This is a genomic window from Microbacterium enclense, from assembly GCA_038182865.1.
Taxonomy (GTDB): domain Bacteria; phylum Actinomycetota; class Actinomycetes; order Actinomycetales; family Microbacteriaceae; genus Microbacterium; species Microbacterium enclense_B.
Genome location: CP116226.1, coordinates 2,058,462 through 2,285,648, shown reverse-complemented (window position 1 = coordinate 2,285,648; position 227,187 = coordinate 2,058,462). Strand labels below are relative to the sequence as shown.

The 227,187-nt window shown below is 69.9% G+C and carries 226 protein-coding genes, 4 tRNA genes and 2 pseudogenes (2 of these 232 running past the window's edge); 107 read left to right on the top strand and 125 right to left on the bottom strand.

Features of this window, described 5'->3' with window-relative positions; genetic code table 11:
* The 3 genes from aceA to PIR02_10685 all read left to right on the top strand — a co-directional run.
* Positions 1–137, top strand: the 3' end of a protein-coding gene (gene aceA / locus PIR02_10695; protein ID WZH35247.1) for an isocitrate lyase. The gene continues 1,180 nt to the left of window position 1, outside the view; the window shows 137 of its 1,317 coding nt (coding positions 1,181–1,317); its start codon lies beyond the left edge, outside the window; its stop codon occupies positions 135–137.
* A gap of 198 nt (positions 138–335) precedes the next feature.
* Entirely contained in the window at positions 336–2,009 is a 1,674-nt protein-coding gene (gene aceB / locus PIR02_10690) for a malate synthase A (protein ID WZH35246.1), read from the top strand.
* A gap of 59 nt (positions 2,010–2,068) precedes the next feature.
* Positions 2,069–2,392: a hypothetical protein gene (locus PIR02_10685; protein WZH35245.1), complete on the top strand. Its 324-nt coding sequence runs from the start codon at positions 2,069–2,071 to the stop codon at positions 2,390–2,392.
* A 15-nt stretch (positions 2,393–2,407) separates the two neighbouring features.
* Here the strand turns inward: PIR02_10685 and PIR02_10680 are convergent, their stop codons facing one another.
* Positions 2,408–3,211, bottom strand: coding sequence for a DeoR/GlpR family DNA-binding transcription regulator (locus PIR02_10680; GenBank protein WZH35244.1), 804 nt, complete (start codon positions 3,209–3,211; stop codon positions 2,408–2,410).
* 79 nt (positions 3,212–3,290) lie between these two features.
* Between PIR02_10680 and PIR02_10675 the strand changes: the two genes are divergently transcribed.
* The 3 genes from PIR02_10675 to PIR02_10665 are packed head-to-tail and all read left to right on the top strand — an operon-like array spanning position 3,291 to position 5,920.
* Complete coding sequence (locus PIR02_10675; GenBank protein WZH35243.1) at positions 3,291–3,944, top strand: hypothetical protein; 654 nt, start codon at positions 3,291–3,293, stop codon at positions 3,942–3,944.
* A 55-nt stretch (positions 3,945–3,999) separates the two neighbouring features.
* Complete coding sequence (locus PIR02_10670; GenBank protein WZH35242.1) at positions 4,000–5,292, top strand: MFS transporter; 1,293 nt, start codon at positions 4,000–4,002, stop codon at positions 5,290–5,292.
* A gap of 49 nt (positions 5,293–5,341) precedes the next feature.
* Positions 5,342–5,920, top strand: coding sequence for an AAA family ATPase (locus tag PIR02_10665; protein WZH35241.1), 579 nt, complete (start codon positions 5,342–5,344; stop codon positions 5,918–5,920).
* A gap of 116 nt (positions 5,921–6,036) precedes the next feature.
* On the opposite strand, the gene PIR02_10660 is transcribed toward PIR02_10665, so the two are convergent.
* Complete coding sequence (locus PIR02_10660) at positions 6,037–7,332, bottom strand: chloride channel protein (GenBank protein WZH35240.1); 1,296 nt, start codon at positions 7,330–7,332, stop codon at positions 6,037–6,039.
* A 56-nt stretch (positions 7,333–7,388) separates the two neighbouring features.
* On the opposite strand from PIR02_10660, the gene PIR02_10655 reads away from it, so the two are divergent.
* Together PIR02_10655 and PIR02_10650 are read left to right on the top strand one after the other, a co-directional pair.
* Positions 7,389–7,712, top strand: coding sequence for a hypothetical protein (locus PIR02_10655; protein ID WZH35239.1), 324 nt, complete (start codon positions 7,389–7,391; stop codon positions 7,710–7,712).
* Between the two features lie 38 nt (positions 7,713–7,750).
* On the top strand, positions 7,751–8,950 hold the full coding sequence (locus tag PIR02_10650) for a pyridoxal phosphate-dependent aminotransferase (protein WZH35238.1): 1,200 nt from the start codon (positions 7,751–7,753) through the stop codon (positions 8,948–8,950).
* A 186-nt stretch (positions 8,951–9,136) separates the two neighbouring features.
* Here PIR02_10650 and PIR02_10645 read toward each other — a convergent pair whose 3' ends face one another.
* The 4 genes from PIR02_10645 to PIR02_10630 form a co-directional block, all read right to left on the bottom strand.
* The gene (locus PIR02_10645; protein ID WZH35237.1) at positions 9,137–10,273 is read right to left on the bottom strand and encodes a UDP-N-acetylmuramate dehydrogenase; all 1,137 of its coding nucleotides are present in this window, start codon (positions 10,271–10,273) and stop codon (positions 9,137–9,139) included.
* Complete coding sequence (locus tag PIR02_10640; GenBank protein WZH35236.1) at positions 10,273–10,677, bottom strand: MaoC/PaaZ C-terminal domain-containing protein; 405 nt, start codon at positions 10,675–10,677, stop codon at positions 10,273–10,275. The genes PIR02_10645 and PIR02_10640 overlap by 1 nt, the downstream gene beginning before the upstream one ends.
* A complete protein-coding gene (locus PIR02_10635; GenBank protein WZH35235.1) occupies positions 10,674–11,123 on the bottom strand; it encodes a MaoC family dehydratase N-terminal domain-containing protein in 450 nt (149 codons plus the stop codon). The genes PIR02_10640 and PIR02_10635 overlap by 4 nt, the downstream gene beginning before the upstream one ends.
* 85 nt (positions 11,124–11,208) lie before the next feature.
* Entirely contained in the window at positions 11,209–12,006 is a 798-nt protein-coding gene (locus PIR02_10630; GenBank protein ID WZH35234.1) for a sulfite exporter TauE/SafE family protein, read from the bottom strand.
* Positions 12,007–12,310: 304 nt separating this feature from the next.
* Between PIR02_10630 and PIR02_10625 the strand changes: the two genes are divergently transcribed.
* Positions 12,311–12,946 carry an NAD(P)-binding domain-containing protein gene (locus PIR02_10625; GenBank protein WZH35233.1) on the top strand — a complete coding sequence of 212 codons (636 nt, stop codon included), beginning with the start codon at positions 12,311–12,313 and terminating at the stop codon, positions 12,944–12,946.
* Between the two features lie 163 nt (positions 12,947–13,109).
* On the opposite strand, the gene PIR02_10620 is transcribed toward PIR02_10625, so the two are convergent.
* The 6 genes from PIR02_10620 to PIR02_10595 form a co-directional block, all read right to left on the bottom strand.
* Positions 13,110–14,270: a cystathionine gamma-synthase gene (locus PIR02_10620; GenBank protein WZH35232.1), complete on the bottom strand. Its 1,161-nt coding sequence runs from the start codon at positions 14,268–14,270 to the stop codon at positions 13,110–13,112.
* Positions 14,267–15,271 carry a pyridoxal-phosphate dependent enzyme gene (locus tag PIR02_10615; GenBank protein WZH35231.1) on the bottom strand — a complete coding sequence of 335 codons (1,005 nt, stop codon included), beginning with the start codon at positions 15,269–15,271 and terminating at the stop codon, positions 14,267–14,269. The genes PIR02_10620 and PIR02_10615 overlap by 4 nt, the downstream gene beginning before the upstream one ends.
* 131 nt (positions 15,272–15,402) lie before the next feature.
* Positions 15,403–16,251: an SDR family oxidoreductase gene (locus PIR02_10610; protein ID WZH35230.1), complete on the bottom strand. Its 849-nt coding sequence runs from the start codon at positions 16,249–16,251 to the stop codon at positions 15,403–15,405.
* A 71-nt stretch (positions 16,252–16,322) separates the two neighbouring features.
* Entirely contained in the window at positions 16,323–16,643 is a 321-nt protein-coding gene (locus tag PIR02_10605) for a hypothetical protein (protein WZH35229.1), read from the bottom strand.
* Positions 16,640–17,203 carry an Asp23/Gls24 family envelope stress response protein gene (locus PIR02_10600; GenBank protein WZH35228.1) on the bottom strand — a complete coding sequence of 188 codons (564 nt, stop codon included), beginning with the start codon at positions 17,201–17,203 and terminating at the stop codon, positions 16,640–16,642. Before PIR02_10600 ends, PIR02_10605 begins: the two co-directional genes overlap by 4 nt.
* 4 nt (positions 17,204–17,207) lie before the next feature.
* Complete coding sequence (locus tag PIR02_10595; protein ID WZH35227.1) at positions 17,208–17,750, bottom strand: sigma-70 family RNA polymerase sigma factor; 543 nt, start codon at positions 17,748–17,750, stop codon at positions 17,208–17,210.
* A gap of 212 nt (positions 17,751–17,962) precedes the next feature.
* On the opposite strand from PIR02_10595, the gene PIR02_10590 reads away from it, so the two are divergent.
* The 4 genes from PIR02_10590 (at position 17,963) to PIR02_10575 (ending at position 21,219) form a co-directional block, all read left to right on the top strand.
* Entirely contained in the window at positions 17,963–18,805 is an 843-nt protein-coding gene (locus PIR02_10590) for an NAD(P)-dependent oxidoreductase (GenBank protein ID WZH35226.1), read from the top strand.
* A gap of 40 nt (positions 18,806–18,845) precedes the next feature.
* Positions 18,846–19,100: a hypothetical protein gene (locus PIR02_10585; protein WZH35225.1), complete on the top strand. Its 255-nt coding sequence runs from the start codon at positions 18,846–18,848 to the stop codon at positions 19,098–19,100.
* 73 nt (positions 19,101–19,173) lie between these two features.
* On the top strand, positions 19,174–20,583 hold the full coding sequence (locus tag PIR02_10580; GenBank protein ID WZH35224.1) for an NAD(P)/FAD-dependent oxidoreductase: 1,410 nt from the start codon (positions 19,174–19,176) through the stop codon (positions 20,581–20,583).
* Positions 20,584–20,595: 12 nt separating this feature from the next.
* Positions 20,596–21,219 carry a TetR/AcrR family transcriptional regulator gene (locus tag PIR02_10575; protein WZH35223.1) on the top strand — a complete coding sequence of 208 codons (624 nt, stop codon included), beginning with the start codon at positions 20,596–20,598 and terminating at the stop codon, positions 21,217–21,219.
* A gap of 240 nt (positions 21,220–21,459) precedes the next feature.
* On the opposite strand, the gene PIR02_10570 is transcribed toward PIR02_10575, so the two are convergent.
* Positions 21,460–22,779: an MFS transporter gene (locus PIR02_10570; GenBank protein ID WZH35222.1), complete on the bottom strand. Its 1,320-nt coding sequence runs from the start codon at positions 22,777–22,779 to the stop codon at positions 21,460–21,462.
* Positions 22,780–22,903: 124 nt separating this feature from the next.
* Here PIR02_10570 and PIR02_10565 point away from each other — a divergent pair.
* A pseudogene (locus PIR02_10565) lies at positions 22,904–23,285 on the top strand (PaaI family thioesterase).
* A 27-nt stretch (positions 23,286–23,312) separates the two neighbouring features.
* Here the strand turns inward: PIR02_10565 and PIR02_10560 are convergent.
* A complete protein-coding gene (locus PIR02_10560) occupies positions 23,313–24,683 on the bottom strand; it encodes an NtaA/DmoA family FMN-dependent monooxygenase (GenBank protein WZH35221.1) in 1,371 nt (456 codons plus the stop codon).
* A 95-nt stretch (positions 24,684–24,778) separates the two neighbouring features.
* Between PIR02_10560 and PIR02_10555 the strand changes: the two genes are divergently transcribed.
* From PIR02_10555 to PIR02_10510, 10 genes are all read left to right on the top strand, one after another.
* Entirely contained in the window at positions 24,779–25,339 is a 561-nt protein-coding gene (locus PIR02_10555; protein WZH35220.1) for an XRE family transcriptional regulator, read from the top strand.
* Positions 25,336–25,872 carry an XRE family transcriptional regulator gene (locus PIR02_10550; GenBank protein ID WZH35219.1) on the top strand — a complete coding sequence of 179 codons (537 nt, stop codon included), beginning with the start codon at positions 25,336–25,338 and terminating at the stop codon, positions 25,870–25,872. The genes PIR02_10555 and PIR02_10550 overlap by 4 nt, the downstream gene beginning before the upstream one ends.
* A gap of 169 nt (positions 25,873–26,041) precedes the next feature.
* Positions 26,042–27,355, top strand: coding sequence for an extracellular solute-binding protein (locus PIR02_10545; protein WZH35218.1), 1,314 nt, complete (start codon positions 26,042–26,044; stop codon positions 27,353–27,355).
* 1 nt (position 27,356) lies between these two features.
* The gene (locus tag PIR02_10540; GenBank protein ID WZH35217.1) at positions 27,357–28,283 is read left to right on the top strand and encodes a sugar ABC transporter permease; all 927 of its coding nucleotides are present in this window, start codon (positions 27,357–27,359) and stop codon (positions 28,281–28,283) included.
* Positions 28,280–29,131 carry a carbohydrate ABC transporter permease gene (locus tag PIR02_10535; GenBank protein WZH35216.1) on the top strand — a complete coding sequence of 284 codons (852 nt, stop codon included), beginning with the start codon at positions 28,280–28,282 and terminating at the stop codon, positions 29,129–29,131. Before PIR02_10540 ends, PIR02_10535 begins: the two co-directional genes overlap by 4 nt.
* Positions 29,128–30,312 carry an ROK family protein gene (locus PIR02_10530; GenBank protein WZH35215.1) on the top strand — a complete coding sequence of 395 codons (1,185 nt, stop codon included), beginning with the start codon at positions 29,128–29,130 and terminating at the stop codon, positions 30,310–30,312. Before PIR02_10535 ends, PIR02_10530 begins: the two co-directional genes overlap by 4 nt.
* 29 nt (positions 30,313–30,341) lie before the next feature.
* Entirely contained in the window at positions 30,342–31,880 is a 1,539-nt protein-coding gene (locus PIR02_10525) for a GMC oxidoreductase (GenBank protein WZH35214.1), read from the top strand.
* A gap of 40 nt (positions 31,881–31,920) precedes the next feature.
* The gene (locus tag PIR02_10520) at positions 31,921–32,526 is read left to right on the top strand and encodes a nucleoside deaminase (protein WZH35213.1); all 606 of its coding nucleotides are present in this window, start codon (positions 31,921–31,923) and stop codon (positions 32,524–32,526) included.
* Positions 32,523–33,476, top strand: a complete 954-nt coding sequence (locus PIR02_10515; protein WZH35212.1) for a sugar phosphate isomerase/epimerase — start codon at positions 32,523–32,525, stop codon at positions 33,474–33,476. Before PIR02_10520 ends, PIR02_10515 begins: the two co-directional genes overlap by 4 nt.
* On the top strand, positions 33,449–34,018 hold the full coding sequence (locus tag PIR02_10510) for a flavin reductase family protein (GenBank protein WZH35211.1): 570 nt from the start codon (positions 33,449–33,451) through the stop codon (positions 34,016–34,018). The genes PIR02_10515 and PIR02_10510 overlap by 28 nt, the downstream gene beginning before the upstream one ends.
* A 39-nt stretch (positions 34,019–34,057) precedes the next feature.
* Here PIR02_10510 and PIR02_10505 read toward each other — a convergent pair whose 3' ends face one another.
* On the bottom strand, positions 34,058–34,816 hold the full coding sequence (locus PIR02_10505) for an SDR family oxidoreductase (GenBank protein ID WZH35210.1): 759 nt from the start codon (positions 34,814–34,816) through the stop codon (positions 34,058–34,060).
* Positions 34,817–34,952: 136 nt separating this feature from the next.
* Here PIR02_10505 and PIR02_10500 point away from each other — a divergent pair, with 136 nt between their 5' ends.
* Positions 34,953–36,212 carry an MFS transporter gene (locus PIR02_10500; protein WZH35209.1) on the top strand — a complete coding sequence of 420 codons (1,260 nt, stop codon included), beginning with the start codon at positions 34,953–34,955 and terminating at the stop codon, positions 36,210–36,212.
* Between the two features lie 4 nt (positions 36,213–36,216).
* Here PIR02_10500 and PIR02_10495 read toward each other — a convergent pair whose 3' ends face one another.
* Complete coding sequence (locus tag PIR02_10495) at positions 36,217–38,748, bottom strand: LuxR C-terminal-related transcriptional regulator (protein WZH35208.1); 2,532 nt, start codon at positions 38,746–38,748, stop codon at positions 36,217–36,219.
* A 202-nt stretch (positions 38,749–38,950) separates the two neighbouring features.
* Here PIR02_10495 and PIR02_10490 point away from each other — a divergent pair, with 202 nt between their 5' ends.
* Positions 38,951–39,151: a hypothetical protein gene (locus PIR02_10490; protein ID WZH35207.1), complete on the top strand. Its 201-nt coding sequence runs from the start codon at positions 38,951–38,953 to the stop codon at positions 39,149–39,151.
* Between the two features lie 28 nt (positions 39,152–39,179).
* Here PIR02_10490 and PIR02_10485 read toward each other — a convergent pair whose 3' ends face one another.
* The 6 genes from PIR02_10485 to PIR02_10460 are packed head-to-tail and all read right to left on the bottom strand — an operon-like array spanning position 39,180 to position 43,966.
* Positions 39,180–39,407, bottom strand: coding sequence for a hypothetical protein (locus PIR02_10485; protein WZH35206.1), 228 nt, complete (start codon positions 39,405–39,407; stop codon positions 39,180–39,182).
* 22 nt (positions 39,408–39,429) lie between these two features.
* Positions 39,430–40,278 (bottom strand): undecaprenyl-diphosphate phosphatase, encoded by an 849-nt coding sequence (locus PIR02_10480; GenBank protein ID WZH35205.1) that lies wholly within the window; start codon positions 40,276–40,278, stop codon positions 39,430–39,432.
* Positions 40,279–40,324: 46 nt separating this feature from the next.
* Complete coding sequence (locus tag PIR02_10475; GenBank protein WZH35204.1) at positions 40,325–41,002, bottom strand: DedA family protein; 678 nt, start codon at positions 41,000–41,002, stop codon at positions 40,325–40,327.
* Positions 40,999–42,246, bottom strand: coding sequence for a hypothetical protein (locus PIR02_10470; protein ID WZH35203.1), 1,248 nt, complete (start codon positions 42,244–42,246; stop codon positions 40,999–41,001). Before PIR02_10470 ends, PIR02_10475 begins: the two co-directional genes overlap by 4 nt.
* Positions 42,247–42,293: 47 nt before the next feature.
* Positions 42,294–43,295, bottom strand: a complete 1,002-nt coding sequence (locus PIR02_10465; GenBank protein WZH35202.1) for a HAMP domain-containing sensor histidine kinase — start codon at positions 43,293–43,295, stop codon at positions 42,294–42,296.
* A complete protein-coding gene (locus PIR02_10460; GenBank protein ID WZH35201.1) occupies positions 43,292–43,966 on the bottom strand; it encodes a response regulator transcription factor in 675 nt (224 codons plus the stop codon). Before PIR02_10460 ends, PIR02_10465 begins: the two co-directional genes overlap by 4 nt.
* 211 nt (positions 43,967–44,177) lie before the next feature.
* Between PIR02_10460 and PIR02_10455 the strand changes: the two genes are divergently transcribed.
* Positions 44,178–44,438, top strand: coding sequence for a hypothetical protein (locus PIR02_10455; GenBank protein ID WZH35200.1), 261 nt, complete (start codon positions 44,178–44,180; stop codon positions 44,436–44,438).
* Between the two features lie 24 nt (positions 44,439–44,462).
* Here the strand turns inward: PIR02_10455 and PIR02_10450 are convergent, their stop codons facing one another.
* The 5 genes from PIR02_10450 to PIR02_10430 form a co-directional block, all read right to left on the bottom strand.
* Positions 44,463–45,194, bottom strand: coding sequence for a hypothetical protein (locus tag PIR02_10450; protein ID WZH35199.1), 732 nt, complete (start codon positions 45,192–45,194; stop codon positions 44,463–44,465).
* Positions 45,195–45,392: 198 nt separating this feature from the next.
* A tRNA-Met gene (locus PIR02_10445) sits at positions 45,393–45,466 on the bottom strand.
* 33 nt (positions 45,467–45,499) lie between these two features.
* Positions 45,500–45,571: transfer RNA gene (locus PIR02_10440), tRNA-Thr, on the bottom strand.
* Between the two features lie 64 nt (positions 45,572–45,635).
* Positions 45,636–47,129 (bottom strand): peptidoglycan DD-metalloendopeptidase family protein, encoded by a 1,494-nt coding sequence (locus PIR02_10435; protein ID WZH35198.1) that lies wholly within the window; start codon positions 47,127–47,129, stop codon positions 45,636–45,638.
* Positions 47,130–47,341: 212 nt separating this feature from the next.
* Complete coding sequence (locus tag PIR02_10430; GenBank protein ID WZH35197.1) at positions 47,342–48,142, bottom strand: inositol monophosphatase family protein; 801 nt, start codon at positions 48,140–48,142, stop codon at positions 47,342–47,344.
* Positions 48,143–48,203: 61 nt separating this feature from the next.
* Between PIR02_10430 and PIR02_10425 the strand changes: the two genes are divergently transcribed.
* Both PIR02_10425 and PIR02_10420 read left to right on the top strand, forming a co-directional pair.
* The gene (locus tag PIR02_10425) at positions 48,204–49,790 is read left to right on the top strand and encodes an NAD(P)/FAD-dependent oxidoreductase (protein WZH35196.1); all 1,587 of its coding nucleotides are present in this window, start codon (positions 48,204–48,206) and stop codon (positions 49,788–49,790) included.
* 380 nt (positions 49,791–50,170) lie between these two features.
* The gene (locus PIR02_10420; protein WZH38991.1) at positions 50,171–51,523 is read left to right on the top strand and encodes a DUF222 domain-containing protein; all 1,353 of its coding nucleotides are present in this window, start codon (positions 50,171–50,173) and stop codon (positions 51,521–51,523) included.
* Between the two features lie 239 nt (positions 51,524–51,762).
* On the opposite strand, the gene PIR02_10415 is transcribed toward PIR02_10420, so the two are convergent.
* Positions 51,763–53,250 (bottom strand): PLP-dependent aminotransferase family protein, encoded by a 1,488-nt coding sequence (locus PIR02_10415; GenBank protein ID WZH35195.1) that lies wholly within the window; start codon positions 53,248–53,250, stop codon positions 51,763–51,765.
* 81 nt (positions 53,251–53,331) lie between these two features.
* Between PIR02_10415 and PIR02_10410 the strand changes: the two genes are divergently transcribed.
* Positions 53,332–54,012: a pyridoxamine 5'-phosphate oxidase family protein gene (locus tag PIR02_10410; protein ID WZH35194.1), complete on the top strand. Its 681-nt coding sequence runs from the start codon at positions 53,332–53,334 to the stop codon at positions 54,010–54,012.
* A 194-nt stretch (positions 54,013–54,206) separates the two neighbouring features.
* On the opposite strand, the gene PIR02_10405 is transcribed toward PIR02_10410, so the two are convergent.
* Positions 54,207–57,752 carry a bifunctional proline dehydrogenase/L-glutamate gamma-semialdehyde dehydrogenase gene (locus tag PIR02_10405; protein ID WZH35193.1) on the bottom strand — a complete coding sequence of 1,182 codons (3,546 nt, stop codon included), beginning with the start codon at positions 57,750–57,752 and terminating at the stop codon, positions 54,207–54,209.
* A 102-nt stretch (positions 57,753–57,854) separates the two neighbouring features.
* Here PIR02_10405 and PIR02_10400 point away from each other — a divergent pair, with 102 nt between their 5' ends.
* Positions 57,855–58,745: a LysR family transcriptional regulator gene (locus tag PIR02_10400; protein WZH35192.1), complete on the top strand. Its 891-nt coding sequence runs from the start codon at positions 57,855–57,857 to the stop codon at positions 58,743–58,745.
* On the opposite strand, the gene aztD is transcribed toward PIR02_10400, so the two are convergent.
* From aztD to aztB, 4 genes are read right to left on the bottom strand one after another with little or no spacing between them, the layout of a single operon-like run.
* The gene (gene aztD, locus PIR02_10395) at positions 58,746–59,966 is read right to left on the bottom strand and encodes a zinc metallochaperone AztD (GenBank protein WZH35191.1); all 1,221 of its coding nucleotides are present in this window, start codon (positions 59,964–59,966) and stop codon (positions 58,746–58,748) included. It abuts the gene before it with no gap.
* A 33-nt stretch (positions 59,967–59,999) separates the two neighbouring features.
* Entirely contained in the window at positions 60,000–60,899 is a 900-nt protein-coding gene (gene aztC / locus PIR02_10390) for a zinc ABC transporter substrate-binding protein AztC (protein WZH35190.1), read from the bottom strand.
* 1 nt (position 60,900) lies between these two features.
* The gene (locus tag PIR02_10385) at positions 60,901–62,127 is read right to left on the bottom strand and encodes an ABC transporter (protein WZH35189.1); all 1,227 of its coding nucleotides are present in this window, start codon (positions 62,125–62,127) and stop codon (positions 60,901–60,903) included.
* Between the two features lie 14 nt (positions 62,128–62,141).
* Positions 62,142–62,996, bottom strand: a complete 855-nt coding sequence (aztB, locus tag PIR02_10380) for a zinc ABC transporter permease AztB (GenBank protein WZH35188.1) — start codon at positions 62,994–62,996, stop codon at positions 62,142–62,144.
* A gap of 55 nt (positions 62,997–63,051) precedes the next feature.
* Between aztB and aztA the strand changes: the two genes are divergently transcribed.
* A complete protein-coding gene (gene aztA, locus PIR02_10375) occupies positions 63,052–63,726 on the top strand; it encodes a zinc ABC transporter ATP-binding protein AztA (protein WZH35187.1) in 675 nt (224 codons plus the stop codon).
* Here aztA and PIR02_10370 read toward each other — a convergent pair.
* Entirely contained in the window at positions 63,698–64,129 is a 432-nt protein-coding gene (locus tag PIR02_10370; protein ID WZH35186.1) for a helix-turn-helix domain-containing protein, read from the bottom strand. The two genes, aztA and PIR02_10370, sit on opposite strands and share 29 nt — an antisense overlap.
* Positions 64,130–64,276: 147 nt before the next feature.
* Between PIR02_10370 and PIR02_10365 the strand changes: the two genes are divergently transcribed.
* Complete coding sequence (locus PIR02_10365) at positions 64,277–64,660, top strand: hypothetical protein (protein ID WZH35185.1); 384 nt, start codon at positions 64,277–64,279, stop codon at positions 64,658–64,660.
* An 87-nt stretch (positions 64,661–64,747) separates the two neighbouring features.
* A complete protein-coding gene (locus PIR02_10360) occupies positions 64,748–65,098 on the top strand; it encodes a hypothetical protein (GenBank protein WZH35184.1) in 351 nt (116 codons plus the stop codon).
* On the opposite strand, the gene PIR02_10355 is transcribed toward PIR02_10360, so the two are convergent.
* The 5 genes from PIR02_10355 to PIR02_10335 form a co-directional block, all read right to left on the bottom strand.
* Positions 65,010–65,933: an aldolase/citrate lyase family protein gene (locus PIR02_10355; GenBank protein ID WZH35183.1), complete on the bottom strand. Its 924-nt coding sequence runs from the start codon at positions 65,931–65,933 to the stop codon at positions 65,010–65,012. The genes PIR02_10360 and PIR02_10355 overlap by 89 nt on opposite strands.
* Positions 65,917–66,726, bottom strand: a complete 810-nt coding sequence (locus PIR02_10350) for a hypothetical protein (GenBank protein ID WZH35182.1) — start codon at positions 66,724–66,726, stop codon at positions 65,917–65,919. The genes PIR02_10355 and PIR02_10350 overlap by 17 nt, the downstream gene beginning before the upstream one ends.
* Positions 66,723–68,006 (bottom strand): GntR family transcriptional regulator, encoded by a 1,284-nt coding sequence (locus PIR02_10345; GenBank protein ID WZH35181.1) that lies wholly within the window; start codon positions 68,004–68,006, stop codon positions 66,723–66,725. The genes PIR02_10350 and PIR02_10345 overlap by 4 nt, the downstream gene beginning before the upstream one ends.
* 65 nt (positions 68,007–68,071) lie before the next feature.
* A complete protein-coding gene (locus PIR02_10340) occupies positions 68,072–68,902 on the bottom strand; it encodes a carbon-nitrogen hydrolase family protein (protein WZH35180.1) in 831 nt (276 codons plus the stop codon).
* A complete protein-coding gene (locus PIR02_10335) occupies positions 68,899–69,570 on the bottom strand; it encodes an RraA family protein (protein WZH35179.1) in 672 nt (223 codons plus the stop codon). Before PIR02_10335 ends, PIR02_10340 begins: the two co-directional genes overlap by 4 nt.
* Positions 69,571–69,937: 367 nt before the next feature.
* Here PIR02_10335 and PIR02_10330 point away from each other — a divergent pair, with 367 nt between their 5' ends.
* The 5 genes from PIR02_10330 (at position 69,938) to PIR02_10310 (ending at position 75,343) form a co-directional block, all read left to right on the top strand.
* Entirely contained in the window at positions 69,938–71,560 is a 1,623-nt protein-coding gene (locus PIR02_10330) for an ABC transporter ATP-binding protein (protein ID WZH35178.1), read from the top strand.
* Between the two features lie 88 nt (positions 71,561–71,648).
* Complete coding sequence (locus PIR02_10325) at positions 71,649–73,262, top strand: ABC transporter substrate-binding protein (protein ID WZH35177.1); 1,614 nt, start codon at positions 71,649–71,651, stop codon at positions 73,260–73,262.
* A 59-nt stretch (positions 73,263–73,321) separates the two neighbouring features.
* Positions 73,322–74,257: an ABC transporter permease gene (locus PIR02_10320; protein WZH35176.1), complete on the top strand. Its 936-nt coding sequence runs from the start codon at positions 73,322–73,324 to the stop codon at positions 74,255–74,257.
* Entirely contained in the window at positions 74,250–75,158 is a 909-nt protein-coding gene (locus PIR02_10315; protein ID WZH35175.1) for an ABC transporter permease, read from the top strand. Before PIR02_10320 ends, PIR02_10315 begins: the two co-directional genes overlap by 8 nt.
* Positions 75,155–75,343 (top strand): hypothetical protein, encoded by a 189-nt coding sequence (locus PIR02_10310; protein WZH35174.1) that lies wholly within the window; start codon positions 75,155–75,157, stop codon positions 75,341–75,343. The genes PIR02_10315 and PIR02_10310 overlap by 4 nt, the downstream gene beginning before the upstream one ends.
* Positions 75,344–75,379: 36 nt before the next feature.
* Here PIR02_10310 and PIR02_10305 read toward each other — a convergent pair whose 3' ends face one another.
* The 8 genes from PIR02_10305 to PIR02_10270 form a co-directional block, all read right to left on the bottom strand.
* Positions 75,380–75,667 carry a hypothetical protein gene (locus PIR02_10305; GenBank protein WZH35173.1) on the bottom strand — a complete coding sequence of 96 codons (288 nt, stop codon included), beginning with the start codon at positions 75,665–75,667 and terminating at the stop codon, positions 75,380–75,382.
* Between the two features lie 16 nt (positions 75,668–75,683).
* Positions 75,684–76,355, bottom strand: a complete 672-nt coding sequence (locus PIR02_10300; GenBank protein ID WZH35172.1) for a hypothetical protein — start codon at positions 76,353–76,355, stop codon at positions 75,684–75,686.
* Positions 76,356–76,368: 13 nt separating this feature from the next.
* Positions 76,369–76,998 (bottom strand): hypothetical protein, encoded by a 630-nt coding sequence (locus PIR02_10295; protein WZH38990.1) that lies wholly within the window; start codon positions 76,996–76,998, stop codon positions 76,369–76,371.
* Positions 76,999–77,411: 413 nt separating this feature from the next.
* The gene (gene lanKC / locus PIR02_10290; protein WZH35171.1) at positions 77,412–79,967 is read right to left on the bottom strand and encodes a class III lanthionine synthetase LanKC; all 2,556 of its coding nucleotides are present in this window, start codon (positions 79,965–79,967) and stop codon (positions 77,412–77,414) included.
* 277 nt (positions 79,968–80,244) lie between these two features.
* Entirely contained in the window at positions 80,245–80,934 is a 690-nt protein-coding gene (locus tag PIR02_10285) for a response regulator transcription factor (protein WZH35170.1), read from the bottom strand.
* Between the two features lie 13 nt (positions 80,935–80,947).
* Positions 80,948–82,174, bottom strand: a complete 1,227-nt coding sequence (locus tag PIR02_10280; GenBank protein WZH35169.1) for a histidine kinase — start codon at positions 82,172–82,174, stop codon at positions 80,948–80,950.
* Positions 82,175–82,576: 402 nt separating this feature from the next.
* Positions 82,577–82,661: transfer RNA gene (locus PIR02_10275), tRNA-Tyr, on the bottom strand.
* Positions 82,662–82,786: 125 nt separating this feature from the next.
* A complete protein-coding gene (locus tag PIR02_10270) occupies positions 82,787–83,287 on the bottom strand; it encodes an FBP domain-containing protein (protein WZH35168.1) in 501 nt (166 codons plus the stop codon).
* A 38-nt stretch (positions 83,288–83,325) separates the two neighbouring features.
* Here PIR02_10270 and PIR02_10265 point away from each other — a divergent pair, with 38 nt between their 5' ends.
* On the top strand, positions 83,326–84,222 hold the full coding sequence (locus PIR02_10265; GenBank protein WZH35167.1) for a GNAT family N-acetyltransferase: 897 nt from the start codon (positions 83,326–83,328) through the stop codon (positions 84,220–84,222).
* On the opposite strand, the gene PIR02_10260 is transcribed toward PIR02_10265, so the two are convergent.
* Both PIR02_10260 and PIR02_10255 read right to left on the bottom strand, forming a co-directional pair.
* Positions 84,216–85,640, bottom strand: coding sequence for a hypothetical protein (locus PIR02_10260; GenBank protein WZH35166.1), 1,425 nt, complete (start codon positions 85,638–85,640; stop codon positions 84,216–84,218). The two genes, PIR02_10265 and PIR02_10260, sit on opposite strands and share 7 nt — an antisense overlap.
* Positions 85,640–86,815 carry a DUF2510 domain-containing protein gene (locus PIR02_10255; GenBank protein ID WZH35165.1) on the bottom strand — a complete coding sequence of 392 codons (1,176 nt, stop codon included), beginning with the start codon at positions 86,813–86,815 and terminating at the stop codon, positions 85,640–85,642. Before PIR02_10255 ends, PIR02_10260 begins: the two co-directional genes overlap by 1 nt.
* A 176-nt stretch (positions 86,816–86,991) precedes the next feature.
* On the opposite strand from PIR02_10255, the gene PIR02_10250 reads away from it, so the two are divergent.
* From PIR02_10250 to PIR02_10240, 3 genes are all read left to right on the top strand, one after another.
* Positions 86,992–87,483: a YajQ family cyclic di-GMP-binding protein gene (locus PIR02_10250; protein ID WZH35164.1), complete on the top strand. Its 492-nt coding sequence runs from the start codon at positions 86,992–86,994 to the stop codon at positions 87,481–87,483.
* Between the two features lie 319 nt (positions 87,484–87,802).
* Entirely contained in the window at positions 87,803–88,111 is a 309-nt protein-coding gene (locus tag PIR02_10245) for a hypothetical protein (GenBank protein ID WZH35163.1), read from the top strand.
* Between the two features lie 86 nt (positions 88,112–88,197).
* Complete coding sequence (locus tag PIR02_10240) at positions 88,198–88,782, top strand: hypothetical protein (GenBank protein ID WZH35162.1); 585 nt, start codon at positions 88,198–88,200, stop codon at positions 88,780–88,782.
* Between the two features lie 47 nt (positions 88,783–88,829).
* Here PIR02_10240 and PIR02_10235 read toward each other — a convergent pair whose 3' ends face one another.
* Positions 88,830–89,045 (bottom strand): alternative tryptophan synthase beta-subunit, encoded by a 216-nt coding sequence (locus tag PIR02_10235; GenBank protein WZH35161.1) that lies wholly within the window; start codon positions 89,043–89,045, stop codon positions 88,830–88,832.
* 189 nt (positions 89,046–89,234) lie between these two features.
* On the opposite strand from PIR02_10235, the gene PIR02_10230 reads away from it, so the two are divergent.
* On the top strand, positions 89,235–89,876 hold the full coding sequence (locus PIR02_10230) for a dihydrofolate reductase family protein (GenBank protein WZH35160.1): 642 nt from the start codon (positions 89,235–89,237) through the stop codon (positions 89,874–89,876).
* A 1-nt stretch (position 89,877) separates the two neighbouring features.
* Here the strand turns inward: PIR02_10230 and PIR02_10225 are convergent, their stop codons facing one another.
* Positions 89,878–90,162 carry a hypothetical protein gene (locus PIR02_10225; protein WZH35159.1) on the bottom strand — a complete coding sequence of 95 codons (285 nt, stop codon included), beginning with the start codon at positions 90,160–90,162 and terminating at the stop codon, positions 89,878–89,880.
* Positions 90,163–90,211: 49 nt separating this feature from the next.
* On the opposite strand from PIR02_10225, the gene PIR02_10220 reads away from it, so the two are divergent.
* Positions 90,212–90,352 (top strand): hypothetical protein, encoded by a 141-nt coding sequence (locus tag PIR02_10220; protein ID WZH35158.1) that lies wholly within the window; start codon positions 90,212–90,214, stop codon positions 90,350–90,352.
* Positions 90,353–90,360: 8 nt separating this feature from the next.
* Here PIR02_10220 and arr read toward each other — a convergent pair whose 3' ends face one another.
* From arr to PIR02_10200, 4 genes are all read right to left on the bottom strand, one after another.
* Positions 90,361–90,768 carry an NAD(+)--rifampin ADP-ribosyltransferase gene (gene arr / locus PIR02_10215; GenBank protein WZH35157.1) on the bottom strand — a complete coding sequence of 136 codons (408 nt, stop codon included), beginning with the start codon at positions 90,766–90,768 and terminating at the stop codon, positions 90,361–90,363.
* A gap of 38 nt (positions 90,769–90,806) precedes the next feature.
* Positions 90,807–91,601 carry an SGNH/GDSL hydrolase family protein gene (locus PIR02_10210; protein ID WZH35156.1) on the bottom strand — a complete coding sequence of 265 codons (795 nt, stop codon included), beginning with the start codon at positions 91,599–91,601 and terminating at the stop codon, positions 90,807–90,809.
* The gene (locus tag PIR02_10205; GenBank protein ID WZH35155.1) at positions 91,598–93,295 is read right to left on the bottom strand and encodes an AMP-binding protein; all 1,698 of its coding nucleotides are present in this window, start codon (positions 93,293–93,295) and stop codon (positions 91,598–91,600) included. The genes PIR02_10210 and PIR02_10205 overlap by 4 nt, the downstream gene beginning before the upstream one ends.
* A gap of 65 nt (positions 93,296–93,360) precedes the next feature.
* Entirely contained in the window at positions 93,361–94,065 is a 705-nt protein-coding gene (locus PIR02_10200; protein WZH35154.1) for a FadR/GntR family transcriptional regulator, read from the bottom strand.
* A gap of 153 nt (positions 94,066–94,218) precedes the next feature.
* Between PIR02_10200 and PIR02_10195 the strand changes: the two genes are divergently transcribed.
* Together PIR02_10195 and PIR02_10190 are read left to right on the top strand one after the other, a co-directional pair.
* Positions 94,219–95,562, top strand: coding sequence for a dicarboxylate/amino acid:cation symporter (locus tag PIR02_10195; GenBank protein WZH35153.1), 1,344 nt, complete (start codon positions 94,219–94,221; stop codon positions 95,560–95,562).
* A gap of 176 nt (positions 95,563–95,738) precedes the next feature.
* Positions 95,739–97,193: a protein adenylyltransferase SelO family protein gene (locus PIR02_10190; protein WZH35152.1), complete on the top strand. Its 1,455-nt coding sequence runs from the start codon at positions 95,739–95,741 to the stop codon at positions 97,191–97,193.
* A 5-nt stretch (positions 97,194–97,198) separates the two neighbouring features.
* Here PIR02_10190 and PIR02_10185 read toward each other — a convergent pair whose 3' ends face one another.
* Positions 97,199–98,158 carry an alpha/beta hydrolase gene (locus tag PIR02_10185; protein ID WZH35151.1) on the bottom strand — a complete coding sequence of 320 codons (960 nt, stop codon included), beginning with the start codon at positions 98,156–98,158 and terminating at the stop codon, positions 97,199–97,201.
* A 95-nt stretch (positions 98,159–98,253) separates the two neighbouring features.
* Here PIR02_10185 and PIR02_10180 point away from each other — a divergent pair, with 95 nt between their 5' ends.
* Positions 98,254–98,877, top strand: a complete 624-nt coding sequence (locus PIR02_10180) for a DUF6518 family protein (GenBank protein ID WZH35150.1) — start codon at positions 98,254–98,256, stop codon at positions 98,875–98,877.
* Between the two features lie 92 nt (positions 98,878–98,969).
* Here PIR02_10180 and PIR02_10175 read toward each other — a convergent pair whose 3' ends face one another.
* From PIR02_10175 to PIR02_10160, 4 genes are all read right to left on the bottom strand, one after another.
* On the bottom strand, positions 98,970–100,343 hold the full coding sequence (locus PIR02_10175; protein WZH35149.1) for an FAD-dependent oxidoreductase: 1,374 nt from the start codon (positions 100,341–100,343) through the stop codon (positions 98,970–98,972).
* A 39-nt stretch (positions 100,344–100,382) separates the two neighbouring features.
* The gene (locus PIR02_10170) at positions 100,383–101,444 is read right to left on the bottom strand and encodes a polyprenyl synthetase family protein (protein WZH35148.1); all 1,062 of its coding nucleotides are present in this window, start codon (positions 101,442–101,444) and stop codon (positions 100,383–100,385) included.
* Positions 101,445–101,534: 90 nt separating this feature from the next.
* Positions 101,535–102,254 (bottom strand): demethylmenaquinone methyltransferase, encoded by a 720-nt coding sequence (locus PIR02_10165; protein WZH35147.1) that lies wholly within the window; start codon positions 102,252–102,254, stop codon positions 101,535–101,537.
* 9 nt (positions 102,255–102,263) lie between these two features.
* Positions 102,264–102,827 carry a DUF402 domain-containing protein gene (locus PIR02_10160; GenBank protein ID WZH35146.1) on the bottom strand — a complete coding sequence of 188 codons (564 nt, stop codon included), beginning with the start codon at positions 102,825–102,827 and terminating at the stop codon, positions 102,264–102,266.
* A 194-nt stretch (positions 102,828–103,021) separates the two neighbouring features.
* On the opposite strand from PIR02_10160, the gene PIR02_10155 reads away from it, so the two are divergent.
* Entirely contained in the window at positions 103,022–104,299 is a 1,278-nt protein-coding gene (locus PIR02_10155; protein ID WZH35145.1) for a chorismate-binding protein, read from the top strand.
* Positions 104,300–104,314: 15 nt separating this feature from the next.
* Here the strand turns inward: PIR02_10155 and PIR02_10150 are convergent, their stop codons facing one another.
* The 3 genes from PIR02_10150 to PIR02_10140 form a co-directional block, all read right to left on the bottom strand.
* Positions 104,315–105,172 carry a polyphosphate kinase 2 family protein gene (locus tag PIR02_10150; protein WZH35144.1) on the bottom strand — a complete coding sequence of 286 codons (858 nt, stop codon included), beginning with the start codon at positions 105,170–105,172 and terminating at the stop codon, positions 104,315–104,317.
* Between the two features lie 72 nt (positions 105,173–105,244).
* Positions 105,245–107,038, bottom strand: coding sequence for a 2-succinyl-5-enolpyruvyl-6-hydroxy-3-cyclohexene-1-carboxylic-acid synthase (menD, locus tag PIR02_10145; GenBank protein WZH35143.1), 1,794 nt, complete (start codon positions 107,036–107,038; stop codon positions 105,245–105,247).
* Positions 107,039–107,040: 2 nt separating this feature from the next.
* Positions 107,041–107,451 carry a PLD nuclease N-terminal domain-containing protein gene (locus tag PIR02_10140; GenBank protein WZH35142.1) on the bottom strand — a complete coding sequence of 137 codons (411 nt, stop codon included), beginning with the start codon at positions 107,449–107,451 and terminating at the stop codon, positions 107,041–107,043.
* A gap of 74 nt (positions 107,452–107,525) precedes the next feature.
* Between PIR02_10140 and PIR02_10135 the strand changes: the two genes are divergently transcribed.
* Positions 107,526–107,891 carry a DUF4229 domain-containing protein gene (locus tag PIR02_10135; GenBank protein WZH35141.1) on the top strand — a complete coding sequence of 122 codons (366 nt, stop codon included), beginning with the start codon at positions 107,526–107,528 and terminating at the stop codon, positions 107,889–107,891.
* A 3-nt stretch (positions 107,892–107,894) separates the two neighbouring features.
* Here the strand turns inward: PIR02_10135 and PIR02_10130 are convergent, their stop codons facing one another.
* From PIR02_10130 to PIR02_10115, 4 genes are all read right to left on the bottom strand, one after another.
* Positions 107,895–108,866, bottom strand: a complete 972-nt coding sequence (locus tag PIR02_10130; GenBank protein ID WZH35140.1) for a 1,4-dihydroxy-2-naphthoate polyprenyltransferase — start codon at positions 108,864–108,866, stop codon at positions 107,895–107,897.
* 6 nt (positions 108,867–108,872) lie between these two features.
* Positions 108,873–110,027 carry an AMP-binding protein gene (locus PIR02_10125; GenBank protein WZH35139.1) on the bottom strand — a complete coding sequence of 385 codons (1,155 nt, stop codon included), beginning with the start codon at positions 110,025–110,027 and terminating at the stop codon, positions 108,873–108,875.
* Positions 110,028–110,043: 16 nt separating this feature from the next.
* On the bottom strand, positions 110,044–110,946 hold the full coding sequence (locus PIR02_10120; protein ID WZH35138.1) for a 1,4-dihydroxy-2-naphthoyl-CoA synthase: 903 nt from the start codon (positions 110,944–110,946) through the stop codon (positions 110,044–110,046).
* A 148-nt stretch (positions 110,947–111,094) separates the two neighbouring features.
* The gene (locus tag PIR02_10115) at positions 111,095–111,892 is read right to left on the bottom strand and encodes an LLM class F420-dependent oxidoreductase (protein ID WZH35137.1); all 798 of its coding nucleotides are present in this window, start codon (positions 111,890–111,892) and stop codon (positions 111,095–111,097) included.
* 47 nt (positions 111,893–111,939) lie between these two features.
* On the opposite strand from PIR02_10115, the gene PIR02_10110 reads away from it, so the two are divergent.
* Positions 111,940–112,941 carry an o-succinylbenzoate synthase gene (locus PIR02_10110; protein WZH35136.1) on the top strand — a complete coding sequence of 334 codons (1,002 nt, stop codon included), beginning with the start codon at positions 111,940–111,942 and terminating at the stop codon, positions 112,939–112,941.
* On the opposite strand, the gene PIR02_10105 is transcribed toward PIR02_10110, so the two are convergent.
* Positions 112,928–113,554: a helix-turn-helix domain containing protein gene (locus tag PIR02_10105; GenBank protein WZH35135.1), complete on the bottom strand. Its 627-nt coding sequence runs from the start codon at positions 113,552–113,554 to the stop codon at positions 112,928–112,930. The genes PIR02_10110 and PIR02_10105 overlap by 14 nt on opposite strands.
* Before the next feature lie 118 nt (positions 113,555–113,672).
* Between PIR02_10105 and PIR02_10100 the strand changes: the two genes are divergently transcribed.
* The 3 genes from PIR02_10100 (at position 113,673) to PIR02_10090 (ending at position 120,361) form a co-directional block, all read left to right on the top strand.
* The gene (locus PIR02_10100; protein WZH35134.1) at positions 113,673–116,561 is read left to right on the top strand and encodes an MMPL family transporter; all 2,889 of its coding nucleotides are present in this window, start codon (positions 113,673–113,675) and stop codon (positions 116,559–116,561) included.
* Positions 116,558–118,987 (top strand): YhgE/Pip domain-containing protein, encoded by a 2,430-nt coding sequence (locus tag PIR02_10095; protein WZH35133.1) that lies wholly within the window; start codon positions 116,558–116,560, stop codon positions 118,985–118,987. Before PIR02_10100 ends, PIR02_10095 begins: the two co-directional genes overlap by 4 nt.
* A gap of 483 nt (positions 118,988–119,470) precedes the next feature.
* Positions 119,471–120,361 carry a DUF559 domain-containing protein gene (locus PIR02_10090; GenBank protein ID WZH35132.1) on the top strand — a complete coding sequence of 297 codons (891 nt, stop codon included), beginning with the start codon at positions 119,471–119,473 and terminating at the stop codon, positions 120,359–120,361.
* Positions 120,362–120,562: 201 nt separating this feature from the next.
* Here PIR02_10090 and ccsB read toward each other — a convergent pair whose 3' ends face one another.
* The 7 genes from ccsB to PIR02_10055 form a co-directional block, all read right to left on the bottom strand.
* Positions 120,563–121,576: a c-type cytochrome biogenesis protein CcsB gene (gene ccsB, locus PIR02_10085; protein ID WZH35131.1), complete on the bottom strand. Its 1,014-nt coding sequence runs from the start codon at positions 121,574–121,576 to the stop codon at positions 120,563–120,565.
* A gap of 4 nt (positions 121,577–121,580) precedes the next feature.
* On the bottom strand, positions 121,581–123,410 hold the full coding sequence (locus PIR02_10080) for a cytochrome c biogenesis protein ResB (protein ID WZH35130.1): 1,830 nt from the start codon (positions 123,408–123,410) through the stop codon (positions 121,581–121,583).
* Positions 123,391–124,140, bottom strand: coding sequence for a cytochrome c biogenesis protein CcdA (locus PIR02_10075; protein ID WZH35129.1), 750 nt, complete (start codon positions 124,138–124,140; stop codon positions 123,391–123,393). Before PIR02_10075 ends, PIR02_10080 begins: the two co-directional genes overlap by 20 nt.
* Complete coding sequence (locus tag PIR02_10070; protein WZH35128.1) at positions 124,137–124,730, bottom strand: TlpA disulfide reductase family protein; 594 nt, start codon at positions 124,728–124,730, stop codon at positions 124,137–124,139. The genes PIR02_10075 and PIR02_10070 overlap by 4 nt, the downstream gene beginning before the upstream one ends.
* The gene (locus PIR02_10065; GenBank protein WZH35127.1) at positions 124,730–125,374 is read right to left on the bottom strand and encodes a histidine phosphatase family protein; all 645 of its coding nucleotides are present in this window, start codon (positions 125,372–125,374) and stop codon (positions 124,730–124,732) included. Before PIR02_10065 ends, PIR02_10070 begins: the two co-directional genes overlap by 1 nt.
* 89 nt (positions 125,375–125,463) lie before the next feature.
* Positions 125,464–126,174 carry a DedA family protein gene (locus tag PIR02_10060; protein ID WZH35126.1) on the bottom strand — a complete coding sequence of 237 codons (711 nt, stop codon included), beginning with the start codon at positions 126,172–126,174 and terminating at the stop codon, positions 125,464–125,466.
* Positions 126,175–126,272: 98 nt separating this feature from the next.
* A complete protein-coding gene (locus PIR02_10055) occupies positions 126,273–126,662 on the bottom strand; it encodes a DUF6264 family protein (GenBank protein ID WZH35125.1) in 390 nt (129 codons plus the stop codon).
* Positions 126,663–126,740: 78 nt separating this feature from the next.
* Between PIR02_10055 and PIR02_10050 the strand changes: the two genes are divergently transcribed.
* The 4 genes from PIR02_10050 to PIR02_10035 are packed head-to-tail and all read left to right on the top strand — an operon-like array spanning position 126,741 to position 131,419.
* Positions 126,741–127,508: a hypothetical protein gene (locus tag PIR02_10050; GenBank protein WZH35124.1), complete on the top strand. Its 768-nt coding sequence runs from the start codon at positions 126,741–126,743 to the stop codon at positions 127,506–127,508.
* Positions 127,505–128,764 (top strand): adenosylhomocysteinase, encoded by a 1,260-nt coding sequence (locus PIR02_10045; GenBank protein WZH35123.1) that lies wholly within the window; start codon positions 127,505–127,507, stop codon positions 128,762–128,764. The genes PIR02_10050 and PIR02_10045 overlap by 4 nt, the downstream gene beginning before the upstream one ends.
* The gene (locus tag PIR02_10040) at positions 128,761–130,059 is read left to right on the top strand and encodes an amidohydrolase family protein (GenBank protein WZH35122.1); all 1,299 of its coding nucleotides are present in this window, start codon (positions 128,761–128,763) and stop codon (positions 130,057–130,059) included. The genes PIR02_10045 and PIR02_10040 overlap by 4 nt, the downstream gene beginning before the upstream one ends.
* Positions 130,052–131,419, top strand: coding sequence for an NtaA/DmoA family FMN-dependent monooxygenase (locus PIR02_10035; GenBank protein WZH35121.1), 1,368 nt, complete (start codon positions 130,052–130,054; stop codon positions 131,417–131,419). Before PIR02_10040 ends, PIR02_10035 begins: the two co-directional genes overlap by 8 nt.
* Before the next feature lie 30 nt (positions 131,420–131,449).
* On the opposite strand, the gene PIR02_10030 is transcribed toward PIR02_10035, so the two are convergent.
* Positions 131,450–132,457: a nucleoside hydrolase gene (locus tag PIR02_10030; GenBank protein WZH35120.1), complete on the bottom strand. Its 1,008-nt coding sequence runs from the start codon at positions 132,455–132,457 to the stop codon at positions 131,450–131,452.
* A 206-nt stretch (positions 132,458–132,663) separates the two neighbouring features.
* Here PIR02_10030 and PIR02_10025 point away from each other — a divergent pair, with 206 nt between their 5' ends.
* The 5 genes from PIR02_10025 to PIR02_10005 all read left to right on the top strand — a co-directional run bounded on the left by PIR02_10025 (position 132,664) and on the right by PIR02_10005 (position 138,274).
* Positions 132,664–133,902, top strand: a complete 1,239-nt coding sequence (locus tag PIR02_10025) for an extracellular solute-binding protein (GenBank protein WZH35119.1) — start codon at positions 132,664–132,666, stop codon at positions 133,900–133,902.
* 11 nt (positions 133,903–133,913) lie between these two features.
* Positions 133,914–134,849 (top strand): sugar ABC transporter permease, encoded by a 936-nt coding sequence (locus tag PIR02_10020; protein ID WZH35118.1) that lies wholly within the window; start codon positions 133,914–133,916, stop codon positions 134,847–134,849.
* On the top strand, positions 134,846–135,730 hold the full coding sequence (locus PIR02_10015; GenBank protein WZH35117.1) for a carbohydrate ABC transporter permease: 885 nt from the start codon (positions 134,846–134,848) through the stop codon (positions 135,728–135,730). Before PIR02_10020 ends, PIR02_10015 begins: the two co-directional genes overlap by 4 nt.
* A gap of 39 nt (positions 135,731–135,769) precedes the next feature.
* Positions 135,770–137,107 carry an aspartate--tRNA(Asn) ligase gene (gene aspS / locus PIR02_10010; protein ID WZH35116.1) on the top strand — a complete coding sequence of 446 codons (1,338 nt, stop codon included), beginning with the start codon at positions 135,770–135,772 and terminating at the stop codon, positions 137,105–137,107.
* A gap of 99 nt (positions 137,108–137,206) precedes the next feature.
* Entirely contained in the window at positions 137,207–138,274 is a 1,068-nt protein-coding gene (locus PIR02_10005) for an ABC transporter ATP-binding protein (protein WZH35115.1), read from the top strand.
* A gap of 50 nt (positions 138,275–138,324) precedes the next feature.
* Here the strand turns inward: PIR02_10005 and PIR02_10000 are convergent, their stop codons facing one another.
* The 6 genes from PIR02_10000 to PIR02_09975 all read right to left on the bottom strand — a co-directional run bounded on the left by PIR02_10000 (position 138,325) and on the right by PIR02_09975 (position 140,190).
* Complete coding sequence (locus PIR02_10000; protein ID WZH35114.1) at positions 138,325–138,627, bottom strand: Dabb family protein; 303 nt, start codon at positions 138,625–138,627, stop codon at positions 138,325–138,327.
* Positions 138,624–138,902 carry a glutaredoxin family protein gene (locus PIR02_09995; GenBank protein ID WZH35113.1) on the bottom strand — a complete coding sequence of 93 codons (279 nt, stop codon included), beginning with the start codon at positions 138,900–138,902 and terminating at the stop codon, positions 138,624–138,626. The genes PIR02_10000 and PIR02_09995 overlap by 4 nt, the downstream gene beginning before the upstream one ends.
* Positions 138,903–138,945: 43 nt before the next feature.
* On the bottom strand, positions 138,946–139,239 hold the full coding sequence (locus PIR02_09990) for a rhodanese-like domain-containing protein (protein WZH35112.1): 294 nt from the start codon (positions 139,237–139,239) through the stop codon (positions 138,946–138,948).
* 67 nt (positions 139,240–139,306) lie between these two features.
* A complete protein-coding gene (locus PIR02_09985; GenBank protein WZH35111.1) occupies positions 139,307–139,405 on the bottom strand; it encodes an AURKAIP1/COX24 domain-containing protein in 99 nt (32 codons plus the stop codon).
* Between the two features lie 82 nt (positions 139,406–139,487).
* Positions 139,488–139,679: a helix-turn-helix domain-containing protein gene (locus tag PIR02_09980; protein WZH35110.1), complete on the bottom strand. Its 192-nt coding sequence runs from the start codon at positions 139,677–139,679 to the stop codon at positions 139,488–139,490.
* 115 nt (positions 139,680–139,794) lie between these two features.
* Positions 139,795–140,190: a metalloregulator ArsR/SmtB family transcription factor gene (locus tag PIR02_09975; GenBank protein ID WZH35109.1), complete on the bottom strand. Its 396-nt coding sequence runs from the start codon at positions 140,188–140,190 to the stop codon at positions 139,795–139,797.
* 116 nt (positions 140,191–140,306) lie between these two features.
* Between PIR02_09975 and PIR02_09970 the strand changes: the two genes are divergently transcribed.
* Positions 140,307–141,701, top strand: a complete 1,395-nt coding sequence (locus PIR02_09970; protein WZH38989.1) for a potassium transporter TrkG — start codon at positions 140,307–140,309, stop codon at positions 141,699–141,701.
* Complete coding sequence (locus tag PIR02_09965; protein ID WZH38988.1) at positions 141,694–142,365, top strand: TrkA family potassium uptake protein; 672 nt, start codon at positions 141,694–141,696, stop codon at positions 142,363–142,365. Before PIR02_09970 ends, PIR02_09965 begins: the two co-directional genes overlap by 8 nt.
* 3 nt (positions 142,366–142,368) lie before the next feature.
* Here the strand turns inward: PIR02_09965 and proC are convergent, their stop codons facing one another.
* Positions 142,369–143,214, bottom strand: a complete 846-nt coding sequence (proC, locus tag PIR02_09960; protein WZH35108.1) for a pyrroline-5-carboxylate reductase — start codon at positions 143,212–143,214, stop codon at positions 142,369–142,371.
* 124 nt (positions 143,215–143,338) lie between these two features.
* Here proC and PIR02_09955 point away from each other — a divergent pair, with 124 nt between their 5' ends.
* Positions 143,339–144,451, top strand: a complete 1,113-nt coding sequence (locus PIR02_09955; GenBank protein ID WZH35107.1) for an alpha/beta hydrolase — start codon at positions 143,339–143,341, stop codon at positions 144,449–144,451.
* A gap of 35 nt (positions 144,452–144,486) precedes the next feature.
* Positions 144,487–145,416, top strand: coding sequence for an LLM class F420-dependent oxidoreductase (locus PIR02_09950; protein WZH35106.1), 930 nt, complete (start codon positions 144,487–144,489; stop codon positions 145,414–145,416).
* A 13-nt stretch (positions 145,417–145,429) separates the two neighbouring features.
* On the opposite strand, the gene tadA is transcribed toward PIR02_09950, so the two are convergent.
* Positions 145,430–145,870, bottom strand: a complete 441-nt coding sequence (tadA, locus tag PIR02_09945) for a tRNA adenosine(34) deaminase TadA (GenBank protein WZH38987.1) — start codon at positions 145,868–145,870, stop codon at positions 145,430–145,432.
* An 87-nt stretch (positions 145,871–145,957) separates the two neighbouring features.
* On the opposite strand from tadA, the gene upp reads away from it, so the two are divergent.
* Positions 145,958–146,590, top strand: a complete 633-nt coding sequence (upp, locus tag PIR02_09940) for a uracil phosphoribosyltransferase (protein WZH35105.1) — start codon at positions 145,958–145,960, stop codon at positions 146,588–146,590.
* 73 nt (positions 146,591–146,663) lie between these two features.
* Here the strand turns inward: upp and PIR02_09935 are convergent, their stop codons facing one another.
* A complete protein-coding gene (locus tag PIR02_09935; GenBank protein ID WZH35104.1) occupies positions 146,664–150,206 on the bottom strand; it encodes a TM0106 family RecB-like putative nuclease in 3,543 nt (1,180 codons plus the stop codon).
* Between the two features lie 108 nt (positions 150,207–150,314).
* On the opposite strand from PIR02_09935, the gene PIR02_09930 reads away from it, so the two are divergent.
* Positions 150,315–152,372 (top strand): NAD(+) synthase, encoded by a 2,058-nt coding sequence (locus tag PIR02_09930; protein ID WZH38969.1) that lies wholly within the window; start codon positions 150,315–150,317, stop codon positions 152,370–152,372.
* Positions 152,373–152,432: 60 nt separating this feature from the next.
* Here PIR02_09930 and PIR02_09925 read toward each other — a convergent pair whose 3' ends face one another.
* A complete protein-coding gene (locus tag PIR02_09925; GenBank protein WZH38968.1) occupies positions 152,433–152,930 on the bottom strand; it encodes a DUF427 domain-containing protein in 498 nt (165 codons plus the stop codon).
* 108 nt (positions 152,931–153,038) lie between these two features.
* Here PIR02_09925 and PIR02_09920 point away from each other — a divergent pair, with 108 nt between their 5' ends.
* The 4 genes from PIR02_09920 to PIR02_09905 all read left to right on the top strand — a co-directional run bounded on the left by PIR02_09920 (position 153,039) and on the right by PIR02_09905 (position 155,197).
* On the top strand, positions 153,039–153,236 hold the full coding sequence (locus tag PIR02_09920; GenBank protein WZH38967.1) for a hypothetical protein: 198 nt from the start codon (positions 153,039–153,041) through the stop codon (positions 153,234–153,236).
* Complete coding sequence (locus tag PIR02_09915; protein WZH38966.1) at positions 153,233–153,382, top strand: hypothetical protein; 150 nt, start codon at positions 153,233–153,235, stop codon at positions 153,380–153,382. Before PIR02_09920 ends, PIR02_09915 begins: the two co-directional genes overlap by 4 nt.
* A gap of 148 nt (positions 153,383–153,530) precedes the next feature.
* The gene (locus tag PIR02_09910) at positions 153,531–154,475 is read left to right on the top strand and encodes an aldo/keto reductase (GenBank protein ID WZH38965.1); all 945 of its coding nucleotides are present in this window, start codon (positions 153,531–153,533) and stop codon (positions 154,473–154,475) included.
* Positions 154,476–154,639: 164 nt separating this feature from the next.
* Positions 154,640–155,197, top strand: coding sequence for a nucleoside phosphorylase (locus tag PIR02_09905; GenBank protein WZH38964.1), 558 nt, complete (start codon positions 154,640–154,642; stop codon positions 155,195–155,197).
* Positions 155,198–155,267: 70 nt separating this feature from the next.
* Here PIR02_09905 and PIR02_09900 read toward each other — a convergent pair whose 3' ends face one another.
* The 7 genes from PIR02_09900 to PIR02_09870 form a co-directional block, all read right to left on the bottom strand.
* A complete protein-coding gene (locus PIR02_09900; protein ID WZH38963.1) occupies positions 155,268–156,770 on the bottom strand; it encodes an MFS transporter in 1,503 nt (500 codons plus the stop codon).
* 60 nt (positions 156,771–156,830) lie between these two features.
* Positions 156,831–157,013 (bottom strand): hypothetical protein, encoded by a 183-nt coding sequence (locus PIR02_09895; protein WZH38962.1) that lies wholly within the window; start codon positions 157,011–157,013, stop codon positions 156,831–156,833.
* Between the two features lie 56 nt (positions 157,014–157,069).
* Entirely contained in the window at positions 157,070–160,291 is a 3,222-nt protein-coding gene (locus PIR02_09890; GenBank protein ID WZH38961.1) for an SMC family ATPase, read from the bottom strand.
* The gene (locus PIR02_09885; GenBank protein WZH38960.1) at positions 160,288–161,442 is read right to left on the bottom strand and encodes an exonuclease SbcCD subunit D; all 1,155 of its coding nucleotides are present in this window, start codon (positions 161,440–161,442) and stop codon (positions 160,288–160,290) included. Before PIR02_09885 ends, PIR02_09890 begins: the two co-directional genes overlap by 4 nt.
* Before the next feature lie 136 nt (positions 161,443–161,578).
* Positions 161,579–161,899 carry a hypothetical protein gene (locus PIR02_09880; protein ID WZH38959.1) on the bottom strand — a complete coding sequence of 107 codons (321 nt, stop codon included), beginning with the start codon at positions 161,897–161,899 and terminating at the stop codon, positions 161,579–161,581.
* 1 nt (position 161,900) lies between these two features.
* A complete protein-coding gene (locus PIR02_09875; GenBank protein ID WZH38958.1) occupies positions 161,901–162,110 on the bottom strand; it encodes a hypothetical protein in 210 nt (69 codons plus the stop codon).
* Between the two features lie 88 nt (positions 162,111–162,198).
* Positions 162,199–162,492, bottom strand: coding sequence for a GNAT family N-acetyltransferase (locus PIR02_09870; GenBank protein WZH38957.1), 294 nt, complete (start codon positions 162,490–162,492; stop codon positions 162,199–162,201).
* A 436-nt stretch (positions 162,493–162,928) separates the two neighbouring features.
* On the opposite strand from PIR02_09870, the gene PIR02_09865 reads away from it, so the two are divergent.
* Both PIR02_09865 and PIR02_09860 read left to right on the top strand, forming a co-directional pair.
* Positions 162,929–163,672 (top strand): winged helix-turn-helix domain-containing protein, encoded by a 744-nt coding sequence (locus PIR02_09865; GenBank protein WZH38956.1) that lies wholly within the window; start codon positions 162,929–162,931, stop codon positions 163,670–163,672.
* 75 nt (positions 163,673–163,747) lie between these two features.
* Positions 163,748–164,737, top strand: a complete 990-nt coding sequence (locus PIR02_09860; protein WZH38955.1) for a DNA-3-methyladenine glycosylase 2 family protein — start codon at positions 163,748–163,750, stop codon at positions 164,735–164,737.
* A gap of 16 nt (positions 164,738–164,753) precedes the next feature.
* Here the strand turns inward: PIR02_09860 and PIR02_09855 are convergent, their stop codons facing one another.
* The gene (locus PIR02_09855) at positions 164,754–165,593 is read right to left on the bottom strand and encodes a siderophore-interacting protein (GenBank protein WZH38954.1); all 840 of its coding nucleotides are present in this window, start codon (positions 165,591–165,593) and stop codon (positions 164,754–164,756) included.
* A 73-nt stretch (positions 165,594–165,666) separates the two neighbouring features.
* Here PIR02_09855 and PIR02_09850 point away from each other — a divergent pair, with 73 nt between their 5' ends.
* Entirely contained in the window at positions 165,667–165,888 is a 222-nt protein-coding gene (locus PIR02_09850; protein ID WZH38953.1) for a hypothetical protein, read from the top strand.
* A gap of 93 nt (positions 165,889–165,981) precedes the next feature.
* Entirely contained in the window at positions 165,982–166,764 is a 783-nt protein-coding gene (locus tag PIR02_09845; protein WZH38986.1) for a siderophore-interacting protein, read from the top strand.
* 69 nt (positions 166,765–166,833) lie between these two features.
* Here the strand turns inward: PIR02_09845 and PIR02_09840 are convergent, their stop codons facing one another.
* The 3 genes and pseudogenes from PIR02_09840 to PIR02_09830 all read right to left on the bottom strand — a co-directional run bounded on the left by PIR02_09840 (position 166,834) and on the right by PIR02_09830 (position 169,556).
* Positions 166,834–168,591, bottom strand: coding sequence for a hypothetical protein (locus tag PIR02_09840; protein WZH38952.1), 1,758 nt, complete (start codon positions 168,589–168,591; stop codon positions 166,834–166,836).
* Positions 168,588–169,127 (bottom strand): GNAT family N-acetyltransferase, encoded by a 540-nt coding sequence (locus tag PIR02_09835; protein WZH38985.1) that lies wholly within the window; start codon positions 169,125–169,127, stop codon positions 168,588–168,590. The genes PIR02_09840 and PIR02_09835 overlap by 4 nt, the downstream gene beginning before the upstream one ends.
* A pseudogene (locus tag PIR02_09830) lies at positions 169,119–169,556 on the bottom strand (GNAT family N-acetyltransferase). The gene PIR02_09835 and the pseudogene PIR02_09830 overlap by 9 nt, the downstream one beginning before the upstream one ends.
* A gap of 102 nt (positions 169,557–169,658) precedes the next feature.
* Between PIR02_09830 and PIR02_09825 the strand changes: the two are divergent.
* Complete coding sequence (locus PIR02_09825; GenBank protein WZH38951.1) at positions 169,659–169,949, top strand: DUF4287 domain-containing protein; 291 nt, start codon at positions 169,659–169,661, stop codon at positions 169,947–169,949.
* Between the two features lie 45 nt (positions 169,950–169,994).
* Here the strand turns inward: PIR02_09825 and PIR02_09820 are convergent, their stop codons facing one another.
* Positions 169,995–170,603, bottom strand: coding sequence for a MerR family transcriptional regulator (locus PIR02_09820; protein ID WZH38950.1), 609 nt, complete (start codon positions 170,601–170,603; stop codon positions 169,995–169,997).
* A gap of 69 nt (positions 170,604–170,672) precedes the next feature.
* Here PIR02_09820 and PIR02_09815 point away from each other — a divergent pair, with 69 nt between their 5' ends.
* Complete coding sequence (locus PIR02_09815) at positions 170,673–171,197, top strand: DUF4188 domain-containing protein (GenBank protein WZH38949.1); 525 nt, start codon at positions 170,673–170,675, stop codon at positions 171,195–171,197.
* A gap of 41 nt (positions 171,198–171,238) precedes the next feature.
* Positions 171,239–172,099 carry a sulfurtransferase gene (locus PIR02_09810; protein ID WZH38948.1) on the top strand — a complete coding sequence of 287 codons (861 nt, stop codon included), beginning with the start codon at positions 171,239–171,241 and terminating at the stop codon, positions 172,097–172,099.
* Here the strand turns inward: PIR02_09810 and PIR02_09805 are convergent, their stop codons facing one another.
* The 3 genes from PIR02_09805 to PIR02_09795 all read right to left on the bottom strand — a co-directional run bounded on the left by PIR02_09805 (position 172,100) and on the right by PIR02_09795 (position 175,859).
* Entirely contained in the window at positions 172,100–173,422 is a 1,323-nt protein-coding gene (locus PIR02_09805; protein ID WZH38947.1) for an NAD(P)/FAD-dependent oxidoreductase, read from the bottom strand.
* A 141-nt stretch (positions 173,423–173,563) separates the two neighbouring features.
* The gene (locus PIR02_09800; GenBank protein WZH38946.1) at positions 173,564–174,205 is read right to left on the bottom strand and encodes an excalibur calcium-binding domain-containing protein; all 642 of its coding nucleotides are present in this window, start codon (positions 174,203–174,205) and stop codon (positions 173,564–173,566) included.
* Between the two features lie 199 nt (positions 174,206–174,404).
* The gene (locus PIR02_09795) at positions 174,405–175,859 is read right to left on the bottom strand and encodes an amino acid permease (protein ID WZH38945.1); all 1,455 of its coding nucleotides are present in this window, start codon (positions 175,857–175,859) and stop codon (positions 174,405–174,407) included.
* An 88-nt stretch (positions 175,860–175,947) separates the two neighbouring features.
* Here PIR02_09795 and PIR02_09790 point away from each other — a divergent pair, with 88 nt between their 5' ends.
* The 4 genes from PIR02_09790 to PIR02_09775 all read left to right on the top strand — a co-directional run bounded on the left by PIR02_09790 (position 175,948) and on the right by PIR02_09775 (position 178,902).
* Positions 175,948–176,562 carry a VanZ family protein gene (locus PIR02_09790; GenBank protein ID WZH38944.1) on the top strand — a complete coding sequence of 205 codons (615 nt, stop codon included), beginning with the start codon at positions 175,948–175,950 and terminating at the stop codon, positions 176,560–176,562.
* A 234-nt stretch (positions 176,563–176,796) separates the two neighbouring features.
* Positions 176,797–177,360, top strand: a complete 564-nt coding sequence (locus PIR02_09785) for a hypothetical protein (protein ID WZH38943.1) — start codon at positions 176,797–176,799, stop codon at positions 177,358–177,360.
* 236 nt (positions 177,361–177,596) lie between these two features.
* Positions 177,597–178,217, top strand: coding sequence for a histidine phosphatase family protein (locus PIR02_09780; protein WZH38942.1), 621 nt, complete (start codon positions 177,597–177,599; stop codon positions 178,215–178,217).
* A 253-nt stretch (positions 178,218–178,470) separates the two neighbouring features.
* Positions 178,471–178,902, top strand: coding sequence for a MarR family transcriptional regulator (locus tag PIR02_09775; protein WZH38941.1), 432 nt, complete (start codon positions 178,471–178,473; stop codon positions 178,900–178,902).
* 32 nt (positions 178,903–178,934) lie between these two features.
* Here PIR02_09775 and PIR02_09770 read toward each other — a convergent pair whose 3' ends face one another.
* The gene (locus PIR02_09770) at positions 178,935–180,431 is read right to left on the bottom strand and encodes an L-serine ammonia-lyase, iron-sulfur-dependent, subunit alpha (GenBank protein ID WZH38940.1); all 1,497 of its coding nucleotides are present in this window, start codon (positions 180,429–180,431) and stop codon (positions 178,935–178,937) included.
* Positions 180,432–180,588: 157 nt separating this feature from the next.
* On the opposite strand from PIR02_09770, the gene PIR02_09765 reads away from it, so the two are divergent.
* Positions 180,589–180,661: transfer RNA gene (locus PIR02_09765), tRNA-Arg, on the top strand.
* Positions 180,662–180,878: 217 nt separating this feature from the next.
* Here PIR02_09765 and PIR02_09760 read toward each other — a convergent pair.
* From PIR02_09760 to PIR02_09750, 3 genes are all read right to left on the bottom strand, one after another.
* On the bottom strand, positions 180,879–181,178 hold the full coding sequence (locus PIR02_09760; GenBank protein WZH38939.1) for a Dabb family protein: 300 nt from the start codon (positions 181,176–181,178) through the stop codon (positions 180,879–180,881).
* A complete protein-coding gene (locus tag PIR02_09755; protein WZH38984.1) occupies positions 181,179–182,156 on the bottom strand; it encodes a GDP-L-fucose synthase in 978 nt (325 codons plus the stop codon).
* 99 nt (positions 182,157–182,255) lie between these two features.
* Positions 182,256–183,509, bottom strand: coding sequence for a glycosyltransferase (locus tag PIR02_09750; protein WZH38938.1), 1,254 nt, complete (start codon positions 183,507–183,509; stop codon positions 182,256–182,258).
* A 53-nt stretch (positions 183,510–183,562) separates the two neighbouring features.
* Here PIR02_09750 and PIR02_09745 point away from each other — a divergent pair, with 53 nt between their 5' ends.
* The 4 genes from PIR02_09745 to PIR02_09730 are packed head-to-tail and all read left to right on the top strand — an operon-like array spanning position 183,563 to position 187,174.
* On the top strand, positions 183,563–184,132 hold the full coding sequence (locus PIR02_09745) for an acetyltransferase (protein WZH38937.1): 570 nt from the start codon (positions 183,563–183,565) through the stop codon (positions 184,130–184,132).
* Positions 184,129–184,971 (top strand): glycosyltransferase family 2 protein, encoded by an 843-nt coding sequence (locus tag PIR02_09740; GenBank protein WZH38936.1) that lies wholly within the window; start codon positions 184,129–184,131, stop codon positions 184,969–184,971. The genes PIR02_09745 and PIR02_09740 overlap by 4 nt, the downstream gene beginning before the upstream one ends.
* Entirely contained in the window at positions 184,968–186,086 is a 1,119-nt protein-coding gene (locus tag PIR02_09735) for a glycosyltransferase (GenBank protein WZH38935.1), read from the top strand. The genes PIR02_09740 and PIR02_09735 overlap by 4 nt, the downstream gene beginning before the upstream one ends.
* 14 nt (positions 186,087–186,100) lie before the next feature.
* Positions 186,101–187,174 carry a glycosyltransferase gene (locus PIR02_09730; GenBank protein ID WZH38934.1) on the top strand — a complete coding sequence of 358 codons (1,074 nt, stop codon included), beginning with the start codon at positions 186,101–186,103 and terminating at the stop codon, positions 187,172–187,174.
* Positions 187,175–187,229: 55 nt separating this feature from the next.
* On the opposite strand, the gene PIR02_09725 is transcribed toward PIR02_09730, so the two are convergent.
* From PIR02_09725 to PIR02_09700, 6 genes are all read right to left on the bottom strand, one after another.
* Complete coding sequence (locus PIR02_09725; protein ID WZH38933.1) at positions 187,230–188,450, bottom strand: hypothetical protein; 1,221 nt, start codon at positions 188,448–188,450, stop codon at positions 187,230–187,232.
* Between the two features lie 77 nt (positions 188,451–188,527).
* Positions 188,528–189,388, bottom strand: a complete 861-nt coding sequence (locus PIR02_09720) for a hypothetical protein (GenBank protein ID WZH38932.1) — start codon at positions 189,386–189,388, stop codon at positions 188,528–188,530.
* Entirely contained in the window at positions 189,385–189,744 is a 360-nt protein-coding gene (locus tag PIR02_09715) for an acyltransferase (protein ID WZH38931.1), read from the bottom strand. The genes PIR02_09720 and PIR02_09715 overlap by 4 nt, the downstream gene beginning before the upstream one ends.
* A 152-nt stretch (positions 189,745–189,896) precedes the next feature.
* Positions 189,897–191,147 (bottom strand): hypothetical protein, encoded by a 1,251-nt coding sequence (locus PIR02_09710; GenBank protein ID WZH38930.1) that lies wholly within the window; start codon positions 191,145–191,147, stop codon positions 189,897–189,899.
* Positions 191,144–192,046: a beta-1,6-N-acetylglucosaminyltransferase gene (locus PIR02_09705; GenBank protein WZH38929.1), complete on the bottom strand. Its 903-nt coding sequence runs from the start codon at positions 192,044–192,046 to the stop codon at positions 191,144–191,146. Before PIR02_09705 ends, PIR02_09710 begins: the two co-directional genes overlap by 4 nt.
* 267 nt (positions 192,047–192,313) lie before the next feature.
* Positions 192,314–192,964, bottom strand: coding sequence for a CPBP family intramembrane metalloprotease (locus PIR02_09700; protein WZH38928.1), 651 nt, complete (start codon positions 192,962–192,964; stop codon positions 192,314–192,316).
* 388 nt (positions 192,965–193,352) lie between these two features.
* Here PIR02_09700 and PIR02_09695 point away from each other — a divergent pair, with 388 nt between their 5' ends.
* The 3 genes from PIR02_09695 to PIR02_09685 all read left to right on the top strand — a co-directional run bounded on the left by PIR02_09695 (position 193,353) and on the right by PIR02_09685 (position 197,596).
* A complete protein-coding gene (locus PIR02_09695) occupies positions 193,353–194,876 on the top strand; it encodes a polysaccharide biosynthesis tyrosine autokinase (protein ID WZH38927.1) in 1,524 nt (507 codons plus the stop codon).
* 153 nt (positions 194,877–195,029) lie between these two features.
* Positions 195,030–196,820 (top strand): DUF4012 domain-containing protein, encoded by a 1,791-nt coding sequence (locus tag PIR02_09690; protein ID WZH38926.1) that lies wholly within the window; start codon positions 195,030–195,032, stop codon positions 196,818–196,820.
* A 242-nt stretch (positions 196,821–197,062) separates the two neighbouring features.
* Positions 197,063–197,596, top strand: a complete 534-nt coding sequence (locus tag PIR02_09685) for a hypothetical protein (GenBank protein ID WZH38925.1) — start codon at positions 197,063–197,065, stop codon at positions 197,594–197,596.
* 62 nt (positions 197,597–197,658) lie between these two features.
* On the opposite strand, the gene PIR02_09680 is transcribed toward PIR02_09685, so the two are convergent.
* Genes PIR02_09680 through PIR02_09665 form a run of 4 tightly spaced genes read right to left on the bottom strand, consistent with a single transcriptional unit; the run spans position 197,659 to position 200,133 of the window.
* Positions 197,659–198,411: a hypothetical protein gene (locus PIR02_09680; GenBank protein WZH38924.1), complete on the bottom strand. Its 753-nt coding sequence runs from the start codon at positions 198,409–198,411 to the stop codon at positions 197,659–197,661.
* Positions 198,408–198,956, bottom strand: a complete 549-nt coding sequence (locus tag PIR02_09675) for a sigma-70 family RNA polymerase sigma factor (protein WZH38923.1) — start codon at positions 198,954–198,956, stop codon at positions 198,408–198,410. The genes PIR02_09680 and PIR02_09675 overlap by 4 nt, the downstream gene beginning before the upstream one ends.
* 58 nt (positions 198,957–199,014) lie before the next feature.
* Positions 199,015–199,650: an asparagine synthase gene (locus PIR02_09670; protein ID WZH38922.1), complete on the bottom strand. Its 636-nt coding sequence runs from the start codon at positions 199,648–199,650 to the stop codon at positions 199,015–199,017.
* Between the two features lie 54 nt (positions 199,651–199,704).
* A complete protein-coding gene (locus tag PIR02_09665) occupies positions 199,705–200,133 on the bottom strand; it encodes a YdeI/OmpD-associated family protein (GenBank protein WZH38921.1) in 429 nt (142 codons plus the stop codon).
* Positions 200,134–200,405: 272 nt separating this feature from the next.
* Here PIR02_09665 and PIR02_09660 point away from each other — a divergent pair, with 272 nt between their 5' ends.
* The 4 genes from PIR02_09660 (at position 200,406) to PIR02_09645 (ending at position 203,185) form a co-directional block, all read left to right on the top strand.
* Positions 200,406–200,813 (top strand): DUF4383 domain-containing protein, encoded by a 408-nt coding sequence (locus tag PIR02_09660; protein ID WZH38920.1) that lies wholly within the window; start codon positions 200,406–200,408, stop codon positions 200,811–200,813.
* Positions 200,814–200,815: 2 nt separating this feature from the next.
* Positions 200,816–201,346 carry a hypothetical protein gene (locus PIR02_09655; GenBank protein WZH38919.1) on the top strand — a complete coding sequence of 177 codons (531 nt, stop codon included), beginning with the start codon at positions 200,816–200,818 and terminating at the stop codon, positions 201,344–201,346.
* 59 nt (positions 201,347–201,405) lie between these two features.
* Positions 201,406–202,320 (top strand): oxygenase MpaB family protein, encoded by a 915-nt coding sequence (locus PIR02_09650; GenBank protein WZH38918.1) that lies wholly within the window; start codon positions 201,406–201,408, stop codon positions 202,318–202,320.
* A 307-nt stretch (positions 202,321–202,627) separates the two neighbouring features.
* Positions 202,628–203,185, top strand: a complete 558-nt coding sequence (locus PIR02_09645) for a DUF1992 domain-containing protein (GenBank protein WZH38917.1) — start codon at positions 202,628–202,630, stop codon at positions 203,183–203,185.
* 319 nt (positions 203,186–203,504) lie between these two features.
* Here PIR02_09645 and PIR02_09640 read toward each other — a convergent pair whose 3' ends face one another.
* Together PIR02_09640 and PIR02_09635 are read right to left on the bottom strand one after the other, a co-directional pair.
* On the bottom strand, positions 203,505–204,338 hold the full coding sequence (locus PIR02_09640) for an aldolase/citrate lyase family protein (GenBank protein ID WZH38916.1): 834 nt from the start codon (positions 204,336–204,338) through the stop codon (positions 203,505–203,507).
* Positions 204,335–205,786, bottom strand: a complete 1,452-nt coding sequence (locus PIR02_09635) for a cation:dicarboxylase symporter family transporter (protein WZH38915.1) — start codon at positions 205,784–205,786, stop codon at positions 204,335–204,337. Before PIR02_09635 ends, PIR02_09640 begins: the two co-directional genes overlap by 4 nt.
* A gap of 135 nt (positions 205,787–205,921) precedes the next feature.
* On the opposite strand from PIR02_09635, the gene PIR02_09630 reads away from it, so the two are divergent.
* Both PIR02_09630 and PIR02_09625 read left to right on the top strand, forming a co-directional pair.
* On the top strand, positions 205,922–207,520 hold the full coding sequence (locus PIR02_09630; GenBank protein WZH38914.1) for an ATP-binding protein: 1,599 nt from the start codon (positions 205,922–205,924) through the stop codon (positions 207,518–207,520).
* Positions 207,517–208,200: a response regulator gene (locus tag PIR02_09625; protein ID WZH38913.1), complete on the top strand. Its 684-nt coding sequence runs from the start codon at positions 207,517–207,519 to the stop codon at positions 208,198–208,200. Before PIR02_09630 ends, PIR02_09625 begins: the two co-directional genes overlap by 4 nt.
* 228 nt (positions 208,201–208,428) lie before the next feature.
* On the opposite strand, the gene ald is transcribed toward PIR02_09625, so the two are convergent.
* Positions 208,429–209,514, bottom strand: coding sequence for an alanine dehydrogenase (gene ald, locus PIR02_09620; GenBank protein ID WZH38912.1), 1,086 nt, complete (start codon positions 209,512–209,514; stop codon positions 208,429–208,431).
* A gap of 155 nt (positions 209,515–209,669) precedes the next feature.
* On the opposite strand from ald, the gene PIR02_09615 reads away from it, so the two are divergent.
* Together PIR02_09615 and PIR02_09610 are read left to right on the top strand one after the other, a co-directional pair.
* Positions 209,670–210,143 (top strand): Lrp/AsnC family transcriptional regulator, encoded by a 474-nt coding sequence (locus PIR02_09615; protein ID WZH38911.1) that lies wholly within the window; start codon positions 209,670–209,672, stop codon positions 210,141–210,143.
* 118 nt (positions 210,144–210,261) lie between these two features.
* On the top strand, positions 210,262–211,194 hold the full coding sequence (locus PIR02_09610) for a hypothetical protein (GenBank protein ID WZH38910.1): 933 nt from the start codon (positions 210,262–210,264) through the stop codon (positions 211,192–211,194).
* A 26-nt stretch (positions 211,195–211,220) separates the two neighbouring features.
* Here PIR02_09610 and mmuM read toward each other — a convergent pair whose 3' ends face one another.
* The 6 genes from mmuM to PIR02_09580 all read right to left on the bottom strand — a co-directional run bounded on the left by mmuM (position 211,221) and on the right by PIR02_09580 (position 217,408).
* The gene (gene mmuM / locus PIR02_09605) at positions 211,221–212,075 is read right to left on the bottom strand and encodes a homocysteine S-methyltransferase (GenBank protein ID WZH38909.1); all 855 of its coding nucleotides are present in this window, start codon (positions 212,073–212,075) and stop codon (positions 211,221–211,223) included.
* Positions 212,072–212,578, bottom strand: a complete 507-nt coding sequence (locus PIR02_09600; GenBank protein ID WZH38908.1) for a MarR family transcriptional regulator — start codon at positions 212,576–212,578, stop codon at positions 212,072–212,074. Before PIR02_09600 ends, mmuM begins: the two co-directional genes overlap by 4 nt.
* 248 nt (positions 212,579–212,826) lie before the next feature.
* On the bottom strand, positions 212,827–213,960 hold the full coding sequence (locus PIR02_09595; GenBank protein WZH38907.1) for a glycerate kinase: 1,134 nt from the start codon (positions 213,958–213,960) through the stop codon (positions 212,827–212,829).
* Between the two features lie 237 nt (positions 213,961–214,197).
* Positions 214,198–215,754 carry a tripartite tricarboxylate transporter permease gene (locus PIR02_09590; GenBank protein ID WZH38906.1) on the bottom strand — a complete coding sequence of 519 codons (1,557 nt, stop codon included), beginning with the start codon at positions 215,752–215,754 and terminating at the stop codon, positions 214,198–214,200.
* Positions 215,742–216,383, bottom strand: coding sequence for a tripartite tricarboxylate transporter TctB family protein (locus PIR02_09585; GenBank protein ID WZH38905.1), 642 nt, complete (start codon positions 216,381–216,383; stop codon positions 215,742–215,744). Before PIR02_09585 ends, PIR02_09590 begins: the two co-directional genes overlap by 13 nt.
* Complete coding sequence (locus PIR02_09580; protein ID WZH38904.1) at positions 216,380–217,408, bottom strand: tripartite tricarboxylate transporter substrate-binding protein; 1,029 nt, start codon at positions 217,406–217,408, stop codon at positions 216,380–216,382. The genes PIR02_09585 and PIR02_09580 overlap by 4 nt, the downstream gene beginning before the upstream one ends.
* A 142-nt stretch (positions 217,409–217,550) precedes the next feature.
* Between PIR02_09580 and PIR02_09575 the strand changes: the two genes are divergently transcribed.
* Positions 217,551–218,792: an ATP-binding protein gene (locus PIR02_09575; GenBank protein ID WZH38903.1), complete on the top strand. Its 1,242-nt coding sequence runs from the start codon at positions 217,551–217,553 to the stop codon at positions 218,790–218,792.
* 205 nt (positions 218,793–218,997) lie between these two features.
* A complete protein-coding gene (locus tag PIR02_09570) occupies positions 218,998–219,711 on the top strand; it encodes a response regulator (protein ID WZH38902.1) in 714 nt (237 codons plus the stop codon).
* 182 nt (positions 219,712–219,893) lie between these two features.
* Here PIR02_09570 and PIR02_09565 read toward each other — a convergent pair whose 3' ends face one another.
* Positions 219,894–220,895: a LacI family DNA-binding transcriptional regulator gene (locus PIR02_09565; protein WZH38901.1), complete on the bottom strand. Its 1,002-nt coding sequence runs from the start codon at positions 220,893–220,895 to the stop codon at positions 219,894–219,896.
* Positions 220,896–221,066: 171 nt separating this feature from the next.
* On the opposite strand from PIR02_09565, the gene PIR02_09560 reads away from it, so the two are divergent.
* The 5 genes from PIR02_09560 to PIR02_09540 form a co-directional block, all read left to right on the top strand.
* Positions 221,067–222,350, top strand: a complete 1,284-nt coding sequence (locus PIR02_09560; GenBank protein WZH38900.1) for an extracellular solute-binding protein — start codon at positions 221,067–221,069, stop codon at positions 222,348–222,350.
* An 11-nt stretch (positions 222,351–222,361) separates the two neighbouring features.
* A complete protein-coding gene (locus PIR02_09555) occupies positions 222,362–223,375 on the top strand; it encodes a sugar ABC transporter permease (GenBank protein ID WZH38899.1) in 1,014 nt (337 codons plus the stop codon).
* Positions 223,372–224,235, top strand: a complete 864-nt coding sequence (locus PIR02_09550) for a carbohydrate ABC transporter permease (GenBank protein WZH38898.1) — start codon at positions 223,372–223,374, stop codon at positions 224,233–224,235. Before PIR02_09555 ends, PIR02_09550 begins: the two co-directional genes overlap by 4 nt.
* A 6-nt stretch (positions 224,236–224,241) precedes the next feature.
* Positions 224,242–226,608, top strand: a complete 2,367-nt coding sequence (locus PIR02_09545; GenBank protein WZH38897.1) for a glycoside hydrolase family 3 N-terminal domain-containing protein — start codon at positions 224,242–224,244, stop codon at positions 226,606–226,608.
* 421 nt (positions 226,609–227,029) lie between these two features.
* Positions 227,030–227,187: the 5' portion of a hypothetical protein gene (locus tag PIR02_09540; GenBank protein ID WZH38896.1), read on the top strand. Its footprint extends 112 nt past the window's final position; 158 of the gene's 270 nt are visible here — the first part of the coding sequence; its start codon is at positions 227,030–227,032; its stop codon lies beyond the right edge, outside the window.

Here is a 227,187-nt window from a genome sequence, read left to right as displayed (position 1 = left end):
AAGCCGTCGGCTACACCGCCACGCGCCACCAGCGCGAAGCGGGCACCGGCTACTTCGACGTCGTCTCCACCGCGCTCAACCCCGACAGCGCCACGCTCGCCCTGGCCGGCTCCACCGAGACGGCCCAGTTCCACTGACCCTCTTCGCCCCGCTCTCCCTCTTCGCCCCCGCCCGGCCCCGGCCCCGCTTGAGTGTCCAAGACACCCGGACCCTTCGGAAATCCGTCCGGGTGTCTTGGACACTCAGCAGGGAACACACGGCCCGCACCCCGCACCGCGCACCGCGGGTCGGGCGGCGGCGGCGGGAGGGAGCGCCACGCACAGAAAGCCACGACCATGACCCTCATCACCTCTCCCCCGCCCACCACGACGCACACGAGCACCGAAGGATGCCGGATGCCGAGCGCCCCGGCATCCGTCCCGCACCTGCGTCTCGAACGCCCCCTCGAAGGACGGGATGCCGAGATCCTCACGCCCGCGGCCCTCGCCTTCCTCACCGAGCTGCACGACCGCTTCGCCCGGCGCCGGCACGACCGACTGGCCGCGCGCGAGCGCCGGCGCTTCGAGATCGGCACGGGCGACGACCCGCACTTCCGCGCCGACACCGCGCACATCCGCGACGACCCGTCGTGGCGCGTGGCGGGCGCGGGTCCCGGGCTGGAGGACCGCCGCGTCGAGATCACGGGCCCCACCGACCCCAAGATGACGATCAACGCGCTGAACTCCGGCGCGCGGGTCTGGCTCGCCGACCAGGAGGATGCCACGAGCCCCACCTGGCGCAACGTCATCGGCGGGCAGCTCTCGCTGTTCGACGCGATCCGCGGGCAGCTGTCGTTCACGAGCCCCGAGGGCAAGCGCTACGAAGTCACCGCCGAGCGCACCCCGACGATCGTGATGCGCCCGCGCGGCTGGCACCTGCCCGAGAAGCACGTGACGTTCATCGACCGCTCCGGCCGCGAGCTGCCGGCATCCGGATCCCTCGTCGATTACGGGCTCTACGCGTTCCACAACGCTCACGCGCTGATCGCCAGCGGCCGGGGGCCGTACTTCTATCTGCCGAAGATCGAGTCGGCCGAGGAAGCCCGCCTGTGGGACGACGTGTTCTCGTTCACCGAGGAACGGCTCGGCCTCGCGCACGGCACGATCCGCGCGACAGTGCTCATCGAGACGCTGCCCGCGGCATTCGAGATGGAGGAGATCCTCTTCGCCCTGCGCGACCACTGCGCGGGACTGAACGCCGGACGCTGGGACTACATCTTCTCGATCATCAAGACCTACCGGGGGCGCGGGGCGCGCTTCGTGCTGCCGGACCGGAGCGAGGTCACGATGACGGTGCCGTTCATGCGGGCGTACACCGAGCTGCTCGTGCAGACCTGCCACAAGCGGGGTGCCTACGCCATCGGCGGTATGAGCGCGTTCATCCCCAACCGGCGTCGTCCCGAGGTGACCGAGGCGGCGTTCGAGAAGGTCGCCGCCGACAAGCGCCGAGAGGCCGGCGACGGCTTCGACGGCACGTGGGTGGCGCACCCCGACCTCATCCCGGTGGCGCGCGCCGAGTTCGACGCCGTGCTCGGCGATCGCGAGAACCAGCTCGAGCGGACGCGCGACGACGTCTCCGTGGAGCCGCGCCAGCTGCTCGACCTGCGCATCGGACTGCCCGTGACCACGGCGGGCGTGCGCGGCAACGTGTCGGTCGCGATCCGCTACATCGAGGCGTGGCTGCGGGGCCTCGGTGCCGTGGCGATCGACGACCTCATGGAGGATGCCGCCACGGCAGAGATCTCCCGCTCGCAGATCTGGCAGTGGATCCACCAGGACCGCGAGACGGCCGAGGGCGACACGATCACCCGCTCGTTCGTCGAGGGGCTGCTCGACGAGGTGCTGGGCGAGGTGCCGCGCTCCGATGGCGACCGCTTCGACGACGCCGCCGAGGTGTTCCGCGAGGTGGCCCTGCGGCCGGAGTTCCCGGCGTTCCTGACGTTGCCGGCGTACGCGAAGTACCTCGACTGACGGTCCCCGGCGCGAGCCCCCTCCCCGTCTCGGGAGGGGGCTCGCGCTACGGTGAGCGCATGACCACGGTCGCTGCCCCCGTCCGCCCGCGCGCCGACGTGCTCGGCATCGTCGCCGTCGTCGTCGCGAGCCTCGCGTTCCTGCCGTTCCCCGTCCTTCTCGCGGCCGGTTTCGTCCCAGCGCTGGACGGGGTCGGGTGGTACGGACTCCTCCTCTTTCCAGCCGCCGCTCTCGTCGCGGCCGTCGCGCTCCTCCTCTCGATCATCGGCATCGTCGTCGGATCTCGGCGCGGGTCGCCCATCGTCGCCTCGGTCGTCGCCGTCGTCATCGCGCTGTTCGCTCTCGCGCCCGGCGTGCTCGTGATCGCCCTGTGGTGGCGCTGACGCCGACCGACGCGCCTAGGGCGAGGACGGCAGGTCCGCCGTCCACAGTTCGACGCCCATGTCCGCGATCGCCGCGGCGGCGCTCTCGGGCAGCTCGGCATCGCTGACGATGACGTCGAGCGCGTCGAGGGGCACGACGCGGAAGCGCTCGGCGGTGCCGTACTTCGTGCTGTCGGCGACCAGGGCGCCGGAGGTCGCGGCATCCAGGACCGCCCTCTTCAGCACGACCTTGTCGAGCTCGGGACTCGTCAGGCCGTGGGAGGTGTCCCACGTGCCGGTGCTGAGGATCGCCAGGTCGAGCGTCATCGCCGACACGGTCGCGGCTGCGAGGGCGCCGCTGGACGAGCCGCTCGCGGCGTCGACGACGCCGCCCGTGTGGATGACCTCGATCGTGGGGTGCGCGTAGAGGGCGGAGACGGTGAAGAAGTCGTTCGTGACGATGGTCAGTCCGCGCCGCGCCGTCAGGTGCGGAACGAGCGCCTGGCACGTGGTCCCCGCGTCGATGAAGACCGTCATCCCGTCGACGACGAGATCGGCGGCGCGCTGGGCGACCGCCTGCTTGCGCGGCAGCTCGAGGACGGCTCGGGATCCGCGCTCGCGGGGCGGCTCCACGCCGGCGCGTTCTCGAAGGCGCACACCGCCCTGTACGGCGTCGACGAGTCCGTCCTCCTCGAGCGCGGCGATGTCGCGGCGGACGGTCATGTGCGACACCCCGAGCGACGAGGCGAGGTGGCGGATGCTGAGCGCGCCCGCGCCCCGCAGGAGGCGCATCAGTTCGCGCTGACGCTGTTCGGGGATGAGAGGGGGCGACGGAGACATCGCTCCGAGCCTAGGCCTCCAGATCGGGCGTGAAACACGATGTTCTTGTGTGTGAAGTTACGTGATACCGTGTGCAACGATGTTAAAGAAGCACGAAGTCCTCTCCGCCGTCGTCGAGACCGGCGTGGTCCTGATCGTCCGCCTCGACTCCGCCGACGAGGCGCTCGCCGTCTCGCGTGCCGCCGTCGCGGGCGGCATCCGCGCCCTCGAGATCACCCTGTCGGTGCCCCGCGCGCTCGAGGTCGTCCGCACCCTCTCCGACGAGTACGCCGACAGCGGCGTGGTCGTCGGAGTCGGGACGGTGCTCGACGCCGAGATGGCCGTCGCCTCGGTGCAGGCCGGCGCGCGCATGCTGGTCAGCCCCAACCTCAACCCCGACATGATCCGCGCCGCGAACCGCTACCAGGCGCTGACGATCAGCGGGGCGTTCACGCCGTCCGAGATCGTGGCGACCATGGAGGCCGGCGCCGACATCGTGAAGCTCTTCCCCACCGAGATCGCCGGTCCCGACTACCTGCGCACGGTGATGGCGCCCCTCGCGCACGCGCCCATCCTGCCGGCCGGCGGAGCCACCGCCGAGAACGTCGGCGAGTGGTTCGGCGCCGGTGCGCTCGCCGTGGGCGTCGGCAGTGCCATCACCAAGGCCGCCCGCGCCAGCGGCGACCTCGACGACGTCACGCGTGCCGCGTCGACCTTCCTGGCCGCGGTCGAGAACGCCCGCACGCCCCACTGACCCCCTCGCGGCGGACCGTGACGTCCGCCGTCCCCTGAACACGAAGGAGTGGACCATGAGCGAGACGACGGCCGACGCGCCGCAGCTCACGCGCGCCGAGAAGAAGACGATCCGGATCCGATGGTTCCTCGTCGGATTCCTGATCCTGGGCGGGGTGGTGAACTACCTCGATCGCTCGACGCTCAGTGTGGCGAACACCACCATCGCCGGCGAGTTCGGACTCGACCCGTTCGCGATGGGTCTGCTCCTGTCGGCGTTCTCCTGGCCGTACGCGATCGCGAACCTCCCCGCCGGCTACCTCGTCGACAAGTTCGGCCCGAAGAAGATGTTCGCCTTCGCCGCCGGGGCGTGGTCGCTCGTGTCGATCGTCACCGCCGCCGCGAACTCCTTCGGCGTCCTCTACGCCTGCCGTGTCGCCCTCGGCATCACTGAATCGCCTTTCTTCACCTCGGCGTTGAAGGTCAACGAGCGCTGGTTCAACAAGTCCGAGCGCGCTCTCCCCGTCTCGCTCGTGAACACCGGTTCGCAGATCGCCAACGCGATCGCCCCGCCCCTGCTGACGTTCCTGCTGCTGACGATGAGCTGGCGCGGCATGTTCATCATCGTCGGTGCGTTCGGCATCGTGGTCGCCCTCGTCTGGCTGCGCATCTATCGCGACCCGACGCTGAAGGAGCAGGCGCTCATCAAGGGTGCCGAGGCCGAGGCGCGTGTCGCCGCGTCGGTCGAGAAGGTCGGCTGGGGCCGTCTCCTGGTGCAGTCCAACACCTGGTTCATGGTGCTCGGCGCGTTCGGCATCTTCTACACCGTCTGGGTCTACCTCACGTGGCTGCCCAGCTACCTGCAGACGGCCCGCGGCTTCAGCCTGGCCGAGAGCGGCTGGCTCGCCTCCCTGCCGTTCCTCTGCGGCATCGTCGGCGTGATCTTCGGCGGCTGGCTGTCGAACCGTCTCGTACGCCGGGGCGTCAACACCGTGCGAGCCCGCAAGATCCCCATCGTCGGTGGCGCGATCCTGGCCGCCGCCGCCGTGCTCCCGGTGGCGTACGTCGACAGCACCCCGCTCGCCGTCATCCTGCTGTCGGTCGGGTACTTCGCCTCGCAGGTGCCGATCGGATGCCTCTGGACCCTCGCATCCGACATCGCCCCCTCGAACCAGGTGGCCTCGCTCGGCGCCATCCAGAACTTCGGCGGGTTCATCGGGGCGGCCGTGGCCCCGGTCGTCACCGGAGCGATCCTCGCCTCGACCGGCGGCAACTACACGCTCGTATTCCTCATCGGCGGCGTGCTGCTGCTGGTCGGCGCCCTGTCGTACGGCCTGTTCGTCAAGGACCGCTCGATCGCGGCATCCTGATCATCGAGGGGAGGGCGCCGCGCGCACCCTCCCCTCCCCGGGAGGACTCATGACCGCACGACTCTTCTTCGTGATCGGACCGGCCGGCAGCGGCAAGTCGACGGTGAGCACGATGATCGCGCGCCGTATCGGCGCGGCCTACCTCGACAAGGACTCCGTCGCGACCGCCTTCACCGAGGCGCTGCTCGAGGCCGCGGGCAGCGACAAGAACGAGCGCGACAACAATCCCTACTACCAGAGCGTGGTGATGGGCCTCGAGTACGCGACGCTTCTGCGCCTCGCGGGCGACAACCTGCGCCTGGGCACGGACGTCGTGCTCGACGCACCGTTCGTCCGCTACTTCCCCGAGGCCGACTACCTCGAGCGCGCGGCCGCAGCGCACGGCTGGCCCGACGACATGACCATCGTCGTGGTCCACGTCACCGTCGACGGCAGCCTCGTGCGCGATCGCGTCGACTCCCGCGGGTACGGCCGCGACGCGTGGAAGCTGGCGCACTGGGACGAGTTCTGGGCCACGGCCCAGGCGGCGGACTGCCGGTGGCGTGGGGCGCACCACGTGCTGTTCGACAACAGCGCCGCGGGGACGGATCCGGCTGCCCTCGAGGCGGCCCTGGCCGCCTTCGTCTGAGCCCCGCCGGGCCCGTCCGCTCCCGCCCCGTCGCGTGGCGTACCGCCACCGCCCGACGCGCGACACCCGGACTCACCGGCACGCCGGCGCCGCCCGAAGATCGACCCGGTCCGCCCTCAGGGGCGCGCCGGGTCGATCGGCGTGAAGCGCCGCAGGCTCGCCCGCGACGACAGCCGCGACGCGGCGAGCGACCCCGCCACGGCGAGGAAGATCGGCAGCAGCAGGGTGAACCCGGTGTCGGTGAACTCGATGATCAGCGCGATCGCCGTGAAGGGCGCCCGCATGTTGGATGCCAAGAACGCCGCCGCCGCGACGATCGCGAGCGCCGTGCCGTCGGCGCCCGGCCAGACGAGAGCCCACCCGGCGGCGGCTGCGGCACCGAGCGCCGCGCCGATTGCGACCGAGGGCTGGAGGGTGCCGCCGATGGCCCCCGAACCGAGGGAGATCGTCGTCGCGACGTACTTCAGCAGCGCGAGCAGCAGCAGGAGCAGGGCCGGCTGCGAGAGGTCGAACCCGGCGGTGGCGAGGGCCCGCCCGTTGCCGAGGACGAGGGGGAAGAACGCCCCCAGCGCACCGACCGCCGTGAAGGTCACCGGCAGGACGACCAGCAGCTTCCACCCGGTCGGTCGGAAGCGTCCGAGCGCCTTGGTCACGGTCGCGAAGCTCGTCGCACCCCACCCCATGAGCGGTCCGATGAGGATCGCCGCGACGACGAGCGACGCGTTCACCTCGAGAGCGGGCACCTGGTACAGCGATTGCTCGCCGACGAGCGGACGCGCGACGAACGTGGCGATGGCGCTGATCGACAACGCCACGACCGCGCCGCCGACGCTGAACTGGGCGAGCAGGATCTCGACCGCGAAGAGGGCACCCGCGAGCGGGACGTTGTAGACGGCCGCGAGACCCGCGCCGGCCGCCGACGCGATGAGGATACGCCGCCACCGCGCGTCGAGACCGAACCAGCGCACGATCTTCGAGCCCGCCATCGCCGACAGTTCGCGGGGGGCGACCTCCTTGCCGATCGAGGCGCCGAGGGCCACCGAGCCGACCTGGATGACCGTGTCGGCGAGCGTCTCCCACCACGGCATCCGTGCCCCGTCGACGCCCTGCTCGACCGTGGCGAGTTTGCGTCCGAAGCGGCGCAGCAGATACCAGCCGACGGCGGCGACCACGCCCGCGCCACCGACCGTGACGATCGGCAGCCACCACGGCGACGGCAGCGGCAGACCGTCGAGGAACGGGCCCTCCTCGTGGCCCCAGACGAGATGTTCGATCGAGTGCACGATCCACACGAGCAGCAGCACCGCGAGGCCGGTCGCGAGCCCGACGATGAGGGTGGCCACGCCCAGCTTCAGCAGGGCTCCGATCGCGCGGCGGTGGGTGCGGGGAGGCGCGAGGGGTTCTGCGGTCACACTGCCACGCTAACCGGTCCGTGTTTCCGGCCCGTTCCGCGCGCTACGGTGACCGCATGAGCGCTGACCTCGTCTCGCCGCGGCGTCCCTTCGACGTCCTCGGCTTCATCGCCGTCTGCCTGGCGGCCGTGATCATCGTTCCGACGCTGTTCGTGTTCCTCGTGGGTCTCCTCCCCGACATGAACGCGATCTGGTGGCTGGGACTCTTCCTGATCCCGGTGCTGATGGTCGGTGGACCGGTCGTGGTCGTCGTCGCCGTGCTCGGTCTCCTCGTGGCGGCCCGCCGTCGGGGTCGCCGCGCGTGGTCGACCGTGGCTCTGGGGCTCGGCATCCTGATGCTCGTCCCGTACGCCTCCGCGTGGCTCGCCTCGCTGTCATAAGCCTCGTCGCGCGAGGGCACGAACAGTAGGCTCGGAACGTGACTTCCCGCGCTCCCCTCTCCCGCAAGCTGTCCGCCATCGCCGAGTCCGCGACCCTCAAGGTCGACGCCAAGGCCAAGGCCCTCCAGGCCGCCGGTCGACCGGTCATTTCGTACGCCGCGGGCGAGCCCGATTTCGCCACTCCCTCGTTCATCGTGGATGCCGCCGCCGAGGCGCTGCAGAACCCCGCGAACTACCGCTACACCCCCGCCGCCGGCCTCCCGGTGCTGCGCGAGGCGATCGTGGAGAAGACGAAGCGCGACTCCGGTCTCGAGGTCGCCCCCTCGCAGGTCATCGTGACCAACGGCGGCAAGCAGGCCGTCTACCAGGCGTTCCAGACGGTCGTGAACCCCGGCGATGAGGTGCTGCTGCCCGCGCCGTACTGGACGACCTACCCCGAGGCGATCGCCCTGGCCGACGGCACGCCCGTCGAGGTGTTCGCCGGCGCCGACCAGGACTACAAGGTCACTGTCGCGCAGCTCGAGGCCGCGCGCACCGACAAGACCACGGTGCTCGTGTTCGTGTCGCCGTCGAACCCGACCGGCTCGGTGTACACCCCCGAAGAGACGGCCGAGATCGGCCGCTGGGCCCTCGAGCACGGGATCTGGGTGATCACCGACGAGATCTACCAGAACCTCACGTACGAGGGCGCCCGCGCGGTGTCGATCGTCGAGGCCGTGCCCGAGCTCGCCGCGCAGACGATCCTCGTCAACGGCGTCGCGAAGACCTACGCCATGACCGGGTGGCGCGTGGGCTGGATGGTCGGACCCGCGGATGCCATGAAGCTCGCCGCGAACCTGCAGTCGCACCTGTCGAGCAACGTCAACAACGTCGCGCAGATCGCCGCCGCGGCTGCCCTGAACGGCCCGCAGGACGAGGCGGAGCAGTTCCGTGAGGCGTTCGATCGCCGTCGCCGCCTGATCGTGTCGGAGTTGTCGAAGATCGACGGCGTCGAGGTGCCGAACCCGCTCGGCGCGTTCTACGTCTACCCCGACGTGCGGGGGCTGCTGAACCGCTCCTGGGGTGGCGTCACGCCTACGACCTCGCTCGAGCTCGCCGACCTCATCCTGGAGCAGGCCGAGGTCGCCGTGGTACCCGGCGAGGCCTTCGGCCCGAGCGGCTACCTGCGCCTGTCGTACGCCCTCGGCGACGACCAGCTCCTCGAGGGGATCCAGCGCCTCCAGCGCCTGTTCTCCTGACATCCGTCTCGGGTGCCCGTCCGGCGCCGGTCACCGACTCCCGGTGCCGGCGCCGTTTCACGCCCGCACGCAGGGACCGTCCCGCGGAGTTGCGGGCCGACACGCCGCACGCCGAGATGCTGAACGGCGTGTCGGCACCGGACCCCGCACGACGGCACGCCCCGAGGGGCGAGCGGGACCCCGTCGCTACAGCTCGACGTTGACGAGCACGGGCTCGGGCTGCAGCAGCAGACCGAACTCGGACTGCACCCGGTTCTGCACGAAGCGGGCCAGCTCGGCGATCTCGGCCGCGGTCGCCTCACCGCGGTTGGTCAGCGCCAGCGTGTGCTTGGTCGAGAGCCCGGCGCGCGAGCGGGGGAAGCGGAACCCCCGACCGAGCCCGGCATTCTCGATCAGCCACGCGGCGCTCACCTTGACCTCGTGCCGCTCGACCGGAGGAGAGGGAAGGATGCCGTCGAACGCGGCGAGCGGGATCACGGTCACGGGATCGAGCACCGGCGCCAGCGGCCACTTCGGGCACGCCTCGGGGAGGGTGCGGGCGAAAGCCGCGCTGACGATGGCGTTCTGGAAGAACGAGCCCGCGCTCCAGGTGTCGGGGTCTTCCGCATCGAGCACCATGCCCTTGCGGGCGCGGGTCGCCAGCACGTGATCACGGATCCAGCGCAGCGAGACCGCCTGGTGAGCGTCCAATCCCAGCGCGCCGCGCAACTGCTCCCCCGCGATCGGACGCTCGCCGTCACCGACGCGCTCGAGTTCGAGCGTGACCGAGAGGATCACGGCGGAACGGTCGGGCACCGAGCCGTAGTGCTGCTTGAGGACCGAGGTTCGGAAGCCGAGCCCCAGCTCCGCCGCGGGCACGATCGACACCTCCCCCGTGGACTCGTCGATCAGCTCGACCTCGACCAGGGTCTGCACGATCTCCTGACCGTAGGCCCCGACGTTCTGCACGGGGGCAGCCCCGACAGTGCCCGGGATCCCCGACATCGCTTCGATGCCGGCCAGGCCCCGATCGACGGTCTCGGCGACGAGGGCGTCCCAGTCGTGACCGGCCTGGACGCGCAGGTGCACCGTCTCGGCGCGGGAACCGGGGAGTTCTTCGATGCCGGACGTGAGCACGCGAATCACCGTGCCGTCGAACGGCTCGTCACCGACGAAGAGGTTGGACCCCCCGCCGAGGACGAACCACTCGTCGCCGTCACTCCAGACCTCGCGCAGTGCCGCGACGAGTTCGTCGGCGGTGCGCGCCTCGATGAGACGGGCGGGCTCCCCGCCGGTGCGCAGCGTCGTCAGCTGCGACAGCGGGATCGGGGCGACCTCGGGCATCAGCGCAGCCGTACCCGCACCTGCGCCTTGCCGAGCACGGTCGTCTCGGCGAAGGTCACGGTGAGGTCGATACGCGCCGTCTCGTCGTCGACCGCGCCCACCTTGGCGCTGATGTGCAGGTCGGCGCCGGTCTCGGGGTCGACGACCACGGGGCGCGTGAACCGCACGCCGTACTCGGCGATGCGACCGGGGTCGCCGATCGCATCGGAGAGCGTGCCGACCGCGATCCCCATCGTGAGCATGCCGTGCGCGAGCACACCCGGCAGCCCGACGGCGGCGGCGACGTCGTCGCGGTAGTGGATGGGATTGAAGTCGCCCGACGCGCCCGCGTACCGCACGAGCGATTCGCGGGTCAGGCGCACGGAGCGCTCGGCGATGACCTCGCCCACGGTGAAGGCGCTCATGCCCCCGCCTCCCCCGCCAGCAGGACGCTGGTCGTGGTCACGACGTGGGCGCCGTCGGCATCCACGATCTCCGCTTCGCTGGTGATCATGGCGTTGCCGCCCATCGAGCGGATGCCGGTGACCGAGAGCGTCGCGACGAGCTCGTCACCCGCGACGATCGGGCGCGTGTAGCGAAAGCGCTGTTCCGCGTGCACGAGGCGCGACAGTTCGATCCCGGACTCGGGGTCGCCCAGCAGCTGCTGGAGGGTGAGGTCCTGCACCACCATCGCGAAGGTCGGCGGCGCGACGACGTCGGCGTAGCCGAGGGCGCGCGCGGCGTCGGGGTCGGAGTGCTGCGGAGCGTCGGCGAAGACGGCGCGAGCGAACTCGCGCACCTTCTCGCGGCCGACCAGGTACGGGGCGGTCGGAGGGAAAGCACGACCGACCAGGTCAGGATTCACGGGCACCCGACCAGTCTACGGCGGGGTCTTCACCGGGCTCGGTCGACGCGGAAACGGGCGCGTTGCCGGGATGCCCCGACAGACGACCGCGTCAGCGCTGGTGCCGCCCGCGCACGGCCTTGACCGCGATCTGCGAGGCGATGAACACGAGGAAGACCGAGAACAGCACGTTGGCCACGAACGGGTCGACGGCCTTCGCGATCTGCGCGCCGAGCGCGGTCGTGGCGCACGCGGCGAGGCCCACGCACGCGGCACCGGCCAGGTCGACGTTGCGACGGCGGAGGTTGCCGACGGTCCCGGAGAGGGCCGTCGGGATCATCATCAGCAGTGACGTGCCCTTGGCGATGAGGTCGCTCGTGCCGAACACCAGCAGCAGCGCGGGCACGACGATGATGCCCCCGCCGACCCCGAGGAGGCCGGCCAGGATGCCGGTGACCACACCGAGCACCGCGAGCCCGGGTCCGGTGATCCAGGTGAGCACGAGCTCGGCGTCGCGCGAGGGGATCACGAAGTACAGGCTCACGATGACGGCCACGAGGAACGCGACGAACGCCCAGCGCAGCGCGGTCTGCGACAGCTTCGGCAGGAGCCACGTGCCGATCTGCGCACCGATCACGGCACCGGCGGCCAGGATGAGCGCCGGAATCCATGCGACGTGTCCGTCGACGGCGTAGGTGATGACGCCGACGGATGCCGTGGGAACGATCGCGGCGAGCGAGGTCCCTGCCGCGAGGCGCTGATCGAAGCCCAGTATGAGCACCAGTAACGGAACGATGACCGTTCCTCCGCCGACGCCGAACAACCCCGACATGAGTCCGGCCAGGAGCCCCACGCCGACGCAGACGGCGAAGAAGCGGACGGAACGTTGCGGGCGGGTGTCGGCATGCACGGTGAAACAGTCTGGCAGGTCGACCGCGACTTCACCGGACTCGCGCCCGGACGAAAAGCGGCCCCCGGTGTCCGAAGCCGCGTCCACCGGGGGCCGTCGCCCTCACAGGTCAAGCAGAACGGTGACCCGAACACCGGTCTGCGACCACTCACGCGAGGGTTCGACAGGACTGACGGTAACGAGCCGAGGGTGGTCGGAACGCCCCATTGACAGGGGATATCTCGACCTGCTAAATATTTGCACCGCGTATGACAACGGCATCCGTTCGGGAATTCGGGTGCGCCGCGCATCGTTGTCGAACGGCATGACAACCGTAGGAATCATCGGAGCAGGACACATCGGCTCGGCCCTCGCCACGGGCTTCGTGCGTAACGGATACGACGTCGTGATCGCGAACTCGCGCGGGCCCGAGACCCTCGCCGACCTCGTCGCCTCGATCGGCGACGGAGTGCGCGCGGCGACGGCGCAGGATGCCGCCGAGGCCGGCGACTTCGTCGTGGTGACGGTCCCCCTGAAGGCGATCGGCGGGGTCCCGGTCGCACCGCTGGCGGGCAAGACCGTGCTCGATACGAACAACTACTACTTCGAACGCGACAACCACATCGCCGAGCTCGACGAGAAGAAGACCACCACCTCGCAGATGCTGCAGGAGCACCTCCCCGAGTCGGTCGTCGTCAAGGCGTTCAACCACATCATGGCCGCCGACATCAACAGCGACGGAACCCCCGCCGGCACCGAGGACCGGCGCGCGCTGGCGACCTCGAGCGACTCCGACGACGCCGTCGACCTCGTCACGCGCATCTACGACGAGTTCGGCTTCGACACCGTCAACATCGGTCCCCTCAGCGAGAGCTGGCGTGTGGAGCGCGACCAGCCCGCCTACGTCGTGCGCCAGAACGCCGACGAGCTGACGCAGAATCTGGCCCGCGCCGAGCGCTGACCCGCGCCCTCCCCGGCCGACAGTCAACGCATAACCGCGATCCGCGCGCATAAACGCTCTCTCCACGCGTTTATGCCCGTGGATCGCGTTTATGCAGAGAGACACGAACCCGGCGCCCGCATGAGCGGGGCGCCGGGTTCGTCGTCTTACGGGGAACCGACCGTCAGAGAGACGCCAGCGCCTGGTCGACATCGGCGACGAGGTCGTCCACCGACTCGATGCCGACCGACAGGCGCACGATGGTGTCGGGCACCGCGAGTTCGGTACCGCGGACGGAGGCGTGGGTCATGGCATCCGGGTAGTTCACGAGCGACTCCACGCCGCCGAGCGACTCGGCGAGCGTGAAGAGCTGCGTCGACTCCGCGAAGCGGCGGGCAGTGGCCCCGTCGGCGAGTTCGAGCGAGACGATGCCGCCGAAGCCGCTCATCTGGCGCGCGGCGAGCTCGTGACCGGGGTGGGTCGACAGGCCCGGGTAGTAGACCTTCGCGACGCGATCGTGACCGGCGAGGTGCTCCGCCACGGCCTGGGCGTTGGAGCTGTGCCGCTGCATCCGGATGCCGAGCGTCTTGATGCCGCGAGTGGTGAGGTAGGCGTCGAACGGCCCCGACACCGCGCCGGCGGCGAACTGCAGGAACTGCGTCTTCTCCGCGAGATCGGCGTCAGCGAAGGCGAGTGCTCCGCCCACCACGTCGCTGTGACCGCCGAGGTACTTCGTCGCGGAGTGCACGACCACGTCGGCGCCGAGCGCGATCGGGCGCTGCAGGGCGGGCGACGCGAAGGTGTTGTCCACGACGACGAGCGCACCGGCGGCGTGCCCGAGGCCGGCGAGCCCGGCGATGTCGGTGATGCGCAGCATGGGGTTGCTGGGGGTTTCGACCCAGACCATTCGGGGCGCGCGCTCGTCGATCGCGGCGGCCACGGCATCCAGGTCGCTCATGTCGACCACCCGCAGCTTCACGCCCCACGGACCGAGCACGCGGGCGAGCAGGCGATAGGTGCCGCCGTAGACGTCGTTGCCGAGCAGCACCTCGTCGCCCGGTACGAGGGCCGCGCGCAGCAGCGCGTCTTCGCCGGCGAGACCCGAGGCGAACGAGAGGGCGCGGACGCCGCCTTCGAGAGCCGCGATCTGCGTCTCGAGCGCCGTGCGCGTCGGGTTGCCGCTGCGACCGTACTCGTAGCCGCCGCGGAGGCCGCCGATGCCGTCCTGCGCGTACGTCGTCGAGACGTGGATCGGAGGGATCACCGCGCCGGTGGTCTCATCGGGCGCCTGGCCCGCGTGGACGGCGAGGCTGTCGAAGCCGCGGGCGGCGTCATGGGTGCTCATGCGGAGTGCTCCTCGGAGGGGGTGGGGATGACGGATGCCACGGGCTCGACCTCGTAGCCGTGCTCGTGCATCCAGTCGTCGTCGAAGATCTTGCTGAGGTAGCCGCGACCGTGATCGGGCAGCACGACGACCAGGACGGCGTCGGCGGGCAGGTCGCGGGCGACCCGGAGGGCCCCGACGACGGCCATGCCACTGGAGCCGCCGACGAGCAGCCCCTCCTCGCGGGCGAGGCGGCGGGTCATCGCGAAGGACTCGGCGTCGGACACGCGCTCGTACGCGTCGACCACGGTCGGATTGAAAGCCGGGGGCCAGAAGTCCTCGCCGACGCCCTCGACGTCGTAGCCGTGGATGTCGCCACCCGAGTAGATGGAGCCGACCGGGTCGACGCCGACGATGCGCACGCTCGAGCCCGCGACCTCGCGCAGGTAGCGTCCGGTCCCGCTGATCGTGCCGCCCGTGCCGACACCGGCGACGAAGTGCGTGAGCTTTCCGTCGGTGTCGCGCCAGATCTCGGGACCGGTGGTCTCGTAGTGGCTGCGCGGACCGTTGGGGTTGGCGTACTGGTTGGGCTTGAACGCGCCGGGGATCTCGCGCACGAGCCGGTCGGAGACGCTGTAGTACGAGTTCGGGTCGTCGGGCTCCACGTTCGTCGGCGTCACGACGACCTCGGCGCCGTAGGCGCGCAGCACGGCGCGCTTGTCTTCGGCGACCTTGTCGGGCACGACGAAGACGCAGCGGTAGCCCCGCTGCTGGGCCACCAAGGCGAGACCGACGCCGGTGTTTCCGCTGGTCGGCTCGACGATCACCCCGCCGGGCACTAGGAGCCCGTCACGCTCGGCGGCGTCGATGATGTTGGCCGCGATGCGATCTTTCGCCGAGCCGCCGGGATTGACGTACTCGATCTTGGCGAGCACCGTGGCGGCGATGCCGTCGGTGACGCGGGAGAGGCGGACGAGGGGGGTGTTGCCGACGAGGTCGGCGACGCTCTGGGCGTAACGCACGGTGGCATCCTGAAGGGTTGGTGCGCCCGGTGCGGGCGCGGCTGACGGGGTCGTCGAAAAGGAACGCGGGGGCGTTCAGCGACAACAGCGACAGGTCAGCACGCCGCCAGCATACCTGACGTCGGTCGCGCTCAGGCGACGGCCCCGAGGAACTCCTCGAAGCTCTGCGCCGGACGCCCGGTGACACGCTCGACATCGCCCGAGACGCCGGCGAGATCGCCGCTCGCGATCGCGGTGTACGTGCTGACCCACGCGTCGACCTGCCAGCGGGGAGCCCCGAAGGCCGCGCGCGAGGCATACGCCTCGTCGACGCTCTCGTCGAGGAAGCGCACGGGGTGGCCGCGGACGGCGGAGATCTTCTCGGCGACCTCGGCCATCGTCAGCGCTTCGGGGCCGGTCAGGTCGTAGGCGATGCCGGCGTGGGCGGCAGGATCGAGCAGCACGGCGACGGCCGTCGCGGCGACGTCGGAGCGCGAGACGAGCGAGCACCGCCCCGCTCCCGCGGGGCCGCGGATGACGCCGTCGTCGCCGGCGAAGAGCTCCATCATGTCCATGTAGAAATTGTCGCGGAGGAACGTCCAGCGCATGCCCGAGGCGCGGATGATGTCCTCGGTCGCGGCGTGGTCGCGCCCGAGCGTGAACACGGCGTCAGGGGCCGCGGCGAGGAACGACGTGTAGACGATCGAGCGCACGCCCGCCTCCGCGGCGGCCTCCACGAAGGTGCGGTGGTGCTCGACACGGTCGGCGGATTCGGAGGCGGACACCATGAACAACGTCTCGACGCCCTGGAGAGCGGCGCGTGCGGCATCCGCATCGGAATACCGTGCCACGTGCACCTCGGCTCCCTCGAGCGCGGGAGCTCGGGAGACATCACGCACCAGAAGACGCTGCCGGATGCCACGAGCAGCGAGGTCGCGAGCGACGCGGCCTCCCACGGCTCCGGTGGAACCGGTGACGGCGATGACGGGCGACGGGGACATTCGGCCTCCGGGGTGTGGGAGCGGTCCTTCCAGCGTAGGACGCGCGTCGCCCGCGGAGGCCGAGAAGATGTTCAGGAAACGGGTGCCACCAGTCGGGCGACGCGCACCCGCACCGTGGCGGGAACCGTCTCTTCGTCGGTGCCGCGCACGGCAGCGGCCACCGCGGACGCGACGGCGACGCTGTCGTCCTGGGTCGACACGCCGATGCACACCGTGATCGCATGTGCACCGTCGACCTCGTCGACGGCCGCGAGCGAGCCCTCGACGTCGGCGACGCGCTCGAAGGCACGGGCGACGACCGGTCGCGCGGAGTACATCTCGCGTACTCCCTCGGTGGCTGTCACGGCGAGATCGATGCGGGGAGCGAGTTCGGCGGCGGTGATGTCGGTCATACGTCTTCCTCTTCGTCGAAGTGCACATCGCCGACGGTGACGTCCACTCGGCCCACTCGCAGGTCGCCGTGTCGTTCGATCGCCGCGCGGATTCCGTCGCGCATCTCGTCGACCGCGGGTGTCATCGCACGCCCGAAGCGCACGCTGACCGACACGCGCACATCGAGCGGCGCGTCGGGCTCGGGCTGCTGGAGACGGACGCGCCCCACCAGCACGCCGTCGACGTTGTCGCCCACCGTGCGGATCAGCTCGTACAGCGCGCCCTCCGTCACCACGATCTCGACGCCGTCTGCTCGCCGCACGAGCGGGATGTCGCGCCCGGCCCGGAACTCGCGCATGACCTCGCGCATGATCGAGTCGTACCAGGACTCCGCGAGCGGCTCGGCCGCCTGCTCCTCGACGATCTCCCGAGAGAGGCGTCCCATGCGCTCCATCGAGGCCAGCACGGCCTGGCACTCGGCGTTGCGCTCGACCGCCGCGATCCGCGGAACGCGCCCGCGATCGAGGTAGGCCGAGAGGTCCTCGAGCGAGTACCCCGAACCCCCGATGTCGTCGCTCATCCCGTCACCTCCAGTCCTGCATGCGTTCCAGCACGATCTTGCGTGCGCGGGCCAATCGGCCGCGTACGGTGGCCGCGGTCTCGCCCACTTCGACGGCGATCTCGTCGTAGCTGTGGCCGCCGACCTCGCGCAGCACCCAGACCACGCGCAGCTCTTCCGACAGCTCGGCCAGCACCTTCTTCAGCGCGTCCATCTGCGACGATGCCACAACCGCGCGCTCGGGATCGTCTTTCGCCGAGACCATCTCTTCGTCGATCTCATCCGAGATCCTCCGCGCCCGCAGGCGATCGGTCGCTTTACGCGAGACGATTCTCGTCAGCCAGCTCCTCACCTTCTCGGGATCGGTGAGATCCGGCAGCCGCCGCCACGCGGTGATGAGGGCCTCCTGGACGCAGTCGTCCGCGTCGGCTCGAGAGCCGGTGAGCCGTGTGGCGAATGCCACGAGGAACGGCGCGTGGCGCCGCACCAGCACCCCGAACGCGAGCTGGTCGCCGTCGGCCGCCCGCGACGCGAGAAACGCGTCCGTGGCGGAAGACAAAGAGGGCATCGGATTTCCTGTCAGCTGTGGCGCGTGCGGAACAGTCATGCGAGCAGGACAGCCCCGTCCACATAGCGAAACACCCGGGACGAAAACCGGCCCCGGCGGTTGACGCGGGGGCGATCTCGTGGCAATGCGCACCGGGGCGACCACGCACGTCGGCCCGGATACCCGAGTGCGACGGTAGCGTCGGGGATATCCGCTTCGACGCAAGGAGTCCCATGCGCATCGCTCTCACCGGTTCATCCGGAAAGCTCGGCACGGTCGTCGCGCGCGACCTCCGCGCCGCGGGCCATGAGGTCATCGGTCTCGATCTCCGCGGCGAGCGCGGCCCGGGATTCGTGCAGGTCGACCTCACCGATTACGGCCAGGTGATCGATGCTCTCGCCGGGGTCAACGATCAGCACGACGGCGTCGACGCCCTCGTCCACCTCGGGGCGATCCCGGCTCCCGGCATCCGGTCCGACGTCGCCACCTTCCACAACAACATGGCGAGCACGTTCAACGTCTTCTGGGCGGCCGTGCGTCTCGGCATCCGCAGAATCGTCTACGCGTCCAGCGAGACCGTCCTGGGCCTTCCCTTCGACGTGCCTCCGCCGTACATCCCCGTCGACGAGGAGTACGCCCCGCGTCCCGAATCGGTGTACTCGCTGGTCAAGACGCTGGAAGAGCGACTGGCGACCGAACTCGTACGGTGGAATCCCGATCTGTCGATCACCGCCTTGCGGTTCTCGAACGTCATGGTCCCGGACGACTACGCGGACTTCCCGTTCGACGCCGACGCGCGCACCCGCAAGTGGAACCTCTGGGGCTACATCGACGCCCGCGACGGTGCGCAGGCCATCGACCGCGCGCTCGCGAACGCTCCGGCGGGTTTCGACACGTTCATCATCGCCGCGGCCGACACCGTGATGACCCGCTCGAACGCCGAGCTGGTGGCGGAGGTGTTCCCCGACGTCGAAACACACGGGGACCTGGGCGAGAACGACACCCTCCTGTCGATCGACAAGGCACGGCGCCTGCTGGGCTACGACCCCCGGCACTCGTGGCGCGATCATCACTGAGGCGGGTCCACCCTGGGAAGGGGCGTGACACACTCGGGTGATGGACGCCGACGAGCCACAGATCCCCCTGCCGACGGCGCGCGAGAAGGAAGTGAGCTTCCTCGCCCGCAGTGGCGCCGTCGTGACGCTGCGCCTCATCGACACCGGGCGGTTCGAGCTCAAGCTCGACACCCGCGGCGACTACACGGCAGTGCTGTTGCACGATGGAGAGATGTTCGAACTGCACCCCGCGCCGGGCGTACGCGCTCTCGGAGGCACCGGCCTCACCGCCACCGACCTGTACGAGGGCTTCTGACCGGCGCCGCAACCCCCACTCGTCCGCGGTGCGAGGGCGGTTGACTGGAGCCCTCGACCGACGAGGGGCTGCCGTGGACCAGGACACCGACACCTACGACATCGCGGTGATCGGCGCGGGTCCCGCGGGCACCGCCGCCGCCCTCCGAGCAGCCGAGCTCGGCGCGTCGGTGGTCGTCCTCGAGGCGGGGCGCGTCGGCGGGACCTGCGTCAACACCGGGTGCGTGCCGACACGGGTCCTCGCCAAGGCCGCACGCCTCATGCGCGAGACGCGCGCCGCCGACGACTACGGCATCGTCGTCGACGAGCCGCGGGTGAACTGGTCGGCGGTCGTCGCACGCGTGCACGAGCGGGTGGATGCCGTGCGATCGATAAAGCGAGAGGCCGAGCGTTTCGCCGCCGCCGGCATCGACCTCGTGCACGAGGGGCGTGCGCGCTTCGCCGACGAGCACACCCTGGTGCTGGAGAGCGGTCGTCACGTCCGCGCCGAGTCGATCATCGTCTGCGTCGGGGGTCACTCCCGGCGTCTTCCCATCCCGGGCGCTGACCTCGCGACGGTCCCCGAAGACGTGCTGTCCCTTCCCGAGCTCCCGGGGCGCGTCGCGGTGATTGGCGCGGGCAACACCGGTGCGCAGCTCGTGACGGTGTTCCGCTCCTTCGGCTCTGAGGTGACGCTGCTCGATGTCGCGCCGCGGGTGCTGATGGCATCCGATGCCTCGATCTCACGGGTGATCGCGGAGTCGCTCACCGACCACGGGGTCGACGTCCGCACGGGCATCGAGACGGTCGAGCGGCTGGACCGCACCGACGAGGGTGCCATCGCACTCACCTGGCGCGCGGAGGGAGAGACCCACCGACAAGACGTCGACGTCGTCATCATGGCGACCGGCTGGCCCGCCGATGTCGAAGACCTCGGTCTCGACAATGCCGGGATCGAGGTGGAGCGGTCCGCGATCCCGGTTGACCGATACTTCCGCACGATCGTGCCGCACATCCTGGCCGTCGGCGACGCGAACGGCCGCGACATGCTCGTCCAGGCCGCGCAGTTCGAGGGGGAGGCGGCCGCCGAGAACGCGGTGCTGGGCGCCAACCGACGCACGCCCCACCACCTGCTCCCGGCGGGAGGCTTCACGGATCCCGATTACGCGGGCGTCGGGCTCACGGAGGAGCAGGCGCGCGACCGCGACCCGTCCTGCGTGATCGCGGTGGCCCGGTTCGCCCAGCTCGATCGCGCGGTGATCGACGATCGGGAGCGGGGGTTCCTCATGCTGATCGCCGACCGTCGGCGCGAGCTTCTCCTGGGGGCTCATGCCGTCGGCGAGAACGCCGTCGAGGTGATCCAGTCGGTGACCACCGCGATGGCCGCCGGCATCGACGTCTCGACCCTCGCGGGGGTGCGCTTCGCCTACCCGACATACAGCGCGGTGATCGGCAACGCAGCCCGCGCACTGCTGCGCGAAGACGACCCCGCGCTGCTGGAGTGACACACTGAGACCGTGAGCACTGCCGACTCCTCGACGAGCACGGGCGCCGCGCCCGCACGCCGCGGACGGCCCGGCTACGACCGCGAAGGTCTGCTGGCCGTGGCGGTGCAGCTGTTCAACGAGCAGGGCTACGACGCCACGAGCGTGGCCGATCTCGCGCGTCGGCTCGGACTGACCAAGTCGGCGTTGTATCACCACTTCGCATCGAAGGAAGAGCTGCTCGCCGTTGCTCTCGAGGCGGCGCTGGGCGGGCTCGAGGCCGTCCTCGACCAGCCCGCGGCCCGCGAGGGCGCGGCATCCGATCGACTGCGGTTCGTGCTCCGCGGTGCCACCGACGTGCTGGTCGCCCAACTGCCGGCGGTCACCTTGCTGCTGCGGGTGCGCGGCAACAGTGCCGTCGAACAGGCGGCGCTGGATCGTCGCCGCGTGTTCGACCACCGGGTCACCGCGCTCGTCGCCGAGGCTCAGGTCGAGGGCAGCGTGCGCGACGACGTCGACGCCGCCGTCGCGGCGCGCCTGCTCTTCGGCATGATCAACTCCGTCGTGGAGTGGTACCGTCCCGGCGGCAGCGTCGACGGCGACCGTCTGGGCCACGACATCGTCCGCATCGCCCTCGACGGCCTGCGCACGGCCTGAACCCTCGACCGAACCCGCACGGGCTGACGCGCGTACCGCGGTGCGGATATCGACCGCGACACGCCGTGCCCCGTCGCCGTCCGGCGGCGTGTCCCGAGGAGTTCCGCGGGACGGTACCACCCCGCCGCTCGCGACCGCCGAACGCGACCGCCGAACGCGTCGGACCAGCACGGACCGCACGGCCACCGCATGCCGGAGGGGCCCCGCACGTCGCACGAGGCCCCTCCGGGGCATCCGTCCTCAGGCGTGCAGATCGACGCCCTTCGTCTCCTTGATGAGCGACACCGCGGCGAGCGAGACGAGCGCCGCCACCGCGATGTACATGCCGATCGCCCACGAGACGCCGGTGGAGCGCAGCAGCGCTTCGGCGATCATCGGAGCGAACGCGCCGCCCATGATCGCACCGAGCGCGTACCCGATCGAGACGCCCGAGTAGCGGACATTGGCCGGGAACATCTCGGCATAGAGCGCCGCCTGCGGGCCGTACGACAGCCCCAGGCCGAGCGTCATGACGAACAGCGCGACGAAGTACCAGACGATGTTGCCGGTGTCGATGAGGAACCACATCGGTACGGCCCAGACCGCCAGCAGCAGGTAGCCGAGCTGGAAGGTGCGAACGCGACCGAGGCGGTCCGACAGCCACCCACCCCAGAGGGTGAACCCGAGCCATCCGAAGGATGCCAACGTGGTGGCCAGCAGCACGGTAGGGCGCTCGAGTCCGAGCACCGCGACCGAGTAGGTCGAGAAGAAGGCGATGAGCAGGTACCCCGCGGCGTTGTTGCCGATGAACACGAGAGCGGTCAGGGCGACCTGACGCCAGTTCTTCCGGAACAGCTGGCCGAGCGGTGCCGACGACTCCTTGCGGCGACGCACGAGGTCTTCGAAGACGGGGCTCTCCTCGACCGCGCGGCGGATGACGTAGCCGACGACGATCAGCACGATCGAGAGCAGGAACGGCACGCGCCACCCCCAGGCGAGGAAGGCCTCGGCCGACATCGACGAGGTGAGCATCCACAGGGTCGCGGTCGCGAGGATCATGCCGATGGGCACGCCGATCTGCGGATACGCGCCGAAGTATCCGCGGCGATCGACGGGAGCATGCTCGACCGACAGCAGCGCGGCCCCACCCCACTCGCCCCCGGCGGAGAAGCCCTGCAACACGCGCAGGAGGATGAGGAGGATGGGCGCGGCGACGCCGATCGCGGCGTACGTCGGCAGCACGCCGATGAGTGCGGTCGACACACCCATCATGATCAGGGTCAGCACGAGCATCTTCTTTCGCCCGATCCTGTCGCCGAGGTAGCCGGCGACGACCGCCCCGAGGGGACGGAAGAGGAACGAGATGCCGATCGTCGCCCACGAGAGCACCTGGGCGATCGACGGGTCGGATTCCGCCAGCGGGGCCAGGAACAGCGGCGCGAGGACGAGTCCGGCCGCCTGGGCGTAGATGAAGAAGTCGTACCACTCGATCGAGGTGCCGACGAGGGTTCCGGCGAGGACGCGCCGTTCCTCTCGTCTCACCCCGGTCGCGGAAGCGGATGACGAGGTCTGGGTGGCCATGAGAACTCCGTTGTTCTGTGGGGCAGGAAGGGAAGACGCTCCGCCGACCTCTTACCGACCGAGCGTTCAGTAATAGTGTCAGACGGGCGCGCACCCGACAAGCGCGCTCGCGGAAGGAGCCCGCATGACCACCTGGACGATCACCCTCGGCGCCCTCGACGAACGTCTGGGCATCACGGTGACCGAGCAGTCCGCCGATCGCGTCGCGGCATCCCTCCCCGTCTCGGGCAACACGCAGTCGCTGGGGCGCCTCCACGGCGGCTCTCGCCGAGGCGGTCGGGTCGTGGGCCGCGATGATCCACGCGAGCGCCTCGGGGAAGGTGTGCGTCGGGGTCGACCTGAACATCACCCACCATCGCGGCGCACGCGACGGTCACATCCACGCCGTCGCCACCCCGTCTCACCGCGGGCGGCGACTGGCGACCTACGACATCCGGGTCACCGACGACGACGATCGACTCATCGCCACGGCGCGGATCACGAATCTCCTCGTCGACCCGGATTGACGCTCGATCCCGCCCGCGGGGAGATGATCACCCCCGCTTCGACCAGCCGCGACCCGCGTGCCAGTCCGGAAGCCGCGCCCCCGAACCCGTGACCATCTCACGAAGCGTGCCGCGACGCGGCTTCTCGGGCAGCAACCCGCGCGAACGCAGCTCGGGCAGCACGTGCTCGATCACGTCGACGTAACCCTCGGCGCCCCCGTACCAGTTCTCCACGAGGAACCCGTCGATATCGGTCTCGGCGACGAAGGACTCGACCTGGTCGGCGATGCTCTTCGCTGTCCCGGTGAACTTCACTCCCCCGATGGTGGACGGCAGGGAATCGAGCACCTCCCCCACCGTGGGGCTGGAACCGTCGTTCTGGCGCCACATGTCCACCATCGTCTGGCCCACCTCGGTCGAAACGTCGTCGAGCGACACCGCGGGGTCCAGGGCGGCGAGGTCGACACCCGACCAGCCGAGGAAGAGCGCTGCGGCGGCGGCGCGCGTCGGGGTGTGATCGAGCTCCTCACGGAGCCTGCGGGCCTCGGCATCCGTCTCGGCGACGATGAAGCTCGCCCCGTTGATGATCGAGAGGGAGTCGGCCGGACGCCCCGCGGCGACGGCCTTCTCCCGGAGGGTACGCACCGACCGCGCCGCGCGGGCCGCCTCACGATCCTGGGTGAAGACGCACTCGGCATAGCGCGCCGCGAAGCTCGTACCCGCCGCCGACGTGCCGGCCTGGAACAGCGTCGGGGTCCGCTGGGGCGAGGGAATGGCCGGGAAATACCCGTCGAAGCGGAAGTACTGACCGTCATGGGTGATGCGGTGGACCTTCGCGGGATCCGCCCACGTCTTGCTCGCCTTGTCGGCGAGGACGGCATCGTCTTCCCACGCGGCCTCCCACAGTCGCAGCGACAGATCGACGAACTCCGCCGCGCGTGCGTACCGCTCGTCGTGCGGGGTCATCTCGCCCAGATCCAACAGGCGCACCAGCGCTTGCTGGTTGTCGCTCGTGACGATGTTCCACCCCAGGCGCCCCTCGGAGAGGTGATCCAGCGTCGTCAGCGTCCGCGCGTTCAGCAGGGGCCGCTGCGCGGTGGTGGAGGCCGTCACGACGAGTCCGATCCGCGGCACGGTCGCCGCGATCGCCGAGATGATCGCCATCGGATCGTGGACGGGGAGCTGAACCGCCTCGCGGATCACCGCCTCGGGCACGACGCCGTCGTCGTTCATCGGGTAGCCGATCGCCTCCGCGAGGAAGAAGAAGTCGAACCCGCCCCGCTCGACCGTCGTCACCAGTTCCCGCCAGAACTCCAGGGTCGCGAAGGCGCTCGTGTCACCGCGCGGGTGGTGCCAGGCGTTGCCGATGAAGTTGGGCGTGAACTCCTCGAAGGCTCCGAGGACGAGCTGTTTGGGCATGGGTGGATCCTCTTTCTTTCGCGTCGGTCTCCTCGGATGATAACTGAATCAAATCAAATCACAGGGATGGATTGTTCTCGCCGTAAGCTCGACACGTGGGCGATGAGCACGGGGCTGCCGCGGCGATCGGCGCCGCGGTGCGCGCTCATCGGCGCTCGCGCGGCCTGTCGATGCGACACCTGGCGAGCCTCATCGGCACGTCGCAGCCGTTCGTGTCGAACATCGAGAACGGGCGGATCTTCCCGAGCCTGCGCACGCTCCGTCTTCTCGCGGACGCCCTCGAGGTCCCCTCGGATCACCTTCTTCCGACGCCCGAGCGCTTCGAGCACACGAACGTGGACGCACATCCGCGCGGAAGCGACGACGCTCCCACGCAGCTCCTGCTCGAGGAACCGGGTCGACGGCTGCGGATCGTCCGCATCGAGCTCTCCCCCGCCGAGAGCGAACCGCAGCCGCACACTCACGCCGGCGAGGAGTTCCTGCGGATCGTGCTTGGCGATGTCACGCTCCTGCGGGAGTCGACGGCACCGCACCGCCTGCGGCGGGGCGAGGGCCTATGGATGGCGGGCGGTGTCCCCCATCGCCTGGAGGCAGGACCGGAAGGTGCGACGGCGCTGACGGTGCTGACCGGCGCCGCCCCGGGGGCGCACGCATGACGGATGCCGAACAGATCGACACCACGATCGGCGACGCCGTCCGCGCCACCCGCCGGGAACGACGACTGTCGACCCGGCAGCTCGCCGGACTGGCCGGGATCTCCCAGCCGACCCTGTCGAACATCGAGAACGGACGAATCCGGGCGGGCGTTGCGACCCTCTACCTCCTCGCCGAAGCGCTCGGAGTGCCTCCGGCACGCTTTCTGTCCGACAGCGACGACGCGGGCCGCGGGCACGACGACGCGTCCGCAGACGCGGCCCACCTGCGGGCGCTGCCGGTCGGACCCGACGCGCACCTGGAGGTCTACGAGGTGTCGATTCCCGCCGGCGGCGGAGAGGACGACGCCTTCCAGCATTCGGGCGAGGATGCCCTCTTCGTCCTCGCCGGCCGAGGCACTCTCGCGCTCGGCGCCAGAACGGTGCCGCTCCGGGCGGGCGATGTGGTGCGCTTCGACGCGACGGCCAGCCACCGGCTCACGGCGGCCCCGGACGAGGCCCTCGTCGCTCAGGTGGTCACGGTTCGCGCGGACTGATTCTTCGAGATAACTGAAACAAATCAGAAACGCCCGAGGCGAGAGCGCGTAACCACCCGCTGGCAGGATCGCCTGCGCAGGCTCCCTGCGCCCCAATTATGCGACTTTATCGCATTATTCTCCACCCGCACCTCTTGTCCATCCGGCCGCCGAATCCCTGGAGCTCTCCATGACTCTCTTCGGTAACACCCGCTCCGCCCGAACATCCCGCCTCCTCGCCGTCGGAGCCGTTGCGCTCAGCACGGCTCTCGTCCTCAGCGGCTGCGGCCGCAGCGCTGACGCCTCGTCGTCCTCCGCGTCGACGACCGTCGATGACGCCCCCGCCACCGGCACCGTGACACTGTGGGCGCCCGACGGCGATGCCACGGTCCTCGGTGACGTCCTCACCGATTACAAGAAGGCCAACCCCGACCTCGACCTCCAGATCACCCTGATCCCGTCGGACGAGTACAACACCAAGCTGCAGACGGCCATGGCCGCCGGCACGGGCCCCGACATCGCCCAGGTGTACACCGAGGCGCAGTCGCAGTTCCTCGCCAGCGGAGCCTTCGCCCCCGTCCCCGACGGTCTGGTCGATCCCGCGTCGTTCTTCCCCGGCGTCTGGGCGGCCGGCCAGTACGACGGCACCACGTACTCCGTGCCCTGGTACGCCTACACCTACGCCCTGATCTATCGGAAGGACTTCGCCGCCGTCGGCGGGGCGACGGTTCCCACGACCTGGGACCAGACGCTGCCGTTCTTCCAGGCGCTCGAGAAGGGTGGCGCAACCAAGGGCTTCGGTGCCGAGGTCGGCTGGGACACCTACACCGGCCAAGCGCTCCAGCGCTATGCCGTGCAGGCCGGGCAGAGCCTCATCAGCGACGACGGCACCTCGTGGCAGATCGACACCCCGGACGCGGTCGAGGCGATCACCTACTTCGCCCAGCCCTACCTCAGCGGCGTCGCCGCCGTCGACAGCCCCGGCTTCCTCGACTCGCAGCCGTACTTCGTCGATGGCAAGACGGGCTCGATGCTGTCCGGCCCGTGGGTGATCGCCGCCCTCGACGGCGTCGCTCAGCAGCCCGGCTGGACCGCCGAGCATGTCGCCACGGCCGTCCAGCCCGCCGGCCCGGCCGGTGACGTCGGCAACCTCGGCGGCGGCAGCTGGGTGGTGAACAAGGAGAGCAAGAACGCCGCGTCGGCGTGGAAGGTCGTGCGCGAGATGGCGGACGAGAAGACCCAGCTGGCCCAGTTCTCCGCCTACGGCAGCATGCCGGCCACCCAAGATGCCTGGAAGGACGACACGATCGCCGGGAACCCCCTGTTCGATGCATTCTTCGAGCAGTTGAAGAACGTCCAGCCGATGCCGACCGCGACCACCTGGCCGCAGGTGTCGGCCGCGATCGGCGCGGAGCTGGAGGCTGTCGCACGCGGAACCGTCACGCCGGAGAACGCCGCGAAGAACCTGCAGGCCACAGCGGACAGCATCGGCACCGGCAACTGAGATGGCAGCGATCAATCTGTTCGCCGCGGGGACGGGGCGTTCGCGCCGTCCCCGCGGCGGGCGGACGCACAGTGTGACGGCGTGGCTGTTCCTCACGCCTTTCCTGGCCGTGTTCGTGGTGTTCACGCTCATCCCGGTCGTGGGGTCGCTCGGCATGAGCCTCACCGACATGAGGAGCACCGACCTTCGCGATCCCTTCGGCGTCGACATCGTGGGTCTCGAGAACTACGTGACGCTCCTCGGCGACGCGACCTTCCAGCGGTCGCTCCTGAACACCCTCGTCTTCGTCGTCATCGGCGTCCCGCTGACGATGTTCATCGGGTTCGTGCTGGCCGTCCTGCTCGACTCGGTCATCCGTCGTGGGCGCTCGGTGTTCCGGGCCCTGTTCTACGCCCCCGTGGTCACGAACGTCGTCTCGGTCGCGCTCATCTGGCAGTACGCCTTCAACTCGCAGGGCACCGTGAACGAGGTCCTGGCGACCCTCGGTTTCGCCGGCCCCAACTGGCTCGGCGACACGTCTCTGGCCATGCCGGTCGTCATCCTGCTCGGTGTGTGGCGCAACTTCGGGACCGCGATGCTGCTCTTCCTCGCGGGGCTCCAGGCTGTCCCGGACGACGTCCGCGAGGCATCCGCGCTCGATGGAGCAGGACCTGTCCGCCGGCTCTTCTCGATCACGCTCCCCCTGCTCATGCCGACCACCCTGCTCGTCTCGGTGCTGCTGACGGTGTTCTATTTGCAGGTGTTCGACGAGCCGTATCTGCTCACCAACGGCGGCCCGCTCGGCTCGACCAGGTCTCTCGCTCTGTACACCTACGACCAGTTCGGGTTCGGCAACATCTCGATCTCGTCCGCGGCATCCTTCGTCCTGCTGGTCGTGGTCGTGGTCGTCAGTCTTCTCCAGTTCCGAATGCTGAGGTCGCGCACGTGACTCTGTCGCCCCCGTCCGTCCGGCGCCGACCGGTCGTCCCCGTCGCGCTGCTCTACCTCGCCCTCGTCGTGGCCGCGGCGATCACGGTCCTGCCGTTCTTCTGGGTCGTCTCGGGATCGTTGCGCGGACTCGACGACTTCCGCTCCGCCCCCGGTGCCTGGCTTCCGAGCGAGGTGACCTTCGACAACTTCGCGAAGCTGTTCACCGCCGTGGGCTTCGGCGGCTTCCTCGTCAACAGCCTCGTCGTCGCCGCCCTCACGGTGGGGGCGAACGTCGTCGGCGGCTCGATGGCGGGGTACGCGCTGGCGAAGCTGGAGTTCCGTGGCAAGAGGCTGGCGTTCGGCGCGGTCATGGCATCCCTCATGGTGCCCTTCTCCGCGACGTTCGTGCCGCAGTTCGTCGTGACCGTGAACCTGGGTCTCATCAACACCCTGACCGGTATCGCGCTTCCGCTCGCGGTCCTGCCGATCTCGGTGTTCATCGTGCGCCAATACGCGTCGAGCATCCCGCAGGAACTGATCGAGGCGGCCCGCATCGACGGCGCGAGCGAGTTCCGGATCTTCGCGCGGATCTTCCTCCCCCTCGCGGGGCCGGCCCTCGCGACGGTCACGATCATGTCGTTCCTGGCGTCGTGGAACAACTTCATCTGGCCCCTCCTGGTCGCCCAGCAGTCCGCGACGTATACGCTGCCGGTCGGGCTCGCCGCGACGAAGCAGGCCGCGCAGAACGTCACCGACTACGGCCTCGTGCTCGCCGGGGCGGTCGTGGTCATGCTTCCCGTGCTCGCCCTCTTCCTGTTCCTGCAGCGCTACTTCGTGCAGGGCATCGCCGCGACCGGACTGAAATGAGTGCCCTCCCCATGGCCATCACCCCCGACACTCCGCCCGTCGAGGGGCTCGACCAGGCCCGTGTCCGTCGCATGAACACCGCCGTGGTGCTGCGAGCCCTCGCCGCCTCCGACGACGAGGTGACGCTCGCCGCGCTGGGTCGCGCGACGGGTCTCAGCCGCCGGACCCTGCAGGCGATCCTCGGCGAGCTGAGCGACGCGGGGTGGGCGGACGAGTCCGAGAGCATCTCGGGGGGTGCGGGTCGTCCGGCGAAGAGCTATCGCTACGTCGCAGACCACCGGGTGGCCGTCGCCCTGCGACTGGACACCCATTCGGCCTACGCGATGATCGTGGACCTCCGCGGCCACGTGCTCGGGCGCGCCCAGGCGTCGCTCGGGGCGGACTACTTCGAGCCGGACCGCGCCCTCGAGCACCTCCGGCGCGTCACCGAGCGGGCGCGGGAGGACGCGTCTCTGCCCTCCGACATTCTCGCCGCCGGGACGATCGCCGCCGGTGGTGTCATCGATGCGCGCGCCGGCGTCGTCACGCGCCTCATCAACGCCCCCGCGTGGACCGGATACCCCCTCGCGCGCTCCGCCACCGCGCGACTCGGTTTCGCGGTCACCGCCGACAACGATGCGAACCTCGCCGCCTACGCGGAAAGCCGGGCCGGGGCCGCCACCGGCAGGAACGACATCGCCTGGCTGGTCCACGGCAACCGCACCGGTGCGGGCTTCGTCCTGCGCGGCGGGATCCACCACGGCCACGGCGGAGCCGCCGGCGAGCTCGTGGAGTCACGGGTGCTCGGGCTGCAGCAGAGCGCCGGCGACGGATTCGCGCTGCTGTCGTCACCGATCGCCGCCGAACGCGTTCCGGCACTCGAGCTGGCCGTCGCCGCCCGCCGCGGGGACGAGACCGCCCGAGCCGCGGCCCGGGACTTCGCCGCCGAGATCGCCGATCTCATCGACGTCCTCGCTTGGACGATCGCCCCCGAGGTGGTCGTTCTCGGCGGTGGACTCGAAGATGCCGCCGACGTCCTGATCCCCTCCATCACCGACCGCCTCCGCGATCGTGGCGACCCCGCCATCGGCATCGTGCCCACGGCGCTGGGTGCCGATGCCGTGCTCGCCGGCGCCGCTCATGTCGCCCTCGACGCCGTCTCGGCATCCGTTCTCGAGACGATCGTCCGCGGCGACGCCTGAAACTCCCCCCGACCTGAACCGGAGACCCCGTGGACACCACCCCCTCCCCCGCCGTAGGCCCTCAGCCCGATCTGCTCATCGTCGGCAGCGGGATCATGGGCAGTCTCGTCGCGAGCCTCGTGCGCGCCCAGGCCCCGCATGCGCGCATCCTGATGGTCGAGGGCGGGCTCCCCATCGGGGCGACGCCCGGGCTGCATCTGCACGACGTCGCCGAGGAAGAGATCTGGGCCGAGTACAACAGCGCCGTGTCCACGGGCATCCAGGGCTTCTACGCCGGCGCGGTCCCCGAACCCACCCGCGCCGGCGACCCCGCCGACCTCGAGCCCCGGGTCCACCTCCTCTCCACCCTCGGAGAAGACGCGGATGCCATGCCGATGGCGGCGGCCGCGTGGAACGTCGGAGGAATGGGCGCGCACTGGACGGCGGCGGTGCCGTGGCCCGCGGGAGAGGAGTGCTTCGACTTCGGCGACCCGGCGCGCTTCGCGCGGGACCTGGCGGTCGCGCAGGAAGCGCTGCACGCGACCTCACCGTCGATCGGTCCGACGCTCCCGGGCCGCATCGTGCTCGAACAGCTCGCCGCCCACTACGGGGCCCGCACCCCGATCCCGCGGGAGCCTCAGCCGATGCCGATGGCATTCGCCCCCGGGGGGACCGGACGACACCGCGTCGGACCGGCCGTGATCTTCCCTCCGATCGGCGGAGCGTCCGACGACGCGTTCGACCTGCTCACCGGACACCTCGCCGTCGAGCTCCTCCACGACGCCGGCCGGGTCGCGGGTGCGCGCGTGCGCCGCACGGCGGACGACGCCGAGGTGATCGTGCACGCCGCCGTCACCGTCGTGTGCGCCGACACCTTCCGTACTCCTCAGCTGCTCCACGCGTCCGGCATCCGCCCCGCCGCCCTCGGACGCTACGTGAACGAGCACGCGTTCCTCACCGGCCGCGTCCTGCTCGACCTGGACCGGTTCGGCCTCTCCCTCGAGGACCTCCCGACCGCGCTGCCCGGGGAGTTCTGCGTCGACTCGCTCTGGCTCCCCCACAACGGAGCGGCGCAGCCCTTCCACGGACAGATCATGAACAGCACCTACGTCGACGAGGACGGATCGCCGCTCGGGTACGGTGTCGGGATCTCCCTCTATGTCCCCATCGAGAGCCGGCCCGAGAACCGCGTGCGGTTCGTCGACGGCGAGTCGGACCTGACCGGCATGCCCCGCTTCGAGATCGACTTCTCGTACTCGGATGCCGATCGGTCGGCGATCTCTCGCGCGCGCGACGAGATGGCGACGCTCTTCGGCCTCTTCGGCGCCTTCGACCCCGACACCGAGTCGGCACTGCTGCCCCCCGGCTCCTCCCTTCACCAGACCGGCACGGTGCGGATGGGGCCTGTCGACGACGGGACGAGCGTCTGCGACCCCGACGGCCGCGTCTGGGGTTTCGACAACCTCTTCGTCGCCGGCAACGGCGTCGTGCCCACCGCCGTCGTCGCCAATGCGACGCTCACCGGCGCGGTCACCGCGGTGCGCGCCGCGAACGCCGCCGTGCGGCAGCTGTCCGTCATTCCCGCGTGAACGCCCTCCCCCTCCTCTCCCCGACCCGCAAGGAGCACGAATGAATCCCCCGGCCACCTCCTTCGACATCGGCCTTCCCGCCTGGCTGGTCGACGCCCTCGCCGACATCCCCGAGACGATCCCGGATCGCGCCGACCGGATGCGTCTCGTCCATGAACTGGCGGACCGCAACTGGCGCGAGGGGAACGGCGGCCCCTTCGCCGCCCTGGTGGCGGAGACCGGGAGCGGACGCATCGTCTCCGTCGGAGTGAACGTCGTCCTCGCCTCCGGCGTCTCGTCGGCACACGCCGAGGTGACGGCGCTCGGGACCGCGCAGCGCACGATCGGCGACTGGGACCTCGGCGGCCCGGACCAGCCGGAACACGAACTCGTCGTCAACTGGCGGCCGTGCGTGCAGTGCTACGGCGCCACGCTCTGGTCGGGCGTGCGCACCCTCGTGGTCGCGGGCTCCGGCCCCGAGCTGGAGGAGATCACGACCTTCGACGAGGGACCGATGAGGGATGACTGGGCGGAGCAGTTCGAACGGCGCGGCATCCGTGTCGTCGATCCGCTGCTGCGCGAGGAGGCTCTCGAGGTCTTCCGTTCGTACCGGGATGCCGTCGATTCCGGCGACGTCGTCGTCTACAACGCGCGGGGTACCGCATGAGCGCCGTGCGCCGCGACCGGGTCGCGCTCAACGCCATCCAGTGGATCAACATCAAAGCCGATCCGACCGATCCGGACAGCGTGGATCTGTGGCGCTTCACAGACCCCACGTTCCGTGATGACTACCCCGGCGTGCTGCGCGAGATCCGCGAGGCGGGATTCAGCGCCGTGATGATGGAGGTGCTCCCCACCCAGACCCTCCAGGATTTCCGGTCGATGGTCGAGGAATCCGGACTCGCCCTCGCCCCGGGCTACGCGTCGATCGCCATTCCCCGCGATCACGGCGTGAACCTCGCACCGGGCTCTTCCGAGCGGATCCACTGGTTCGACGGGGTGCGCCGCAAGGCCGAGGAGTCGAACTTCTTCGGTCTGGACACCCTGTTCCTCGCCCCTGAGGTGTCGTGGCTGCCGACCGCGGTCCGGATGCAGGAGGCCGTCGCCGTCGGCGCGGGGTTCTCGCAGCAGAGACTGGACGAGCAGATCGAGTTCCTGGCCGAGGCCACGGACGTCCTGGCGCGAGAAGGCGTGCGAGCTGGACTGCACAACCACGTCGGCACCTGGATCGAGACAGAAGACGAGATCGAGCAGACGCTCGCGGCGATCCCCTCCCTCGGCGCGTCGTTCGACGTGGGCCATCTCGCCTGGGCGGGTATCGACGCGACGGCCATGATCGCCCGACACGGTGAGCGCGTGATCGACCTCCACGTGAAGGACCTCGATCTCCGGGTCGCCGAGGCGACCCGTGCGACCCCCACCCCCTATCGTGCGGCTACCAACGCGGGGCTGTTCCTGGAGCCCGGGCTCGGACACCTCGACCTCGACGCGATGCTGTCGGCTCTCGGCGAGGAGTTCGAGGGATGGATCATCATCGAGGTCGACCGCGCGAGCATGGACCCCTCGCTCTCGGCGAAGGTGAGCGCGGAGTGGATGAGGAAGACGTTCGCGGAATGAGCTGGGATCACCCATTCGCCGACCTCGAGTTCTCCCGCTCCGACGAGGGTTCCCCGCGCACCTCGGTCCCGCACGTGCCGGACGACCCGGCGGCACTCCGGCGCATGTTCTCGCAGTATCCGACCGGAGTCGCGGCGATCTGCGCCCACGTCGACGGTGAGGCACACGGCATGGTCGTGACCTCCTTCACCGTCGGCGCGAGCTTCGACCCCCCGCTCGTGCTCCTCGCCGCCCAGCGCTCGTCGCGCACGTGGCCCCTGCTGGCCCGCGCCGAGCGGCTGGGGATCTCGGTCCTGGCGGAGGCCAATCGCGAGGTGGTCTCTCGCCTGGCCTCGCGAACGGCGGATCGCTTCGCCGGTGTCGCTGTGGCGCGGTCGGCCGAGGGAGCGGTCTTCGTGCAGAACGCCCGGCTCTGGCTCGACTGCGTGTTGCGCGATCAGCTGGAGCTGGGCGATCACGAGCTCGCGGTCCTCGAGGTGCGCGGTGCGAGCAGCTTGGCCACGGCCGAGCCGCTGGTCTATCACGACGGCCGGGTCCGCTGACGCCACGCCGATCCGCGCCGCGGCATCGAGGCGAGAGGATCAGCCGGTGGCGAATCCGCCGTTGCTCGACAGCAGCTGCCCGGTGATCCATCCGCCGCGCTCCGACAGGAGGAATCGCACGAGGTCGGCGATGTCGTCGGGGGTTCCGAGCCGGCCCGCGGGTGTGGCATCCGTCGTCCACCGGCGGATCGCGTCGTCCATCCACCCGGTGTCGATGGGTCCGGGATTGATGACGTTGGAACGGATGCCACGGTCGGCGAGCTCGACGGCGGCGGCGATGACGATCCGATCCAGCGCCCCCTTGCTCGCGCCGTACGGGAGGTTGTGGGCAGTGTGATCGCTGGTCAGCGCGACGATCCGGCCGGTCGCGGCGGTGTCCGCGGTGACCGGGAACTGCTCCGCGAAGGCGCGGATCAGCAGCCACGACGCGCGGGCGTTGACGGCGAAATGACGATCGAACGCCTCGACGGACGTCGTGAGGATCGCGCTGTCCACGCTCTCGCAGTGTGAGAGCACGAGTGCGTCGACCCGTCTGTCGATGCCGGCGAACAGGGCGTCAGGGGTGGCCGGATCGGCCAGATCGGCCTCGAGCAGCGACACCTCGACGCCCCGGGCCCGGCACTCGTCGGCGATCGCCTCGGTGTCGCCGGGCCCGCGCTCGAGACCCAGGCGGTCGTCGTAGGGCCGCCAATACGACAGCGCGAGGTCCCAGCCGTCGGCGGCGAGGCCGAGAGCCAGCCCCGCCCCGATGGAACGTCGACGGCCGACACCGGTGATGAGGGCGAGAGGAGCGGTCATGCGTCCCATCCTGCCGGAGCCGATGCCGGGCGGAGTTCGTCGGCCCGGACGATGTCCGAGATGGCCCGGCCACCGCCATCCCGGCGGTGGTTTCACGAGAGGTTCCCGGCCGAGGCGGTCCTGGCATGCTGTTGTCGTGGAACAGGTCACCCCCACGCGCTGGCGGTCCGTCGCTTCCGCCAGTGCGATCAACGGCCTGGCTCTCGCTGCCCTCGCTGTCTGCGCGGTGATCCTCGTCCCCCGGGCGATCGACACCATCGTCTCGGCGACGGCGCGCGCCGACGCGCTGGCGGCGACCCTGACGGCGGGAGCCGTGACCGCCGTCCTGGCGGGACCGGTGTTCGGCCGAGCCATCGATCTCACCCGACGCCACCTGAGCCCGCGCGCGTGGGCCGTGTTCGGCGCGCTCGCCGGCGGTGGGGGGATCGTCGCCATGTTCACGTCCGCGCACATCGCGCAGACGATCACGGGCTGGGTCGTGGCACAGGCCGGGTACAACGCCGTCTTCGTCGTCGTCGCTGCCTCCGTCTCGACGCACGTCTCCGCCGCTGACCACGTGCGCGCCTCGGCGACCTTCACCGGCATCGCCTTCGTCTCCCCGCTGGTTCCCTTCGCTCTGGTCGCCGTCCTCCCGGATGCGACCGCCGTCGTCGCCATCGTCCTCGCCCTGGGCGCTCTGGCGATGACGGCCCTGATCTCTCCGGCGCCAGGAGCGGCCGACTCGACGACCCCGTCGCGCCGGCGACCGCACCTCCCTCGCCCGTTCTGGGGGATCTGGGCGCAGCGCTTCCTCATCCAGAGCGCCCTCGGACTCACCACGGGCTTCTCGCTGTATCTCGTGACCGACCGGATGGCGGAGGCAGGAGGCGACCCGCAGCGAATCGTGGCGGTATCGGCCCTGGTCGGCGGCATCGGCGTCGGCATCGGCGCGTTCGCCGCTGGAGCCGTCGCCCGCCGCCCGGGGCGCAGCCGCGTCATGCTGATCGCAGGAGCGCTCGCGCTCGCGGGTGCCGCATCCCTGCGCGCCTTCGCCGAGATGCCCCTCGCCCTGTGGGTCGCGTCGCTCGCCGGTGGCATGGGTGTCGGCGTCTTCCTCAGCGTCAACCTCGCCCTCGCCATGCGGTACTCCCGCACGGTGGGGCACGCCACGGTCATGGGCGTGCTGAACGCGGCAGAATCGATCCCCTCGATCCTCATCCCGGGGGTTGCGGGTCTCTTGCTGCGCGTGGGGAGCGGCGACCCGCTGTCGACCTCGCCGAACAACTACGTCGTGATGCTGCTCTCCGGCGCGGGCATCGCCGTGCTGACCGCGCTGACGTCCCTTCCCGCACGTGCTGGCCACGCGGCGCGAGATGACGCGCCGATGGCACGACGCGCCGACTCGACGTCGGACTGAGCGGTCAGATCGACCCTCGGCGGGCCAGGGCCAGCACCGCCTCTTTCCGGTCGTGCACGCCGAGCTTGCGATAGATGCTCCGCAGCTGCGTCTTGACGGTGTTCCGCGAGACCGAGAGTTCGACGGCGATCTCGGTGAGCGTCTTGCCCGAGGTCAGGGCCAGGGCCACCTGCCGTTCCCGGGCGGAGAGCGCTGCCTGGCGGGGCGCCGAGGGGATGAACGCGCGAGAGCGCACGGTGTCCATGGCCGCGGCGAGCGTCGGTGACAGGGGCAGTCGCGCGATCTCGTCCAGCGCCCCGACGGGCACGAGCAGGAGCGGCACCGTGAGCCCGTTCACCTCGAGGGCGGCGCTCAGTCGCTCCAGCGGAGCGGCGAGATCGTGCGGAGTGTCGGGCTCGTCCGCGTCGAGCAGCGCGAGCGCGGCGAGGGTCAAGGCGCTGTGCTCGGCGCGCAGGCGGTGCTCCGGTTCCTCGGGAACGCTGACCGCGAGGATCGTGAGGGCGGAATCGACGTTTCCCTGCGCGAGACGCACGCGGGCACGCGACAGGCGCCCCGCGACGGTGTCGGGCAGTCGCGAGAGCAGCCGTTCCGCCTCGACGAGGCGCCCGGCGGCGAGTTCGATGAGAATGCGGGCATCGAGCGTCATCGCCTCGCCGAGTCCGGCCAGTCGTCGCTGACCACGCTGCCGGGCCCTCATGCGGGCCATCGACACCGTCGCGGTGTTCACGTCTCCCCCGCCCAGGTGAGCGATGGTCTCGATGTACTGCAGCAGCCCCGCGTGTTCGATCGTGGCGCGGTGCGGCGCGAGAGGCTCGAGATGGCGCAGGACGAGAGCATCGTCACCGGCCTCCAGCGCGATGACCGCCTCGGCCAGATGCAGCAGACTGCCCGCGTAGCCGTCACGCCACCCATCGGGCCACCGACTGTGCTCGGCGCGCGCGATGGCGTCGCTCGCCGCGGCCAGGTCCCCCTGGAGGGCGAAGGCGCCGGCCGCGTTGGACCGCCCCTCGAGGCCCGCCGTCAGCCCTCTCTCTTCGCCGATCGCTTCCGACCGGAGGAAGCTCTCCGTGGCGGCGTGAGGCCGCGAGCCGTACATGAGCGACATCCCCACGTGGTTGTAGACCGCCGACACGTTGCGCCCCAGATCGACGAAGCCGGTGGGCTCGAGCTCCCCGAGCAGACGTGCCGTCTGTCGTGCGACGGTGAACGCGGCATCCGGTCGTCCCGAGATACGCAGTGCCGCCGACTCGACTGCTCCCAACAGGGCGCGATCCGACGGTGTCGCGGTCTTCTGATGCAATCGACCGCCACCGATGGCGAGGGCAAAGTACTGCAGCGCCCGCAGCCGATGGGCGCCCTTGGCGTTCCACAGGATGGCGAACAGCATGCTCGTCAGGGGCGACGCCGTCAGCGCCGCGAACGGCACGGCGGGTGACAGAGCACGGACCTCATCGGCGCTGCGGAGCAGCAGCCCCCACGTCTGGCGGACGACGCTCGTCAGGACGGCCGGGTCGGACGAGAGGACCGCGTGGTGGAACGCCGGCAACGCCCCTCCCGTCGACAGATGCCACAACGAGATGGTGCGGTGCGTCGAGCGCAGCTGTGCCGCAGTGAGCCGGGTGCCCGCTCGACGGGAGAACACCTCGCGGAAGACGCTGGCGATGACGAACGTCGACGATTGCACAGAGCCCTCGCGGTGCCCCATCCCCTCCGTCTCGGCCCGGTCGATCAGGTGCTGCGGGTCGGATTCCGGACACAGCCGTCCGACGAGGTCGGTGTCGATGATCTCGCTCAGCGAGGCCACTTCGAGGAACCGGGTGAACTCGTCCCCCCATGCCCGCTCGCGGAGACGGATGAGAGATTCCAGGATCGCACCGTCCAGGACGACGTCATCGCCGGATGCCGCGAGGTTCGCCACGGCAGCGCTTCCGCCCGCGCGCAGGATCTCGTCGTGCAGGGGGGTGCCGGGCTGCTCTCCCGTGATGCTGCTGACCTCGGCGGGCGAGAGCCGGAGGTCGGCGAGCGCGACGAGGTCTCGTTCGACGATCGCGCCCAGGGCGGCCTCGGTGAATCCGTCTCGACGGCGCGTCGCGACCCGCAGAGACACCGTCGGAACGTGCTGCACGAGCTCGACGAGCTCGGCGATGACGTCCTCGCCCAGGTGCTCCGCCTCATCGACCACGAGGGTGATCGGCGCCACCCGGCGGAGCGCGCGGGTCAACGAGTCGAACGGATGCCGTGGCGAGGTGGCCTCGAGCGAGTCGCGCAGCGGGTCGTCCGCCGGGACCACGCCCGCGTCGAGGAGCGCCCGCGCCACCGCCGAGACGAAAGGGACCATGTCACGTGTCCCGTCGCCCGCGCGTACCCACACCCCGACGCGCGTGGTGCGCGCGCCCCACGACGCGAGGGCGCTGGTCTTCCCGTATCCCGAGGGGGCGAAGAGGACGACGAGGGCGGTCGGCGCATCGAGGCGTTCGGTCAGGCGCGATCGTTCGGAGAAGCGCGGCGGAAGTCGAGGGATACCGGCGATGGCCATGGCATCCGTCTCGAAAGGTGTCCGCGCGTATCTGCGCGGAAGGAAGTGCGCTCTCTCGTGGCGGTCACGGACACCGATCTTATGACCCGGCTTCCTCGGTGGCCTCCCGCCGTGACGTCGTCACGGCCCCGACGCCGCGCGGCCGGGATTGAATGGACGCACCGAGCACCTCGGCAGCCGGACAGGAGCGAGCGAGACCACCATGACCTACGGAGAACTCCGTGACGAGGCCCAGCCCATCTGCCCGTCGTGCGGCATCACCATGCACCCGCTGCTCGACGAGGGCATCGACGCGGACGAGTGCCGCGAGTGCGGGTTCCGCCTGAGCTGGTCGTCCACGACCGGAGCGGACGAGGACGACGACGAAGACCGCGAGGAGGAGGATCGCGAAGCGTGGTGGTGATCGCGCGAGCGTGAGCGTCGGACCCCCCCTAAAAAAACGCGCTCTTTTCGATCGCTGCGACGGTGAGGGCGGCATCCACCGGCTCTCGGGCAGGCTCCAGAACGTCCCCCAGGAGGAAGAGCAACACGCCGATGGTGACGGCGTTGAGCAGCGCACGAAGTCGTCCTGCTCTCGCGGAGAGCCGGCTCACGGGAAGGCCGATGAAGATCGTGCCTCCCGCGATCACGCCCATGACGATGACAGTTCCTGCGTTCATGTGTGCTCCTCTGCGCCCGGTCTCAGCTGGTGATGACCGTCGAGACGGCGGGGATGACACCGAGCGAGAGCAGCACGATGATCAGGATGCCGAGCGCCACCCGGTAGATCACGAAGGGCAGGAAACTGCCCTTCTTCAGGTACTGCATGAGGAACGCGATCACGAGGTATCCCACGACGAAGGCGATCACCGTCGCGAGGGCCGTCTCCCCCAGGTTGTAGGGACCGGTTCCCTCGTCGAAGCTCTTGTAGAGCTCGTACAGACCGCTCGCGAACACCGCCGGAACGGCGAGCAGGAACGAGTACTCCGCCGCCGCGGTGCGCTTGTAGCCGAGCGCGCGCCCCAGGGTCGTGGTCGCTCCCGAGCGCGAGACGCCCGGGACCAGAGCCAGGGCCTGCGCGAAGCCGAAGGCGAAGCCGTGGCCGACGGTGAGGTCGTCGAGGTCGCGGCGACGCTTGCCATAGTGGTCGGCGACGCCCAGCAGGACGCCGAAGACGATCAGGACGATCGCGGTGATCCACAGGCTCCGGAAGTTGTCGCGGATCAGGCTCTGCAGCAGGAACCCGAGCACACCGATCGGCACGGTGCCGATGATGATGTACCAGCCCATGCGGGCATCCGGGTCGCTGCGCGGCACGCGGCCCGTCAGCGAGAGGAACCAGCGCGAGAGCACGCGGACGATCTTCTTGCGGAAGTACAACAGCACCGCGAGCTCGGTACCGATCTGCGTGATGGCGGTGAAGGTCGCGCCCGGATCGGTCTGCGACGGGAGGAACTCGCCCACGATCCGCAGGTGAGCGCTCGAAGAGATGGGGAGGAACTCGGTGAGGCCCTGAACGAGCCCCAGGATGATGACCTCGAGAATGCGCATACGGTCCTTCGGGAGGGAGGGTGACGGGATCGCCCGTGGGCGCTCATCAGGCGTCGGGTGAGGCCGCGCCGCCGGGCGCTTCTTTCTTCTCGCGACGCGATGCGACCCACTTCCGGGTGAGCGCGAAGACAACGGGCAGCACGGAGATCAGGACGATGACGATCATCAGCACGTCGATGTTGTCGACGATGAACGGGATGCCACCGAGCACGAGCCCGATGACCGTCATGCCCACTACCCACAGGGTCGCCCCCGCGGTGTTCCACACGAGAAACCGCCGGTAGGGCATGTGCGCGGTCCCCGCAGCGACAGGTACGTACGTGCGGACGATCGGCACGAATCGTCCGAGCACGAGCGACCCGCCGCCGTACTTTGCGAAGAACCGTTCCGCGTCTCGCAGTCGTTCGGGGCGCAGCACCCGAGCGCCTTCTCGGAACATACGCCTGCCGAATCGTCGGCCGAGCCAGTAGCCCGTCTGGTCGCCGAGGATTGCGGCGGGGATGCCGACGAGGAGAACCTGCCACGGCTGGATCCCGAGAGGACCGGCAAGGACGGCCGCTGTCACGAGGAGAGAGTCCCCCGGAAGGAAGGGGAAAAGCACACCGGACTCGATGAAGATCAGGACGGCGACCCCCGCGAGCACCCACGGCCCGAAGGCGTGGAGGATGGACGCCGCGTCGGGAAGCAGACCCGCGGATGCGGCGACGAGGTGGGCACCAGTCATGAAGAGAGGGTGTTCATCAGGGACTGAAGGGCGTCCGTCTCCGCGGTGGGATCTGGCGTGGAGGCTCGTACGGCCTTCAGCGCCGCGTCGATGCGTCCGTCGATCACCGCCCATGCCGTGGCATCCCGTGGCTCGAGTGTGGGCTGGTCCTCATCCCAGGCCGTTTCGAGGTCGGTGATACGTGTCTTCGCGCCTGCGTGGTCGTTACTGCGCACCATCGACAGTGTTTCCTGCACGATGTTCCGGTAGCCGGCGACGGTGCTGGCGGGGAAGCTCGCGGTGGCCGACTGCCCGGGAGCCAGCGTGGCGTGGGTGCTCGGTCCCTCTTCGCTCGCCGCTGCCGCGGTGTGGGGCTGCGCATGCGCCCAGGTGAGAACTGCCACGGCGACGACCCCGACGATCGCGAAGTACGCGAGCATCCAACGTCCCCGTCTGGCGGCTGTCGGACGCGGATCGGGGATCGGGGCCAGTTCCGCCTGATCGGCGCGGGTCACCGTGAGGAAGATGACTGTTCCGAGGATCGCGATGAGGAAGATGACGCTCGTCCACGCGGCGCCCAGTCCGAGACCACCCTGGGAGGGGTCCAACCCGAGCCAGTCGCCGAGGTTGGCCCCGAGCGGACGCGTCAGGATGTAGGCCAGCCAGAAGGACAGCACGGCTTTCGCACCGAGCCTCCACCCGACGAACACAGCAGCGATCAGACCTGCCGACAACAGCACCGACACTCCGGGGCTCCACCCGGTGAGTTCGAGGATGCCGTCGCCGGCCGCGGTCCCAAGGGCGAAGGTGACGAGGATGGCGAGCCAGTAGAACAGTTCGCGACGCGTCGTCGTGATGCTGTGGATCGACAGCGTGCGCTGGCTGCGCCACCACACCCCGAACACGACGGCGAGGAGGGCGGCGAAGACGGCGGTGCTGACCGCGAGCGGCACGCCGAGGTCATCGGTGAGGATGTCCGTGTAGAGCGTGCCGGTGACGCTGACGACGACGACGGTGAGCCAGTACACGAACGGGACGTACCTCCGCAACGCGAGCTGCCACGCGAGGACGGCCGCCAGCACGACTGTGAAGATCACCGACGTGGCTTCCAGTCCGACGCCGAGCGTCACATTGATCCAGTCGGCGAAGCTCTCCCCCACTGTTGTGCAGAGCACCTTGATGATCCAGAACCAGACAGTGACCTGCGGCACCTTGCTGGACACGATGCGCCTCGACAGGCGGACCGGTGCCGGGAAAATCGTCATGGGGAACGGTAGAAAGACGGTCCTAAGATACGACTCAGAATTCAGGTCTACGCAGAGGCGGACGCGGGGATGCGAAGAGTCATCGTCGTGCCGGCATCCGAAGTCACCGAGACGATCGCGGATCCGCCGTATCGCGTGACCGCATCCTGCACGAGCGCCAGTCCGATGCCGAACCCGCTGCGCGACGAACCGCCGCCCCCGACGGCAGGGGCCGATCGTGCGAACCTCTCGAAGACGCGATCGGGACTGATCCCCTGGATGCCGGGGCCTTGATCGGTGACATCGATGAGGACGTGACGCCCGTCGCGCCTCGAGGAGACCACGACGGTCCCCGTCTCGGGCGAGTGTTTGACAGCGTTGTCGACGAGGGCGACGACACAACGCTGGAGGCTGGACGCGGGCATCGAGACCCGAAGCTCCTCGGCGGACGGTGTGCTGACGAGCGTCACGCCTCGTTGACGCGCCAGGAGCCGCATCGCGGCGATGGACGACTCCACGACCGGTGCGACCGGCACGGGTTCAGAAACCGCGTGCTTCGGGATCTCGACGGACTCGAGGAGATCCGCCACCACCGCGATGAGGTCACGCGAATCGGCACGGAGGCCGGCGACCACCGGTGCGTGCGGGTCCGACGGGGCCAGAGATCTCTGCAACACCTGAATCCTGGCATCCAGGACCGCCAACGGCGTGCGCAATTCATGCGAGGCGTCGGCTACGAATTCACGTTGGCGTCGGAGGGCGTCCACGAGGGGGCGCACCGCCCGGCGGGTGACGAGCCACCCGAGTAGCCCCGCCGAGGCGATGGCCGCCACGCCGATCAGCGTGCCCGCCAACAGGATGTCGACTCCGTCGATGTCGACGACCGTCTCACGAGGTCCGGGATGCAGGAGGTCGCCGAGCGGGATCTGCGTGAGCACCACCGAGAAGGCCGCCACGAGGACCGCCACGACGAGCAGCGACACGGCGACAGTGATGGTGAGAGCGACCCGCCGGGCGGCGGCGCGGACGAGGAGGGCGTCAGCGTCGAGGGGGTGCTTTCGGGTGCTCACATCAGTCCCAGACGGTATCCCCGCCCGCGCACGGTCTGCACGATGGCTGGGTCGGTCTTCTTGCGGAGGTAGTGCACGTAGGTGTCGACGGCTCCCGGGGTGTCATCGGGTGAGAAAACGGAGCGGAGGATGTCGTCCCGCGAGAACGTCCGCTGAGGGTTGACTGCGAACAGGGTGAGCAGAGCGCTCTCCCGCTCCGTGAGAATGATGCGCCCGTCGTACGGCGAGTAGACCGCTCGTGAATCGGGATAGAACTCCCACTCGCCGACGCGGATGAAGGGCCCTTCTCCCCCGGCCACCCGTCGGATGGCGCGGAGACGGGCGAACAGCTCGTCGAACTCGAACGGCTTCACGAGGTAGTCGTTGGCCCCGGCGTCGAGGCCGCGCACCTTGTCCTGGACCGTGCCCAGCGCAGTGAGGATGAGCAGTGGAACACCCGCACCCGCCCGCCGCAGCGTCTCGACGATCGTGAGCCCGTCCACCGACGGAAGTCGCCGATCGACGACAAGCGCGTCGAACGTCCGAGACGTCGCGACCTCCAGAGCCTCGCCGCCGTCTGCGACGAGCGTCACGTCATACACCTCGTCGAGCACCTTCGCCATCAGCGGACCGAGTTGGTCATCGTCCTCGACGAGCAGCAGCCGAGGGCGATGCGTCAGGGGAGCGACCATGTTCCACCTCCGCCCGCATTCGTCACGTTCGTTCCCAGCTTGGACCCGCGCCTCTCAGAAAACACTGATGTGCGCCGAAGTTCTGCCGCTGAGGAACCACGCGATTCATCTTCGTCGTTTCTTACAGTCCCCGAGCGAGTCTTCTCTCGACGGCTCATCAAAGCCGAAGAGAGGACGGACCATGAACACCCCACAACATCGATGGAGCAGCGTGAGTCTTGCCGCTGGCGTGATCGCGCTGGTCGGAATCGGTGGCGTCGCCGCAATTTCCCTGCCCGCGAACGCGAACGCGACCACCACGGTGTCGACACCCTCACCTCACGTCAGGGCTTCGGAAGCGACAGACACCGGCGACGGCGAGACAGCCGACGACCAGGTCGGGGAGACGCCCGATCAGGAGAGCGCCGACGACCCCGGTCACGAAGACGGCACCGCCGACGGCGAGACGGCCGACGACGCGCCGACCGGTTGAGCCGCGGGATGCGGGCGGTCGACGTCATCGGAGGCCGCCCGCATCTGTCTCACGTTCCGGCTCCACCGCAGCGGGTACACGCCACCTCGCCTGCATGACAGAGACGAGCATGATCATCACGACGGCCAAGCCAAGGGACACCCAGCCGGATCCGATTCCCACACCGCCCTCTGAATCGGGCTTTCCGAGCCAGTCTGCAACGGACGCGCCGAGGGGACGGGTCAGAAGGTACGCGCACCAGAACGACAGCACGGCATCCCACCGCGCGAAGCGCCACCCTAGGAAGGGGACCACGATCAGAACAGCGAAAAGCGCGATCGACGCGACGTACCCGAGCCCGAAAGTGACGGCAGCCAAGTCACCGACTGCGGTGCCGAGTGCGAACGTACCGACGACGGCTGCCCAGTAGAAGAGCTCGCGGCGCGTCGTGGTCACATCGTGGACCGACAGGGTGCCCTCGGTGCGTCGCCACAGCACGAAGACGCCGGCCAGGAGAACGGCGTAGAGCGTCGCCGATGCAGCGTACGGCAGCCCGGCGATGACGTGCATCACGTCGGCCGCCATCGTTCCGAACACCCCGACCGCCGCCACCGCCAGCCAGTAGACGCCCGGCACGTATCGCCGGCGTGTCAGCTGCCACGCCAGAGCGACGACGAAGAAGGTGAACCCGAGGAGGACGGCGACGACGGGATCGAGGGCCCGGATCGAGAAGTCCGAAACCGCCTCGCCGAGCGCGGTGGAAGCGGCTTTCGCCACCCAGAAGACAACCGATGGATCAGGGACCCGTGACGGCCGAACGGCACGACGACTCGAACGCATGCCCGCCAGCGTGGCCGGACTTCACTAAGAAAGCTCTCAGAACCGGGCGCTGTGCGGACCGCTTCGGGGAGACATGAACACGAGAGAGCGACACCGAGGACTTGTTCGGGTAGGGCAGCTAGCCCCTCTGAGAAGTAGCGGGAGCGGGGCTTGAACCCGCGACCTCACGATTATGAGTCGTGCGCTCTCACCAACTGAGCTACCCCGCCGCACGGCATCCTGAACCTGAAAGTGATGCCTTGAGCCCCGAGTCAGGATTGAACTGACGACCCCTTCCTTACCATGGAAGTGCTCTGCCACTGAGCTATCGGGGCGCACCCGGATCTCTCCGGGCAACTTGAAGAGGATATCAGAGCCGAGGCCCGATCCTCCAATCGGTCAGCCTCCCGCGTGCTGACGCAGCCACTCGATTGGGTCGATCGGGGTGGTGCCGTTCTGCAGGATCTCGACGTGCGTGTGCGCGCCGAACGAACGGCCGGTGTTGCCGGTGCGTCCGAGGAACTGACCGACGTGGACGTGCTCTCCGGGGGTGACCTGGAGCGAGCCGTACTGCATGTGGCCGTAGCGGCTCGAGACGAGCTGTCCGTCGATCTGGTGGTCGATGAGCACTGTCACACCGAAAGCGTCACCGTTCTCGGTTGCGATGCGCACCACGCCGTCGGCGATCGCCTGGACGGGCGACCCCTCGCCGGGAACGAAGTCGGCACCCTCGTGCATCCGTCCGTCGCGCATGCCGAAGCCGTAGGTGATCGGCACGCCCACGGCGAACGGCCACTGGATCGGGGCAGTCGGGTCGTTGACGTAGAAGTTCGAGAAGTTCTTGATGCCCGAGTCGGCGGCCATCTGGGCGTAGGTCGACGCCTTGTAGCCGTCGGCGCGGTCGACGACCCCGGCCTGCGCCTCCGCGGGAGCGACATAGGCCTGAATACCCTCGGTGTCGGCGACGTCTCCCCCGGCAGCGAGGTTGACGGTCGCGATGTCGCTCGTCACGACGTTGGAGGTGCCGCTGGCGGAGGCCAGGGCGCTCACGGGCATCGTCATACCGACCGTCATGAGCCCCACAAGACCCATGACGCCGACCGAGAAGGTGGCGGCGGCGATGCGACGGCCGTTGCGGCGGGTGCGCGGAGCGGCGGCGTCCGGGAGGCCCTGGGTGACGGGCTCGGCCGGTGCCGCGACACGCGGGGCCGACTGGACGGGCGTCTCGCCGGTGAAGGCGAAAAGGCGGGCGGCGGCCTCGAACTCATCGTGCTCGGCATCGACATCGGCGTCGGCCGCCGGACCGAAGGCGGAGCCGGGAGCCGCCGGGGCGCCCTTCGCGGGAACGGACTGCTCAGCGGTGACGCTCGCGGCCTCGTCAGACTCGACCGGCTGCGGGCGACGGCGGGTGCGCCGCGTCGCGGGGAGCGTGATCGGCGAGGTGGGCAGGGCGACAGGAGTGGCGGTCGTCTCGGGCTCGGCGCTCTGGAGGATGACAGCGACATCGCCTTCGTCGGACTGACGCTCGTCGACGACGGTCACCGCGAGGGCATCGTCGTCCGCGTCGATCGAGGAGGGGGTGGATGCCAGGACCTCGACGCCGGCGTCGGCGGGACGCTCTGCGGGGGCGCTGTCGGTGGTCGTGCTCTCGGTGGTGACGCTCTCGGTGAGACGCTCGGCGGCCGGGCGCGAAGCGCGGCGACGGGGCGGGAGCGTCGGCTCGATGGTGGCGGCGATGACCGTCTCGACGACGGCAGCGGCGACCTGCTCGACCAGGGCCGACTGGGCGGCCACATCAGCATCGACCGGGGCGGGTTCGACGGGGGTACCGGCATCCGGGGTGGTTCGACGGCGCATCTCGGCCCGCGTGAGCTGCGGGGTGGAGGCGGGCACGGCGGTGGGTCGACTGGATCGCCGGGTGCGGGCGGGCTCAGTCTCTGGGGCTTCTGACGGCAACGCGCGATGGCTCTCGTGTCGTGTCGCAGGCGCGACGGCTTCGGGCTTTGGGGCTTCTGCCATTTCCGCATGTTCGGGTCGCGAAAATAACGATCAGGTAAACAGACTAACCCGACGGGACTGGGAATGTCATGAGCGCGGGTCGGATCTCACCTGTCGTAGTCGAGAAGTTCCTCCAGGCGCGGGAAGAACTCGGCCCCCGCAGCAATGACCATGCCCTTACCCGGACGCCCTCCCGGCGCGCCTCCGAGCATGCCGCCCGCCTCCTCGACGAGAAGGGCGCCGGCCGCGTGATCCCAGGGGTTCGTGCCCTTCTCGTAGTAGGCATCCATCCGCCCCGCGGCGACGGACGCGAGGTCGAGCGAGGCAGCCCCGATACGGCGCACGTCGCGCGCGATCGGCATGACCCGGGCGAGCTGGGCGAGGGTCGGGGCGTGGGTGGCCGGGTCGTAGCCGAAGCCCGTCGCGACGAGCCCTCCCGCCTCCCCTACGTCAGCGGTGACCGTGAGACGCTCGTCGCCCAGCCATGCGCCCCCGCCGCGCGAGGCGCGGAACAGTTCGTCGGTGACCGGGTTGTAGACGGCTCCGGCGAGCGCGACCCATTCGGCGGGGTCCGCCGGCCCCTCCACGGCCGCGATGCTGACCGCCCACGCGGGGATGCCGTAGGCGTAGTTGACCGTCCCATCGATCGGGTCGACGACCCAGGTGATGCCGGTCGTCCCCTCGTCGGCGGCGGACTCCTCGCCGAAGAAGCCGTCACCCGGACGAACGCGCTCGAGCTCGGCCCGGACGAACGCCTCCACCTCGCGATCGGCCGCGGTGACGATGTCGGCCGCCGCTGACTTGGTCGCGGCGACCGTGACACCCTCGCGACGACGACGCAGCGCGAGCTCACCGGCCTCTCGGGCGATGCGGGTGGCGATGTCGAGCAGTTCCGCGGCGAGGGTCATGGCATCCACGCTACTGCGCCACCCCCTCGGCTCGGATCGGCCGCGTCGATAGCGTGGGGGCATGACCGCTTCGGAAACTCGCCGGTACGACGTCGTCATCGTGGGAGGAGGGCACAACGCCCTGGTCTCCGCGGCCTATCTCGCCCGCGCCGGGCGCTCGGTGGTGGTTCTCGAACGCGCGGATGCCGTGGGCGGCGCCGCCGTGTCGGAGAAGCCCTGGGCGGGGGTCGATGCCCGCGTGTCGCGGTACTCGTACCTGGTGAGCCTGTTGCCGCGGAAGATCATCGACGACCTGGGCCTTCGGATCGATCTTCGGCGGCGGCGGTACTCCTCGTACACCCCCGATCCGACCGATCCGACCCGCGGGATCCTGATCGACACCCAGGATGCCGAGGCCACCGCCGCCTCGTTCACCCGGACGCTGGGCGACGCCGGCGAAGCCGCGCGGTTCGCGGCGTTCGGCGAGCGCCTGGCCCCGCTGGGCCGTGCGGTGTTCCCGACCATGACGGAACCCCTCCCGACGGCGGACGAGATGCGCGAACGGGTCGGCGATGACGCCCTCTGGGACTCCCTGACCTCGCGTCCGCTGGGCGATCTGCTGCGCGCGTCGCTCGAGAGCGACCTCGCGCGCGGAATCGCGCTCACCGACGGGCTCATCGGCACCTTCGCCTCGTCGGACGATCCGTCGCTCGCGCAGAACCGGTGCTTCCTCTACCACGTCATCGGCGGCGAGACGGGGCACTGGGACGTGCCCGTCGGCGGGATGGGCGCCGTGACGGCCGAGCTCGAACGCGCCGCGCGCGAGGCCGGTGCCGAGATCGTCACGGGCATCGACGTGATCTCGATCTCCCCCGACGGCGAGGTGCACGGGGTGACCGATCGCCCCGAGGTGTTCTCTGGTTCCCTCGTCTTGAGCGGTGTGGGCCGGGTGGTGCTGAGCCGACTTCTCGCCGCGGGAGGAGCGCAGACCACGGTCGACGAACCGGAGGGGTCGCAGGTCAAGGTCAACATGCTGCTGTCGCGCCTGCCGCGACTTCGCGATCGCTCCGTGTCACCGGAGGCGGCGTTCGCGGGAACCTTCCACGTGAACGAGACCATGACACAGCTCGACGCAGCGTTCGTCGCCGCGACGGGCGGGATGGTGCCCGACCCGCTGCCACTGGAGATCTACTGCCATTCCCTGACCGACCCGTCGATCCTCGGCGACGAGCTGCGCGCGAGGGGGGCGCAGACCCTGACCCTTTTCGGACTGCATGTGCCGCATCGTCTGATCGAGGGAACCGATCCCGTCGCCGCGGGAGCGCGGCTGCTCGCCGCGGCGCAGCACTCGCTCGACGCGGTGCTCGACGAGCCTCTGCGGGACTGCATCCTTCGGGCGCCCGACGGACGCCTGTGCATCGAGGCCCGCACGACCAGCGATCTCGAGGCGTCGCTCAACATGATCGGCGGCGACATCTTCCATGGCGGACTGTCGTGGCCCTGGCTCACAGCACCGGCTTCCAGTCCGGCCGCGCGATGGGGCGTGGCGACGGAGCATTCGCGTGTGCTGATCTGCGGGTCGAGCGCCCAGCGCGGCGGAGCGGTCAGCGGTATCGGCGGACAGAACGCGGCGATGGCGGCGCTGGAGATTCTGTCGGCGCGGGGCTGAGGGCTCGAGTTCGGGCTTGGGCTTGGGCTTCGGCTTGGGCTTCGGCTTCGGCTTCGGCTTCGGCTCGGGCTCGGGCTCGGGCTCGGGCTCGGGCTCGGGCTTGGGCCGGAGTGTGGAGCGCGGGCTCGGGCGGAGTGTGGAGCGCGGGCTCGGGCGGAGTGTGGAGCGCGGGGTCTCGGAGCGCGGAAGTCGCTCGCAGGGCCGGGTGAAATCGAGGACTCCGGGGGTGAGTTTCGTCGAATTATAGAACATAGTTTCTAATATCGAGTCATGACCGATGTCGCCGCTCCTCCCCTCTCGCGGGGCCCTCACCCGACGAGGGCGACCGCCTCCGTCGTCTCATCTCCGAGATCCACACGATCACCGCTGACGTATCGCGGCTGCAGGCGGCATTGATCCGACGCCGAGCACAGGTCATGCAGGTCGCATTGGCGGACGTCGAGCGTGCGGGCTCCCGGGCGTCACGAGAACGGGAGTTACCTATCCGGTCGGTGGCTCTTGAGATCGCGGTGGCCACCAGAACTCACGACCTCACCGTGCAGAAGGAGTTGGGCGACGCCTACACGCTGACCGAGAAGTTCGCCGCGACCGTCGACGCGCTCGAGGCGGGGCGAATCACGCTTCGGCACGTGCAGGCGGTGCTCGATACGGGCATCGTCATCGGCGACGACGACACGAGACACGGGTGGGAGCAGGTCGTCCTGACCCGCGCAGAACGCGAATCGCCGGGGCGCGTGCGGGCCTTCGCACGCGAACTCGCTGAGAGCGTGCAGCCCGAGGGCATGACGGCACGCCACGCTCGTGCGGCGCAGACGCGCGGAGTGAGCGTTCGTGACCTCGCGGATGGCATGGCCGAGCTGAGCGTGATCCTCCCCGCAACGGTGGCCTACGGCATCCGGGATCGACTGCGCCGGCAAGCGGCGGTGATCCGCGCCGACAGCGCACCGCGACCGACCGCGAGGGCGTCGGCGGACGACTCGCGCGCGTTCCCGGTCGACACCTCGTCAGCGGATGCGGTGAGTGACAAGGCCGACGCGTTCCGCGACGAGCGCACGCTCGCGCAGATCGGTGCGGATGTGTGCGCCGACCTCCTGCTCACCGGCGCTCCCACGGTCGATCCGACGGCCGACGCGACCTGCCCGGGCGGACTCGGGGCGATCCGCGCGCAGGTGCAGGTCACCGTTCCCGTTCTGACCCTGATCGGCCGCACCGACGCCGGTGCCTCCGTAGCGGGACGCAGCCCGATCGATCCGGAGACGGCGCGACACCTTGCGGCCCACGCTCCTGGGTGGGACCGCATCCTGTGCGACCCGGTGACCGGAACGGTGCTCGAAGTCGATCGATACAACCCCACGTCCGCTCAGCGCCGTTATCTCGCCGCGCGCGATCAACACTGCCGCGCCCCCGGGTGTCGAGCGCCCCTGACGCGGTGCCAGCTCGACCACAATCACGAGGCTCAGCACGGCGGCCCGACACGACTGACCAATCTGTGCCACCTCTGCGTCCGGCATCACACGCTGAAGACCGAGACAGCGTGGACCGTGTCGCAGGACCGGGACGGGACCCTCCGTTTCCGTAGTCCGCTCGGCCAGCGCGCATCCGAGACGCCCCCTCCTCGGGTCCTGTTCCTCCCCGACAGCGACAGCTTCCTCCCGGACACCGACAACTCCCTCCCGGGCAGCAACAGCGGATCGACGGGAATCGCGAACTCACCCGACGAAGCGCCGTTCTGAGCGGACTCCCCCGCGGCCACCGCGCACCACGTCACCAGGCACCGTTTCGAGCGCCCCCTCCGCGACAACCGCACATCTGCCCGGCGAGGTACCGTTCCGAACAGCCCGCTCCGCGACCGGGGTGACATTCCGCGCGAGACCGCGGACGCTCCACCCCGTGCCCCCTCGAGACCTCCCTCGAGAGGCTCGAGAGAGAGCGGACTGCATCTCTTCACGAGGCCCCCTCTGACACGCCGACCTCAGCGCCCAGCAGCGTCCGCCCCCGCAGTGTCCGCGCCCGCAGTGTCCGCCCCAGCAGCGTCCGCCCCCGCAGTGTCCGCCCCGACACGAACGCGCAGCACGGCGATCATCTCGTCCACCGCCTCGAGCAGCGCGACCGTCGACGGTTCGGCGTACCCGAACACGAGGCCCGCGGGCAGCCCCGAAGACGTGGCGCCGACGGCGTACCGCGAGAGTGCCTCGACCCGGATGCCGCGCTCACCCAACTCCGCGACGATCTCTGACTCTGCAGTGCTTCCCAGCGCCGGAAGCAGAACCACGGCATGCAATCCCCCGTCGGTCGCGGTCAGCTCGACGCCGGGGACGTCCGCGAACGCCTCGAGCAGCAAGCGACGGCGGTGCCGATAATCGCGCCGGCGGCGCGCCGTGTGCCGGGAGAGATCGCCTTCGGCCAGGTACAGCGCCAATGCGTGCTGCTGAACGAGCGAGACGGGAGCATCGAGGTCTTCGCGGGTCGCGCGTATCCGCTCGCCGACCGAACCCGAGGCCACGACCCACCCGCACCGCACCGCCGGGGCGAGGACCTTCGACAGACTGCCGACCATCACCACGCGCGCCGGGTCGAGCAGATGAAGCGGGGGCAGAGGCGCGCGCCCGTGCGGGAACTCGCTGTCGTAGTCGTCCTCGACGACGACAACGTCCTCCCTCGACGCCCACGCGAGTAGTCGGGCGCGGTGCTCGGCATCCAAGCGACTGCCGAGCGGGTAGTGGTGGTTCGGCGTCACGATGAGCGCGTCGAGATCGCGCTGACGCTCGACCGCGTCGAGAGCGAGACCCGACCCCACGCGCACGGGAACAGGCACGGCCTCGATACCGAGCCGCCGGAGGATCATCCGCACCCGCGGGTAGCCCGGATCCTCGATGCCGACGCGCACCCGCTCCCGTGCGTTCTTCGCCGTGAGGGAGAGCAGCGTGAGCAGCAGGGCCTCACTTGTCCCCGCGGTGATGACGACATCGTCGGCGGACACGTCGAGTCCTCGCGTGCGAGCCAAGTGCCGAGCGATCTCACCGCGGAGCGCGGGAGCGCCGCGCGGATCGTCCACATCGGCCGCGGGATCGAGAGCGGCCGCTCGCCGCCATGCCGATCGCCACGCCGCGTCGGCGAGACCGTCCGTGCGGGGACGCCCGGGGCTCAGATCGGTGACGGCGTCGACCGAAAGTTCCGATGACCGCGGCGGCGCTCCGGGCGTCGCAGCGCGAGGGACGACGTCCGCGACGACGGTGCCTCCGCCGGGCTTCGCGAGCAGGTAGCCCTCACCCGCGAGGATCTCGTAGGCCGACACGACCGTTCCGCGCGCGACGCCGAGATCCGCGGCGAGCGCACGCGTCGACGGCACCGCCTCGCCCGCGACCACCCGCCCGGCGTGCACCGCGGCACGCAGTCCGTGCGCGAGTTGCTCGTGCAGGGGGACGGCAGAGTTCCGGTCGAGGATGCCAAGGGAGATCACCCGTGAAGTCTGACACTGGTCTATGCACTTGCGCGAGAAGCGGACTACTCAATGGACCACCGTGGACGGTGGAATCGAGCCATGACCGACCTTCAGCTCCCCCTCACTCCGCGAACCCGCATCCGGCGTCTCCCCCACCACCAGGTCACCGACCGCGCGGCCCTCTACGAGGTGATCGACGGCGCCTTCTCCGCGACCCTTGCCATCGTGCGCGACGACCGCCCCGTCGCTCTCCCCGTCGGCATCGGCCGCGACGGAGACGACCTGCTCGTGCACGGGTCGACGGGAAGCGACTTCTTCCGCCGCATCGCCGCGGGCGCGCCCGTCTGCGTGACGGTGACGCACCTCATGGGCCTGAAGTTCGCGCGCTCACTCTTCGACAGCTCGATGCGTTATCGGTGTGCGGTGGTGCACGCAGTGGCATCCGTCGTCCCGCCCGCCGAGAAGGAGGCCGCTCTTCTCGCGCTGTCGGCACACCTCATGCCCGGACGCGACCTCGAAGTCCGCCCCATGAACGGGCGAGAACTGGCTGCGACGATGGTGCTGCGCATCCCGCTCGCGGAGGCCAGTGTGAAGGACAACGCCGGGTCGCTCGTGGAAGAGGACGACGACGGCGAGGACCGCACGGTGTGGGCGGGGACGCTCCCCCTCCGATGGACGACGGGCACCCCGGTCACGTCCGCTCAGTCCGCACCGGGGACGCCCGTCCCCGAGTCGGTACGGCGGGTCGCGGAGCGCGTCGCCACGCTGGGCACTGCGTAGAGCGCGGCCCGGCGCGGCGCAGCCCGGCGCCGCGCGGCCCGGCGCGGCGCGGCCCGGCCCAGCTCAGCTCAGCTCAGCTCAGCTCAGCTCAGCGCGCGAGCGTCACTGCCGGAACCTCAACGTGGGACCGCAACGCGTGGCCGAAAGGGGTCGTGGAAGCGGGTCGTCGAGGCGCGTCACCGAAACACAGAACGTCATCGCGCGAGCACCAGCGGCGGTACCTCGTAGCGACGGGGGGTGCCGAAGCGGTGCGCCGTGATCGACACGGCCTGCTCGCGGAGGAACGGCAGCAGTTCGACGTGCCCGGCGCGGGTGACCTCACCGGCGTAGACCGCGACGGAGGGCGAGCCGGCGGTGGCCGCGGCCACCGAGACCACCGATCCTCCGAGGAGGCGCACGCGTCCACCGGTGCGAGCGAGGCGAGCGGCGCGACGGCCCCAGTCGTCCGCGTCCTCGACGGCGAAGCGCACGCCGACGCCCTCGAGCCACGCGCGCACGGCGGGGCTGAGCTCGCGCGCCGCGCTGACCGTCACCGTCGAGCCGGCACGCACGCCCGCGGCGACGACGCGCACGAGCGCGGTCTCCGCCGCATCCTCGAGCCGCACGGTCACCGGCACGGGGGCGTAGCGCAGCACGTTCTGCTCCGACTCCAGGCCCGTCACGTCGCGAGCGAGCGAGAACTCCCCGGCCCACGCGGCGGCATCGCTCGAAAGAGCGGATGCCAGCCACGAGCGGTCGCCCGACGGCACCGCCGCCACGGCGGGAACCGTCAGCGCGGAAGCAGACAGTTCGGGAGCAGACAGCGCAGGAGCAGACGGCGCGGCGGCAGACACAGCGGGAGCAGACAGCGCAGGAGCAGACAGCGCAGCGGGGGTCACGGGCGAAGGGGTCTCGGCATCCGTCCACGAACCGAACCCGAAGAGGTAGTGCGGACCCCCGGCCTTGGTCCCGGCGCCCACGGCCGACTTCTTCCAGCCGCCGAAGGGCTGGCGCTGGACGATCGCGCCCGTGGTGCCGCGGTTGACGTAGACGTTGCCGGCCTCGATGCGCGCGAGCCACGTGTCGATCTCCGACGAATCGAGCGCGTGCAAGCCCGAGGTGAGGCCGTACTCGATCGCGTTGACGATCTCGATCGCCTCGTCGAGGGTCTCGGCGGTCATGATGCCGAGCACGGGTCCGAAGTACTCGGTGCGGTGGAAGGCGCTGCCGGGCTGAACGCCCTCGCGGATGCCGGGGCGCCAGAGCATCCCCTCGTCGTCGAGCTTCTGGGGCTCCACGACCCAGCGCTGACCGGGCTCGAGCGTCGTCAACGCCGACAGCAGCTTGCCCTGGGCGGGCTCGATGAGCGGTCCGATGCGGGAGGCCTCGTCCCACGGCATCCCGACTTCGAGGGAGGTGACCGCGTCGACGAGCTGATCGCGGAAACGGCGAGACCGGGCGACCGAGCCCACGAGCACGACGAGGGATGCCGCGGAGCACTTCTGTCCCGCGTGCCCGAATGCCGACATCGCGACGTCTTTCGCGGCGAGGTCGAGGTCGGCGCTGGGCGTGACGATCATGGCGTTCTTGCCGCTCGTCTCGGCGAGCAACGGCAGGTCGGGGCGGAACGAGCGGAACAACTCGGCCGTCTCGTAGGCGCCGGTCAGCACGACCCGCTCCACGGCGGGGTGGGTGAGCAACTGCTTCCCCAGATCGTTCTCGGAGACCTGCACGAGCTTCAGCACCTCACGCGGCACCCCCGCCTCCCACAGTGCCTCCACCATCACGGCACCCGAGCGCTCGGCGAGTCCCGCGGGCTTGATGACGACCGCAGAACCGGCGGCGAGCGCGGCGAGCGTGGAGCCCGCGGGGATCGCGACGGGGAAGTTCCACGGCGGCGTGACCACGGTCACTCCGACCGGGGTGAAGGTCGCGCCGTCGACGTTCTCGAGCACGCGCGCCTGCTCGGCGTAGTAGTGCGCGAAGTCGATCGCCTCCGACACCTCGGGGTCGCTCTGCTCGATGACCTTGCCGCATTCGGCGCCCATCACCTCGAGGAGGTCGGCTCGACGCTTCTCGAGCGCGTCACCGGCGCGGTGCAGGATCTCAGCACGCCCCGCGGCCCCGAGCTCGCGCCACGCAGCGGCGGCGTCCGCGGCATCCTGGATCAGCGCGTTCAGCTCGGTCTCGTCGGTGATCGTGTGCGCGGCGATGGTCTCCGCCCCCAGGGACGACCCCTCCATACGCGCGATGATCGCCCGCGACCAGTCGCGGTTCGCGGCGATCGCGGGGTCGGAGTCGGGGGTGTTGCGGAAGCCGTGCGTCGGCGCAGGCTCGGCCGCGGCCGAGCGGTCCTGCACGCGGTTCGACGGGGGCACGCCCTCCGGCATCTCCGCGAGGGATGCCAGGAAACGGTCGCGCTCGCGGGCGAACAGCGCCGCGTGCGTGTCGAGGTCGAACACCGCGGACATGAAGTTCTCACTCGACGCGCCCTCTTCGAGGCGACGGATGAGGTACGCGATCGCGACGTCGAACTCCTGCGGGTGCACGACGGGCGTGTAGAGCAGGATCGAGCCGACCGTGCGACGCACGACCGCCTGCTGCGCCGTGGCCATGCCCAGGAGCATCTCGACATCGATGCCGTCGGTCACCCCGCGCCGCTCGGCGAGCAGCCACGCGAGCGCGACGTCGAAGAGGTTGTGTCCGGCGACGCCGATCCGCACGTGCTTCGTGTGCTCGGGGCAGAGGGCGTAGTCGAGGACGGCCTTGTAGGACGCGTCGGTGGCCTGCTTCGACGGCCACGTCGCGAGCGGCCAGTCGTGCACGTCGGCATCGACGCGCTCCATCGGCAGATTCGCGCCCTTCACGACACGCACCTTGATCGTCGCGCCCCCGGATGCCACCCGCGCGGCGGTCCACTCCTGGAGCCGGATCATCGCGGCGAGCGCGTCGGGAAGGTAGGCCTGCAGCACGATGCCCGCCTCGACGCCGTGGAACTCCGGCTCACCGAGCAGCGTCTCGAACACGGCCAGGGTGAGGTCGAGGTCCTTGAACTCCTCCATGTCGAGATTGAGGAACGTCCCCGTCTCCTTCGCCACGCGGTAGAGCGGCCGGAGCGCAGCGACCGCATCCGCGACGGCCGCATCGAACGCCCACGGCGTGTGCGGGGCGACGGTCGACGACACCTTGATCGAGACGTAGTCCACGTCGTCGCGGGCCAGGAGCCTGCGCGTCCCCGCCAGTCGACGCGCGGCCTCTTTCTTGCCGAGGATCGCCTCGCCGAGCAGGTTCACGTTGAGGCGGATGCCGTCTCCCCGGCCCCGGATCGAGGTGATGGCCTCGCCGAGCTTGCGGTCGGTGGCGTCGACGATGAGGTGACGCACCATCGAGCGCAACGCCGTGCGGGCGGCGGGCACGACCACCTGCGGCAGGATCGGCGCGGCGAAAGCGCCCATGCGGATCGCGGCCTTGAGGTGCAGCGGCAGGAACCCCGGGATGAGCGGGGCGAGGGCGGCGAGGTTGCGCGCCGCGACGCGGACGTCTTCGGGCCTCACGACCCCGTCGACGAAGCCCACCGTGAAGTCGAGACCGTGCGGGTCACGCAGCACCCCGGCCAGGCGCTGAGCGGAGACGTCGACGGGCTCGTCGCGGCTCTCGGCGAGCCACCGGCGCACGAGGGCGATCGCGTCGTCGGCCAGCTCGTGCGGGGAGACGAGCTCGGCGGGGGTGGAGCGGGACGGGGGTGCGTCAGTGAGCGACATGGCGGATCCTCTTCCTCGGATGACCTCAGCATGGCGCCAACATCCCATCGAGAAAAGCGATGATTACTGACGGATAATGTTCGAGAGAACCGAAGGGACACGATGTTCGACCTCCGTCGCCTCCGCCTGCTGCACGAGCTGTCGCTGCGCGGCACCCTCGCGGCGGTCGCCGAAGCCCTCTCGTACAGTCCGTCGACGATCTCGCAGCAACTGTCGCTCCTCGAGAAAGAAGCCGGTGTCGCGCTGCTCGAGCCCGACGGCCGAAGACTCCGCCTCACCGCGCAGGGCGCCGCTCTCGCCGCTCACGCGGCGCAGATGCTCGCCGCGGACGAGGCCGCTCGAGCAGAGCTCGAACGCCTCCGTCCCTCTCTCGCTCCCGTCCGCGTCGCGGTGATGCAATCCGCCGCCCATGGGCTGCTCCCCCGCGCCCTCGACGCCCTCGCCGAGAGCGAACCGCAGTTACGGATCGAGGTCGCCGAGCTCGCCCCCGAGGAGGGATTGTTCGAGGTCGCCGCGCGCGGTTTCGATCTCGCCGTCGCGGAGCAGTACCCCGGTCACACACGCGAGCACCGCGACGGCATCGAGCGGAGCCTCTTGGGACGGGACGCCATCCGCCTCGCAGTCGCGCACGGCGACCGCGCCGACACGCTCGACGACCTCCGCGAGCGCGCCTGGGTCATGGAGCCGGTGGGCACCGCGGCGCGCCAGTGGGCGACCCAGCAGTGCCGCGCCGCCGGTTTCGAGCCCGATGTGCGGTTCGAGATGGCCGACCTGACCGCGCACGTGCGGCTCGTGGCATCCGGTCACGCGGTCGGCATGATCCCCGCCCTCGTGTTCGCCGGCGACACCCCACCGGTTCGCCTCGTCGACCTGCCCGGCGGCCCTCGCCGCGAGGTGTTCACCGCCGTCCGGCGGGGAACGGCCGACCGCCCCGGTGTCCGCGCGGTGCGCGGGGCACTGCAGGTGGCGTACGACCGGGGCGGGCGGTGGTGATCAGCGGGTCAGTGCGATCTCGTTGGGGGTCTGCGCGAGCGTCGCGCTCTGCACGACCTCACCGGAGGTGAGATCGACCGCGTGGACCGCGTTCTTCGCGGGCTCGGTCACGTAGGCGATGTCACCCGAGACCTTGATCGCGGGGTGGGCGTCCTGCCACTCGGCGGGACCCTCCCACGCGCCGATCACCGGGTACGACGCGGTCAGTTCGCCGGTGGACGGGTCGAGCACGTGGATCGACCCGTCGGTCGCCAGGATGTAGCCGAGGTCGCCCGGCCCGCGAGCGATGTCGCGGAAGGTGTACTCGACACCCTCGGGCAGGTCGATGACGCGCTGGGTCTTCGCGGCGGTGTCGATGAGGGCGACGCGGTGCAGCAGGTAGCCCTCGGCGTCCCGATCGTCCTTGTAGTCGCCGACGACGATCGCGCTGTCATCGCTCACGTACGCGTTGCCCATGCGCCCGTAGAGCTGGTCGGGCGCGGTGAGCTTGGTGAACGTCCCCGCGTCGTAGACGAGCGCGCCGTTCTCGCAGCCGAAGACCACGACCTCGTCCTTCGCGGTCCCTTCGCCGTGCACGCCGGGGCAGTCGCTGCTCTGGGCGATGGTCGCACCCGAGGCGTCCTTCGCTACGACGCCGTTGCGACCGTCGGCGTTGCCCACGGTCGTGAGGAACGTGCCGTCCTCGAGCACGATCGACACCCCGTGGTGCGCCTCGACGCCGGGAATCGTCTCGACGGCGGGAAGAGAGTCGGCGGATGCCAGGAGCGCCTCGGTGTCGAAGATGGTCGAGTCGCTCGTGCCATCGGCGTAGAGCACCGTCGTGCCGCCGTGCGTGACGACGTGTCCGGGCTTGGACGCGGGGAAGACGAGGTCGGTGAGCACGGGCCGATCGGTGGGGGTCCCGGCATCCAGCACCTGGAAACCCTCGCTCGTGGTGACCATGACGTGACGCCCGTCGCCCGCGGAGTTCAGACGAGTGAACTCTTCCGACGACACGTCGGCGAGGGTCTCGAGGCTCACGCCGTCGAGCACGACGATGCCGCCGGGGTACGACAGGGCGACACGGGTGCCGCTCTCGCCGGGGGCGCTGGAGGCCGGGGCGGCGGCGCCCGGGGATGCTCCCCCGGCGCACGCCGAGAGGCCGACGGTCACGCCCACCGCGAGGGCGAGGAGGCCTGCTCGGCGCACGGTGCCGGCGCGAGCAGAGGAAGGACTGCGCATGTGATGTCTCTTTCTTCGGTGGAGGCCGGCCGCTCAGGGCGACAGGCCGGTGGCGATGCGCTCCGTGTTGACGCGCATCATGGTCAGGTAGTCGGGGGCACCGCCGCCCGCGGCGGTGAGCGACTCGGTGAAGAGCTCGGTCACCTCCACGTGTCGATCCGCTTCGTCGGCCAGGGCACGCACGAGCCGGTCGGGCGACGACGACTCCGCGAAGATCGTCGGCACGCCGGCATCGTCGATCGCCGCGACCAGATCAGCGAGATCACTCGTGCTCGGCGCCGCGAGCGTCGTCCCCCCGGGGATCACGGCACCGACCACGCGGAAGCCGAACCGGTCGGCGAGGTAGCCGAACACGTGGTGGTTCGTCACGAGGGCACGACGCTCGACCGGGATGGCGGCGAAGGCGGTGGTCATGTCGGCATCCAGATCCTGCAACTCGACGCGGTACGCCGCGGCGTGGTCGATGACCCCGGAGCCCCCGATCCCCTCGAGCACCGGGATGAGGGCGTCGATGACGGCGATCACCCGCGCGGGATCGGTCCAGAAGTGCGGATCGTCCGCTCCCCCGGCGTCGGTCGAGGTGTACGGCAGCACCGTCACGACGTCGCCGGCGACGAAGGTGCGGACCCCCTCGGCGGCGGCCGCGTCGAGGTGCTGCTGGAGTCCCTCCTCGAGCCCGATGCCGTTGGCCACCAGGAGGTCGGCCGACCGCATCCGGGCAGCCTCCGACGCGGAGATCTCGAAGGAATGCGGGTCGGCGCCCGGGCGCATGAGCGTCATCACCTCGACGTCGTCGCCGACCAGGTTCGACACCACGTCGCCGAGGATGTTCGTCGTCACCACGACGAGGGGACGATCGGATGCCGCCGGCCCGGCGCACCCGGCCAGGGCGAACAGGGCGGTCATCAGTGCGAGGGCGAGGAGTCTGCGCATGTCAGCGTCCCGTCTCGGCGACGAACACCGGGGTCAGAGCGGGCGTGAAAACGCGTGCGATGCGCGCGTCGTCCGCGAAGTCGAGCTCCCACAGGCGGTCCTCGGCGGGCCCGTTGAGGTAGGCGCGCTGCTGGTCCGCGATCAGGCTGACCGGCTGGCCCGCGGCGAGACTCGCGCCGACGAGCGGGACGGATGCCGCGCGCTCCGCGCCCGTGTCGCCGTCGAGCACGAGCACTCGACCATCGACCGTGAGCGCGAGCACGTTCGCGTCCCGGTCGTCGACCGCCGTCGCCTGGACGACCGGCTCGGGCGTCGGCAGCAGCGTCCACGCGCGCTCACGGGTGTCGAGCAACCAGACGCCCTCGTCCCCGGCGACCGCGGCGACGGTCGGTCGCCCCTCCCGGTTGGCGAACGAGGTCGCGCGCGGCGCCGTCGCCCCCTCGGGGTAGGGGATGCGTTCGACGACCGGCGACTCGTCGTCGATATGGACGAGGAGCGCGCCGTCGCGGCATCCGATGATCGCCCCGACGCGGGTCGTGATGGTGCCCGCGGGCTCGACGCACGTCACCGGCTCGCCGACCGCGGAGCCGTCGGCCGTGTGCACCGTGACCTCGTCCGCCGCGGCGACCGCGGCGAAAGAACCGGCCGGCACGACGAGGCCGGCACCCGGGGCGCCCGGCAGGCGGAAGGTCTCGACGATCTCGCCGTTCGACAGGGCTTCGGTGTCGAGCAGCACCGCATCGCCCGACCCGGGGAAGAACAGACCCGTGCCTCCCGTGGTCGAGGAGTTCGACGTCGCGACGACGGCGACGCCCTCCCCCGCGACGTGGCCGAGGATCCGCGCCTCGGCGCGGTAGTAGTGGAAGTGGTCGACGTGATCCCAGGTCCACACGCCGCTGTCGACGATCGAGACGCCCGTGTCGTCGGCCGCGAAGAGGTACCGGCCGTCGGAGTGCATCGCCACGGGTGCGCGGACGGTGCCGAGATCGGCGGTCGTCTCCTCGAGGAGGTCAAGGTGCGACACGCGCCCCTCGGCATCGATCGAGGTCAGGCCCAAGGCGGGTTCGGCGAGCTCAGCGGCGCCCTCGATATGACCGTGCGTGTCGCCGGCCGGCTCGGGTGTCGCGGGAACGGACGCCGAGGGAGGGGATGCCGCGCACCCGGTCAGAGCGACCACCAGCACAGCGGCGAGAGGAAAAAGAGAACGGGGGGAAGGGGGGCGGAGCATGAGGGCTTTCTGCGTCAGACGGGAACGGGAACAGCGGGCGCGAGACGGCGGAGCACCGCGGTGCGGGCGGAGCGAAGACCCCATGAGACTCCCGCCGCGGCGATGGCGGTGGCGGCGATGGTCGCCCCCGCGGCGGTCGCGGCGTGCCACGAGACGAGCAGGCCTGCGACGACCGCGGTGACGCCGATCACCGCGGCGAGCGCCATCGTCGTCGGGATCCGTTCGGTCCACTGCCGCGCAGCGACGGCGGGGGCGACGAGCAACCCGACGACGAGGAGCGATCCCACCGCCTGGTAGGAGGCCACGACCGCGAGGGTCACGAGACCCACGAGGGCGGTCTGTGCGACGCGCGGCCCCAGGCCCAGCACTCGCGCCACGCGCTCGTCGACCGCGAGGGCGACGAGGCTCCGGTGCGCGAGCACCGCGGTGACGACTCCGAGCGCGACCGCGATCGTGAGGACGAGAAGGTCACCGACCCCGATCGCGAGGATGTCGCCGAAGAGGATCGCCGTGGCATCGGTCGCGAAGCTTCCGGCGTGCGAGATGACGATGACCCCGAGCGCGAGCATGCCGACGAACAGCAGTCCGATGCTCGTGTCGTACGACAGCTTCGCGCGGCGCTGCAGCACACCGATGCCGAGGCTCATGACGACGGCACTGCCGGCGGCGCCCCACAGCACCGGCATTCCGAGCACGGTGGCGAGCGCGACGCCCGGCAGCATGCCGTGCGCGAGCGCTTCGCCCAGGAAGGCCATCCCGCGCACGATCACCCAGGTGCCCGCGATGCCGCACAGCACGGCGACGAGCGCTCCGCCGAGCAGCGCACGCTGCACGAACTCGAGCGAGAAGGGATCGGTGAGCCAGGACACGAGGGACGACCGTACCGTTAACGATAATGATTCTCAAACTCGTAGAGTGGATGCCATGACCCCTGTTTCCGCCTCGCTTCGCGGCATCCGCGTCGACTTCTCCGGCGTGCGCGCCGTGGATGATGTCGACCTCGACATCGATGCCGGAGCGCTCACCGCGATCGTCGGACCCAACGGCGCGGGCAAGTCGACCCTGCTCGAAGTGCTCGCCGGCGCCCGGGAGCCGAGCTCCGGTCGGGTCGACGTGTACGGACACGCGCGAGCGTTCGTCCCCCAGCGCGCCGCCGTTGCCGACCGCCTCCCCGTGAGCGTTCGCGAGATCGTCACCGTCGGCGCCTGGGGCGACACCGGCCCCTTTCGTCGCCTCTCCCCCGCACAGCGCGTCGCCATCGACGCGGCGATGGCGCGACTCGATATCGCCCCACTCGCCCGGCGGCCGTTCGCCTCACTCTCCGGCGGTCAACGACAGCGGGCACTGCTCGCCCAGGGCCTCGCGCGCGGCGCCGACCTCCTCCTTCTCGACGAGCCCACCACCGGGCTCGACGCGCACAGCAGCGCCCTGATCCGCGGCGCCCTCACCGACGAGATCCGGCACGGAAGGGCGGTGGTCTGCGTCAGCCACGACGACACACTCGTCTCCGGGGCCGATCATCTCGTTCGCCTGAAGGGCGGGCGCATCACCCCGGAGACGGCGGAGTCGGTCAGATCGTCGCGCGCGCCCGTCCGGTGACGCGACGCAAGAGTTCGGCGAAAGTGTGCGACACGTCGGCGGGCTCGTCGAGGATGGCGGTCCGGATCTCGGTGTCGAAGCGCCGGAGTGCCACCCAGGGCTCGGTGTCCAGGTCGACCTCGAGGAAGATGTGGTTGACGCGACGATCCTCGACGTCGAGCTCGCGGCGCAGAACCCCCCGACCGACCAGGCGATCGACGAGCGTCGTGACTCCGGCCGACGTCACGCCCAGGCACTCGCGGAGCACCGAGGGGCGGATACCGGGATCGGCGGCGATACTCGTGATCGCCCGAGCCTCCAGCTCACTCAGGTTGAGCGTCTTGCGAGCCACGAGCAGAGCATCGCGACCGGCATCGACATAGTCGTTCAAAGCCTCGATCAGGGCGGAGGGCGTGGTGGTCACGGTTCATCTCCTGGCTGCGGCCCCGGCTGGCCGCCCGTTCGAGCATAGCCAGACACATGAACATTTCATGTACTTATTTAATTTCGTTAATTACATGCTAGGTTAGCTGTTAGCCCCAGCCCAACGACCCATTCGAAGGAGATCGCCATGGCCAAGCTGTACTACGGATCCGATACCGCACCCGTCACTCTGCCCGACCGCCTTTTGGGCTACGTGAAAGTGATCACCGCGACGAAGTTGCGACGCGGTGAATCCTTCACCCTGACCTGGACCGGCGCCGACGGAGAATCGGGCCGCTCCACCATCTGGCTGCAGCCGTCCATTCCGCTGCGCTTCGTCTTCGACTCGCCCGAGCCCGAGCAGCTGAACGGTGAGTACCTGCGCACCCTCGCCGACCAGTCCAACTCGGCGTCGGGCCTCAGCGTCGACGTGAGCACGTGGGAGACCGCCGAACAGTCGACCCGCACCCCCGCGCGAGCCGCGGGGAGCGCACCGTCCCGTCCGTCGAAGACGCCCATCCGCGCCGCCTGATATCACGCACCGGTCAGACCCGTTCCAGCCGCCATAATGGCGGAAGGAACGGGTCTTCTCGTTCTTTTACCCAGAAGCGAGGTGCCCGTGCCGGTCCGGAAGCTGCTTGACAAACAGACGCTCGATCAGTGGCTCGCGGAATTCCTGGCGCGGGGATATCTCACGGGGAGCGACATCCGTGTCCTCGAGCAGGACGACGACCAGGACCCCGATGCCGGATTGATCGTCGTCGACCTGAGCCGCGCCAATACCATCAGCTACCTGCAGCCGGTCACGGGCGGCGTAGGCGAATGGAAGGTGACGATGGAGCCGCGTGAGGCGACCATCGAGTTGGGGGCAGCGGACCTCGTCAATCTCGGACACGAGGTGACCGTGCTGGGCTCGCTCCTGTGCTTCCTCGAATCCAAGTCGAAGATCCTGCTGGCGCAGGCGCTCTGATCGCTGACGGTTCGGCGTCACGGCCGTTCCTCCGCCCCGGGCGCGTCACGACGCCCCCGCGACACGCGTGGAGTCGAAGAGAGAGCTGACGACGGGCGGAATCCCGGATCATCGACACGTCGTTGCCGACGCTGAGCAACCTGTGCCCCCGGCGGACCCAGTCGGCGACATCACCCGGCGGAGCGAGTGCCCCGCCGAGAAGGGTCCGCTCCTCCCGGACGCTCGCCTCGACGGTGCGCACGGTCGACAGGTAGTCCTCGTCGTCCCAGTCGCCGAGAGCGCCGACGGACGCCGACAGGTCCAACGGGCCCAGGAAGATCATGTCGAGCCCGGGCTCACGGCACATCCGCGCGACCTCTCCCGCTCCCGCGCGACTCTCGATCATCGCCACGAGGAGCAACTCGTCCCGGTACTGCGCCCGGTAACGCGCCGTCTCCGCACCCCACCCGGCTGCGCGAGACACGGTGTCGTGCGCGCCCCGGTCTCCGGCGGGCGGGTAGCGCGTCGCGGACACGAACCGCCGCACGTCGTCCACGCTGCGGGCATCCGGCAGCAGCAGACCCTCCACGCCCATGTCGAGAAGCACGGCGATCTCGGCGGCGCTGTTCTCCCGCACCCGCACGAGAACGGTGGAATCGCCCGCCGCGCGGACGGCGCGCAGCTGCTCCCGCGTACGTTCGAACGAGACGGGGGTGTGCTGCCGATCGAGGATGAGGGCGTCGAAACCGCACGTTCCGAGAATTTCCGCGGCATCCACATCGGCGGTGAAGACCCAAGCGGCGCTGCACGCTCGCCCCTCGGCGAGAGCGCGTTTGAGCTCATTCCTCCGCAGCATGAGGCGTCTCCCGGTCTCCCGAGTGGGCATCGAAGAAGGCCTGGGCAGCCGCGACGAACGGACGGAAGTCGTGCGCGACGCCCGGGACCACGAGGTGCTGGACGCGCACCCCGGCCGCCCGCCAGTCGGAGACGAGGGTCCGCACCCGCTCGACACGCGTCACGCCGGCGTCGTTGGCCCCGGCGACCCACCGCGACTCATCGGGTGAGACGGCGATGACCTCGCGCCCGTCATCGTCGGCGCCCACCATCGCGAGCACGGGCACGTTCCGGATGCCGTCGACCACCTCCAGGCTCCCTGGAAACGCGTGCAGATCGTCGACGCCCGCCCACCACCGTCGTCCCGGAGCCAGCAGCGTGACGTTGCCGGGCGCGACGACCACCACCGACCGGACGTTCGCGGGGCGCACCAGGGCGTACCGGTGGGAGAACTGCGCACCGCCGGAGAAACCGAACAGATCGAACGGTCCGCGGGGAACGCCGAGACGGGTCCCGGCATCGGCCACGACGGCATCCAGGATCTCCGCGAACGAGAAGTCGCCCGTCAGCGCCTGCTTGTAGCCGTGGAGATCGTCCGGTTCCGGCACGCCGCCCGGGAACAGGGGGGCGATCAGGGCCACATCCTGATCGTCGGCCCAGGCGGAGAACGCGCGGATCAACGCCACGGGGTCGCGATCGCTCCCGTGCACGAGGACGACGGTGCGGGTGGCCGGCCGCGCCGGAAGGTACGCGCACCACGAGAATCGAGGGTCGTCCGCGAGAGCGCGCAGGGGACTCAGGCGCCCGGTGTTCACGTCGACACCCGGGTGGCCGTGGCGATGACCTCCGCGAGCTTGCCGAGGATCTCCCCGGGCACGCGAGAGACCGCCACCCGGATGTGCGGCGCCCCGCCGTTGACGAACGACGACGTCCCCCCGAGCACGAGCACCCCGTGCGTGGCCAGGTACTCCTTGGCCGCGGCCTCGCTCTGCACGGGGATCCACGCGCAAAGCCCGTCCGAGGAGCGGACATCGACGCCGCGGGCACGCAACTCGGTCACGAGACAGTCCAGGCGCTCGGCGTACGTCGATCGCGCCGCGGCGATGGAATGGGCGGATGCCTCGTCCCTCAGCATCCATTCGAGAGCCGACTGCAGGATGCGCGACGTCCACTGACGGGTGAGGCGGATCTGCGCGTGGGCATTGTGGACCAGGTGCTCCGGGCCGCCCATCACCGCCAGACGGAGGTCGGGCCCGTAGGCCTTCTCATAGGAGCGGATGATCACCGTGTGCTCAGGGAAGCGCTCGGCGATCGAGTGGTGCGGGGTGCGCGCCAGATCGCCGAGGTCGTCGTACTCGAGGAAGATCGGCCGGTGAGGACCGCGCATCGTCGCGGCGATGTCGTCGATGCCCGTGGCGGTGATCGACCATCCCGTCGGCACCTGCGCACGAGGCTGGAAGAACATCGCGACCGGGCGGGCGCGGAGGGCGTGTTCGAGGGAGGGGATGTCGACCCCGCCGTCGGCATACGCGACGGGAAGCGGCTGCAGGCCGAGATCGAGCATCAACGACAGGATCTGCGGCTGCGTGGGCGACTCGACGATGATGCGATCGCCCGGGACCGACAGCGAGCGCAGCACCGCCCACACCGCGTCGACCGCCCCGTTGGCCACGGCGAACGTGTCGACCGGCACCGGCCAGCCCGGCTCCACGGCCTCGGCGAGGCCCGGAAGGATCGCGGAGTCGTAGTACTCGTTCAGGTTCGGCTGCTGCGCCGCTCCGCGCAAGGCGTCGTCGAGCCGCGGCAGCAGGGCGATGTCGGGGTACACCAGGCGCAGGTCGTTCACTCCCGGCACGGTCGCGAAGACCTCGAGGCCGCGCACGAGCCCGCTCGCGCTCGCGATGCGGGTTCCCGCTTTGCCCGACCCCACGAGCATCCCGCGCTTCTTCAGCAGCCCCCAGGCGGCGGACACCGTCGCCGGGCTGACACGGAGCTGCTCCGCGAGCACCCGCACCGGGGGCAGCACGTCTCCCTCGTGGATCGCGCCGTCGCGGACGAGGGAGGCGACGTGCGACGCGATCCCTCGCGCGGACACGTCCGGGATGTTCGCGCTCCGCGCCCACGCGGCGCCGCGATCGATGTGTTCCGACGACAAGAGCGTCACACCCCCGCGGGCGATCGCGCCGGTCGCGGGCTCGCATCGACGACGAAACGGGTCTGGTGGAGCATCGGGAAGCGCTGGCGGACCCCCGCCAGCCGCTCGGCCGACAACCGGCCGACCAGCAGCGTCTCCTCGTACCCGGCCGTCGCCTCGGCGACGCCGTCCGGAGCCACCACGAGGGAGCGCCCGATGCGCGTGCCGCCGGTCTGGGCCGCACCGACGACGTAGAGCGCGTTCTCGATCGCGCGCGCTGCGCACAGGGTGCGCCAATGGTCCTCCTTCAGCGGGCCGCTGACCCAGGAGGTCGGCACGGCCAGGACATCGGCGCCCTGCTCCGCCAGCAGACGAGCGAGTTCGGGGAAGCGCACGTCGTAACACGTCATCATCCCGACGCGGAACCCGTTCACCTCGAACACCTCGACCGGACCGTCGCCCGGGGACATCGTGTCCGACTCGCGCATTCCGGCCGCGTCGTAGAGATGGAGCTTGCGATAGGTGGCCACGACCGCACCGGAGCGTAAAGCGACCAGCGTGTTGAAGGGGAGGCCATGGGCACGCTCCTCCGTCATTCCGATGATCACGGTCATGTCGGAGTCGGCGAGCTCCTCGCGCAGCCGCGCGACGAACGGACCGTCGACGCCTTGCGCGCGCGGCGAGGTCGCCGGGTCATCCGAACGGCTGGTCGCCGACTCCGGGAAGATGAGCAGCTGCACACCGCGCGACTCCGCCTCGCGCGCGAACGCGAGACAGCGAGACAGGTTGGCCCCGGGCTCGAGACCCGACTGCATCTGCACGCACCCGACCACCAGGTCGACAGCGGCCGCCGTCATCTCACGACCTCCGAGAACGATGCGGCGGCTCCCGTCACGCGCCCCAACGGCGTACCGGCGGCGACGGTCTCGCGGAGGGACTGCACCACCGGATCGGCGTCGAGCCGGGTCATCTGCTCGCTCACGTCCGCCGCGTCCGCCCGAGGGAGAACGCACACCCCGTCTCCGTCCCCGAAGACGATGTCGCCGGGAAGGACCGCGACTCCTCCGATCGCGACGGGCACGTTGATCTGCCCTTCGAGACCCAGGATGCGCGTGGTCATCGACGTCGCCCCGCGCGAGAAGACGGGGAAGCCGAGCGCGAGGATCTCGGCGACGTCGTTCGTCCGGCCGTTGCACACCGCGGCGATCACCCCCGCGTCCGCCGCGATGGCGGCGAGGGTCCCGCCGAAGCTGGACCGGTCGTCGTCGCCCGACTGATCGATGACGACGACGTCACCGGGCTGCACCAGAGCGAGCGCATGGTGGACGGCACTCGAGTCGACGTGCGGGATCCGAACGGTCAGCGCCGGCCCGGCGAACGGGACGACGGGACCGACCGGTGTGAGCCCGCGGACGAAACCGAAGTCGGTGAGGTGGCCGAGGGTCGCCGTGGAGGAGGCGCGGAGCGCCGCGAGCACGGGCCGAGGAACCGTGCGCGGCATCTCCTCGACGCGGAAGCGCGTCATGCGTCGACGCTCCCACCCGGAGCGACGTCGCGGCCCACGCCGTGCGGCGCGAGCGCCCATCGCGGATCGAACACGTGAGACATGAAGAGGATCCCCTCGTCGAATCGGGGAACGCCGGTGATCACCGAGTTCCGAGCGCCCAAGCCCCAAACGGATGATGTGTCGTTCAGTATCGAGGCGCGTATGTTCAGCGCCAAACTTTTTCGTTCCTGTACAAAATCCCCGAGGTCGGTGCACACCCTTTATTACCGCGCCGCTTTCACGCCGTGACGGCGCGGTGAAATTCCCGCGTTTCCCTTCCGTTCATCCGGGGATGCCGCTAGCGTGAGGCCGCGCCCAACGCCCCCTTTGACTCAAGGGGTCACACATGAGTCACACCCCACCGCTGCTGCGTGTCGAGTCCCTGTCGATCCGCTACGGCACGACCGAGGTCGTCACCGACCTGTCGTTCGATCTTCACGAGGGCGAGACCCTCGCGATCGTCGGAGAATCCGGATCCGGGAAGTCGACGACAGCGAGCGCGATCCTCGGTCTCCTGCCCGCGGGGGCCTCCGCCGAGGGGTCGATCCTGCTCGCCGGCGAAGAGATCGTCGGAGCGTCCGAGCCGACGATGCGTCGACTGCGCCGAGGGACCCTCGCCTACGTGCCGCAGGACCCCATGTCCAACCTCGATCCCGTGCATCGTGTAGGCGCTCAGGTCATCGAGGTCGCGGATGCCGTGCAGAAGCGGCCTCGACCCGTCGCACGTGCCCATGCGGTCGCCGCTCTGCAGTCAGCGGGCCTCGCCCACGCGGAGCAGCGCTTCCGCCAGTACCCCCACGAGATGTCGGGAGGCATGCGCCAGAGGGCCCTCATCGCGATGGGCATGATCACCTCGCCGCGGATCCTCATCGCCGATGAGCCGACCTCGGCCCTCGACGTCACCGTGCAGAAGGTCATCCTCGACAACCTGCAGTCCCTCATCCGCGAGAGCGGCACCGCTGTCATCCTGGTCACGCACGACCTCGGGCTGGCAGCCGAACGCGCGGACCGCGTCATCGTGATGAGCCGCGGCCGGGTCGTCGAACACGGGCCGTCGCGCGAGGTGCTCCTGCGCCCGCGAGAGGACTACACCCGCGCCCTCGTCGCTGCCGCCCCGGCGAATCGTGCGGGTGCCGCAGCTCTCGTCCCCGATCCGAGCGCCCCCGTGGTGCTGTCGCTCGACGGGGTCTCCAAGACCTACCGCGCACGAGGGTACGGTCGCTCCCGCACCGAGGCCGTCCCCGCGGTGGTCGACCTCTCCTGCGAGGTCCGGCGCGGCCAGACCCTCGCGATCGTCGGCGAGTCGGGATCGGGCAAGAGCACCGCGGCGAGCATCGCCCTGCGGCTGATCGATCCGACCTCGGGGGCGATCCACTTCGACGGGCGCGACATCACCACCGCCCGTCGTCACGGCCTCGCGGAGTTCCGCCGCCGCGTGCAGCCGATCTTCCAGGATCCGTATGCCTCGCTCGATCCGATGATGACCGTCGAGCGCAGCGTCACCGAACCTCTGCGTGCTTTCGGACTGGGCAGCGCCTCCGCGCAGCAGGCGCGCGCGCGCGAGCTCCTCGACCTCGTCGGATTGCCGCAGAGCGTGCGCGACCGGGCACCGAGCGAGCTGTCCGGCGGTCAACGCCAGCGCGTCGCCATCGCCCGAGCGCTGGCCCCCGAACCCGATCTGATCATCTGCGACGAACCGGTGTCCGCCCTCGATGTGCTGGTTCAAGCGAACGTCCTCGACGTCCTCACGCGTATTCAGCGAGAGCTCGGCGTCGCCTACCTCTTCATCTCTCATGACCTCGGAGTCGTGGAGCAGATCGCTCACGACGTCATCGTCATGGCCCGGGGCGAGGTCGTCGAACGCGGAACAACCGCCGACGTCTTCGCCCGTCCCACCCACGAGTACACCCGACAGCTCCTGAGCTCGATTCCCGGCCGCTCGCTCCTCGCGGCCTCGAGCGCCGGCTGATTTCCTCATCCCGCACCAGAGCCCCTGCACCAGAACCTCACGCACCAGAACCCCGCACCAGAACTCCGACACCAGAAAGAGAGACGCCATGACCCGCACGACGACCCGACCGCGGTGGCTGATCGCACTCGCCCTGACCACCGCAGCCGCCGCCGCACTCGCCGGCTGCACGACGCCCGCCGCCTCCTCCCCGGGCACCGCCGATACCGAGGCGGTCCTGACGGTCGGCATCCAGAAGCCCACCAGCCTCATTCCCGGCAACAGTTCGGGTCTTTTCGCCAACACGGTCGTGGGAGCGCTGTTCGACGGGCTCGTCGACTACGACCCGGCCACGGGCGAGACCCGCAATCTCGTGGCCTCCTCGATCGAGACCGACGACCAGCGCGTCTGGAAGATCGAGATCGCTCCGGGGTGGACCTTCCACAACGGCGAACCCGTGGATGCCGCGTCGTTCGCGCGAGCCTGGAACGCGGCCGTCGACCCCGACAACGCGTGGGTACAGTCCGACCAGTTCTCCAACATCGAGGGCTACGACGAGGTGGCCCCCGCCGAGGGAGCACCCACCGCCGAGACGTTGAGCGGCGTCTCGGTCGACGACGAGCTGCACCTGACCGTCACGTTGAAGAAGCCGAACAGCCAGTTCCCCTACTTGCTCGGGCGGCAGTACTACTCACCGCTCCCCCAGGCCGCTCTGGACGATCCCGAGTCGTTCGCGGCCAAGCCGATCGGCAACGGGCCCTACGAGATGGTGGAGCCGTGGACGGGCGGAGACCAGATCGTCACGCAGACGTACCCCGAGTACGCGGGTGAGGCTCCCGTCAACGGTGGGGTGACGTTCCGCGTCTACACCGGCAACGACGTCGCCTACACCGACTACCAGGCGGGTGCCGTCGACATCGTCACCCTGAACTCGGCCGACATCCCCGAGGCCGAGGCCGCCTACCCCGAGCTCGTGCGCCGTTCCGCGGTCGACGACTGGCGGAACTACCTCAGCCTTCCGACCTATCTGCCGGGTTACGACAATCCCGACATCCGCAAGGCCCTGTCGATGGCCATCGACCGCGACGCCATCATCTCCTCGCTCCTCGACGGACAGGCGCACGTGGCCACCGACTACGACATCCCCATCAGCGTCGGCTACCGCGACGACGCGTGCGGGGAGAGCTGCACCTACGACCCCGCGGCGGCGAAAGCGCTCTGGGATGCCGCGGGAGGCATCGCCGGCCCCCTCACCGTCACGTCGGTCACGGGAACGGGCCGCGAGATCTGGGCCGAAGCCATCGCCAACCAGTGGGCGAAGACCTTCGACACCGAGGTCACCGTCGCGCAGGTCGCGTCGGAGAACACGTGGTCGGGGATCCTCGGGAAGGAGATCGAGTCGCCGGTGGCGCTGGGGGCGCCGGGCAACTACCCGTCTCCGTTGGACACCCTCGGACCCTCGTACTCATCCACCGGCAGCGTGAACGGCTCGTTCTACGCGAACCCCGAGTTCGACGCGCTCCTCGCCGACGCCGCAGCCGCCAGCGGGACCGAGACCCAGATGGACCTGTACGCACAGGCGAAGGACCTCCTCATCCGCGACACCGCGTCGATCCTGCTGTGGACCTACCCCAGCACATACGTGGTCTCGGAGCGGGCGTCGTCGTGGGTACCGGACTCCTTCAACAAGGGCCAGTTCGGGTCGGTCGCGATCACGCAGTGATCCCGGGAGCTGCCCCGGCCGTCCGCCGGGGCAGCTCCCCCGTCAGAGAGGAAATCACCGTGCACCCCGTACTGAATCGCCTGGTCCAGGCCGTCATCGTCTTCTTCGGCACCTCGCTGCTGGTGTTCCTCGCGGTCTTCGCCCTCCCCGGCGACCCGCTCGGGACGCTCGCGGGCGACGCCCAGCTGACCGACACCGTGCGGCGCAACCTCGAGGAGCGGTACCACCTCAACGAACCCGTCCTCGCGCAGTACGGTCACTATCTCGCCGACCTCTTCCGCGGCGACTTCGGGGTGACGATCTCGGGCGAGAGCGTCGGCAACATCCTCGCCAACGCATGGCCGATCACCGCGCAGCTCGCTCTCACCGCATGGATCATCGAGCTCGTGATCGGCATCGGTCTCGGCGCCCTCGCGGCGCTCAAGCCGGGCGGGGCGTTCGATCGATTCGCGACCTCCACGACGATCCTCCTGCTCGCCGTTCCCACCTTCGTGCTCGCGTTCTTCGCCCAGCAGGTGTTCGGACTCCGACTGGGGTGGTTCCCCGTCGCGGGGGCGGCCGCCGGCTGGCCGGTCGCCTTCCTCCTTCCCGCCGCGTGCATTGCGGCGCTCGGGATCGGCCCCATCGCGCGCCTGACGCGCACGAGCATGCTGCAGACCATCACCGCCGACTACGTGCGCACCGCACGTTCGCGAGGAATCACCCCGTGGCAGCTGCACACCCGCCACGTGCTGCGCAACGCGATCATGCCCGTCGTGACGTATCTCGGTCTCGACCTCGGCGCTCTCCTGGGCGGCGCGGTCCTCGTCGAAGGCATCTTCAACCTGCCCGGCATCGGCCGAGCGCTGTTCACCGCCATCAACACCCAACAAGGATCGGTCGTCGTCGGGATCGTCACCGCCGGCGTGTTCGTCGTGCTCATCGCGAACCTTCTCGTCGACCTCCTCCACCGCGCTCTCGACCCGCGCATCGGCAAGGAGACGAGCAATGCTTGAGGCATCCACCGCGACGACGACCGCGACCCTCGCGACGCCCCCGCGGCGGAACGCCGTGTGGGCTCGTCTTCGCCGCAACCCGGAGTTCTGGATCGGCGCGGTGCTCGTGGGCTTCTTCCTGCTCATCACCGCGTGGCCGTCGCTGATCTCGGGGCTCTTCGGTCACGGAGACCCCCGCGCCTGCGATCTGTCGGACTCGCGGGGCGCTCCCGACCTCGCGGCGGGCCACCCCTTCGGGTTCACCATCCAGGGTTGCGACCTGTATGCCAGCGTCGTCCACGGCGCGGCGAACTCGATCATCGTCGGCATCACCGTGACGCTCGGCACCCTGGTCATCGCGATCGCGCTCGGCCTGCTCGCGGGCTACTACGGCGGATGGATCGACACGGTCCTGTCCCGCGTCTCCGAGATCGTCGTGTCGGTGCCGCTGCTGCTCGGCGCGGTCCTCGTGCTCAACTCGGTACAGACCCGCAACGTGTGGTTGGTCTCGGCAGTGCTCATCGCGTTCTCCTGGCCGACGGCGATGCGCGTCATGCGGACGTCCACGATCTCGGTCCGTTCGCGGAGTTTCATCACCGCGGCTCGCTCGCTGGGCCTGCGCGATTGGCGCATCATGCTCACGCACGTCGCTCCCAACACCGTCGGCCCGGTCATCGTCCTCGCGACTCTCCAGGTCGGTGCCGTCATCGCGAGCGAAGCAACGCTCACCTACCTCGGTATCGGGCTGCAGGCCCCCGCCCTGTCCTGGGGTCTGCAGCTCTCGCAGGCCGAGCCGTATTTCGCGAGCGCGCCGCATCTGCTCTACGCGCCGGCCGCGGCCCTCACGCTCGCCGTCGCGGGTTTCATCCTCCTCGGCGAAGCCATCCGGCAGGCGGGATTCCACTCGACCAACTCGGCGTGACGCGGGAACTGCGCTCGCGCAGCTCCCGCGCCCTGGAGATCCCGGATGCCGAGTGGCTCCGGAACTTCGAGACCAACGCGCTCACCGCCGCGCGGCTGACGCTACCTGGCCTCCCGCTCACTTCGGCGACGATGGGCGACGCTCTTCGCGTCGACCGCGGGTACGTGGACGGCATCCTGCCGTAGGCCCCGCTCGTCCGTCCGAAGAAGGAGTCCCTGGCTTCAGCGAATCAGGAACGACGCCGCCGCGGCGACCGCCACACAGATGCCCGACACCGTCAAGGCGACACGTCGGGACGAGGGCGATGTTCCTGACCGCAGTGTCAGTATCAGCACGGCGACCCACGCCGCCCACAGGAAACCGACCACCGCGAATGCGAAGACAGGATTCTCGCCGTCGAGCGCGAAAAGGTAGCGGTAGGTCGCGAACGCGTTGAAAAGGAACGCGGCCACGAGAAGGACAGGCCCGCTCCATTTAGCCCCCCGAACGGGCTGTGCGGTCTGTGTCATGTCCGTCTCTCCTCCATCAGACCGAACAGCAGGCATAAACCCACTTTAGGCAGTTCTGCGACGCGCACAAGGAGCAGAGGATGAGCGCACAACTCGAGAAAGCGATCCAGTTGTACGCCGCCCATGCGCACCCACCGCAGCATGTGATGATTCCGACGCCATTCTGCTCCGCGCACGCACGGCATTCGCGTGTACCTCCCGTACATCCCGCGCGAGCTTCGAATTCGCGGCGACTGGTCGCCGCCGCGGACGCGTCCTCTCCCATGGAGTGGAGCGCAATCGTCTTATCGACTTCGGACGCGAAGAATGTTGTCGTCGCCGTCCGGATGATGGCACCGGTGTTGTCGATTTCAATATGCCGAGCGTAGATCCGATTGCCCCCGAGCGGCGTGGCGAGCGCGAGCACGCTCGCGGCAAATCCCACAGCGATGGACATACTCGGACTATGTCCGTCATCGCGGGCACCAAGGCTCGCTTCCGCGTCCTGCAAATCCTGAGCGAAAAGCGGCATGTACTTATCGCGTTCCGCTGAGGTCATCTCCCGCGTTTCTCGAACCTGCCATTGCCACGGCGTGTCGGGTTCGGCCTTGACGTTTGAGTGCGTCGCGGCCGTGGCCATTTCGGGGAACACGAGAGCTGCCAGACCCCCGAGGCTGTAGCCCAGGAAACTACGGCGTTTCATCGTCATTGATGCTGTCCTTTCATGAATGCGGCGCGTGGAGGGCCGCGGCGGTGGACGGGGAAGCGGGATACGGCCCGCTCGATGGGAGCCTTCCGCGTGGGAAGAGGCGGATGACCGCGACCAGAGCGGCCACCCCCAGGAGGACCCAACCCGCCCACCACAAGACGGAGTGGCTCACCCCACGCACCGCTGCCGGCAGCAGCATCAGCATCATCGCCACGTTCCGGACGACGACCACCCAGTTGGCCTGGGTACGGAAGACCGATCCGAAGCATCCGCACTCCGTCGTCATCCGGCGGACGATGACGGAGATGACCGCCACCGTGTACATCCCGAGGATTGCTATCGCAAACCATGGCCATGGTCCGGGGAGAACGAGAACAAGGCTCAAGCCGACGGCGAGCTCAATGGGTGGAAGCGAAGCCGCAAGTGGTCGAATACACCCGCCGGGAACAATCTTGTACGCCACGATCGACGCCGTCAGGACATCTCGTCCTTCACGAAATTTGATAACGCCTGTTACCGCCAAAACGCCGCCAACCAACGCGGCGAGGACATTAGCCAAAAGCACCGGCACCACCCTTCGAATCCGATCCGCGGCGTTGCGAACCGGTTGAGGCGACGACACTACAGATGATGCTCGTGGCATTCTGTCCTCCAGATGGGGGACAGAATGGCAGATGAAGTCCACTCCAAAGGCCATATCCGCGGGAAACCGGGTCGGCCAGGGCATGGGAATCGAATTGGCCCCAACCGGATCAACACACCATTTCATCCGAAGAGACGAGAGCCCGGGCCGTCCCGTTTATGGGCGAGCCAGGTCCATCTCCGTGCTCTCCGATGTCGCGAAGGAGGGCGCCCGGGCTTTGGAGGTCGACGTAGGTGCACCCGTGTCGCTCCCAGGCGCCGTCATGACCTCGCCCCGCCGCTCCGGCGGCGCAGGGGACCCTGACGTCCCCCGCGCCTGATCGGTGGCCTCAGGTGCAAAGGCCCGTGGACACGCTGCTGTAGCAGATCCCGGTACTCCATGAACTCGCGACAGCCTCAGCGCGATCTGACCCGTCACGCTCGAGACCCTGCAACGAAAGCAGGTACCCCATGCTCCTCACCTCCCTCCCCGCCAAGTCGCCTTCCGGCGGACGCGGTGACCGGGGGGAGGTCGAGGAAGGGCATCGCGGCATCACCACGTGGATGCGTGAGTGCCCACAGCACGCCGGCCGAGCCGGTTGCCAGGTCGCATGAAAGCCGGAGAAGGTTCCGGCCGGGATAGCCCGCACCAGCCGCTCGGGGAATCGCATGGAGCTCGAGCATCCGGTGGTGCCGGCGGAGCGCGCGTCGCGCGGCCCCTGTGTCAGAACCGGCGAGTGTGGCCATCATCCCGGCGCGCCCCTGAAAGAGACCGGGTTCGAAGACGAACTCTGCCTGTGCTGCGCGCTCGAGATCACTCCGGAGCGGGACCAGGGCACTGCCGGGGCGTCGTTGCTCCAGGAGCCTCAGCGCATACGCGACACCCGCCGAGCCGTAGCCGAGGTAGGGCATCAGCCGCCATCCTTCGTTGATCTGCAGGGTTCCGTCCGCTGCCGGTACGCACGCGGCGATGTCGGCGTGGATTGCGGCTTCGGCGAGGTCGAGAAGTTCGGGTCTCTGCAGCCGGTCGTACAACGCCATTGCGAGGAGGGAGATCCCGCTGGGGCCGCGGAGCAGTCCGCCACTTCCTGTCTCCACCGGGCCTGGGCGCGGGGTGCGCCAATTGTCGGCACGCTCGGCGACTTCCGCGAACAGGACGTCTGCGCGAGCGAGCAGCTCGGGGTGCCGGGCAGACAGGTGCACGTACGCGAGGGCCGTACCTGCAGGACCCCCGTAGAGACCGGGAGCGTTCCACCGCACGGGCGCGTCCAGACACGCCTGCAGCGCACGTTCCGCTGCGTCCTCTCGCCCCAACGCGGACAGGGCGAGGACAGCACCGGCGAGGCCGTCCATGAGCCCCTGTCGGGGGCTCGTCTCGACGGTGGACCATTCCGCCCACTCCACGAGATGCTCCGGTATCGCGACACCACCGGAGTGAAGAGCGAGAAGCGGGCCGAAGGCCCCGTGTGCGAGCGCGTACGGAGGTTCGTCGAACTGTGCGGGGTCGCCCGGCCACAACCGGTCGGTTCGAGCGGGGGTGGCGTCCGCGAGGAGCTGACGGCTGATCCGCTGGATCGTGTCGGCGTGCTCGACGCGTCCGGGGTGGGGAGGGCTCGTCCACCCCCACGAGGCCACCCGGCGGTCGTCGAGGAAGAAGCGGCGATGCACCCACCGCCTCAGATCCGCCTCTTTGTCGCGGTGCAGATCCGCCAAGGCGACAACGGGGGCGAAGAGGAAGAGGATCATCCGCCGCAGCGCGAAGAGGTCGCCTGCGATGCCCCCCGCCCCGCTCGGGTCGATGAAACCGGGGGCGCCGATGGCCGCCGGCGCTCCGTCAGCGACGGGGCGAGCCATTTCGAAATCGATCACGGTGACATGACCGTCTTCGTCGACGAGGATGTTTCCGGGGTGCAGATCACCGTGCACGAAACCTGCCTCGTGCACGTGAGCGACGGCGGCCGTGAGTTCCTCGGCCACCCGCACCGCCCACGTGCGGTAGGCGATGACGGCGGCAGGCTCAGCATCTGCCGCGATGAGCGGGTGGCGGGCGGCGACGGCCTGATGAAGGGGCTGGCCGGGGGCCTTTTCCAGAACGAGGTACCGGTGGTCGTGCGTATCGAATTCGCGGCGGAGGCGAGAGACGCGCTGGCCGGAGAGGTGTCGCAAGGTACGCGCTTCCCTGTCGGCGCGCTCCGTGGCGCTCAGACCGTCCGGAGTGAACCCGGTGTACGGACGAGCTTCCTTGAGAACCACCTCCTCCGTCCCATCGGACGCAAGGTAGATACCCCCGGCGTTTGAGTGCTGGAGCACCGCGGTGACGACGGGGAAGCCTTCCGGAGGCTGAAGCTGCCGCAAACGAGAGAGCGGGCCCTGCAGGAATGCCGGGACACGCACCCATTCGGGTGGCGTGAAGACGGGTCGTCGGATATCCGCGACGAGGTGGCCGTCAGGGTGTCGGATCGCGGGGACCATTGCTCCGTCGACTTCGACGAAGAGCGGATGAAACCCCCCGAACCGTGTGAAGATCGGGCCGGTCGTCCAGCGGAGGTCGGAAAGGATGTGAGGCCCGTTGAAGGAGGCGAGCACCTCCCCCAACCCGATCAACAGCCGGTGCAGCTCTCGCTCGGTGGAGGGGTAGAGGGTGACGAACTTCCCCGACCCCTCCCGACCGGCGTCTTTGGCGTTGGAATGGCGGAGGAGGTCCGTCGTGGAGAGGTGTTTGAACGGTATGCGGCGGGCTGTCGCGACCGTCCCCGCGGCCCGCAGGACGGTCTCAGCGTCCGAGACGAGACAGCTGACATGGACCTTCCATCCCTGCTCAGGGAGGTGATGACCTTCGGGTTGCAGGTAGGTCCACGGGCTCTGCTCGACGACGACCCATCCCTCGGGCGTCTCGACCGTGTAGGCCTCGCCAGCACCGCGTGGCACACGCTCCGGGTGGTCGTAGAACGTGGCGTCGGCACGTGCGAACACCGGATAGATCGCGTCCATGCTTCCGCCTACCGCCCTCGATGCGCTGTCTGCAAGCTCGCCGATTCATGCTGCTTCTGCACAGTGCAGCGGCGCGCGGACTCCTCGGACCACAGAGAGGCCGAGAACTCGGCGAGAACGTGCAGGAATTTGTGCGCGATCCGGCTTTTTTCTCGCGGCGCGAAGCCGAGGCGCCATCCCTCACGCGGAAAACGCGGGCCGGTTCTTCACCCCTTTGGACGAGCAGACGCCTTCACGTCGCGACGTCCGAAATGCCGAGGGAGCGTCGACGTCCCGTTCAGAGACGTCCGACCAGGCGCGCGTCCAGTTCGACACGGAGTTTGAGTCCCCAGAGGGCGAGCTGGGTTCGATCGGACGCACCCACCTTTTTCAGGGCGGACTGGATGTGCGAACGAATGGTGTTGACGGAGAGGACGAGCTCTTTCGCGAGCTGTTCATTGGAGGTGAGACCCCGGCTGAGCAGCCGGACGACTCGGGCTTCCGCACGGCTGAGCGCCCACATGCGCGCCTCGTCCTCCGCGGAGGGCCGCCCCGCGCGAATCTGGTCGAGAAGGCTGGGCGTCATGCGCGTGGACACGAGGGCTTCACCCCGATGGGCTGCCCGGATGGCGTCGATGAGCTGCGCGGAATCATGCGTCTTCAGCAGGTAACCGCTGGCTCCGTTGCGGAGGGCGCGTACGACCAGGTGCCCTTCGCCGTGGCTTGTGAGCACGATGACCCGGCTTCGCCCGGCGGATGCGTCGAGGACGGCTCGGGTCGCGTCGATGCCGTTCATCGACGGCATCTCGAGGTCCATCAGGATCACGTCCGCCGCCTCGGTGAGAGCGCCCTCCACGGCGTCCTGTCCGGTTGCGGCTTCCCCGACGACGACGATTCCTTCCGCCTGCTCGAGACGAAGGCGGACGCCCTTACGGAAAGGACGATTGTCATCGGCGATGAGCACGCGGATTGCTGACTGATCGACCATGGGCTGCTCTCTGTCATCCGGACAGCGGGATGACGACGCTCAACCGCCACCCGCCGGATTCATCGGGGGATGCTTGCAGCATGCCATCAACGAGGGAGAGTTTTTCTCGAAGCCCGTCCAGCCCCCAGTGAAGGCCGAGTTCGGCTTCGTCGGCGCGCATCCGCTTCGGCGGATCGTTCTCGACGGCGACGTGCAACCGCTCGGAGGTGACACGTGAGACGACTCTGACGGTGGCGCCGGCCGCGTGTTTGGCGGCGTTGGAAAGCCCCTCCTGCACGGCGCGATATGCGGTCGTCGATACGACCGCGGGGAGGTCCGCCAGACTCCCTTCACCGGCGAACTCCACGTCCATTCCGCGTTCGCGCCAGAAAGTCAGGATTTCCGGAAGCATGCGCAGATCCGGGGTGGTCGCGATCTTGTCGTCGTCGACGGCACGGAGGTCGCCGAGTGCTCCGTACAAGCTGGCCGCGGCATACCGTCCTTCCGCCCGCACCTCGTCGATGAGGTCGAGCGCGAGTTGCGGGTGGGCGGGGGCCAGTTCGGCGGAAGCGTCGCACAGGGAGACGAGCCCCGCGAGATGCTGACCCGCGACGTCGTGCAGCTCTTGTGCGATGCGCGCGCGTTCGGCGTTTCGGGTTGCTTCCACCGCGCGCTCCTCCCGCTCCGCTGCTTCCGCTGCAAGACGCCGCGCACGTTCCGTTCGGCGTTCGTGCGCGGCCCAGAGCACACCGAAAATGAGGCCCGCGAACGACGTCGTGACCAAGCCCGTCCCCTCCGTGACGACGAAGGTCAGCACGACCTGCGCGGGTGCCCCGGCGCCCGCGGCCCACCACGCGAGACTCGCCAACGTCCCGCCGACGGCGAGGACACTCCATCCACTCGCGACCAGCGGCGAGAGTCCGGCCCCGACCGCGAACATCGCCAAGGCGATGACGAGCTGCATCGGCACTGCCCACGCGGGGTTGCCGAGCACGACAGCGACGAACAGGTAGCAGGCCACGGTGCCGAGCATCGAGGGAATGGGCCATCGTCCCAGACGAACGACGAAGAGCGCTTGCCCGAGGCACGCGAGGGCGGCCAGGGCGATGACGAGCCCGGGCGGGAGAGGGAGATTCCATCCTTCCGCCCCATTGATCAGTGCTCGAAGAGGATCAGCGCACACTTGCACGACCGTCGCGACGAACACGACCAGAGCGAAAGCCGGCTCGCCCATGAGGTCGACCACGCGCCCGGTGGGCATGCCGTTGAGTATGTCGCGGACGTCAAAACGCGAAGACGGCGTGGCCGGAGGATCTCCGCGGGGTGTGCGCCGAGGGCTCGGGCTCGTCGGTGCACCGCCGACATGGGTGGGCCCAGCACCGAAGTGTTCGCGGTCCTGCGGGACACGGTCGGCCGCTGGCGGCAGTCGCTCGTCTAGGTTCTCCACGTACATCCCCCATGTGTGTGTCACCGAGGGTACGGCCTTTCACCACGGCTCCCATAGGGACCGTTCCACGACTCGGCCACAGTGGCGGCGTTGCGCTGGGCGCGAGGTCGTCTCTCGGACGGGAGTATGCGGCGTCTTCGCGGCATGCGCCCGGAACACCGCAGGCCAGCCCCCATGGGGACTGGCCTGGACACGAGAAGAGGGAATCCCTCGTGGTGGTGGCGAGTGAGGGATTCGAACCCCCGAATGCAATGCAGTCTGATTTACAGTCAGATCCCTTTGGCCGCTTGGGTAACTCGCCAGGTGCGCACCCGCCCGGCTTTGGCAGTCGACCGGAGGCGCGATCACCAATCCTACTATCCCGCTGGGGGTGCCTCAAACCACGTCGAGATCGAGTCCGGAGCGGGAACAGCCCACGCCGACGGCTCACCGCGCGACGTCGGCGGCCTCTCGCACGCGGTCGACGAAGTCCTCGGTCCGTCGCTTCGTGCCGTCGATCTTGCGGTCCACGCTCGCGCGGATCTCGCTCGGGGCCAGAGGGGCGGCCAGGCGCACCGTCTCGTGACACGACAGGTCGGCGCACATGTAGGTGCCGACGGTGTCGCCCTGCTCTCCCGCGGCGCCCGCCTTGCGCGCCGTGAAGAGCGAGACTTGGTCGCCCGGCTGCATCGTGTGGCAGAGGTTGCACATCGCCGACCGCGCGCGCGACTGGCCTTCCGCGGCGCGCAGCACGACGCCGGTGGGCTCGCCTTCGCGCTCGGCGATGACGTAGCCGCGCCCGCGGGTGCGGGGGTCCCGCCACGCGAAGAAATCGAGGTGGTCCCAGTCCGTCAGCACGAAGTCGTGGGGCATGGCGATGACACGCAGTTCGTCGGGGGTGGCGTTGATGAACGCATCCCGGACCTCGTTCTCGGTGAGTGCTCGCATGGCATCCGAGTCTACGAGCGCCCGGATAGGCTGCGGCGATGACGCCGTTCTCTCTGCGCACCGCCCGCCTGGTGCTGAACCAGCCGACACTCGCCGACGCCGACGACATCACCCGCTACTGCTCCGACCCCGTCTTCGAGCACTACCTGACGACCCCGTGGCCGTACACCCGCGCCGACGCGGTCGGGTTCGTCGAGGGCTACGTCGCCGACGGCTGGGCGCAGGACCGCGAATGGACCTGGGCCATCCGGGAGACGGATGCCGGTCCCCTCCTCGGCGTGATCGGCGTGCGCGTGGAGGGGGGAATGGTCGGCTACTGGCTCGGGGCCGAGCACCGGGGTCTCGGCATCCTGCCCGAAGCCCTCGCTGCGGTCGTCGATGCGACGTTCGCGCGCACCGAGCTCGACGAGCTGGGCTGGGAATGCATCCTCGGCAACGTCGCGTCGATGCGCGTGGCGCAGAAGTGCGGATTCCGCTACACCGGCGTGCAGCCCGGGCAGGTGCGCGGTCGCGACGGCGGGCAGTCGGCATCCTGGACCGGCGCCTTGGCGCGCGACGACGACCGCGCTCCGAAGGACGGATGGCCTGACATCCCCTCCGCCCCGCACGGGCGCGGTGTGCCACCCGCGCGCCGGGTGATCCGGCTCTTCCCGGATGACAGCCGCGACTACCCTCTTTGGGAGACGTCGACCCCGACCTGGGACGTCGGCTACACGACCACACCCGACGAGTACGGGCTCTCCCCCGAACTCGGCCGAGACCTCGCGCGGTGGCAGGCGTTCTGGGAGGAGCACGCGGACCCGTTCCAGGGATGGGATGCCGAGGAGAACAGGGAGCGATGGGTGCGCGAGGGCCGCGACCTCACTGTCCGACTCTCGGACGAGGTCGCGGCGTTCGCCGACGTGGTGCCGGAGTTCGAGCCCGTGACCTACTGAGTCGCCGCCCACTCCTGCCACGCCGCGATGCTGACGTCCGGGTTCTGCTCGGCGTAGCCGGAGAGGCCGGCGAAGCCGTTGCGGGTCTGCAGTGCCATCTGCCACGGGGAGTGGCCCTTCTCGGCGACGAACTCGTAATACGAACCCGCGGCTTCGTAGCCGATCCAGGCGTCCGCGCTGCTGAGGGCCTCGTCATCGAACGCGTCCGCGCCCTTCTCCGCGATCGCGGAGGCGACGCGGGGATCGCTGAATCGGGGCTCCTCCACCCCGGCGGCCCACTCGGTGTAGCTCGCGAAGCCCTCCATGACCGCTTTCGGGTCGCTGGTCAACAGGCTCGGGGCCGCGGTGAAATGCAGGGCGTGCGCGAACTCGTGCACGAACGTCGACTCCCGCTGGTCGGTGCTGCGCGGCCCCATGACCACCAGGGTGCCCGACGTGTCGTATCCCGTGGCGATCGTCGAGTCGAGCCACGTCGCGGGGGCCGCCGGTCGCAGGGTCGCGCGGGCGAAACCCGCGGCCTTCATCTCGCCGGGCTCGCGTGCCCCGTACCGCCACCGTACGAAGCGCGACTCGTCGCCCGTGATGGCCGACACGAATCCTTCCTGCGGGAGGTCGCCGCCCATCGCGCGGACGGTGTCGAGGGCGGTTGTCGCCGAGGTCTCGGCGAGATCCGCGGTCTGCTCGACGAGGGACGCCTCATCGCTCAATCCGAACAGCACGACGTGATCACGCTTCGCGACGTGCAGGTCACCGTCGTCCCACGGGTTGGGCGAGGTGGTCGGCACGATCGAGGCGATCTTCCGTGGCTCGATGACCTCCTCTTTCAGTGTGCCGTCGTCGTTGTATCGGTCGAACGAACGCGGCCTGCTCTCCGTCGACCCCTCCGACCCGGGGGCGAAGGTCACGGTGTAGGCGAAGCCCTGAATCAGGTCGAGGTCGGCGTCGGCGTTGCCACTGCCACGCACCGGATGCGCCGCGAAGCCGAACTGTGCACCCAGCACCACGACCTGCGTACCCGCCGCGGTGTCTTCGCCGCCGGTGGGGCTGATCGCCGCGGTGTCCCATCCGATCGCGGTGGTGTTGTCCCACCAGCGGCTCAGCTGCGCCACCGCGTCGCCGGTCGCGTTCGCGAGGAACGCGTCGCGGTCCTTGGCGCGCAACGCGTCGTTCATGCTCGTCCACAGCGCTGTCTCGGGCGTCGCGCCCTCGACGTCGAGCCACGGCGCGTAGCGCGCGGGAAGGTCGGCGACGGGTCCTGTCGCGGGAACGCGGGGCCACGCGACGATGATCGTGAGAGCCGTGGCGACGAGGGCCAGGACGCCCACGAGGGCGATCGCGACCTGCGCTGTGCGTGGCGCCGACCATCGGCGCGGCGCGTTGCGGGCCTCGGAATCGGGAGCGGTCTGCTGATCGGTCATCACTCGCCCGCCTTCTGGATGCTGATGATGCGCCAGCCCGCCTCGGAGCTGCGCTGGCCCTGCTCTCCGACCGCGGCCAACACGAAGATGTAGTCCGCGTCGCCGATGGTGATGCGGTACTCCTGGAGCGGAGCCGGGTTGTCGTACGTGCCCTCCAACGAGGTCGCCTCCCGGAAGGGCGACAGGTACGTGAGGGCCGGGAAGGACTTCCCGATCGCGTCGACATCGACGTCGTCGCCGACGGTCGTCGTCCGCCCGCCGCTCAAGCACAGGGCAGGGATGAAGTTGTTCTCGCGCGCGAGTTCGGACATCCTCGCGAGCAGGTCGATGGCGCTGCGGCAGACCGAGTCGTCTTCGGCGGCGACGTACGACGAGGCGGCGAGAGCCTCGCGGCCTTGCAGGTCTCCCGAGGTCGGTGCCGTGAAGCCCGAGACCCGCCAGGGTCCCGCACTCGTGGGCTCCTGGTCGTACCGCGCCTGGGCAGGGGTGTCGTCACCGAAGTAAAAGGGCCGCGACAGCCACACCGACTGCGTCGTGGTCGCCGTCTGCTGTTGCCCGTCGACGGTGAACGTGTAGGTGAGGTCTACGAGGGCGAGGGCCACGTCGTTGCCGTCGGGGAGCTCGTCTCGCGCCACGGAGCTGCGCCCGTAGACCACCGGTCCCGCCTCGTAGGTGACCGCCAGGTCGATGGATGCCGCGGCCTTCGCGTCACCGAACAGCGGTACCGCGAGAGCGGATGACCCGAGGGCGGGGCTCGCGAAGTCCGTCCACGTCGCATCTCCCGTGGTGGCAGCGGCCAGGAAATCGTCGAGCACCGCGGGCGCCTGCGCCTGGATATCGGCCCGGGCCGAGGTCGATCCCCACCACAGGCCGCCCGAGACTCCGCCGACGACCAGGACCGTCGCGGCGAGCACGGCCCACGTCGTCGCCGTCATGGACTTCTCCCGCGGGGGTGCCGTGACGGCTGCCGCCCCGGTCACCTGCTCGCTCGCGGCGGCGCGGGCCACGGCATCCGGTGTCTCACCCGTATCGGCCACGGCCGCGACCTGCTCGGGTACGGGCGCCAGATGCTCGGTCCAGCGCGAGCCGTCCCACCACCGCAGCTGCCCCCCGCCCAGCGGGTCCGGATGCCACGCCGGCGGGAACCCCGACTCGTCCTGCGGCTCTTCTGACACGGCGTGGACCTCCCCCAGCTTCACGACGAGAAGTCAGCGTAGGTGTCCTGCGGGCCGCGGAGCAAACCCCCGCGGAGCGGCGTGCGGGGCCGGTAGTCTGGCGGATCGCCTCGGGCCAGGATCGGCCGCTGTTGAGCGGGCCGAGCCGCGAATTTCCGCGGTTGTAGACTGTTTCCATGGCCAGCGACAGCTCATTCGACATCGTCTCAAAGATCGACAGGCAGGAAGCCGACAACGCCCTCAATCAGGCGCACAAAGAGGTCGAGCAGCGCTACGACTTCAAGGGCACCGACGCCTCGATCGCGTGGAGCGGCGAGTCGATCGTCATCAAGGCGAACTCCGAGGAGCGCGCCAACGCGGTGCTCGACGTCTTCCAGACCAAGCTCATCAAGCGCGGTATCTCCCTGAAGAGCCTCGACAGCGGCGAGCCCGTTCAGAGCGGCAAGGAGTACCGCATCACCTCCACGCTGAAGGAGGGCATCTCGCAGGACGACGCGAAGAAGATCGGCAAGATCATCCGCGACGAGGGGCCCAAGGGCGTCAAGTCGCAGATCCAGGGCGACGAGCTGCGCGTGCAGTCGAAGTCGCGCGACGACCTGCAAGAGGTGCAGCGGCTGCTGAAGGCCGCCGACCTCGACGTGGATCTGCAGTTCACCAACTACCGGTAGGAGACCCCGCGGCCCCGGGCTTTCCTTCTCACCACGGGGGACAACATCCTGGGGCTCACCGGCGAAGAACGTCATCGGAACGAGATGGTGCTCTCACCGACGACCTGGCGACCGTGGCGCTGACCGGCGGCTCCTCACCGGCGGCTCTGTGAACGGCGGCTCTGTGAACGGCCACTCTGTGAACGGCCACTCTGTGAGCGATGCCGAGGTTTCGTGCATCATCAACGTCGTTCCACGCTGACCCCCGCAGTGTGCATCGCGCTCGCTTCTCACGCAACCCCGGCCCCGATGGCATGGCACCCGCCCTAGCGTGCCGGGCATGGGGAGCAGTATCGAGCGGATCAGGTTGGTCGTAGACGGAGCGAGCTTCGCGCTCGGCCCACTCGAGGGTCTGGACGATCTGCGCGAGCAGGTCCTCCGGGCCGCACGAGCGGCGGGGGGCTTCCTCAATGTCACCGTCGACGACGGTCAACGACTCAGCTTCTTCGTGACATCCACGACATCGATCGTGATCTCCGTCTCGACGGTCCCCCTCGATGCGCACACCGCCGATGTGAACTCGCACCACTGGGAGCTCGGGGCGATTCCGGACTACAACGAGGGCGACATTCCTTTCGACATCATCTAGGCCCTGAGTCGCGTGCTCCGAGGCAGCCACGGGCGTGACGACGGACACGCGGACATCGTGCATACTCATCCTGACGGGGTGGCGATGTGTCTGAGACACCAGAGGGGTGGAGCAGTCGCCGAGTGGGGCAGGTCTCCTCGAATGCGGAAGAGTCCATGGGCCACCTCACACGAACTGACACGCCCGCGCGGGGCCACCTCGATCGTCGGGCCCTCGTCACGGGGATCGCGTGGGCGGCACCCGCTGTGGCGATCGCCGTCGCCGCTCCCGTCGCCGCCGCTTCGACGACCGACATCGGCGCCTATCGACTCGCCGGGTCTTGCGGCGCCCCCGGCATCCTGGGTCCGGGCTTCACTCTCACCGCAGGTCCCGGCGCACCCGTTCCGGTAGGCACCACCCTGCTCGTATCCGGCACCGGGGTCAGCAGTATCGGCGTCTTCTCCATCACCGGGGGAACGGCGACGCAAAACCGGCTCAGCGCGACGACAACCCAGTTCACTCTCACGAGCGAACTCCCCGCGGGCGCGACGATGGCGTTCCGGACGAATCTGGCCGCGAACCAGAGATGGACCCTCGCGGGAAACGTGACGTTGCCGACCGGCTACACCGGCACCGGGTCGAAGAACTCGGCCACGGTCGCCTCAGACTTCGCCGGCTGCACCACGAGTTGACCGTCTCCACGACGGCGACCCGCCAGACGGGTGCCCGGCGTCTTCCCTCACGCCACTGACGGATCGCCCGCCCGACCGGTCCGGGCGAGGTAGTGACTGAGTGACAGCTCCCGGGTATCGCCCCACCCACGACGGGCGCGGACGAGCGTGTAGCCCGCGGCGCGCAGGGTTTCCGCGTGATCGGGCGTGAGAGCCTGTTTCTCGACCTTCTCCCACCCGCCGGGCATCCGGTAGGCGTGTGTGACGGTGCGCAGTCGATTCATGCGTGCTCCTGAGCGGCGAGGTCGAGCGGTGATCGCTGCATCCTCGAAGCGGTGGGCGGCCACGATGTCATGGTCGAGTTTTCCCACGGTACGTGGGCGCACGCCGTGTGTCTGTCCCCTTTTCGGCGGCCTGTGGGGGCAGCGTACGATTCACGCAGCACCGTTGACCCATTCCGCAAAGGGGAGGCCATGGCCGTCCGTGTCGATCTGAACATCTCGCTCGACGGGGTCGCCTCGCCCGCCGATCCGACGCCCGAGAACCCCATGGGCGAGGACTGGGGCCGGCTCGTCGAGGACTACATGGCGACGCGGACCTTCCGGGAGCGTGTCTTCGGCGACACGTCGGGGGCCGGAACGACCGGTGTCGACGACCGCTATGCCGCGGAGTACTTCGAGGGCATCGGCGCTGAAGTCATGGGCGCGGCGATGTTCGGCCTGCACTCCTTCCCCGACGACCCCGAGTGGCGCGGATGGTGGGGCGACGAGCCGCCGTTCCGTGTCCCCGTGCTCGTGCTGACCCACCGCGAGCGCGCCCCGCTCACCTTCGACAACGGCACGAGCTTCACCTTCGTCTCCTCGGGAATCGCGGATGCCGTGGCCCGGGCGCGCGAGCTCGCCGGTGAGGGCGACGTGCGCGTGGGCGGAGGCCTGTCGACGGTCCGGTCCGCGCTGGAAGCCGACCTCGTCGACCGCGTGCACGTCGCCGTGCGCCCCGTCGTCCTCGGTCAGGGCGAGCGGCTGTGGGACGGCCTACGCGGCCTCGACCAGCGCTACACCGTGACGTCGGAGGTCGCCGAGAGCGGCGTCATCCACGTCACCTTCGCGCGCTGAGTCACGACGTCAGAAGCCGCGTCACGCGGACGATCAGCAGCCCGACCGACGTCACGAACATGAACGTCGCGACGATCGTACCGACGAGGACGACCCAACGCAGGCCCCCGGGGCGAAGCACCCCGCGGATCCCGAAGAGCACGGCCGCCGCAGCACACACGATCATGATCAGATAGTCGATCACTCCACCGACGAGCGAGAAGAACGCGACGACCGACAGAAGCGCGAGGAGCAGCGCCACGATCTGCAGCGTTCGATCGTCGGCGGGACGAGGGGCGCCGGTCATTCCCTGAGCCTATCGACCGCTCCCTCGCCACCACGCGTAGCGTGGACACATGCGTCAGCGCACTCCCGACCCCCGTCGGTGCCCCACCTGCGGCGACCCGCTGTCGTTCGAGATCCTCGACGACGAGCGGTTCCTGGTGGCGTGGTCGTGCGTGAACTGCGGGCTCATCCGCACGACCGAGCCCGTGTGAATCTGCCGTCAGTTGATGATCTCGGCGTTCTCGTCGCGCATCTCGGTCAGACGCCGCTTCCATGCTGCCAGGGCCTCGGGCGTCAGGCGGGTCCAGTCGTCGCGCTCGGCGACGATCCGCAGGGGCGCCGCACTGCGGAACGACCGCGTGGGGTTGCCCGGGAACTTCTTGTCGGTCACGTTGGGGTCGTTCTCGAACGCCCCGGTCGGTTCGACCTCGTAGACGCGTGGGGGGCCGTCGCCCGAGATGATCTCCGCAGCGAGGCCCGCTCCGTCCAGGAGCGCGGTGAAGTAGATGTGATTCATGACGACCTCGGGCCGATAGTTCGATCGGAAACCCGGGGTGAGGAGGTCGCCGACTCGCAGGGTGGCTCTCGTTCCGTGGAAGAAAGGACCGGCATCCAGGATTTCGCTCACCCGGAAATTGTCGACACCCACACCGGATGCCGCAAGCCTCAGGGCGCGAGCACCGCCCGCACCGCGTCGGCGATCGCCCGGTGCCCGGCGTCGTTCGGGTGGAAGTCGTCGCCCGCGCCCACGAACGTGTCGCGGCCGTCGGGTCCGCGCAGCTCGGGCGTCGCGAAAAGGCCTGCGAGGGAGACGTAGCGGCCCCCGCTCGCGGCGCACACACGGGCGATGACCTCGTCGTAGGCGGCGCCGTCGGCGGTCCAGGTGCCGGTACATATGAGAGCGGCGTCCGGCGACGACGCACGGATGCGGGCGACGAGATCGGCGTACTGCGCGTCGAAGTCCGCCAACGGGGTCGGGATGCCGACGTCGTTCGTCCCGAGTTCGATGACCGCGAGGTCGAGGTCGGGCGGGACGTCGGTGACACCCGCGACGGTGGTCAGCGTCTGGTGCGCGCGCGAGACCGCCGTGAGCTCCACCGGGCCGAGGGCATTCGCGAGGAGAGCAGAGAAACCCCGGTCTTCCGAGGTGGCGAAGAAGCCCGCCGCGAGGGAATCACCGGTGATGAGCGCGCGCGCCGACCCGTTCGCGTCGCGGGGGACGGCGAGGAGCGTCGGTGTCGGGATCGGGGTGGCGGTGGGCGTGGGCGCCCCGGTGGGCGTCGGTGCCTCGGTGGGCGTCGGCGTCGGGAGGGGCGTCGAGGTCGGACGCGGCGAGATCACGGTCGGGGCGGGTGTGGCATCCGCCGTCGTCACCGCTCCGCGTCCCAGCGCCAGAGCCGCGACGATCACGACGACCAGACCGACGAGGGTCCCCGCGACAGCCCAGGCGCGTCGCGTCATCCCCGCAGAGCGTCGTCGCGCCACTCGACCGGCGAGACCTCGCCGCGCACCGCGGCCTCTTCGCGCTGGCGGAGTTCGACGCGGCGGATCTTGCCCGAGATCGTCTTCGGCAGGTCGAGGAACTCGACGCGGCGCAGCCGCTGGAACGGCGCGAGCTTCTCACGCGCGTACCGGAGGATGTCGATCGCGACCTCTTCGCCCGGTTCGTATCCGGACGCCAGCACGATATAGGCCTTGGGGACCGACAATCGCAGGTCATCGGGGGCGGGCACCACGGCCGCCTCCACGACCGCGGGATGCTCGATGAGGACGCTCTCGAGCTCGAACGGGCTGATCTTGTAGTCGGACGACTTGAAGACGTCGTCGGTGCGCCCGATGTACGTGATCGTGCCGAGGTCGTCGCGGCGCGCGACGTCGCCGGTGTGGAAGAGGCCGTTGGCGGTCGACTCGGCGTTGCGCTCGTCATCGCCCACGTACCCTGTCATGAGGTTCAGCGGCCGGACGGACAGGTCGAGGCAGATCTCCCCCTCGTCGGCCGGGGAACCGGTCAGGGGGTCGATCAGCACGACAGGACAGCCGGGCAGCGGTCGCCCCATCGATCCCGGCACGAGCTGGGCTCCGGGGGTGTTGGCGACGACCGCGGTCATCTCGGTCTGGCCGTAGCCGTCACGGATGTCGAGACCCCAGGCGCGCTGCACGGTCGCGATGACCTCGGGGTTGAGGGGCTCTCCCGCCGAGACCACTTCGCGCAACGCCCCGCGGCGGCCGGTGAGGTCGGCCTGGATGAGCATCCGCCATACCGTGGGCGGTGCGCAGAACGTCGTCACCCGATCGCGCTCGAGTTCATCGAGCAGCCGCTCGGCCGAGAACCGCGAGTAGTTCAGCGCCAGCACGGTCGCCCCGACGATCCACGGCGCGAAGAACAGGCTCCACGCGTGCTTCGCCCACCCCGGTGAGCTGATCGCGAGGTGGACGTCCCCGGGCTGAAGGCCCAGCCAGTACATCGTCGAGAGATGCCCCACCGGGTAGGACGCATGCGTGTGCTCGACGAGCTTCGGCTTCGACGTCGTCCCCGAGGTGAAGTACAGCAGCAACCGGTCGTCGGCGACGGTCCCGGGGTGCCGGGCCGGCTCGGCATCCACGGCGAAGGCGTCTTCATACGTCGCCCATCCCGCGTGCTCTCCACCGACCACGATGCGGCCGAGATCCTCGGGCAGGTCGTCGAACTTGCCGGCATCCGATGCTCCGACGATGACGTGACGGATCTCGGCCCGGGCGATCCGGTCCGCCAGGTCGCCCGCGCCGAGCGCGGTGGTCGTCGGAGCGATGACCCCGCCGAGCTTCATGATCCCGAGCATCGCCTCCCACAGCTCGACCTGGTTGCCGAGCATGAGCAGCACGGCGTCTCCGCGTCGGACGTTCCGGGATGCCAGCCACGCCGCCACGCGGTCGGAACGGCGCGCGAGCTCGTCGAACGTGCGCTCGTGATGAGTGCCGTCGTCGTCGACCACGATCAGCGCGGGCGCGTCGTTGCCGCGCGCCATCGGGTCGAACCAGTCGATCGCCCAGTTGAACGACCCTTCGAAGCGCGGCCAGGAGAATGCCGCTGCGCGGTCCGGATCGGTGCGCGCGGCGAGAAGCTCGTCGCGGGCAGCGCGATAGCGCTCGGTGACGGACGCGTCGGTGGGGATCATGGGACTCCTTCGATCGCGTTCTACGCTAGCCCTCCCGCCTCGCCGGCGAGGCCCGCGATGACGGCTCAGGAGCGAGCGCGCGCGATCAGCTCGGCGATCTCATCGAGGTGCACCCGCATGGCCGCCTCGGCCGCATCGGGGTCGCCCGCGCGCAACGCTCGCAACAGTCGCGCGTGTCCGTCGTGCGAGAGCCGACGCCCCTCCTCGTCGAGGTGCGACGAGACGCGCGCCTCGACGGTCCACGACACGGTCAGCTCACTGAGCGAGGTCAACAAGACGTTGCGGGTCGCTGCGGCGACCGCGACGTGGAAGGCGATGTCGAGCCGCACGGACTGCTCCACGTCGGTCACGTGGTCGGACTCCGCGAGGAGAGCGGCGAGCGCGTCGATCTCCGTGCCGTCGATGCGCGAGGCCGCCAGTCGGGCGATCTGCGGCTCGACGACCGTACGGAACTCCGCGGATGCCGCGATGGTGCCGTCATGATCGCTGTCGAGCGAGGCGAGGACCGCGGCCACCGGGATGCGCGCGCTGACACGGGTGCCGCTGCCCTGGCGCCGCTCGATCAGGCCCGCCGACTCGAGACGGAGGAGGGCCTCACGCACCGCCGACCGAGACACCGACAGCTGCGCCGCGAGGTCGCGCTCGGTGGCGAGGCGCTCACCGGGCTTGAGCGCTCCGGCGACGATGAGCGCGCGCAGACGCGCCACGATCTCGTCGCGCAACGACCCGCCGCCGCGGATGAGTGGTGCCAGGGCCTGCTGATCGGTCATCGGTTCTCCCCTCACATCATTTCAGGTGGGCGCTGCCCGGTATCGCAGATTGGTCAGACCGTAACCGGCGGGAAACAGGCGGAACGGCCCGATGTAACGCGACGAGCTGAGGATTGGACGGACCGAGAGCGCCGACCGAGACGAGGACCGATCATGACCGAGAGCAGAACGACCAGGACCGACGGGTCGACCGGGACGATCTGGCGGGTGCTGCGGCATCCCGCCACCCTCATCGCCCTCGCAGCGGTCCTGGGGATCGTCTTCGGAATCGTCACCGGCGAGTGGGCCGCGAACCTGAAGTTCATCGGTGACCTCTTCATCCGCCTGATCCAGATGGCGATCGTGCCTCTGGTCATGGCCTCGGTGATCGTCGCCACCGGGTCGATGACGGGGTCCGGGATGGGACGCCTGGCCGGACGCACGTTCGCGTGGATGATCGGCTTCTCCCTCGTCGCCGCTGTCGTCGGGTGGGGCCTCGCCGCCCTGATCCAGCCCGGCGCCGGCATCGACTACTCGGGGGCGGTCGATCCGGCGCTGCAGGAGTCGGCGAAGCCCGCCACCTGGCAGGAGACCATTCTCGGATTCGTCTCGACGAACATCTTCAACGCGATGTCCACCGCCAGCATGCTGCCGATCATCGTGTTCTCCCTCCTGTTCGGTCTCGCCCTCAACGGCTACGTGCGCGCGACCGGCAACACCCTCGTCGTCACCCTCCTCGATCAGCTCCAGCAGGTGATCCTCGGAATGATCCGTCTGGTCATGCGCATCGCCCCGATCGGGGTGTTCTGCCTGCTTGCCGCCCTCGCCGGAGACGTGGGCTTCGCCGTCGTCACGACCGCCCTGTCGTATCTCGGGTCCACGCTCATCGGCGTCCTCGTGGTCACGGTCGTCTTCGTCATCGTGGTGGCGCTGCGGACCCGCCTGAATCCCGCGGCGCTTCCGGCCAAGCTCGCCGAGCAGACGGTCATCGCCGTCACCACCACGAGCTCCGCGGTGACATTTCCCACGGTGCTGAGGAACGCGGTGGAAAAGGTCGGCATCAGTCAGCGCGTGGCCAACTTCACCCTGTCGGTCGGCCTCACCATGGGGTCGTACGGTGCGGTGCTGAACTACACGATCGCGATCCTCTTCCTCGCCCAGGCCGCCCGCGTCGAGCTCTCCCCCGCGCAGGTCATCCTCGGTATGGGGCTGGCGATCATGCTGAACATGGGCACGATCACGGTCCCCGGCGGTTTCGCCGTCGCCGCCACGTTCCTGGCGACCTCGCTCGGGCTCCCTCTCGAGGCGGTAGGGCTGCTGATCGCGGTGGACTGGTTCACCGGCATCTTCCGTACGTTCCTGAACGTCAACGGCGACACGATGGTCGCGCTCCTCGTCGCGAACGCGACGGATGAGATCGATCGCGACGTCTACGCCGGGCGCAAAGACGTCACCGCCGACGAGGTCGACGAGGCCGACCTGTCGGAGAAGTTCGCAGCCGCCGACCGCGCCGACTGATGGGGCGGGTGACCGTGGGTCCGGCGACCAGCCCCGACCCGTGCGTCATCCGATGCTCCCATCGTCACGGAACGACGGACGCCGCCGCACAGCGTCACACGCCGGTGCCGCGAGAGACGTTCGACCAGACTTCCCCCATGGTCTCTGCGTCGGTCGAGCGAATGAACAGCCCGAGGGTGCCAGATCTCTCGCGCGTCTGGGCCTCGACCTTCCCCGAACTCTCCCGCCCCGTCTCGCCCCGGCGAGCGCCGGCGCCCCGACTGCTGGCGCTGAACGACGATCTTGCGCGCGACCTCGACATCGACCCCGAGCTCCTCCGGACCGACGGCGGCCTCCGCTTCCTCACGGGAGAGGCACACACGTCGGACTCCGCTCCGGTCGCTCAGGTGTACGCCGGGCACCAGTGGGGTGTGTACAAACCCCTCCTCGGCGACGGACGCGCCGCTCTGCTCGGGGAGCGGCGCCGCCGATCGGGCGAGCTCGTCGATATCCACGCGAAGGGGATCGGCCCCACCTCGATGTCACGCGTCGACGGGTTCGCCACCGTCGGGCCCATGCTGCGCGAGTTCGTCATCGGGGAGGCGATGCACGCCCTCGGCCTGCCGTCGACCCGTGCCCTGGCGGTCGTGGGGACCGGGGCTCCGCGGCGGCTCGACGGTGAGGTCTTGCCGGGAGCCGTCGTCACCCGGGTCGCTACGAGCCACATCCGCTACGGGTCGTTCTCGTACGCCGCCGCCCTCGACGATCGGGCGCTCCTCCGTCGTCTCGCGGACCACGCGATCCGCCGCCACTATCCCGAGGCGGCCGCGGAGTCCGCTCCCGTTCACTCGCTGTTGCGCGGCGTGGTCGCCGCTGCGGCGAAGCAGACGGCCGGCTGGACGGGCGTCGGCTTCGTGCAGGGCGTGCTCAGCACCGACAACGTCCTCGTCAGCGGCGAGACGATCGACTACGGGCCGTGCGCGTTCCTCGACGCCTACGATCCGCGCGCCGTGTTCAGCTCGATCGATCGACACGGACGATATGCCTTCGGTCGGCAGCCCGCGATCATGCGATGGAACCTCGAGCGCCTCGGCGAAGCCGTCGCCCCGCTGCTCGCCGACGACCTCGATGAGGGGCGCGCCATCGCTGAGGAGATCGTCTCGACCTTCGGCGTTCTCTTCCTCGACGCGGAGACAGCCGTCTTCCGCGGCAAGCTCGGCCTGGGGCCGTCCGTTGCGGGCGAGACCGTCCGCCGTCTGACCGACGAGGCGCTCGCGCTGCTGGCCGGCCACGGTGTCGACTACACCCGCTTCTGGCGTGACCTCGCGGCTGCGGCCCGCGGCGACGCGGCGACGGTGCGTCGGGCGTTCGACGACGCCGCCCAGCCGGCGCTGAACGCGTGGCTCTCCGACTGGGCGGGCCTGCACCCGGATGCCGCGCTCATGTCGACCGTCAATCCGGCGCACATCCCGCGCAACCATGTCGTCGCGGAGGTCCTGGCGGCCGCTGTCGACGGAGACCTCGATCCCGTGCACGACCTCGTCGAGCTGGTGCGCTCGCCGTTCGCGGAGAGCGACTCGCTCCTGGGCAGCCGCCTCGCCGCGCCGGCGCCGGCCGCTGCCGCACCGTCCGTGACCTTCTGCGGGACCTGAGATCGTCAGAGCCGACGCACTCCCACCTCGAGCGCGTCATACGCGGCTGCGCGAGCAGCCGGCGCCGAGAGGAACACGTCGTGCAGCGCGCCCTCGATCCGCGCGATGGTGACGAGTCGAGCGATGCGGGTCGCCGCGCGCGCGATGTCGTCGACGACGAGAACCGAGTCGGTTGCGAGCATGGCGTCGCTCCAGCTCAGCGACACCGTCGATCGGGCCGACAGCAGCACCAGGGTCGGGCAGCCGACCTCGAGCCCGGATGCCACCCGGGCGTGGCCCGCGATGACGGCCGCGAGCCAGCCCGGGTGGGTCGGGAAGCCCTGCGCCGGACGCCAGCCGTCGGGACTGTCGGGGAGGGTGCCGAGCTCGCGCTGCGCGCGCGTGTAGAACCCCAGGTCCACGACCGGGTGCGTCCCGAGAGGATCGAAACGGGCGCGGACGTTCACCAGTGGCGCGAGGGCTTGCCGGCCCAGCGGTCCCAGCTGCAATTCGAGCCACGGGCTGTTCAGCACGAGCGCATCGGCCACACCGGGGTGCCGAGCCGCCCACAACGTCAGTGTCAGCCCGCCCGTGCTGTGTCCCAGCAGCAGGAGGCGACGCCCCTCGCGAGCGGTGGCCATGGCATCCAGAGCCGCCGCGATGTCGGCGTCGTACACGTCGAGCGAGGCGACGTAGCCCGGCGCGACGGGCGAACGCAGACTCCGCCCGTACCGACGCAGATCGAGGGCGTAGAAGCGGGCACCGCGATCGGTGAAGAAGCGCGCGAGATCGGTCTGGAAGAAATAGTCCGACCACCCGTGCACATAGAGCACGTCGCTGTCGCGCAGGTCGCCGAACAGTCGGGCCCCCGCGTGCGGCCTCGCGCGCACGAGGGTCGCGACCACCTCCCCGTCGACGTCGTCGTCGAGCGGGAGGGTCTGCTGCTCGAATCCTTCACCGAGGACGTCCGGATGCCACTCCCCCATCGCCCCAGCCTACGGCGGCGATATCCCTCGCAAGGATGACGGCCCACCCTCCCGCGGCTGACGCGCGCGCGAGCGCCCCTGCCTAGCGTGGGGTCGTGCATCCTCGACACTGGCTGGTTCCCGCCCTCACCGTCGCCGTCTCCTCCCTCGTGCTGGGTGGCCTGACGAGCTTCGGCCAGACGGTTCTGCCCGACGCGCTCGTGTCGTTCGCGAACTCGGCGGGAGGGTGGACGATCCTCGCGTTCGGTCTCGTGTGGCTCACGCGGGCCCGGCCTCCGCTGGCGGCGGTGCTCGGGATCGTGGCCTTCGTGCTGCTCACGGAGGGGTATCGGCTCGTCTCGGGCTGGCGCGGCTTCTACTACGCGGAGCCCTTCCAAGACACGTTCACGATCATCGGTCTCTTCGCGGGGCCGGTGATCGGCTTGTCGGCCTCCTTCGTGCGGTGGGCGCCGGGTTCATGGAAGCCGTTCGCCGTCGCTCCCGTCGCGGCGGTGCTCATCGGCGAGGGCGTCTACGGCCTGACGGTCGTGGCCGCGACGACGAGCCCGGTGTACTGGATCGTGCAGTTCCTGCTCGGTGCCGCCCTGCTCACCGCCGGCGTCATCGCGGCGCGCCCCCGCATCACGCCCGGTGTGCTCGGCGGGCTGATCACGCTCGGCGGTGCCGCCGCGTTCGTCGGCTTCTACAGCTGGCTGGGCCAGCTCGGCTCGTCGGTATGAGTCCGCCAGCCACGAGGTTACGGTGCGCCGCAGACGACGTGAGCCGCCCGCGTCCCTTCGGACGGGGCGGCTCACGGCGCGCATGACCGGCGTTACTCGCCGCGCGAGATGGCGATCATCTCATCGCGCGGCACGACCTTGATGCGGGCGCGCTCGTGCGGCGCACCGAGAGCGACCTCGTGCTCGTCGAGTCGGTGCCAGCCGTCGAGGTCGGTCCACCGGACGCCGCGCGCGGCGAGCAGGGCCGGAATGGCCTCTTCCTCGGGATGCGCGGGGCGCCACCACTCGCCCTGGTCGTTGATGACGTGGCGCACGGTCTCCATGGCATCCGACTTGGTGTGCCCGATGAGGCCCACGGGGCCGCGCTTGATCCAGCCCGTGGCGTAGACACCCGGGAGGCGCTCGTTCGAGTCGGCCGAGAGCACCTGGCCCTCGTGGTTGGGGATCACGCCGTGGCGCTCGTCGAAGGGAACGTCCTTCAGCGGCGAGCCGAAGTAGCCGACGGCGCGGTAGATCGCCTGGATCGGCACCTCGCGGATCTCGCCCGTTCCGACGACGCCGCCCTCGGCGTCGGGCTTCGTCCGCTCGTACCGGAAAGCGGCCACCCGACCCTCGTCGTCCGTCACGACCTCGAGGGGCTTGGCCCAGAAGTGCAGGTGCAGGCGACGGGATGCCTCTCCCCCGGCGTTGTTCACGCCCGGGCGGGTACGCCACTCCTGCAGGACGCGGTCGATGACCTTGACCTGCTTGTTGGTCTGGATGGCCGCGAGCGAGGCCTCGTCGTAGTCGAAGTCCTCGTCGTACACGACCATGTCGACGTCGCGCAGTTCGCCGAGCTCGCGCAGCTCGAGCGGGGTGAACTTGACCTGCGCGGGGCCGCGGCGCCCGAAGACGTGCACGTCGGTGACCGGCGAAGCCTTGAGCCCCTGGTAGACGTTGTCGGGGACCTCGGTGGGCAGCAGGTCGTCGGCGTGCTTGGCGAGCATGCGCGTGATGTCGAGGGCGACGTTTCCGTTGCCGATGACGGCGAGCGACTCGGCCTCGAGCGGCCACTCACGCGGCACGTCGGGGTGCCCGTCGAACCAGCTGACGAAGTCGGCCGCGCCGTACGACCCCTTCGCGTCGATGCCGGGGATGTCGAGGTCGGCGTCACGAATCGCGCCCGTCGAGAAGATGACCGCGTTGTAGTGCTGCTTGAGGTCGTCGAGGGTGATGTCCTCGCCGAAGCGCACGTTGCCGAAGATGCGGATGTCGCCGCGGTCGAGCACCTCGCGCAGCGCCGTGATGACGCCCTTGATGCGCGGGTGGTCGGGGGCGACGCCGTATCGCACGAGACCGTACGGCGCCGGGAGCTGCTCGAACAGGTCGATCGAGACGTCGAACTGACGCTCGGCTTTCAGCAGGATGTCGGCGGCGTAGATGCCGGCGGGGCCGGCTCCGACGATGGCGAGGCGCAGCTTCGTCATGGGTGTCCTCTCGATCGTGATCGGGGGGGTGGGAAAGGGTCAGGCCGAGCGGTCGGCGACCGCGCGGGCGAAGCGCGTCAGCGCCTCGCGCACGGCCCCGTCCGGCAGCGGTGCGAGAGCGTCGATCGCCTCTTGCGACCACTGGTGCGCGAGGGCCAACGTCTCGTGCGTGGTCTCGTGGTCGCGCAACTCCGCCAGCGCGCCGTCGAGGATCGACGGGTCGGCGCCGGCGGCGATGCGCTGCTGGCCCTCGTCGATACGCGCACGCAGGTCGGCGGACGCCGGATCGGAACGGTGTCCGAGGAGCAGGTAGGGCATCGTCGGCACGCCCGCACGCAGGTCGGTGCCGGGGACCTTCCCGGTCTCGGAGGCGTCGGGCGACAGATCGATCACGTCGTCGAGCAGTTGGAAGGCGACGCCGGCCTTCTCGCCGAACACGACCATGGGCTGTTCGAACTCCTCGGGCGCGCCCGAGTAGATGACGCCCGACTGTGCCGCGGCCGCGATGAGCGACCCCGTCTTGTCGGCGAGCACCCGGAGGTAGAAGTCGACCGGCTCGTCGCCCTCCTGCGGCCCCACTGTCTCGTGCATCTGCCCGAGCACGAGACGCTCGAAGGTGTCGGCCTGCAGCTGGATCGCGCGCTCGCCGCGACGGGCCATGAGCTGGCTCGCACGGGCGAAGAGGAGGTCGCCGGTGAGGATGGCGATGTTGTTGCCCCACACCGTCTGCGCGCTGGGAACGCCGCGGCGCTTGTCGGCACCGTCCATGACGTCGTCGTGGTAGAGCGACCCGAGGTGCGTCAGCTCGAGCGCCGTGGCGACCTCGACGACCTCTTTCGTCGTGCCCTGGCCGAGCTGCGCGGTGAGGATCGCCAGCATGGGCCGCACACGTTTGCCGCCGGCCTCGTAGAGGTACCGGGCGGCGACATCGGCGAGCCGATCGGCGCTGCGCACCTCTTCTTCGAGGGTGCCCTCGACACGGGCCAGGCCGGCCTCGACGGTGGAGAGAAGGGTGCGCGAGCGGAGTCCCGCGAAGATGCGGTCACTCAGGCCCAGCTTGCCCGACAGGCGGGTGCTGGCCGCGGGCGGTCTCGGGGTCACGGTTTCAGCCTATCCTGGCCCGCTCGCGCCGTCCCCCGGCTATCTCGACGGTTGACAGCGTGCCGCGGGAGACGAAGCGGCCACGCGCCGTCATTCGGCGGGACGGATGCCGCGGTGCAGCGCCACGATCCCGAACGACAGGTTGCGGTAGGCCACGGCATCCCAGCCCGCATCGCGCATCCAGCCGGCGAGGGTCGACTGGTTGGGCCAGTCGCGGATCGACTCGTTGAGGTAGTCGTACGCTTCGGCGTTCGAGCTCACGGTCTTGGCCACCACGGGAAGGACACGGTCGTTGTAGAAGCGATAGAGCCCGTTGAACGCGCGGGACGGCGGGTGCGAGAACTCGCACACGACGATGCGTCCGCCGGGGCGCGTCACGCGACGGAGCTCGCGCAGAGCGCGGCGCGGGTCGTTGACGTTGCGCAGCCCGAACGACATGGTGACCGCGTCGAACTCTCCGTCGTGGAACGGCAGGTCGGTGGCATCCGCCTGCACGAACTCGAGATTCGGGACGTTCCCGTGACGACGGCGGCCCTCGGCGATCATGCCCTGGGAGAAGTCGGCGGCGACCACGTGGGCGCCGCTGGGCACGAACGCCATCGACGAGGTCCCGGTGCCGGCGGCGAGATCGAGGATCCGCTCGCCTCGCTGGGGGGCGACGGCGCGCAGGGTCGCCACGCGCCAGAAACGGTCGTTGCCGAGGCTCAGCACGGTGTTGGTGCGGTCGTAGGCGGACGCGACCTGATCGAACATGCCGCTCACGCGCTGAGGGTCTTTGCCGAGGTCGGCGCGGTTGGGGTCGCTGCTCACCCGTCGAGTCTAGGCGCGCTCGGGCGCGGGGTCCTCGGGGAGTGCCAGCTCCGCGAGACGTGCGAGCCACGGACCGGTCACCGCGTCGGAGAACGGTGCGACCCCTTCACGCACCCGCTGCTCGAGATCGACGGCCGTCGCCTCGAGGTGAGACACGATGTCGGCCGGGTAGCCGTAGCGCACCCGGTGCTCGTCCCACTCGTCACGGTCGTCGATCCAGGTCCCACGCTCGTCGGTGCGGCGCACCACGTCGAGGTCCATGTCGATGCCGGTGGGGATCCCCTCGTCGTTCCAGCGGATGTCCCACGCGAGATCGATGTAGACGGCCACGGGGTGCGGGGAGGCGTTATGGGTGAAGGCCCAGTCGCCGCTGGCCGGAACCAGGGTCACGTTGGGTTGACGGCACACGAACTCGGCACCGGGGCGGGCACTTCGCCACCCCACCTGCTGACCGAACCATTCGCCCCATTCGTCCGCGCCGAGGTAGACGCTGTCCTGTACCCAGTGCGGCGAACCGTCCCACTTGCGCCAGCGGAACAGCAGCCGGGTGCCGGGAGCGGGTCGGGAGGACATGTCGTGAGTCTAAATCGGGCCCCGGGGCGGAGGGCGCACCCGGCGGACCGACGCGCGGCGGACGCAGCGCAGGAGATCCGACCGCGGCCCGGTCCGGCGCTCGGCGGGCCCTGGCCGAACACGGATCTCCTGCGGTATGTCGCGAGCGAGGCAATACCGGAAGTCGCCGCGAAGCCGGGGCTACGCTGAAAGGTGTGACCGAACCCGCGGATGACACCGTGCCGCGCCTACGCGTGGTGACGCGCGAGCTGCCCCCGCTGGAGGATGTGCTCGCCTACACCACCCCGTACGACCCGCTCTTCTGGAGCCGGCGCGGAGACTCCCTGGCCGCGTTCGGCGACCTGCTGACCCTCCGCTACCGCGGTGCCCGTCCGGGCGACGCGAGCATCGCCGACCGGTGGCGCGCCATCGCCGCGGCCGCCGAGATCGACGACCCCCTGCAACTACCGGGCACCGGCCTGCTCGCTTTCGGATCGTTCGTGTTCGATCCCCGCTCCGAGCGCGAGAGCGTCCTGCGGGTGCCGGGCATGATCGTGGGCCGTCGCGGCGGGCGCGCGTGGGTCACCCGCCTCGCCTTCGACGACACCCCCGACGAGCCCGAACCCGAGCTGCCCCCGCGCTCCCCCTTCGGACCGCACTGGTCGGCGACCCTCGGTCCCGGGCGTCAGAGCGCCGAGGGGTATCAGGACGCCGTCCGCCGCGGGGTGGAGGCCATTCACGCCGGCGACGTGGGCAAGGTCGTACTCGCCCGTGACATCACCGGGACGATTCCGGCCGGATCCGACCTTCGGCGCCTCGTCCGGTCGCTGCACGAGGGCTATCCCGACTGCTGGGTGTTCGCGGTAGACGGTCTCATCGGGGCGAGCCCCGAGACGCTCGTCACCGTGTCGCACGGCACGGTGACCGCTCGCGTGCTCGCCGGCACCGTGGCCCGCGGTGCCGACGCCGACGCCGACGCCGCGGCATCCCTCGCCCTTTCCGAGAGCGCGAAAGACCAGGAGGAGCACCGCTTCGCCGTGCAGAGCGTGCTCACCGCGCTCCGACCGCACACCTCGGCTCTGGCCGCGGCGGAGCAGCCGTTCACCCTGAAGCTGCCCAACGTCTGGCACCTCGCGACCGACGTCGAGGGCGTGCTGAGCGAGGCGGCGTCGTCCCTCGATCTCGTCGGCGTGCTCCACCCCACCGCCGCGGTGGCGGGGACGCCGACCGACGCCGCGATCGACGTCATCCGTCGCCTCGAGCCGTTCGACCGCGGCCGGTATGCCGGAGCCGTCGGCTGGATCGGCGCCTCGGGCGACGGCGAGTGGGCGATCGCGTTGCGGTGTGCGCAGATCGACCGTGCCGCGCCGTCGTCGCCGACCGCGCCGATCACCGCCTACGCGGGGGCCGGGATCGTCGCCGACAGCGTCCCGGAGTCGGAGCTGCTGGAGACACGCGTGAAGTTCCGCCCGATCGTCGACGCCCTCGCCTGAGTCACTCGGCCGGACTCACGAGGCCGCGAGGCGGCGCTTCTCTTCCTCGACGTCGTAGTCGGCGGCCGGCCACTGCGGGTCGATGTCGGTGAGCGCGTCGATGAGCAGGCGCTGCACCGCCAGCCGCGCGTACCACTTGCGGTCGGCCGGAACGACGTGCCACGGGGCGAGCGGCGTCGAGGTGCGCTCGATCGCGATCTGGTAGGCATCCATGTAGTCGTCCCAGAGCGTGCGCTCGTCGACGTCGGAGGGGTTGTACTTCCAGTGCTTGTCCGGGCGTTCGAGCCGCGCGGCCAGTCGTTCGCGCTGCTCGTCCTTGGAGATGTGGAGCATCACCTTCACCACTCGGATGCCGAGCTCCGCCGCCTCCGCCTCGAACCCGACGATCGCCCCGTACCGGCGCTCGATCTCGTCGGCCGGAGCGAGCGAGCGGACCCGGCCGATCAGCACGTCCTCGTAGTGCGAGCGGTCGAAGACACCGATCCGACCGGCATCCGGAAGGCGCTTGCGGATGCGCCAGAGGAAATCGTGGGAGAGCTCCTCGGCCGTGGGCTTCTTGAACGAGGCGAGCTCGACGCCCTGGGGGTCGACCGACCCGACCACGTGTCGCACGATGCCGCCCTTGCCCGCGGTGTCCATCGCCTGGAGGACGAGCAGCACGGATCCGGTGGCGGTGCCCGCGACACTCTGCGCGAAGAGGCGTTCCTGCAGGCCCGAGAGCGGCGCGATGCCCGCCTCGAGATCGGCCTGACCGTCGGCCTTGTCGCCGTCGTACCCCGGCGTCGCGCGCGTGTCGACGTCGGCGAGGCGGAAGCCGGGGGCGGCGCTCAGGGCCTCGGACGCGGGAACGGACCATCTGCTGCTCGTGCTCATCGCGCCATCGTCGCGCGAGAAGCGGCCCGTGCGCCACACCTTGACGAGCGCGCGGACGCCCGCCCGGCGGCGTCAGCGCGGGAGCGGGACTTCGACGAGCTGGCGTCCGCCGCCCGGTGCGGTGAGCACTTGATCGAGGGCGACGCGCGTGGTGACGCGGTGGTACTCCCAGCCGAAGGCGAGGGCGAGGTGCTCGAGCCGCGCCGTGTGCGGGGTGTACTGCACCCGCTCCATCGCCTCGTCACCGGCGATGGACGCGACCTCGAGGCCGTCGAAGATGGTGCCCCCGCCGTCGTTGCCCACCACGACCTGCACCCGCGGCTCGTCCTCGCCCGGGGGCAGCATCAGCGCGCCCACGTCGTGGAGGAACGCCAGGTCGCCCAGCAGCACACGCGTCACGCCGGGGCGTTCGTCGACTTGGCTCGCCAGGGCGATCCCCGTCGCGGTGGCGACGGTGCCGTCGATGCCCGCAAGCCCCCGGTTCGCGTGGACGGCGACTTTCTTGCCGCCGAGCAGTTCGTCGGCCACGCGCACCAACCGGGACGAGCCGAACATCAGCCGGTCGTGCGGCCAGGTGGCACGCCAGAGAGCGTCGACGAGGGCTGCACGGTCGAGCGGTGCGCGCATCACCTCGACCTCGGCGTTGATGGCACCCAGTCGCTCGTGCGGAACGGCCGAAGCCAGACCGTCCGCGTCGGGCGCCGGCGGTGACAGATCGACGGCGGCGGCGCGGGACGCGCGCATCCATTCGCCGAGCCACGCGCGGTCGGCCTCGCCCCCGCCCACACGGACAGCGTCCACGCCCTGCGTCGCGCCGTTGAGGTTGACGGGCTCGCCCGGGCCGCGCACCGCGATCACCTCGACGTCGTCGCGGCTGAGGAGTCGGGCGACCTCGCGGCTGAGCGTCGGGTGTCCGAGCACCACGACACGCTCGATGCGGCCGCCCAGGTCGGGGTCGCGCAGCAGCGCCCGGTAGCCGTGGACGACCTGGCGTCCGAACCGTGCGCCGCTGACGATCTCGGCGACGAGCGGAAATCCGCCACGATGGGCGAGCTCCTCCGCGGCGGGACCGGCGTCGGCCCCCGCCACGACGATCGTGCGGGGCCCGAGCTCCAGGGGAAACGCCGCTTCGATCTCGGGCGCGACGTCGGCGACGCCGATTCCGCCTCCGCCTTGATACAGGGCTCCGGATGCCTCCGCCTCGGGCTCGTCGTCGACCTCGGCGGGCACGGCCACCTCACCGGCGGTCGCTCTCTCGACGAGCCACGCGGGCACGGCACCCGCGAGCGGCTCGCGCAGCGGGACGTTGAGATGCACGGGTCCGGGTGGGCGGACGCCCTCCCCCAGCGCCGCGGCGACGGCGGTCGCGGCGACGGCGGCGAACTCGGCCGTCTGCTCGCCCGTCCCGTCGTGGTCGACGACCTCGGCGACCGGCAGGTCGGCTTCGAACCGCGCCGCCGCGCGGAAGAGACCCGGCTGACGCGTGGTCTGGTTCGCGCCCACGCCGCGCAACTCGGGAGGACGGTCACCGGTCAGCAGCAGCAGCGGTACACCCGCGTGGTGCGCCTCGAGGACCGCGGGAAGCAGGTTGGCGACCGCGGTGCCCGAGGTGCAGATGACCGCGGCCGGCATACCGCTCTCGCGTCCGATCCCGAGGGCAGTGAACCCGGCCACACGCTCGTCGATGCGGACGTGCAGACGCACGAGGCCCGCGCGCTCGAGCTCGGCCGCAACCAACGCCAGGGCCTGCGACCGCGATCCGGGGCTGACCACGAGGTGGCGAACTCCGCGCGCCAACAGACCCCCGAGAAGAGCGGCAACGGCATCCGTGGAGGGCGCGGCGGCGCGCTCGTCGTTCGTGCTCACGGTCAGCTGACGGCGCCGCGCTGCCCGCGGGTGTCATCATCGCCCGGGTCATCGCCGGCGGGCGGCTCGGGGCGAGGATCGCGCGGATCGTCGGCCTCGGAGTCCAGCTGCGCGAGCTCTTCTTCGAGGCGACGGATGCGCTCGTCCTGATCGGCGCGCGCCGCGGGCGACAGGCGGCCGAGGAACTCGGGGTCGTCGTCGGGAGCTCGCCGGGTGACGGGGCCGTTGGCGCGACCGCGGCCGATGAGGAACCACAGGATGCCGCCGAGCACCGGAAGGAGGATCACGATGACCATCCACGCGGGCTTGCTGACGCCGCGATGGCGTCCGGCCGGCTGGACCGCGCAGTCGACGATCGTGTAGACCCAGAAGGCGGTCGCCACGAGCGCCAGTATCAACAGCAGCCGTGCCATGACCCAATCCTACGTGTGTCGGCTGGACACCGGCCGGGCGCCGGGGGGTCGTTCCGCCGCCGTAGACTAGGACGATGCGTGCCCGGTCCGCCCTGGTCTTCACGGCCCTGCGTCTGCTCGCGTTCCTCGTGCCTCTCGGCATCCTGTTGCTGTTCCCGGTCTTCCAGGAACTGCCGTGGCTCGCCGCGATCTTCGCCGCCCTCATCGGGCTCAGCCTCTCGCTGCTGTTCCTTCGTCGCCCGCTCGATCAGGTCACCGGAGGTCTCGCGGAGCGCCGCGCCTCTCGCGTGACCGCGGGTCGCCGAACGGCGGCCGAAGCCGACGCCGACGCGGAGGACGCGGTCGTCGAGGCCTCTGCGCGCGAGGAAGCTCCCGCGTCCGAGCCGACCGCTGACGCTCCCGCCGAGGCGGATCGGTCCGAGGACTCTCCGGGCCGCTGACGCTCAGGCCACGAAGGCCCAGAACAGCAGGGCGCCGTAGCCGACCGAGGTGAAGCTCGTCACCTGCAGCGCGGTGATGAGCTCGCGCGGCGTCCGCGCGGTCCACACGATCAGCACCGCGGAGAGCGCTCCGAGCAGACCGAGCAACGTCAGCCACGCGACCGGGTACACCAGGGCGAGGAAGGCGGAGATGCCGAACGGGACGAGCACGAACAGCGTAAAGAGCACCTGTGTCGGGCGGCGTCCGATGAGGACGGACAGGGTGCGCTTGCCGGCGAGGCGGTCCTGGTCGATGTCGCGGAGATTGTTGGCCAGCAGCACCGCGCACGCGAGCAGCCCCGCGGCCACGGCTCCGAACCATGCCTCCTGCGGGATCTCCTGCACCTGGACCCACGTCGTGCCGAGGGTGGCGACGAGACCGAAGAACACGAAGACGAAGAGCTCGCCCATCGCGTTGTAGCCGTACGGGCGCTTGCCGCCGGTGTAGAACCAGGCCGCGATGATGCAGACCGCACCGACCGCGAGCAACCACCACTGGCCCGTCCGCACGACGAGCGCGAGGCCCACGAGCGCGGCCAGAGCGAAGAACGCGAGCGCGACGATCAGCACCGTCCGCGGCTCCGCCTTGCGCCCGCCGGTCAGACGCCCCGGGCCCACGCGGACGTCGTCGGTGCCGCGGATGCCGTCGCTGTAGTCGTTGGCGAAGTTGACGCCGATCTGCAGCGCGAATGCCACGGCGAGACACGCCAGCGCGATCACCCAATGGAGCTGATCGTCGACGAGGGTCGCCGCTCCCGTACCGATGAGCACCGGGGTGATCGCGAGAGGCAGGGTCCGCAGCCGCGCCGCGGCGATCCAGTCGCGCGCGGTGGCCGGGGCCACGGCCTGCGGGGCTGTGCTCTTCTGCCTCTGCGGATTGCCGTGGGGACGACGCTTCGGGGCCGGACGCGAACGCTTACGAGACTGTGCTGCCACGGAGGGTCATCCTAAGCCCGCCCCGCCGAAGCGCCGCGCCAGCGCGGCCCGGTCGGGCTTGCCCGACGACAGTGTCGGCAGCTCGTCGACCGCGATCACGCGCGCCGGTCGGGCCACGGTCCCGACGATCTCGCCGACCACCGCTCGCACCTTCGAGAGCACGTCGTCGGGGGCGTCGGGAGTGAGACCTGGAACGATCACGGCAGATCCCTGCCCCCAGTCGGCATCCGGAATCGCCACGACCACGGCCGACTCCAGACCCCGGATGCCACGCACCGCCGCCTCGACCCGGTCGAGCGAGACGTTCACGCCGCCTGACACGATGACGTTGTCGAGACGTCCGGTCACGCGCAGGACGCCGTTCTCGACCTCGCCGCCGTCGCCGGTGCGGTACCACCGCGTGCCGTCGTCATCGACGGGGAACGACGCGGCCGAGCGATCGGGATCGCCCACGTACCCGTCGGCGAGGGTCGGGCCCGACAGACGCACCTCTCCCCCGACGATGTCGACCGCGACACCGTCGAGCGGCACCCCGTCGTAGACGCAGCCGCCGCTGGTCTCGGTCGAGCCGTACGTGCGGACGACCCGCGCCCCGGCGGCCTCCGCGCGCTCGCGGACCGTCGGCGCGAGCGCCTGGCCGCCGATCAGGATCGCCTCGAACGAGCGCAGCGCCTGCGCGACAGCGGGGTCGGTGTCGGCGGCATCCAGGAGTCTCTGCAGCTGCGCGGGCACCAGGGACGTGTACGTCGGCACACGCGCGCCCTTGTCGTGCGAGGCCATGCCGAGGGCGGCCGCAGAGAAGGGTTCGGGACGGAAAGGCCCGGAGAGCACCGCAGGTTCGCGATCGGCGAGGAGCGCGCGCACGAGCACCTGGACGCCGGCGACGTACGTCGCGGGGACGGCGAGCAGCCACGCGCCCTCGCCGATGCGGGCGGCCGTCGCGTAGGCGCTCGCGATGAGCGCGTTGCGGCTGAGCGCGACCGACTTGGGCACGCCCGTCGATCCCGACGTGGTGACGACCGCGGCCGTTCCTCCCGGCACCTCGGCGGGAAGGCCCGGCGCGTCGCCGAGGGCGACCGCGGGTCCCGCACCGAGCACCGCCGCGCGCAATGCCCGCAGCACGTCGCGCGGGTCACCGGATGCCGGAGCCTCGAGCCTCACGCTCCGGATCTCCCGCTCAGTAGTGCCACGGGACGTCGGACCAGTCGGGGTCGCGCTTCTCGAGGAACGAGTCGCGCCCCTCGGCCGCCTCGTCCGTCCCGTAGGCCAGGCGCGTGGCCTCCCCGGCGAACACCTGCTGACCGACGAGTCCGTCGTCGACCGCGTTGAACGCGAACTTGAGCATCCGGATCGCGGTGGGCGACTTGGTGAGGATCGTCCGCGCCATCGCGATCGCCTCGCGCTCGAGGTCGACGTGCGGGACGACACGGTTCACCGCCCCGAGCTCGTATGCGCGCTCGGCGGAGTACTCCTCAGCGAGGAAGAAGATCTCGCGGGCGAACTTCTGCCCGATCTGCCGCGCGAAGTAGGCGGAGCCGTAACCGGCGTCGAACGAGCCGACATCGGCATCCGTCTGCTTGAACCGGCCATGCTCGCGGCTCGCGATGGACAGGTCGCACACGACGTTGAGCGAGTGCCCTCCCCCCGCGGCCCACCCGGGCACGACGGCGATGACGACCTTCGGCATGAAGCGGATGAGCCGCTGCACCTCGAGGATGTGCAGGCGCCCGGCGCGACCGGGGTCGTGCACGGTGTGCTCCTCGTGGGAGTACTTGTACCCGTCACGGCCGCGGATGCGCTGGTCCCCGCCCGAGCAGAACGCCCACCCGCCGTCCTTGGGGCTCGGGCCGTTGCCGGTCAGCAGCACCACCCCGATGCGGTGGTCCTGCCGCGCGATGTCGAGAGCGGTGTACAGCTCGTCGACCGTGTGCGGGCGGAAGGCGTTGCGCACCTCGGGGCGGTCGAACGCGATCCTGGCGATCCGGCCGTCGGTGCTGACGTGCGCGGTGATGTCGGTGTATCGCTCGGCGCCGGGCGCCAGCGCCCACTCGGCGGGGTCGAAGAGCTCGGAAACGGTCACCGTTCCAGCCTACGACCGGTGGTGAGGGGAAAAGCCGGGCGTCACGCGAGGGGCACGAGCCAACGGCCTCACGCATAAACGCGATCCGCGCCCATAAACACGGGGAGCACGCGTCTGCGAGCGAATCGTGTTTATGGGCGCGAGACGCTCAGGCGTTCTTTCCGTCGCGCCACGTGAGCCAGCGCTCGATGAGGGAGTAGTCCCACTCCGGGCCCGAGAAGCCGAGCGTGAACAGGCGCGTCCCGGCATCGAAGAGGGCGTCGGCGTCGGACTCGTCGCGGTCTTTCAGCTCGTTCGAGACGACGAGACCCGACAGGTCGCGCCCCTCGGTCTCGGCCCATTTCTCGATCACGCCGAGCTTGTGCGGCAGCTCGTCGGGCGTGACGAAGCTGTGCCAGATGTCGGCGTGCTTCGCCACGATGCGGAGGGTCTTCTGCTCGCCCTTTCCGCCGATCATCACGGGGATGTGGCGGGTCGGCGCGGGGTTGAGCTTGCCCCACCGCGCGACGATGCGGTCGAGGTCGGTCGCCAGGGCATTCAGGCGCGAACCTGCCGTACCGAAGGCGTAGCCGTACTCGTCGTAGTCGCGCTCGAACCAGCCGGAGCCGGTGCCGAAGATGAAGCGGCCGGTGTCGCCGCCCTTCTTGCTGATGTGGTCGATCGTGCGGGCCATGTCGGCCTGCAGGTCGGCGTTGCGGTAGCTGTTGCAGTTGACCAGCGCACCGAACTCGACGCGCTCGGTCTGCTCGGCCCACGCGGCCAACATGGTCCACGCTTCGAAGTGCTCACCGTCGGGGTCGCCGTAGAGCGGGAAGAAGTGGTCCCAGTTAAAGAGGACGTCGACGCCCATCTCTTCCAGGCGGAAGACGGCGTCGCGGATGTCGGAGTACTGGACGTGCTGCGGCTGGATCTGGACGCCGAGGCGGACCGGAGTGTCGAAGAGCATGGCGTCAGCCTATTCCCGGTCGTCGGCACCGGGGCCAGGATGGGGGGATGAGCACCGCGCCCCTCCCCCCGCTCTCTGACATCGTCGACACGGCGCGGGTGGTGGCCCTCCCTCTCGCCGCGCGCTTCCGTGGCCTCGAAACGCGCGAGGCGGTGGTGTTCGAGGGTCCCGAGGGGTGGACGGAGTTCTCGCCCTTCGTCGAGTACTCCGACGCCGAGGCGGCGACGTGGCTCGCCGGCGCCCTGGACTTCGGCTGGTCCCCCGCGCCGACCGCGTTGCGCCGCACGATCCCCGTCAACGCTACGATGCCCGCCGTCGCGGCATCCGAGGTTCCCCGGATCCTCGCCCGGTACGACGGATGCCGGACGGTGAAGGTGAAGGTCGCCGAAGCGGGGCAGGTGCTCGACGACGACATCGCGCGCGTGCGGGCCGTCCGGGAGGAGATGGGCCCCGAGGGGCGGGTTCGCATCGACGCGAACGGCGCGTGGAACGTCGACGAAGCCGAGCGGGCCGTGCACGCCCTCGCCGCGTTCGACCTCGAGTACGTCGAGCAGCCCTGCACCGAGGTCGACGAGCTCGCCCAGCTGCGGGAGCGCATCGCGTACCTCGGCATCCCGATCGCCGCCGACGAGAGCGTCCGCAAGGCGAGCGACCCCCTGCGCGTGGCGCGATCCGGAGCAGCCGACCTGCTCGTCGTCAAGGCGCAGCCGCTGGGCGGGGTGCACGCGGCGCTGGCGCTGGTCGCCGAGGCAGGTCTGCCCGCGGTGGTCTCGAGCGCCCTGGACACCTCGATCGGCCTGTCGATGGGCGCCGCACTGGCCGCCGCTCTGCCCGACCTCGAGTACGACTGCGGACTCGGGACGGCGTCACTCTTCACCGCCGACGTCGTGACGTCGCCGCTCCTCGCCCGCGAGGGAGCGTTGTCGCTCGAGCGCCCCCGACCGTCGAACGCTGACCTGGACCGCGTGGCGGCCCCCGACGATCGCCGTGAGTGGTGGCTCGATCGGCTGCGGCGCTGCTACGCCGCCCTCGAGCTCACTCGAGGATGAGCCCCACGATCTGAGCGAGCCGCTCGGCCAGCTCCGAGCGGGCCGCGTCCGGACTCGACGAGGTGAGCAGTGCCGTCTCCGAGGAGGAGATCCAGACCGAGAGAAGCAGATCGGTCGCCACCTCGACCGGGATGCGCAGCGAGAGCCCACGCGCGGCCGCGATGTCGCCCACGAGCTGCGTGACGCTCTCGCCCAGGCCCTGGTTCAGGGCGAGGTACTCCTTGGCGAACTCGGGATTGCGCAGGGCCTGCAGGCGCGTCTCGGCTCCGAGGAGCACGTCGAGCCGATCGTCGCCGGCGGCCTCCAGCACCTCCTGGACGAGGTTCTTCACGTCGCCGGAGCCGTGGAGCCCCCGATCCTCGATCGAGGCCACCCGGTCACGGACCGCCGCGATCGTGGTCTCGGCCGATCGCGCGCACAGCGCGAGGAACAGCTCCTCCTTGGAGGCGAAGTTCGAATAGAACGCCCCGCGCGTGAACCCCGCGCGTTCGCAGATGGCCTCGACGGATGCGGCGTCGATACCGACTTCCGCGAACATCTCCGTCGCGGCATCCAGGAGGCGCGTGCGGGTGGCCTCTCGTCGACGCGACGGCGCCGGTGCCGTATCGGTCATCCGCGTCCTCCTGCTCACACGCGAGACTCAGGTTCGAGTCCGCTTCTTCCGATTACGATACATTGTTGTATCCGATACGGCGCTGTATCGACTGTCCGCCGATCGTGGGAGCCGCACCGTGTCCACCTTTTTGTACACCCTGGGTCGCTGGTCGTTCCGTCACCCCTGGCGGGTCCTGAGCGCCTGGCTGCTCATCCTCGTGCTCGCGGGCGGAGGCGTCGCGCTCCTGGCGAAGGGCACCGACAACACCTTCACCATTCCCGGCACCGAATCGCAGGCGGGCCTGGAGATGCTCGAGCGCACCTTCCCCCAGGTCAGCGGAGCCAGCGCCGAGATCATCGTCGTCGCGGCAGACGGTGCGAGCGTGCGCGATCAGGCCTACCAGGACGCCATCCAGAAGACGAGCACCGACATCGGCGGGCTCGACTTCGTCGAGGCCGTCACCGACCCCTACGACACGCGCATCTCCGGCGGCATCTCCGACGACGATCGGGCCGCGATCGTGCGCATCCAGTTCGCGGGCGAGTCCACCGCGGTTCCGGATGCCACCGAAGACGGCCTCCGCGAGCAGGCCGCGGCCCTCGGCTCCGCCCTCCCCGCCGGCTCGCAGGCCGTTCTCGGCGGCCAGCTGTTCGCCACCGACGTCCCCGGCGCGACCCTCACCGAGGCCCTCGGCGTCCTCATCGCGGCGCTCGTGCTGATGGTGACCTTCCGTTCGTTCCTCGTGGCCGGGATGCCGCTGGCCACCGCGATCCTCGGCGTCGGCCTCTCGGTGGCCCTGATCTTCATCGCCACCGGGTTCGCGACCGTCTCCTCCACCACTCCTCTCCTGGCGGTGATGCTGGGCCTGGCCGTCGGCATCGACTACGCGCTGTTCATCGTGTCCCGACATCAGGACCAGACCCGCGCGGGGATGGACCCGGAGGAGTCGACCGCCCGCGCCGTCGGCACCGCCGGTTCCGCGGTCGTCTTCGCGGGGATCACCGTGCTCATCGCCCTGATCGGCCTGAGCTTCGCGAACATCCCGTTCCTCACGACCATGGGGATCGCCGCCTCGGTCGCCGTCGCGATCGCCGTGTGCGTCGGGCTCACGCTGACCCCCGCGTTCCTCGGGTTCGCCGGGCACCGCGTGGTCGGCTGGGGCTACAAGCGGCCGAAGAAGCGGGCCCGCGGGGCCTCCGCGGACGACACCGCGATCGAGGTCGCCCGAGCCACCGCCGAGCGCGAAGAGAAGGCCGCGGCCGCCGCGGCACGCGCCGAGCGCAACGGACCGGCGAAGCGGTGGGTGGGCCTGGTGACCCGGCATCCGGTCGTCACCACCGTCGCCGTGATCGGTCTCCTCGGAGTCACCGCGATCCCCGCCGCGTCGCTCGCCTTGACCCTGCCGAACGCCGGGCAGCTCCCCGAGGGCGACGAGGCACGCGTCGCCTACGAGCTCACCGACGAGTACTTCGGGCCGGGCGCCAACGGCCCGCTCATCATGACCGGGACGATCGTCACCTCCAACGACCCGCTCACGCTCATGCAGAACATCGGCGACGAGATCGCGAAGATCCCCGGCGTCGCCGAGGTGGCGCTCGCGACGCCCAACGAGACCGCCGACACCGGCATCGTGCAGATCGTCCCCGAGACGGCACCGGACGACCCGCGCACCGCCGACCTCGTCCGGGAGCTGCGCTCGCAGGAGCAGCGCCTGTACGACGAGTTCGGCGTGCACCTCCTCGTCACCGGGTACACCGCCGTGACGATCGACATCTCCGACCAGCTGGGGGCCGCGCTTCTGCCGTTCGGCATCTTCGTCGTGGGGCTCTCGCTGGTGCTGCTGATGATCGTGTTCCGCTCGATCTGGGTGCCCCTGACCGCGGCGGGCGGGTACCTGCTGTCCGTCGCCGCCTCGTTCGGCGTCGTCGCCGCCGTGTTCGAGTGGGGGTGGTTCGCCGATGCCCTGCACGTGGCGAAGGTCGGTCCCATCATCAGCTTCATGCCGATCGTCGTGATGGGCGTGCTCTTCGGCCTCGCGATGGACTATCAGGTGTTCCTCGTCTCCCGCATGCGCGAGGACTACGTGCACGCGAAGCGCGACGGCCGCTCCCCCCGCGAGGTGGCGCTGGGAGCCGTCCGCAGCGGCTTCGCCGCCTCGGCCCGCGTGGTGGTGGCAGCTGCCGTGATCATGTTCGCGGTGTTCGTCGCCTTCGTGCCGGAGGGCGACTCGAGCCTCAAACCCATCGCCCTGGGCCTGGCCGTCGGCGTCGCCGTCGACGCGTTCCTCGTGCGGATGACTCTCGTCCCGGCCGTCCTCGCCCTCCTCGGCGACAAGGCCTGGTGGATGCCGCGGTGGCTCGACCGCCTGCTGCCCAAGCTCGACGTCGAGGGAGAGGCTGTCGAACGTGAGGTGCGCCTGGCCGACTGGCCGGGTGAGCCGGCGATCGCCATCGCCGCCGACGAGCTGCGCACGGTCGGAGCCTCGGATGCCGACGACCCGGTGTTCACCGACATCTCCCTGCGCCTCGGCTACGGCGGGACCCTCCTGGTCACGGGTGAGACCCGGACCACCCGCGCGCTGCTGCTCGCCCTCTCGGGACGTCTGGCCGGTGTCGACGGGCGACTGCGCGTCGACGGCCTGCTCGTGCCGGAGCGGGCCGGGGCCGTGCGCGCACGAGTCGGCGTCGCCCTTCTCGACGAGTCCGCGGACGCCGCCCGCGCGGTGACCGAAGCCGTCGCCGGCGGAACGCGGATCGTGGTCGTCTCCGACGTCGATCGCCTCGATGACGACGTGCGCGACGAGGTCGCCTCCCTGCTCCGGCGCGCCGCCACCGACGTCCGAGAGCGTTCCGGCGACGAGTCGTCGCCCTTCACCCTCATCGTCTCCGCGCGCGACGAACGCCGCGCCCTCGCCCTCTTGGGGCAGGCCCAGCGCCCGGATGTGGCATCCCTCGCCCTTCCGACGCCGCGCCGGCACCAGACCGAACCCGAAACGTTCGCCGATCTCTCCGAGGTGTTCGCATGACTCTCCCCGTCGAGCGCTCGCGCTCCCGCCGCCCCGTGACCTGGCGCACGCTGCTCGGCGTGCTCCTCCTCCCCGCCGTCATCGGCGGCATCCTCGTCGGCGCGCTGTACAACCCGACCGATCGGCTCGAGAACATCACCGCCGCGATCGTCAACGACGACAAGGCCGTCGAGCTCAACGGGCAGCTCGTTCCCCTCGGGCGCCAGCTCACCGGCGGCCTGGTCAAGGGCGCCGACGATCAGTCGAGCAACATCGACTGGGTCATCTCGAACGACTCCGACGCCGCCGCCGGTCTCGCCGACGGGACCTACACCGCGGTCGTCACGATCCCCGAGAACTTCACCGCCGCCTCGCTCTCGACCCGCCCGGGCGAGAATCCCGAGAAGGCCACGATCGGGGTCGCGACCGCTCCGAACGCGCGCGTCGTCGACGGCGCGATCACCGCGACTCTGGCATCCACCGCCTCCTCGGTGTTCGGCAGCGAACTGTCGTCGCAGTACCTCAAGAACGTCTTCCTCGGCTTCACGACTCTCAGCGACCAGCTCGGTCAGGCGGCCGGCGGGGCGCACCAGCTCGCCGACGGCGCGGGTCAGGCGGCGACCGGCGCGAACGGTCTGCGCGACGGACTGGGCCAGCTCTCCGACGGTGCGGGTCAGCTGTCGAGCGGCGTCGGCCAGCTCGCGACCGGGGCGGGAGCACTGTCGGGCGGTGTGGGGCAACTCGCCACCGGCGCCGACCAGCTCTCCGGCGGCGTCGGGCAGCTCGCGACAGGCGCGGACCAGCTCGCCGACGGAACCGGCAAGCTCGCCGCGGGTGCGGGCGATCTCGCGAACGGTGCCGGCCAGCTCTCCGGCGGGCTCGACGGTCTCGCCGGGGGTGCCGATCAGCTCTCGAGCGGCGCCGCCGCTCTCGCCACCGGCACACGCGACGCCGCCACCGGCGTCGGGAAGCTCGCGACCGGAGCCGACGGCATCGCCGACGGGAACCGTCAGCTCGCAACTCAGGTCAACCAGATCGCGGATGCCATCCCCCCGGGCTTCGAGCAGGCGGCCAAGGACGTCGCTGCGGCGGCGCCCGAGGTGAACACGGCCCTCGCCACCGCGGCGGCGGACCTGCAGCGGCTCGCCGACTCGTGCGACGCCGCCGCCACGCCCGACCTGTGTGCGCAGCTGCGCGCCGCGTCCGACCGGGCCAACGCGGAGCTGCCGAAGGCGCAGCAGACGGTCACAGACATCGGCACGATCGCCGGTCAGGCAGCCCAGCTCCCCGCGGGTGTCCGAGCGATCGCCGCCGCCAACACGAAGCTCGCCGACGGCGCAGAGGGGCTCGCCTCCGGCGCCCGCGACGCCGAGAAGGGGCTGAACACGATCGCCGGCGGGATCGACGGTGTCTCCAGCGGCGCGACCCAGCTCGGCGACGGAGCGCGCCAGCTCGGTGCCGGTGCCTCTGCGCTCGGCTCGGGCGCCTCGCAGCTCGCCGGCGGCCTCGGTCAGACGCGTGACGGTGCGGTCCAGCTCGCTGACGGCGCTCAGACCGCGGCGGGCGGTGCCGGTCAGCTCGCGAGCGGAGCGCGTACCGCCGCCGACGGAGCGGGCCAGCTCGCCACCGGGGCCGAGGGCGCTGCCGGAGGAGCCGCCCAACTGGCCGACGGAGCCCGCGGCGCCGAGGACGGTGCCGGTCAGCTCGCCGACGGCGTGGGCCAAGTGGCATCCGGAACCTCGTCACTCGCCGGCGGCCTGGACACGGCCGTGTCGCAGATCCCGAGCTACACCGACGCGCAGGCGACCACCCTCGCCGACGTCGTCGCCGACCCCGTATCGGCCACCGGCACGAGCGACTCGCTCTTCGGCCTCGCGGCGGTGCCGCTGCTGGCGATGGCGGTGCTGTGGTTCGGCGGGCTCGCCTCGTTCGTCCCGTTCCAGGCGGTGTCGGCCCGCGCGCTGACCAGTCGCCGCCCCTCGGCCCTCGTCGCCCTCCGCGGCTTCGCTCCCGCGGCCCTCGTCGGGGTCGTGCAGGGGCTGCTGGTCGCGGGCGTGGTGCAGGTGGCATCCCGCTACGACTGGGGCGACTGGGCGCTCTTCGCACTCGTGTGCGTCGCGGCCGGAGTGGCGTTCGCCGCGGTGCATCAGGCTCTGGTGGCATTGTTCGGCGGGGCCGGCCGGTGGATCGCGGCGATCGTCGGGACCCTGGCGCTCGGTGCGAGCATCGTCTCGACCGTGCCCCCCGTGCTCGCCGCCCTGTCGTCGCTGCTGCCCACCTCACCCGCCTACAGCGCGATGCTCGGCGCCCTCTCGTCGTCGGGCGGCGTCGGGGCCGGGATCGTCGGCCTGATCGTCTGGGCCGTGCTCGCGCTCGTGGTCACGACGCTGGTCGTCGTCCGCCGCCGCACGACCTCGGCTCGCGCCGCGGCCCTCGTCGCCGCGTAGCCTGCGGGGCGCCGCGGGACCCCACCCCCGTTGAGTGTCCAAGACACGCGGACGTTCTCTCGAGAGCTCCGGGTGTCTTGGACACTCAACCTGCAGTGGAGACGTCGTCGACGAAACCCGACGAGCAGACCTGCTGAGGCGGCCCAGACCAGGGGATCCCGTCGCGGGAAGCCCGACTGTCCAAAACACCCGGACGTTTTCTCGAGAGCTCCGGGTGTCTTGGACACTCAACCTGCGCTGGAGACGTCGTCGACGAAACCCGACGAGCAGACCTGCTGAGGCGCCCAGACCAGGGGATCCCGTCGCGGGAAGCCCGACTGTCCAAAACACCCGGACGTTTTCTCGGGAGCTCCGGGTGTCTTGGACACTCAGTGAGCGAGAAGGGCTGTCGGTCCTCCTCCACCGGTCGTCGTGTCGGCGAATCATTCACCGGCAGCGTCTCACCGACCACGACGGGCCGGATGGATGCGATGAAGTAGCCGCATGCTTCGACGTCCCCTCCCCGCTGAGTTGGGTGCCGCCTTCACCGTCCAGGAGGCCAGACGACTCGATGTTCGTCGCGACCGGCTGCTCGCCCGCGATCTCTCCGCACCATTCCACGGCGTCCGCAGCAGGTCCGCCGACATGCGGTCGGTGCGAGAGAGGTGTGATGCCTACGCGCCGCGGCTGAGACCGGCCCAGTTCTTCAGCCACGAGACCGCCGCAGCGCTCTGGGAACTGCCGCTGCCCACCGCGCACCCGGCGGGACTTCATGTGTCGGCGATCGCTCCGGCGCGTGAACCTCGCACGGTCGGCGTCATCGGTCACCGGCTCAGAATGTCGACCGCATGTTTGACGCTACGTCGTGGTCTGCCTGTCACCACGGCTGCAGAGACGTGGGCGCAGCTCGCCGCAACCATGTCGGAGGACGACCTTGTCGCGATAGGCGATCACATCCTCACCCACGGCCTCGCCGACCGCGACGACCTGGGCGATGCGTGCACGCGCCTCCGGCGCCGAGGGGCCATCGACCTCGCCCCGGCGCTGGCATCCGTTCGTCCCGGTGCGGAGTCGCCACGCGAGTCCAAAGTGCGACGGATTCTCGTGCGCGCCGGTCTCCCCGAACCCGAACTCAATTGGACTCTCCGCGATACCCGTGGGGTGTTCATCGCCCGCCTCGACATGGCTTACGAGCATCATCGCGTCGCGGTCGAGTACGACGGCCGACAGCACGCGGACGTTCATCAGTTCCGACGGGATGCCGACCGGTGGCCGGCCATCACCGCCCAAGGCTGGCTCCTCGTTCGCATCGTCGACCATCACCTTCGTGACCCCGACCGCTTCATCGTTGCCCCGACGGTCGCGGCGCTCCGTTCGCGAGGGTGGCGGCCCTGACCCCGGTTGAGTGTCCAAGACACCCGGAGCGATTTTCAGATCGTCCGGGTGTTTTGGACACTCAACCGATCGTGGGACCGCAAGCGGCCGGGGCACGGGGCGAGGTCAGCGCGACGCGCGCGCCCGGCGCGCACGCGCGGGCCGGCGCACACGAGCGGGCCGGCGCGCACGCGCGCCCCGCCCGCACGCGCGGGCCGCCCCCTACTGCGTCAGGCCGCTGTAGGCGTGCAGGCCCTTGAAGAAGACGTTGACGATCGTGAAGTTGAACAGCACGGCGGTGAAGCCGATGATCGACAGCCACGCCGAGCGGGTGCCGCGCCAGCCACGGGTCGCGCGGGCGTGGATGTAGCCGGCGTAGAGCACCCAGATGACGAACGTCCAGACCTCTTTGGTGTCGAAGCCCCAGAAGCGGCCCCACGCGTCATTGGCCCAGATGGCACCGGCGATCAGCGTGAACGTCCAGAAGATGAACCCGACGATCGCGAAGCGGTACGCGAGAGACTCCAGGGCGTCGGCCGAGGGCAGGGTCCGCAAGAAGCTGCGGCGGCCCGCGGCGTCCGCCGGCGCGTCGACCAGCTTGCGCTCACGGCGGGTCTGCAGCAGCTGCACGACCGACAGCCCGAAAGCGAGCGCGAACAGCGAGGTCGCGAGGATCGCGACGAAGACGTGGATGACGAGCCACACCGACTTCAACGGGTCGGCCAGCGGCACCACCTCGACGTGGTACGCCAGGGTCGCGCCTCCCAGCAGCACGATCGCCAGGCCCGTGATGAACGAGCCGAGGAAGCGCAGGTCGTACCGCGTCAGCGAGGCGAGGTAGACCAACACGATGAGCAGCAGCCCGGTGAGCGCGAACTCGTACATGTTCGACCACGGCACACGGCCCGCAGCGAACCCGCGCAGCACGGTCGCGGCGAGGTGGAAGAGGAAGGCGAGCGCCGTCAGCGCCGTCCCCATGCGGGCCCAGAGGTACCGGGGCTTCGCGGTGAACGAGGGACCGGATGCCACACCCTGAGCCGAGGAGTCGATGACGCCTCCCCCGCCCGCGGTCACGAGCTCACGGGCGACGACCTGGTCCTTCGCCTTGACGGCGAGGTCGGAGCGACGGGCGAGGTCGATGGCGTAGGCGATGAACGCCAGCACATAGACGCCGACCGCCGTCCACACCAGGAGAAGGGAGATCTCGTCGAGGAAGAGCGAGTTCGGTCCGGGCATGGTGTCAGTCTACTTTTCCGGTATCGGGACGGGACGGGTCGGTGGGGTCGGATTCCGGGGCGTCGTCGACGCTGGTCCCCGCGCGCGGAGCCGCAGCAGCAGGAGCCTCGGCCGCCGGGGCGACCTCACCCGGAAGCGTCGCCCGGTGCTTCTCGACCATCTGCTCGACGGCGGCGGCGAGCGTCGGGTCTTCGCCGCGGGCCAGGCCCGCGTACTCCACGTGCACCGCCCCGCCGCGCAGCGTCGCCTTGACCCACATGCGGCGGCGCGGCACGAACAGCGCGGCGAGCAGGCCGAAGAGGGCGAGCAGGGCGAAGGCGAGCACCCAGGGCCCTGCGAGGTCACGGTGGATCGAGAGCGAGGCGAAGCGTTTCACCGAACCGTCGTACCCGGACGCGCCGGCGGGGGCGGCGTTGTCGAAGGTGATCGTGCCGAGTCCGTTCGGCAGGTCTTGCGTCTCGCCGGGCATGAGCTGGATCGCCGGGGTACCGCTGTCGCCACCGGCGAGCTGCTCCATGCCGGTCGGGTCGAGCGTATAGACCGAGCGGGGCGTGCCGTCGTCGATCCCGAGGTCTCCGGCGTAGACGCGGAGCGTGAGCACCGGGTACTCGAGCGCACCGTAGGTCGAGGTCAGCGCACCCGAGGCCAGCACGTCCATGGTCGGGTAGAAGAAGCCGACGAGACCGAGTTGCTCCGGGAGCCCGTCCGCGACCTTGATGACGCCGAGCGAGGTCATGTTGGCATCCTGGGGCAGGAACGCCACCGAGTCGTGGAACACCTCGTCGCCCTGGGCGTTACGGATCGTCACGGTCGGGGCGTATCCGTTGCCGAGCAGGTAGATGCGATCGCCCTGCACGTCGAGGGGATGGTTGACACGGATCTCGCCGTTCTGGGGGTCCCCACCCGGAGCCTGGGTCGTCATGTGCGCGACGAAGTCGCCCGCCTGCCCCGAACCGGGCTGGCCGGGCGCGACGTAGTTCACGTCGAACTGGTCGAGCGTCATCGAGTAGGGCGTGAGGGTGTCACCGCTGACGAAGCGCCCAGGGTTGAACGAGGAGTAGTCGAGCAGGCTGTTCGCGAACGCCTGTCCCTCCACGAGCACGCGCTGCCCGGTGTAGGTGAAGCCGCCGCCGATGCCGACGGCCAACAGCACGCCCACGAGCGCCGCGTGGAAGACGAGGTTGCCGGTCTCGCGCAGGTAGCCGCGCTCGGCAGAGACCGAGAACGTGCCCCGCCCGTCGTACCGCGCGACGCGGTAGCCGCTCTTGCGCAGCTGCGCGGCGGCACTGTCGACGGCTGCGGCGGCGACGGCCGCGGCATCCTGGCCCTCCGGCACCGTCACGGTCACGTCGCGGTGGTCGTCCAGACGACCGAGGCGCGCGGGCGTGCGCGGGGGCTGCGAGCGCAGCGCCTTCCAGTGGTGCTTCGTGCGCGGGAGCACGCACCCGATGAGCGAGACGAACAGCAGGATGTAGATCGCCGAGAACCACGGCGACGTGTACACGTCGAACATGCTCAGCTTGTCGAGCACCGGCGCGAGGTCGGGGTTGTCGGTGAAGTACTGCGTGACGCCGTTGGGGTCGGCGCTGCGTTGCGGCACGATCGAGCCGGGGACGGCGGCGATCGCGAGCAGCAGCAGCAGCACGAGCGCGGTGCGCATGCTGGTGAGCTGCCGCCAGCCCCAGCGCATCCAGCCGACGACACCCAGGCGCGGCTGGGTGATGTCGTCGCTGCCGTCGCCGGACGGTGCGGAATCGGCGTGATCGGACGGACGGAGGACGCCGTCGGTCGGCTCGGTCACGGTGCCACCTCGATCAGAGCGGGAGCTGGACATTGAGCATCACCCCCTGCAGGGTCGACATCCAGGTGCCCCACACGCCGATGACCATGAGCAGGCCGAGCACGATGAGCAGGACCCCGCCGATGAGGTTCACGACGCGGATGTGCCGGCGGATGAAGGCCACCGACTTCGTCGCCCAGCCGAAGCCGACCGCGAGGAGCAGGAACGGGATGCCGAGCCCCAGCGAATAGGCCAGCCCGAGCAGGGCCGCGCGCCAGGGGTCGCCGACGATGTACGACACCGAGATGATCGCGGTCAGCGTCGGGCCGATGCAGGGCGTCCAGCCGATGCCGAGGGCGATACCGAGCAGCGGCGCTCCGATGAGGCCGAGGTTTCCGCGTGCCTGCATGCGCACCGAGCGCTGCGCGATGCCGAAGAGGCCGATGAACACCAGCCCCATGAGGATGATGACGACACCGACGACGCGCGTGATGACATCGGCGTAGCGGGTGAAGAACGCCCCGGCGGCGCCGCCGAGCACGTTCAGCGCCATGAAGACGACGGTGAAGCCCGCGATGAACAACAGCGTCCCGCCCAGCAGGCGTCCACGACCCGGGCCGGATGCCGAGCTCCCCCGCGGAGCGACGGCACCGCCGATGAAGCCGAGGTACCCGGGGACGAGCGGCAGCACGCAGGGCGAGAGGAACGAGATGAGGCCGGCCGCGAGCGCGACGGGGAGCGCGAGCCACAGAGCCCCGTCGAAGACGAGGGCGCCCGGATTCACGCGTTCTCCGCGACCACGGTGCGCACCATCGCCTCGAGGATCGACGCCTCGGGCAGTTCCCCGATGATGCGGGCCGCGACGCGGCCCTGCTTGTCGAGCACGAGCGTGGTGGGGGTGGCATTCAGGGGCGTCTTGTCGTTGAACGCGAGCTTGAGCTCGGCGTCGTTGACCGCGAGCGCGCTGGAGTACGACACCCCGTTGTCGCGGGCGAACGAGAGGGCGGTGGGGCCCTGGTCGTAGGTGTTGATACCGAGGAACGCGACGTCCTGCCCCTGGAACGACTGGTAGGCCTGCTCGAGGCGCGGCGCTTCGATGATGCAGGGGCCGCAGGTGGCGTACCAGAAGTTGACGACGAGGACCTTGCCCACGAAATCGGCGCTCGACACGGGCGAGCCGTTGTCGAGGGTGCCCGCGAAGTCGACGGGTTCACCGCGCTGGTCGGGGGCGATCTCCTGTGTCTGGAACCCGTTCGCGGCGATGTACCCCTTGTTGTCGCCCGCGCGATACTGATCGGCGAGCGGGTCGGTGGTACAGGCGGCCAGGCTCACGGCGAGGGCCGCGACCACGGCGGCGGAGAGGATTCGGCGCATCACACGGCTCCTACGTCGACGGCTCCGGCGGTGCTCGCCGGTTCCGCGTAGGCCACTTCGACCCACCGAGCGGAGCCGTCGGCGCCCTCGCGCCGTTCGAAGCTCGTCACGCTCGACAGCGCGCAGCGGCGCTTGCGGGGATCGTGGCGGGTGGGCTGGTGGGAAAGGGCGAGGTGGGTCACCCAGATCGGGAGCTGGTGCGACACGATGACGACGTCACCGGACGGCACGCGCTCCCACGCATCGGTCATGGCGGACGTCACACGCGCGACGACCTGCGCATAGGGCTCACCCCAGCTCGGCACAGCGGGTTGCCGCAGGTGCCTCCAGTTGAGGGGGTTCGCGAGGGCCTGCTTCATGCGGCGCCCCTCGAACACGTTCGTCGGTTCGATCACGCGCTCGTCGATCACCGGCTCGATGCCGAAGAGCGCGACGAACGGCTCGGCCGACTCTCGCGTGCGCTGCAGCGGCGAGGCGATCAGCGCCGACACGGGGCGATCGAGCCCGTGGACGTACTCGGCGGCCTGACGGGCCATGCGACGCCCGTCGACACTCAGACCGAATCCGGGGAGCCGACCGTAGAGCACGCGACGGGGGTTGTGAACCTCCCCGTGGCGCACGAGATGAAGGCGATCCGCGGGCACCGGATCAGTCTACGGGCGCGTTCTGTGGTCTGACTGAGCGAGCGTCCCGGTTGCTTCGACGTGGAGATACCCCGACCGGATGCCGGGACTCAGGCGTCCTGGCGGCTACCGGCGGCGTCGCGCCGCGAGGCCAGCAGCGACCGGACGCGCGAGTACAGGAACCAGGACACCCCGATCGCGACGGCCGCGATCACGACGTACTGGAGGATCGAGGCGTACTCCTCGACGATGTGCCAGTTCTCGCCGAGCAGGAACCCCGAGAGCACGAAGATCGTGTTCCAGATGAGGCTTCCCGCAGCGGTGAGGAGACCGAATCGCCACATCGGCATCTTCGAGACGCCGGCCGGGATCGAGATGAGACTGCGGAAGATCGGGATCATGCGCCCGAAGAACACCGCCTTCCCGCCGTGACGTTCGAACCACGCCACCGTGCGGTCGACGTCTTCGGGGTGCAGCAGCGGCATCTTGTCGGCGAAGGAGCGCAGGCGGGCAGCACCGAGCCACCGGCCGAGGCCGTAGAGCAGGAACGCGCCGACGACCGAACCGACGGTCGTCCACAGCAGCGCCTCGAACAGGGTGAAGGACCCCCGGCTGGCCGTGAGCCCGGCCATGGGCAGCACAACCTCGCTGGGCAGCGGCGGGAACAGATTCTCCAGGGCGATCGCCACCCCGGCGCCCACGGGGCCGATGATCTCCATGAGCGACACGGTCCAGTCGGCGAGCGAGGTCAGCCAGGACTGTCCCTCTCCCGCGCTCGCGGTAGGCCGCAGGGAGGGAAGGGAAAGGGTCGTGTCGGTCATCGGGTGCCTTCGCGCTCGGTGATCAGCCGCCCGTCCGGACGCCCGTCCCAGGGTACGACCCGGTCATCCGCGATTCCTGGGGGTTGCCCCCGAGGGATTCAGGATGCCGAGACCCCGAGGCTCACGATCGCCGCTGCGACGAACCACAGCGCCGACATCAGAGCCATCGCCGACAGCGGCACCCAGAACGCCAGGCGACGCTTCACCAGGAGCACGATCGAGATGACCACGCCCACCAGGAGCACGCCCCACGGACTGATGACCGCCGACCACAGACCGATGTTCATCAGCTCCGTGTTGCAGGTCTGCGACCCGCACGCGTCGGACGCGAACGCGAGGAAGAGTCCCGCGTACGATGCGGCGAGCGCGGCCAGCGGCAGCAGCACGAGGAAGACGATCGTGAGCACGACGTCCCATACCCGCGGCGAGCGGGCGGCAGGTTCCGGCCGCAGCGTCCGGAACGACTCCGGCGGCATCGAAAAGGTCACGCCCACATCCTAGGGAGCGACGCGCCGCGCAACGTCACGAAGTGGCGGGCGGGGGCTCGCTCCCCGTACCGTCGAGGCGTGTCGTCCTTCCGGTCCCACACGCCCGACAGGATCGACGCGCTGCTCCCCGTTTCCCTCCGCCTCCACCGGGAGTGGCGCAGCGCGCTCGAGACCCTGTCGTACGGCGGTGCCCTCCCTCCCCTGCCCCCCGCTGTGCGTGCCGCCCTTCGCGAAGCGGGGCACGTCGATCTCGCGTACGAGGACGACGGCGTCGATCCGCTCGCCTCGCCCGCGTTCGGCATCCTGTACTCCCGGCTGCGCGCGGAGCAGGTGCTGCGCGCGGTGTCGGCGCGCACGAACCTCACGCTCGCGGGCACGACCGTCGCGGTGGTCGGCGACGGAGCGCTCTCGGCGGCGCTCACCTCTTCCCTCCGCACGCTCGGGGCGATGGTGGTCCGCGTGACGGACGCGCCCGTCGCGGCGCTCGCGGCGCACCTCGACGGCCTTCGCGTGCGGCCTCTGCGCGACATCTCCCGCACCGACACGCCCGTCCACCTGACCGTGCTGACGGGCGAGGGGCACGGCATCCTGTCGCTCGAGTCGCTCACCGGCCTGATCGCCGACGCGTCGCCGCGCGGCACGATCGCGGGCACGGACGGCGCCTCGCCGTCGCATCGCCCGTTCGTCACGACGGCGGGACCGGCCCTCCTCGTCGAGGTGCCCTCTCCCCTCCCGACCGAGGGCGCCGCTTCCACGGCACCCCAGCGGCGGGTGCTCGACGCCCTGATCGCGTGGCGGCTTCTCGACGGGGATGACGACCGCTTCGCCGAGGAGGTCATCGCGTGAGCGGCCGTATCGCCGACCCCTCGCTGTGGCGGGCGGGACAGGACCGCATCGACTGGGCGCGCGCCCATATGCCCGTGACGCTCGCGCTGGCCGAGCGACTGCGGACGGCCGGCACCGTGGCGGGCGTGCGGATCGGCGTCTCCGACGTCCTCGAGCCGAAGACCGCCACCGTCGCCCTCGCTCTCGCCGAGGCGGGCGCCGAGGTCACGGTCACCTCTGCCGGACGCAACACCGACGATGCCGTCGCGGCCGCTCTCACCCACGCGGGGCTGCCCGTGTACGCACGCGAAGACGCCGGGCGCGCGGAGGACCGCGAGAACGCGCTCGCGCTGCTCGACCACCACCCCGAGGTGATCGTCGACGACGGCGCGTCGACGATCCGGCTGGCCCATCTCGAGCGCCCCGACGTCGTCGCGCGCATGCGCGGAGCGACCGAGCAGACCACGAGCGGGGTGAGGCCGCTGCGGCGTATGAACGCCGAGGGCGCGCTGCGGATCCCCGTGGTCGCCGCCAACGACGCACGCTCGAAGTCCCTGTTCGACAACCGCCACGGCACGGGGCAGTCCGTCGTGTTCGCGGTGGCCGATGTGGCCGATCGCTCCCTCCACGGTGCGACCGTCGTGGTCGTGGGGTACGGCCGTGTCGGCTCGGGGATCGCCGAGCACGCCGCCGCCCTCGGGGCGCGGGTGATCGTGACCGAGACCGATCCCGTCGCCGCCCTGCAGGCGGCGTTCGCCGGCTTCGCCGTCCGCACCCTTTCGCGGGCCGTCGCCGAGGCCGACATCGTCATCTCGGCCACCGGCATCCGGCACACCGTCGACGTCGCCCACCTCGATGCCCTGCCCACCGGCGCGATCGTCGCGGTCGGGGGCGGAGTGTCCCAAGAACTGGCACTGGATGCCGCCCGCACGGCCGGCGCGACGGAGGTCGCCCGTGACGGCGCGGTGTCGACGCTCCGGATGCCGAGCGGGTCGCTCGTCCACGTGCTCGACGACGGCAACTGCCTCAACGTCAGCGCGGCGGAGGGCAACCCGGTGCAGATCATGGACCTGTCGTTCGGGGTGCAGCTCGCCTCGGTGGAGTATCTGCTGACCACACCGGGGCTCGCCGCCGGAGTGCACGAGCTGCCCCGCGCTGCCGACGACGAGGTCGCCGCGATCGCGCTCGCCTCGTTCGGCGGAACGGTCGACACCGCCTCGGCGGCCCAGCGGGAGTTCCTGGCGTCATGGACCTCCCGGAGCGAGGGCGACGAGTGAGCGTCGTCGTCCATCGCGCCCGCGCGGTGCTCTCCCCGGGCACCCCGCCTGTCGCCGACGGAGCCGTCGCCGTCCAGGACGGCCGTATCGCGGCGGTCGGTCGATTCGACGAGGTCGTGCGCACGTCCGAGGGCGCCGAGGTGCACGAATGGGACGGCGCGCTCACCCCCGGCCTCGTCAACGCACACACGCACCTGCAGTACACCGATATGGCCGCGGTCGGGCGGGCGACGCACACGGGCTTCGAGTCGTGGATGAGCGCCTTCATGGAGCTCTACCCCCTCCCGCGCGACTGGAGCGAGTCGGCGGCCGCGGGCGCGGCGCTCTGCCTGCGCGCGGGGACCACCGCGGTCGCCGAGATCGTCACCGACGTCGAGGCCGGCAGCGCCGTTCACGCAGCGGGCCTGCACGGCATCGCGTTCTGGGAGGTGCTCGGCTGGACCGACAGCGCCTGGCGGCTCGGCGGGCCCGACACCGTGCGCGCGCAGCTGAGCGCTCTGCCCACTCCCCCGGCGGTGGGGCTCTCGCCGCACGCGATCTACTCCCTCGACACCGAGGTGATCCGCGACCTCTCCCGCCTGGCCGCGGAGTGGGGCGTGCGCCAGCACATCCATGCCGCCGAGTCGGCCTGGGAAGACGCGTACGTGCGCAGCGGCACCGGCGATCTCGCCGAGCGGTGGCGCGCGAACGGCCGCGGTGAGTTCGCGCTGCTGAGCAGTGACGGTGTCGGGATCGGGGTCATCCCGTATCTCGATTCGCTCGGGGCCCTCGCTCCGACGACCCACCTCGCGCACGGCATCTACGTCGACGCCGATGACCGGCGCCTCCTCCGCGAGCGCGGGGTGAGCGTGGCCCTCTGCCCGCGCTCGAATGCGGTGATCGGTCTCGACCCGCCGCCGGTCGCCGCCTACCTGCGCGAGGGCAACGCGATCGCGGTGGGGACGGACTCCCTGTCGTCGTCGCCGAGTCTGTCGCTCTGGCACGACGTCGCCGCCTTGTACGACCTCGCCCGTTCGCAGGGGTACGCCGAACCCGATCTCCACGCCCGCCTGTTCCACGCCGCCACCGCGGGCGGAGCGCATGCCCTGGGCCTGGATGCCACCGACCCGACCGGCGTGCTGCAGGTCGGCGCCCGCGCCGACCTCGCCGTCTTCCCGATCGCCGCCTCCGCGCCCGAAGACGCATTGGCGGAGCTCGTCGAGGCGGGCCCGGCCGAGGCATCCCTCACCGTCGTCGGCGGGACCGTCCGCTGGCGCACCCCCGCCCGAGAAGAACGGACCACCGCGAATGTCTGACCCCCGCCCCCTGCTGTTCGGCCTCTACGAGCAGGCGTGCGTCGGTAACGGATCGTCGGCGGCCAGCATGTGGAGGCACCCGGCCGACGACCGCCTGTCGGCGACCTCGCTGCGGTACTGGACCGACCAGGCACGCCGGGTCGAAGCGGCCGGCATGGACCTCTTCTTCTTCGGCGACGTTCTGGGGATGTACGACACCTACCGCGGGTCGGCGGCGACCGCGATCGAGACGGGCGTCGAGCTGCCCGCCCTCGACCCGATGCTCCACATCCCCGCGCTCGCCGCGGTCACGGAGAACCTCGCCTTCGGCACGACCGTCTCGACCACCTACGAGCACCCGTTCGCGCACGCGCGCCGGTTCTCGACCCTCGACCACCTCACCGACGGCCGCATCGGCTGGAACGTGGTGACGTCGTACCTGGCCGGCGCGGCGGCGAACTTCGGACTCGACGTGCTGGCGCACGACCGGCGTTACGATCGCGCCGACGAGTTCCTCGAGGTCGCCTACGCGCTGTGGGAGCGCAGCTGGGAAGACGACGCCTTCGTCGGCGACAGGGCGTCCGGACTGTTCGCCGACCCCGCGAAAGTGCACCGCATCGATCACGAGGGCGAGCACTTCCGCGTGGCAGGTCCCCACCTCAGCACGCCGTCACCGCAGCGCACGCCGGTCATCATCCAGGCCGGCTGGTCTCCGCGCGGACGCGAGTTCGCCGCCCGCCACGCCGAGCTGATCTTCGTCGGCGACTCCGACCCCGTCGCCATCCGCGCAGGGCTCGCGGGCATCCGTCGTCGCGCCGAGGAACTCGGACGGGATGCCTCGCAGATCCGCGCCGTGGTCGGCATGAACCTCGTCGTGGCCCCGACCGGGATCGCGGTGCAGGAGAAGATCGACTCCCTCCAGGAGTACTACTCGCCGGAGGCGCAGCTGGCCGCCTACGCCGGGTGGGGCGGGATCGACTTCTCGCGGTACGCGGACGACGAGCCGCTGGTCAAGCGCGCGACGAACGCCACGCAGACGAAGGAGACCCGAGGCGACGCACCGACATTGACCGCGGGCGACGTGCGCCGCCAGTTCTCGAGAGTCACCGCCTTCGCCGACGATCGATTCCTCGGCACTCCCGACGCGGTGGCCGATGCGATCGGGACCTTCGTGGAGGAGTCGGGGGTCGACGGCTTCCTATTGCACCCGTTCCTGTCGCCGGCGTCGGTCAAGGACTTCGCAGAGCTGCTCGTGCCGGCATTGACCGCGCGCGGCCTGTACGGCGGCTTCCCGAAGGACGGCACGTTCCGTTCGCGCCTGCGCACGGACCGCCGAAGCCGCCTCGCCGACGACCACCCCGCGCGGGCCGGCGCACACTGACACCGGCACCGCGCGAGCGGTGCGTGGGACTTATCGCTGCGCGGGGCCTCCGGCGAGCGCCCGGACGAACAGACGGCGGAAGAGATCACCGTCGAACGCCGTGACCGCGCGGATGTTCGGCCCGTCGGGCGTCCCCCACACCAGCGGCAGGCCGTCGTGCGTGAGGGCGATGCGCGTCGCGAGCGACCCGCCGTGCGGCGTGTAGTCGACGGGACCCTCGGTCCAGGCGGTGACGATGTCGGGGCGGTGCAGCACGACCGTGGCCAGACCGTCGTGGGCGGACGAGATCCGTCGGCCCCACTTGTACTGGTAGAAGTCGTTGTACGCGTCGAGCACCTCGCCCGCGAACGTGCTCCACGGGGTGCCGGTGCCGCGCAGGACCGCGAGCACCTGCTCGTCGAGGATGGCGGTCGCGGTGACGTTCACGCCCACCATGACGACGTTGCCGGTGTTGCGCGCACCGAACACGATCTCGGCGGCCCGCTGGTCGTTGGCGGTGTTGGCGTCCGTCAGGGTGGCGCCGCCCGGCGGCGGATAGGCGCCGGCACCGCCCATGATGACGACCGAACGGAACTTCAGGAACAGGTCGGGGTCGCGCTCGAGGGCGCGGGCGATGTTCGTGAGCGGGCCGAGCGGGTGCAGGTCGACCTGTCCCGGGCTCTCCGCGGCGATGCGGACGATGGCATCCACCGCGCTCTCGTCCTCGACCCGCAGTTCGGCGCGCTCGAACCGATCGCCCAGGCCGTCGGTGCCGTGCACGAAGTCGGCGATCGACGCCTCCCCCTCGAGGGGCGCGGCTTCGCCGAGGTGGACGGGGATATCCTCGCGCCCCGCGAGTCGGAGGACCGTGCGGACGTTGCGCGCCGAGTCCTCGACCGGCGTGTTGCCGTAGATCGTCGTGATGGCCTCGATCTCGACGTCGGGCTGAGCGAGCAGATACATGAGCGAGTGGGCGTCGTCGAGGCCGGTGTCGGTGTCGACGAGCACACGCTGACGCGCGGGGGACGCGTCGGCTGCGGGGACGGGAAGGGATGCCATGAGCGCTCCTCGGGCAGGGATGGGGATGCTCTCACCCTGCCCGTTCTCGGGTCGCCGCGGGCGCAGGTGTTACACCGCGTGACGCCGACGTTCCCTGTTCGACATGTGCAGGCACCAGAGTGAGGGGCGACGCGGGCTGCATCCCGCGTCCCCCTCACAGCACTCATCGACCGACGACGGCGCGTCGGTCGGGAAACGGACCTCACATGGCTCTCTCTTCGTCGCGGCTACGCCGCCTCGCTCTCCCCGCGGTCGGTCTCGTCGGCGCGCTGACGCTCGCCGGCTGCGCGGGCGGGCAGTCCGCCCCGGCCCAGACGGACGGCTTCGACGGCGTCTCCCTGACGGTCTGGAACAACATCGACTTCGAGCCGTACCAGGGACTGCAGAAGAAGTACTTCGAGGCGTGCGCGTCCGAGTTGGGCATCACGGTCGATGTGCAGACGCAGTCGGGTGACTACACCACGAAGCTGCTCCAGGCCGCCGGGGCGAAGGCACTCCCCGACGTGGCGCTGCTGTCCACCGACACCCAGCTCCCGCAGCTGGCGTCGCAGGGCGTGCTCGCCGACCTCAGCGGGTACGACGTCACGACCGACGGGCTCGCCGACAGCGTCGCCGACCTCGGCACGTACGACGGGACGCTCTACGGCCTGCCCGTGCAGGTCGAGGACTACGCGATCTTCTACAACAAGGCCGCCTTCGCCGCAGCCGGCGTGCCCGAGACCGCCCCGAAGACCTTCGACGACCTCGTCGCGCTCGCGAAGTCGCTCACCACCGCGAACCAGAAGGGCATCGTCCTGCCGGGCATCGGCGGCGACGGCTCCACGCCTGTCTACTACCTGCCGTTCCTCCTCTCGGCCGGTGGCGACCCCGCCGACCCCACGAGCACGGGGGCCGTCGAGGCCGTCGACCTCTACAAGAAGCTCGTCGACGACGGCTCGCTGTCGTCCGAGTTCGTCAACTGGGGATGGGAATCGATCGATCAGTGGACCTCCGGCGCCGCCGCGCTGACGGTCTCGGGCCCCTGGAACCTCGTCGACACCTCGATCCCGTTCGAGTACGGCACCTTCCCGTTCCCCACGGCCACCGCGGGCGAGTCGCCCCGCGTGAACCTGCTGGGCTACGCCTACGGCGTCGCGGCGAACGCCGACGCGCAGAAGGAAGCGGCCGCGGCCGCCCTGATCAAATGCCGCGCCTCCGAGGAGAACCAGGTCGACACCGCGGTGCAGGGTGGGTACATCCCCGCCCTCACGAGCGCTCAGGCCTCGTTCGTCGAGCAGGTTCCCGCGGCCGCCCCGTTCGTAGACGCCGTCAGCGGCGCCTACAACTCGGCCGAGCTGGGCACCGAGTGGAACACGCTGCAGCAGAAGTACGTCGACGCGATCCAGTCCGCGACGGTCGGCGGCGAGACGGCCGAGGCCGCGCTGAAGCAGGTCGCCGGTCAGTGACCACTGATCGCATGAGAACGGCCGGCCGGCCGGGGGCATCGTCCCCCGGCCGGCCACGGCTGTCTCTGGCCGGGCGCTCGCGCGCGGAGCTGTGGGCGTTCCTCGCACCGGCACTGGTGTTCTTCGTCCTGTTCTTCCTGTTCCCGCTCGGGTACGGGGTCTTCATGAGCACCACCGACTTCCGCACGGGCACGTTCATCACCGGCCGTGCGCCTTTCGTCGGTCTGGCGAACTTCGAGGCGATCCTCGCCGAACCCGTCACGACCCGCGCGCTCGTCAACACGGTCGTCATCACCGTGGTGTCGGTGTCCGTCGAACTCGTGCTCGGTCTCGCCCTGGCGCTGCTGTTCGCCCGTCGGTTCCCGGGGAGTCGGTGGCTGCCGACCCTGATCCTGCTGCCGTGGCTGCTCCCGGCCGTGGTCGTCGCGACCGTGTGGAAGTCTCTGCTGGCCGGCGAGGGACCGATCAACGGGGTGCTGCGCGCCCTGAGCCTGCCCGCCGAGGCGTGGCTCGCCAATCCCGCGACCGCGCTGCCGGCCGTCATCGTCGTGGCGGTCTGGGCGAGCCTGCCGTACTGGGCGACCATCCTCGGTGCCGCGCTCAAGCAGGTGCCCGCGGAGCAGCTCGAGGCCGCCCAGCTCGACGGAGCAGGCCCCTGGCGCCGGCTCATCTCGATCATGCTGCCCACCATCTGGCCGGTCGTCTCGGTGCTGGTCGTCATGAGCGTCGTCTACACGCTCCTGATCGTCGACCTCGTCCTCGTGCTGACGGCCGGCGGTCCCGCGAACAGCACCGTGACGCTGGGTCTGCTGTCGTACCGCCAGGCGTTCCAGCAGTTCGAGTTCGGGCTCGGGGGCGCCTACGGCATGCTGCTGCTCGGCATCAGCATCGTCTTCGCGATCGTCTACACCGCTCTCTCGATGCGCAGGGAGCGTGCCGAACGATGACCACGCTGCACTCCGCCCCCGTCTCGCCCGCGCCCGTCGTGGCCACCGGCTCCGGGGAGTCCGGCACACGACGACGCCGACGCGGATGGGGCTGGACCCTCGTCACGGTGGTCGTGCTGGCGGTCTATCTCTTCCCCGTCTACTGGATGGTGTCGGCCTCTCTCCAACCCACGGCGAACTCCGCGGACACCGCCTGGTTCCCGACCTCCCCCGGGCTCGGCGGATACGAGACCGCCCTCGACGACGCCGGCCTGGGCGGTCTGCGGGTGTCTCTGCTGGTGGCCCTCGGATCCGTGTTGGTGACCCTCGCCGTCGCCATCCCCGCCGCCTACGCCCTGAGTCGCCTGCGGTCGCGCGCCGTGAGCCTGGCCCTCATCCTGCTGCTGCTGGCGCAGATGATCCCGAGCGTCGTCCTCGCGACCTCCTTCTACGCGATGTTCAACACCTGGGGTCTGCTGAACACGTTCATCGGCCTCATCCTCGCCAACGCGACCGCGGGCGTCCCGTTCGCGATCATCGTGATGCGAGCGTTCATGCTACGCCTCGACGTCGAGGTCATCGAGGCGTCGACGGTCGACGGACTCGGACCGCTCGGCACGCTCTGGCGCATCGTCATCCCGCTCTCTCGCAACGCGATCGTCACCGCGGGCGTGTTCGCGTTCCTCTTCAGCTGGGGTGATCTGCTGTTCGGCCTGACCCTGGTCAACCGCAACGAGATGTACCCCGTCTCGGTGCTGATCTTCGCGCTGAGCAACTCGAATCTGAACACGTGGGCCGCGACCATGGCGGCATCCCTCATCGCGAGCGTCCCGGCTCTCGTGGTGATCCTCGCCGCGCAGCGGCACGTCAAGGCGGGGCTCTCCGCCGGCGCCGGACGCTGACGCGCGGCCGCACGACACCCGCACGTAGACTGTCTCCTCGTGAGTGAACGCGTCCTGGTCAGCCAGTTGAAATCCCTTCCCGCCGGCCCCGTCGAGGTGTCGGGGTGGGTCGAGACCGTCCGCGATCAGAAGAAGGTGCAGTTCGTCGTCCTGCGTGACGAGACGGGTGCCGTGCAGTTGGTCAACCCGGCGACGCGTCCTTCCGAAGAGACGGAACAGGATGCCGCCGCCCTCGCCCTCACCGAGACCATCGGCGCGCTGGCCACCGGCACCTTCCTCACCGTGCGCGGCGAGCTCAAGCACGACGAGCGGGTCAAGCTGGGCGGAGTCGAGATCAAGGTCGGCGAGCTCGTGATCGCGGCCGCGGCGAACCCCGAGACCCCCATCGCCGCCGACAGCAGCCCCGACAAGCGGATGGACTGGCGCTTCATCGACCTGCGTCAGCGCCGCAACAACCTCATCTTCCGCGTGCAGACCACGCTCGAGCACGCGATGCGCACCTACTGGGTCGAGCGCGACTACATCGAGGTGCACTCGCCGAAGCTCATGGCATCCCCGTCGGAGTCCAACGCCGAGCTGTTCGAGGTGCCCTACTTCGAGGACAAGACCGCGTACCTCGCCCAGAGCCCGCAGTTCTTCAAGCAGATGGCCCAGGTCGCCGGCTTCGGCAAGATCTTCGAGATCGCCCCCGCCTTCCGCGCCGACCCCTCGTTCACGAGCCGTCACGCGACCGAGTTCACCTCGATCGACGCCGAGATCAGCTGGATCGACTCGCACGAAGACGTCGCGCGCATGCAGGAGGAGCTGCTGCAGACGGCGTTCCAGGCCGTCGCCGACAAGCACGGCGCCGAGATCCAGGAGCTGTTCGGCATCGAGGTGCAGGTACCGACGTTGCCCTTCCCGCGCATCCCTCTCGCCGAGGCGCGCGAGATCGTCGCCGCCCGCGGCTACGACATCCCCCGCACCGACGGCGACCTCGACCCCGAGGGCGAGCGTCAGATCGCCGCGCACGTGGCCGAGACCTTCGGCCACCAGTTCGTCTTCATCACCGACTACCACCCCGAGATCCGCGCGTTCTACCACATGCGTGACGAGGAGACCGGGCTGACGAAGTCGTACGACCTGCTCTTCAACGGCGTCGAGATCACCACCGGCGCACAGCGCGAGCACCGCGTCGACGTGCTGGTCGAGCAGGCGAAGGAGAAGGGGCTCGACCCCGAGCACCTCGATTTCTATCTGGACTTCTTCCGCTTCGGCGCTCCCCCGCACGGTGGCTTCGGTATGGGCCTCGCGCGCGTTCTCATGCTGCTGCTGGGTGAGTCGTCGATCCGCGAGGTGACCTACCTCTTCCGCGGCCCGACCCGTCTGGCCCCCTGAGAGCCGACCGCGCGTCACGGCGCAAAGGTTCGAGCGACCGACCCCCGGGGTTCACTCCCCGGGGGTCGTCGCGTCACGGCCTCCTTCTATCGTGAACGCATGATCGCCGTGACCACCGAGGGTCCGTCTCCCGCCGCAGACGGACCGCGTCCGGAGGGCTGGGCGATCGCGCTGCGGGGCGTGCGTCGCGATCGAGCGGGTACGCCGGTGGTGCGGGACCTCGATCTCGACATCGACCCCGGCCAGATCGTGGCCTTCGTCGGACCGTCGGGGTGCGGCGCGACGACCCTCCTGCGCATCGTGAGGGGAGCCGAACGGGCGGATGCGGGCACGGTCCTCGTCGACGGCCGTTCGGGGCCGACGGCTCCCCGCGTCCCGGGGGTGAGCGATCGGACACCGATCGCCCGCTTCGGCCGGGTCCACGCATCGATCGCCGCTGTCGTCCGGCGCGCAGGCGCACCCGAACCGCTCTCCGAAGCCGCACGGCTGACCGATCTCGTCGGCCTCGGCACCGGCGAGAAGCTCGTCCACCGCCTCTCCCGGGGCGACCGGCAGCGGTGGGCTCTCGCGCGAGCACTCGCGACCCGGTCCGGCGCACTCGTCCTCGACGACGCGTTGGCCGCCCTGCCGACCGCGGCCCGCAGCACGACGCGCGAACGAGTCGTGCGCGAACTGCGCGAACGCGAGGTCACGACCCTCTGGTTCACCCGCGACTCCAGCGAGGCGGCAGCCGTCGCCGACCGGCTCGTGGTCATGGATCACGGCCGCATCGTCGCCGCGGGGTGCCCCGACGAGATGTACGCCCGCGTCGACGAGCCCGCCGTCGCGGAGGTACTGGGTCCGGTGAGCGCCGTCCCCGGGATCGTCGAGGGAGCGATCGTCGAGGTGTGGGGACAGGAGCTCCCCCTCGTCCACGCCGTCCGAGACGGGCACTGCGAGGTCGTCGTCCGCCCCGAGAACGTGGTGCTCGTCGGCCCCGACGAGGCCGGGATGGATGCCGTGGTCGAGGGCACGACGTTCCTCGGCGGCGCCCGCCGCTCGACGGTGCGGACCTCGGACGGTGTCCGTGTGGTCGTCGAGCACGCCGTCGATCAGCGATTGGATGACCATGCCCGGGTCCGCATCGCTCTCGCGACGGTCCCCGCGGTCATCCGCGCGCTCGGCTGATGGGCCCCCGACCGCGCAGGGCGCGACCGCCCGCGGCGGTCGCGCTGCGATCACGCGGGGTAGTCGACGCTGGCGCGCTCGGCGACGACCGACCGCACGAACGTCGCGACCTCCTGGTGCGCGGGGTGCACTTGGTACCGCTCCAGAGCCTCGGTGTCCGCGAACTCGCTCACGAGGGCGACATCCCAGTTGGCCTGCGGATACGCGACGTTGCGGCCGATCTCGATGTGCTCGATCTCGTCGATGACTCCGCGCAGCGCGAGCAGTCGTTCTTCGATCTGCTCGGCGTGCAGGGCACGGGTGTCGGCGTCGTCGGCCGCGAGTTTCCAGAGGACGATGTGTCGGATGCTCACGCGGAGGCTCCTTCGGGATTGGCCGCCAGGAGGGTGGCGCGCAGTCGGTCGGCCGACACGCGCCAGTGCGCGTGCAGTTCCCCGTCGACGAGGACGACAGGGATCTTCTCCCACCACTTCTCGTAGAGCGCCGCGTCATCGGCGATCGAGGCGTGGGAGATCGTGACACGATCGGCCACGTCGGAGGGGAGTTCGGCGACGACCGTCTCGACGATCTGTTCGGCGACCTCGCAGAGATGACAGTCGGGTTTCCCGATCAGCGTGAGGGTCGTCACTGTTTCATCCTAGGAGGATGAGACGACCGGTCAGGCCGCGAGGTCACGCCTCGACGTCGTAGCCCGCCGCGATCCACTCGCCGGTGCCACCCTCGACGTTGGTCGCGTCGTGTCCGCGGGCGGAGAGGGCCTCCACGACGCGGGCCGAGCGGCCACCCGCCTGGCAGATGACGTCGAACGGCTCGGCCGGAAGCTCTTCGAGGTGCTCCCCCAGCGTCGACATCGGCAGGTTCACGGCGCCGGGCACGTGGCCCGCGGCGAACTCGTGCTCCTCGCGCACGTCGATGAGCGGACGGTCGCGTCCGGCGCGCAACTCGGCGATCGTGATGGACTGCATGCTTCCTCCAGGTGACCGATACACGAAGCGCCCGTCGCTTCGGACAGGCGCTCGGTGTGGTGGCCGCTTACTTCTTGTTGCGGCGCTGGTGACGAGTCTTGCGAAGCAGCTTGCGGTGCTTCTTCTTCGCCATGCGCTTACGGCGCTTCTTGATGACAGAACCCACGGAAAACCTCACTAAGTCGGGGTCTGGGTGCCGATGTCGGCCCCCGGGAACAGCAGGCGTTGGAAAAAAGCCTCGGATCAGTCTAGCCGACGTCTGACACCGGACGTTGCACGGCCTCGGCGACCGCCGATTCGGGTACCCGATAGCTGCGTCCGAAGCGCACCGCCGGCAGTTCGCCGGCGTGAACCAGACGGTAGACCGTCATCTTCGACACACGCATGAGCTCCGCGACCTCCGCGACCGTCAGGAAGCGCATGTCGGGAAGCTCTGCCATCGTTCACCCTTCGTTACGGGTGCACTCACCCGATGATGCTGGACACTCTAGGGTCTGCGTGTGACGGCTGTAAACCTATGCGCCTACTGTGACGCGAATATGTGACGGATGCCGCTCATCGGCCGGGAAGCTTGCGGAATGCCGAGGTGACCGAGTGCTTGACCGACGCCGCCGCACGCCCCACGACCTCGGCCGCGTGCATCGCCGATTCCGGGAGAGCGGGCTCGTTCTCGGCATCCACCGAGAAGAACGGCACGAGCCAGTCGTCGACCTCGTCGAGCGGGGCGACGGCGAGACTGTAGTAGCGGTGCTGCCCTTCTTCGCGGACGGTGACCAGCTGCGCCTCGCGCAGGACCTTGAGGTGCTTGGAGACGGTCGGCTGGCTCACGCCCAGCGCCGACACGATCTGTGACACGCTCGTCCCCCGCTCACCGCCGGTCGCCCGATCGAGGAGTAGCTGCAGAATGTCGCGACGCGTTCCGTCAGCGATCACGTCGAAGATGTCCGCCATGGCATTAGGTTAGCCGCGCCCCCGCCCGAGTACCATGATTCGGGTTCGGGCACCGAAGGGAGCGGCGCATGGCGGCGACGCCGAACGAGGTGCGCGTCTCCGTACGCGTGCGACGCATGGCGTCCGAGGCATGGGACAGACTGCGGAATCTGACGACGGCATCCCCGGCGCGATTCGCGGTCCTGGTCTTCATCACGCTGATCCTGCTGTTCACCGCCCTCTTCTCGCTGCCCCAGGCAGCGGCCGACGGAGAGCGCACCCCCTTCGCCGACGCGCTCTTCACCGCGGTCTCGACGATCTGCGTGACCGGGCTGTCGACGGTGAACATGTACACCCACTGGTCGCCGCTCGGGCACGTGATCACGTACATCGGCGTCAACGTCGGGGCGCTCGGCGTGTTGACGTTGGCCTCGATCCTCGGTCTCGTGATCTCGAAGCGCCTCGGCCTGCGCGCCAAGCTCATCGCCGCTGGCGACAGCAACCCCCTGCGCGCCCACGGCGGCCCCGTCAACGAAGGGCAGACCGTCCGCCTCGGCGAAGTCGGTCAGCTGCTGCGGACCGTCGCGCTCTCGACGCTCGTGATCGAGGCGGGTCTCACCGTCCTCATCTACCCCTCGCTCGTGATCGGGGGGATCAATCCCCTCGTCGCCCTGTGGGAGGCGCCGTACTACGCGGCCATGGCGTTCACCAACACGGGATTCGTCCCCAACGCCGACGGGCTCACGCCGTTCGCGCAGGACTACTTCCTGCTGACGGTCCTCATGATGGGCGTCTTCCTCGGCTCGATCGGGTTCCCGGTGATCTTCACCCTGTGGCGTCACTACTGGCGTTTCCGCCTGTGGTCGCTGCACGCGAAGCTCACCATCATCACGACGGTGATCCTCTTCTTCGCCGGTGCGGGCGTCATTCTCCTGCTGGAATACGACAACCCGCTCACGTTCGGGAGCATGGATGCCTGGGACACGACGTTCCAAGCCTTCTTCCTCTCCGCGATGACGCGCTCCGGCGGCTTCTCGGTGATCGACATCGGCGACCTGAACGGATCCACCCTCATCGTCGGATCGATGCTCATGTTCGTCGGCGGGGGCTCGGCATCCACCGCCGGAGGGATCAAGGTGACGACCCTCGCTGTCCTCGCCCTGGCCGTGTTCTCGGAGGCGAAGGGGCGCCCCTCCGTCCAGGCGTTCGGTCGGCGCATCCCCAGCGACGTGCAGCGCGTGGCCCTCTCGGTCGTGGCATGGGGCGCGACCATCGTCGCCCTCTCGACGGTCACCATCAGCCGGATCACCGACGCACCGATCGAGCACGTGCTGTTCGACGTCATCTCGGGCTTCGCCACCGTGGGGCTGTCGACGGGACTCACCGCCGAACTGCCCGACCCCGCTGTGTACGTGCTGGCCGTGACCATGTTCATGGGGCGCATTGGTACTGTGACACTCGCCGCCGCGGTCGCGGCCTCGTCTCGATCGCAGTTGTACGCGCTGCCCGTCGAAAGGCCCATTGTTGGTTGAACGCATCCGCAGTGACGCCCCGGTCCTGGTCATCGGGCTCGGTCGGTTCGGCGCGGCGTGCGCCGGTGAGCTCGATCGTCTCGACCGCGAGGTCCTGGCCGTCGACGGCAACCTCGAACTCGTGCAGAAGTGGTCGGAGCGAGTCACCCACGCCGTACAGGCCGACGCCCGCAACATCGACGCCCTGCGTCAGATCGGCGCGCAGGACTTCCAGGTGGCCGTCGTCGCCGTCGGTTCACTGATCGAGGCATCGGTGCTCATCACCGCGAACCTCGTCGACCTCAAGGTGCCGCAGATCTGGGCGAAGGCGGTGTCGCAGTCGCACGGCAAGATCCTCGCGCGCGTCGGCGCGAACCACGTCATCTATCCCGAGGCCGAAGCCGGCGAGCGTGTCGCGCACCTGGTGAGCGGGCGGATGCTCGACTTCATCCGCTTCGACGACGACTTCGTCCTCGCGAAGATGTACCCGCCGAAGCTCATCCGCGGGGTGGGGCTGAACCAGTCGGGCGTGCGCACGAAGTACAACGTGACGGTCGTCGGGGTGAAGAGCCCCGGGCGCCCCTTCCGCTACGCCGAGGCCGACACGGTCGTCACCAACCACGATCTCGTCATCGTGTCGGGCACGAACTCCGACATCGAACGCTTCGCCGCCCTCGACCGCTGAGTCTCAGGTCCCGGCGGCCAGTTCTTTCGCGCGGGCCAACGCCGCTTCGGCAGCCGTGGTGAAGGTGTCGTCGAGACGCGCGTCGTGGAGCACCGCGATGGCGCGCTCCGTCGTGCCCTTCGGGCTCGTCACCCGGCGGCGCAGCTCGGCCGGGTCGACGTCGGAGTCGGCCAGCAGGGTGGTCGCCCCGATGAACGTCTGCTCGGCGAGCAGTCGGGCCTGAACGTCGTCGAAGCCCATGCGGACGGCGGCCTTCGTGAACTCCTCGACGAGCAGGAAGACGTACGCCGGACCCGACCCCGAGATCGTCGACACCGCGTCGATCTGCGACTCGGGCACCTCGAGCACGACGCCGACCGTCTCGAACAGGGCGCGCACGACCGCGAGATCGTCGGCGGACGCCGCCGGCCCCGCGGCCAGTCCGGTGACGCCCTTCCCGACGAGGGAGGGGGTGTTCGGCATCGAGCGCAGCGTCGCCACCTGATCGCCGAGGTGCGCCGCGAACGTGTCCAGGGTCACACCGGCGGCGAGGCTCACCACGACCGCCCCCGGGCGCAGGTGCGGAGCGATCTCGTCGAGGAGGTCGGGCACCATGGCGGGCTTCACCCCGATGAGGATGATCTCGGCGGATGCGACGGCCGCGGCGTTGCCGTCGGGAGCGACCTCGAGGGCGACGCTCGTCACCCCGTCGAGGTCGGCGAGCTCGGCGGCTTTCGCGATCGACCGGTTGGTGGCGGTCACACCGCCGCCCGTCAGGCCTGCGGCGACGAGTCCGTGGAGGATGGCACCTCCCATGGAGCCGGCGCCGAGGATGGCGATCGGGGGCAGCGAGCTGGTGGCATCCGTCATGCCCACAGTCTACGAAGCGCACGGGCGGCCTCGCGGGCAACCCTGAGTGCGGCTGAGAGGGGTGCGCGTTAGAGTCGGAACGCGGGCGTACCGGGGCACCCGCGAGCGACACGGAGGACCTTTCATGACTCTCTTCGACGGCATCACGGCGCGTCTCGTCGATACCGATCGGCTCAGCGTCAACGTGCTCGAACGGGCCGGTGACGACCCGGCCACGGCTCCCGAGCACACGGTGGTGTTCGTCCACGGTCACGTGTCGTCCTCCTTGTTCTGGCAGGAGATCATGCAAGACCTGCCCAGCGATCTCCGGGTGCTGGCGGTCGACCTTCGCGGCTTCGGCGGGACCGAGCACATGCCGGTCGACGCCACGCGGGGCGTCCGCGACTTCAGCGATGACCTCCACGCGACCCTCGAGGGCCTCGGCATCCCCTCCGCCCACCTCGTCGGCTGGTCGATGGGCGGCGGCGTCGTGCTCCAGTACGCCCTCGACCACCCGGTGCTGTCGCTCACCCTGCAGTCCCCCGTCTCCCCCTACGGCTTCGGCGGTACACGCCGCGACGGCTCCCGGCTCACCGACGACGACGCCGGGACCGGAGCCGGCGGCGCCAACCCCGACTTCGTCCAGCGCCTCACCGACCGCGACACCTCGGACGAAGCCCCGACCTCTCCCCGCTCGGTGTTCCGCTCGGGATACGTCGCCGCCGACTACACGAGCGAGAACGAAGACGTGTGGGTCGAGTCGATGCTGACGACCTCGACCGCGGGCGGCAACTACCCCGGCGACGCCGTCGCGAGTCCGAACTGGCCGGGCTTCGCCCCCGGGACCACCGGGGTGCTCAACACCATGGCCCCGAAGTACTTCGACGTCTCGGGCATCGTCGACCTCGCGGACAAGCCCCCGATCCTATGGATCTACGGGACCGCGGATGCCATCGTCTCCGATGCCTCGTTCTACGACCCCAACCACCTCGGCGCGCTCGGCGTGATTCCCGAGTGGCCGGGCGAGGAGGTCGCGCCCGCCCAGCCGATGGTGTCGCAGACCCGTGACGTCCTGGGTGCGTACGCCGCGGCCGGCGGCGAGGTCACCGAGGTCCCCGTGGAGGGGGCCGGGCACGCGGCTCACCTCGAGCGCCCCGCCGCGTTCCGCCGTGCCCTGCTGACCCACATCGGGTACGTGGGCCGGCCCGCCGACCCGGCACCGCCGACCGAGGCGATCATCCTCCGCTCCGCCGACTGACCCTCGCCGATCGACGCTCACCCGGAAAGGACCTCGTGGAATACTGCCTGTTCACCGAGCCCCAGCAGGGGTTCTCGTACGACGACCAACTCGCCTTCGCGCGCTCCGCGGAGGCGCACGGACTCGACGGGTTCTTCCGCTCCGACCACTACCTCCGCATGGGTGAGGGCGACCCGCGCCCCGGCCCGACCGACGCGTGGACGACGCTCGCCGGCCTCGCGCGGGAGACCTCGCGCATCCGCCTCGGCACACTCGTCTCCTCGGTGACGTACCGGGTCCCCGGGATCCTCGCGATCCAGGTCGCCCAGGTCGACGCGATGTCGGGAGGCCGCGCGGAGCTGGGACTCGGGACGGGCTGGTTCGAACGCGAGCACGCGGCGTACGGCATCCCCTTCCCGGCGAAGAGGTTCGACCTGCTCGAGGAACAGCTCGCGATCGTCACGGGCTTGTGGGAGACCCCGGATGCCGAGACCTTCACGTTCGACGGACAGCACTACCGCCTCGACGCCGCGCCGGCTCTGCCGAAGCCCGTCCAGCATCGGGTGCCGGTGATCGTCGGCGGCGGCGGCCCGAAGCGCACTCCCGCCCTCGCAGCCCGCTTCGCGACCGAGTTCAACATCGGCTTCGTGACCGAGGAGGTCGTCGCGGAGAAGTTCGCCGTGGTGCGCTCCGCCTGCGAAGATCTCGGACGCGACCCCTCCGACCTCAAACTCTCCGTCGCGCTGCCCACCATCGTCGGGGTCGACGACGCCGAGATCGAGCGACGCCTCTCCGCCGTCGGCCAGTCGCGCGAGGCCTTCGACAACGGCGCGAACATCATCGGAACCCCCGAACAGGTCGCGGAGAAGGTCGAAAGGTTGACGGCCCTCGGTGCGGGTCGCGTCTACTTCCAGCTGCTCGACCTGCGCGACGTCGATCACGCCGATCAGCTCGGCGCCGAGGTGCTCCCGCTGCTCCCGCGCTGACGCGCGCCCCCGGTCAGTTTTCGTCGCGGCGGACGTCGAAGAACGACTGCAGCAGCGCGGATGCCTCGCGCTCGGCGACCCCGCCGACCACCTCGACGCGATGCGGCAGGCGCCGGTCGCGCAGAACGTCGTACATCGAGCCGGCAGCACCCGCCTTGGCATCCCACGCTCCGAACACCACACGCGGAACGCGTGCCTGCAGCACGGCGCCGGCGCACATGACGCACGGCTCGAGGGTCACCACGAGAGTGCACCCCGCGAGGTGCCACGTACCCAGCGACTCCGCCGCCTGACGCAGCGCGACGACCTCGGCGTGCGCGGTGGGGTCATGGGTCGCCTCGCGGAGGTTGCGACCCTCGCCGCGGACGCGCCCCGCGGCGTCGACGACGACCGCTCCCACCGGAACCTCGCCCGCGCCCGCGGCCTCATCGGCGAGCGCCAGCGCACGACGCATCGCGGAGAGGTCGAGGGCGGTGGGGGTCACGCGGGCTTCCGAGAATTCAGGCGGAGTCGTCATGGTCGAGCGACTAGCCTTGAGCCTATGCGTGTCCACGTCGCCGATCACCCGCTCATCACTCACAAGCTGACCGTGCTGCGCGACGTGCAGACCTCGTCGCCGGTCTTCCGTCAGCTCACGGAAGAGCTCGTGACGCTGCTCGCGTACGAGGCGACGCGCAACGTCCGTGTCGAGACGATCGAGATCCAGACCCCGGTCACCGTGACCGAGGGCGTCAAGATCAGCGAGCCGCGGCCCCTCGTCGTCCCCATTCTGCGCGCAGGTCTCGGCATGCTCGAGGGCATGGTGAAGCTCCTCCCCACCGCCGAGGTCGGCTTCCTCGGCATGGTCCGCGACGAGGAGACCCTCCAGCCCACCACATACGCCGAGCGTCTTCCCGACGACCTCAGCGACCGTCAGTGCTTCGTGCTCGATCCGATGCTCGCGACGGGCGGGTCACTCGGCGCCGCGATCAAATTCCTCTTCGCGCGCGGCGCGCAAGACGTGACCGCGATCTGCCTGCTCGGCGCCCCCGAGGGCGTCGCCGCCATCGAGAAGCAGGTCGAGGGACACGACGTCACCCTCGTGCTGGGTGCTCTCGACGAGCGGCTCAACGAGAAGGGCTACATCGTGCCCGGTCTCGGCGACGCCGGCGACCGCCTGTACGGCACCGCCTGACACGCGACCCCTCTCGAAAGGAGCGGTGGTGGCGCCCTGCGTGGGCGCGCGCGACGGCCGGCCACGACCGGCATCAGTCGGCCTCGGAGACCAAGCGCGCGAAGCCGCTCAACCGCGCCACGCCCTCGGGCGTGCGCGGGAGGTCGTCGAGCAACGACGGCGAGTACACCACGTAGGCGGCCTGCATCGCGCGGGAGATCGCGACGTTGATGCGATTGCGCAGCAGAAGGAACTCCAGCCCCCGCGGCGCTTCGCGCCCCGATGATGCCGCCAGGGTGAGGATGGCGACGACCGCCTCCTTGCCCTGGAAGCGGTCGACGGTCCCCACCGGCACATCCGCGTACCCCGCCGCCGCCAGGGCCTCTTCCACGGCGACCTGCTGCGCGTTGTAGGGCGTGATGACGATGATGTCCTCCGCCCGGAGGGGGCGCGCGTCGTGCACGGTCGCCGAGTCGCCCGCGCCACCCTCCGCGCCGACCCACTGACGCCCGACCACCTCCGCGACCAGGCGGGCGACCTCGGCAGCCTCCTCGACGGAGCACGTCGCGTTGCCGTGATGGCGCACGGGAACGACGTGCACGCCCGGCTCGACACCGTCGAGTCGCCGGAGGGCGGTCGAGGGATGCGCTGCGAGGCGGCCCTCGTACGACAGGCGCGACACGGGCCCGGCCACGGCCGGATGCATACGCCGGGTGCGCGCGAGGAAGTAGCCGAGCTCGGCAGGCACGACCTCCGCACCGTCGATGATCCAGCCCAGCGCCGACGTGTCGACCGGTTCGGGGTGGGTTCCCTGGCTCACCTGCGGCAGTTGCTGAGGATCGCCGAGGAGCAGCAGGCGCTGAGCGGCCAGGGAGACCGCGATCGTCGACGCGAGCGAGAACTGACCGGCCTCGTCGATCACGAGGAGGTCGAGGCTGCCGCGGGGAATGCGGGCCTCGTGGCTGAAGTCCCATGCCGTGCCGCCGACGACGAAGCCGTGCGCGGCGTTCTCGGCCGTGAAGGCGGCGACGCCGTTCTTGGGGAGCACGGTGAACGCGTGCGGGGCGCTCGGGTCTTTCGGTGCCTTGCCGACACGGGATGCCGGGACCCCGGCCGCGATGACCTGGTCGAGCATGTGCTCGATCGTGGCGTGCGACTGGGCGACGACGCCGATGCGGTAGCCCCTCTCGGCGACGAGCCGGGCGATGACGTGCGACCCGACGTAGGTCTTGCCGGTCCCCGGTGGGCCCTGGACGGCGAGATAGCTGTGGTCGAGGTCAGCGACGCTCCGGGCGATCGCCGTGACCTCGTCGTCGCCCGCGGAGCCGTCGACAGCGGTGACCGGCGCGAGGACACCCGAGCGGGTGCGCGGCGGCACGCGTCGCAGGATGTCGGCCGCCGGGCCGTCGGGGATGGCCGGCGCGGTCGCCAGCACCGCGTCGGCCCACGCGTCGATCGCCTTCTGCTGGTTGCCCGCCCGCGGAGGCGCGGGAGGGGTGAGGGCGAGTGGCAGCTCGTCCCACGTCACGCCGTCCGCGGCGATCTCTTCGATGACCGCGCCGTCGTCGAGGACCTCGCGCACCGTGACGCGTCGCGCGCCGTGGATCCAACGTGGACGGGTGTCGAGCGGGAACGGCGCGGGCAGGTCGTAGACCGCGAAGGGTTCGGCATCCGGAGTCAACCGGGTTCCCGGCGCGAGGTCGCCGCGGAGTTCGACCAGGCGTCTCTGTGAGCCGCGCCCCGATTCGGCGATGTGCCAATCGGCCACGACACGCGACCGGGAGGCGTCGACGACGACCACGTCGCGCGTCTCTTCCCAGACGGAGACCGGCTCGCGCAGCCGCAGGAAGTGGGTCGCCCAGTACGTCTTCTCTTCGCGCGGGTAGTAGTCGATCGCCGCCGCGGCCAGCCGCAGAGCGGTGGCGTCGGGCTCGGCGGCATCGACGGCCCAGCGCTGCAGCGCGGTGGCGCGGGCGGAGGGCTCGTACGCCTGTTCGTCCGGCTCGGCCCCGCGGGCAGGCACGGCTCCCGCCTCGCGCGCGCGATCGACGAGCCAGTCGCGCAGGCGCCTCGTCGAGACGCAGTCGTAGCGGTTGTAATCGGCGAGGTCGTCGAGCACCCGCTGCGCGGCGTCGGCCTCGCCGTCGGCGGCGAGCGCGCGGGCCTCGACGTACTTCACGATCGAGTCGTCGCCGCGCTGCACGTCGCTCGTGCGCACCTCGTCGCCCATGTACAGCGGCTCGAGCTTCTTGATCGAGTACGAGCGCGACCCGACGCGCAGCGCGCGGCGGACGACGGGGTAGAGGTCGACGAAGACGCCGTCGCGCAGGAGCCGGTCGACGTCGGCCTCGCGCACCCCGTATCGCGCGGCCATCGTCAGCAGGTGCGTGGGCTCGTAGGGGGCGTAGTGGTAGATGTGCATGCCCGGGTACTGCTGTCGCCGCAGGGCGACCATGTCGAGGAACCGCTCGAGGGCGACGCGCTCCTCGTCGAACGTGTGCGCCCAGAGGGCGCCGTAGACCTCACGGGTGTCGACCCATCCGAAGAGGTAGTCGATACCCCAGTGCTCCCCCGCGCCCTCGGTGTAGAGCGGGTCGCCCTCGAAGTCGAAGAACAGGTCGCCGTGATCGGGGCGGGGCAGGACGCCGAGTGACTTCGGGGCGACGACCTCGAAGGTGGGGACCGCGCGGGTCGAAGCGTCAGCCGCGGGAACACCGGCAGGGCTGTCGAGCTGGAGACGCGCCTGCGTGCGGAGCGATGCGAAGGTGTCGGCGCTCATCGCGGCGGGCGGTTCTGTCGCGGTCGCGAGCGCGTCGATGGTCAGGATGCCACCCGCCCGCAGCCGATCGCGCTGCACGGGTCGCATCCCGGCGACGAGGAGGAGGTCCCGATGCGCGATGACCTCGATCTCGCAGGTGGCGCAGCGGCCGCAGGCGATGACGCCGAGATCGCCGCGGGGATCGCCCCAGCCGATCACGGGCCCCGCGGTGCCGAGCTCCACACGACGGTCGGCGATCAGGGAACGGAGCCGTTCGCGGCGCAGCCCGAACACGGGGAGGAGGTCGTCGACGCGGTGAGTGCTCGTGGTGCCGTCGCCGAGCAGGAGCTGCACCTCGTCGGAGCGGGCCACTCCGAGCCGGTCGAGCTGGTCGACGTAGGCGGCGAGCTGCATGAGGGCCGTCACCCGGGCCCGGCGGGCGAGCTTGGTGTCCTGCACGATCCAGCGGCGTGTCCCATCGGCCCGCGTCTCGGTCTCGCGCACGAGGAAGTCGGCGAATCCGACGAACTCGTCGGTGGCGAAAGCCGCCTGGTACACGACCTCGGCGGCGGGGTCGGCGAGCGCCTCGTCGGTGAGGCGCACCGCCTCGCCGAGAGCCGCGGCGTCGGACGAGCGCGCGGCGGGGATCTCGCGGACGGCCGCGCCGAAGAGCGCCCGGTACTCGTCGAGCACGCGCAGTTCGTGGGCGGTGCCCAGCCGTGCCGCCCGCTCGAGGGTCGCATCTTCGGGGTCTTCGACGGCGGCGATGCGCCCGATCTTCGCGTCGATGGCGCGGAGCCACGCGAACTCGCACTCGGCTGCCGCCTTGAGGTCGCTGGCGCTCCAGACGATCCGCGCGTCCTTCTCGATGTACCGCATGGTGTTCCACGCTAACCGGGGCCACCGACATCGCGGTTCCCCGTCCACAGGCTCGCACCGCTCAGCGTCGACTGCCGTCGAGCGGGTGGCACCTGCCACACTGGAGGAGTGATCACCGATCTGCCGTTCGAGAGCATCTACCGGCACGGGTTCGCGCGCGTGGCGGCATGCACGATCCCCGTCGCGATCGCCGATCCGGCGACGAACGCCGAGGCGGTCCTCGAGTCCGCCCGCGCGTGCGACGGCGAAGGGGTCGCGATCGCGGTCTTCCCCGAGCTCTCGCTCACCGGATACGCGATCGACGATCTCGTCATGCAGGATCCACTGCTGGACGCGGTCGAACGAGCCCTCGAACGCCTGGTCTCGGCATCCGCGGATCTTCTGCCCGTGCTGCTGGTCGGCGCTCCCCTGCGGCACGGCAACCGCCTCTACAACTGTGCTGTCGTCATCCACCGGGGGCGGATCCTCGGCGTCGCTCCCAAGGCCTACCTGCCCACCTATCGCGAGTTCTACGAGCACCGCTGGTACGCGCGCGGCGACGATCAGTCGGGCCAGCACATCCGGGTCGGGGGTGACACGGTGCCGTTCGGTCCCGACTTGCTCTTCGACGCGATCGACGTTCCCGGCCTCACCCTTCACGCCGAGGTGTGCGAAGACGTGTGGGTGCCGATTCCGCCGTCCTCAGGCGCCGCGCTGGCCGGTGCGACGGTGTTGGCGAACCTCTCGGGCAGTCCCATCACGATCGGCCGCGCCGACGACCGGAACCTGCTCTCGCAGTCCCAGTCGCTGCGCTGTCTCGCGGCCTACGTGTACGCCGCCGCAGGTCAGGGCGAGTCGACCAACGACGTCTCGTGGGACGGCCAGACCATGATCTACGAGGGTGGACAGCTCCTCGACACGACGGAGCGCTTCCCCGACGGGCCGCGTCGTAGCGTCGCCGACGTCGACCTCGACCGCCTGCGGCAGGACCGCATCCGCCAGGGCACGTTCGACGACAACCGCCGCACGACGGCACCCGCCTTCCGCACGGTGTCGTTCGAGCTCGCCCCGCCCGCGAGCGACCTCGGCCTGCGCCGCGCGCTCGACCGGTTCCCGTTCGTCCCCGACGACCCGGCCCGCCTCGCACAGGACTGCTACGAGGCGTTCAACATCCAGGTGTCGGGTCTCGTCCAGCGGCTCCAGGCCATCGGCAACCCGAAGCCCGTGCTCGGGGTCAGCGGTGGTCTCGACTCCACCCACGCCCTCCTCGTCATCGCGCGGGCGATGGACCGGATGGGGCGTCCGCGCAGCGACATCCTCACGTACACGCTCCCGGGCTTCGCCACGAGCGACAGGACGAAGCAGAACGCGATCGCCCTCGCCCGGGCCGTCGGCGCCTCGATCGAGGAGATCGACATCCGTCCGGCGGCGACCGAGATGCTCACGCGCATGGGGCACCCCTTCGCCGCGGGCGAGCCCGTCCACGACGTCACCTTCGAGAACGTCCAGGCGGGCCTGCGCACCGACTACCTCTTCCGCCTCGCCAACCAGCACGGCGGCATCGTCGTGGGTACCGGCGACCTCTCCGAGATCGCCCTCGGGTGGTCGACCTACGGCGTCGGCGACCAGATGAGCCACTACTCGGTGAACCCCGGGGTTCCGAAGACTCTCATCCAGCACGTCATCCGCTGGGTCATCTCGTCGGGAGAGCTCAGCCCCACCACCGTCGAGGTGCTGCAGGCCGTCCTCGACACCGAGATCAGTCCCGAGCTCGTCCCCGCGGGGCAGGACGGGCGCATGCAGTCCACCGAAGACCGCATCGGACCCTACAACCTGCACGATTTCACGCTGTACCACGTGCTGCGCTTCGGCTTCCGTCCGTCGAAGATCGCCTTCCTGGCGGCCCACGCGTGGGGAGATCCGGATGCCGGGACCTGGCCGGCCGGCTATCCCGAGGGCGAGCGTCCGTCATACGACCTCGCCACCGTGGCCCGGTGGCTCGAGGTGTTCCTGCAGCGTTTCTTCGGGTTCGCGCAGTTCAAACGGACGGCGATCCCCAACGGCCCCAAGGTCTCACCCGCTGGATCGCTCTCGCCGCGGGGCGACTGGCGAGCGCCCTCCGACGGGAACGCACGCGTCTGGCTGGCCGACCTTCACGCCGCGGTGCCCGAGGCATTCGGCGGCTGAGGCGCGTCGCCGCGGAGGAGCCCTCACCGCGCGGGGATCGACGGGTCCCCCGCCGTGGCCTCACCAGCCCATCGACCCCGGCACGCCCTTGAACGGACCGGCGAGGTCGCTCGTGACCCAGCCGCCGTAGAAGCCCCCGGGCTGAGGCTCGACCGTCTCGCCGCCCAGGATCACGCGATCCATCGGACCGGCGTACACCGCGACGCGGTCGGCGAGCAGCTCGTACCCGGGCATGGGGCTCGGATAGTTCCAGGCGGCGCGCTGCGCCACCGCCCCGCCACCGCCGTGCACGTCGAAGTACCGCGCTCCGCCCTTGAACTCGCAGAACGACGCGCCCTGTCCGAGGGTCAGCGCATCGCCGAACGCGATGATCGGCAGGTAGTACACCGGCGGATGACTCGTCTCGAGCACGCGGATGACATCGTCGGTGTCGACGATGCGCGCCCCTCCGAAATCGATCTGCGCCCTCTTGCGGACGCGCTCGACGCGGGGAGGGCGCGGGTAGTCCCACACGGACTCCTGGCCGGGGCGGACGGGGTCGGGAACAGGGCGTGCCATGCGCATACGCTACGCCGCGCGAACCGTGCTCGGATCGAGATCCGATCGTGCGCTCGCTGTCTCAGGAGACACCCAGCTTTTCGGTAGCCTGGAGCTCAGGGGGTCGATGTGAGCGAACAGGAAGTCCGAGGCGGCGCACCGCGCTACCGGGTGTATCAGGTGGTCGGCATCGTGCTGGGCGTCCTCTTCCTTGCCCTCGGCGTCGTCGCCTTCCTCTCGGGCGGCGGCCCCATCATCGCCGCCATCGCCGCAGTCGGAGGTCTCGCCGTGCTCATCACCTCGATCGTCACCATGGTCCGCTCGTGACCGCTCCCGACGACCCGACCGGTGGCAACCCGAACGGCAAGAAGAAGTACCCGGCCGGAACGGTCGTGATCTGGATCGCCGGCGCGGGCATCGGCCTCTGGTTCCTCATCAGCGGGCTCATCGGCATCCTGTCCGGCGGGTCCTGACTCGCACCGGGGCGATCCCTCCCTCACGCCCGCCGATCGACGCGAGGGCGTGTTCGGCGCGTGCGACGCGAGGGGCGCGTCCAGGGAATGTCCGCGGGAGCCCGTCGTTGTCTCTGAGGTCACTCAGAACCACGACAGGAAGGCCATCATGACGCGCATCGGACGAAGCGACCTCGACATCCTCCCCCTCTCGCTCGGCGGGAACGTGTTCGGCTGGACGGCCGACCGCGACACCTCCTTCGCCGTACTGGATGCCTTCCACGCCGGCGGGGGAAACTTCATCGACACCGCCGACGCCTACAGCGCGTGGGTGCCCGGCAACTCGGGCGGCGAGAGCGAGACCCTCATCGGCGAATGGCTCGCATCGCGCAAGCCCGAGAACGTCGTCGTGGCCACGAAGGTCAGCCAGCACCCGGAGTTCCGCGGTCTTCGCGCCGCCACCATCCGCGCCGCGGCGGAGGCCTCACTGAAGCGCCTCGGCGTCGACACGATCGACCTGTACTACGCCCACTTCGACGACGCGGACACCCCGCTGGAGGAGACGGTGGCGGGCTTCGCCGATCTCGTGACCGACGGTCTCGTCCGCTACGTGGCGGTGTCGAACTACACCGCCGCGCGCATCCGCGAATGGATCTCGCTCGCTGAAGCCGCCGGCGCCGACCTTCCCGTCGCGATCCAGCCGCACTACAACCTCGTCCACCGCACCGCGGTGGAGCAGGACATCGTCCCCGTCGCCGAGCAGTACGGCATGTCGCTCGTCCCCTACTACGCCCTGGCCAGCGGCTTCCTGACCGGCAAGTACCGCACCCCGGATGCCACGGGCGGCTCGCCCCGAGCGGAGGGGGCCGCGAAGCTCGCGACGCCCGCCGGCATCGCGCTGATCGATGCCCTCGACGAGGTCGGGCAGGCCCACGGCGCCTCGATCGCCACGACCGCACTCGCATGGCTGCGCTCCCAGCCCACGGTGGCCGCCCCCATTGCGAGCGCGTCGAAGGTCGAGCAGGTCGCCGACCTGCTCGCGAGCACCTCGCTCGAGCTCAGCGACGACGAGATCGCGCGTCTCACGAAGGCCTCGGACCCGGCTCAGGGTTGAGCACTCCTCCGCCCGCGACCCCGCGGCTTCGTGACGAGCGGAGGAACGGGGGCGAGGGGAGGACGGATGCCACGGCCCCGCCCTCCGCTCGTCCCTGACCCGCCGCTCACCCCGCAACCTGGCACCCGTCCCGAGAGAGTCGCGCCGTCAGCGAGAATGGGAGGGTGAAGCTTCTCGTCGCCGCCCATGCGTCCGAACTCGTCGCCTTCGAGGACGACCTACCCGGCTTCGAGCGTCTGCTCACCGGCGTCGGCAAGATCCCTGCGGCGTACGCGCTCACCCGCGCGCTCAGCGAGGGCGAGTACGACGAGATCATCGTCGTGGGAACCGCGGGAGCGATCGACGACGACATCGCGGGCGGCATCTATGACATCTCCGGTGCGATCCAGCACGACGTGAAGGGCCTCGATGGCACCTTCGGCGAGCACGTGTCCCTCCCGACCCGGGTCGAGACCGGGGTCGACGGCGTCATGATCGCCACGGGCGACCATTTCGTCGACGACGCCGAGGCCGTTCGCCTCATCCGCGGGCTGGGCGCCGGACTCGTCGACATGGAGTCGTACGCGCTGATCTGGGTCGCGCAGCAGTTCGGAGTCCCGATCCAGATCCTGCGTGCCGTGTCCGACCGCGCCCAGGACGGCGCGACCGAACTGTGGGACGACGTGGTGGAGCGGTGCAGCCATGAGCTGCGAGCGGAGTTCCGCACGCGCTACGGGGTCTGAGCCGGGCCCCGCGGGTCGTGGAACGCGGCATACTCCGCGACCGTGACGGTCGTGCCCTCGACATCCGGCCTCAGGACGAGGGCGTCTGCGACCCCGAACGAGCGCGCCCGGCGAGGTCGGCGACGCCCACGATGAGGGCGAGGCCGAGGAAGATCCCGACGGTGATCATGCCCGACGCGTAGGCGTCGTGGTAGACCACGGTGGTGTCCACATCGCCCTGTTCGCGGTAGACCGTGGCGTAGAAGAGTGCCAGGGCGATCGCGGTCCCCACGGCCGTGCCGATGCGCTGGCCGAGCTGGCCCACCGATCCGGCCACCCCACCGCTGGAGACGGGGATGTCGGCGAGGGTGAGCGTCTGGTTGGGCGAGATGACGAGCCCGCCCGCGAAGCCCCCGAGCACCATGACCCCGGCCATCGCCCAGGGCGTCCATGCGGGCGGAGTGAACAGCGCGACGAGGACGAGGCCGCCGGCTGTCGCGACCATTCCCACGATCCCCCAGACCACGAGCGGACGACCGAGCCGCGTCACGAGGTTTCCCCCGATCCACGAACTCCACGCCGATGCGATCGCGAAGCCGATCGTGACCATGCCGGCGAACACGGGCTCGAGGCCGAGACCGCCCTGGAGGAAGAGCGTGCCCAGCAGGAACATCGCGGGGATGGCGGAGAAGTAGGCGGTCGAGATCAGCACGCCGTTGCGGTAGGACGACAGCCCGAAGATGGCGAACGGCATGAGCGGCATGCGGCCCCGATCGGCGTATCGACGCTCCCAGAACACGAAGATCGCGGCGAAGACCACGGATGCCACCAGGAACCACCACCGGCGAGGGTCGTCCGAGGGCGACCCGGTGGTGAACAGGAACGGCCACATCAGCGCGAGGATGGTCAGGGCGAAGAGCAGCACCCCGATCGGGTCGAGGTCGAGCTTCTTCCGCGACTTCGTACGGGTGTCGGGAAGAAACCACGCCGCGAGGGCGATGACGATCGCGACGAGCGGGATGTTGATCCAGAAGATCAATCGCCACCCGTCCGTGGCTCCGCCGAGGGCGATGAGCAGGCCGCCGAGGGTGGGACCGAACGCGGTCGCGATGCCGACCGTGGCGCCGAACAGGCCGAAGGCGCGCCCGCGTTCCTTGCCCTGGAACAGCTGCTGGACGAGGCCGAGCACCTGCGGCATCTGGATGCCGGCGGCCACGCCCTGCAAGAGGCGCGCGACCAGCAGCACGGTGGTGTTGGGCGCGAGCGCGCACGCGAGGCTGGTGACCAGGAAAAGCGACAGTCCGACGAGGAACAGCATGCGCCGGGAGCGCAGGTCGCCCAGGCGTCCGGCGGGGACCAGGACAAGTCCGAACGTGAGGATGTACCCCGAGACGACGAGTTGCAGCTCGGTGGGACCGGCGTTCAGCGCCGACTCGATCGAGGGCAGAGCGACGTTGACCTTCGTGAGGTCGAGGATCGTGAGCGCGGCGACGGAGACGGCGACCCAATAGGCACGCCAGCGGTGCTTCGGCGACAGCACGATGTCGCGCGTGGGCGGATGAGCGGCATTCGACGAGGGCGCGTGATCAGACATCGCGATCGACGCTACTCCCGGGCACGGACGTCGCGGGCGGGCTTGCGCCCCATGGAGCGGTCAGTCGACGTCGCGACGCGAGAACACGGCCCGCAGCACGAAGAACACGATGAGGGCGACCACCGCGACCGCCACGATGCGGAAGGCGAAGGCGATGAGCGAGAACACGACGTTCACGATGACCCACGCGATGATCACGGCGGCGATGACGCCGAGGATGGTCCACAGGGTGCTCTTGCGCATGCGCCCAGCCTAGGCGTCCGGCCAGCGGCGATGCTGTGGACGTGGCGCGGCTCGCTTCAGGCGTTCTGCAGGGCCGCGTCCTGTGAGATCACGCTCGGCCCGCGCGGCGTCGCGACGACGCGCAACTGGGCCGGCAGCTGGTCCTTCATCGAGGCGACGTGGCTGATGACGCCGACCGTGCGTCCGCCTTGACGGAGCTCGTCGAGGGTGCGCATCGCGAGGTCGAGGGTGTCGTCGTCGAGCGAGCCGAACCCTTCGTCGATGAACAGCGTGTCGAGCCTGATACCGCCCGCGCGCGCGGTGACCACCTCGGCGAGACCCAGGGCCAAGGCCAGGGAGGTCAGGAACGTCTCTCCCCCGGACAGTGAGTGCGGAGGGCGGCATTGGCCCGTGAACGCGTCCATCACCTCGAGCCCGAGACCGCTCGCGGCGCCCCGCGCGGCGAGCGCATCGCTGTGCTGGAGGCGGTAACGGCCCGACGACATCTGCTCGAGACGGAGGTTCGCGGCAACGACGATCTCTTCGAGCTCCGCCGCCAGCACGAAGGTTTCGAGCGTCATGCGACGGGTGTTGGGGACCCGTCCCGCCAGGGTGTCGGCGAGACGGGCGATGACGGCGTGCTCGTCGGCCAGCGTCGCCACGGCCGCGTGGGCGTCGTCGGCGCGGTGGGCGAGACCGCGGAGACGGTCGGCGAGCGCGCGAGCCGCGGCGTGTGCGGCTGCCGCGGTCTGAACGTCGTCGCGGGCCACGGCGACCGCCGCCGTGAAGGGCACGAGGTCGAGCGGTTCGTCGCCGGTGTCGACGAGCAGCAGCTCGAGGTCGAGCAACCGCTGCCGTGCGGACGCGAGAGCGGCGTCGTACTCGGCGATCGCCGTGTCGAGGCTTCGGCGTTCGGCGGCCGAACGCAGCGCCGCGAGGGCGTCCTCACGCGCGTCGAAACGACTCGCGGCGACGAGGTCGACCAGGGCCGTCGCTGCGTCACGGTGGGCGGCGGCAGCGGACGCGACCTGGCTGCGCGCGGTCGTCAACGCACGGATAGCGGCGCGCCGCGCCCCGAGGTCGGCTTGCCGGGCGGCGACCGTGGGGAAGTCGCCTCGCGCGACGGTGACGTCGTCGCGCAGCGCCTCGGCCCGCTGTCTCGCGAGAGCCGCATCTTGGCGGTGCCCCGCGAGGTCGGCGGTCAGGCTCTCGATACGCGCCGCGATCGCGACGTCGAGATCGGCCGCGCGCGTGCGCTCGTCGTGCACCCTCGCGTGCTCTGTTTCGTCGGCTCGCGCGGCGGCGAGCGCCTCCTCCGCCTCGGCCAAACGTGCCGTGAGGTCGGCGACGCTCTCGCCGCCGGCGCGGGCCGCCGCGAGAGCGTGTTGGTCACGGGCGACCCGGGCCGCGTCGGATGCGAGCCGGTCCTGTTCGACGGCGGCGTCCTTGCGCTCCTCCGCTGCGGCGATCTGCTCGTCGCTGACGGGGGTGTCGCCCCCCGCTGCGGGCCGTGGGTGCTCTGTCGACCCGCACACGGCGCATGGCTGGCCGTCCACGAGATCGTGGGCGAGCTCGGCGGCGGCCCCGGCCAGTCGGCGACGCAGCAGGGCCGTCCACTCGTCGGCGGCGTTGCGCACGTCTTCGCCCCGCAGCAGGGCCGCCATGTCGGCCCGCTCCCGCTGCTCGAGCAAGCGCTCCGCCTGCCGGGCCGACTCGAGGCGCAACCGCGTCTCGTCACACAGAGACGCGGCAGCCTCGCGCCGAGCCGCGGCTCCCGCGAGCTCGGTGAGACGTTCATCGAGCATCCGAAGGAGCGCGGGGACCTCGGCCCGCCCCTCGACGAGCGCGTCGCGCTCGGACTCGAGACCCGCGATGCGCGCCGTCGCCCTCTCCTCGTCGGCTTCCGCGGCCGCAAGGGCCGTCTCGGCGGTGAGCGCCGTCTCACCACGGGAGAGCAGAGCCGTCAGCTCGTCGTCGCGGCCCACGAGGGTCTCGGCCTCTCCTGACGGGTCTTCGCCGGCGGCTCGCGCACCGTCGATCGCGACGGTCAACCGGTCCTCGGCGGCACGGAGATCGGCGAGAGCTCGGCGCTCGGCCTCGATCACCGGCCGAAGGGTCTCGGCATCGGCCGCCGCCGACGCTTCCGCGCGGGCCCCGGCGATGCGCTCGCCCTCGGCCTCGAGAGTGGCGAGGTGCGCACGCACGCGCGCTCGGTCGAGCTGACGGTCGTGGAGGGTCCGCGCGTCGCGCTCCGCCGCGAGCGCAGCGTCGAGCCGCGCGTCGGCGGCGTCGCGCTCCCGGGCGCGCGTGTCGACGCGGTAGTCGGCGCGCTCGACCGCACGCACGACACGCGCCACCCGCTCGCTGACCGAGGGGGCGGAAGACCCGGTGGAGACGCCCGCTCCTTCCCCGCCGGCGGACGCGTGAGGCACGGGCGCGTCGAGCACGCCGTCGAGCATCGACGGGTCGTCGAGGACGACGGCCGTGTCGTCGGGAGCCGCTCCCCCGTCTTCCTCGGTATCCCTCACGGCTGGCCCCGCAGCCGCGGTGTCCGGAGTCGTGGCATCCGGAGTCGTGGCATCCGGAGTCGTGGCATCCGGAGCCGACATCGCGGACGGATCCGGCTCGAGCTCGGCTGCCAGTCGCTCGGCCTCGTCGAGCAACGTCGAGACCTCGACGCCCTCGGCAGCGAGACGCTCGTGGGCGCGCTTGCGCCGGTCGTCGAGTTGCGCGGCGTACTGCTCGAAGGATCGCGTGCCGAACAGGGTCCGCAACAGGGTGAGCCGCTCGTCGTTCTTCGCGAGGAGGAACCGGGCGAAGCGGTTCTGCGCCAGCAGGATCACCTGGAGGAACTGCTGCTGACTCAGCCCGAGGATCTCGTCGAGCCGGGTGGCGACGTCGACCGGGCGGGCGGCGACCCCCTCCCATCCCTCGGCCGTGCGCACCTCGAGCAGCGCTCGATGCGGCTCTTTCGTCGTGCCACCACCGCGGCGCTTGGGCCGCTCGAACTCGGGCGACCGCGTGACGCGCCACCGCTCGCCCTCGGCACTGAACTCGAGGGTCACGCGCGTGGGGTCGTCGGGGGCGCAGTGGTCACTCCGCAGGCGGCGCTCGGCGCCGTCGTAGCGGGGCACTCCCCCGTAGAGCGCGTAACAGACGCCGTCGAGGACGCTCGACTTGCCGGCACCGGTGCGCCCGGTGATGAGGAAGATGCCGTCGTCGGCGAAAGCGTCGAAGTCGACCATCTGGGCGTCGAGGAAGGGACCGAATCCCTCGAGCTCGAGGCGATGCAGCTTCATGAGCGGGCCTCCGTCACGGCACGCGCATCGAGCACCTCGCGGATGAGCTCGCGCTCGGCGGGAGAGGCACCCTCGCCTTCACGGACATGAGCGAGAAAGGCGTCGATGATCTCGGCGTCATCGCGCGCCGCGCGCACCCGGCGCGCGTAGCCCACCCCGTCGTCGGGGCGCGTCTGCGCGGGCGCGTGGACGACCGTGGCGCACCACGGGAACCGCGCCTGCAGACGACGCATCGGGTCGGGTTGAGGGGTCGGATCGGTGTATTCGGCGCGCACCCAGTGCTCGTCGTGGCCGTCGAACGCCGGGTCGTTCAGAAGGTCGTCGAGAGGGGCGCGGAGGGTGACGAGCGGACGCGGGACCGGGAGGTCGAGCCAGCTGACGCTCGAGAGACCCCTAGCGTCGAGGTCGACGAGCCACGACCCGCGGGGCTTCCCCGCCTCGCCGAAGCTGTAGTGCAGCGGTGCGCCCGCGTAGCGCACGCGCTCGGACACCTGCTGGCGCCCGTGGATGTGCCCCAGGGCGACATAGTCGGGTCCGTCGAACGCCCGCAGAGGGACGACGTCGAGACCTCCCTGGCGGATCTCTCTCTCGACGCCGGGTGTCGCCTCGACTCCGGCGGCGAAGCAGTGCGCCGCGACGACGGACCGCCCGCCGCGCTCCGCGAGATCGGTGCGGACGAGGTCGAGCGCGTACTGCATGGTCTGTGCCTGGCTGCGCAGCTCGATGTCGTCCCAGACGTGACGGACGATCGCGGGCTCGAGGTAGGGGATGCCGTAGATGTGGACCGGGCCGTGCTCATCGTGCACCGTGACCGGCGTGCCGACCGACAACGGATCGGTGATCACCGTGATGTCCGACCGCAAGAGGGACGACTGGAAGCCCAGCCGCGCGGCCGAGTCGTGGTTGCCGCTGGTGACGACGACGCGCGCACCCGCCGCGGCGAGCGCCGCGACGGTGCGGGAGAGCAGCGGATAGCACGCCGCCGAGGGCGTGGCGGAGTCGAACACGTCGCCGGCGACGACGACGACGTCGACATCGTGCTGCGTCACCTGCGCGACGAGCACCTCGAGCACACCGTCGAGCGCCTCGAGGGTGGAGTGCCCGTGGAAAGAGCGCCCGATGTGCCAGTCGGAGGTGTGCAGGATCCGCATGCAGACACGGTACGTCGAGCCTCCGACATCGGCTCGCAGCAAACGCCCCGACCCGCGATCACGTGGCCTCGGGATCGCATCCCGTACGCGTCGACGCCCCGCTCAGCGAACCGAACGGGGCGTCGACGAGAGGGGGTCAGGACCCGTTCACCTCGGCGGCGAGGGCGCGGATCCGGTCGTCGCCCAGGTCGAGGCCGATGTCGGCGAAGCGCTGGCGGAGGACGTCGGCGACGCGCTCGTCGCTCTTGCCCCCGACGTCGGCGCGGGTCTGTGCGACGACGCCCGCGATACGAGCCTCATCATCGGTGGCGTGCAGGTCCATCGCCGGCTCGTTCTGCTCGCCGTCGCGCGCCGGGAGCTTGCTCTCGTCGTGCACGGCTCCGCCGACCGAATCGGCGGGCGACGCACCGCCGTCGGGCGACGCGGAAGGTTCCGGGGCTCGGGTCTCGTCCGACATGTCAGTCCTCCGTGCTCATATCGGGGTCGATGCCCTTGCTCGCGGCATCCCCCTCGATGGGGTCCGAGGGCTCCGCGTCGTTCAGGCGCGGCGACCCCTTGGCGTTCTCGTTCTGCTGGGCGGTCTCGCCGTCGGCGACGGCACCGCTCTCCCACCCACCGGGCGGGTCGGCATTGATGACGCCCTCCGGCAGGTCGCGGTCGTCAGTCATGGCTTCCCCTTTCGACGCGTCCAGCATCGCCGGGTCCCGCGGCCTCCGGGCAGGGGTTGACGGCCACCGACGTGCTGCGTACGACGCGTCAGGAGCGTTGCTTCAGGAGACCGGCCCGCTCCGGGTGCGCCTCGAACCACTCCCCGACGTACCAGCACACGGGGAGGATCTCCCGATTGCCCGCCGTCTCGATCGCGTCGACCGCGCGCTCGGTGATCACGGCGGCATAGCCGTGCCCGCGGAACGTCGGAATGGTGAACGCGCGCGTGAGGGCGACGGTGCGCCCGTCGTCGCGATAGTCGAGGACCGAGACGAGGTCGTCTCCCTTGTGCAGGGTGAAACGGGATGCGGTCTTGTCGTCGGCGAAGAGCAGGTCGGCCATGACAGGGAGGCTACGCCTGCCACGGCGCACCGGCTTCGTTCGGGCAGAATGCTCGGTCTTCTCCCGTGGCTTTTCGGTCGCCTGAGCAGAATGCCCTCGGTGAGCGCATCCGCTGCCATTTGACGTGACCGGACTTCGTGCGTCATAATCCCCCCATGACTGTCAACGCGCGTTCTCTGTCCGCCCGGGAGGCGAACGGGACTGCCGGCATGATGATGCCCGGCCGCGTTGTCATGTGTTGTCGAATGTGCCGCTAACAGCGACCCTCGCTCCGACGATCTTGAGCTTCTGAACGCCGACATCGTCCCCCGGTCGTCTGCGTCTCGCGTCGATCACGCGTGTCCGGACACCGCGCACCGGCCTCTCGGCCCCCTACCTCCCGTCGAACCCCGCCTCTGACGACGCCCGGGTTCACACACCCAAGGACCTCATCCTCATGTCGATCTCCGCCGTTCTCGACCGCCCCTCCGCTCCCGTCGCCCGCCCCGTCCCCGCCGCCGCCCCAGCGCCCGCGACCCGTGTGGCCTCGACTCCTGCAGCCCCGGCCGCTCCCGCAGCTCGCCCCGCCCTCCCCGCCGGGACCTCTCCCCGCGGCTTCGCCCTCTACGTCGGCATCGACGAGGCGAAGGCCGCCGCCGCCGGCGTGAGCCTCGGCACTCTGGTGGAGGCGCTCCGCCGTACCCTCGGCGAGCTCGCCCCCGCCGCCGAGACCTACGCCACCGTCGCCCTCGCCCCCGCCGGTGCGGGCGGCCGTGACGTCGATGTCGTCCGCCTCGCGCTCCACGAGCCGTCCGCCGTCGCCCGCACCAAGGAGGAGCCCGCCGACGAGGACCGCGCGCCCGGCGGCGTGGTCGTCGACATCTCACGCAAGCGCGTGCTGATCGATGGCGAGTCCGCGGCCTTCACGTTCAAGGAGTTCGAGCTGCTGCAGTACCTCGTGCTGCGCGAGGGCCGCACGATCGAGCGCACCGAGCTCGTGGCATCCCTCTGGGAGGGCTCGACCGACGACGACGCTCCGGGCGAGCGCACCATCGACGTGCACGTGCGTCGCCTGCGCGCCAAGCTCGGCGTGTACGAGGACATCGTGCGGACGGTCCGCGGCGTCGGCTACCGCTTCGACCGGCACGCCGACGTCTCGATCCGCTACGGTCACGGCACCCCCTCGCCCGACCGCTTCTGATCGGGCAGCGCAGCCGTCCTGACAGGACGCGCGACCGGATGCCGCGATGTCGGCGGGTCGACGTAGGGTGTCGGCATGAGGTCGACCGGGGTGCAGACGCGGCAGGCACCGCGCGAGCTGGCGGTGCCTGCCGAGCGCCCCCTCGAGAGCGAGTACCGTCCCGCGCACCCCGTCGACATCGGCCGTGCGGTCGCCGCACAGCGCCACGGTCGCAACGATCCCACGTACTTCTCCGCCCGGCCGCTGCGCGAGGGCGGGGTCGTCTGGCGCGCCAGCCGCACGCCGCGAGGCGTCGCCACCCTCGCCATCCGCCAGAGTGCGGGCGGTGCGGTACGAGCCGCCGCATGGGGGCCGGGAGCCGAGTGGGCGCTCGATCAACTTCCCGCGCTGTGCGGCAAGCTCGACGAACCGACCGACTTCGACGCGTCACGGCATCCCCTGGTCGCCGAGTGGCATCGGCGGCATCCCGACCTCCGTATCGGGCGCACAGACCTCGTCTTCGATGCGCTGGTCAGCGCGATCATGGAGCAGAAGGTCACGAGCATGCAGGCCTTCTCGGCATGGCGCAGCATCGTGACGTGGTACGGCGAACGTGCGCCGGGGCCCACCCCGCGGCCGATGTTCGCCCCGCCCGACGTCGAAGGGTGGCGCCACGTGCCCTCGTGGGCCTGGCACCGGGCGGGACTCGAGCCCCCGCAGGCGCGCACGATCGTCGAGACGGCGCGTCGGGGAGAATCGGTGGTGCGCGCGGCGAGCGCCGCGGTCGACGGCGAAGCGCGTGACCGCGTCTTCATCAGCCTGCGCGGCGTGGGTATCTGGACGAGCGCCGAGACACGCATCCGCGCTTTCGGAGATCCGGATGCCGTGAGCGTGGGCGACTACCATCTCGCTCACCAGGTCGGTTTCGCCCTCACCGGTCATCGCACCGACGACGACGGCATGCTCGAACTGCTCGAACCCTTCGCGGGGCACCGGCAGCGTGTCATCCGGCTGATCTTCGTCGGCTCGGCGCTCGAGCCGCGCCGCGGCCCCCGGCTGCACCCCGAAGATCACCGCGATCGGTGACCTCGACGCCTCGGCATCAGTGCCCTCGCGGCGCGCGCCAGTAGCCCGTGAACGAGATCGCGCGCTTATCGACACCGGTGCGCACCCAGTGTCGACGCATCGCCGCGACGAGCGACTGCTCCCCCGCGACCCACGCGTAGGCCGGCGGCACGGCCCCCGCACTCGCCTCGACGGCCGCGTCGCGGACGGCGGCCCCCGGCGTGGACTGAGGATCGACGCGAACGATCCAGCGCACCTCGACACCGGCGGGAGCGTCGAGGTCGCGCACATCCCCCGGAGCGGGAACCTCGATCAGCGCCGTTCCCACGACCTCCGAGGGAAGGGAGGACAGGATTCCCGCGATCGCGGGGAGGGCCGTCTCGTCACCCACCACCGCGAGAGGACCGCCGAGATCCGCGGGCGGCGTGAACAGGATTCCCTCGTCGAGGATCGCCACCGCGTCACCAGGCTCGCACGTCTCCGCCCACGTCGCGGCCGGCCCCGCGGTCCCCTCGGCGGCGGAGCCGTGGAGGACGAAGTCGACGTCGAGTTCGGGTCCGCGCTCACCGGTGAGGCGGAAGGCGGCGACGCTGTAGTTGCGAAGCACGGGCCGCTCCGTCTTGGCGATCGCGAGGTACCGGAAGTAGGCGAGAGTGTCGAGCCGGTTCGGCAGCCGTGTGAGCGAGTTCTCCGACACCGGGAGGAACAGCCGGAACCACTGGTCGCGACCGAGCGGAGTGAACCGCGAGAGGTCGTCGCCGCCGAGCGTCACACGGGCGAAGGAGGGCGAGAGACGTCGTCGGTGTCGCACCTGCAGGGTGAGCAGTTCGCTCTTCTCGGGCTTCACGCGCGTCTGCGCGGCGTTGGTGCGGGCCATCGGGCCTCCTTGTTCGGTGTTCTCGATCGGGTCGGGGAAGGACGCGTCGACGCCCGCCACCTAGGCTGGGCGCATGACGCAGACAGGGACCGGTTGGCCGCGCGGACGCACGTACTGGGTACTGGGCAGCGTCGTGCTGCTGGTCCTCGGCATCCTGTTCGGCCTGGTGTGGCAGAACGTGTGGCTCGGTGTCATCCTCGCCGCGGCGGTGTCGGTGGGCTGGCTGATCGCGTACGAATCCAGCCGAGGCCGCAATGTCGGGGTCAACGACCCCGACAACGGCATCCAGCTCTGACGACACACCGGCAAGACCTTCCCGTGGTTCTGTGCGAGGCAGCCGATCACCCCCTCCGCACTCTTGCGAGGTTAGGTTAGCCTTAGCTTCGTGATGATGTCGAACCCGACTCTCGGAGCCCGCCTCGAACCGCGCCGACACGCGCTGATCTTCCGGTCGGCGACCCTCGCGACACGCACCTTCCTCACCCCGAGCTACGTCCGCCTCCGCCTCGAGGGCGCCGAACTGCGCGGGTTCCACTCCCCCGGGGCCGACGACCACATCCGCGTGTTCTTCCCCGCGAACGCCACGAACACCGCCGACGAGCTCCGCTCGGCACCGAGTCGTGAGTACACTCCGGTGTGCTGGGACGCCGATGAGGGCTGGCTCGACATCGACGTGGCCCTGCACGGCGCAGGCGTCGGCAGCCGGTGGGCCGAGACCGCGCCCCTCGGCGCCCCCGTGGGCGTAGGCGGCCCGCGGGGGTCGATGGTGCTGGTGGGTCGCCCCGACGCCTGGCTCCTGGCCGGGGACGAGACGGCCGTTCCGGCGATCCGTCGCTTCGCCGCATCGATGGACGACGACGCGGTGGGACGCATCGCGATCGAGGTGTTGGATGCTGCGCACGACCTGCCCGTGGCCGCACCCCCGGGCGTGGAGGTGGTGCAGGTTCACCGCGGCGATCGTCCGGCGGGCGACGAGCTCGCCGACTGGCTCGACGCGCTCGACGTCGAGGAGCAGCCCGACGGCTGCGTCTTCGGCTTCGTCGCCGCGGAACAGTCGATCGTCCGCGCGGGGCGGGCACTCCTGCTGCAGCGGTGGTCCGGCGACCCCGGCGCCACCATCGTCAAGGGCTACTGGAAGCGCGGCACCGCGGAGTACCACGCGCCGCACTGAACGCATCGAACCACACCATGCCGCCCGACACCGCGCCACCGCACGGACGAGCGGCGGCCAGACGGGGCTTTACTCGCGTTCGACTCCCGCGGCGAAGGCGAGCACGCGCGCCCGGAGGAACGGCGTCGCGTAGACCGCTGACGCTCCCGGTATCGGCGACGCGGTCGCGGCGGCCGTCGCATCGGCGAGCGCGCCGCGCACGAGGGGAACGGCTGCCCCCGCATCGGCGAGGGTGTCGACCGCGCGCACGGCGTACTCGTCGCCGACCGCGATGCGCTGCTGCACCGCAGCCGTCGGGTCGACCCCCTCCGGCACGCGGACCGTCTGCTGCGTGAGGAGCGGGGGGACGCTTCGGGCGAACGACGCCGTCGCGATGGCCAGAGCCAGCCAGTCGTCGTCGCCGGCGAGGGCGGTCAGGTCATCGCGTGCGGCCTCGAGAGCCGCCAGACGCGTCGCCGGCAGGTCGCCTGCGGGCACGGGGGCGCCACCTGCTCGCGCGTCGTAGGCGTCGGTGGCCGCGATCGCGGCGCGTCGAAGAAGAGAGGCGAGGCCGTCGAGGTCGGCGTCTCGGTCGAGGGCGCCTTGCCCGTCACCGAGAGCGTCGCGGAGCTCGGCGTTGTCGTTCGCGCGCGCGAGCGCCGACGCGGCCAGGGCCGCGGCGGTCGGCCCGGCCACTGCCCCGTCAGTCAGCGCGGTCTGCGCGTACCCGGCGAGCGCGTACGCCTCGGCCGCCGCCTCCACCCCGTCGAGGGCGAGGTCGGCCGCATCGAGCGTGTCGGGCGGGTCCTGCGCCGCCTCGGTCAGCAGCTGCTCGGCGGCGGTGCGGGTGACGACAGCCGAGTCGGCGGCACCATCGGTCGAGGCCGCGGCCGCTGCGGCGACGTCGGCCGCCGTCGACGCCGCGGCGAGGGCACCAGCCTCGTCGCCGGCGTCTCGCAGATCGCGCGCGCGTTCGATCATTGTTCGCGACCGCTCCGCGAGCGAGGCATCGGTCGCCGCGGGAAGGGCGCTCTCGGCCCGCGCCAAGGCGGCATCGGCGGCGGCGGCGAGCGCGTTCGCGTGCGGGGCGTCTCGCTCGGCGGGGTCTTCCGTCGCGGTCGGCAGAGGGGTCGGCGATGCGGCCGGCGTCGGGAAGATCGCCTCGGGAAGGTCTTCGCCGGTCATGATCGCGTACGCGCTCGCCACGTCGGCTACCTCGGTGATCGTCATGCCGCCCGCCGCTGCGAGCTGGTCCAGGTCGACAGCGGCCCCCGTGGCATCCGCCGCGATGCGCTGGCCGGCCGGAACGAGGATCGTGTCGATGTCACCGGCTTCCCGGGCCGCCGCGACCTGTTCGGGCAGGCCCGCGACAGGACTCACCGTTCCGAACGGTGTGACGCCGCCGGCCAGGGCGACGCCGGGCTGCACCTCGGTACCGTAGTACAACGCCAGCACGCCGACGGCCGTGACGGCGCCCGCGGCCGGGGTGTTGATGCGCGCACCGAAGCCGAAGGTGTATGCGGTGTCGGGCCGGGCGCCGGTGAGGAGGGTCGCGGCGGTGACAGCGGTCCATGTCGCGGATTGTGTCACCGGAGCCACCCCGCTGACGTCGTTCTCGGTGATGTCGATGCTGAGTTCGCCGCCGTCGGCCGCGTCGGCCGTGATCCGTTGGGTCGTGACGCCCCCCTTGCCTCCGCTGACGTACAGCACGGGAACGGTCAGCTCGCTGCCCTCGAAGTGTCCGTCGGATCCGGTACCGAACCCGAGGGAGAACCCGAGATCGCACCCCGCGAGAACGAGGGTGCACGCGAGAGCGACGGCGGTCGCCGCCGCTCCGCGGAGCTTCACGCGCCGGCCTCCCCGACGTACAGCGCGCACGTGGTGTCGTAGTAGTCGTCCGTCTCGCCGACGGCACGGAGCCCGATCCTCTCGGCGACCGCTCCCGACGCCGAGTTCGCCGGGTTCGTGACCGCGACCACCCGGGAGATGCCGCCGTCACGAGCGACGGCGAGCACCGCGGTGGCCGCCTCGGTGGCGTACCCCGATCCCCAGGCGTCGGGGTGGAAGTGCCAGCCGATCTCGATGTCTTCGGGGCGGCCGTCGCTCACGGTCTTCGACCACGGGATGCGCTTGAGGAGCACCGAGCCGAGGCGTCGGCCATCCCGGGTCTCCACGGCCCGGACGCCCAGGATGCCGTCGGCGGACCCCATCCACCGGTCGAGCAGCGGTTCCACCTCGCCGGGATCGCCCATCACCTGGCCGTTGCCGAGGTACTGTCGCACCTCCGGGCGGCGGTACATGTCGAAGAGGAACGCCTGGTCGGCATCCGACCGGGTCCACTCCCGCAATACCAGGCGCTCCGTGGCGAGGTGCGTCCGGCGCATCGGAAGATGCGGGATCCCGTCTTCGGCGAAGGGGGCACCCGACACGACGAAGCCGAATCGGCCGTACCAGGGAGCAAGGTGGGCTTGCGCGTCGAGCAGGATCGGGATGCCGGGGGCCTCGGCATCCAGAACGTCGACGGCAGCGCGCATGAGGTCGGCGGCGATCCCGCGGCCTCGAGCGTCGGGGGCGGTGGCGACCCGGCCGATCCGCGTGTTGACGCCCTCTCGCAGGACGCGGAGGGTCGCGAGGACGGCATCGCCCTCCGTCGCCCACATCAGCTCGGCATCCGGCTCGATGTCGCGGCCGTCGATCTCGGGGTAGGCGGCCTCTTGCTCGACGACGAACACGGTGACGCGCAGCCACAGGAGGCGGTAGAGAGTGAGGGGGTCGATCTCGGCGACGGGCGCCCGGTGCAGGGTGACGGCCATCCTTCGACCGTACCGCCCCGCTCCGACATCGCCCGCCGCGCGGGGACGGGCGGGCGATGTCGGACGTGGACCGGTGTCGGACGGGCGCGCTACTGTCCGGTCATGTCATTCCAGGCCTACCTCGACAACATCGAGACGAAGACGGGGCTCACCCCGCGCCAGTTCGTCGCCCTCGCCGAAGAACGCGGATTCGGACCCGGCACCAAAGCGACGCCGATCCTCGAGTGGTTGAAAGACGACTACGACCTCGGTCGCGGGCACGGGATGGCGCTCGTGCACGTGATCACCAAGGGGCCGAAGATCAGCGACACCCACGTCGGGCGACCCGGCCCGCACGGCGACAAGAGCGACGAACTGTGGCTCGACGGAGCGGCGTCGAACCCGAACGCCTGACCTCGGCCGCCGACGCATCCGCTCGCCGTGACGCGCGAGCCGACCTCACCCCGTGCGGAAGCGGCGCGACGCGGCGACCTGTTCCGCCACCCGTCGAAGCGCGAGGATGAGCGGCTCGACGAGGGCGGTGCCGAGGACCACGTAGCGCACGGCATCCTCGATCGACGTGTCCGGCGTCGCGGAGAGTTCGGCCTCGGCGATCGCCGAGAGGTTCTCGAGGTAGGCCGCCATGACCGGCTCCGGGACGGTGAATCCGGCACGATCCAGCGCGGCGAGAGCCTGTGCGACCGCGGCGACCTGATCGGGGAAGCAGGCCTGCGGGCTTCCCCCCATGCGTTCGAGCAGAACGATGGCGGGACCGAGGTCGACGTCGGCGGTGATTGCCGGGGTCACGGCGGCGTTGGCCGCCCCGAGCAGGTCGTACGGATTCTCGGGCGGCTCCTCGAGCACGCCGACCACTTTGCGGACCCCCGCGATTCCGACGCCGGCGTCCACGAGCGCACGGATCACGCCGAGGCGCTGCACGTGGGCCGCCCCGTAAGACGCCTGGGTGGGAGATGATCGCTCCCCCTCCGGCAGCAGCTTCTCACGCAGGTAGTACTTGATGGTCGCGACAGGCACACCGCTTTGCGCGGACAGTTCCGAGATTCGCACGGCGCCCCCTTGACTCGATAGCCCTACTATCCAACACTGGATAGCAACACTATCGAGTGAGGGCGTGCCATGGCATCCATCAATTCGGGTCGAATGACCCACGACTACACGGGCGAGCTGATCGTCTTCCACATCGGGATGACGATCAACAAATGGTGGCGACCGGACCAGTGGATGCCCCTCATGGGCGACATGCCGCGGATGCTGCGCGAACTCAGCATGGACCCCGACTCGGGGCTGCTCGGATTCACGATGCTGCTGGGATCGAGAGGACCGCACCTCGTGCAGTACTGGTCGTCGCTCGACAAGCTCTATGCCTACGCCTCCTCCCCTGCGCAGGAGCATCGACCGGCGTGGACGCGCTTCAACAAGCGCGCACGGACCGCACCCGGCGCCGTCGGGATCTGGCACGAGACGCACGTCGTCGAACGCGCCGAGACGATCTACGTCGCCACCCCCACGATGGGACTCCCGAAAGCGACGGGGATCATCCCCGTCACGTCACGGCACGACAGGGCTCGAGCGCGCGTGTCGGACGGGCTGACGCGGGCAGCGGCGAACGCCGCGGGGCCGGTCGCGACCGAGGCACCGTGACGCCGGAGACAGGACGCCCCGGAGAGGGCCAGACTGGGGCCATGTCTTCGATCCTCACGACTGCTCTCGAGCTGCACGACGCCCTCGCCGCGGGGGTCTTCCCCGGAGGCGGGGCCGTCCGAGTGCTCGACGTGCGATGGCGTCTGGACCGCCCCGACGGGCGCCCCGAGTACCTCCGCGGCCATATCCCGGGGGCGCAGTACGTCGACCTCGACCACGATCTGGCCGCGCACGGCGCGCCGACGGAGGGACGGCACCCCCTCCCACCCATCGAGGCGCTGCAAGCGTCCGCGCGACGCTGGGGCATCGATAAGGGTGACACGGTCGTCGTCTACGACGACCTGAAGAACATGTCGAGCGCGCGCGCCTGGTGGCTTCTGCGCTTCGCCGGAGTTTCCGACGTCCGCCTGCTCGATGGGGCCCTGCGCGCGTGGACCGACGCGGGTTTCCCCCTCGACGATGGGGATGCCCAGATCCCGGCGCCCGGCAGCATCACGCTGTCATACGGTGCTCTGCCGTCACTGGGCCTGGACGACGTGGGCCCCTTCGCCGAGACCGACCTGCTGCTCGACGCCCGCGCGGGCGAGCGCTACCGCGGGGAGGTCGAGCCGATCGACCCGCGCGCCGGCCACGTGCCCGGGGCGGTCAGCGCGCCCACGACCGAGAACGTCGACGACCAGGGCCGATTCCACAGCGCGGAGGACCTGCGATCGCGTTTCCGGATGCTCGGCGCCGAAGACGGCATGTCGGTGGGTGTCTACTGCGGATCCGGGGTCACGGCGGCGCACCAGGCGGTGGCCCTGACGCTGGCCGGCTTCGAACCGCGCGTGTTCCCGGGGTCGTGGAGCCAGTGGTCGAACCACCCCGAGCTGCCGGTCGCCACGGGGCCGGAGCCCCGCTGATCACTCCCAGAGGTCGCTGACCGCGATCGCACGCCCCAGCACGTTCTCCGCCGCGCGATGACCCGAGAGCATCGCCCCGGGCACGGTCGCGGGATCGTCGCCCCACGTGGCCTCGCCCGCGAGGTGCAGCACACCGCCGACGGGAGCGGCGAGGTCATCGTGGTCGGGACCGACGGAGCCGGGGCGCATGTAGGCGTACGAACCACGCGAGAAGGCGTCATCCTGCCATCGCGTGACGACCGCGCTCTCCGGCTCGGGCACGCGATCTCCGTAGAGGCGACGGAGCTGTGCGAGCGTGGAGGCGACGATCTCCTCGTCCGACCATTCGCGCGTCGCGATCGCCGCGGGACCGGCGGCGAAGGTCAGCAGGGCCGGCTCGTCGTGGATTCGACCGAGGTCGTACCAGGAGTGCCACCATTCCCCCTCACCACCGAGTTGACGGATGCCATAGACCCCGACGTCCCAGAACCGCTCGGCGAAGCGCAGCACGACTTTCTCGAAAGCGTTCATCCGCAACAGCCACAGGGCGCGGAGATGCGCCTCGGGGAGTTCCGGTTCGATCACGAAGTCATCGGACTGCAGCACTCCCACCGGCACGGTGACGATGGCGGTGGACGCGGAGAACGTGCCACGATCCGTCTCGACCGTCACCCCGTCCGACGACCACCGCACCGCGGAGACGATGTGCGACAGCCTCACGTCGACGCCGTCGGCGAAGTTCCGCGCGAGTCCGTCGTACCCGCGGGGAAAGACCACTTCGTCGCCGTTCACGGTGTCGTCGTCGAGGCCGTGGGCGCCGAGTTCGGTCATCGCGACGCCGTACTGCTCCTGAGCGCGCCGGTCGTTGTACTCGCGCACGCGCGCGGTGCGAGCGGCATCCCATTCCTGGGCGGCGAGGGCGCGGTCGACGACGTCGGCGTAGGTGGCATCCGGGTCGGCGGAGGCGATGATGTCGACCAGAGCGGCGTTCAACGTCCGGATGTCGGCGGCATACTGCCGCACCTCGTCTTCGGACAAGCGCCGACCGTCGTCGCCGAAGTATGCGAGCGGCCGACTGTCGGGCTGATACCCGCCGACGGTGAACTCGACCATCGGCATGCCGAAAGCCCGCGCGGCCGCGGCGACCGGGCTGTCGTCGATGCCGTGGATCCACGAGGCACCCCGGTCGGTGACGTGCCCGTCGGAGCGGTCCGAGAAGGTCCGTCCGCCGATGCGATCGCGAGCTTCGAGAACGACGACGCGGCGACCCGCGCGCGTCAGCAGCCGCGCCGCGGCGAGGCCCGAGACACCGGCGCCGATGATGAGGGTGTCGATGGTCTCCATGGGTGCCTCTCCCCCGCCTCAGGCCCCGACCCGACGGGGGCGTGTCGCCTGTGAGGAGACCGTACTGTGCCAGGTCAGGGCACAACAGTCACCATTGCGGACGGTGCGGAGGTGGCGACGCGCCCGCGTGTACAGCCGCGCCTACTCGCAGCCGATCCCGTCGCCGTCGCGATCGAGGTGAGAGCCGTATCCCGGGTCACCGCGGTGAACCGGTGCAGCTCCGGCCTCGCGAGCAGCCGTGCAGTTCTTGTAGTACACGGATTTCGGAGCGTCGGGTACGGAGACTTCTCCGGCGGGCGGCGCGGCATCCTGTGCGGCGACCCTCCCCTGCAGGTCGGCGATCGTTGCCGCGCGCGCATCGAGCTCGGCCTGCGCTGCGGTTGCGGCGGCTTCCAACTCGGTGACACGAGCCCTGGCCGAATCACGCTCCTTGGTCATGGCGTCGCTCGCGGCCGTTGCGGACGCGAGCGTGCCCACCGACTCCTCCGCCGCTGTCTGCGCGTCGGCCACGTCGGACTGCAGGGAAGAGATTTGGGCCTTCAGCGCACCGAGCTCCGCTTGAGTGCCCGCCCCGCTGGAGGCCGCGCCGACGACGAGTCCCACCAGGAGAGTCGCCCCCGCGACGATGGCCCCGGTGCGCCTCGTGACTCCGCGCCTCATGAACGGCGTCGTCGGCTCCGGTTGCGCGGGCTCCACCCAGGCAGTGCCATTCCAGTAGCGCTGCGCGCCATTCGCGTGCGGTGCCGCGTACCATCCGGCCGCGGGCAAGTCGATGTGCTCCACTGATCCCCCTGCAACGGTCCCGCCTTCGCGACCGATAAGTGCGTGCGCCCTGGTGGCGCTCCCCGCCCGCCATCCTGGCGGATGGGGCGGGGGCAGGCCCCGTCGCTGGAGCCGGGATGTCGCTGTTCGGCCACTCGGCCTGCGCGTCGCGTCCTTCCTCGCACGCGCTGAGGAGGAATGTCAGCGTCGTCGCGCTCCGTCAGGCGACCGGAGCCTCCTCATCCCGCCGCGCGGGGGCGACGCCCTTGCGGCCGTACCTCCACCAGAAGAACAGGTAGCAGAGCGCGACGAAGGGGATCCCGAAGTACAGCGCCGCGACCTGCTCGGGGTCGAACGCGATCGCGACGATGGAGGCGGTCAGCAGTACGAATGCCAGGATCGGCACGAGCGGGTAGAACGGTGTGCGGTAGACCAAGGTCGACACGTCGCCGCCCGCGCGCACGAACGCACGGCGGTGGAAGAACTGCGCGGCGACGATCGACATCCACACCGCCACGGCGGCGAAGCCGGCGATCGACACCAGCACGAGGTAGACCGTCTCGGCCGCGATCACGCTGGAGATGAGCGAGACGAGACCGATCCCGAGACTCACCAGCAACGCGATCAGAGGGATGCCGCGGCGGGTGAGCCGCGTGAACGAGCGCGGCGCGTAGCCCTCTTCCGCGAGGGAGAACAGCATCCGGGCGCACGAGTACAGGCCGCTGTTCCCGACGGAGAGGAGTGCCGTGATGACGACGCAGTTCATGATGTCGGCGGCGTACGGCACACCGACGTACTCGAAGACGTCGACGAAGGGACTCGAGCTGAGTCCGGCCTTCTCATACGGCAGGAGGGCGGCGATGACCGTGATCGAGCAGACGAACAGCACCAGCAGTCGCAGGACCGTCGAGCGCAACGCCCGCGGAATGTTACGACCGGGGTCCTTCGTCTCCCCCGCCGCGACGCCGACGAGCTCCGCGCCGCTGAAGGCATAGAAGACGGCCAGCGAGGTGACCAGAACCCCAACGAGACCCGCCGGGAGCAGCCCCTCCGGCGTCACGAAGTTGCGGAACAGCACGGCGTCATGGGGCGTTGTCGACAGCGGGGTGAACCCGAAGATCGCCATGGTGCCGAGCACGATGAGCGCGAGGATCGCGACGACCTTGATCAGCGCGAACCAGAACTCCGTCTCGCCGAACACCCGGGCGGAGATCGCATTGAGCGTGAACAGGATGCCCGCGAACACGAGGCACCACACCCAGACGTCGACGGTGGGGAACCATCGCTGCATGAGGATCCCGGATGCCGTGAACTCCGACCCGAGGGCGACCACCCAGCACAGCCAGTACAACCACGCGGTCACGAACCCCGTCGCCGGACCCATCGTGCGAGCCGCATAGATGTGAATCGAGCCCGAGACGGGATAGACCACCGCGAGTTCGCCGAGGCACACCATGACGAGCCACACCACGAAAGCGCCCAAGAGGTAGGCGAGGACGGCGCCGAGGGGACCCGCTTGATGGATCGTGTAGCCGGAGCTGAGGAACAACCCCGACCCGATCACGCCGCCGAGGGCGATCATGACCAGATGGCGAGCGCTCATCGCGCGGCGCAGGTGTCTGTCCGTTCCGACCGGGACAGCCTGGTCGGCGGACGAGCCCGAGGGGCGGTTCATGGGTGTTCTCCCCTTCGTGCTCGCGCCGGAAGCCGAGGAAGTTCGCCGACGCCGCGAGCCAGAGTAGTGGATGCCGCATCATGGTCCGGTGGCCCTTGTGGATGTCGTGACCTCGATCGCCGACCGCTTCGGCATCGTCCTCATCGTGACGCTCGTCGCCGGCATCCCTCTCGGCGTCCTCGTCGCGTATGTGCTGGGCCGGCACCGCATCCGTCGGGGATGGGCGCGAGACGCGGCCTGGCGGTCAGCGATCGCCGAAGTCGGCATGGTTGTCGGCACCCTGCCGTGGGTATGGATGATCATGACCCCGACCGGTGGCGCCGGCGGTCTGCAGTTCGTGCCGTTCCGCGACCTGCTGCGAGTTCTGGCGGGCGACGACGCGGTGGTGCAGCTGGTGGGAAACCTGCTCGTCTTCGCGGCGCTCGGCTTCTTTTTTCCGGTGCGCTTCCGCCTGGGTCGGCCGTCTATGGTCGTTCCGATCGTGACCCTCGTCGCTGCCGCACTGTCGGCGGTGCTCGAGATGCTGCAACTCGTCCTGCACCTCGGCCGCGTGACCTCGGTCGATGACGTCATCGTCAACGCCGCGGGCGCGGCGATCGCGTCGCTTCTGTCGATCGCCTGGTGGCGCAGTCGGCGCGCACCGCACGACGCCCCGATCGATCTCGCCTCGTCGGCCCCACGGGATCCCCGCGCGGCGGCGTAGCGAACCACACGAGGGTTCGCCGTGCGGGAGTTCGCCCCGTCTGTCCAGGCAGGTCTCAGGCTGTGCACAGCGGAAGATGAGAGCTCTGCCATGAAAGCGCTCCCACTTACGCGAACCCCTTGAACCTCAGCATTCAGGAGAGAACCGTCGAAGACACGGCGCCTCTCACCGAGACGGGACGCTCAGAACGAACGAACGGCGGGCCGCCCGGTCCGCACGACGATCGGAGACATCGTGACCGACAGCGAAATCATCGCTCCCGCCACCCCCACACGCCGGCGTCGGCGTCGGATGATCGGCAGCACCGTGGCATCCACCGTGCTGGTCGGTGCCCTGATGACGGCGGGCGCGATCCCCGCTCAGGCCGCCTGCGAGGAGTCGGGACAGTGGCTGTTCAGCCCCTCCTCGCAGAGCGGAGAGTCGCTCGTCTCCGTCGGGCCGCCCCAGTCCAACTACAACGGCACCGGGGCCACGTCGACCTCGGTCTTCACCGCCGAGGTGTCGGGGACGGTCGAGGCGACGGTCAGCGGCAGCGCGAACGTCGGCGTCGACGCGAAGCTCGCGAACATCTCCGCGACGTACGGAACGTCGGTCTCGGCCAGCCTCACCGCGAGCCTCGGCAATCAGACCTCCATCGAGGTCCCGCCCGGTCAGACCGGCAACGGGCAGTACGGCATCTACACGGTGACCGTCACGGGGACGGAGACACTGTACGGGCCGTCGTGCGAGGTCGTCGAGAGCCGCTCGACGACGATCACCTCTCCGACCCGGGTCGGCTGGAATACGTGGTGGAGCTGATCCGCGCGGTCGAGGAGGCGGCGGCGAGAAGAAATCACGGAAAGATAACGCCGACCTCTTCCCTTCCGTTACCTCACCGTTATAGAGTGCTCGCACGGTAGTTGTTTTGCTGTGGCAGCTACCGGCATGTGATTGCAGGACACTCTGGTGCAGAGAAAGGGCCGGTCGAGTCTCTCGACCGGCCCTTCGTGCGTCTTCGCGAGCCACGGACGCCCCGCACGCAGCAGGATGAAGGGGTGAACGATGCAGACCTCACCGAACCGGACGGCCGTCTCGTCCTCGTCCGACACGGCGAGACCGAGTGGAGCCGGACAGGGCGCCACACCGGACTCACCGACATCCCCCTCACCGAGACCGGCGCCTACAAGGCCGAGCTCGCCGGCACGCTCCTCGCCACGCGCCGCTTCGACCTCGTTCTGACAAGCCCCCTGCAGCGCGCCGTCGAGACCGCCTCGCGGGCCGGTTTCCCCGGGGCGCAGCACGAGCCCCGCTTGGTGGAATGGGACTACGGCGCCTACGAGGGACTGACGACGCCCGAGATCGTCGAACAGCTGGGCCGACCGTGGACCATCTGGCAAGCCGGCGCACCCGCCGGCGCCACCCCGGGCGAGAGCATCGAACAGGTGACCGCGCGGGCGAGCTCGCTGCTCGACGACCTGCGCCCGCGGTTGCGAAACGGGGAGCAGATCCTCGTCTTCTCGCACGCGCACTTCCTGCGCGCCCTCGCCGGGGTATGGCTCGGCCTGACGGCCGCCGGCGGACGCTACTTCGTGCTGGGTACCTCTGCGGTCAGCGAGCTCGGCTTCGAACACGGCAGCGAGGTCATCACGCAGTGGAACCACGTGCGCGGACGGTGACGCGGGCGCCTGGAGGGTGCGAAAAGATCGGTCACGAAAAGATAACGCCGACCTCTTCCCTTCCGTTACCTCACCGTTATAGAGTGCTCGCACGGTGGTTGTTTTGCTGTGGCAGCTACCGACATGTGATTGCAGGACACTCTTGGTGCAGGGACAAGGGCCGGTCGGAAGCCTCTCCGACCGGCCCTTACTCTGTGCGGCGGTCGACGTCGACCTCGCCGCCGACGACCACACGCCCCTCTATCGTGGAGGCATGACCGATCGCCGCCTCGCCGTCCAGGCGTGGGAGAGCCTCTTCCGGGCGCAGCACGAGGTCTTCGAAGAGCTGCGAACGGATTTCGAGGGCACCGACCTCACGCAGGCCGAGTACGACGTGCTCCTGACCGTGACCCGCGCCCCGGAGATGACAGCGCGGCTGCGCGACGTCACCGGCAACATGCTCATCAGCCAGCCGAGCGTCTCGCGCCTGGTGGAGCGGATGGTGGCTCGAGGCCTGCTCTCGAAGTGCGCCGATCCCGACGACGGTCGCGGCTCCCTCGTCACGGCCACCGAGACGGGTGCCGTCATGTTCCGCAAGATCGCTGCCGCCCACGGCCGCTCGATCGCCGACCGCATGGCCCGTCTCGACGACGCCGAGCTCGCGCAGCTGCGCGACCTGACGGCAAAGCTTCGCGGCCCCGCCTGACACTGTGCCCGCGCTTCTTCAGGCGCGCCGACTCAGCACTCGATGACGTTCACCGCGAGGCCACCCTCGCTGGTCTCCTTGTACTTCGTCGACATGTCGATACCGGTCTGACGCATCGTCTCGACGACGGCATCCAGTGACACGTAATGGCTGCCGTCACCGCGCAGGGCCAGTCGGGCCGCGGTCACCGCCGTCGATGCGGCAATCGCGTTTCGTTCGATGCACGGGATCTGCACGAGACCGCCCACGGGATCGCACGTGAGCCCCAGGTGGTGCTCCATGGCGATCTCGGCGGCATTCTCGATCTGCCGGTTGGTGCCGCCCATGACCGCGGTCAGGCCGCCGGCGGCCATCGCACACGCGGACCCGACTTCGGCCTGACAGCCGCCCTCCGCGCCCGAGATCGACGCGTTCGCCTTGAACAGCGAGCCGAGCGCGGTCGCCGTCAGCAGAAAGCGCCGGATGCCACGGCGTCGGTTCGCCTCGGCGATGTCGCCGTCGTCCCACCCCGCGACCTCTCCGCGAGTCACGGCGTGTCCGTCGTAGCCGAGCAGTGCACTACCGACGAGCTCCCCGTAGGGAGTGACGGCGTTGCCCGCCCCGAGACCGGAGTCCGCCAGGAAGCGCCACCAGTACATGGCCACGGCGGGGAGAATGCCCGCCGCGCCGTTCGTCGGCGCCGTCACGACGCGACCGCCCGCGGCGTTCTCTTCGTTCACGGCGAGCGCAAAGGCTCCGAGCCACTCCCCCGGCAGCTCACGATGTCCTTCGGCTTCGATCGCCTCGAGCTGCTCACGGATCACCGACGCGCGCCGCTTCACCTTCAGGATGCCGGGCAGCACTCCGTCGTGAGCGAGGCCGGCGTTCACGCAGGCGGCCATGGCATCCCAGATCCCGTCGAGACCGGCGGCGATCTCTTCGTCGGAACGCAGCGCCTCCTCGTTGCGGCGGGCCGCCTCCGCGATCGTGATGCCCTGTTCGTCGCAGAGCGCGATGAGCGTGGCCGCGTCGTCGAAGGCGAGCGGGAACGGGGCCGCGGACACCCGCGGCGGCTCGCCTTCGCGGCGGATGAAGCCGCCGCCGATCGAATAGAAGGTCTCGTCGGCGAGCACGTCGCCGTCGGCGTCCCGCGCGATGAGCGTCATGGCGTTGGGGTGACCGGGCAGACGCGTCCGCGGGGCCAGCACGACGTCGTCCTTCGAGAAGGCGATCTCGTGCTCGCCGGCGAGGAGGAGCGCCCGCCCCTCCGGCCAGTCCGACCACGCTCGGCGCACGGCATCCGGATCGACTGTCTCGGGGTGCAGCCCCTGCAACCCCGCGACGACCGCGTCGGGGGTGCCGTGACCGATGCCCGTTGCTCCCAGTGACCCGTACAGCGCGCAGGAAACGGATGCCACGCGCCCGAGGAGACCGTCGGAACGGAGGCGGGTCGCGAAGTCGGCGGCGGCCCGCATGGGACCGACCGTATGGGAGCTCGAGGGTCCTACACCGATGGAGAACAGCTCGAACGCCGAAACGTAGGCGCTCATGATCCCAGCGTACGTGCCCGCCCCGACGTCGCGCCGTCACCGCTCGGCCACCCACCCGCCACGCCCGGGATACACGCGGCTCTGGGCCGATTAGACGTCACCGTCGGTCGCGGCTATGCTTGACCACGGCCTGCGCGCCGTTTCGCGCGGAGGCCCTGCGCCCGTAGCTCAATGGATAGAGCATCTGACTACGGATCAGAAGGTTAGGGGTTCGAGTCCCTTCGGGCGCACACTGTGTTGAGACAGTCGAGAACGGTCCGCGAAAGCGGGCCGTTTTTGTTTTCGCCGCATGCTCGCGGACGGGCACGACTTCGGCGTTGAAGGTCACGCCGGCGATGACTCGCCTCAGCGCGGCGTCCGGGCGCGGGATCGCCGATCGACCGCCTGGAAGGTCACAAACATGCCGCCTCCGCCGGCACGTTGTGTCCACGGCGATGCGGCGGGTCCTCAATGGACAGCCGGTGCCGTCGCCTCCCAATCGCCGACGAACCAATCGGCGATCAGCGACATGTCCTCCGCCACGCGTCGGTGAGCGGGTCCGCGACGCCAGGCGTCGAACGCGACCTGGTCACGGAAGGAGCCGTCGACCACGATCACCTGCCCCTTGCGCGTATCGAGCGACATCGCGACCGTCCACGCCTCGACTCCTTCGCCCGCACCGAGGGAGCGGAGCGCGCTCACCGCGGAGGCGACGTCGGAAAGGGGAACCTGGTCACGTATCCGGATGAGAACGACGTGCCGGAACATCTACTCGCGAATGTTGTCGACGTTGTCGCGATACCAGGCGACGGTTCGTTCCATGCCCTCTTCGAGGGAGATCGTCGCGGTCCAGCCGGCCTCGGCCAGTTTGGAGACGTCGAGGAGCTTCTGGGGCGTGCCGTCGGGCTTGGTCGTGTCCCACTCGGTCTCTCCGGTGAATCCCGTGACGCGAGCGATGGTCTCGGCGATCTCGCGGATCGTCACGTCGGAACCGGTGCCCACATTGACCTGATCGGGTCCGTCGTAGTGCTCCATCAGATACAGGCAGGCGTCCGCCATGTCATCGGCGTGAAGGAACTCGCGCCGCGGCGTGCCTGTCCCCCAGTTCGTGACGCTGTCCGCCCCTGCCTGCGCGGCTTCGTCGTACCGCCGGATGAGCGCGGGCAGCACGTGGGAACCACGCGGGGAGAAGTTGTCGTTCGGGCCGTAGAGGTTGGTCGGCATCGCGCTGATCCACGGCAGGCCGTACTGGCGGCGGACCGCCTGGGTCTGCAGGATGCCGGCGATCTTGGCGATCGCGTAGGCATCGTTCGTCGGCTCGAGGTGACCGGTGAGCAGCGAATCCTCCCGAATGGGCTGCTCGGCGAATTTCGGGTAGATGCACGAAGAGCCGAGGAACAGCACCCGTTCGACGTCGTGGGCGAGCGCTGCGTCGAGGACGTTCACCTGGATGCGCATGTTGTCGCTCAGGAAGTCGACCGGATAGGTCGAGTTCGCCAGGATGCCACCGACCTTGGCCGCGGCCAGCACGAGGTACTTGGGCTTGATCTCGCCGATGTACGCGAACACCGCGTCGCGATCCTTGAGATCGAGTTCGTTGGAAGGTTTCCCGACGACATTCTGAAAACCCTCGGATGTCAGCTTCCGCGTGATCGCGGAACCGACAAGCCCGCGATGCCCGGCGACATAGAAGGTCGCGTCGCGGTCGAGTTCGTGTGCGGTGTAGTCCACACCGTCGATGGCGATGCTCACGCGTCCGCTCCCGGGAGCTTCGGGTGCCCCGAGATGACGGTGTTGAAGGCGCGCTTGTTCACGTTTTGCCTGTCTTGATCATGGGAAGAAAAACTACGCAGAAGGACTCTCGGCGCCTTTGGCGATCAGATCCGCGAGCAGGATACCGAATCCGTCGATGGCGATTGTTTCACTCAGAACAGTCTCTTTGTAACGTTTCCCGTTCTCGCCGTACCGAATCGCAGCCACACGATCCGCAGCGAGGGTTTTCGCCCCTTCGAGGAGAGCTTCCGCATTGCCTGCGTCGACCGCCACACCGGCACTCGCCTCCCGAATTTCTTGCGCCGTGATGCCGCCCGCATCGGTCGCGGCGAGCACGGGTCGACCGGAACCGAAGTACGACGTGAGCTTGCTGGGAACGCACATTTCTGCAACTCCTGGCAGTTCGTTAACCAGCAGAATGTCGGCGGATTGAAGAACATTCGCGAACGCTTCATCATCGAGTGGCGGGAGGATCTGGGTCGCCGTCTGCGACGCGTCCGCGCGCCGTCGGAGTTCATCCCGCTGCGAACCGTTCCCGACGAGGACGAAGCGCACGCGCTCGCCCCTCTCGTGCGCCAAGCGGCCCGCGTCGATCACGTGATGCAGGCCTTGTTTGACACCCATGTTCCCGGTGTGAACGACGACGATGTCGTCATCGCGCCACCCGTAGGAGGCGCGGACCGCGGCCACATCGGCGGTCTCGAACGGTGGGAGATGGTTCCAGTTTCGGATCACATCGATACGATCACGGGGCACGCCGAAATCTTCGTGCACCCGATCGGCGAACCGTTCGTGAATCACGACGACCGCTGATGCCGAACGCAGCAGCCAGCCCTCGACCGCGCGAATGACCCGGGAAGGGAGGCTGCCCCCCTGCCCGGTTTCAGAGAGGCCGACGCTGTACAGGTCCTGCACCCAGACCACGAAGGGCGTGCCACGGTGCGTGAGCGACGAACGCAATCGGACCACGGCCGATGCGATCAATGCCGGCGATACCGCGACGATCGCGGTGGGATTCTTCCAGCGGGTGAAGCTCTGACGGAGCCCGAGCGTCACCTCCGAAACCGCTCTCCGCGCAAGGGAAGGCCGACGAGGCACGTAATGGCGCAGACGGTCGACGCGGACACCGTTGATTCGTTCGCTCCGCGACCATTGCCCGTAACCTGGCGAGATCTTCCACTCCGGATAATGAGGGTGCGCGACGATGGCCCGCACCTGATGCCCTCTCCGCGTGAGCCCCTCCGCCATGGCACCTGTGTACGGGGAAATTCCCGTAGTCTCCGGGGGGTAGTTCAGCCCGAAGATGAGCGTTCTTGGAGGATGCACGCACTGACATTACCCCCGCGACCGTTACATCACAGTTACAAGAAAGGGACACCGTGAGCGACATTCCGGTGATCGATCTTTCGAAGGCTCCCGGCGAGCGAGCCGCGTGGGATCGCCCTTCTTGGCAGGTATACCTCTGGGCCATTTGCGAGTTGCTTTTCGTAACGAATCCGTGGCAAATCAGCTCCGGCCTCCGAGTGCGCATCCTCCGCGCGTTTGGGGCGGAAATTGGGCGCGGCGTCGTTTTCCGCCCGCGCACCCGGGTGAAATTCCCCTGGAAACTGCACATCGGTGACCGTTCGTGGATCGGCGAGGGCGTCTGGTTCCACAACCAGGACCATGTCTACGTCGGCCACGATGTGGTCATCTCGCAAGAGACGTTCATCACGACGGGCAGTCATCGACATCGCGTCGACATGGCGCTCATCACGCGGCCCGTCACCATCGACGCGGGAGCCTGGATCACGAGCCGGTGCATGATTCTGGGCGGCACGACGATCGGCCTGTCAGCCCTGATCCAGCCGATGTCCCTCATCAGCGGGGATCATGTCCTGCCAGGAGACGTATGGGCCGGAGTGCCGGGGCGACACGTAGGAACGCGATTCGAGGGACTTCGCCGATGACTTCCACACTGCCCATCACGGTCCTGGTGCAAACGAAGAACGAGGAGGTGGGGATCGCCGCCTGTCTCGAGGCTCTGGCCGAGTTCGACGAAGTCATCGTCGTGGACTCGGACAGTACGGACAGGACGGGAGAGATCGCCGAACAGCACGGCGCACACGTCATCAACTTCACATGGGACGGCAAGTACCCCAAGAAGAAGCAGTGGCAGCTCGAGAACGTCCCCACGCGCAACCCGTGGATTCTCTTCCTCGATGCGGACGAGACCCCCAGCGAGGAGTTGAAGGCCGAACTGCACGGCTACGCCCTCCCTGCGAACCCCGCCGCAGCGATTGACGTCGATCTGGATTACGTTTTCGCCGGGAAGATTCTCCGCCACGGTCATCGAGTGACGAAGCGATGCGTCGTACACCGTGACCGAGTCCGGTTCCCCGAGATGGACGATCTCGATGCCCCCGGAATGGGTGAGCTCGAGGGGCACTACCAACCACGGGCGACGGGTATCGTCCTCAAAGCACGTGGCCGCATCACCCACAATGATCTCGACCCCGTTTCAAGCTGGTTTGCGAGGCACAACAGGTACTCCGACTGGGAGGCCCATCTGAGGGCAAGGACAGCCGTCAGAGCGGATATTGCAAAGCAGCGAACGTTGAAGGGTCGACTGTTCGACAAGCTGCCTGCCAAGCCCGTTGCGTTCTTCGTTTACTGCTACGTCGCACGAGGCGGATTTCTCGATGGCCGCGCTGGATTCGACTACGCCGCAGCTCTGGCGATGTACTACTGGCAGATCGGTCTCAAGTATCGCGAACTACGACGCTCCGACTCGCCGGTCCTGAAGTGAGAGTTCTGCACGTCACGCCGAGCGTCGCTCGTTCCGACGGCGGGCCAGCTGAGGTGATCCGAGGGCTGATCCCCGCACTTCACCATCTTGGTGTCGACGCAGAGGTTCTCACCACCGACAAGGGTCTCGCCGCCAGCGATCAGGATCTGGTCGAGGCACCGTGGGTACGTCGGGTGTCGAGCATCGGCCCCCCGAGCGTCACCTTCGCCCCCGCCTTCGCCTCCGCCATGTCGGACGGGCTCGGACGTTACGACCTCGTCCATGTCCACGGCTTCCAGAGCTACCCCGGCACCATGGCGATGCGCATCGCCCGACGAAGCGGTATCCCGTACGTGATCGAACCGCACGGAGCTCTCGACCACTATCACTGGAGAACGAATCACCGCCGAAAACGCGCGTGGCTCCGAATCGCCGATGCAAAGAACCTCGCCGGTCTGAGCGGCGCCATCTACTCGAGCGATCTAGAGGCACAGCAGGCGCTCACGGTTCTTCCGGATACGCGGGCATTCCACATGAACCTGGCCGTGGACGAGCAGTTGTTCTCGATCGACCGAATGGCGAACGGCGGCCGACCGGCGGTCATCCTGTACCTGGGCCGACTCACCAAGAAGAAGCGCGTCGACCTCGTCGTACGCGCACTCGCAGAGGAACCGTTGCGGAACAAGGATCTCCGGCTCCTCGTCGCCGGAGGCTCGGACGGCACCATCCAGGACCCCGCCGTGCTCGCTCGGCAGCTCGGCGTCGACCATCTGGTCACCGTGCTCGGTCCCGTCGATTCGTCCCAACGCCGCGATCTGCTCCGGCAGTGCGACGTCTTCGTCCTCCCGAGTGAAGATGAAAGCTTCGGTGTCGCTGTCGCGGAGGCCATGGCCGCCGGCAGACGAGTCGTGACCAGCGAGCACGTGGGCATTGCTGCACGAGCTGTGAAAAGCGGCGCGCTGCGCGTGGCTCGAGATGACCCGGCGAGCATTGCTCGGGTGGTCGCCGACGCACTCGACGACATGGCCTTGGGTGCCCGCGCTCGCGCATACGCCGAACGGGAGTTCCGATGGAACACTGCGGCGGCGCAGGCGCGAGATGCATACGAGAGCGCCCGGGGTGGAGGTCACACATGACTACGGGCCCTCTGGTGGTCGTCACGCAGCCTTACGTTCCCGCCTATCGGGTTCCGCTCTTCGAAACCATCCGGCAGAAGCTGGCTGACCGCGACATCCAGTTCCTCGTCGCGGCCGGGCACCCCGTTGGCGCTCAAGCTGCCCGGGGGGACAAGGAGAACCCGCCATGGCGCCTGGACGTGACGGCAGCAGGACTGCAGCTCGGTCCTCGGCACCTTCAGTGGCGCGCCCTTCCCGCAAACCTCCGCCCTGATGTTCTCGTCTCCGAACTCGAGGCGCTGAACAACCTTGCATGGGTGAGGGCCCTCGGGAGGAAGAAGTTGGTCCTGTGGGGGCACGGTCGACCGTACGTCAATGACGCGGGAGCCGTGTCGGATCGCATCGAATGGGCACTGGCACGGCGAGCGGATGCCGTGATGACATACGCGGACGGCGGGCGCGACTACCTCCTCGAGAAGGGCAAGCTCAGCGCAGACAAGGTCGTCGCCATCGGCAACAGCACTGATTCGGCTTCGCTCAGGCAGGCGTACACCTCGCTCGGGGCGCAGGAACGTTTCGATGTGCACGTGAAGTGGCCCCGAGCACCCCGTGCACTCTTCGTCGGAGGGCTCGACGCAGCCAAACGCATCGACTTTCTCGTCGACGCAGCAATCTGGGCGCGGCGAAAGGACCCGACGTTCTCACTCATTGTCGTCGGCCAGGGCGAGTTGCAAGACGCTCTCGCGCGCGCCGGGCAGGCCATCGAGCACATCCCCGCCGCCCGTGGCGCCGAACTCGCCAGGCTGGGACATGTCGTCCAGGCGGTGTGGATGCCCGGTCGGGTAGGGCTCGTCGCGGTGGACGCCCTGGCGTTGGGGCTCCCCGTGTTCACGACCTCGTATCGTTACCACGCCCCAGAAATGGAATTCCTTCGTGATGGCGAGCGGGTCACGCTCCCGGACGACCCGCGTGCGTACGCAGAGAAGGCCCTGAGCCTCATGGCAGAGCAACCTGTCACCGGGCGACCGCTGCGGTCCGACATCCCGTCGATCGAATCGGTAGCCACAAACTTCTCCGAGGTCGTCGTGGGGGTACTCGAAAGCCCCTGAGGTGCTCCATACACGCGCCTCTCCCGAGCGCCACGAAAGGGGCGGCGAGCCACCCTCAACGGGGAGTGAAACCTGTCGGACGCGATTCGTGGAGTGACCGAGCCATGGTGGTCGATGTGCCGGCCTTGATGCACAGCGCCATCGCAATGAGAATCGGCCAGTAAGTCGCGCGCTCCATGAAGACGGGGTTGAAAAATCCGAAACCGATCAACGCCAGCACCGTGACGAGTCCATACGGGGCGATCGACGTCTGCCGATGCAGCCAGAGCACCGGAAGCGGTGCGAAAACGAACGCGTAGTAGCCGAGCGCAAAGAGAATCCCGCCTGCGGTCAAAACCGTCAACGGGACGGAAACGCCGGACTGACTATCAAACCCCTCGCCGGTGAGGGGGCTCTGCAAGAACAGCCGTAGCGCGTTCTCGTTCAGAGACACCCGGCCCGCGTCACTCAGCGCCCCCGCCCCATCGCTCAGGCGCGAATTGGAGAGGACAAGAGGCAGAACGAACCACGCCGCGACCACGCCCAGAATGAGCACCGGCCAGGCCAGCGACCTCAGACGCGAGCGGGAAAGCGTGATCACGAGAGCGACGCTCAGGACCGGGAGCCCAACGAGGAGTGCCGCACGAGATTCGCTGAGCGTTCCTCCCCACAAGATCACAGCAAGGCAGAGCATCCACGCGATCTTGGCTCGTCCCGTCGACAGCAAGAACACACACGGAGCTATGGCCAGGCAGACAGAGAACGCGAGTGAGTTCGGGTGCGAAGCCAATCCGCTCAGGCGTTCGCCTGTAGCTTGAGTCAAAATCCCCGAGAGGGAGACAATCCCGTAGGACACAGCGATCGCGGCGAGCGCGTTTGCGACGATGCCTGCGATCCACACCGTGAGGAGCCGACGGAGGTAGTCGCCGCCGATCCACTCGTTCAGGCTGAAGATGATCACAGCTACCGACACCATGGTCAGGAAGATGCGCAGCAGCATGACCGCGTCGAACGTCGCATCTTTAACGATGGTGTTCCACGCCGACACAATGGCCGCAGCAACGAGTGGCACGAGCATCCACGTGAACACGTGAAGGCGCCGACGTTGGAAGAATGCGACACCGACAAAGAGAACCAGCGTCACACCGAGGGCATAGTCGACGACATTGAACCCTCCGAACGCCGCTCCCGTCCATGAAGAGGAAAAGGCCGCGATGTAGGTTGCCCATCGCAGGGCGAACGTCCCGCGGGCGTCCGACGCGGGCTGCCCGTGACTATCGGCAGGCAGCACAGTCACCACCGCATTCCCCGTCCTTGTTCGCTCGGGTCCGCGAAAGCTCATGATCCACCGCTTTCCGTCGCGTGATGGGGCCGTCAGCCTGCGTCTTGATCTCGCTGCGCCGCCGCACAACGATGACGGACCTCATCGTCCCATTCAGGGGTCGGCTGCTCAGCCGAAGCCTCCCATACCTGCGCGTGAGGACGGTACGCGTCTCCGCCGGTCTGAACAACCATCGGGACCTCTCCGAGGAACGCCCCCCAGGCGCTGAAGGTAGAACGGCTCCCGATGATGCCGGCGGCACGGGAGAGGAACACGAGGTCGTCGAGCGCGTTTCGACCAGCGGATCGAAAAACTCCCTCTTCCCTCAGGAGTGGCTCCAGTTCGGCATCCTCCCCGTCTGAGCAGACGAAGATCCGGACATCGGGATGAGCCTCTCGTGCCGCTTCGACACGCGCGACGAACCACGCGATAGGAGAGCTGGTGTTGTTCTTCGACACCTCGGACTCTGAGGCGCCGACCCGAGAAAAGTCCCCCAGGCGAACATGCAACGCGAGGTAAGGCCGCGTCTCCTGAGGCGAGACGACACCCCGCCTCGCCTGGTTCAGCAGCATTTCGCGGAAATCCGGCCCCGCCATGCCGACACCCTCGAAGTAGTTCTGCATGCCGCGCACCGTCACGTAGGTGTCGTCGGCGGTGCCGAGGGCATGCGTCACCCCTCTGAATCTGGCCCAGACGAGTCGTACGGCTGAAACGAATCCCGGAGCGCGGAATATCGTCCAGTACATCCGCTTGTCTCGCTCGCGCCGAAGGACCGGTCCGATCTTGAGCTGGAACCACGTCGGCCAGAGCAGGACGCGTGACTCCTTGACAGCAATGTCGGCCGCCCGCAGGACCGGGAACAGTTCGTTCCCCAGGCCTGCCCTGCCGATCATCGGAGCGACGAACTTGCTCACAGCGCGGATTCCTCTTTGTCGAGTCGCTTGATGAGACGAGCCGGAACACCCGCGTACAGGCAATTCGCTTCGGTCGAGCGAGTCACAACAGCACCCGCCGCGACGATGTTACCTTCGGCGACCGACACACCGGGAAGGATGGTCGCACCACTACAGATCCACGACCCCCGACCGATGTCGATCGGCTCGCTCCGGCCGGGGCCCGCACGGCGATCGGGCGGTCCGACCTCATGATCAGACGTGATGAACCGGACGTGATCCCCGATTCGCGCCCCGCGTGCGATGTGGATCGGCGCTTGCATATCGAAGTGGCACGACTGATTCACGAAGACGTCGTCCTCGATAGTGAGACGCATCTGCGAGTGATAGGTAGAACCACCGTAGAGGAGCACATTGGCCCCTACTGAGGCGCCCGCCCGACGCAGAAGGATAGGTCGGAGGCGATGCGGCAGAAGGGGCACCGACGCCACCGCGCAAACGACATCCTGGAACCACTTTCGGCCTGGCATTACGACTTCCCCTCGGTGTGACCGCGTTTGTCGATGCGCCTCAGCGCGCCGGCTGCAGGCCAGATGGTGATGCTGAAAGCAAGGATCTCCGCCAGCAGGTAGGCGGATGCGACGCCGGCGATACCGAAGGCGATACCTCCGGCAACCATGCCCGAGAGACCGACGATCGCGGCGACGGTCGCGGCCAGCGCAAGGGTCGCCGTCTTCTTGAGAGGGACGAGACATGCCCTCCCGACCAAGGACGACATGAGCGCCATGCCGAGCGCCCCGCCGAGGCAGAATGACACCCCGTACGAGACCTCGATCGCACCGTGCGACAGAAGCGTGCCGAGCACCGGGGCGAGGAAGCCGAATCCGATCAGCGTGGCCACGCCCAAGCCGGCACCAACGATGATCGTCCGTCGGATCCTTGCCAGCAACTCGTCGTGAGTCCCCGCAGAAGGCACGTACCCCTGCGCGACCTGGGTGACCGGTGCTAGCGCCAGCGCGGCGATTCGGAACAGACGGTCCGCCATGGCATATGTTTCGACGCCTGCGCCCGCGAAGTTGGTCACAACCACGAGAGGTGAGTTCTGGTAGAGCGAGGTGAGGATCGCATTCGAGAAACCTGCACCCCCGGCCGCGACGGTTCCGGTGATGTCCCGCACGGAGATGTGACCACCACGCGGGTAACGACGGCGGATCGAAAGCCACGAGAGCGCGAGGGCACCGAGCTGGCCCGCGAGTTGCCCGAGGACGAAGAGCACGAGGCTAGAGGTGGCGAGGATCAAGGCGATGCCGATGAGCGTCCCGGCTGCCCGAGGAAGGACGTCGAGGGAGTTGAGCTTGGACGGACGCGACTCCCCCACGAAGAACCATGACGCCGTGAGCCCGCCGATGACGGGCGTCAGCCCCGCGATGATCGCGGCGGCCGTGGTGGTGGACCACCCGACAGAGAGCAGGACGACGACGGTGGCGACTCCGGCGGCGGGAATGAGGATCACCGCCCTCGAGATGAGGGAGATCAGGAAGATCCGTCCGCGCTCCGTGTCCGGCGCCGCCGCGACGGCCGCGGGGCCGATCACGGGCCACCCGAACGCGACGACGGTCGCTGCGATGGCACCGGCCGCCTGTGCGACGGCGAGAGTGGACCAGGCAGCCGCGCCCGCCACCTGGATCACGACGGGGACGCTCACAACCCCGACGAGCGCACTGATGGCTACGGAGAGAAAGTATCCCGAGCCCGACTTGATCAGACGTGGGGCTCTCACCGTCGTCCGTCCTGCGACGTGAGTTCTCGGACCACGCGCGACAGGCCTTCCAGATCATCACCTTTCGCTTTCCGCGCGAAGAACTCGAGAGTTCCCGAGAAGTCCCGCAGTTCCTCCGGCGCGAGATATCGAGTCAGCGATCTATCGATGTGGTGGAGGTTCGCGAAGTCCGCGGTGCGCTTGTCGCCCTTCGGCTGGGGAGGAGATGACGTGGTGTTCGATGCCCATTCGCCGCTATGGATGAGCGTATGAAAGTAGATCTCGTCCGGCGCGAGCGAGTACCTCAGGAGGCCTGCGAGGCGCGCCCGCGAACTGTCGTCCGACATCATCGAGGCAACGGCACCGGCGGTGAGGGCAGTCCATTGACTCCCCGCGACCATCGTGAATCCGGAGAATTCATCCTTCTTGCGTGTCGGGGTCGCGAGTTGGGTGAGCTTGCGGGCGGCGGCCGCGGCCCGCCCGCGGAGACCTTTTCCACGGGCGTCGAAGCGGTCGAAATGCCATTCGCGGAGTATCCGCCGCTCATTCATCTCGTATCCATCCAGCAGGAGCCCTGCTCGGCAGTACAGAACGCCCGGCCTCTGAATGAAAAGTGCTTCGAGCTCCTGGAGCGGCCGAATAGGCACACATTGCCCGGAAAGCAGAACGATGTACTCGTCCGGCGAGCTGCATTTCTGCAGCGCCAGCATGTAGAGCTTCTCGGTCGCCTCGACGACCGAGAATCCCCCCCACCTGACGTTCGTTCGATCCCTGACATACGTGATGTTGCCAGCTCTCGGGTATCCACCGTCATCGGTGGTCGCGTCGACGTGCACCACGACTTCGCTGGGGCTGAGAGCTTCCGCGGCGACTCGGAATGTCCCTGGATCGCCATGCGTGAGGATCGCGAAGACGGTCACCGACCGAAACCCGATCCGGGCGCCGACCGGCGGGTGGAGCAGCTCAACGATCCCATGTCGAGGAAATCCAATGTTTCGCGAGGAACCGATAAGACGTCCCGGACTGTGCGGTGAATTGCCACAGTTCCTCGGCCCCTCTCGCCCACGTCTTCCCCATGCCGGTCTCGGCTGAACACTAACAGCACGACATGACACCCAGAATCATCGGCATGTGAACATCCAATTTCACAGGAGGCGCTGCCACAGCCGTCGCAGGGTCATCTCCGCCTACGCGAGAATCGTGCCGATGATCGCCAGCAGCAAGTAGCTCACGTTGTAGACCATGTGGGCCAGGACCGCACCCCAAATCCGCCCCGTCAGCATCACGACGAGACCGCACGCCGTGCCCACCGTGAAGAGCTGAACGCCGTCGCCCAAAGACAGGGGACTGAAGGCGGAGTGCAAGAGGACGAATCCCCCGGCCGATACGAGAAGCGCGGTCGTCGCAGCGGCGACGGCCCCTACGCTCCGCCGGAGGAGCTGGTAGACCCCGACGAGGATGACGGCACGGAAGAAGAACTCCTCGACGACCGGCGCGACGAGAACTGAGGGAACTCCGTAGCTCCACACCCACCCCCACACCGGCGAGTCACCGGAGTTCGGGAGCGTGGGAAAGGGAGATGAGTCTGCGCCGCCGAGCCAGCCCTGCAGGATGCGGAGCGCTCCCCCCACGCTCAGCCCCCAGAGAAGATCGATCGGTCTCACACGCAAGAGCCCCGCGGGGCGCGCTCGCACAAGCGCCGCGACGATCCCGACTCCGAGGCCCATCCACAGTGCAACAGACGAGGCCGGTTGCGCCCACGGGGCGGCCAGTCGACTCAGCCCCACACTCACCAGCAGACCCCCGCCGATTCCCACGAGAGCGGTAGAGAGGACCACGTGATTCCATCGGCGGACGGCCGTGCCGCCTTGTCGCCAGTCGGAACGGCGACGGACTCGCCGGCGCGAACGCGCGGATTCCTCGGACGCACTTGTCACCGCGGAAGGCGCAGCCGCGTTCCTGGACGTGGCATCGCTCGGCTGATCGGGCACGGTGGCAAACCTATCGCTCGCACGGCGGAGGCAAAACAATCGTGCCGGGCCGGGCAAGTCGACATTTCGGCCGATGAATTCGTCGGCCGATGAAACCGGAGGCAGACGCGCATGAGCCCAGAACCATTGATATCGCGACGTCGGTGTTGCGAATCCGGAAACAATAGGTGTGGCACACTGAGGGAATTCTCCGACCTCTGTCACGCAGGTCGTCAGCGCGTCCTCGAGAGGCACCATGGAGCTCAGCGATCACATCCGCACCCTCCGCAAGAACTGGCTACTGATCGTCACGCTCACTTTCCTGGGACTGGGTGTCGTCGCGGGCTACACGCTGACGCGAACTCCGATCTACGAGTCGTCGAGCACGGTGTTCGTGTCGACCCAAGCAGGGAGTACCGCTGCGGAACTTCAGCAGGGGTCGTCGTTCGCGCAGGCCCGCATCAACACGTACGTCGGCTTGGCAACGATGCCTGTCGTCCTGGACCCCGTCATCACGGAGCTGGGACTCGCGACGTCTGCGGACTCTCTGGCGAGCTCGGTGAAGGCGTCCGCGGGTTTGAACTCGACGTTGATCACCGTGACGGCCTCCAACCCGGACCCCGTGCGTGCCGCCGAGATTGCCGACGCGGTCGCCGACAGCCTGTCGACGACCGTCCCCCAGCTCGAACCCGAAGCGGGTGACGGGACCAGCCCCGTCCGTCTCAGCCGTGTGCGGGACGCACAGCCCGCTCTCCAACCATCAAGCCCGAACGTGGTTCTGAACCTCACACTCGGCACGCTCATAGGGCTCGCGGCAGGCCTCGGGGCAGCGGCGCTGCGCAGTCGGCTGGACAATCGCGTCCGCACCCCCCGCGATGCCGAGCAGATCACCGGCGCTCCGGGCATCGGAGCAATCGCCTTCGACGCGAAAGCGAAGGATCGGCCATTGATCGTCCATGCGGATCCGTTGAGTCCTCGGGCGGAATCGTTTCGCGCGCTCCGCACGAACCTGCAGTTCTTGGACATGGGGGGACGATCGAGTTTCGTCGTCACGAGCTCCGTTCCCAGCGAGGGGAAGTCGACCACGACGATCAATCTCGCAATCGCCCTCGCCGATGCGGGCAAGCGTGTCGCTCTCCTAGACACGGACCTCCGCAAGCCGAAGGTCGCGGAGTACCTCAGCATCGAAGGTGGGGCGGGGCTCACCGACGTGCTGATCGGGCGCGCAAAGATCAACGACGTCATGCTCCCTTGGGGGGGCCGCAGCCTCTACGTGCTCCCGGCAGGGAAGGTTCCACCCAACCCGAGTGAACTCCTCGGCTCTCGCCAGATGGGCACCTTGCTCGAGATGCTCGAGAGGGATTTCGACGTCGTCCTCTGCGATGCACCCCCACTTCTCCCGGTGACCGATGCGGCTATCCTCGCGCGTGCGACCAGCGGAGCGATCATGATCGTCTCCGCGGGGCGTACGAGCCGGCATCAGCTCAGCTTGGCGACCGATTCGCTGAACACCGTCGGTGCGAAGCTGGCTGGCTTCGTCATGTCGATGGTGCCGACTCGCGGGCCCGACTCGTATTACTCCGCCTATGGATACGGCTACGGATACGGCTACCGCTACGTCGAAACTCCCCCTGCGACGAAGAAGACCCCACGATCGACCGCAGGACGGCGCCGTCGCGCCGAGTCTCCGAGCGACATTCCGGCAACGCCGGCGCTGGGAGATGTGGGAGTCGCTTCCCGCCGGACAAGTCGCGAGGCGAGCCGGGATGCAGACGGGTGAGTTGTCGTGGTCGTCGTGACGCGCCACCTCCACGCGCGCGTCGCTCGCCCCGAACGTGACCCCGCCCACCTCACGGACGCTGAAGCACGCCGGTAGATGAAGCCCCGATAGCCAGGTGATGACATCAACGCCTCTGTTCTTCCTCGACCGGCCGTGACCGCGGGCCGCGTCTTCGCCTGGATTCTGGCCGGCGCAATTCTCATCACGTGTGTCGTTGCAGGATGGGTCGGGGTGCGCGGCACGATGGCTTATCAGCACCTCGTTCGCGTACAAACAGAGGCGGGGGAAAGCACTTCGGCACTGGCGTCCGACCCTGCCGGTGCGATCCCGGCAATCGGTCGCCTGTCGATGGAGGCATCCGAGGCACGCCGGCTCACTTCGGACCCGATATGGCGGGCAGCCGAGCAGATCCCCTGGATCGGGCCCCAGCTCATCACGCTCAGTACCGTATCGGCCTCCGCGGACAAGCTTCTGGGCGGAGCGCTCCTCCCCCTCGCGACCGCGGCAAAAGATGTCTCCTTGGACGCTCTCCGTCCCGTCGACGGGCGCATCGACGCGAGTCCCCTGGCGCAACTCGCCGAGCCTGCGCGCGAGGCCGAGACGCAGGCCAGGGAGGCCGCCAACGATGTCGGCGCCATCGACCGCACTCCTCTGGTGGGAGTCGCCTCCGCGGCGGTCGAGAGGACGGGCTCACTGCTCGATCAATCCGCGGCGGCGATCGACGCGCTCGCGCGCACCGCTCACCTCCTGCCGCAGATGGTCGGCCAAGGAGAGCAGCGCAACTATCTCCTGCTCGTCCAGAACAACGCGGAGTGGAGGTCGTTGGGGGGAATCACCGGAACGGCGGTTCTTCTGCACATCGACGACGGAGCTGTGTCCCTGATCGAGACACAATCGGCGGGGGCTATCGTTCGAGATCTGCGTGAGCCGGTTATGACGTTGCCACCGGAGGTCGTCGACATCTACGGGACTCGTCCGGGACGCTACTTCCACAACCTGACCCAGATTCCCGATTTCACGATCGACGGCCCGTTGGCACGTGAAATGTACCGAATCAAAACGGGGCTGAACGTAGACGGGGTAATTGCCGTCGACCCCGTTGTATTGTCCTACGTCCTCGAAGCCACAGGGCCCGTCACTCTCCCCGACGGCGAACAGCTGACCGCTGGAAATGCCGCCGCCCTGCTCATGAACGAGGTGTATTTCCGCTATCCGGACCCTTCCGCTCAAGATGCGTTCTTCGCGGCCGCGACCGGCGCGGTGTTCCAAGCCCTCCTCGAGGGTCGCGGATCCGCTCCTTCCCTCATATCCGCCTTGTACCGCGCGGGGCAACAACATCGCCTTCTCGTGTGGAGCGCCGACGCCGCCGACCAGGCATTGCTCGCCGACACGACGATCGCCGGGCCACTACCGGTCACGGACGAACGCACGGCCCGCTTCGGCGTATTCCTGAACGACGGCACCGGGTCGAAGATGAGCTACTACGTGAAGCCGGACGTCAGCGTGACATGGGAGTCCTGCGGGACTTCAGCTGCGGACGGACCGCGTTCGCTCACGCTTGACCTCACGCTCACGAACGTCGCACCGCCGGACGCCGCGACAACTCTCCCGACGTACATCACCGGCGAGGGTGCCTATGGCACAGCGCCTGGCACGGCCAAGGTCGTGGGCAACATCTACGTACCAGAAGGCTACGAGGTGGTCTCGTCCGTTTCGAGCGACGGCACCACTATGACGGGCGGAACGCTCGAGGGCCGACGGGTCCTCACGTTCGGCACGGATCTCACGCCTCGCGCTTCCACCAGCCTCACCGTCGAAGTTCGTTCACTCACGACGGCGAGGGAAGCCGAGGCCTATGTGACACCGACCGCCGATCCCACCCTGAGTCCGATCGTCCGCGCCTCTTGCGAAGGGCCGCGACCGGGGAGCGCAACGCTCCGCTGATCACGCGGCCAAAGACCTCAGACGGTCGGCGACCTCGCGAAAGAGGCGTGCATTACCACGACGCAAAACGTTTACCTGAAAGAAATGACGGCGGTTTGCAATTGGGCGTACGCCTAAGGAATACTCAGGTAGGTCTCAACACACCATTCCGCTCTTTTTCCTCGCGATTCGTGCACACACCTGTGCCAGAGGCGCGCAGAACCATCAGACGACCGGCTGCCCGGACTCGAAAGCAGGCACTCATGAAGCACACGTTGACTAAGGCTGCGGCATCACTCGCCGCGGCCGGGGCCTTGCTCTTCGCAGCGCCCGCAGTCGCTCAGGCCTATATCCCCGATGACCCGAACACCATCACCGTCCAGGTCACCGGTAATGGCTCCGTGCCCTTCCAGGGCTTCCAGCCGGGCGCATCGGTCACCTTCACGCTGGTAGGGCGCGGCATCACGGGCAGCAACATCGCAACAGCCAACCTGCCCGTCACTGCGGCGTCTGTCACCAAGACAGCTGACTCCTCGGGCTCAGCCACTGCTGTCGTCACCCTGCCGGCCAACCCGAGCGGTACGTACACCCTCGCAGCGACCGGCGCCCGCGCCGACAGCAACGGCGGCGGCGGCTCCAACAACAACGGCGGCGGTAACAACGCTCTCCCCCAGACCGGTGTCAACGGCGAGTCGCTCATCGGGATCTACGTCGGAGGCGGCGCGCTCGTGCTCGCCGGCGCGACGGTCGCGGTCGCTGCGAAGGTTCGTCGCAACCGCGCCGAGAACAAGGCGTAAGCGCACACACCCCTCAGAGAGAGCCTCCGTCGACTCCTGTCGACGGGGGCTCTCTCTGTTCGTCACTGCACCACGAAGTCCCCGACCCGCGTCACGCCATCCGAAAGGTACACAGGAACGACGACGGCTCGTCCCGCACGCCCCTCCTGCCACAGCAAGGCTTCCTCGGGCGACCCGAAGTTCCTGCTCGAGCCATCGGCATCCGCCAACTCATCCGCCTCGACATAGCCCTGACGCCCGTTCGTGGCGACCACCGCGATCAGATCGGGCTCCTCCCCCGCGCCCCAGGATCCGTAGGTCTGACCGCGGTCGTTGACCGCGAGGGGCACCGGCTCGGCATCGAGGAAAGTCGCGGTCACGCGCCAGCTCTCGCTGGAGCCTGCCGACACCACCACCTCGGAGCCGACCGCCTCGAGGGGCACGTCGATCCACGAGACCACACCGGCGGGATCCGCCGAGAAGTCTTCGGCGGTGCAGACGACGGAGCCGCCCGGGAAGCTGAAGGTGCCCGGAGTGAGGCAACGCACCTCCACGCGAAGCTGGTCGGCTGTGCCGGGGCGAGGAGGAAGCGCCAGCATTCCGTCACCCGTGCCCTCCGTGCTCATCGGCACACCGAGCTCGCTGACGACCGTCCCGCCGGGAAGCGTCCACAAGTCGGCGGTCGCCGCCGTCGCCCCCGCCGCAAGCACGACGGCGCCCACACCCGCGACGATGAAGAGCCGCGCCCGGCTGCGGCGTTGCGGCAGCTTCGTCTGCGCGACGAGCTGACGCTGCAAGCCCGCACGGAAGACGGGATCGATGCGGAGTGCGTTCATGCGGAATCCTCCTCGAGTGCGGCCGCCCCCGGGATGAGCCCACGGAGCTTCGCCCGCGCGCGAGACAGGCGGGCGCGCGCCGCCACGGCTGTCAGGCCGAGAACCACCGCCGCTTCGTCGGCTCGGTACCCCTCCAGGTGCACGAGCGTGACCAGCTGACGGTCGACGGCACCCAGCGGAGCGAGCAACGCGAGAGCGCTGTCGTCGGCGAACGCGTCGTCCTCCGCCGAGGCCGCGTCAGCAGAACGGGGCAGCGTATCGAGCAGGCGCCGGTACCGCGCTGCCGAGCGCTGGAGGTTCCGCAGCGCGTTCGTCGTCGTCGCCAGGAGCCACGGCAGCGGCGACCCGTCGACGACACGCACGGCGTCACGTCGGCGCCAGAGCTCGAAGAAGGCCACGGCCGTGGCATCCTCGGCATCCCGTCGATCGGATGCCAACCGCGCGGCATGACGGAAGACGCGGTCCACGTGTCGCTCGTACAGCGCGCTCAGCGCCCGGTCGTCGCCGTCAGCGGTGACGCGGCGCCACAGCTCGGCTTCGTCCATACCCCGGAATGTCCGGCCGGGGTGGTCGTGTGACATTCCTGCTGTAGAAGATCCGGTATCAGCGCGCGGCCGACTTCTTCTTCTTGTCACCCTTGGCAGGTTTGTGGTCGTCTTCGATATCCGCTTTCGCGGACTCGGCCTCCGCTTTGTCTTTCGCCTTCCGTTTCGCCTGCGAGGCGAGGCGGGCGAGGTCCACCATACGAAGGGCGTCCATGCGGGCGCGACGCATGGTGGCGTAGTCGGGGTCGGCGTCGGCCGTCATGCCCTCGACGTCGAGACGCTTGCTGAGGTTGGCCTCGACGTCGCCCCAGGCCGCCATGCGGGCGTCGGCGACCAGAGAGTCGACGCGATTCGCGTCGTCGGCGAGAGCGCGCAACTCTTTCGCCACCCCGCGCGATTGGTTGGCGCGGCGGCGCAGGTTGCGCGTGTCGCGGTCGCGGTAATCATGCGTCCCCGACGAGTCGGAGAACCGCCCCCATGCCCGCTTGCGCTGGTGCGTGACCCGTTCCGCAGCCTGATCCTGCTCGTCGGCCAAGGCCCGAAGGGTCGCTCGGGCGACGTCGGCGACGGCCTCACTGTCGAACTGACCACCGCGGGCGATCGTCTCGACGAGGATGTGGTTGCGCACCGTCAGCCGCGCCGCCGCCGTCGCGATCGACAGCCCTTCGGCAATGGCATCCTTCGTACGACCCACGACATCCTCCCGCTCCAGGGTATCGGTCGAGAGATGCGGATGACCTCGGTCGCGCTACCGCAGCTTGTCGATGATCGCGGTGATGCGGCGCGCCCGTGTGTCGGCGGCCTTCGCGCCCTCGACGTTCGCCGCGTGCGCCTTCCGCGCGCTCGGAGCGAGGGCGTCGAAAGCCGCCCGCACGCCCGCCGCGGCGAGCGCGTCGGCGAGATCGTCGGGCACCTCGATCGCGCGCGGAGCGGTGTCGAGCTGGACGTCGACGGAGATGGCATCCCCGCCCGAGAGGCCCGTGGCCGCGCGCTTGTCGGACGAGAACGGGATCAGATGCTTGCCCGCCATGACCCCCAGGGTGCTCGAGAAGACGTAGCCGTTCACGTCGACGGTGACGGCCGCCCGCTTGCCGCCGCCGAGGGCCTCCACGACGTCGGTCGGCACCTCGATGCCCGTGTTGTTGCCCATCTGCGTCAGCGTCGTTTCGAACTTCATGAGCAGAGTGTGTCAGAGCCGTAAGTACGTGAACAGCGTGTGAAATGCAATCCCCTCGGGAGAGCTCTGCGCGCTTCGTATGGTGACATCTGTAGCGGAGGGCCTCGGAGAGTACTCGGGGGCCTTCTGTCGTTTCCGGGCTCAGGGATGACGCGGACGGCTTTTACCGGAGAACATGCGGCGAAGCAAAGCCCAATCCGAACCGCGCATTGTCTCCGAAGATGTGGGGAAGGCGGCCACGAGGTCGCTGCTAACTCACTGGGAGGTTCACCATGAGCTCTTCGCCCAACCGCCTCGTCGCCACCATCTTCGGGGCCGTCTACCTGCTCGTCGGTCTGCTCGGCTTCGCCGTCACCGGCGGCGTCGGCTTCATCTCGAACGAGGGCGGCCTGCTCCTCGGCATCTTCGAGGTCAACCCGCTGCACAACATCGCCCACCTGCTGATCGGTGCCGCGCTGCTCGTCGCCGGCCTTGCCAACGCCCGCGCGGCGAAGGGCGTGAACACCACGGTCGGCGCCGTCTACCTGCTCCTCGGCATCGTCGGCTTCTTCCTCTCGGGCCCGGCGAACATCCTGGCCCTGAACGTGCCCGACCACTTCCTGCACCTCGCCAGCGCGGTCGTGCTGCTGGGTGTCGGCCTCGGCACCGAGCGCAGCGTCCCGCGTACCGCGGCGGTCTGAACATGACCGCCGCGACCTTCGTCAGGTCGTGGCCCTCCGTATCCGCGTGGGGGGCCGGCCTGATCACCACCGCCCTCGGCGCGGGTGCGATCACCCGTCCCGATTCCGGGGCCGTCGCCGACGGCCTCGGAATCGGACTGGTCGTCCTCGGGCTCGCCGCCCTCGCCTGGGGCGGAGCGGTCCTCTCCGCCGGACGGCTCGTCATGCCGCGAACCGTTCTCGCCGGGACACTGGCGACGATCGTCGGCGTCACGGCGCTCCTCGTCCTCGTCCCCGCGCACACGAGCGTCGTGGCCGTCGCTGCGGCGTCCCTGCTCCTCGTCATCGTCGGCGCATGCACGGCGGTGAACCTGCGTCGTCAGCGCCGCTCAGCGGCCTCCGCGAAGACAGCCCAGCCGATGAGCGTCGTGGGTCTTCTCGTGGCCGCGGCGATCATCGCCGTCGTCGTGACCCCGGCTTTGGGCACCGCTCAGAACGCCGTTCTGCTGCGTGACGACGGCACCGTGCCGGTCATCAGCCACGAAGGCCACTGACTGTCTCGACGCCACGACACTCCCGCGCCCCTCCTTCCATCGGGTGGCACGCTGGAACGGTGACCGACACACCGCCCTCCCCCGGCACCGGCTGGATCTCGTCGATCCGCGCGAAGATCCTCATCGCCCTCGCCGGAGACCCGACCGGCATGGCTCCCTACGTACGGGCCATCGCCGACGGGGACGACGCCGGGTACTTCGCCGAGAACGGACCCGCGTGGACGGTGCACGCCGGGACGGGGACCCTGGTCGCCGGCATCCGGGCCCTCCTCCTCCAGGCCCTGCACCCGGGTGCTCTCGCAGGCGTACACGACTGGTCGCGATACCGCGAGGATCCCCTCGGGCGTCTCACCGGCACCGTCCGCTGGGTCGTCACCCTCACCTACGGGTCACGGACGCAGGCGGATGCCGAGACCGCACGCGTCGGCCGATTCCACCAGCGCGTGAAAGGCGAGTACCGTGCGGGCGACGGCACCGAGCGCAGGTACACCGCCGAAGCCGCAGATCTCGTGCGGTGGGTCCACCTTGCTTTCACCGATGCGTTCCTGTCCGGACACGCCGTATCCAGGAAGCCGATCCCCGGTGGCCCGGACGCGTATGTCGCCGACTGGGCCACCGCCGGTCGCCTGATGCGCGTCGTCGACCCGCCGCTCACCCGCGCAGCGCTGCGCGCCGAGATCGACGGGTTCTTCGAGCGGGGGGAACTGCGGCGCGACGAGCGCGTCGACGACGTCATGCGGTTCCTCAGGAAGCCTCCCTTTCCGGGGCTCATGGGGCTGTCGTATCGCGTGCTGTTCGCGGCGGCGGTGGCGACGATCCCCTCGCGATACCGCCGGCTGCTCGGCGTGCGGCGATGGCCTCTGCCCGTGCTCACCCTCACCCGCGTGGTCCTGCGCGTGACCGAGCGGGCGCTGGGGTCAGGTCCGCGCGCACAGGACATGGCGCGGGAGAGGTTGCGGCGCCTCGGGGTGTGAGGCGAGCTGCGGTGCCTCGGGGGTGCGAGGCGAGCTGCGGCGCCGAGGCGTGGAGCGTGCAGAACTCCGGAGAATCTCGCCGCATCGGGGCCGTGTGGACTGCGGGCCGGGGCCGTGGCATCCCTTTCTCCGGAGTTTCGCACGCTGCGTCGGCAGCGGCGGGACCGAGCGCGCGCCACCGTGTGCCGACGCGTGGTCCCGGCCCCCATCCCCTCGCCCCCCGGCGCCCGAAGCCCGGAGTCCGGAGCCCGCAGCCCGCAGCCCGCAGCTGTCGTAGCCGTCGTAGCCTGGAAGGACCGGAGGTGCCATGAGCGATGACCCGCGCCAGTCGGCCGAGCGCTATCGGCTCGACCGCGAGCTGCGGGCGAGCGGGCTCGAGCCGGAACCATCCACGACGGCCGCCCCCGAACGCGGGTCGACCGCGTCCGAACGGGCCGCGTACGTCGAGACCGCGATCCAGCAGGCGATCCGCCGCGGCGAGTTCGACGATCTTCCCGGTGCCGGTAAACCCCTCCCCGACCTGGGTGGAACGCACGACCCCGACTGGTGGATCCGCCGCAAGATCGAAACCGAGCAGCTGACCGGCCTGGGCCCGCCGGCGCTGACTCTGCGCGCCGAGTATGCCGAGCGGGCGGAGCGGATGGATGCCATCACGCGCGAGCCCGACGTCCGTGACGCGTTGCACGACTTCAACCGGCGGGTCATCGAGGCTCGACGACAACTGCAGGGCGGGCCGCCGGTGGTGACGCCGACCGTCGACGTGGACGCCGAGGTGGCCGCGTGGGCGGAGCGGCGACGCGCCCGGGAGGAGGCGGCGACTGTCGCACCGGTGGTGCGGCGGCGGTGGTTCCGGCGCGGGCGGTGAGGTCCGGCGTCGGTCGCCGCTGCGGTGGCTGAGCCGGTCGACGCGCCCGGGAGCCGCAAGCGGTACCGCGCCTTTCGACGAGCTCAGGGACGTGGGGTGCTGGAGCCGTGCGGGGGTACGGGGCGCTCCGACAAACTCGGGGACGTCGGAGCGGCACAGGGACGTCGCGCCGGCGAAGGGACGTCGCACCGGCAAAGGGACGTCGCACCGGCAAAGGGACGTCGAGCCGGCACAGGGATCGCGGGCCGGCGCAGTGACCTCTGCCCGGCTCAGGGACCTCGGACCGGCACCGGGACGTCGCGCCGGCTCAGGACCGGACCTACAGAGCGGCCAGGGCCTCGGCCCGTGCCACCAGCGCGCGAGCGCGCGCCCGTGTCGGCGCGTACGACCCGTCGACCGGGCCGTCGGGCGTCTCCGACAGCAGCGCCCGCGCGCGTTCGACCTCGTCACGGGCGGGCGTGAACCCGGCGTGGGCGCCGGGGACGGCGGCATCCTGAAGCGCGAGAGTGCCGGTGAAGCCCATCGCGACGGCGTGGAGGGCGGCATCGCGCGCCTGATCCACCGGACCGCACGGACCGTCGACGGGACCGGCGATCCCCGCCGCGGCCGAGGCGACGACGAGCTGCGCACGCGGCCACGACAGCGCGAGGCGGTCGGCGGCCATGCCGGTGTCACGGCGGAAGTCGCCGGTACCGAACGCGAGTCGGCGAGTCGCGGGGTGCGCGGCGATCGCCGGGGCGGCGAGCAGGGCCGCGGCTGATTCGACCATCGCGACGATCGGGACGCCGGCGGGCAGGGATGCCGCGACGTGGGCGACGTCGTCGGGTCCGGCGCACATCGCGAGCACGACACCGGCGAGGCGGTCGTCGAGCTCACGACCGAGAGCGAGATCGGCCTCACCATCACGCGTGCCCGCGGCGCTGATGCGCAGCCAGACCGGTGCCTGGGCGGCCGCGCGACCCGCCCGCTCACGCCCCTCGGCCTTCCGGCCGGCGGGGAGTCCGTCTTCGAGGTCGAGCACCAGCACATCGGCCGCGGTCTCGAGCCCACCGGCGAGAGGGGAGCGCAGCATCCACGTGCGGGCGAGGTCGACACGCGCCGGGGCGGGGGCGGCCGAAGCCGCCCCCGCCGGGGTGTTGTGCGCCAGGGTCACGAGCGACCCCGTGCGGCTGCCTCCGCCTCCGCCTGAGCGCGGAAGGCGTCGAGCGACTGCGTGTCGACGGTGGCGGCGGGACCGGCACCGACCTCGGCCGACGCCTGCTCCTTGGCATCCGCCGCCGGGGTGGCCGAGTGTTCGTGCCCGGTCATCAGCGACTCGTCGAACGGGATGTTGCCGGCGAGGACCTCGCGGACACGCTGGCCGTCGTACTCCTTGGTCCAGACACCGATCAGCATGGTCGCCACGGCGTTTCCGGTGAAGTTGGTGACCGCGCGGGCCTCCGACATGAACCGGTCGATACCGACGATGACACCGACGCCGTCGACCAGGTCGGGTCGGTAGGCCGACAGGCCGCCGGCAAGGGTCGCGAGACCGGCACCGGTGACACCGGCCGCCCCCTTCGAAGCGATGATCATGAAGATCATGAGGCCGATCTGCTCACCGATCGACATGGGCGAGCCCATGGCGGTGGCGATGAAGAGCGAGGCCATCGTGAGGTAGATCGCCGTGCCGTCGAGGTTGAAGGAGTAACCGGTCGGGACCGTGATGCCCACGACGGGCTTGGAGACGCCGAGGTGCTCCATCTTCGCGATGAGGCGGGGCAGAGCGGCCTCGGACGAGGAGGTGCCGACGATCAGGAGGTACTCGCGACCCAGGTACCTCATGAGCGTGAAGATGTTCACGCGGGTGACGACATAGAGCAGCGTGCCCAGCACGACGGCGATGAAGAGGAAGCACGTGATGTAGAAGGCGCCCATCAGGATGCCGAGGCTGATCACGGCCTGGAATCCGGTCTTGCCGACGACCGCGGCGATCGCACCGAAGGCACCGATCGGCGCCAGCCACAGGATCATGCCGAGGATGCGGAAGACGAGCGTCTGGAAGTTGCGGATGCCCTCGACCATGCGGTTACCGCGCTCGCCCATGCCCTGCAGGGCGAAGCCCACGAGGAGCGCGATGAACAGCACCTGGAGGATGCTGCCGCCGGTGAACGCCGAGAAGAACGTCGTCGGGATGATGCCGAGAAGGAAGTCCTGCGTCGTGGTCGCCTCGGCGGGGGCGTCGTACTGGGCGCCCGTGATGTTGAGGCCCTCACCGGGGTGGATGATGTTGCCGACGACGAGGCCGATGATCAACGCGAACGACGACATGACGAGGAAGTAGACCATCGCCAGTCCACCGATCTTGCCGACCGTGGAAGCCTTCGCGATCGAGCCGATGCCCACGACGATCGTGCAGAAGATCACCGGGGCGATCATCATCTTGATCAGGCTCACGAAGCCCTTGCCGATGGGCTCGAGCGTCGTCGCGAACGCCGGAGCGACGAGTCCGACGATCACACCCGCGATGACGGCGAGGATGACGGAGATGTACAGCCAGTGATTGCGGTCGATCCTCTTGCGAGGCCGACCGTCGCGCGTGGTGCGGAGTGAGAGTGCCACGGGAGATTCCCCTTTTCTAACGCCTTTGTTGAGTCCGGCGGGGGCGCCGGGTCGATGTGACGACTTTTATCGAGGCGAGGCAGAGGAACCATTTGTGGTCGTATTGTTCACGGCAGGCGCGACGAAGGGTATGGAATGCGACTGAGTGTGGGTGGGCGTCTGGCGCTCGTCTCCCTCGGCGTCGTCGTTCTCGTCGCCGGGGTCCTCGCGGTGCTGCTGTCGTTCCAGCTCACCGACTCGGGGCAACGCCAGGCGGAACAGGTCACGCGCTCGGTCGCCGAGACCCTCGCACACGAACCCGACGTCGCCGCCCTCGTCGTCCAGCGGGATTCGGACACGCTGCAGCCCATGGTCGAGTCAATCCTCGGCGACGCAGACCTGTCGTTCGTCACGATCATGACCCCCGACGGCATCCGTCTCACCCACCGCAATCGCTCCGAGATCGGGCTGCCGTACCAGGGCTCGCGCGAGGAGGCGCTCGCCGGCGAGACGTACACCGAGGTGTACGAGGGCACGCTCGGACCGTCGGTGCGCACGATCGCGCCGATCCGTGAGGGCGGCGACGAGGAGGGACCGATCGTCGGACTGGTCGCCGTCGGTGTGACGCTCGGCGCCGTGCAGCAGGACCTTGCCGCTCGTGTGCCGCTGATCGCCGTGGCATCCGCCGCCATCGTCGGTGTGGGTGTGCTCGGCGCCCTCTACGTGCGCCGCAGCGCGCGCCGGGTGACCGGGTCGTACACGCCGGCCGAGCTGTCGCGCCTCGTCGAGAGCTACGAGACCGTCCTGCATTCTCTGCGCGAGGGGCTGGTCGTCTCCGACGGAGAGGGGCGCATCGTGCTCTACAACGACGAAGCCGCCGACCTGCTGGGGCTTCCTCCCGCGACGATCGGGCAGGTCTCGCTCGACCCGCACGACGCGGACATGGATGCCGCCCTGGCCGACGCGATCGCGTCGGGGCGACGCATGGTCGAGGAGACGGTGGTCAACGGCGACCGCGTCCTCCTGGTGAATCAGGAGGACGCGCGGGATCTGACCGGGCGCCGCACCCCGGAGCGCGGGCACGTCATGACCCTCCGCGACCGCTCCGAGCTGCAGGCGCTCCTCGGCGAGCTCGAGGGCGTGCGGACGCTGAGCGACACCCTGCGCTCGCAGACCCACGAGCACGGCAACCGTCTGCACGCGCTGCTCGCGCTGCTCGAACTCGGCCGGATCGACGACGCGCGACGGTTGATCGTGGCATCCACCGGCGACCGCCAGGAACTCGCCGACCGCCTCGTCCTCGACGACGAAGACGCCGTGGTCGTCGCCCTCCTGCTCGGCAAGCTCGACGAGGCCGCCGAACGCGGCGTGCGCCTCGACCTCGACGTGGCCGAGCCGACGCCGGCGCTCCCGCTCGCGCCCGCCGAAGCGGTGACCGTCGTGGGAAACCTCGTCGACAATGCTCTGGATGCCGCCGCCTCGGGCGCAGAGCCCCGCTGGGCGCGCGCGACGCTCGCCGAGAACGGCGGCGACGTGAAGATCGAGGTCGCCGACAGCGGAACCGGGTTCGACCCCTCGCTCGACGACCCGTTCGCGTTCGGCGCGTCGACGAAGACCGCCCTCGCCCCGGGTGGGCGCGGGGTGGGACTCGCGCTCGTGCGCGACATCGTCGCGGCGCGCGGCGGGACCCTGCAGATCACGGCTGACCCGACGACGGTGCGCGTGTTCCTCCCTTCGCCCCGGGAGGCGTCGTGATCCGGGTTCTGGTCGTCGATGACGACGCCCTCGCCCTCGAGCTGCACTCGGCATACGTCGCGCGCGTGCCGGGATTCGAGGTCGGGGGACAGGCCGCGGGCGCGCGGGCGGCGCTGACCGCTCTCGCCGACCCCGAGCGCCGGATCGACCTCGTGCTGCTCGACATGACGATGCCCGACGGCACGGGACTCGACGTCGCGCGACGGGTGCGCGCGATGGGCTCGGGCGTCGAGATCATCGCCGTCACCGCCGTGCGCGATGCGGCGACGGTGCGCGCCGCGGTGTCGATCGGCGTGGTGCAGTACCTGATCAAGCCGTTCGCGTTCGCGGCGTTCCGCGAGCGCCTCGAGGCCTACCGCTCGTACGTCGAGGGGCTGGATCGAGCGGCCGGGGAGGCGACCCAGTCCGAGGTGGATGCGCTGCTCGGATCGCTGCGCACCGTCGCTCCCCCGGTGCTGCCGAAGGGTCTCAGCGACGAGACGCTGCAGGCTGTCGCGGAACGTGTGCGTACGGCATCCGGTGCCGTGTCGTCGACGGAGGTCGGCGAGAGCGAAGGCATGTCGCGCGTGACGGCCCGTCGGTACCTCGAACACCTCGCCGACGTCGGACGCGTGCGCCGCGAGCCCCGCTACGGCGGCCAGGGCCGCCCCGAGATCACGTACGCCTGGGTGCGGGGGTAAGGCCGCACGGGCTCCGACGCCGTGGTCGCTCACGCGTAGCGTCGCTCGCGCGACGCCGCAGCGCGGGCTGTGTCGCGCGGTGCGTGCTCGTCGCACCGAACACGCGCCGAGTGTCCAAAACACCCGGAGGTCGCAAAAACTCGTCCGGGTGTCTTGGACAGTCAACGGGCTTCGAGCATGGAGCAGCGCGGTCAGGCCCGGGCACGGCGCCGGGGCGGCCGGGTCGTGTCAGAGGTCGAAAGCGGCGCGGACGCCCTCGTTCACGACCACGCCGGCGCGGACGTTCAGACCCTTCGCGAGGGCGGGATCCGCGGATGCCGCGGCCTCCCAGCCCGCGTCGGCGATGCGCGTGATGTACGGGAGCGTGGCGTTCGACAGCGCACGGGTGGAGGTGTGCGGAACAGCGCCGGGCATGTTCGCGACGCAGTAGTACAGCGAATCGTGCACACGGAAAGTGGGGGCGTCGTGCGTCGTGGGGCGCGAGCCCTCGAAGCAGCCGCCCTGGTCGATCGCGATGTCCACCAGCACGGAGCCCGGCTTCATCGCGGCGACCATGTCGTCGGTGACGAGCTTCGGTGCCGCGGCACCCGGGATGAGCACCGACCCGATCACGAGGTCGGCGTCGGCGAGCTGCTCGGCGATCTCGAGGCGGGTCGAGGCGCGCGTCTCGATGGCACCGCCGAAGCGTTCCTCGAGCTGGCGGAGCTTAGGGAGCGAGATGTCGACGACGGTGACGCGGGCACCGAGACCGAGAGCGTTGGCCGCGGCATGCTCGCCGGCGACACCGCCGCCGATGACGACGACCTTCGCCCGAGGGGTCCCGGGGACGCCACCGGGCAGGAGTCCGCGTCCCCCCGACGCGCGGAGCAGGTGGTGGGCGCCCTCGATGATCGACAGGCGGCCGGCGACCTCGCTCATGGGGGCGAGCAACGGCAGCGCGCGGTCGGCGGTCTGAACCGTCTCGTACGCGACCGCGGTCGTGCCGGCATCCATGAGGGCGTCCGTCAGCGGTCGGTCGGCCGCGAGGTGGAGGTACGTGAACAGTGTGAGGTCGCGCCGGAGGAAGCCATACTCGGGCGCGATGGGCTCCTTGACCTTCACCAGAAGTTCGGCCCGCGCCCACGTCTCGTCGGCGGTGGCGATGATCTCGGCACCGGCCGCTCGGTACTGCTCGTCGCTGAACCCGCTACCCTCGCCCGCCCCGGCCTGCACGAGGACCTCGTGGCCGCGATGGACGAGAGAATCGACGCCCGCGGGGGTCATGGCGACGCGGTTCTCGTTGTTCTTGATCTCGGTCGGCACGGACACGCGCATGGGTTTCTCCTCGGACGGACGAGCGATGCGGAGAGAATCGCAGAAAAGTGTGTTTCGGTGGTGTTTCTTCGCAGATCATTCGAACAGACACCGCTCTCGGCGGCTATCTTCGGAGAATCGAGCCTTGCGTACCCGCACCGACCGAAGGATCTGCGATGACAGACGACGAGATTCACCCCCACGACGCCCGCATCATCGAGCTGCTCTCGGCGGACGCGCGCATCACCAACGCCGCGATCGCCGAGGATCTGGGCGTCGCCGCTTCCACCGCGCACGCCCGACTGCGCTCTCTCATCGATCGAGGACTGCTCACCGGATTCCACGCGGCCGTGGACCAGAGCCGCCTCGGTCGGGGGCTGCAGGCGATCGTCGGCGTGACGCTGCGTCCGGGGCAACGCCAGGAGAGCATCCGCGCCTTCGCGCACGAGGTTCGCCGACACCCCGACGTCATCCAGCTGTTCTTCCTCGGCGGAGCCGACGACTTCCTCGTGCACATCGCCGTCGACGACTCGTCGGCGGTGCGCCGCTTCGTCGTCGATCATCTCTCCGCGCGGCACAGCGTGGCATCCACTCGCACGAGCATCATCTTCGAGTACCACCGCAACGCGGTGGCAGCGGACTTCGACTGAGGCCGCCGCTGCGAGCGATCTCATCGGCGGCCCCTCCTGCACAGCTCGGAGCCGCCGTCAAGAGCGGACGCTCCTGACACCGGTCGCCGGCGAGCCGCCATGATGTGACCCGGAGGCCATGATGCTGCTGTCGATCGGGGTCATCGCGATGTGCGTCGGGCTGGCTGCCGGGGTCATCGCGGTCGTCCTCCCGCGCGTGGGCAGCCCGACGCCCCTGGGTGTCTTCCTCCGCTACAGCTCGGTGTCCGGTGCGCTCTCGGTCGGGGCGGGATCGATGTACATCGTCCGCTACAGCGGCGGCGGCACGGGCACGCTGGTGATCGCCGACACCACCATGGTGCTTGCGCCCGCGATCTTATGCGTCGCGGTGTGGCCCCCATCGGGACGTCGGAACGGCTCGCCCCTCGCGCTCGGCGCGGCTGTCGTGGTGGGCGTCGTCGTCGCCCTCAGCTCGGCGCTCCTCGATCCCGAGACATCGCTGAGAGTGAAGGCGATCGTGCTGACGATCGTCTGCGGCACGTTGGCGGTCATCGCGCTGCGCAACCGCGTTCTCCCGCACCGATCGATCAGAACCCTCGGAACCGCGATGGGCGCGTACGCCGTGTACTCCGCGCTGCGCATCGTGGTCGCCTCCACCCCCGAATCGCCACTGAGTCAGAGCATCTTCTCCCCCACCGGGGCCGGTGTCGCCGCGGTGGCCGCGATGCTGATGTGCGGGGTCGCCGTCGGACTCGTGGGGCGTCCCGTCGCCGTGCCCGATGCCCAGGATGACCGCCGCCGAACCCTCGTCGCCATCGGCGACTGGAAGCTCGCCAACACCGCCTTCGGCACCGATCGCGTGCTGGGGCTGCTCCTCGAACTGCGCCTCGCGGCGCGGGAGCTCGATTCGTCTGCCGTCGACGGTCCGCACGGCGTGGAGGTGGCCCTCCCCGCCGCCGTGTCCGTGCTCCGCGACCAGATGCGCGTCACGCACGGGTGGCGGCCCGAAGAGGTCGAGCTCCTCATCGACGGCTCAACCTTGCAGAAGGGACGCCGCCGGAGCGGGTACTGACCCGGCGAGCGGATGCCACCCTCCGATCAGCGCAGCGCGGCCGCGATCGCCGCGATGTCGGCGGGCGTCGACCGGCAGCACCCGCCGATGAGGCGCGCTCCGGCGGCGACCCATGCGGGCGCCGACTCGGCCAGCGGCGCACCGGCCCCGCGCCATCGGCGGGCTGCGGCATCCCACCGCTCCCCCGAGTTCGGATAGGCGACCAGCGCAAGCGCGGGTGCGGTCTCGAGCGCGGCGACCACGTGTTCGGGAGCGCAGCAGTTGACACCCACCGCGAGGAGAGCGGGAACGGATGCCGCGATCTCGAACGCTCGCGTCAGCGCGCCGGGCGCGCGGAAAGCGGTGCTGTCGGCCGAGAGACTCACGATGCTGGGAACGGCGAGGTCGGCGAGCTCGAGCGCGAGGGCCTCCAGTTCGCGCAGCGACGGGACGGTCTCGACGGCGAGCAGGTCGCCATCCGTGCCCGCCAGCACGTGGAGGCGGCGGCGGTGCGCGTGGCGCAGCTCGTCGACGGTGAGTCGATCGTCACCGGTGTACTCGCTGCCGTCGGCGCGGAGCGCCCCCAGGGGACCCACGGATGCCGCGACCACGGCGTCGCCGGCCTCGCGGGCGAGCGTCACCGAGCGTCGGAGGAGCGCCTCGACCTCGGCATCCGGAATTCCCGCGCCGAAGCCCACTTGATACGACGCAGAGATGACGACCTCGGCTCCCGCGGCGAGGAACTCCGCGTGCGCGGCGCGCACCTCGTCGGGATCGTCGCGCAGCACGCGCGCCGACCACAGCGACGACGAGACGTCGTTGCCGCGGGCCTCCAGCAGCGTTCCGAGACCACCGTCGAGGATGACGGGACGCTCGGCCAGGGTCGAGGCGAGGTCGATCACGCCTCGTGGGTCTCGCCCGCGGCCAGGACACGGAGAGCGTCGGCGAGCAACGCCTGATCGGCGCGACTGACACCGCGCAAGGCCTCGGCCTCGAGGCGGACCAGCTCGGTCATGGCGGCATCCACGCGCTCGATACCCTCCGGGGTGATCGCGACGAGGATCGCCCGCCCGTCGGAGGGGTTCGGGCGGCGGTGCACGAGACCGCGCTCGGCGAGCTTGTCGAGGCGATTGGTCATCGCGGCGCTGCCGATCATGGTCGCCGCGATCAGGCGCGTGGCGCTCAGCTCGGTGCCCGCGCGGCGGAGCACCGCCAGGACGTCGAACTCCCACAGGGCGATGTCGGCGCTCGCGAACGCTCGCGTGCGGAGCTTCGAGAGGTGGAAGGCCGCGCGACGCAAGCGCGACATGACGTCGAGGGGCGTGAGGTCGATGTCGGGCAGCAGCCGCGACCACGCGTCGATGAGGAGATCGACCTCGTCATCTTTACTGCTTGCGGTAGCCACATGACGACGGTACCCGAGCCGCGGGGTGCGCGCGGCGTTTCCGCGGGGTGGGGCGGGTCAGGGCCGGGGGTGCGGGGGTGCGGGCAGAGGCCCCGGGGGGCGGGGGTGCGGGCCGGGACGGGGGGCGGGTAAGGACGGGACGGGGCGGGGGCGGGGACCGGGGGGCGGGCCGAACTCCTGAGAATCCGCGGCGTTCGTCCGCCTCCGCGGCATCCCCCGCCCCCCGCGCCAGAATCCGCGCCGGAAACTCAGGAGTTTCGCACGCCCGACGGCGGCAGCTCGAGCCGCGAGGCGAGCGCACGGCCCGCGGCACGGAGCCAGCGGGCGGGCTCGGAGAGGGCGGAGGCGGACGAGCCGGCGAGAGCGGTGAGCGAGACGGCGTCCGCGAAGATCGACGTGTCGGCGTCGGCGGCGATCCGCCCGGCGACGAGGGCGACCGGCCGCGAGCCCGCGAGCTCGGCGATACGCGACGGCACCTTCCCGGCCCGTGAGCTCGCGTCGAACGCCCCCTCCCCGGTGACGACGACGTCGGCGGCCTCGATCGCTCCGACGAGACCGATCAAGGTCGCGACGTGCTCCGCCCCCGGGACGAGCTCGGCGCCCCACGCCCGCAGGGCCGCCCCGGTGCCCCCGGCGGCTCCGGCCCCGGACGCGTGCGGGTCGGTCCCCCACAGCACAGCGGCGCGGCCGAGGGCGGCATCCGCCTCGGGGATGTCGTGGGGCGTCACCCCCTTCTGCGGTCCGAACGTCGCGGCGGCTCCCGTGGGTCCGGTGAGCGGGCTGCGGACGTCGGTCAACACGGTCACACCGCCCGGCGGCGGAGGACGCAGCGCCGACCGGTCGAGGCGAACGGCTGTGCGCAGACCGCGGAGTCCGGGGGCGACGGGGGTGCCGGCGGCATCCGTGATCCGTGCGCCCAGGGCGGCGAAGGCGCCGAACCCGGCGTCGGTCGAAGCGCTCGAGCCGATGCCCAGCACCAGACGCGAGACGCCGTGGTCGAGGGCCGCGGCGATCGCCTCGCCGAAGCCGCGCGTGTCGGCGTCGAAGGGGCGGAGGGCTCCGTCGAGCAGTTCGATGCCCGACGTGGATGCCAGATCGACCACCCCCGTGCCGAGCGGGGCGTCAGCGGTCGGGGGAAGAAAGACCCAGGATGCCGAGATCTGCCGCCCATGCGGACCCGTGACCCGTACGGGAACACGGCATGCTCCGGGCACCGACGCGAGGAAGGCTTCGAGGGTGCCTTCGCCGCCGTCGGCCATCGGACGCTCGACCGTGCGGTCGGCGGGGCGGGCATCGAGCCACCCGGCGGCGAGGGCCGCGGCCGCGTCGGCGGCGGTGAGGGATCCCTTGAAGCCGTCGGGCGCGAACAGCACGGTGGTCACGCGCCGACCCTAGCCGCTCCGCGAGCGGTGGTCACCACCGGCTCGGTCGGGGCGGGCGGTCGAGTGTCCAAGAAGCGCCGTTATGCGTGCGGCGGTTACGGCATTTCCCGGACACTCGGCGGAAGGGGCAGGGCGGGCGGGGCCCCGGGGCGGGACGGGGCCCGGGGCGGGACGGGGCCCGGGGCGGGCGGGGCCCCGGGGCGGGACGGCGGGGCCGCGGCGCGGGCGGGGCCCGGGTCAGCGGCGGCCGGCGGGGACGGGCGCGTCGCGGCGGGCGGCGTCCTCGAGACGCTGGCGGCGCGCGTGGCGGGCGTGCTGCAGCACGCTGACGGTGACGATGATGGCGAGCAGCGCGTACAGCACGACCGTGAGCGGCGACGAGACGAAGATCGTCGGGTCGCCCTCCGACACAGCGAGTGCGCGGCGCATCTGCGTCTCGGCCATGGGTCCGAGGATCGCGGCGATCAGCACCGGGGCAAGCGGAATCGAGAAGCGCCGCATCACGAAGCCGATCACACCGATCGCCAGCGCGAGCCACAGATCGACCACGCGCGAGGCGATCGCGTAGACGCCGAGCATCGCGACGACCGTGATGCCCGCGTACAGGTAGTGGCGCGGGATGAGCAGCAACTTCGCCCACACCGCCGCGAATGGCAGGTTGATGATCAGCAGGATGATCAGGCCGAGGAACAGGCTCGCGAGCAGGGGCCAGACGAGGTCACCGGAGCGTTCGAACAGCAGGGGCCCGGGCTGCATCCCGTACTGCTGGAACGCGGCGATCATCATCGCGGCCGTCGCCGAGGTCGGCAGGCCCAGGCCCAGCAGGGCGCCCATCGCCGAACCGGCCGTGGCGTTGCCCGCGGCCTCGGGGGCGGCGACGCCCTGGATCGCCCCCCGCGAGCCGAAGTCCGTGTCGCCGCGGCGGCGGGCGAGACGCTTCTCGGTGCCGTAGGCGAGGAACGTGGGCACCTCGGAGCCCCCGACCGGGATCGCGCCGAAGGGCACACCGAACGCCGTGCCGCGCAAGAACGCCGGCAGCGCCTGACGCCACTCGCGCTTCGACAGCAGAGGTGACCCGCTGGGGGCGACGAGCTTGCCAGGACCGCCCGCGCGGCGGATGTGACCCGCGACGTGCAGCACCTCGCCGATCGCGAGGAGACCGACCGTCACGACGATGATCGAGATGCCGTCGAAGAAGACGGGACTGCCACCGGTGAAGCGCTCGGCTCCCGTCATCGCGTCGATGCCGACGAGCGCCAGGGCGAAACCGAGACCCAGCGCGACAAGACCGCGGACGATCGAATCGGCCACGACGGCCGAGATCGCGACGAAGGCGAACACGGCGAGCGCGAAGTACTCCGCAGGCCCGAAGACCTTCGCGAGCTCGACGATGTACGGGGCGAAGAACACCACCAGCACGCACGCGATCGTGCCGCCGATGAACGCGCCGATCGCCGAGGTGCCGAGAGCTTTCGCCGCGCGCCCGCTCTTGGCCATCCGATGACCCTCGAACGTCGTGGCGATCGCCGACGAGTTGCCGGGGGTGTTCAGCAGGATGCCGGCGGTCGAATCTCCGAACAGCCCCCCGAAGTAGATGCTCGCGAACATGATGAACGCGCCAGTCGGGTCGAGGCTGAACGTGACGGGGAGCAGAAGCGCCACCGCCATGGCCGAGCCGAGGCCCGGGAGCACGCCCACGGCGGTGCCGAGCACGGCGCCGATGACGAGGAAGAGGAGGTTCTGCGGCGTGAAGGCGACCGCGAACCCGTCGGCGAGGTTGATCAGCTGATCCACGGCGAGAGTCCTTCCAGGATGCCGGCGGGAAGCGACAGGCCCAGACCCGCGCCGAACGCGAGCTGCACCAGCGAGGAGACGATCACGCTGACCCCGATGTCGAGCAGGGGCCGGCGGCTGCCGAATGCCCACGAGATGACCCAGAACAGGGCCGCGGCCGAGATGATCCAGCCGAGGACGGGCAGCACGACGATGAACCCCGCGAGAGCGGCGACGGTGATGCCGAGCGTGCGCCAGTCGACGGACGCGGGCTTCGACGACGACGCCACGTCTTCGGGCGAGACGATGCGGATCTCCCCCGTCTCGTCGATCGCACCGAGGTCTTCGAGCATCTCGTTCGAGATCTCGACCGGGTCGTCGGCGACGTGGGATCGACGCGATGTCCGCAGCACCTCGACGAGCAGACCGATTCCGGCGAGCCAGAGGAATCCGCTGACCAGCATCGGGAAGAACTGCGGACCCGGGAAGGCGACGTCGGCGGGCACCTGCATGGTGGCGGTGCCGTACGTCATGAACCCGGCGAGCACGAAGACCCCGGCGACGACGACCAGCTCGCTGCGGCCGGTGTACCAGCGGGGTGTGCGCTGTACGCGCAGCGACCCCGTGGTGAGGGTGGACGGTTCGGTCACAGACCCAGCTCCTTCATGATCGCGGTCGTGCGTTCGGTCTCTTCCGACAGGTAGGCGGCGAACTCGTCGCCGGCGAGGAAGCTGTCGACCCAGCTGTTGCGGGCGAGCACTTCCTGCCACGCCTCGGTCTCCCGCATCTCGGATGCCATGGCCACGAGCTCCGCGTGCACCTCGTCGTCGATGCCCGGGGGCGCCACGAGCCCGCGCCAGTTCGACATGGCGACATCGACCCCCTGCTCGCGGAACGTCGGCACCTCGACGTCGTCGAGCGGTTCCTCGGCCGAAAGCGCGAGGGCGCGGAGGTTGCCCGACTCGATCTGGTCGCGGAAGTCGTTGTAGCCGGAGAGCCCCGCCTGCGTGGTGTGTGAGAGGAGGGAGGTCACGACCTCGCCACCACCGGGATACGCGAGATAGTTCACGCGCTGCGGGTCGATCCCGCCCTGCTGGGCCAGCATGCCCGCGAGCAGGTGATCGATGCCGCCGAGAGACCCACCCGCGATGGCGGTGCCCTCGGGATCGGCGAGGAACGCCTGCATGAAGTCGTCGAGGGTCTGCAACGGCGAGTCGCCGGGCACGACGAGCACGTTGAAGTCGTCGGCCAAGCGGACGATGGGTCGGACGTCCTCGAGGCTCACCGGCGAGCGGTTGACGATCACGCCGCCGACCATCACGCCGCCCGTGACGAGCATGATGTCGTGCCGGTCACCCATCTCGGCGACGGCGCCGAGGCCGATCGTGCCGGCGGCGCCCGGGATGTTCATCACCTGGACGGCACCGGCGATCCCCTCCTCGCGCATCACCTGCTGAGCCTCGCGGCCGAAGGTGTCCCATCCTCCACCGGGGGCCGCCGGGGCGACGATCGTGAGCTTCGTGCGGGGGTTGGCCACCCCGCCGGTCGCTGCGGCGCTGAGGCTCGCGGTCACGAACAGAGCCGCGGCGACCACGCCCACCACCGCTCCCGTCACGCGGCGGCGTCGAGGTGAGCGCGCGGGGTGCTGCGCCTCTGCTGGCGTCGGATGCTGCATCAAGCCCTCCCGGGACATCGTCGTTTCCGGATGAGAAGCTAGGTTGTCAGCGCCTCTCCCCCGGCGGCGCGCTCGGGGGCCTTTGCGCTCTTTGATGCTCACGACGATCCGCCCACGAAACGATGCGCACGAGGAGGTGCCCGTGTCGACCACCCGACCCGACCGCGCGCCCGTGCGGGTGCGCCTCGCCGTCTTGCTCGCTCTGCAGTGCACCGTCGTGCTCGTGTGCGTGTTGGCGACGACACTCGTCGCGATGTCGGTGCAGGAGCGCAGCATCCGCGCCGCGACCGAGGAACGCGTCCTCGACGTCGCCACCAGCCTCGTCGAGCTCGATCAGGTGCAGCGCGCCGTCCTGCTGGACACCGCCGCGGCCACCGCGGACCTGCAGCCCCTCGCCGACGTCGTGGCGGCGGCATCCGGAGTCGACTACGTCGTGGTCACCGATGCCCGCGGCATCCGGCTGACCCACCCCAATCCGGCCGAGCGCGGACGGACGGTCTCGACGGATGCCACGGCGGTGCTGGCCGGAGAGACGTTCCTCGGCACGGAGACGGGGACGATCGGCCCGAGCCTGCGAGCGAAGGTGCCGGTGCGGGCAGCCGACAGTGCGACCGGCGCGGTCATCGGGACGGCCTCGGTCGGCGTGCTGGAGTCGGAGATCTCGCGCAGTTTCGACGAGGCGGTGGGCGGGATGCTGCCCTGGGTCGCGGGATCGATCGTGCTCGGGGTCGTGCTGAGCGGCCTGCTGACGGCGGCGCTCCGTCGCCGCGTGCGACGACTCGAGGCCGATGCGCGAGAGCTCGAGACCCAGCGGCGCATCTCCGGCGCGCTGCGGGATCAGACGCACGAGTTCCACACGCGCCTGCACGTGATCCGCGGGCTCATCGCGGAGGGCGACACCGGCGAGGCGCTCACCTACATCGGGGGGATCGCGCCCGTGGCATCCGGTCTGTCGATCGACGACCCCGCGCTGCGCGCTCTGCTGGAGGGCCTGTCGACCGAGCACGCGGGGCTGCGCGTGGACCCGGCCAGCCTCGTGCCGCGCGGCACGGTCGACGACGAGGTGCTGACCGTGGTCGCAAACCTCGTGCGCAATGCGGCAGAGGCGGCGGGGGCGGAGGGCCACGTCGACGTGCTGGTGCTGGCCGGCGACGAACGACTCACGATCGACGTCGCCGACGACGGTCCCGGCGTCCCGCCCGCCGATGTCGCCCGGATCTTCGACCGTGGCGTGAGCTCGAAAGCCGCCGCCGGGCGCGGTGTCGGCCTCGACCTCGTGCGCCGCGTCGCCGGCGCGCGCGGCGGCTCGGTCACGGTCGGCCGATCACCCTCGGGCGGAGCGCGATTTACCGTGGAGCTGCCGCGAGCGGGAGTGCGGGCGTGAGCGTGCTGCGCGAGGGTACGGTCGTGAGCGCGCTGCGCGATGCCCCGCGAGCGCACGCGGACAGGGCGCGCGGGCTCGTCCAGGGGCTTGAGTGTCCAAGACACCCGGAGCATTTTTCGAGGCGTCCGGGTTTCTTGGATACTGAACGGAGCGGCCGGGTCGGGCGGAGCGCGAGCGGCGGGCGGCGAACGGGCGGGGGGCGCGGATGACCCCGGATGCCACGATCCGCACGATCATCGTCGACGACGACCCGGCGGTCGTGCGGTTGCACACCGCGTATCTCGAGGCTCTGCCCGGGTTCCGGCTCGTCGGGACCGCGCGGACCGGTGCCGCGGGGGCGGCGCTCGCGGCGGGGACCGGCGTCGACCTCGTGCTGCTCGACATGAACCTCCCCGATTTCAGCGGGGTGGAGGTGTTGCACCGGCTGCGGCTCGTGCGGGAGTGGGACGTCGACGTGCTCGTGATCAGCTCCGCCCGCGACACCCTGACGATCCGCCAGGCTGCTGCCGCACACGTCGTGGGCTACCTCGCCAAACCCTTCACGCGCGAAGCGTTCGTGCGCCGGCTCGAGGAGTACCGACGCGGGCGCGCCGCGCGGCCCGCCGAGGTGCCCGTGAGCATGGGCCAGGGCGACATCGACCGCCTCGTCGGACCGGCGACGGCTCCGGTGCGCACGGTCGTGGCATCCGATCCCCTCCTCCCCAAGGGCCTCGCCGAGTCGACCATGCACACCATCCGGGCAGCTCTCCACCCCGTGACCCCGGCGAGCGCACGCGACATCGCCGCCGCGTCGGGTGCCTCTCGCGCGACGGTACGGCGCTACCTCGACGTCCTCGTCGCGCGCGGCGAGGTCGACATCTCGCACCGGTTCGGCGCCCGCGGCCGCCCCGAGGTGCTGTACCGCCTGGCCGCGCGCTGACGCGCTCCGCGCTCCCCTGTTCTCACTGGCTCGCGGGCACCCGTCGCCCCCGGGTTCACTGTCCAAAACACCCGGACGTTTTTCTGAGGAGTCCGGGTGTCTTGGACACTCAACAGGGCGAGGCAGGGCCCCGGGCGGGGCGGGGCGTCGGGCGGGGCGGGGCGTCGGGCGGGGCGGTCGACTCAGCGCGTGGGAGGCGGCGCGGCCGTGCCGCGCGCGACGAGGCGCGTCGGCAACAGGACGTGCGTCTCGGGGAGGTCCTCCCCGGCGAGGAGCGCGAGGACGATCCGCACCGCCTCGGCCCCCAGGCGCTTCATCGGCTGGCGCACGGTCGTCAGCCCCGGCTGGGCGCGCGCGGCCTCGGGAACATCGTCGAAGCCCACCACCGAGAGGTCGTCGGGCACGCGGAGTCCCCGCTCGGCGGCCACTTCGACGATCGACAGGGCGGAGAGGTCGTTCGCCGCGAACACCGCGGTCGGCGGGTCGGGCAGCGAGAGCATCGCGTGCGCGGCCTCGCGGGCCACGTCGTGCTCGTAGCGCCCCACTCCCACGAGCGCAGGGTCGAACGGGATGCCGGCCGCCGACAGGGCCTCACGGTAGCCGGAGGCGCGCGCCACCGCGGAACGCAGGTCGGGGCGGCCCGCGATGAAACCGATGCGGCGGTGCCCGAGCTGGACCAGATGATGCACGGCCTGCTGCGCACCCGTGAAGCTGTCGGACTCGACCGTGGGCAGGTCGGCGCGGCCGGTGTGCGGGTCGATCGCCACGATGGGGACGTCACTCGTGACGTTGACGACGGTCGGGGTCACGATGATCGCGGCGTCGATGAGGGTGCCGCTCAGCCGGCTGAGCGAGCGCCGTTCCCAGCCCTCCCCGTCGCGGCGCGAGCCGCTGTAGGCGAGCAGGTCGTATCCGGTGTCGGCGAGCGCTCCCCCGACACCCTTCAGGATCTCGGCCGAGAACGGCTCGATGTCGGCCACGAGCACGCCCACCACGCCTGTCCGACGCGACCGCATACTGCTCGCGACGAGGCTCGACTCGTAGCCGAGAGCCTTCACGGCGTCCAAGACACGGCCGACGGTCTCGGGCGACACCCCGTAGCGACCGTTCACGGCTTTGGACACCGTGGCGACGGAAACACCGGCCGCCGCGGCGACGTCGTGGATGGTGGCGCGGCGGGTCATGGCATCCGACCCTAGCGTGGAAATCATTTTCGAAAACGTTTGACGAGCCTGTACGGCCGGGCGACACTGCTCAGACCCGGGGCGCGGCAACACCCCGGGAAACGGCATCGCTGCCGACGACCACCGCGCATCCCTGAGGGACGCACCTCGACGAAGAGAAACGGGAATCACATGAACACGCGCAAGATCCTCGCCGGAGCGGCCCTCGCCGTCGCCGGCACCCTGGCCCTCGGCGGCTGTGCCGGAGGCGGTGGCGGCGAGAACGCCGACGGCTCGGTCACTCTCACGCTGTGGCACAACTCCACGACCGGCGACGGCAAGAAGTACTGGGAAGACACCGCCGCGGCCTTCGAAGCCGCCAACCCCGGTGTCACGATCGAGATCCAGGCCGTGCAGAACGAGGAGATGGACGGCAAGCTCCAGACGGCGCTCAACTCCGGCGACGCCCCCGATCTGTTCATGGCCCGCGGCGGCGGCAAGCTCGCCGACATCGTGACCGCCGGTCAAGCGATGGACCTCACCGACAAGATCTCCCCCGAGGCCAAGACCGCCCTCGGAACCTCCCTCAACGCCTTCGAGGTCGACGGCAAGAACTACGGCATGCCCGTCGCCGTGCTCCCCTCGGGCATCTTCACCGCGCAGGACCTGCTGACCGCCGCGGGTGTCACCGAGGCTCCCGCCACCATCTCCGACCTCGAGGCCGCCGATGCGAAGATCCGCGCGACCGGCGTCGCCCCGATCGCCGTCGGCGCGAAAGATGCCTGGCCCGCCGCGCACTGGTACTACAATTTCGCGCTGCGCGCCTGCTCGAAGGATGTCCTGGATGCCGCCGCCCAGAGCCGCAGCTTCGACGACCCGTGCTGGCTCGAGGCCGGAGAGAACCTCGACTCCTTCCTCAAGACCCAGCCGTTCAACGAGGGATTCCTCACCACCGCCGCGCAGCAGGGCGCCGGCTCGTCGGCGGGCCTGCTCGCCAACCACCAGGCCGCCATGGAGCTCATGGGCGCATGGAACCCCGGCGTCATCGCGTCACTGACCCCCGATGAGAAGCCGCTGGCCGACCTCGGCTGGTTCCCCTTCCCCGAGGTTCCCGGGGGCGACGGAGAGCCCGGCGCCATCATGGGCGGCGTCGACGGCTACTCGTGCTGGGTCAACGCCCCCGCGCAGTGCACCGATTTCCTGAACTTCCTCGTGAACAAGGAGAACCAGGAGAACTACGCCGCGGCCTTCCAGACCATCCCCGCGTCGAGCGAGGCGACGGATGCCGTCACCACCCCGGCCCTGCAGTCGGCGCTGCAGGCGTACACCGACGCCCCGTACGTGTCGGTCTGGCTCGACACGCTCTACGGCCAGAACGTGGGCAACGCGCTGAACGTCGCCGTCGTCGATCTGTTCGCCGGTAAGGGCACGCCGCAGGGCATCGTCGACGCCGTCAACGCCGCAGCCTCCCGCTGAGGACCGCGACCATGACCACCCAGCTCGCCACCTCGGCGACCGACGCCGGGTCTCGCCGCCCGGCCGGGGAGGGCGCTCCCGGCGCCCCCTCGGCCGGGCGGCCGCCCGTGCGACGGCGCCGCGAGAACTGGCGCATCCGCGGCGAACTCGCGATCCTGCTCGGCCCCGCCCTCGTGGTGTTCGTGTCGTTCGTCATCCTGCCCGTCGCCCTGGCGGCCTACTACGGCTTCTACAAGTGGTCGGGCTTCGGCGCACCCGTCGACTTCGTCGGCATCCGGAACTACGTCACGATCCTCACCGACCCGGCCTTCCACGAGGCGCTCGGGCACAACGCGTTCATCGTGATCGGCTCGCTCGTCCTGCAGGGGCCGCTCGCCCTCGGACTCGCGCTGCTGCTGAACCGCAAGATGCGGGCGCAGTCGCTCATCCGCGTGCTGATCTTCGTGCCCTACGTGATCTCCGAGGTCGTCGTCGGCCTCGGCTGGGGCCTGATGCTGCAATCCGGTGGGGCCCTGAACGGGGCGCTGGAGAAGATCGGGCTCGGCTCGCTCCGCGCCGACTGGATCTCCGACCCGGCGTTGGCGATCTGGACGCTGCTCATCATCATCACGTGGAAGTACATCGGTTTCGCCGTGATCCTCTTCCTCGCAGGTCTCCAAGGCATCCCGGAGGAGCTCAGCGAAGCGGCCGCGATCGACGGCGCGTCGTACTGGCAGATCCAGCGGCACATCGTGCTGCCGCTCATGGGTCCCACCATCCGCATCTGGGCGTTCCTGTCGATCATCGGCTCGCTGCAGCTGTTCGACCTCGTCTGGATCATCTGGGGCCAGTACGTCGCCTCCACTGCCGGCACCTCGACGATGGCCACGTACATGGTCGCCAACGGCCGCAACGCCGGCAGCTTCGGTTACGGCAGCGCCGTCGCCGTGGTGATGTTCCTCATCTCCCTCGCCGTCGCCCTGATCTACCAGCGCTTCGTCCTGCGACGCGACACCGCCGGCGCTCTCACGGGAGGCTCGAAATGACCGCCACCGCCACGCTCGTGACCCCGAAGGCCCCGCGTCGGCGCCCCGCCGGCGCGAACCGGGGCTCGTCCGTGCTCGTCGGCTTCGTCGCCCTGCTGCTGATCGGCATGATGCTCGCGCCGGTCGTGTACATCGTCCTCGGCGGGTTCCGCTCGAACGCCGAGATCACCGTCGACCCCTCCGGCTTCCCGACCCGCTGGAACTGGGAGAACTACGCCGACGTGCTCGGCAGCGGCGTCTTCTGGGGGCAGGTCGGAAACTCGGCCATCGCGGCGATCGCGACCACGGTCTTCGTCGTCGCCCTGGGGTTGATGGCCGCGTACGCCCTCTCGCGCTACCGCTTCCGTGGGCGGGGCGCTGTGTACGCGCTGTTCACCGCGGGCCTGATGTTCCCGATGACCGTCGCGATCACACCTCTCTACATCCTCGGACTGATGAACTCCCTCGCGGGTGTCATCGTGCCGCAGATCGCGTTCGCCCTGCCGCTGACGATCATCATCCTGTCGCCGTTCCTCGCCGCGATCCCGGGCGAACTCCAGGAGGCCTCCTCGATCGACGGCCTCGGCCGCCTCGGGTTCTTCTGGCGCATGGTGCTGCCGCTCGCGGTTCCCGCGGTGGTGACCGTCGGCATCCTGGCCTTCGTCAACAGCTGGAACTCCTACATGCTGCCGCTGTTCATCCTCAATAACGAAGCCGCGTACACGCTGCCGCTCGGAACGCAGGCCTTCGCCTCGCAGTACTCCGTCGACACCGCGCGCGTGCTCGCATTCACCTCGCTGTCGATGATCCCCGCTCTGCTGTTCTTCAGCGTGTTCGAGCGGCGCATCGTCGGCGGCCTGACCGGCGCCGTGAAGGGCTGATCCGTCATGACCATCCACAACACCGACGTCGGTGCTGCCCTCGCTTCCGGCGTCACCCCTCGCGTCCAGGCCCTCGTCGCCGAGATGACGCTCGACGAGAAGCTCGCGCAGCTCGTGGGCTACTGGGTCGATCAAGGAGACGAGGTCGTCGCGCCCCTCTCGGGCGAGAAGATCACCTCGGCGGCCTACACGGATGCCACGGTGCACGGCCTCGGCCACCTCACCCGGGTCTACGGCACACGGCCCGTCGATCCGATCGAGCGCGCCGAGTGGCTCTGGGCCGAGCAGCGACGGCTGAAGGCCGAGACCCGGCTCGGGATCCCCGCTCTCGTCCACGAGGAGTGCCTGACCGGTTTCGCCGCGTGGAAGGCCGCGACCTTGCCGACGCCCCTCGCCTGGGGAGCCTCGTTCGATCCGGATGCCGTCGAACTCATGGCATCCGCGATCGGTCGCTCGATGCGCGACCTCGGGGTGCATCAGGGACTCTCTCCCGTGCTCGATGTGGTGCGTGACCCCCGCTGGGGCCGGGTGGACGAGTGCATCGCGGAAGACCCCTACGTCGTCGGCACGATCGGCACCGCCTACGTGCGTGGACTGCAGGCGGCGGGCGTGCACGCGACGCTCAAGCACTTCGTGGGGTACTCCGCCTCGCAGGCCGGCCGCAACCACGCTCCCGTGCACGCCGGCCCACGGGAGCTGCAGGACGTCTTCCTTCCTCCGTTCGAGATGGCTGTCCGCGACGGCGGGGCACGATCGGTGATGAACGCCTACGTCGAGATCGACGGCATCCCCATCGCCTCATCTCCCGAGCTCTTCACCGACCTCCTTCGCCGTCAGTGGGGATTCGACGGCACGGTCGTCTCCGACTACTTCGCCGTGGAGTTCCTCCGTTCGATGCACGGAATCGCCGGTACCCTCGGCGAGGCCGCCCAGCTGGCGCTCGAGGCGGGGATCGACGTGGAGCTCCCCGGCCCCGATGCGTATCCGCACCTCGCCGAGCGGGTGGCATCCGGAGCCCTCCCCGAGGCCGTGGTCGACCGCGCCGTCGCCCGTGTGCTCGCCGCGAAGGAAGACCTCGGACTCCTGGATGCCGACTTCTCCGACGCCCCGACCGAGATCGACCTCGACGACGCGGAGCACCGCGCGCTCGCGCACCGACTCGCTCTCGAGAGCGCGGTGCTGCTGCGCAACGACGGGGTGCTCCCCCTCGCGACGCCGGGACGGGTCGCGGTCATCGGGCCCAACGCCGACAGCGCGGAGGCGCTGATGGGGTGCTACTCGTTCGCGAACCACGTGCTCGCGCACCACCCGGGGGTTCCGATGGGCTTCGAGATCCCGACCGTGCGCGAGGCTCTGACCGACCGCTTCGGCGAGGTCTCGTACGCGTTCGGTTGCGCGGTCGAAGGCTCCGACGCCGCCGACATCGACGAGGCCGTGGCCGTGGCGGAGAGCGCCGACGTCGCGATCGTCGTCGTCGGTGACCGTGCCGGGCTCTTCGGACGCGGAACCGTCGGTGAAGGCAACGACGCCGACTCGCTCGACCTGCCCGGCGTGCAGCGTCAGCTCGTCGAGGCCGTCGTCGCGACCGGCACCCCGGTCGTGCTGCTGCTGCTGACCGGGCGTCCCTACGCCCTGGGGTGGGCTCTCGACGACGCGACCGGACCGGCCGCCGTCCTCCAGGCCTTCTTCCCGGGCGAGGAGGGCGGGCCCGCACTGGCCTCGCTCATCGCCGGGGATGCCACGCCCTCCGGCCGTCTTCCCGTCTCGCTCCCCCGGTCCGCCGGGGCGCAGCCGTACTCGTACCTGCATCCGCTCCTCGGCGGGCCGTCGGGGGTCACGAGCACCGACCCGACGCCGGTGCGGCCGTTCGGGTTCGGGCTGTCGTACACGACGTTCGAGCGCGGGCACCTGCGGGTGGACGGGGTGTCCGGTTCGGGCGCAGCCGCGAGCGGCATCGCGGTGGCCGAGGTCCCGGCATCCGGAACGCTCGCCGACGTCCGCGCGGGAGACGCCTTCACGGTGTCGGCTCGGGTCACCAACACCGGAACCCGGCACGGAGCCGATGTCGTGCAGGTGTACGCACACCGGGCCGTGGCGAGTGTGACGCGGCCGGTCGCGCAGCTCGTCGCCTACGCCCGCGTCGAGCTGGAGCCCGGCGAGAGCGCCGAGGTGCACTTCACCGTGCCCGCGTCGCGGTTGGCGTACAGCGACCGTGCGCTGCGACGAGTGGTCGAGCCCGGCGAGGTGGAGCTCCGGCTCGGACCCTCGTGCACCGAGGTCGACGAAGCCGTGACGCTGCGGATCACCGGGCCTGTTTACGAGGTCAGCATCGAGGATGCGCGCGTGGTCGAGGTGGAGGTGCGGCGGGGGTGAGGAGCGGGCGCGGTGCGAAACGGATCACCACGATCTCGAGCGGTCCCTCCGAGCTCCGCCCGACGGTGCGGACACGGCGTCCGACGCTACGGTGGTGGCTATGCGGCGTCGATCTCTCGTAGTACCCAGTGCCCTTGTCATCGCTGTGTCGGCTCTCACCGGTTGTGCGTCCGGTGCGGTTGGCGCCCCGGGCGCCGGAGACGAAGAAGTGTCTGCTCCGGTCCCGTCCAGCGAATCCTCCGCGGGTGACGCGGGGGATGTCGCGGCACTCGCTCAAGCCCAGGCATGGCTCGACGCGGCCACCCTTCCGCCGGGAGCCGTCCGCACCGACACGTCTCCCGGCAACTTCACCTCGTACACCGGGTGGCCGTGCGGCCCGTACGAGAGGTTGGAAGGGTATTGGGTCATCCCCGATACGACTGTGGTCGACGCAGCCAATTGGCTGATCGAGAATCCCACCGCCGACCTGATGACGACGAATTTCGGCTCCGCGACCGAGGAATGGGGACCGGTCGATTCCGCGACCGTCGGATACATCCCTGCCGCTGGTGCGCAGGAGGGCATCGTCTACACGCTCGC

Bases quoted from the DNA above. Each gene is read 5' to 3' on its own strand.
- aceB (WZH35246.1), top strand. From the start codon at position 336: ATGACCCTCATCACCTCTCCCCCGCCCACCACGACGCACACGAGCACC.
- PIR02_10685 (WZH35245.1), top strand. From the start codon at position 2,069: ATGACCACGGTCGCTGCCCCCGTCCGCCCGCGCGCCGACGTGCTCGGC.
- PIR02_10680 (WZH35244.1), bottom strand. From the start codon at position 3,211: ATGTCTCCGTCGCCCCCTCTCATCCCCGAACAGCGTCAGCGCGAACTG.
- PIR02_10675 (WZH35243.1), top strand. From the start codon at position 3,291: ATGTTAAAGAAGCACGAAGTCCTCTCCGCCGTCGTCGAGACCGGCGTG.
- PIR02_10670 (WZH35242.1), top strand. From the start codon at position 4,000: ATGAGCGAGACGACGGCCGACGCGCCGCAGCTCACGCGCGCCGAGAAG.
- PIR02_10665 (WZH35241.1), top strand. From the start codon at position 5,342: ATGACCGCACGACTCTTCTTCGTGATCGGACCGGCCGGCAGCGGCAAG.
- PIR02_10655 (WZH35239.1), top strand. From the start codon at position 7,389: ATGAGCGCTGACCTCGTCTCGCCGCGGCGTCCCTTCGACGTCCTCGGC.
- PIR02_10645 (WZH35237.1), bottom strand. From the start codon at position 10,273: ATGCCCGAGGTCGCCCCGATCCCGCTGTCGCAGCTGACGACGCTGCGC.
- PIR02_10640 (WZH35236.1), bottom strand. From the start codon at position 10,677: ATGAGCGCCTTCACCGTGGGCGAGGTCATCGCCGAGCGCTCCGTGCGC.
- PIR02_10625 (WZH35233.1), top strand. From the start codon at position 12,311: ATGACAACCGTAGGAATCATCGGAGCAGGACACATCGGCTCGGCCCTC.
- PIR02_10620 (WZH35232.1), bottom strand. From the start codon at position 14,270: ATGAGCACCCATGACGCCGCCCGCGGCTTCGACAGCCTCGCCGTCCAC.
- PIR02_10610 (WZH35230.1), bottom strand. From the start codon at position 16,251: ATGTCCCCGTCGCCCGTCATCGCCGTCACCGGTTCCACCGGAGCCGTG.
- PIR02_10605 (WZH35229.1), bottom strand. From the start codon at position 16,643: ATGACCGACATCACCGCCGCCGAACTCGCTCCCCGCATCGATCTCGCC.
- PIR02_10600 (WZH35228.1), bottom strand. From the start codon at position 17,203: ATGAGCGACGACATCGGGGGTTCGGGGTACTCGCTCGAGGACCTCTCG.
- PIR02_10595 (WZH35227.1), bottom strand. From the start codon at position 17,750: ATGCCCTCTTTGTCTTCCGCCACGGACGCGTTTCTCGCGTCGCGGGCG.
- PIR02_10590 (WZH35226.1), top strand. From the start codon at position 17,963: ATGCGCATCGCTCTCACCGGTTCATCCGGAAAGCTCGGCACGGTCGTC.
- PIR02_10585 (WZH35225.1), top strand. From the start codon at position 18,846: ATGGACGCCGACGAGCCACAGATCCCCCTGCCGACGGCGCGCGAGAAG.
- PIR02_10570 (WZH35222.1), bottom strand. From the start codon at position 22,779: ATGGCCACCCAGACCTCGTCATCCGCTTCCGCGACCGGGGTGAGACGA.
- PIR02_10560 (WZH35221.1), bottom strand. From the start codon at position 24,683: ATGCCCAAACAGCTCGTCCTCGGAGCCTTCGAGGAGTTCACGCCCAAC.
- PIR02_10550 (WZH35219.1), top strand. From the start codon at position 25,336: ATGACGGATGCCGAACAGATCGACACCACGATCGGCGACGCCGTCCGC.
- PIR02_10545 (WZH35218.1), top strand. From the start codon at position 26,042: ATGACTCTCTTCGGTAACACCCGCTCCGCCCGAACATCCCGCCTCCTC.
- PIR02_10540 (WZH35217.1), top strand. From the start codon at position 27,357: ATGGCAGCGATCAATCTGTTCGCCGCGGGGACGGGGCGTTCGCGCCGT.
- PIR02_10530 (WZH35215.1), top strand. From the start codon at position 29,128: ATGAGTGCCCTCCCCATGGCCATCACCCCCGACACTCCGCCCGTCGAG.
- PIR02_10520 (WZH35213.1), top strand. From the start codon at position 31,921: ATGAATCCCCCGGCCACCTCCTTCGACATCGGCCTTCCCGCCTGGCTG.
- PIR02_10515 (WZH35212.1), top strand. From the start codon at position 32,523: ATGAGCGCCGTGCGCCGCGACCGGGTCGCGCTCAACGCCATCCAGTGG.
- PIR02_10505 (WZH35210.1), bottom strand. From the start codon at position 34,816: ATGACCGCTCCTCTCGCCCTCATCACCGGTGTCGGCCGTCGACGTTCC.
- PIR02_10495 (WZH35208.1), bottom strand. From the start codon at position 38,748: ATGGCCATCGCCGGTATCCCTCGACTTCCGCCGCGCTTCTCCGAACGA.
- PIR02_10490 (WZH35207.1), top strand. From the start codon at position 38,951: ATGACCTACGGAGAACTCCGTGACGAGGCCCAGCCCATCTGCCCGTCG.
- PIR02_10485 (WZH35206.1), bottom strand. From the start codon at position 39,407: ATGAACGCAGGAACTGTCATCGTCATGGGCGTGATCGCGGGAGGCACG.
- PIR02_10480 (WZH35205.1), bottom strand. From the start codon at position 40,278: ATGCGCATTCTCGAGGTCATCATCCTGGGGCTCGTTCAGGGCCTCACC.
- PIR02_10475 (WZH35204.1), bottom strand. From the start codon at position 41,002: ATGACTGGTGCCCACCTCGTCGCCGCATCCGCGGGTCTGCTTCCCGAC.
- PIR02_10470 (WZH35203.1), bottom strand. From the start codon at position 42,246: ATGACGATTTTCCCGGCACCGGTCCGCCTGTCGAGGCGCATCGTGTCC.
- PIR02_10460 (WZH35201.1), bottom strand. From the start codon at position 43,966: ATGGTCGCTCCCCTGACGCATCGCCCTCGGCTGCTGCTCGTCGAGGAC.
- PIR02_10430 (WZH35197.1), bottom strand. From the start codon at position 48,142: ATGACCCTCGCCGCGGAACTGCTCGACATCGCCACCCGCATCGCCCGA.
- PIR02_10425 (WZH35196.1), top strand. From the start codon at position 48,204: ATGACCGCTTCGGAAACTCGCCGGTACGACGTCGTCATCGTGGGAGGA.
- PIR02_10410 (WZH35194.1), top strand. From the start codon at position 53,332: ATGACCGACCTTCAGCTCCCCCTCACTCCGCGAACCCGCATCCGGCGT.
- PIR02_10405 (WZH35193.1), bottom strand. From the start codon at position 57,752: ATGTCGCTCACTGACGCACCCCCGTCCCGCTCCACCCCCGCCGAGCTC.
- PIR02_10400 (WZH35192.1), top strand. From the start codon at position 57,855: ATGTTCGACCTCCGTCGCCTCCGCCTGCTGCACGAGCTGTCGCTGCGC.
- aztD (WZH35191.1), bottom strand. From the start codon at position 59,966: ATGCGCAGTCCTTCCTCTGCTCGCGCCGGCACCGTGCGCCGAGCAGGC.
- aztC (WZH35190.1), bottom strand. From the start codon at position 60,899: ATGCGCAGACTCCTCGCCCTCGCACTGATGACCGCCCTGTTCGCCCTG.
- PIR02_10385 (WZH35189.1), bottom strand. From the start codon at position 62,127: ATGCTCCGCCCCCCTTCCCCCCGTTCTCTTTTTCCTCTCGCCGCTGTG.
- aztA (WZH35187.1), top strand. From the start codon at position 63,052: ATGACCCCTGTTTCCGCCTCGCTTCGCGGCATCCGCGTCGACTTCTCC.
- PIR02_10365 (WZH35185.1), top strand. From the start codon at position 64,277: ATGGCCAAGCTGTACTACGGATCCGATACCGCACCCGTCACTCTGCCC.
- PIR02_10355 (WZH35183.1), bottom strand. From the start codon at position 65,933: ATGCTGCGGAGGAATGAGCTCAAACGCGCTCTCGCCGAGGGGCGAGCG.
- PIR02_10340 (WZH35180.1), bottom strand. From the start codon at position 68,902: ATGACGGCGGCCGCTGTCGACCTGGTGGTCGGGTGCGTGCAGATGCAG.
- PIR02_10335 (WZH35179.1), bottom strand. From the start codon at position 69,570: ATGACGCGCTTCCGCGTCGAGGAGATGCCGCGCACGGTTCCTCGGCCC.
- PIR02_10330 (WZH35178.1), top strand. From the start codon at position 69,938: ATGAGTCACACCCCACCGCTGCTGCGTGTCGAGTCCCTGTCGATCCGC.
- PIR02_10325 (WZH35177.1), top strand. From the start codon at position 71,649: ATGACCCGCACGACGACCCGACCGCGGTGGCTGATCGCACTCGCCCTG.
- PIR02_10315 (WZH35175.1), top strand. From the start codon at position 74,250: ATGCTTGAGGCATCCACCGCGACGACGACCGCGACCCTCGCGACGCCC.
- PIR02_10305 (WZH35173.1), bottom strand. From the start codon at position 75,667: ATGACACAGACCGCACAGCCCGTTCGGGGGGCTAAATGGAGCGGGCCT.
- PIR02_10300 (WZH35172.1), bottom strand. From the start codon at position 76,355: ATGACGATGAAACGCCGTAGTTTCCTGGGCTACAGCCTCGGGGGTCTG.
- PIR02_10295 (WZH38990.1), bottom strand. From the start codon at position 76,998: ATGCCACGAGCATCATCTGTAGTGTCGTCGCCTCAACCGGTTCGCAAC.
- lanKC (WZH35171.1), bottom strand. From the start codon at position 79,967: ATGGACGCGATCTATCCGGTGTTCGCACGTGCCGACGCCACGTTCTAC.
- PIR02_10285 (WZH35170.1), bottom strand. From the start codon at position 80,934: ATGGTCGATCAGTCAGCAATCCGCGTGCTCATCGCCGATGACAATCGT.
- PIR02_10280 (WZH35169.1), bottom strand. From the start codon at position 82,174: ATGCCCACCGGGCGCGTGGTCGACCTCATGGGCGAGCCGGCTTTCGCT.
- PIR02_10270 (WZH35168.1), bottom strand. From the start codon at position 83,287: ATGCGAGCACTCACCGAGAACGAGGTCCGGGATGCGTTCATCAACGCC.
- PIR02_10265 (WZH35167.1), top strand. From the start codon at position 83,326: ATGACGCCGTTCTCTCTGCGCACCGCCCGCCTGGTGCTGAACCAGCCG.
- PIR02_10260 (WZH35166.1), bottom strand. From the start codon at position 85,640: ATGACCGATCAGCAGACCGCTCCCGATTCCGAGGCCCGCAACGCGCCG.
- PIR02_10250 (WZH35164.1), top strand. From the start codon at position 86,992: ATGGCCAGCGACAGCTCATTCGACATCGTCTCAAAGATCGACAGGCAG.
- PIR02_10245 (WZH35163.1), top strand. From the start codon at position 87,803: ATGGGGAGCAGTATCGAGCGGATCAGGTTGGTCGTAGACGGAGCGAGC.
- PIR02_10235 (WZH35161.1), bottom strand. From the start codon at position 89,045: ATGAATCGACTGCGCACCGTCACACACGCCTACCGGATGCCCGGCGGG.
- PIR02_10230 (WZH35160.1), top strand. From the start codon at position 89,235: ATGGCCGTCCGTGTCGATCTGAACATCTCGCTCGACGGGGTCGCCTCG.
- PIR02_10225 (WZH35159.1), bottom strand. From the start codon at position 90,162: ATGACCGGCGCCCCTCGTCCCGCCGACGATCGAACGCTGCAGATCGTG.
- PIR02_10220 (WZH35158.1), top strand. From the start codon at position 90,212: ATGCGTCAGCGCACTCCCGACCCCCGTCGGTGCCCCACCTGCGGCGAC.
- PIR02_10210 (WZH35156.1), bottom strand. From the start codon at position 91,601: ATGACGCGACGCGCCTGGGCTGTCGCGGGGACCCTCGTCGGTCTGGTC.
- PIR02_10205 (WZH35155.1), bottom strand. From the start codon at position 93,295: ATGATCCCCACCGACGCGTCCGTCACCGAGCGCTATCGCGCTGCCCGC.
- PIR02_10200 (WZH35154.1), bottom strand. From the start codon at position 94,065: ATGACCGATCAGCAGGCCCTGGCACCACTCATCCGCGGCGGCGGGTCG.
- PIR02_10195 (WZH35153.1), top strand. From the start codon at position 94,219: ATGACCGAGAGCAGAACGACCAGGACCGACGGGTCGACCGGGACGATC.
- PIR02_10185 (WZH35151.1), bottom strand. From the start codon at position 98,158: ATGGGGGAGTGGCATCCGGACGTCCTCGGTGAAGGATTCGAGCAGCAG.
- PIR02_10175 (WZH35149.1), bottom strand. From the start codon at position 100,343: ATGACGAAGCTGCGCCTCGCCATCGTCGGAGCCGGCCCCGCCGGCATC.
- PIR02_10160 (WZH35146.1), bottom strand. From the start codon at position 102,827: ATGTCCTCCCGACCCGCTCCCGGCACCCGGCTGCTGTTCCGCTGGCGC.
- PIR02_10150 (WZH35144.1), bottom strand. From the start codon at position 105,172: ATGAGCACGAGCAGCAGATGGTCCGTTCCCGCGTCCGAGGCCCTGAGC.
- PIR02_10140 (WZH35142.1), bottom strand. From the start codon at position 107,451: ATGGCACGGCTGCTGTTGATACTGGCGCTCGTGGCGACCGCCTTCTGG.
- PIR02_10135 (WZH35141.1), top strand. From the start codon at position 107,526: ATGCGTGCCCGGTCCGCCCTGGTCTTCACGGCCCTGCGTCTGCTCGCG.
- PIR02_10115 (WZH35137.1), bottom strand. From the start codon at position 111,892: ATGCTCTTCGACACTCCGGTCCGCCTCGGCGTCCAGATCCAGCCGCAG.
- PIR02_10110 (WZH35136.1), top strand. From the start codon at position 111,940: ATGAGCACCGCGCCCCTCCCCCCGCTCTCTGACATCGTCGACACGGCG.
- PIR02_10105 (WZH35135.1), bottom strand. From the start codon at position 113,554: ATGACCGATACGGCACCGGCGCCGTCGCGTCGACGAGAGGCCACCCGC.
- PIR02_10095 (WZH35133.1), top strand. From the start codon at position 116,558: ATGACTCTCCCCGTCGAGCGCTCGCGCTCCCGCCGCCCCGTGACCTGG.
- PIR02_10090 (WZH35132.1), top strand. From the start codon at position 119,471: ATGCTTCGACGTCCCCTCCCCGCTGAGTTGGGTGCCGCCTTCACCGTC.
- ccsB (WZH35131.1), bottom strand. From the start codon at position 121,576: ATGCCCGGACCGAACTCGCTCTTCCTCGACGAGATCTCCCTTCTCCTG.
- PIR02_10080 (WZH35130.1), bottom strand. From the start codon at position 123,410: ATGTCCAGCTCCCGCTCTGATCGAGGTGGCACCGTGACCGAGCCGACC.
- PIR02_10070 (WZH35128.1), bottom strand. From the start codon at position 124,730: ATGCGCCGAATCCTCTCCGCCGCCGTGGTCGCGGCCCTCGCCGTGAGC.
- PIR02_10060 (WZH35126.1), bottom strand. From the start codon at position 126,174: ATGACCGACACGACCCTTTCCCTTCCCTCCCTGCGGCCTACCGCGAGC.
- PIR02_10035 (WZH35121.1), top strand. From the start codon at position 130,052: ATGTCTGACCCCCGCCCCCTGCTGTTCGGCCTCTACGAGCAGGCGTGC.
- PIR02_10030 (WZH35120.1), bottom strand. From the start codon at position 132,457: ATGGCATCCCTTCCCGTCCCCGCAGCCGACGCGTCCCCCGCGCGTCAG.
- PIR02_10025 (WZH35119.1), top strand. From the start codon at position 132,664: ATGGCTCTCTCTTCGTCGCGGCTACGCCGCCTCGCTCTCCCCGCGGTC.
- PIR02_10020 (WZH35118.1), top strand. From the start codon at position 133,914: ATGAGAACGGCCGGCCGGCCGGGGGCATCGTCCCCCGGCCGGCCACGG.
- PIR02_10015 (WZH35117.1), top strand. From the start codon at position 134,846: ATGACCACGCTGCACTCCGCCCCCGTCTCGCCCGCGCCCGTCGTGGCC.
- PIR02_10005 (WZH35115.1), top strand. From the start codon at position 137,207: ATGATCGCCGTGACCACCGAGGGTCCGTCTCCCGCCGCAGACGGACCG.
- PIR02_09990 (WZH35112.1), bottom strand. From the start codon at position 139,239: ATGCAGTCCATCACGATCGCCGAGTTGCGCGCCGGACGCGACCGTCCG.
- PIR02_09980 (WZH35110.1), bottom strand. From the start codon at position 139,679: ATGGCAGAGCTTCCCGACATGCGCTTCCTGACGGTCGCGGAGGTCGCG.
- PIR02_09975 (WZH35109.1), bottom strand. From the start codon at position 140,190: ATGGCGGACATCTTCGACGTGATCGCTGACGGAACGCGTCGCGACATT.
- PIR02_09970 (WZH38989.1), top strand. From the start codon at position 140,307: ATGGCGTCCGAGGCATGGGACAGACTGCGGAATCTGACGACGGCATCC.
- proC (WZH35108.1), bottom strand. From the start codon at position 143,214: ATGACGGATGCCACCAGCTCGCTGCCCCCGATCGCCATCCTCGGCGCC.
- PIR02_09955 (WZH35107.1), top strand. From the start codon at position 143,339: ATGACTCTCTTCGACGGCATCACGGCGCGTCTCGTCGATACCGATCGG.
- tadA (WZH38987.1), bottom strand. From the start codon at position 145,870: ATGCGTCGTGCGCTGGCGCTCGCCGATGAGGCCGCGGGCGCGGGCGAG.
- upp (WZH35105.1), top strand. From the start codon at position 145,958: ATGCGTGTCCACGTCGCCGATCACCCGCTCATCACTCACAAGCTGACC.
- PIR02_09935 (WZH35104.1), bottom strand. From the start codon at position 150,206: ATGCGGTACATCGAGAAGGACGCGCGGATCGTCTGGAGCGCCAGCGAC.
- PIR02_09925 (WZH38968.1), bottom strand. From the start codon at position 152,930: ATGGCACGCCCTGTTCCCGACCCCGTCCGCCCCGGCCAGGAGTCCGTG.
- PIR02_09910 (WZH38965.1), top strand. From the start codon at position 153,531: ATGACGCGCATCGGACGAAGCGACCTCGACATCCTCCCCCTCTCGCTC.
- PIR02_09900 (WZH38963.1), bottom strand. From the start codon at position 156,770: ATGTCTGATCACGCGCCCTCGTCGAATGCCGCTCATCCGCCCACGCGC.
- PIR02_09895 (WZH38962.1), bottom strand. From the start codon at position 157,013: ATGCGCAAGAGCACCCTGTGGACCATCCTCGGCGTCATCGCCGCCGTG.
- PIR02_09890 (WZH38961.1), bottom strand. From the start codon at position 160,291: ATGAAGCTGCATCGCCTCGAGCTCGAGGGATTCGGTCCCTTCCTCGAC.
- PIR02_09885 (WZH38960.1), bottom strand. From the start codon at position 161,442: ATGCGGATCCTGCACACCTCCGACTGGCACATCGGGCGCTCTTTCCAC.
- PIR02_09880 (WZH38959.1), bottom strand. From the start codon at position 161,899: ATGTCGGACGAGACCCGAGCCCCGGAACCTTCCGCGTCGCCCGACGGC.
- PIR02_09875 (WZH38958.1), bottom strand. From the start codon at position 162,110: ATGACTGACGACCGCGACCTGCCGGAGGGCGTCATCAATGCCGACCCG.
- PIR02_09870 (WZH38957.1), bottom strand. From the start codon at position 162,492: ATGGCCGACCTGCTCTTCGCCGACGACAAGACCGCATCCCGTTTCACC.
- PIR02_09865 (WZH38956.1), top strand. From the start codon at position 162,929: ATGTCGATCTCCGCCGTTCTCGACCGCCCCTCCGCTCCCGTCGCCCGC.
- PIR02_09860 (WZH38955.1), top strand. From the start codon at position 163,748: ATGAGGTCGACCGGGGTGCAGACGCGGCAGGCACCGCGCGAGCTGGCG.
- PIR02_09855 (WZH38954.1), bottom strand. From the start codon at position 165,593: ATGGCCCGCACCAACGCCGCGCAGACGCGCGTGAAGCCCGAGAAGAGC.
- PIR02_09850 (WZH38953.1), top strand. From the start codon at position 165,667: ATGACGCAGACAGGGACCGGTTGGCCGCGCGGACGCACGTACTGGGTA.
- PIR02_09845 (WZH38986.1), top strand. From the start codon at position 165,982: ATGATGTCGAACCCGACTCTCGGAGCCCGCCTCGAACCGCGCCGACAC.
- PIR02_09835 (WZH38985.1), bottom strand. From the start codon at position 169,127: ATGCGCCGGACGCACCTCGCCACGGAGCGCCTGGTATTGCGGGAGTGG.
- PIR02_09825 (WZH38951.1), top strand. From the start codon at position 169,659: ATGTCATTCCAGGCCTACCTCGACAACATCGAGACGAAGACGGGGCTC.
- PIR02_09815 (WZH38949.1), top strand. From the start codon at position 170,673: ATGGCATCCATCAATTCGGGTCGAATGACCCACGACTACACGGGCGAG.
- PIR02_09810 (WZH38948.1), top strand. From the start codon at position 171,239: ATGTCTTCGATCCTCACGACTGCTCTCGAGCTGCACGACGCCCTCGCC.
- PIR02_09805 (WZH38947.1), bottom strand. From the start codon at position 173,422: ATGGAGACCATCGACACCCTCATCATCGGCGCCGGTGTCTCGGGCCTC.
- PIR02_09795 (WZH38945.1), bottom strand. From the start codon at position 175,859: ATGAACCGCCCCTCGGGCTCGTCCGCCGACCAGGCTGTCCCGGTCGGA.
- PIR02_09775 (WZH38941.1), top strand. From the start codon at position 178,471: ATGACCGATCGCCGCCTCGCCGTCCAGGCGTGGGAGAGCCTCTTCCGG.
- PIR02_09770 (WZH38940.1), bottom strand. From the start codon at position 180,431: ATGAGCGCCTACGTTTCGGCGTTCGAGCTGTTCTCCATCGGTGTAGGA.
- PIR02_09760 (WZH38939.1), bottom strand. From the start codon at position 181,178: ATGTTCCGGCACGTCGTTCTCATCCGGATACGTGACCAGGTTCCCCTT.
- PIR02_09740 (WZH38936.1), top strand. From the start codon at position 184,129: ATGACTTCCACACTGCCCATCACGGTCCTGGTGCAAACGAAGAACGAG.
- PIR02_09715 (WZH38931.1), bottom strand. From the start codon at position 189,744: ATGCGTCTCACTATCGAGGACGACGTCTTCGTGAATCAGTCGTGCCAC.
- PIR02_09695 (WZH38927.1), top strand. From the start codon at position 193,353: ATGGAGCTCAGCGATCACATCCGCACCCTCCGCAAGAACTGGCTACTG.
- PIR02_09685 (WZH38925.1), top strand. From the start codon at position 197,063: ATGAAGCACACGTTGACTAAGGCTGCGGCATCACTCGCCGCGGCCGGG.
- PIR02_09680 (WZH38924.1), bottom strand. From the start codon at position 198,411: ATGAACGCACTCCGCATCGATCCCGTCTTCCGTGCGGGCTTGCAGCGT.
- PIR02_09675 (WZH38923.1), bottom strand. From the start codon at position 198,956: ATGGACGAAGCCGAGCTGTGGCGCCGCGTCACCGCTGACGGCGACGAC.
- PIR02_09665 (WZH38921.1), bottom strand. From the start codon at position 200,133: ATGAAGTTCGAAACGACGCTGACGCAGATGGGCAACAACACGGGCATC.
- PIR02_09660 (WZH38920.1), top strand. From the start codon at position 200,406: ATGAGCTCTTCGCCCAACCGCCTCGTCGCCACCATCTTCGGGGCCGTC.
- PIR02_09655 (WZH38919.1), top strand. From the start codon at position 200,816: ATGACCGCCGCGACCTTCGTCAGGTCGTGGCCCTCCGTATCCGCGTGG.
- PIR02_09645 (WZH38917.1), top strand. From the start codon at position 202,628: ATGAGCGATGACCCGCGCCAGTCGGCCGAGCGCTATCGGCTCGACCGC.
- PIR02_09630 (WZH38914.1), top strand. From the start codon at position 205,922: ATGCGACTGAGTGTGGGTGGGCGTCTGGCGCTCGTCTCCCTCGGCGTC.
- ald (WZH38912.1), bottom strand. From the start codon at position 209,514: ATGCGCGTGTCCGTGCCGACCGAGATCAAGAACAACGAGAACCGCGTC.
- PIR02_09615 (WZH38911.1), top strand. From the start codon at position 209,670: ATGACAGACGACGAGATTCACCCCCACGACGCCCGCATCATCGAGCTG.
- PIR02_09610 (WZH38910.1), top strand. From the start codon at position 210,262: ATGATGCTGCTGTCGATCGGGGTCATCGCGATGTGCGTCGGGCTGGCT.
- PIR02_09580 (WZH38904.1), bottom strand. From the start codon at position 217,408: ATGCAGCATCCGACGCCAGCAGAGGCGCAGCACCCCGCGCGCTCACCT.
- PIR02_09570 (WZH38902.1), top strand. From the start codon at position 218,998: ATGACCCCGGATGCCACGATCCGCACGATCATCGTCGACGACGACCCG.
- PIR02_09565 (WZH38901.1), bottom strand. From the start codon at position 220,895: ATGACCCGCCGCGCCACCATCCACGACGTCGCCGCGGCGGCCGGTGTT.
- PIR02_09560 (WZH38900.1), top strand. From the start codon at position 221,067: ATGAACACGCGCAAGATCCTCGCCGGAGCGGCCCTCGCCGTCGCCGGC.
- PIR02_09555 (WZH38899.1), top strand. From the start codon at position 222,362: ATGACCACCCAGCTCGCCACCTCGGCGACCGACGCCGGGTCTCGCCGC.
- PIR02_09550 (WZH38898.1), top strand. From the start codon at position 223,372: ATGACCGCCACCGCCACGCTCGTGACCCCGAAGGCCCCGCGTCGGCGC.
- PIR02_09545 (WZH38897.1), top strand. From the start codon at position 224,242: ATGACCATCCACAACACCGACGTCGGTGCTGCCCTCGCTTCCGGCGTC.